Origin of the sequence: Sphingobacterium sp. UBA7855, from assembly GCA_002500745.1 — a bacterium.
In the GTDB taxonomy this organism is placed as follows: domain Bacteria; phylum Bacteroidota; class Bacteroidia; order Sphingobacteriales; family Sphingobacteriaceae; genus Sphingobacterium.
In genome coordinates, this window is sequence record DLST01000010.1 from 173014 (window position 1) to 403699 (window position 230686).

The window sequence follows — 230686 nt, forward strand, 5'->3', positions numbered from 1 at the left end:
TATTATTTATGCCAATCACACTATTGCCAATACTCCATTAGCGTATTGGTATATAGGGAAGCATGGTGGGGTTCGTATGACGTTGGAAGAGCTTAAAAAGGAAAAGGTTAAACCCGGTACACTGAAAGAAAACTTTTTCTTACCACCAGAAAATATCGACGTTGGGGATTTGCAAATGTATGAGCAAGGGGTGCTACTTGGGGTCATCGATGGTAAATTTTATGGTGGGGCTACCAGCACCTGGAATCAAAGTAATACTTACGGCATGTTTGGCACACCTGCAGATGGAAATTATGTCTTGGCACCAAAGTTTATTGTTACGAAGGTACAGAATGACCATTTTATTACAGCTTATGAACGTAATAAGAGACAGTTTGTACGGATTAACCTGTACGGAGGCGCGATGTATTTTGGTACGCAATACAGCACGGTTGGCGCAGAAGTATTTGATCCGACGAATGTGAAAATGGACCTTATACAGATGGTGCAGATTAATAGCTCGGATATCTATGCGTATATGAAAGATGATGCAGGTAAAATATATGAACTTAAATTTAAGACCGATTTTATGCGGGAATTTAAGTTTGAGGCATTACAGAAAAAGCTCTTTTCTCATTCCGAGTGGATACATGCAGATACAAAAATGGTGGCGAGCCGTGTAGGTTACATATATATTGCTTATCAAGATAAAGTTTTTAGGTATAACCCATTGAATGAGCAAGTACAAGAATTGCAAATGGCTTTTAAATCGACAGTTACATTACTAAAATTGGATGAAAGTGAAGATACGCTTATTGTTGGCGCGGGAGGATCGCTTTACTACTTAGCTGTACAGGTTGGAAAAAATGGTGAACTTATCAAGAAAATTGATGGGATTCCAGGCGATTTGGTGGATATAACTTGGAGAAAGTAACATTAAAACGTATTTAAATAAATCAAAAAATATGAAAATTTTAAAAATAGTTGCCTTAGCACTGGCATTTTTGCCTATGACATCCTTTGCGCAGCAAGTTAATTTCCAGATCAACGGAAGTGCCCCAAAAGCTTTTAATGGTAAAAAAGTGTATCTAGATTATATAAAAGATGGATTTCCGGCATCGGATTCATCGGCTATCGTGGACGGCAGATTTAGTTTCAAAGGAACAGTAGAGGAGCCGTCTTACTCCAGGATGGTTTTTGATCAAGACAGTAAGGGGAAATTAGTCGCACAGAATATTGGCGACCGTTTATACTTCTATTTAGGCAATGAAACCTACAATATAGCTATCAAAGATTCGCTGCGTACTGCTGCCGTAAAAGGATCGCCGCTGCATAATGCTTACGTCGCGTATTTAAAGGAGATTGGCGGTGGTTTCATGGATATCATTGATGCGGGAAATAAGGCCTTTGGGGCTGTGAAACAAGATGCTCCTGATGCCAATGAACAGTATAAGGCTATCCATGAGAAGTTTGAAGCGCGGTTTGAAGCCCGACGGGTAAAAGAGCTTGCATTTGCTGCTAAAAACCCCAATTCGATCTTTGCGGTGGATGCACTTATTGATGCGGCCAATAAACGCAAGCTCAGCGAGATCGAGCCACTATTTTTGAAGCTGTCCGAAGAGGTGCGTCAGACCACGAATGGGCGACAGCTTGAGGCTCGTTTCTTGGCAGAGAGAAGTGTGAAAGTTGGCCATAAAGCACCTGATTTTTCACAGCCCGATACGGAGGGGAAAATGGTTAAGGTATCCGACTTTAAAGGTCAATATGTACTGATCGACTTTTGGGCGAGCTGGTGTAGTCCCTGCCGTGCCGAAAATCCTAACTTGTTGAAGGCCTACAACAAATACAAAAGTAAGGGGCTGGAAGTACTTGCAGTATCTTTGGATGATACAAAGGGGAAAAATGCTTGGTTAAAAGCGATCAAAGATGATGGCTTGCCTTGGGTCCATGTCGCAGATCTAAAGGGTTGGAGCAATGAGGCAGCGGTATTGTATGGTGTGCGGGCAGTACCGCAAAATTATCTGGTGGATCCTCAAGGAAATATTGTTGCTATCAATATTAAAGGTGAACAGTTACACCAGGAGTTGGCCAAAATTTTTGATAATTAATGGTCAGATGCACCGTATTGGTGTTGCCTTTAATCCTAAAAAGGATAATATTTTTTGGAAGAAATGGCAATATTGACGAGCAGCTGTATCGCGGGTTATGTTTTGAGGCTAGGGATTGATTCCCTAGCTTTTTTTATTTCGTTGCTTCTGTTAATAATTTAAGCATGCTTGCCGCATAGTTTTTGCCCAGTTTTCTATACCCAGTGGGGCTGAAATGCAATCCATCGCTTATCCCTTCGCAGTCTGCGGATGATATAATATGGGCTGTCGGTACAGTGGCGGGCAAGGTTTGGATGATGCTGTTCATGCTTGCGCATTTGCCTCCGGCTTCTGCCGATAGGAGTTCGCCTGCCAGTAGGGGCACTTCATCTGCCTTCAAGTGCAAGTCGTGCAATAAATTTTCATATACTTTTTTTACTTTATTAGGCCATTCGCGATCGCCAGTGTTGGATTCGCCCTGATGAAGTAAGATGCCTTTGATTACACCTTTCTGTTGTGCTATCTTGGCTAATGCTACAAGTCTTTGATACGGGTTGTTGTCATAAGCTGCAAGCATGGATTTCATCCACTCCGGCGCCTTTGCCACATAGCTGGCCGTGCTGTCTTGATCAAATAACTGAATATGACAGCCACCTACCGAAACGTTGATGACACCGATCTCGATATTTTCAGGAAGATTTTCTATAAGCGTTCTGCCGAAATAATCTGCAGGTGTAAGTCCTGTATGGCAGCGCGTGAGTGGTGCACGGGCGGGAGACCACTTGCCATACTGCCTTCCCAATTCGGGGCAGTCTACTGCCGCAAGTACATGGAACCGACTATTGGTGATGGTATCCTGTGGTTCGAATTGACCATGCCCCTCCATATTGGATTGTCCAAAACAAAGGTATATATGAAAGTTGTTGTCTTGAGCGAAAGCTGCTGTTCCTAAGACGTTTCCCAGCAGGAAGATGAATAGCAAGATTTTAAATGGTGTTTGTTGCATCACGGAGTTTTTTTATATTTCTAAAATTAAGATATTTCGCGGTAAGCACAGCTTACCGCGAAAAGATATTCTTTAGTTCATCGCTATAAATTTGAATTTGAACAATTGACAAGATGTACCGTAGTAGTCCCAAAGCTGCAGGTTGGAGTTCCCATCCATTGTACAGCTGGGGATATCCCATCCGCGTGTGGCATCGACTTTTGATACGATTTTGTAATATCCATTTGCTACAGCCGTTACCTTCCATGTCTGAGCATCATTGCTGTAATTCTGCCAGAGGCGGATGGAGGTTCCGAGTGCATTACTGTTACTGGCTAGATCAATGCAACGATTGCTCGCACTAGCTTTGGATACAAAGCGCCAGTATCCATTGCCGGCATCGATCGCTACCCAGCGCTGTGCATTTGCACCATTCCTAGTCCAGGGTCTGAGTACAGCACCATCGGCATCCTGACCTGATTTTAAATCAAGGACTTTATTGGCGTCGGTTTGGAATTCAATCTCGTAAATTCCATTATTGACCAGACTCGTGACATTGCAGTTAGACATCGGATAATTGGAGGCAGCATATTGCTGAAACCATTGTTTGCTAGGTGCTGCACACGCTTCCCAATCGTTGTTGTAAGCTGTGCCACCATTGGGATCACCTTTGTGGAGCAGGTTATCCGGAGCGAGAAGATTCCAGCTCACATTGCCGGATTGATCCACGATATACTTTAAATTTGCACCAAAGCCGTTGCCTCCGGCGGTACCTGTGGAGCCTGTTCCGAAGGTACCATATCCTTGTGGAGCCCAGTCTGTCTCTGTAATGGCAATCGGCGCAATGTCAGCAATAGGTTTCACATTGGTATTCCAGGCATTTTGAAAGGCCTGATAGGTATTGACACCACCCCAGTATCCCGGATATATATGTACCGCATAGCCGATGTTACCGCCGGTAATCTGGTTATTGACATAGCCTTGGTAATGGGACTGCCAACCGGTACCGGGTATCCAACATACATTATTGGCACCGTTGTTACGGATAATATTTACCAAAGGCTGGAAGAAATTTTTCAGCGCAGCGAAATGCTCATTGCCGGTCATCCCCCAGGAGCCATTTGTTCCCAATATTTCAACGGGCTCGTTGGCCAATTCAAACATCACATTGTCTGCATTTTTCAGTGAAGCGTGTTGCGAAAGAAAAGTCCATACTGTCTTCAGATACGTATGATACGCATCGTTTACTGCAATACGGTGCGGGCATACCCCCGGCGGACGCAAGATAACATACATACCTCGGCTACGGGCGTGATTAATCAAAGGAATAATAACCTGGTTGGTGTAGGTAACCAAGCGATTATAGTTAAACCTTGAGATGTCGTTTTCGGGAATAGGCGCTCCTGGATCGTTGGTCCAATAAGGGTCGATGTGAAGACGAATATAATTCAGGTACCAACCATCGGCTGCACTAGTGAGTTTGTCAATGACGGCTTTGTTGTAGTTGAGGGCACCTTGTACATTGTAGTTATCCCAGGTACAGTAGCCCGAGTTGGCACCGTACTGACAGCCGTTGAACCAAGGGCTGGGAGTAATGGCGACCCCATGAAGGACGATGTTGTTGTCGCAGGGATCTTTGAGGTACTTTCCTCCTACATGTAATGTTGGAGTTGGGCGAGGCCAGTTTGTAACGGCTTGCACAGAAACATTGGATTTAAGACTTCTTTCGGATTCGCTAGTTAGCGCTTTTTCTTCCAGCCGCGAACAGCTGAAAAGGAGGGTCGTTAATAAGACCACCAGTAACCACATGTTGTTTGTTCTCATAATTTAAATATTTAAGGGTGATTAATGATCTTATTTTTTAGCTACCAATGCCTCGGCGACAGCCTGATAGGCTGGCTTTCGGACAAATCCTTCGGTCCATAAACCAACCGGCTCTCCGCGACGCCAGAATGAACTCTCCTGATCGGGGCTATCCAATGGGCTCCATATGGTAATACCGTATTGCTTATCCTTTGGAATGATTTCCAGATATTTTTCAACGACATATCTGTACAGGTCAGCTTGTTTCTGATACATTTCAGCCGTGGCATTGCTAGTTTTGATGCCATTTCCTAAGCCAATGTCCAGCTCGGATACTTTGATCATCTTACCTGTGGAGGCCAATAGATTGAACATACTGACGATATTGTCTTTGCTGGTATTGATATCGATGTGCATCTGGGTACCGATCCCATCTACTTTAACCCCTTTGCTTTCGATGTAGCTGACATAGGCAATCAGCCCCTTACATTTGTTACCACTGCCTTCTAAGCCATAATCATTAATGAATAGGAGATCGTTGGCATTGCCATATTTGCGGGCAAGCTGGAAGGCTTTTACGGCATAATCTTTTCCTAAATAATCTTGCCAATAGAATTCGTCATCCGCCAAATCGGTTTTTCCGATTCCGGTCTTTAAAGCATATTGGTCTGGCCAGTCGGACATGGGTTCGTTGACGACATCCCAGGCTTTTATGTAACCTTTGGTTTTTTCCAGCATACCAGCAATAAATGTCTCCAGCGCTTTGGTGAGTATGGTTTCTTTCTCTGCCGGTGTTTTTTCAATAATATAGCCTCCGGGACTGCCATAGCCCTCACCATCTGCTGACTGTGCTCTAGTGGAGTTGTTTCCCCAGCCGCCCCAGCCATCGATATTGCTTTCAAAATCTCCGTTAGCAATCAGATTAGCTGAACTACCGGTCTTTGTGAGCACAACCTTGTCGATGAATATAGTACCGTCGTATTGGCCGAAATTGATAATAAAACGATCTCTTTCGGCAGTCGCGGTAGCTTTGAGTTCGTACTCTTTATAGCTCGTCGTTAATGCTAATGAGCCCATATTGTCACCAGTATAATTGGAAGAAGTCTGCAAATCAATGCTTAGGTTACCTGCTTTATTGCCCCGGGCGACAATCTTTAAGACATACTCTTTCCCCACCTCGGTGGAATTAATGGCATAGGCTGTCTGTGCTTCCCAAGGGTTCACAACGGAAGGATTGGTCATTTTTAAAGCATGACCAGCTAGGGCTGGCCCGTCGGAACCTGGTATTTCCACAGGTGCTATTAATTTATTGAGATAGGCCGCATTCTGTCCCGAGTGCCAGCACAGCGTATGCCCATATAAAGCCATATTGTTTTCCTGTGCGGACGTGATAAGCTGCTCCACACGGGATAGGTTGAGGCTACCGTCTGCCCGCACAATGGAGCCATGCTTCATTTCATAGCCCATGACCATTTCCTCAAAATTACGGTTAGACAGACGGTAAAGCACCCCTTTGTTTAAATAGTCGTTTATATTGAGCGCTACACCAAGCTTAAAACCTGGGTTTGCCTCCTTGTCTAAATAACTTTTTAGGGGATTGTAGGCATTTATATCTTCTTGTTCAATTACTTTCTCTGGTTTGTCGACAGCGTATTCCAGGGCATGATATTTGGAACAGGAACTCCATACGGTGCCGAGCGAAAGTAGGATGACGATAGTTTTATTGATTTTTTTCATCGCGGTTCATAATTGATTTGATACTACTTTTTGATGAATGTAAAAGTTTCCATTTTGACAGATCTGTCCCGCATCACGAGGGTATCCTTGCTTGTGACAGTCATTTGTGCCATATCAATCGTATAGGATAAATAAAGTGCATCTCTGTCTGTATTGCCCCAGCTATTTTTTTCGCCCCGTTTGACGAACTTTCCGGTCCCTGACGCAGATATTCCCGCGCTGCCTGAGCTAACACTGCAATTATTATCGTCATCAAAAGTTAAGTTCAGATTGACAGTGATATTAACATTATCAGCTCCCTTAAAAGATAGCGGCAAAATCGACTTTTTAAGTGCTGCTGTATTGACGCTTTTGACTTCATCTTTTTCTACATAAGTCTGGTGCCTGACGACATTTTTAGTCAGGTTGCTGTTAGCACCTTTGCCCACGATCTGGTCGGTACCCCGACGCAGGTAATTGCCGTGCCAAGGATTGATATATTTGAGTGCATAAAAGATAAAATCTTTTGGTGCGACATCCCAATCGGATACAATAGCCCTATTGGCAGTCTGTAGCGACGTTTTACCGGAGAGGATGGAATCGGCGTTAACCACTTTTGTCATCCTTAGAGGAAGTACGTAATAGGTTTCCAAGGATTTTGAGTCGGCAAAAAATGCGTCAGTCAGTTGCACTTCAACACCGCCTGTGAGACTACCACTTGGGATGTTAATTTGATTGCTGCTAAGCTGGTAGTAATTGTTGGGTAATGCGGTAACTGCCTGCCCGTTTGGATAGCTAAGGCCATTCGTAAGGCTGTTGTCGACAACAAAATCGATACGGATGTCTTTTCCATTGTTGTATACTCCTCCAGTGGTTGCCATGACTTTCACTTTATGCTGGTTGTCGAGGCTGTTGTCAAAAATGTCTTCGCCCAGCGTTACCGTTCTGACGGGTGTCTGATAGGCGAAGTACACCGATTGAAATTCAAAGTCTGGGAACTCCCAATCATTATTTTTGCAAGACGCCAAGCTAACTAAGGCCATTGCGTAGAGGATATTGATCTTTTTCATCGTGTGCTTGTTAAGTTTAATTCCAACCTATATTTTGTATAAGATTACTGTATTTAAGTACCTCACTGTAGGGAATTGGACCGTAATTCATATAGTTTTCATAGACTCTATTTTCTACAGGTATTTCGGTATAGTTATTATTAGTGATGTTTATTCCCTTGGCGGCGACATTGATGTCCATTTTCCAGCGGCGTAGATCCCAAAAGCGAAATCCTTCAAAGCATAGCTCCAGTCGGCGTTCGTTTCGGATCAGCTGCCGCATTTGATCTTTATTGTTTTTTACTTGCTCTAGGTATGGATCGCCATTGTTGGTGCCTACACCTGCACGCCTGCGGATAGCTTTAATGATATCGTAGGCAGAGAACGCAAAGGTTCCCATGCCGGTAGGTCCCCAAGCTTCATTAGCTGCTTCGGCATAGGCTAGATACATTTCTGTCATGCGTATACGAGCGTTGAAATGCATTTGCTGGGTTGAAGATGATGGATTGAGATTGACATCCTGACGCAGGAGCTTTTTCAGGTAGTACCCCGTCCGTGTGGAGGTTTCCACTTTGTTTAAGCCGTCATTTGTTGCACTATTGGCTGTTGTATTGATCGCTGTATTGCTGACCCCTGCTGTTGCTCCATTGACAATGATATAGGTTTTTAATCGGGGATCCCTTTTGTCGTAAGGGTTGGCCGTGTTGTAAGCCGAATTGGCATCGCTAATGGGATAGCCATTCTCCATAGGGAAGGCATCGACCAGGTTCTGTGTTGGATTGAGTCGCCCTCTTCCAAATAAGGTGGGCGGAAAATGGTCTTGTTCCATGCTGTTGCTATTTCCTTTGTCAGTGCGCCAAATAATTTCGGCTGGATTGGATCCAGAGGTCAGGCCATCGATTACGTCTTTATTGTACCAGGTAAATCCTTTAGGATCTATGCCACTGGCTCCGCCTTTGGCTTGAATGACCTGTCCCGCATAGTTTGCGGCTTGTTCCCAAGTGGTTTTGCTCCCTTCACTGTATGCTGGGCTGGCAGCTAGCAGCGCTGCTCTAGCTCGGATAGCTTGTGCGATGCGTTTGGTCATCCGTAGTTTAAAAGTATCGCCAAATACGCGATTGTAATCATTGGCGTTTATAGATCCTGCATATTTGGCTGGAACTTGGCTATCGCTGGTTATATTTTCATAATCCATTGGGAGGAGGTCCTCTGCATTTTTTATATCATCGTATAACTGCTGCATACAGGCTTCAAATGAGGCTCGAGGTTGATTGAAATCCGAATTGACGGTCTCGGGAGTCAAACGAATGGGTACGCCCATTATTTCTCCTGTATTTGACTTGCCGGCATGTGCTTGTAGAAGATGGAACATAAATAGCGCACGAAGACCGTAGGCTTCGCCTTTCATCCGGTCGTTGAATAGGGCGCTGACTTTTGGTTCCATTGCCCATTCTACTTCATCGGTTAAGGACAGAAAATTATTTAGATATTGGATAGCTGCGTAACTGTTGCGCCATTGATCGAAAGGGTTGTTTATGCTTGTCCACTGTCCGGTTGCCGTTTTTAGAAAAGTATTGTTCTTGTCGTTGCTCACCGCATTGTCGGTTGCTACATCGTCAAAGCTGTAACTGTTGCTCGGAATCCGGTTATATCCATTTAGGAGCAGTCCCTGGGCATACAAAGGACGGCTATTGGCCGTTTCAATTTCGAGATTGTTCTCTAGAGCAGGCTCAAACATATCATCGCAGGAAGAAAATAACAGGCTGCTCAGGATAGCTATCATTAGTATTTTTTTCATCATTCTCTTTTTAACTATTCATGATTAAAATAAAGCCTTAAGGCCGACGTTGAAAAATCGGGTTTGGGGCGCTTGTCCAATATTCAATTGCATGGTTTCTTTTTCCTTTGCAATCATCAACAGATTGGATCCATTGGCATAAATTCCCAGTTCGTGGATAAATTTGGAGGTGAGTATATGTTTGGGAAAATCATAGGAAAGCTGCACTTTGGACAAATTGATACGATCGTTCTTATAAAGCCAAAAGTCTGAGCTTCGAAAGTTATTGTCGCTGTTAAATGTGGTTAGGCGTGGGTAAGTTGCAGTCTCTTTGGTCGACTCGGTCCAACGGTCACGCACGGCCACCGAATATTTATCCTCTGCATCCACCCAAAAATACGAACTGTTTTTCATGGCCTTAGCACCGAACTGGCCTGTAGCAGCTGCAAATAAGGTTAAGTTGTTCCATTTCACTGTTAGGTTCAGTCCGAGTGTAAGTGGCGACCCCGCCCATCCACCTTTGCCCAAATATACTTCGTCTCGTGTATCAATGGTGCCGTCTCCATTTTGATCTTTATACTTTATATCACCGGGCTTTACTTCACCAAAGGAGGAGAAGGCCGAATTGTCAATATCGGACTGGCTCATATAAAAACCGTCGTGCTGTAAGCCCCAAATGGCGTCTAGCGGTTTTCCGGCTCTATTTTGATAGCTAAACTGATAGAGTTCGTCCCTTTTGACTGCTTTTGTTGTATAATACATGCCATTGAAACCCAGCGATACAAACGTTTGGTTGATCTGTTTGTTCAGATTGATGCCAAAGTCAATTCCCCGACGTTCGTCAATGTTATAATTGATATAAGGAAGATCCGAGTAAACGGGCCAACCGGTCATGAAATACATGGGATATTGGGTTGTGGCCTGTACCAAACCGCCGCTCATACGATTAAAAAAGTAAGCGGTACTGAACGTGATCAGGTTATCGTAAAGCCCCCCTTCCAGGGCGACATTAAATTCCTTGCGTTTTGGAAACTTCATGTTTGGATTGTCGCCTCTTCGTCGGTCAAAAGAGTGCACCAATGCACCATCTGCCCAGCTATACCAAGCTCCGTCGTTGTAGGTATAATAGCCTTGATAAAGGTAATAATCGCTAATGTCCAGATCGGTGTTTAGAATACCTGCTGAAGCAGACAATCTTAACTCGTTGACGATTCTATTGTTGGCGAGGAAGTTTTCTTTAGACAAACGCCAGGCAAGTGCCAGTGTAGGCGATAGGGCTTGCCTGTTTCCCTGTGGTAATTTTGCAGAGTGGCTGTAAGCGCTACTAAAGTCAACATAATATTTGCTTGAATAGTTGTAGCCTAATTGTAGCCCTAGGTTAGCATTGCTGACTTTATGATAGCTGCCGGAGGCAGCGATCTGAAACGCATTGGCCAAAAGGATTGCCGAAACATGGTGATTGCTATTGTAGGTGCGATTAAAGTTCAGGGAGCCATTGAGTCCTATGGTCTGCCGATAGGTACTACCACTGATATTCTGGATACCTGAAATGCGGTCATCGCCATATTTTGTGAGGCTACTGATTCGATCTTTTCCATCGTAGTTATTCCATGATGCCTGATATACTGCATAATTGTTGTTGTAGGACTGATTGTAATTTGACTGATAGTCCACGGCGAGGTTAGTTTTAAAAACTAGGCCTTGCAGTATATTTTTCAAGTCAAAATTCAAACCCGTATTAAATTGAAACTGCCGGTTGAGATAACGATTTGTGCCACCGGCATAAATATTTGCAAAAGCATTGGTTTGGTCGAGCTGACTTCCCCCCAGGAGATATTTGCCATCGACAAGAAAATTACTGTTGTTGACATAGATCATCGAGTTGATATCTCCTTCTTCAATCATATCAATCGGAATGAGGGGGGAGAAGCGATGTGGGCGTATGGTCGCTGCTGCATCCCAATAGTTCGCGTTTACTCCTTTTGAAACATAGAAACTGGCTGCTGCATCTACATTTAATGAGATGAGGTCACTGACTTTGACATCTATATTACCGCGCATATTAAATCTATTGGCACCACCATTTTTCTTCGCTTGTCCAAAATTGAGCATAGCTCCTTCTGACCAGAATCCAAAGTTGGTATAGTATTGCGCCCGCTGGTTGCCCCCTGATATTTCGGCGGTCGCATCGTAGCGGTTGTAATGATCTTTAATATAGTCCGATGAATAGTAATCGACGTTAGGGTAGCGAAAGGGATTTGTTCCAGCTGCGTGTTGATAGATCGTTTCAGCGCTATAAAGCGGTGTTAATCCATCATTTTGTCGGGCTTCGTTATACAATGTCATATATTCTGCTGAGCCCAGGTATTGCGGATAGCTTATCGCAGCGTTGATACCAGCATTCGCCCTGATTTTGATCTTCTGGCCCCCGGCCATTCCACGTTTTGTGCTAATGCTGATGACGCCTTTGGCCGCCCGGCTCCCATAAAGTGCAATGGCATTGACTCCTTTTAGCACACTGATCTGCTCGATTTCTGTGGGCATCACATTGTTGGCATCGCGCGGAAATCCATCCACTAAGACCAGATAACCGCTCATTCCCCAAATATTTCCATTATAACCTGGAATAAATGCATCGAGATTTTCTAGACTATAGGTATTATAGCTCTTATCGAGCAATTGAGGAATGTTGATGGTTTGAACATTGCCGATGAGATCATTTTTATGAACTTTGCGGAATGCGACTTGTACAATTGATGTACTATCTGTGCCGCTACTGTCTGAAACTGCGGCTCTCAACAATTCACGGAATATATTTCTATCTGTTATTACGTTTGGATCATGCGATGCTTTGGCCATTCCTTCAGTGGTGGCGATCCAGCTTAATCCAAGACATAGTGCTATCGTTAATTTTTTGTACTTCATTTTTTGAATGATTAAATGAAACTTGTTACCAGCCTGGGTTCTGATAGAACTCGGGATACATACTGACATCTCTGACTTTTAGTGGCAACCAGTAGTGTTTGCTCGTGAATTTGCGTTCCAAAATGATATTCTCTTGAATATTGACAACACGATTTTGAGATGGATCTTGGTTGTTAAATACGCCTGCTCGATCAAAGAAAACCGCTTTTTTTAAGGTATATGGAGCTTCTGTCAGCAACAACCAGCGGCGCAGATCATTAAATCGGTGCCCTTCGAAAGAAAGTTCGACAGCGCGTTCGCGGCGTAACTCGGGAAGCAGGGATTCGGCAGAGCCAAGAAACTTACTGTTCACATGTCCCACGCCAGCCCGGTCGCGTACAATATTGATTGCGTCGACAGCGGTTTTACCATAATTGTCTGCTTTGCCGGTGGCCGAATTAGATGCCATCATGGCTGCTTCTGCATACATCAAATAAACATCGGAAAGGCGCATGTAAGGGACGTAAATATGAAGCGTGGTTCCGTAACTATAAGCTTGATCATATTTATTGGCTGTCAAAGGGATAAATTTGCGTAAGACATAGCCTGTCTGACTGCCAGTACGGGTATCTCGATAGCTTCCGCCTGTGTATAGATTGGCATTGCGGTTTTTCTCTTCTGACGCGGACATGTTTCCCTGAACGACCTTTGTGCCGTCAAAAATAATGTCCTTATAAAAGCGTGGATCCCGATCTTTCCAAGGGTATTCGGCATTATATCCCGATTCCGAGTCGGACTCGGTAATGTCCTTGATCGGTAAGCCACTTTTCATGCCATAGTAGTCGACATAATTTGCGGTCGGATTGAACTTCAGGTCGCCGTCGCCAACCTCTAAAGGGATGTACTGTTTGCTGGTCCCCCAATTAGATACCCAGGCATCAATATAAGGTCCCCTGAAGATTGCCTCTGTACTTCCTGGCATCGCCCAGTTTTGTCCCGTTGTATAGAAGTTTAAATGGATATTGGCTAGTGGTACCAGCGCATAACCTGTCTGGCCGCTTTCGACAAGCGAGAGCAATTCACCAAAAGCTTGAGCCGCTTTTTTACAATAATCTGCGTGATAGGTCTTACTTCCTGTTGACTGAAAGTTCATTAAGGGACTTCCTGCCCAAAGGTAGTTCTTACCAAGGTAGGCCAGCGCCATAATTTTATTGATGCGCAGCTGATTTTTACCCAGTGTACGTTTTCCAGCGGTTGTATTATCCCAATCAATTGGCAAAAGGTCGGCCGCTTCTCTAAAATCGGCTGCGGCAAGATCCGCACAGGCCTGATAGCTCAGTCGTGGTAGTCGAAGCTTTTCGTCGCTAGGAAGTACATAATTAATGTACGGCATACCGCCAAAATATTCCATTAGTCGATGGTGAAACCAACCTCGGAAAAATAACAATTGCCCCTTGATCAGATCCCTTTCTTCTTGTGTTGCTTCGGTCAGTTTATCTATATTTTCTAAGCCTAAGCTTATTTTGCGAAGCCCAAACCATGCGGCGCTCCATAAATCGCGGAAGGCGCGGTTGGCGAATACATCGTCATTTCTGGTAGTAAAATCGCCCTGATCCATCCAACCGGCTCCCCAACCATCAAAGTCTCTTTGCCAACCCCAAAAATTACCTTCGTCTATTTTGTTTACGAAATGAAAATTGTTTGCTGTGGAAGTTATTTCGTCCTCGCCCCAGTTCCAAGAGTTGGTCCAGTAGTTGTTACTGAAATTAACTACACAGTTATACAGCTCTTCGGTATACCCCTGAAAGTTTATAAAATTTTTGAATGCTTCTTTGGATGATACGTTGGACTGCTCTTCTTTATCTAGATATTTATTGCAGGAAAGTAAGGATGTGGATGACCACAGCACACCCGTTATAAAAATTACCTTGAAATATTTTTTCATCTGTCTAATTGCTTTAAAAAGTAATGTTTGCACCTAGATTAAACCGTTTTACGGTAGGATATGCTCCTTGAGATGCCCAGCCTGTACCGGCATAATTGGATTCTCGATCATCGGGCATTTTCGACCAGAAGATCAAATTGTTTCCGTTTAGGAATAGGCGCAAATTCTGTAGGCCCATGCGTTTGATTACGCTCGATTCACGATTAAAATTGTAGGCTATTTCAGCGGTCTTTAATCGAATGTATGAGCCATCAAACATATACCTGTTGCCGGTGTTATAACCGCTTGGTTGCGATAACCAGCGCGGCAGTGGCACATCGGCATTGATATTATCCTTTGACCAATAGGAGCCCTCATCGTAGGCCAGATTAAGCTGTCCTGCAAAACTGTTGAAGACAACTTGGCGGGTGACATTATTGACAGCATACCACTGCGTCATAATACTGAAATTCTTCCAGTCAAACCCAATTGTCAAATTGTAGGTATTTTGGGGAACCGAAGGAAAGGCATAAGGTATATTATCCTTGGCGTCGATAATACCATCACCGTTATAATCCAAGATGTGATAATTGCCGGGAAGCTTTGCAAGGTCATTGCTTTCGTGAATGGTGCTGCCATAAAGTTCGTCCCATGTATTGTAATATCCTGAGCTCACATAGGAATAGGTTTGATTTACCTGTTTGTTATCTGGTTTCTGATATTCGGGTAGCAATTCAGCTGCATCAGCATTGATGACTTTATCCTTAGCGTGGGTAAAATTGATATCAGCCCATATCCGCCAATCAAGATTGAGTTGCTTATTAAATTTCAGTTCGACTTCATAGCCTTTGTTTTCTACCTCCCCGAGGTTGGCCGTTGGGGCCTCAACACCGAAATAGGATGGAATTGACCGCCCGCTGCCGGTGATAAGTACATTCGTCCTATGATCCTTGAAGAAATCTACCTTTCCGGAAATCTGGCCATTGAAAAGTCCATAATCTACACCGAAGTTTAGCTTCTTTACTTTTTCCCAGCGGATATTTGGATTTCCAAGAATATTTTCTTTATACCATATATATGGGCTGGTGTTCCCGTCGGAGTAGGAAAAACGACCGTCTACACCCATTCCTGAAGTACCGCCATAAGCCCATTGGGTAAGATAGAGAAATTGCCCACCACCACTGTCGTCACCAATATCTCCATAAGAACCACGCAGCTTTAACATACTTAAAAAGGATAATGGTTTTAAAAATTCTTCTTCTGAAACCAACCAGCCAATACCCCCTGAGTTAAAAAAAGCAAATCTATTTTCAGGTGCGAATTTTTCTGAACCAGTATATGCACCGTTATATTCGAGCATATATTTGTTTTTATAGTTGTAGGTGGTACGGAATACCCAGTCTTCCCGGTAGGAAGGAACGGTGTTTCCTGTTCCGTATTGATTGCGGTTGACTAATCCCATCGCCGAAATATTGTGGTTTTGAGCAATTGTAGTTGCGTAATTCAGTTGTAATTGGTAGAATAATCTTCGATAAGTAAGTCTGTTATCGACAACACCGCCTCCTGTGGTCCAGTCAATACCTTCGACAAAATCAAATCTATTGGTAGCGTCAGAAGTGATCTGGTAAGTCGGAAGTCCGGTTTCGGGATTTATCCACTTGGTTTGGGTATTGTTATTCGCGTCGTTGATACCGCGATTACCTTCAACGAAAGTATTGTCCAGTGACAGCGTTCCACGTACATTTAGTCCTTTTGCTAAAAATTTAAGATCTTGTTCGAGCGTAAAATCGCTCGTAATGCGACTTGTTGTCGTATACTCCGTTCCACTGATGGCCAGCACACGGGCAGAGTTTATGCCGGCATTCGGGTTTAGTGCATTATATCCCCATGTGCCATCTGAATAGCGCGGATAAATAGCATCCGGCGCTACGGTGTACGCTGCAATCCAATATGAATAATGATTTCCGCCGCCAAATGGACTTTTTCGGACACCACGGGAGCCCGCTAGATTTGTTGAAAATTTTGTCGTTGGCGTTAGCTGGAAATCCAGATTCGAGCGCACATTAAGGCGGTTGAAACCATAGCCCGTTTTATAACCCCTCGCATTTTCAAACTGGCGGAACATATCGCCTTCATAGAGGTAATCCGCGTTAGCAAAGTATTTGACAAAAGGGGTGCCGCCGGCAATATTTACACTGCTGTTTTGCGAAAATGCTTGGCTTTTAAAGAGTTCTTTCGCCCAATTGGTATTGACATAGCGCTCTCGTTCAGTTTGGTCAGCAGGAAAGCGGTATTTATTGATAATATCCTGCGGTGAATAGTTGGCCCAACTTGTAGGATTGATACCCAATTCATACTCTATTACCTTGTTCCGTAGCATCAATGCATCATAAGAATCCATTTTGCCTGGAAGCTGGGAAACGGTCTTTACAATGTTGTTGACGGTACCCCGTATCATCATTTGTCCTTCTATACCCCGCTTAGTGGTGATTAAAATAACGCCGTTTGCCCCTCTAACACCATAGACAGCAGTTGCCGAGGCATCTTTGAGGACAGAGATTGTTTCAATAGAGCTAATATCCACCGCGGATAACGGTCTTTCCACACCATCGACCATCACTAAAGGGTCGGTATTATTCCACGTACTACGGCCGCGGATCACAATACGAGGATCCTCTTCGCCAGGCATACCTGTACTTGCAGTGGTAATTACGCCTGGTAGATTGCCTGTAAGTGCGGCACCTACGCTGGAAACACCTCCTGCGCGCTCAAGAATTTTACCGGAAGTCTGTGCAATAGCTCCTACAACGGTTTCCTTTTTCTGACGACCGTACCCGACAACTACCGTTTCTTCGATTTCGATTGACTGATCGGTTAACTGTACTTCAATGGTGTTTTTATTGTGGATATCGACTTCTATTTTGGCATATCCTAGCTTAGAAACAGTCAACAAAGTATTATCTGCCGGGACCTGGATTGTAAAAGCTCCATTATCATCAGTAGCCGTGGCCAGCGATGTGCCTTTTACCCGAATGGATGCACCGCTCACTTTTTTATGGTTACTATCGACGACAATGCCCTTTATCTGTCTTTTGGCCTGTGCAAAGAGTGTTGCCTGCCCCACGTAAAGTAGGAAAAGCAGTAAAGTGAATGGCTTAGCTATACCCCATAGCTTTTTCCAACGCCTTACTCGTGTGATTTTATATATAATCATCATCGCATTTTTGGATTGATAATAGGTTGAAGAATTATTGGTTAAATTTTCTTTAATTGGCTTGATACTTTTGTATCCCTATCCCCTTAACTCATATTGATAGAAATGAGGGGACAGTCAAGGATCATCTGGTACTGTCATAAATTGTATACTATAATTGGTTAAATTCTCTATTATAACTGTTTCGCAACCGGTTGCATCATTGAGATGCAATTTCCAATAATAGGAGATGCCTTTCAAATCAGTTTATAATTGTAAATCAAAGCTAGCCAATGTTAAATTTTTTGGATAGCAAGAATGTTTAAATGAAGGGAAATAATGTCAAAAATTGCCATCTACACAGCATAAATAATCGTTTTGACTAGTTTAATAGGTATTAATTTGATAATTTAGTTGACAGTTGAGCATCGATTTTCTGTGCTGCAGATTACACACCTAAATATATGATACGGACATTACTGTTATTTACTTGGCTGTTGTTGACGTTTTTTTCTTATGGGCAAAACCAACCCGTAACCTTTCAACGCTATTATTCGAAGGATGGCCTTTCTTCCAATACAATCTATAGTATCTATCGCGACAGTTATGGTTTTCTTTGGTTGGGAACAGAGGATGGACTTAATCGCTTCGACGGCCGTCATTACACTGTCTACCGGTATGACGCCAATAAAGAGAATAGTTTAATGGCTAACCATATTTCGGCGTTAAAGGAAGACAGAAAGGGGCGGATATGGATCGGTACGAATGGTGGTGGATTGAGTTATTATGATCGGGAAGCCGACCGGATTCGTTCCTATAATCTTACACCTGATGGTAAATGGGTGAGTACTGCAATCAATTCGATTGACCAGGATGCGAATGGAAATATTTGGATTGCTTCTTATGGCGCTTTATATGTTTTAGATGTAAATGATCTACAAAAGAAGATGGATCCCACCTATAGGTACATTTTAGAAACGTTTGCCGGTAAAGTAACGGGCTGCGTATTCCGGGATAGACATAACAATATGTGGGTATCATCGGAGAACGCAATATACCGTATATCAGCAAACTTAAAGACCATAAAGCGTTTTGAGGTGCTTTCGGAACAGGATGGTTACGGAAATGGTATTGATATTACTTCCATTGCGGAAGATGATATAGGCAGGATTTGGATGGGATCTATGCTAGGACTTAAATATTTGACGCCTGGAGATACTGAATTCAAGAAATTTAAATCGGAGGTCGGAAAAGGAGCGTTGAGCAGCCCCCGAGTTTATACCTTATGCTACAATCAAAAGCAGGAATTATGGATCGGAACGGATAATGGTCTGGATGTATTGCATACCAATAATTTTACCGTTCGAACCTTCAAGCCCGACCCAAGTAATGTCCATAGCCTTTCTCATAAGTCGATACGGTCGATTTGTATGGATAGCAGCGGGATCTATTGGATTGGTACTTTTCAGGGTGGCTTAAATAAGTTTGATACCAATTTAAGTCAGTTTAGTTTAAAAAGCCTTGACTTTTTGGAAGGAAGGAATGGCGATCCGGCCATCGTAACCTCGTTTGCTTCCTATCAAAATAAGATCTATTTGGGAGTTGATGGTGGTGGCATTTGGAAATATGATCGAACAGCTGATCGATTATCACCTTTTGCACTTTCTGCTAGCCTGCCTAAAGATCTTACGGTACTAGCCTTGGAAAGAAAGCTCGATCAACTTTGGATCGGTACTTACCAGCAAGGGGTTATTTGTTATAATTTCACTTCTGGAAATGTCAAACGGTACACCGTTGGCAATAGGACAGATAACTTAAATAATAACGATATCTTTTGTTTAAAAGTTGACTTCGAGGGAAACACCTGGGTTGGCACAAATGGAGGTGGTGTAAACATCATCCAAAAGGGAAGTGGGATTGTCAAAAAATACAGGCGAGAGGAGCCGTCAGATAATGGGGTGGAGTTGCCAGGGAATTTTATACGTGCGCTGTCGGAAGATCAAGAACATAACATGTGGATAGGTACGTATGGCTCGGGTCTAGTGATGTACGACCCCATTAAACAATATACTGTAACGTATGATAAAGCAAAAAGTAAGCTTCCAAGCAATTATATATTAGCTGTGCACACCGATAAAAAAGGGAATTTGTGGGTTGGAACAAATGGAAATGGAGTGGGTTTACTGCGAAAAGGGAAGACATTGTTTGAGACTCTTTCCGAGAAAGATGGTTTAGTGAATGGTGCGATCCAAAGTATTATTGAAGACGATATGGGGCGCATTTGGTTTTCGACAAATAAAGGATTGAGTTGTTACTCTCCGGCAAATAATAAGTTTAAAAACTATTCAAATGCCGTAGGATTACAAGAAGGGGCTTTTATGCTTGGAGCATCGTTGAAAACAGATGATGGAGAAATTTACTTTGGCGGTCAGAAGGGGTTTAACCATTTTTATCCTGCTCATTTAAAAACGAATAGTAATCCTGCCAGGGTGGCACTAACGAATCTAAAAATTGACAATGTGATTATTCAACCTTCAGACAAAGGTCCAATACAACAATCGCTCTTGACCGCAGATCGTATCAATCTGAAGTATAAGCAGAATTTTTCAATTTCTTTTGCTGCATTGAATCTCACGGTGCCGGAAGAGAACCAATATGAGTACCGCCTTGTCGGTTTTGACAAAAACTGGATTCGAAACGGAAAGGAAAACAGCGCCTATTACACGAATTTAGATCCTGGTGATTATGTCTTTGAGGTACGTGCAAGTAACAATGATGGTATTTGGAACAGGGAAATTAAATCGATAGCTATTCACGTTGCACCACCTTTTTGGCGTACAATTTATGCTTATTTATTTTATGTAATTGCTTTTGCTGGAGTACTTTTGTCTATCAGGCATCGAGGAATTCAAAAGTTAAAGCAAAAATTTGCGCTTGAGCAGGAACGTATTCAGGCGAGGCAGCTTATTGAACAGCAAAAAAGAGATGCTGAAACCAAACATCAGTTGGATGCGATGAAGATCAGGTTTTTGACCAATTTGAGTCATGAATTTCGTACCCCAATCTCTTTAATCATGGGGCCCATCGATGCGTTATTGGCCAAAAGTAAAGATGCTAAACTGGGCGATCAGCTTAATTTGATCAGCCGTAATGCCCGCCGGTTACTGAATTTGGTCAATCAGTTACTCGATTTTCGTAAAATGGAATACCATGAGCTAAAATTGCAGGACGAAGATGGTGAATTGGTGTCATTTGTACAGGAAGTATACCGCTCCTTTCAGGACATGGCTTTACAAAAAGGTATAGACTATTCCTTTATTCCCTGTCAGGAAAAATTGTATTGCCGTTTTGACCGCAATAAGATTGAACGTATTTTATTTAATTTGATCTATAATGCCTTTAAATTTACAAAAAAGGGTGGGGATATCGCCGTGAGTATAACAATGGCAAATATGGTCGATAAAAAGCTTCATGTCAATCTTGAAGTTCGTGACACAGGTATCGGAGTTCCGGAGGAGTTTCAAAAGTCCATATTTGAAAGCTTTTTCCAATACGATAATGAGGGTAAAGTGGCAAGTCAAGGTTCTGGAATTGGGCTATCGATTGCCCAATCATTTGTTCAGATGTACGATGGGGAGATTTCTGTAGACAGCCAACAGGGCAGTGGCAGTGTCTTTAAATTTGATCTGTGGTTGGAGCAGGCTGAACCGCAATATGAAGAGGTGCCAGATTGTGAAGCGATAACGACGGTACAGCCTGGTGAACTTAGACAGAGCCCTCTAGTACTGATTATTGAAGATGATGAAGATTTTAGGTATTATCTCTCCGAATCCTTAAAAGAACATTACCAGATCATTGAGGCTACTGACGGGAAGGACGGCTGGCAAAAGGCGCTTTTTCATCATCCCGATCTTGTGGTGAGCGATGTACAGATGCCTTATATGAATGGTATGGAATTTTCGCAAAAGCTTGCTCAGGATAAACGGACAAAACATATCCCGGTCGTTTTACTAACCGCTTCACATGTCGATAATGGACTTGTCTGTGGCCTTGAGTCGGGAGCAGTCGGTTACCTGACTAAGCCGTTTGATATGGATGTACTAGTCGCCAAGGTTAACAGCTTGTTGCAGCTAAATCAGGCGTTCAAGGAAGTCTATAGTAAACAGGTATCTATTTTGGCTCCAGAAGTCACCATAGAATCCGAAAAGGATAAATTCTTACAAAAAGTACTCAAGTATGTCCATGATAATGTTGACAATCCACAATTATCGGTGGAAGCGCTAAGTGCCCATACGTTGATGAGCAGAGCTTCCCTGTATAACAAATTATTGGAACTTACGGGGATGTCACCCGTAGATTTTATCCGTTCAGTAAAATTAGAAAAGGCTGCGAGCTTGTTAGAAAAAAGTGATAAGTCCATTTCTGAAATTGCCTATGAAACAGGATTTGCCAATCCAAACTATTTTACAAAAGTCTTCAAAGCTAAATATCAAATGACACCGAGTGAATATATTCAATCGCAGAAAAGCGCGTCTGTGTGAGCGGTATATAATAGTTGTTTAAAAGGTCGTTTTAGATCATTTTTTTAGAAGGGTATGCTTTTTTAAACATTTTTACCCTTCTTTTTTTTATTTGTTGCAATCCTATCTAGCTGAAAACTATAGTTTTGTTTTATAACCAATCGCTAGAGAGCTAGCGAATACAAAAACTAATCAACTAAAAAAAAATGAAATTTTTTATCGATACAGCAAGTCTCAGTGAGATTCGCTTGGCTCAGAATTTAGGTGTCCTAGATGGAGTAACGACCAATCCTTCGCTGATGGCAAAAGAGGGAATTGCAGGAACGATTCATGTTCACGCACATTACAAAGCTATCTGTGATATTGTAGACGGTGATGTAAGTGCTGAAGTGATCTCAACTGATTACAGTTCGATGATTAAAGAGGGTATGCTCCTGGCGGCTCTAGACAATAAGATTGTGGTTAAGGTTCCGATGACCGAAGATGGTATTAAAGCGATCAAATATTTCAGTACCAAGGGAATTAAGACCAACTGTACCTTGGTATTTTCCGCTGGTCAGGCGCTCTTAGCCGCTAAAGCCGGAGCAACCTATGTATCGCCTTTCGTGGGCAGACTGGATGATATATCAGTTGATGGGCTGGCACTGATCCGCGAGATACGGACGATATTTGACAATTACGATTTCCCAACCCAGATTCTAGCAGCTTCGGTACGCCACAGTGCGCATATTCTGGGCTGTGCAAAAATAGGTGCCGATGTGATGACAGGGCCCTTGCAGGCGATCTTTTCACTGTTAAAACACCCGTTAACGGATAGTGGACTAGCTCAATTTTTAGCTGATCATAAACGCGTTGCTGCGCAAAGTAACAATTGAGATGGTCATGACAAAACATAGTATACATAATTTAGAAGCTATTGTCAAACAAGTACGGAGAGATATAATCCGGATGGTGCATGCGTGCCAGTCAGGACATCCCGGAGGATCGTTGGGTTGTACCGAATTGTTGGTGTGCTTATACTTTGAGTTGATGCAGCGAAACGACCATTTTGACTTGGACGGTATTGGAGAGGATCTATTTTTCCTTTCCAATGGACATATATCTCCGGTGTTTTACAGTGTTCTTGCTCGGGCAGATTATTTTCCGGTCGATGAACTCTCCACCTTCAGAAAACTCAATTCACGCCTTCAGGGACATCCTACGACGCATGAAGGACTTCCTGGTATTCGTGTTGCTTCAGGGTCTTTAGGACAGGGGCTTTCTGTCGCTATTGGTGCTGCACAGGCTAAAAAGTTAAACCATGACAATCATTTAGTGTATGTATTGATGGGGGATGGCGAATTACAGGAAGGCCAAGTATGGGAAGCGGCTATGTATGCCGCACACAACAAAATGGACAATTTGATTGCCATTGTTGATTACAATGGTGCTCAGATTGATGGCGCTACCAACGATGTGCTCTCGCTGGGCGATCTACCGCGAAAATGGATGGCATTTGGCTGGACCGTTATTGAAATTATGCGAGGAAATGATATTGAATCGGTGATATCGGGACTTCGAAAAGCTCAAGCTTCAACTAGCTTAGGCATGCCAGTAATGGTGTTGCTACATACGGAAATGGGTAATGGTGTCGACTTTATGATGGGTTCACATAAATGGCATGGTATTGCTCCCAGCGATGAGCAACTAAGCTTGGCCTTAAATCAGAATGCAGAAACATTGGGGGATTATATCGCTTAATACTCAGCGGATTTTGAAATAGATTATCATGAAAAAATATACATATACAGAGTCAAAAGACACGCGTTCGGGATTTGGTGCCGGTTTGCTTGAAGCAGGGAAGCAGGACGAAAATGTGGTCGCACTATGTGCCGACCTGATTGGTTCGCTAAAAATGAACGATTTTATCAAAGCCTTTCCTGAGCGCTTTTTTCAGATTGGGATTGCAGAGGCAAATATGATGGGAATCGCAGCTGGACTTACCATCGGTGGAAAAATACCTTTCACAGGAACATTCGCTAATTTTTCGACTGGGCGAGTATACGATCAAATTCGGCAATCCATTGCTTATTCGGATAAAAACGTAAAAATAGCAGCTTCGCATGCTGGTCTGACGTTGGGTGAAGATGGAGCGACCCATCAGATATTGGAAGATATCGGATTGATGAAAATGCTTCCTGGAATGACTGTTATCAATCCTTGCGATTATAACCAGACGAAGGCCGCGACACTAGCTGCTGCTAAACACAAGGGACCAGTTTACCTGCGATTTGGTCGTCCCGTGGTGCCGGTTTTTACACCCGAAGATCAGGAATTTGTGATTGGTGAAGCCGTGATGCTGAATCCAGGCACCGCAGTGACTATATTGGCGACAGGGCATCTAGTGTGGGAAGCCATCCGTGCGGGAGAAGAGTTGGAAAAATTGGGTATTGATGCCGAAATCATTAATATTCATACCATCAAACCCCTAGACGAAAAAGCGGTACTGACTTCTGTCGCTAAGACGGGCTGTGTCGTTACCGCTGAAGAACATAACCGTATCGGTGGACTTGGCGATAGTGTCGCACAATTGCTGACGAAGAAAATGCCGAGGCCGCAGGAATATGTGGCTGTGAACGATAGCTTCGGTGAATCGGGGCCACCGAGTGCATTGATGGACAAATATGGCCTGAATGCAGACGCGATAGTAGCAGCGGCGTTACGTGTACTTAAAAGGAAAGAGGTTTAAATCAATTATATTATGAAAAAGATAATCTGCACACTATGGTGCGTTTTCTCTGTCAGCTTAATCGCTCAAGCGCAGCAGGCTGCTCCACAAGGATTTGATCTTGAGCGAGCATTGGCCTCAACTGGAAAAATAGATTCCCTAGTTTATCCTTCAAAAACTGTTGGGGTAACGAGAAAAGCTTTAATCTATACGCCGCCTGGATATCATGCTACTAAAAAATATCCTGTAGTGTACTTGCTGCATGGAATAGGTGGAGATGAAAGGGAATGGTTCAGACATGGAAACCCGCAGGTTATTTTTGATAACCTATATGCCGAGGGAAAGATGGAACCGATGCTGGTTATTATGCCGAATGGCCGCGCTATGCAGGATGACCGTGCTGGTGGTAATGTGATGGCACCTGATCGGGTTGCAGCGTTTTCGACTTTTGAACAAGATCTTCTCAATGACCTTATTCCGTATGTTGAAAATCAGTTTCCCGTTATCAAAGATCGCGAACACCGTGCGATTTTTGGGTTATCGATGGGGGGCGGTCAGGCGCTGAATTTTGGACTGGCTCATCTCGATACATTCGCCTGGGTAGGAGGCTTTTCCTCTGCGCCCAATACGAAGATGCCTCAAGAGTTGCTCCCGAATCCGCAAGATGCGAAGGAAAAGCTAAAACTACTTTGGATATCCTGTGGCGACCAGGACGGCTTGCTTGATATTAGTAAACGTACGCATGATTACCTTTCGCAACATGGGGTGCCTCATATTTATTATCTGGAGCCTGGAGGACATGATTTCAATGTGTGGAAAAATGACCTGTATAATGTTTCGCAATTAATATTTAAGGATAAAAAATAAACACTTTTTAATTAGCAATAAACCAGTACACATTTTGCCGAGCTGGGTTTAACATGGATAAATTGGTTGTTTAGGACAGAAACGGTAAAAAATAGGATGAAGAGAAATGATTAAAAGCCTTATTTGGAAGCATATTATCACATTCATTGGAATCATAACATTGCATACTACACTTTTGTTTGCGCAAAAGCGGTCGGCTTTAACCCTATGGTATGATCGGCCGGCTGATGAACGAATATGGGAGCAGGCCTTACCGCTAGGAAATGGTCGGTTGGGTACGATATTTTATGGAATCCCATCGTGCGAACGTATGCAGCTTAATGAGGAAACTATCTGGGCGGGTAGCCCTTATCGGAACGATAACCCCAAAGGCGGTAGGACATTAAAAACTATTCAGGATTATATATTTGACGGGAAGTCAGCTGAAGCTGAAAAGCTTGCAAATGAAACTTTCTTTACAAAGACCCATGGCATGCCTTATCAAACTGCCGGTAACATACTGTTGCGATTCCCGGGGCATGACAACTATCAGGACTATTATCGTGAACTGGATATTGAGCACGCTGTAGCGCGTTCTCATTATACAGTAGATGGGGTAACATATACCAGGGAGGTTTTCACTTCCTTTGCTGATGATGTGATCGTAATGCAGATCCGGTCGAGCAAGAAAGGAAAACTCAACTGTACCATGACGTATGAGAATGAGTCGAAGCATATTATTTTTAAAAGCGGTGATCAGCTGGTTTTAGAAGGACGAGGAACTGATCATGAGGGGGTTAAAGGAGAGGTTGTTTATCAGATCCATACGGGCGTCAACCTTACGGATGGAGCGCTAGTTGTTGAGGACCAATCGATTACTATAAAGGATGCTACTTCCATTCGTCTTTATATTTCAATTGCTAGTAATTTCAAAAATTATAAACAGTTGGGATCGGATCCCTTCAAGGAGGCCACGGAAAGGTTGCGAAAGGCAATGAGTAAGGATTATCAGCTCGCTTTTCAGCAGCATAAAGCCACTTACAATAAGCAGTTCAACCGTTTTCAACTGCATTTGGGCAGCGTCAACAATGAACAGCAACAGCCTATTTCAACACGAATTGCAAATTTTGCCCGTACGCAGGATCCAGCGCTAGTGACCCTATTGGCTCAATTCGGTCGATATTTGCTTATCTGTTCTTCGCAGCCAGGTGGCCAACCTGCTAACCTACAAGGCATCTGGAACCGCTCCATGCAGCCCGCTTGGGATAGTAAATATACAATCAATATCAACACGGAAATGAACTATTGGCCTGCGAATGTAACTAACCTTTCAGGAACGCTTCAGCCATTATTTTCTATGATTAAAGAACTCAGTGAAAGTGGAAGAGAAACGGCGAAAACAATGTACAATGCTTCTGGTTGGGTAGCTCACCATAATACAGATATTTGGCGTGTGACGAGTCCTATTGATTTTGCGGCAGCTGGAATGTGGCCCAGTGGGGGGCTGTGGTTGTCGCAACACGTATGGGAGCATTACCTTTTTACGGGAGATCGTTTTTTTTTAAAGCAATATTACCCCACTATGAAGGGCGCTTGTGATTTTCTTTTGTCTACACTTATAGTACATCGTGGATATCCAGATCAGCAATGGCTTGTTTTGAGCCCTTCAATTTCGCCCGAACAAGGCCCACTCGCTGCAGGGGTGACGATGGATAACCAGCTGTGTTATGACATGCTCACTCGGACCGCTTTGGCTGCAGACGTGCTGGGTATCGATTCTAGCTACAGGGATACATTGCTAAATACGGCTCGCCGCATTCCACCGATGCATATCGGTCGATATAACCAGCTACAAGAATGGATGGAAGATGTGGATGATCCCCAAAATCAACATCGGCATATTTCACACCTATATGGCTTATTTCCAGGGAACCAAATTTCACCTTTTGATACACCTGAATTGTTTGAAGCAGCGCGTAATTCATTGATTTATCGCGGGGATTTCGCAACAGGATGGTCGATCGGCTGGAAAATAAACTTATGGGCCCGTCTTTTGGATGGAAACCATGCGTACGAAATTATAAAAAATATGCTGACCCTTTCTGATGAAAAACATCCAGAGGGACGTACCTATCCTAATCTTTTTACAGCACATCCCCCATTTCAGATAGATGGTAATTTTGGGCTAACAGCAGGTGTGGCAGAAATGCTGATCCAAAGTCACGATGGTGCTGTTCATCTTCTGCCAGCGATTCCCGATCGATGGGGCGACGGATGGGTAAAAGGCATAAACGCACGTGGGGGATTTGAAATTGAAATGCAGTGGAAAAAAGGAACGATAAAGGAAGTCAGGATATTTTCTGCTTTAGGTGGCATGTTGCGGCTTCGTACAGCTTCGGCATTGGAAGGGTTTGGAATTCAACTCGCAAAAGGTCATCTGAGCAATACTCTTCTTGCTTCAATACGAACACCAAAACCTATCCAGTCAGCTGAATCGCATCTGAAAGGAATTAAATTACCACACTATTACGAATACGACGTGCTGACCGTACCCGGGGAATACTACACTTTTACGGCTTACTGAATTCCTGTGACCATTTAATTATTTTATTATGTTAAGAATTAAAATTAGTGCTTTTGTCTGTGGCTTTATGATCCTGTTTTTGGATTCATTAGCGCAGCAAGCCCGTAATCCAATCATCTTTGCCGATGTACCCGATATGTCCATGATACGCGTTGGTGATACCTATTACATGAGCAGCACCACCATGCACATGAGCCCCGGGGTTCCGATAATGAAATCCAAAGATCTCGTCAATTGGACTTTGGTTAATTATGTGTATGATCGCCTTGGAGATCAGGATGAACTCAATTTGTCGAATCAGAAGAATGCGTATGGGCACGGCTCTTGGGCAAGCAGTTTACGCTTTCATGATGGACAGTACTATGTAAGTACATTTTCTTCCAATACAGGTAAAACACATGTCTATCGCACGGCAGATATTGAGGAAGGAAATTGGGTTTCTACCGAGTTTAGTCCAATGATGCATGATCATAGTTTATTCATTGACCACGGAAAAAATTATATGATTTGGGGTAGCGGACGGATCCATATTGCTGAATTGTCGCCCGACTTTTCAGGCATTAAAGCTGGGACAGAACGCGTGTTAATAGATGATGCTTCTTTACCTGCTAAGCCTAAAGAAGGTAAAGTGGGGCTGCCTGCTGAGGGGTCCCAAATGTTTAAGATCAATGGCTTTTATTACCTTTTTAATATTTCATGGCCCGCTGGAGGAATGCGCACGGTGATTGTCCATCGGGCAAGTCAACTGGAAGGTCCGTATGAAGGGAAAGTGGTTTTGCAGGATCAAGGTGTGGCCCAAGGGGGGCTGATTGATATGCCCGACGGCAAATGGTATGCTTATCTGTTTCAGGATTATGGCGCTGTAGGACGTATTCCATTTTTGGTCCCTGTCACATGGGAAGATGGGTGGCCTGTGCTCGGTATCGGCGGAAAAGTGCCGGCTACCTTAAATCTTCCTGTGAATAAAAGTTTAATTCCCGGAATCGTTAACTCGGATGATTTTGACCGGAAACCTGGAGATAAGCCTCTTCCTCTGGTGTGGCAGTGGAACCATAATCCAGATAATAATCTATGGTCTGTCACAGCGCGAACGGGCTTTCTGAGAATGCATACTCGCGATCTTACCGATGATTTTCTTTCGGCCAAAAACACCCTTACCCAGCGTACCGTCGGGCCGACTTGCAGTGCCGCTATTGCTATAGAGGTTGCTAACATGAAAGATGGTGATTTTGCAGGCCTATCGCTATTGCAAAAAAATTATGGGTTAGTTGGTGTCCGTATGGAAGGAAATACAAAATCATTGGTGATGATCAAAGCGACGACAGGCGTACCGCAAGAGGTGGCTACGGTTGGCCTCAAACAGCAGCGCATCTATCTTAAAGCAAGCTGTGACTTTACAAACAAAAGAGATCTCGCTCAATTTTTTTATAGTACCGATGGGCGCAATTGGAACAGGATAGGCAATGAGTTAAAAATGAGTTATACCATTCCTCATTTTATGGGCTATCGGTTTGGACTATTCAACTATGCAGCTAAAGCCGCTGGTGGTTATGTAGATTTTGATTATTTCCATTTGACAAATTAAGATGATATGATGAAACGTTTTTTTACACAATCCCAATTCGGATTTTTGCTCCTATTCTTCGTTATGGTGGGTAAATTAAGGGCACAAAACCCCATTGTGCAGACTGCTTATACTGCGGATCCCGCCCCTCTGGTGTATAACAACCGACTTTATCTATATACTACACAAGATGAAGAAGAATCCACCTGGTTTAACATGAACAATTGGCGTGTGTATTCAACCGATGATATGGTAAATTGGACCGATCATGGTGCAATTCTTTCTTATACAGATTTTGAATGGGCAAAAGGGGATGCTTGGGCGGCCCAATGTGTTGAAAAAAATGGTAAATTTTATCTTTATGTACCTGTCATTTCCAAAGTGAACAATCGAGGTGCGATTGGCGTTGCTGTCGGAGATAGCCCATTGGGACCATTTTACGATCCTCTTGGAAAACCATTACTGCAAACCGAATGGGGAGATATCGACCCTACAGTGTTTATTGATTATGACGGCCAAGCTCATATGTATTGGGGTAATCCCCAGCTGAAATATGTTAAGCTGAATGAAGATATGATCTCCTATAAAGGTGATATTGTTGAGGTTCCCATGACTGCAGCATCGTTCGGAAAGAGGGAAGGAGACCCGAAACGACCTACGACCTATGAGGAAGGGCCTTGGTTGTATAAAAGAAATAGTTTGTATTATCTTTTTTGGCCGGGAGGTCCTTTGCCTGAATTTATTGGTTATTCCACAAGTGATAAAGCTGAGGGACCTTGGAAGTACGGGGGTATAATCATGCCTGCGGAAGGAAAAGCATTTACAAATCATCCTGGCGTTGTCGATTTTAAAGGGAAAACCTATTTCTTTTACCATAATGGTGCCTTACCTGGAGGGGGGGGCTTTACCCGATCTGTCGCTGTTCAGGAACTGCATTTTAATCCAGACGGCAGTATAGATCCGATGAAAATGACGAGCGGAATTACTCAAGCGACCGGAAAAGTGAATCCCTATGAACTTCATCAGGCTGAAACGATCGCTTGGTCCGAACACGTTAAATCATACCAAAATAAAAAGGTGGGTGTTTTTATAAAGGCAAAAAAAGATGGCGCTTTCACCTGTGTGAAGAATGTTGACTTTGGCGCGAAGGGAGCGCGTAATTTTCTTGCACGGGTAGGAACTACTCATAATGGAGGTATCCGTATGGAAGTACGCTCTGGAGCGGTTGATGGAGCGTTGTTAGCTACGATACAGGTGCCCATGACGGGAGGAGATGACAGATGGACTACAGTTGAGACTGCGCTGTCGGATAAAGTATCGGGACTACACGATCTATATTTTGTTTTTAAAGGTAAGGCACCATCAAATATCCTGTTTTTCGATTGCTGGAAATTTGGGAGGTAAGATAGTAACGTGACGCAAAGTAATTTGAGCCAATAGAAAAAATGCAACAGCATACAAGATAACTCAGCGATTTAAAAAAATTAATTTACTCAATTTATGAAGGGACTAAATATTGTCTTAAAAAAACGGACAATGGTATTTTTATTATCCGTTACAGGAATTTTATCAGCATCAACAGCACTTGGACAGCAACAAAATCACCTCAACGATCCTAGTAAGGGGTTTGTGCACCAGTCTATAGGAAATCCTTACCTACCGCTATGGGAGCATCTTCCGGATGGCGAACCCCGTGTTTTCGAAGATCCCGACCAGCCCGGGAAATATCGTGCTTACATCATTGGTTCCCATGACTTACGTTTTAGCAGTTATTGTGGGCCTGACATTAGAATGTGGTCAGCTCCTATTGAAAATTTGAGCAGCTGGCGGGATGAGGGTGCTATTTTTACTTACGCGATCGATGGTAAATGGGATGTGATGTACGCGCCAGATCTTGTAGAGGTTAAGCGAAAAGATGGAAAAAAGGATTACTACTTGTTTCCTCATAGCAGGGGTGAGGGCCGTGAAGCAATGGTTGTTAAAGGCGATAGGCCTAATGGACCCTTTAAACCTATCAATCTGACTGAAGATGGCAAGCGTACTTTGCCTGGAAGTATCTTAGGATTTGATCCTGCCATTTATATCGAATACGTTACGGACCCTCAAGATCCTGATTTTGAGATTGGATTCCGGGCATATGGTTTTTGGGGATTCCAACGCTCGATGGCTGCACAATTGGATCAGAAAACAATGTATTCGTTGAGGCCCGGTACAAAGGTGATTAATTATTTATTGCCAGCAAGTGCGCGATATGGCGAATTACGCGATCCAAAAGGAACTTCCTATCCTCATATTTTCGAAGGTGAGGATTTGGGAACCTTTAATTTTTTCGAAGCATCATCCATTCGTAAAGTGGGAAACAAGTATGTTTCGGTATATAGTGGTTACTCCGGCCCGGAATATGGTGTAGGAAGTTCAAATTCAACTTTGCGTTATGCGGTAGCGGACTCACCATTAGGACCATGGAAGAGCGGTGGCGTTTTAGTCGATTCACGCGCTCCAGTGTTAAACAAGGATGGATCTGCTATCGAAACGAGTAATGCCGGTCATAACACACATGGTAGTATCGAACTGATCAATGGACAATGGTATGTATTTTACCATAGACCACCACGCGGATTTGGTTTTGCACGTCAGGCGGTGGTTGAACCTATCAAAGTATCTTGGGATGAGAAAAGTGTCAAAGATGGTGGAATGGTGTCCTTAAGAGCGTTCGATCCTTTTCAAGAAAATTTGACTATTAAAGATAAACAGGGCAAAGAGTATAAAGGTGCAGAGGTGACATCGGAAGGATTTCATTTTTATGGATTAAATCCCTATCAGTATTATTCGGCTGGATATGCTTGCTACCTTTCTGATATCAGTTTGCAACAGGATTCATGGGATGTATGGGATAATCATATGCCGGTGACAAATATGAAAAACGGAAATATTGCAGGTTTTAAATATTTCGGATTTGGAGGTTTAGATCAGGATAAGTTTGGATTGAAAGCTTTTGAGGGGACTAAAATTGGAAATCAAACTGCTTTTAATGTGTTTATTACCCCAAAAACAAAAGCTGCATTTAAGGTCAACGTGTGGTTAGATGGCCCGTGGGATAACGAAACCTGGAAAGGTAAGCGAATTGCCCAAATTTCTGTTCCAGCGAATTCTGTGGCAGAAGTCAAGCAATTCACCGTCGACGTATCCAAATTTGTAGATCAATTGGACGGTAAACACGCGTTATTTTTGGTTGCTGAGGGTGAGGAAGGAAAGCCGCTTTTCGATTTTATAGGCCTCGGATTTAGTTCAAAAGACAAAAAAATTGAACGTCCAATACCACCTTCGGTCACCATTACAGTAAATGGGACCAAACTAGCTTTACCATCCATCCCTGTACGATCTACGAATGAGAACGGTATTATCGGTTATCATGTTTATGAAGTTTCCTTTCCGATGAAAGCAAAGGGTAAAAATATGCCTCTGGTAAAAGCGACTGCTGATAATCCTGAAGTTAAGATTAAAGTGAACCAAGCCACTTCGTCGACAGGTTACGCTCAAGTTGATTGCGTTTATAGGGGGCAAACCAAAAGCTATGTGGTAAAATATACTGAGAATTAAACAATAAAAGCTAAGCAGCTTAATAGCAAGTGGAAATGGGCTGTCCAAAAAAGTTTGGGCAGCCTATATTTTTCATGTTATCTAATACATTACCCTATCATTGCTGCTATCTGCATATTGACAGTTAGATTTGTTTTTAAGAAAGTTCTTTTTTAGAATAACGACTTAGTAATCACGATGACGATTTCTTTCGGTTTATTCTTTGTTAAGCGGGATTTTTAAACATTTTTATTGGAATATAAAACATTTGTAATGGGTAATGAAAAAAAGCTACTTGTAATTTTACTATTGTAATACAACTAATCGAATAACCAATTATATGGACCAAAATAGGACAGAAGTGAAGCCTTTCAAAGGTTTTTACAAGCTTTCAACGAAGCAGCGCGTAGGGTTTGGTGCTGGGGATCTCGCACAGAATCTCATTTACCAGACTGTTTCAATGTATCTACTGATTTTTTATACCAATGTTTATGGAATCTCTGCAGCTTCTGCGGGAGTGATGTTTCTCATTGTTCGAATTGTCGATGTACTTTGGGATCCCATCGTGGGCGCATTTGTTGATAAAAGAAATCCTCGAATGGGAAAGTATAGGTCTTATTTGGTGCTGGGAGGAATTCCTTTGACAGGATTTGCAATTTTGTGTTTTTGGAATGGCTTTTCGGGATCTTTAACCTATGCTTATATCACCTATGTTGGTTTATCGATGTTGTACACATTGGTGAATGTTCCGTATGGTGCCTTAAATGCCTCCTTGACCAGAGATACGGATGAGGTTACAAAACTAACGTCTACACGTATGTTTATGGCGAACGTGGGGGGGCTGGCCGTTGGATATGGTGTACCGCTCGTCGTAAAGTATTTCTCTCCAGATGGAAAGATAAACTCGAAAGATTCTGCCGAAGCCTGGTTTGCAACGATGCTGATCTATGCTTTAGTTGGATTAGTGCTTTTAATCTTTTGCTTTTCACAAACAAAAGAACGTGTCATTATGGATGAGAAGGATACGGATAATGTCCAGGTTTCCGACCTGTGGCGAGAATTTAAGCATAATCGCCCTTTGCGTATTTTGGCATTTTTTTTCATTACTGCATTTGCTATGATGGCAATCGGTAACTCGGCAGGATCATACTACATGATTTATAATGTACATGCTCCGGATATGCTACCATATTTTATGGCATTAGGATCTTTGCCTGCTTTTATTTTTATGCCTTTAGTGCCAGCCATCAAACGCGCAATTGGTAAAAAGCAGATGTTCTATGTTTTCTTGACTATTGCAATCCTCGGAATGCTGATGCTATATGTCATTTCATCCAATGAAAGCCTCAAAGGAAATATTGTTTTGGTATTGACTGCTCAGTTTATCAAATCGACTGGAGTAATTGTCGCAACGGGATATATGTGGGCGCTCGTTCCTGAAGTCATTTCCTATGGCGAATATAAAACTGGGAAGCGTATTTCTGGTATTGTCAATGCACTTACCGGTATTTTTTACAAAGCTGGGATGGCTCTTGGGGGTGTGGTGCCGGGGCTCGTGTTGGCATATGTTAACTTTGATAAAGATAATGCAACAGTCCAGTCAGCACGTGCTGAAATGGGAATTCTATGGTTGGTAGCCATTATTCCAGCGATACTCTTGGTAGTGGCCATGTATGTTATTTCCAAATACGAACTGGACGATAGGACTATTGATGCGATCAATCAGGACATAGAGTCTAGACATACTTATTAATTAAAAAATAAATCATGAAGATGTTAAAAACTATTGTTGTGGCTGTAGCGGCCTTACTATCAAATCTATCTGCTTCAGCTGCTTTGCAAAAACTGAAGCTGGCACCTGATTCGTTGACTTTGAAGGATGCATTTGAAGGTAAGTTTTTTATAGGAACGGCTTTAAACCTTGATCAAATCTGGGAGCGGGATGCCGCCGCAGTAGCGGTCGTCAAAAAACATTTCAATTCCATTGTAGCGGAAAATTGTATGAAAAGTATGTTCCTGCAGCCGCAGGAAGGCGTGTTCGATTTTAAAGATGCGGATCGTTTCGTATTGTTTGGAGAAAAAAATAAAATGCAAATTATTGGGCATACGCTCATCTGGCATTCCCAGACACCAGATTGGTTTTTTGTGGATAAAAATGGGAAAGAGGTGACCCGAGACGTACTTATAGCACGCATGCAAAAGCATATTCATACCGTAGTATCACGCTATAAAGGACGGGTGCACGGATGGGATGTGGTGAACGAGGCCATATTGGATAATGGAGAGTGGCGCAAAAGTAAATTTTACGATATTATTGGTCCTCAGTTTATTGAATTGGCATTTAAATTTGCACATGAGGCAGATCCAAATGCGGAGTTATATTATAATGATTATTCAACCGCCGTTCCGGAAAAAAGAAAGGGCATTATTAAAATGATCCGTCAAGTAAAAGCAGCGGGTGGTCGCGTCAGCGGAATTGGTATGCAAGAGCACAATGCACTGGATAATCCACCTATTGATGAGGTCGAAAAAACTATACTCGGATTTGCGGGACTTGATGCGAAAGTAATGGTTACTGAAATGGATATTTCGGTTTTGCCGCATGCTCGACCTAATATGGGCGCCGAAATTGGAGAGCAATATGCTTATACCAAGGAGATGAATCCATACGAAAAAGGGCTGCCGGCAGCGAAAATGGATGAGTTGGGGAGGCGATACGTAGCGTTCTTTAAATTATACCTCAAACATAAGGATAAAATATCGCGTGTGACGTTGTGGGGTGTTGGTGACGGAGATTCATGGAAGAATGGTTGGCCTATTCCGGGACGTACAGACTATCCATTATTATTTGACCGGAATTATCAGCCTAAGCCCTTTTTAAAAGATATCACTTCATTAACACAAAAAAAAAAGAAATAGTAAGCATGAATAAGAGCAAGTATTTGTATCCCAAAGATTATATGGCTGATCCATCAGCACATGTTTTTGAAAATAAAATTTACATTTATCCCTCTCATGATCGAGAAAGTGGAATACCGGAAAATGACAATGGAGACCATTTCGATATGCAGGATTACCACGTATTTTCTCTGGAGGATATTCAGGGGGATGTGGTTGATCATGGTAAGGTGTTAGATGTAAAAGACATTCCTTGGGCTGGTCGTCAGCTTTGGGATTCAGATGTGACGGAGAAAAACGGAAAGTATTATATGTATTTTTCCATGAAGGATAAAAATGATGTTTTCAGGCTTGGTGTCGCTGTTGCAAGTCAGCCCTATGGGCCATTTGTTCCACAGGAGCATCCAATTAAGGGCAGTTATAGTATTGATCCGTGTGCATTTAAAGATACTACCGGAGCGTATTATCTATATTTTGGTGGTATTTGGGGGGGGCAGCTCCAATTCTATCGAAATAATAAGATTATATCACCCAATGAATTGCCTCAAGATCACGAAGATGCTTTGTCTCCAAAAGTTGTGAAGCTGTCTGCTGATATGCTTGAATTTTCGGAGGAGCCAAAGGATCTTGTTATTTTGGATAAAAATGGCATCCCATTGAAACATGGTGATACGGAAAAGCGATTTTTTGAAGCTTCTTGGATGCACAAATATCGAGGGAAATACTATTTTTCCTACTCTACTGGAGATAGTCATTTAATCTGTTATGCCACTGGAGACAATCCATATGGTCCATTTACCTATCAGGGTGTAATTCTATCGCCAGTGGTTGGTTGGACCACGCATCATAGTATCTTGGAATTCAAAGGTAAATGGTATCTATTTTATCATGATTCAGTTCCCTCAGGAGGAAAGACCTGGTTGAGAAGCATGAAAGTTATTGAGTTAACATATGATGAGAACGGTCACATGATAACAATTGATGGATTGTCGTCGTAGATGATTTGAAGCACGATTTATCTACCTATTCGGCGTTTGTAACTCATGGGTGTTTCACCTGTGAATTTTTTAAATAGTCGATTGAAGTAAGAGATATTTTCGAAACCTAATTTAAAGCACAGTTGTTGGATATTATCTTCATCGATTAACATCATCAATTGTGCTTTTTCTATTTTCTTTTGATTGATGTAATGTACAGGTGTGGCATTCATGTGTTTTTTGAAGAGTCGGATAAGGTGATCTTTGGATATAAAAATCAGATTGGCAAGTTGTTCTATAGCGATCGGATGATGGATATTTTCGTCGATGTAATCAAGTACACGCAAAAGCCGTTTTTCCACCTGCGGTATTTTGTTCGTCGCTTCGGCCAGAAATCGGCTCATTAATAAATGAATGATCGCTTGGTTTTCGGCTGCTCTGGCGATAGGTGACGCCGTTTGCAGCGCCATGTTTTTCATTAATTCTGTTGAATTATCATACCCTTTCGGATCATACATTTTTAACTCACGACCTGGATTTAACTCGTAGAGATGCTGAATGACTGTAGCTAACAGCTGATCTGATTTGATTTCCTTCGGGAAAGAGTAGCGGTCGAAAATACTCGATCTTAGCGCTGGATTTTCATAGATATGGATATAGTAGAGTGATAGTTTAGCGGAACAAGCGTAGCTATGTTCGATATATGCAGGTGTGAGATAGAGATGTCCCGGCCGAAGTTTGATGGTTTCGTCCGCTAAAATTATGGATGCTTCTCCTTCACACACATAATGTATCCGCGCAAACGGACTCTGAATATCTTTGAAATTCCAATTCGCCTGATGTTCCGCATAACCAATGTTCAATAGTGTAAAATCAAGTTTATTATTTTCGTTATTTATCATCACCCGAAGAAGAAATAGTTAGCTACAATATTAGTCGTTTTCTTAAAAAGAATAGCGTTTTTAAAGTGAAAATATTGAAAATGTTATAGTTCATTTATCTGTATATGAAGTTTTTTTTCATATTTATTTTTTAAAAATAGCATTTAAGTGTTTGATATCTAGCTTGCAAATTTTTTACATTCTCTGCTAATAGTACGCTAGTGAATCCTTGCGCTTGGATCGATATTGTGTCATTTTTTATCGTTAATGGAGTTTCTTTATCCGTTCTATATAATTATTTTTGGCTATATCATAGTATCAAAGATCTCAAGACAGTAAATCTCTTCAGTTTGATCTTGAGCTTTGTTGTGATAAATAACAATAGCAATGCTATTTAAATTGATGCCATTTATAAATGAAAGCTATAAAAATAGTAAAAGAGGGATCTGTGGAAATCACGGAAATTCCTCAGCCTTCCCTTAAGGATGGACATGTCCTTTTAAAAATAGATTATGTTGGTTTCTGCGGCTCTGATCTGAATACATTTCGGGGTTTAAATCCATTAGTTCAGCTACCAGTTATACCTGGACATGAAATTGGGGCAACGGTAGTTGAATTGGGGACGAATGTTGGAACTGATATTAAGATTGGTACTAGAGTTACGGTAAATCCGTATTCGAACTGCGGTATTTGTACTGCATGTAAAAATAATAGACCTAATGCCTGCCGCTACAATGAAACGATGGGCGTACAGCGCGACGGTGCCATGACAGAATACCTTGTCGTGCCCATTCAAAAGGTCATTGTGGGTGGCCAACTATCGTCAAAAGAATTGGCCTTGGTGGAACCTATGAGCGTAGGCTTCCACGCCGTAGATCGGGCCGATGTCACCGACAGCGATGTCGTATTGGTGTTGGGATGTGGCATGATCGGAGTTGGGGCGATTGTTCGGTCTGCTTTACGGGGTGCCACCGTTATAGCAGTTGACGTGAGTAAAGAAAAACTTGAGTTGGCTAAAAGTCTCGGAGCGACATTTACCATCAATAGCGCAGAGGAAGACTTGGCGGCTAGTTTGGATAAATTGACGCACGCCATGGGGGCTGACGTAGTTATTGAAGCCGTAGGACGCAAGGAAACCTATTTAGCGGCGATTGATGCCGCTGCGTATACAGGCCGGGTTATCTATATCGGTTATGCAAAAGAAGCTATTCCTTTTGATACACAGTTTTTTGTCAAAAAAGAATTGGATATCAGAGGTTCACGTAATGCTACAGCAAAAGATTTTGCAGCGGTAATGCATTATTTGAAAATGAAAAAGTGCCCAATAGAGCAACTTATAACAGGAGTGTATCGCGTAGAAGATGCGCAATTAGCTTTAACATCATGGCTAAGCGATCCTGGACGTGTTTTTAGGCTTTTAATTGAATTTTAAAATTCATATACGTTATTGTCAATGACCGAACAATAGTACGACTCATCATTGCTATGCCCAATAATGGAGCAATAATTACTTTATCAAAAATACGAAAAGCCTTTTTCATATCGCTGGAAAAGGCTTTGACTTAAATCTCTTATCCGTTCATAACTGATGCGGGGGAGATCCAAACTTATTTTTTCTTTCTGGATTTTTTTTCTTCTTCAGCAGGCAAATCTAAAATAGCCATCAATAGTAGATAATAGCCTTTTTCTAATCCCATTTTTTGTGCTTTTTGGTCGATAGTGTCCATATCTTTATTCAATTATTGTTTCTTAACTAATTTCTATTTGATTAATTAGAATCAAACGCTGTACCCAAAATCCGTTATCCATATGCTATCCGTATTTTTAAGGGGTAAATTGCGTAAAGTTTTCACTTTTTAACAAAAAAATACGTGTAATGTGGGTATTAAATTCTATCAAATTATAAGTTAGACCCGAGTTTGCGGTAATAATAACCCGAACATGTTTGCTGTAAAACATTTTCATGTGAATATTGTCTTTAATACAGATTAATAATTAAAATAGATATTTATGAAAAAGATAATTCCATTTGCGCTAATGTCAAGTTTATTGGTGCTCGTATCAAGTTGTGCAGCGATTGAAGGCATATTTAAAGCCGGCGTATGGTCTGGTATTCTATTGGTTGTCGTAGTTGTTGCTCTTGTAATCTGGTTGGTAAGCAAATTGTTTGGTGGATCAAGATAATGATGATTATTTGATCTCTAATCCTTTACTTGCTTAGAAAGCTATGTCTTTTCTACTAGATATTTCCAGTAGCGTTTCGGAACATGCCTTAAATGAAGTTTCAGATTTTTACGTGATTCAATGTTTGTACTCTTAAAGTAGGTTTTCCAAAGATGCTGATAAGCCTTTTCTTGAGGATCGAGATCCACTTCTACCTGATATGGATCTCGAATTTCATCATTTTCATTTGGAGATACTTCGACGATAGTATTTCCATCATAGTGAAAGCCATAATTTCGTTTTAAATCATAAATTAACCAACATTGGTCTGCGAATCGATTTTTAAAGAATTGTACAACAAGTGGAATCACATTGAAATCGGGCTCTACAACGGCAGTATACAGATGGTCATTAGATTTGACAAACCGTATAAATGCTTTCATACGGTGCCGTTCCCGATTGATCTTCTTAATTGATTGATGCAAACGAAGTATAGGGGGATAACCATAATTATGTATATCCAATTGTTTTTTGCGAAATAGTTCTACTATCAGCCGAAATCCATTGAGCCATTCGATATCATTATCGGACAGGAAATTATGGTAGAAAAAAATCGTACTTTGCTTTCCAATTATTTTTTCCATCCCTGTGAGAATGCGGATCGCTTTCTTATTATCTGTTGGAATCAGCCGTTTTTCCGAAAAAAGAACAATTTCCGTCGCTTTTCCTGTTTTAGGAACACTATCAAACTCTTTCCTTTCAAACGCCTCAAATACACAACACAGATAACCGGAATAACTGCCGTCAAAAATATAGTCCATTAGAATAAAGTTAATTGGCTATTCGGACCTTTTATTTGCGATTGGGGATTATGTTCCAGAATGCATTTTCTGATCTTTTCCGGATAGTGAAAGCCCGCAGTGATCAATGTGTCCTGACATAGCATAAAATATTTCGCTCGATTATAAGCTATTCCAATTTTTTGAACTTGATATTCTTTTAATTTGCCAAATTTCCGTGCCTGTATTATTTTTCTAGCGGATTGTCTTCCTATCCCCGGAATTCTTATGATCCAGCTATATGTAGCGGTGTTTATGTCGATAGGGAAGAATTGAGGGTTGCGAAGAGCCCAAGCAAGTTTAGGATCTATTTCCAGATCGAGGTCCTGATGTTTACTATTAAGGATTTCATGAAGCGAAAAGCCATAAAATCTAAGTAACCAATCTGTTTGATAAAGTCTATTTTCACGAACCAGAGGTGGAGCTGTACCAATTTGAGGAAGGTTGGAGTCCGTTGCGTTAATAGGAATGTAACCCGAATAATACACCCTTTTGAGGTTATAATCTTTATAGAATGTATTTGCAGCCTCCATAATTTGGAAATCACTTTCTGGTGTTGCTCCAATAACCATTTGAGTACTTTGTCCTGCCGGTACAAATAAAGGTATTTTTTTATTGGTTTTTCTGTCCTGCTGAACATTTTGGATTTCATTTTTAATTATTGTCAGCGGTTCGCGAACAGATTGATGATCCTTCTCGGGAGCGACAAGTTTTAGTCCTGCTTCAGTAGGTATTTCGAGATTTACACTCATACGGTCAACATAAAGACCTGCTTCCTTTAACAAAGATTCACTTGCTCCAGGAATAGCCTTCAGATGAATATAGCCATTAAACCGCTCTTCAGTTCGAAGCTTCTTGACCACTAACATCAAGCGTTCCATGGTATAATCTGCAGATTTAAAAATACCAGAACTTAAAAAAAGTCCCTCAATATAATTTCGACGGTAGAAATTCATCGTCAATTCGACAACTTCCTTGACCGAAAATGCTGCTCGCTGTACATCATTGCTACGCCGACTCACACAAAAGGAGCAATCGTAAATGCAAAAGTTAGTCATTAAGATTTTTAGAAGGGAAACACAGCGTCCATCTTCAGTATACGTATGGCAGATGCCACTTGCTGACGAATCACCTAAACCACCATTATTTTTTCGCTTACTTCCACTTGAGCTGCAGCTTACATCATATTTAGCTGCATCCGCTAGTATTTGTAGTTTATCGTCAAATCCAAACATAATCAATCCATTCTTTTTACATCTGTAAAAATACTAATATTATTAGTAAAATAGCCGCGTAGAAGTACGTGTTTTAATTTAAAAATATCCTACCCTTTTAGTTAAGATATATTGCTTGAATTTGGTTAAATCGAAAACGATTTAGGGGGGCATGTTGTTCTTTATTAAAAATAATATTATGGCAGAGAATAATTTAAGCGATAAAGACGCTTTAGCAAAGCTAAAAGAAATCGTTGATAAGATTGACGTAGGTACAGTATGCTCTTTTCCACAAGATTCGGACTATCCACATGGTGTCCCTATGAGTAGACAAGAGGTTGATGAAGAAGGTAACATTTGGTACATCTGTTCAGCAGAAAGCGAAACATTTACAAATCTTTCACAAGATTCAAGAGTTTCTTTGTTTTATGCAGATCCTGGGAATTATACCTTTCTCAGTATAAATGGCGATGCGAGTCTTTCCCGGGATCAAGAAAGGATAGATCGTTATTGGAATAAGATGATGGAGGGATGGTTTGAGAAAGGGAAAGAGGATCCAAATATTCAGTTGTTAAAAGTTACTCCTCAAGAAGCTCATTACTGGGATTCAAATTCGAATATGATTGTTAACCTGTTCAAAATGCTTAAAGCGAAAGTAACAGGCGAGACAGAAGATATAGGTAAAGAGGGAGATCTCAATCTATAGTGTGCTCATATCAAATGTATAAAAAGGCTCCTCAATATTGAATTTTGAGGAGCCTTTTCTGTGACTTGAGCAACGTCCCAACCCGTTACGCATTTCCTTTAATAACACGAAGGAGAACTGCTATGATAGCAATGACCAATAGTATATGGATTAGTCCCCCGCCAACAAAGCCGCCGAAAAAGCTGATCGCCCATATGAGTACCAAAATAACTGCAATAGTATATAATAAATTTCCCATAGTAATAAATATATATGTTTATTGAATAACAATATTTATCGAACGATGGTTTACTATATTTAATCTTTTTAATCGTTAACTGCATCCTACTATTTGTTATTTATTTGTGTTTTTTCCATTTACGGATTTTTTCGGTTGCATTTTGATATGGCGAAGCGGTATTAAATTGTATCAAGCGGACTAAGGTCCATTTGCCCTACCACATTACTCCTTAGAGTGTCCTGATCGGCAAAGCGTATGATCTAGCCTGAGCTATTGTTTGATGTATATTGTTTTTTTGAACTTATTATTGAAATTGAGAAAATTGCACGGTTATAAATGAAAATAATGCGGTATATAGTGTTATTTTCTGAAAAATTTATCGTTTAAATGAGATATGGTTGTGTTTTATTCTGTTTATAACGAATATTGATGTGCGTATTTAGGTTCAGGCTCTTGTAGTGAGTATACTGGACAGATGTACTGCCAATGAAATAATAAACTTAAAAATTCATAAAAGATGAAAAAGATTTTAATTTTAGTAGCCCTGGTTATGTTTTCCGTTACGGGTGCTTTTGCTCAGATTCATAAACCCGTTAAATGGACTGTGGCCAGTAAAAAACTCAATAACAAGGAAGCAATTATTTACGTTAAGGCGACTATCCAAAATGGTTGGCACATCTATTCCCAACATGTGAAAGATGGCGGTCCGATACCAACTTCCTTTAATTTCAGTAAAGCTACTGATTATGCGCTAGTCGGAAATACCGCTGAACCAAAACCCAAGATCAAACATGAAGAGGTTTTCAAAATGGATGTAGGGTATTTTACCAATGAAGTTATCTTTCAACAAAAAGTTTCTCTTATTAAAGGAGCTGCGACAGTAAAAGGTACTGTGGAATGGCAAGCTTGTGATGCTTCACAATGTCTTCCTCCAGATGAATACGCTTTTGCTGTAACGGTCAAATAGCCTAAAGCAATTCAAATTTAAAGCAATTGCATGCTTCACCTACCACTATGGATGACTATGAGTAAATGTTATTTAGAATTATTTTAAATAGTTATCTTTGCTTCTATTGGAACAAGATAGGGTATATCTCTACTTATGTAAGTTAAACGATTATTTTTATTATCATGAATACAATAGAACTGTTTGAAAATGAACGTGCAAGTGGCTATGATCAATTTGTTGAAACCTGGATCCCCAATTACCATTATTTTTTAGATCAGCTGCCTAAGCTCCTCCGAGAAACCGAAAATAAGGATTTATTGGTGGTCGGATGTGGCACAGGAAATGAAATAGAACGTTTTGTTGACACAGCAGAATCTTGGACAATAACGGGGGTAGATCCGTCACCGGAGATGATTAATCAGGCTCTGGAAAAATTTGAAGCGGACGAAAATGTTCATCTTGTCGAAGGTGTGGTAGGTGATTTGGACGAAGAGATGCAATATGGTGCTGCGACACTTTTACTTGTATTACACTTTTTAGAAGACAATGGCCAAAAATTGGCTATGCTGCAAGATATTTCCAAGAGAATGATGTCGCAAGCACCCTTGTTATTATTAGATATTACGGGCAATAAGGAGCAGATTCAACAAAACTTGCAAATGTTGAGACTTCTTCTGCCCGATGGGATAGATGAAACACAGGTCGCTCAAAGATTGCGAAGAATCGAGCATGAATTGTCGCATGTCTCGGAAGAACGATTAGCCGAGCTCTGTGAAGAAGCTGGATTTGAACCTCCTGTTCGATTCTTTCAATCATCGATTTATATGGGGTGGATAATCCGAAAAAAAGATATTATTTCCTTTTCGTAGCAAAGGGATTGAAGGAAAGCCCCGCATTCATATAAAATGAAGGTTCGGGGCTTGCTTTTTATACATAAAAAAATCCCCAGTGCTATTAACTTCACTGGGGATAATGCTACTTTAAATTGTATATCGATTTTACTAATCTTTCTGATGGAAAAAGGATGCTTTGGGAATATCGATCACCGGTGAATCTTTCACGCTATATTGAAGTTTTAAGGTGAATCCTCCGCCTGCTTCGATGAAATCTACAGCAATTGGATGGTAGCCGGCTTCTAACGCAATCTGTCCACTTTTCATAATTGGTGCATGCTGTCCATCATTATCAACGACAAGCTGATCATGTATCCGCAGGACACCACCATCATCACAAGTGAAGTAGAAATTATAGATTCCTTTTTCTTTGACATAAAGGTATCCTCTTATTTTTGCACCAAAAGAAGGTATTTTGATGGTATCGCTTAGTGCTACATTGCTGATTACTTCGTGGCGTACTTCGGGACCGGCAATGGCAGATGTATTAGCAAAAGTTCCATTAAAAAAAGTTGCTTTAAGGCCTGGTATCAATGTTGTTTCATCCACTCTCACACTTTTTTTCCAGGTATCATACTTAAAATTAATTTGGTAGAGTTCACTGTTTGCTCCTGAAGACGAGATTGTTGCAAATCGAATCGGACCTTCTTTTTTTACAACGAGCGAATCTTTCAGTACGGGGCTCTGCTGGGTCGGAAGACTACCGTCGGTGCTATAATGTATTGGATTTTGAGGAAGTTCATTTTCGACCCTTAATATCGATTGTCCATCGACGATTACCTGTGTTTCGGCAAAACCTTCGAGGTCTGGCATGCGATAGCGCAAACCCATTTTGTCCCAAAGTCCAAAGTGGGAAATTACACGATTTCTATAGCTATCGTATAACGGTTTGTTGGTCCATACACGTTCAGATAGCGCACTTAAACGCGGGAGAATCATAAACTCTAATCGCGCAGTGGAGGGGATCATTTCTGTCCATATATTGGCCTGAGCACCTTGTATTAAATGTGCTTTTTGGTTGGATATATCCGAAGGAACCACACTCATATTGTACACAGCATCTAGGCTGCTACTATTTGGAAGATAATCAAAATAGAGCGGATTGGTGGGCGTCATAATAACCCTGTGCCCACGGTTCACAGCCTCCTTAGGTGCATTTTTTTCCCAGCCACGCCAGTACATAACCATCATGCTAGTGTCTGAGCTGCCGTCCAATATTTCATCCCAGCCGATGCTCTGTTTATTTTTTGAACGGATAAAATTGTTTACCCGTTTGATGAAATAGCTCTGAAGATCATGTAAATTGGCAATTTGTTTTTCTACCATAAAAGCTTTAGCAGCAGCCGATTTTGCCCAAGAATCTTTCTCTACTTCATCGGCACCGATATGAATGTAAGGGGAGGGGAATAGTTCAATGATTTCACTGAGCACATGTTTAACAAAGGTATAACTGCTTTCTTTCCAGGGGCTGATCGGTACGGAGAATTGTTTTCCCCAGCCGGCGGTTTGGCTGTCTAACAGCAGTTCGGGATAGGCTTTTGTAGCCACCATCATATGCCCTGGCATATCTATTTCGGGAATGATTTCTATTTGTCTGCGCTGCGCATAAGCGACAATGTCTCTGATGTCCTGTTGGGTATAAAATCCCCCATACTCTTCTTTTCCGTTTCTTGTGCGGATCAATTCCTTGGGCAAATTAAAGTCTGGATTTTCTTTGGCCTTTGCAAAGCAGGCAGAATCTTGGTTGTTATACGTTCTCCAGGCACCATCTTCGGTAAGTTTAGGGTACTTCTTAATTTCGATCCGCCAACCCTGATCGTCCGTCAAGTGCAGATGGAATTTGTTGAACTTGTAGCTTGCAATTAGATCGATAAATTTATATAGATACTCTTTTGGAAAAAAATGGCGGGCAACATCGAGTTCGACTCCGCGCCATTGAAACGCAGGCTGATCTTTTACTGTAATATATGGAAGAGCCAGTTTAGCTGTTGTGCCCGAAAGTAAATATAATTGCTGAATGGTCTGTAAGCCGTAAAATGCTCCCTTTTCCGAAGCAGCAATGATCTGAATACCTTTTTGATCTATTTTCAATTCATAGCCCTCATCGGAGAGTCCTTGACCTTTGATCAACTGCAGTGAAGCGCTAGCCCGCTTAACACTTTTTTTATTCAATTTCCCGAACAGCGCAAGGTCGATCCATCCTGACAAAGATTGTGAAGATAGCGCTGGATCGATGTAGTAACCCAATTCTTGCCCCTTTAGCTGAAAAAGACCAGGATTGGATGCTAATTGTTGAGGAAAAGGAATGAGTTGCGGAACGGTAGTTTTATTTTGCGCAAAGTTTGTCGTTGGCAAGTATAGGGCGCAGGACAGAAGAATGGTTGATAGAATTTTATTCATAAATTGTAATCTTTTGTAATCCACAAGTATGTTAGAATGAGCTGCAATATACCAATATTTCAGGTATTCGATCGCAAAACGCTTCTTTTACTGCTGCGAATTCAATTCATTTGTATTTATAAATGTTTAACCGACATTTATGAATAATATAGTATATTTAGCGCTGAAATAACCTTTGGACGAGGAAATATTGTGTAATACACCTTATTTTTGATATTTTAACCTGTTTGCTAATTTGATAATGAGCTGTTTGCTGTCTGGGCGCAGTGTATCTCAATTGAAAGTAAACTGTGGTTAAATGTGGAGTTAGATTTTATGGTGTTGTGAATGTTGTATCTATGAAAAATTTGCTAGTTGTCGTTATTTTTCTGTGGCACTTGAGCCAAGTTTTTGCGCAGCCTAGTCGCGCCCATTTTTTTTCTATTCAAGATGGTCTGACCAATCAACAGGTATTGGACCTTGCTCATGATGATGAAGGATTTATGTGGATAGCGACAGAGCTTGGCTTAAATCGATTTGCGGGCAAAGCATTTAGGAGCTATTACGCTTCGGAGAAACCAGATGGATTGTCTGTCAATAGTAATGAAATCAATACCTTACTGTACGATAATAAAAAAGTTTTTATAGGTACGCGTGCCAATGGGCTCAATGTCCTCGATCTGAAGACCAATAAATTCAGTTATTATACACACGATTCGAATAATCCGAAGTCTATCGCTACCAACGATATTACCGATATGATCAAAGGTTCGGACGGCAATCTATGGCTGGCAACTTACCATCAGGGATTACAGCATTTTGACATCACAAAGAAAGAATTTCGCTGTTTCAATAAAAAGAGCTTCCCTGGTCTTCCCGAAAATAGTATTTGGTCATTGGCTGAAGATAGAAAAAGGATACTCTATATTGGTCATGTAAATGAAGGGGTCACCATATTTAATCCTATTAATCAATTTTCCAAAAGATTGACTGTTCAAAATACCAAAGGGCAACTGCCCGACAACGAAGTGAAAGCCCTGTTTTGTGATCGTTTCGATAACATTTGGATAGGCACCCGAAGAGGCCTTGCTGTCTATTGTCCTTCAACAGGTGAAACTATGCATATACCATTGGCAGGAGCATCAAAAAATGGAAATGAACCATTTGTATATACGATTGAGGAAATTGGAAATACAATTTGGATCGGCGCCGAATCATCTCAGCTTTTTCTTTTTCAACCAGCATATGGTTTTGATCAGCAAATCTCGGGCGTTAAAGAGTTGAAAACTATCGATTTGGGAAAGGGTAATAATGCAATGGTCCAACGTATTGCAGCAGATCGATTTGGGAATGTTTGGCTGGGCTTGTATGGTGGAGGTGTCGGCGTTATAAATCACATTCACCCTTTTTTTAATGTATTCCCCGAAGAAAATATGCTGCCTGATCGTCTAGCAACAGTAAGTAATATCATCGTTCGCAATAGCCAAACAATTTGGTTGACAACAGAAGGATCGGGTATCATTGAGATGGGTACAGATGGTCGTTTGAACAAACAGATAACGCATAAGGACGGCAGTCCGGACGATTATATATTGACTGCTTTTAGCGATCACAATGAACATGTTTGGGCAGGTTTACGCAAAGGTGGAGTAGCTGTTAGATATGCTGGCTCGTCCACATGGCATGAAATTGATCTTGGAGAGCGCGTGACAGAAGTCCGTGCAATTTACGAAGATCACCGCGGAGGAATTTGGATTGCTGGATATCAAGGTATATTTATATATGATCCAATAAAACATACTGTAGAAAAAGTGCTGATTAATAACCCAATGTTAGGTGACTATGCCCCTAGGGCGCTAGTCGAGGACGGGCAGCATAATATGTGGGTAGGTACCTATGGACAAGGCCTCTATATCTACAACAGCAATCATCAATTAATTCGAAGAATGGATAGTGAGCATGGGTTACGAAATAATACCATCAACTATCTCTTGCGTGATAGGAATAATAACATTTGGGTGGCAACAAACCAAGGTTTGGCATTACAGGAGTCTCAGAAAAAAATTGGAGACTTAAAAATATTGTCCGTTCCTGGCGGCAATGCCTGGCTGTTTGTCAATGGCCTAGCGGAGGATCAGAATGGTCACATCTGGTGTTCGACGAAGTCTGGAATGCTCAGGTTCTTACCTTTAGAAAATCGCTTTCTACAATATGATCAGTCATTTGGCCTACCACTTGGCGGGTTTATTAATGGTAGCGTGGGAAAAGATTTGAAGAATAGGCTGTTCTTTGGAATGCAAGACGGAATATGTTATTTTGATCCGAATGAGATCCCCTCAAATCTTCCGTTATCGCCTGTCCGGGTAAGCCGATTTATTGTTTTTCGATCCGGTGAGTCGAATACCCAACAAGACGAGTATCCCTCGCCTAAAAATGAGATTAACCTCAACTATAAGGAGAATAGCTTTCGTGTCGAACTTGCCATAATGGATGTCGCATTGGATGGATTGGTTGAATTCAGTTATCAACTGCAAGGACTCAATAATGATTGGATCTTCCTTGGGAATGAAACGAATCTAGATTTTCGGAATATTCCATATGGGGATCATGAATTGTTGATCCGGACACGGATGAAGAATGGGCAATGGTCCAAGACATACCAGCGACTGCTTATTAAGATTGCACCGCCGATATATTTAAGTTTAGGCGCTAAAATCGTTTATTTAATTCTGATACTGCTTATCGTTTATACACTCATTTTCTTTTACTTCAAAAGAATGAAAGCAGAAACCGAATTGAAACTCAAAGAGAGGCAGCATCAACAGGATGAGCAGCTGCACTCGGAGCGGATGAATTTTTATACGCGAATTACCCATGAGCTCCGCACACCATTGACACTTATTTTAGGGCCGTTGGATGATTTATCACAGGAAGGGGGACTGTCCGCAAAAAATAAAAGTTTGGTTCAGACTGTACAGAAAAGTGCGAATAGACTTTTTACGTTGGTTAACCAGCTGCTGGAGTTTCGCAAAGTGGAATCACAATTTAAACCTTTGGTACTTGAATCCGGATCTTTACGTGACTTGCTCAACGACATTATTCATAAATATAAAACACTAAACAATAAGCCGCAGCTCCAAATATTATCGGATTTTCCAGAAGTTGAAACTCGTACGCTGTTTGATGCCGAAATTATGCAATTGATTATCGATAATCTTTTATCAAACGCCTATAAATATACAGATTCAGGTCATATCAGATTGAGTCTAATATATGAGGAAACCAATCTTGCCAACTGGGCGGTATTAACGGTAGAAGATACTGGTTGTGGTATTCCTGCTAAGGATATTGAACGAATTTTTGAAAAATTTTATCAAATCTCCAAGGTTGGAGTTCAAGGTACAGGAATAGGTTTATCTTTAGTTAAGGAGTTAACAGCAATCCACCAAGGAAAGATAGGCGTAGTCAGTAAGGAAGGTGTCGGAACAACAGTGTCAGTCCGATTTTTATTAAATCGAGTGGTCGCCAAAAAATCTGAAGAGCCGGCGTCAAATGTGGAAGAAAGTCGTCCGTCGCTTGATCCTATTCGTCCGCTTATACTCTTGGTTGAGGATGATGTGGATTTGAGCGAGTACCTGGTGAAGGTGTTAAGCAATCATTATGATGTACAGACGGCCGAGAATGGGGCTACAGGTTTTGAGCGTGCTCAAGCTGTCGTTCCTGATTTAGTGTTAAGTGATGTCATGATGCCCGATATGGACGGGTTTGTTTTGGCAGAAAAGCTCAAAGCAGAGCGGGTGACAAGTCATATCCCAATTATTTTATTAACTGCAAGAGATACCGATGTGGATAGACAACGTGGTTATGAGCTTGGGATTGATTCTTATCTGACTAAGCCCATTGGGAGTATGTTATTGTTGAAACGTATTGAAAATCTTCTGCAGAAGCAAAAAACAATGAATGCCGTTGTATTGCAAAAGTTAAAATCGGATAATCCGTCGGAATTAAAAGGGGAAATGATTGAGAAAGATGATTTATGGCGTGAGAATACATTCGTTCAGGATTTTATCACTATTGTAGAAGAGCATATGCAGGATGAAGTCTTGGACGCCGCTACGCTAGCAGAACGGATGCATATGAGCCAGTCGACACTGTATCGGAAACTTAAAGGGATTACAGGGAAAAATATCAATCAACTGGTACGTAAGATCCGGATACATAAGGCAGCCGAACTGCTTCGTTCCGGAAATCACAATGTGACTGAAGTTTCCTTCTTGGTCGGTATCAATAGCGCTATTTATTTTCGTCAATGTTTTAAAGAAGAATTTGGTAAACTTCCGTCCGAATACCAAAAATCAGATGGAAAGGGGAAATAACTTCCATTAGCCAAAAAATACGCTCTTGGTGATTTTAATCAGCGATTTTGACCGAATATTATATGTTTTTTGACGGATTTATATATGTTTTGGTGCGGTAAAACTCGCTAAGTTTGGCTTATAATTCAATTATAAATCTTGGGAGGAAGGGCAGCGATGCCGCTGATATAACCACTATAAACCATGGTGTGACATCTTTTTGTCTTTTCTAACCTGATTATATTTTTTACTGTTTAATTAGCATAATTACTTTATGAACAACCTAAAAATTGTTTCTCTTTATACCTTGTTGAGCGTTGCGCCAACATTGGTATATGCACAACAAGGGAAAATTACGGGGCAGGTTTTGAACAAATCAAACGAACCGATTCTTGGCGCAAGTGTTATCGTCGAAGGGGCGGGTAAAGGGACCAAGACAGACATGTCCGGTAAGTTTGAACTCAATGCCAATAAAGGTATTCTCGTCGTATCATTTGTCGGGTATAAAACTTTAAAAATTCCATTGGATGGAAAATCAACTTTAACTATTCAGTTAGAACGTGATGAACATGTATTGGAAGATGTCGTCGTTGTAGGTTACGGTACGCAACGAAAGGCCACGTTAACGGGCTCCATTTCAGAAGTAAAGGGAAAAGATCTCGTAAAAAGTCCGCAGCCAAATCTGTCCAACTCATTAGCCGGAAGATTTTCGGGAGTGGTGATCAACAATCGTAGTGGAGAGCCTGGATATGATGGTTCATCAATCACGGTGCGGGGCCAAGCTACAACGGGTAGTAATGATGTGCTGGTTGTTGTTGACGGAGTGCCGGGGCAGATCGGAGGTCTGGAGCGCCTAGACCCAAACGATATCGAAAGTATTTCGGTGCTAAAAGATGCTTCCGCTGCAATATACGGTAATAGGGCTGCTAACGGAGTAATTTTAGTAACCACCAAACGCGGAAAGAGTGGTAAGCCATCCATCACCTATAGCGGAAACCTTGGATTTAGTTCGCCAACGAGATTGCCCAAAATGGCGGATGCCGCAACATATGCGCTATTGCGGAACGAAATCGCTTATGGTAACAGCTCTTCAGGTGGAATGAACCAAATCTATTCAGACGAGCAGATTCAAAAATTTAGGGATGGATCGGATCCTTTATTGTATCCGAATACCAACTGGGCTGATGTCGCTCTAAAAAATACCGCCTTACAAAGTCAACAAAATCTATCTATTGCTGGAGGGACGGAGGATGTCCGCTATTTTATGTCCTTAGGCTCGGTCTATCAAGACGGGATCTACAAAAAAGGTGTCACGAAATATAAGCAATATAATTTTAGAACAAATCTGGAGGCCAATATTACCGATCGATTTAAAGTTGGCCTATCGCTTTCGGGCAGACAAGAAGACCGCAAATTCCCGATTGCGTCGGCTGGAGATATTTTCCGTTCGATCTACCGTGCTTATCCGACAGTAAGTGCATATTATCCGAATGGCTTGCCTACAAGGGGCATCGAAGGCTCTAATCCAGCTTTAATGGTGACCGATATAGGTGGCACCGTGGTCAATCCCAAGCAGGTGTTTAACGGTATCCTCAAAGCGAGTTATCAACTTCCTTGGGTAGAAGGATTATCTGTAGATGGTTTTCTTTCAGTAGATAAATCCACTAATTTTAGTAAAAATTTTAGTGTTCCTTATGTTTTAAATGAATATAAGCAAGCAAAAGATAGCTATGAAGAGTCTATAGTTGGCGGAAACAACAATAAAGCTACACTGACTGAGTCGCATACGAACGAGTCGTTGATTACAAGTAATATTAAGTTGAATTTCGAACGAAAATTGGGAGATCACGCCATAAGTGCCTTTGTGGGATATGAGCAGAGTAAACGACATTTGGAGTATTTTGACGCACAGCGTTTCAATTATCTGTCTACGCAATTGCCCGAATTATCCCAAGGTGGAGCTGCTGCTACAGATTATCTCAACTCGGGATATAGCAACAATTACACCCGTCAAAGTGTTATTAGCCGTATAGCGTATAATTATAGCGAAAAGTATTTGTTTGAGGGACAGCTCAGGGCTGATGGTTCGTCAATTTTTCCTTCAAACAAGCGTTGGGGTTACTTCCCTTCCGTATCCGCTGGATGGCGAATCAGCAAAGAAGATTGGTTTTCCGACAAGATTGGATTCTTAGATGACTTAAAACTGAGAGCTTCCTACGGTAGCCTTGGAAACGATAATGTGGATGCATTCCAATATTTTGATAATTATACACTCGTAGGAAATGGCCTAGTCGCTCTTTTAGATGAGAAAAGCCAGATCGAGCCGAATGTTAAATTAGCGAAATTAGCCAATCCTGATATCACTTGGGAAGTATCGAAGAAACTTGACGTTGGACTAAATGCACAATTTCTTAAAAATTTCAAACTAGAGGCCATCTATTTCAAACAAAAGAGATCAGATATTCTGACCGAACGAAATGCATCGATTCCGGGAGTTTCAGGTATTGTCAGTCCCTATAAAGAGAGCAGTTCCAAACCATTAGTCCCTTCGGAGAATATTGGCAAGGTGAATAGCGAAGGATTTGAAGGAACTTTGTCTTATCAAAAACCGGGAGAATTTAGCTGGGGAATGTCGGGTAATTTTACCTTTGCTAAGAGTAAAATTATCTTCATTGACGAGGCAAGCGGAACGTTAGATTACCAACGTCAGACAGGACGACCTTTGGGAACTTATCTGCTCTATAATGCTATTGGATTAAATAGAACTGAGACGGATCTTAAAGGATCTCCGCAAGCTCCCGGTGCGCAAATAGGCGATTTAATTTTCGAGGATTATAATCAGGATGGTAAGATCACCGCAGATGATATGCTGCGGACAAAGTATGGAAATATACCACAGATCACCTATGGTTTTAGCTTAAATGCGGCTTATAAAAACTTTGATGCAGCAGTATTATTTTCTGGGCAGGCCAGGGTTAGCCAACATGTACTTCCCGAATCTGGTACGGTAGGGAACTTCTATAGCAGTTGGGCCGACAATCGATTTAATCCATTTAATAACCCGAATGGCACATATCCAATGGTTCCCGAACGTGCTTCTTCAGCGGTCAGCGGAGGCCTGTATGGAAATAACTTTTGGTTGAATAATGCTTCCTTCCTACGGTTAAAAAATGTCGAAATAGGATATACCCTGCCACATGAGGTTCTTTCGCGATGGAAACTGGGTGGACTGCGCTTCTACGCGAATGGATTCAATCTGTTGACTTGGACAAAAGTGAAGGATTATGATCCTGAGGGAAGTAGCGGAAGCGGACAATTTTATCCGCAGCAACGAATTATTAATGTAGGTGTAAATTTAAAATTCTAAGGAGGAACACAACAGATGAAATCTTTAAGTAAATATTTTCTGCCCTTGGCTTTGGGAACGACTATCTTTTCAGCTTGCAACAAAAATTTGTTGGACGTTACAGCAACTGATCGTATTTCTACAGAAGCGATTGAAACAGATACAGCCGTTTTAGAAGCTTTTGTCATCAATAGATATATTGGTGAGAAAATAATATCCAATGAGGCAGATGGTACTAATCCGGGCTTCGGTCGCGGATTTGAATATGCCCTGTGGTCTTCCCTGACCGACGAATCCATGTATACGAATGATGATAATACCTGGCTTATTACCCGAGGACAATTGTCTCCAGAAAATTTGGGTGCTGCCGGATCGCTTTGGGGGCGTAGCTACCGAAGTATCCGTGAGTGCAATTACGCTAAAAAAGTCTTGGCTAATATACAGATGAGTACATTGCATAAGCGCCAATTGGAAGGTGAGATCCAATTTATAAGAGCATTTAGGTACCATGATCTCATTCGAAATTTTGGACGCGTTGTGTTGGTGGGAGATACAGTATATGGATTGAAGGATGATCTGACCAAAGCAAGTCTTTTTGAAAGAAAATCCATGCAAGAAGGTATGGATTATGTAATCAAGGAATTAAATGAAGCGATTGAAAAGCTGCCTGCTGAAAATAACGACAAAACCTGGGTCACTGGGCGGGCCACAAAGGCTGCAGCTATGGCTTTAAAAGCGAGATTACTTTTGTATGCTGCAAGTCCATTGTATAATGTAGGAACCTGGGCAGCCGCTGCCCAGGCAGCGCAGGAGGTGATCGCCCTTAATAAGTACAAGCTATACACGGGCGGATACCAATCGTTGTTTTTAACAGATCGAAATCCAGAAACTATTTTTGCAAGATACTACACCAAAAATGCCAATCACGTGCACCTCGAAATTGCCAACGGACCGAATGGCTATGGCGGATGGGGCGGAAATACACCATACCAAAACTTGGTCGATGCCTATGAGATGAAAAATGGAAAAGCCCCTTTCAATGAGGACGGCAGCGTAAACTCGGCTTCAGGTTACGATCCGAAAAATCCTTATGTTAACCGCGACCCCCGTTTTGACGCGACTATTTTATACAATGGCGCTTTATACAGGGGTAGAGCCGTGGAAACATTTATACCAAAAGGGCAAGATAGTCCGCAAGGAACTGACAATTGGAATACTTCTAAAACAGGGTACTATCTGCGGAAATTTATGAACGATGCTTATCCGCTTCAAAATCCTTGGGGTAATGCGGGATTTCAACCTTGGAATTACTTCCGCTATGCGGAAGTCCTTTTGAATTTTGCAGAAGCAGCAAATGAAGCTTATGGTCCAGATGTGTTGCCTGCTGGTGGTAGCTTAACAGCGAGACAGGCTTTAAATTTGGTTAGAACACGGCCATCTGTCGATATGCCCGAAATTCCTATAGGTCAGTCAAAAGATGAATTTAGAAAGCAAGTGCGTTACGAGCGCAGAGTAGAGTTAGCGTTTGAAGAGCATCGTTTTTATGATGTCAGAAGATGGAAGATTGCGATGGTAACAGAAAATATCCCCGCTTATGGCGTTACTATAGATAAAAATAGTGAGGGTTTTACGTATACGCGCAAGGAAGCGCTTTCAGGACGCCGATTTGAAGAAAAGCACTATTGGCTACCGATTCCACGGTCTGAGATATTATCGTCAAATGGACAATTGGAGCAAAATCCTGGCTATTAATTATTTGTTTCAGTAAGTTAATCATCCTCTTGGTTCTGTAAGAAGAATCAAGAGGATATTTTTGAGAAATAAATCAACCTTTAATAAATCTATACCTTATGCGATTAACACTTATTACGTTTTTATTGATGAACATTGCGGCGGCAGTTTACGCACAAGAATACAAGTATGGCCCAGCAGAAAAAGATTTTGCGGGTTACCTCTTCGCTTATTTTAAAGGGAACGCTGTAGCTGATGAGGCTGTGTGTTTTGCCATTAGCACTGATGGCTATACGTATAGAGCTCTAAATGATAATCAACCCATCTTAGATTCAAAGCTTATCAGCAAAACTGGTGGTGTACGAGACCCACATATTCTTCGTGGCCACGATGGGAAAACATTTTATATGGTACTGACTGACATGACCTCCTCCAAAGGCTGGGATTCCAACCGCGGAATGGTCTTGTTAAAGTCCCAAGACCTCGTACATTGGTCGCATCAAATAATCGATATTCAGCAGCGCTTTAAAGGCCAGGAAGCCTTGAAAAGGGTTTGGGCACCACAGACAATATTTGATCCTTCGGTAGGGAAATATATGGTGTATTGGTCTATGCAGCATGGAAACGATCCCGATATCATTTATTACGCTTACGCAAATAAGGAATTTACCGATTTTGAGTCCGATCCTAAAGTACTTTTTCTGCCGAAAAACGGTAAATCTTGTATTGACGGCGATATTATTGAAAAGAATGGTCTCTTCTACCTCTTTTACAAAACCGAAGGACATGGCAATGGTATCAAACTGGCGATAACAGATTCACTTACGTCAGGAAGATGGATTGAACAGCCAGGATATAAACAGCAGACAAACGATGCTGTGGAAGGATCTAGTGTCTTTAAGATCAATCAGTCAGATAAATACATCCTGATGTATGATGTATATGGCAAAGGAAAATATCAATTTTGTATCTCTGATGATTTGGATAGTTTTAAAGTGATTGATCATGAAATTGTTATGGATTTTCATCCAAGACATGGTACCATTATCCCTGTTTCCAGACAAGAACTGCTTGATCTGACTAGCAAATGGGGGAAACCAAAAGACATTCAATTCACTTTTAGAAAGAATCCAGTTTTGGATGGTTTTTATGCCGATCCAGATGTACTTTATTCCAATAAAACCAAAAAATACTACATTTACCCGACAAGCGATGGTTTTGACGGTTGGGGCGGCTATTATTTTAAGACCTTTTCGTCCCCAGACCTCAGCAAGTGGAAAGACGAGGGGGTGATTTTGGACTTGAAAAAAGATGTTGCCTGGGGCCCTAGAAATGCCTGGGCGCCAACGATTACAGAAAAGAAAATTAAGGACGACTATAAATACTATTATTATTTCACGGCGGCGCAAAAGATAGGCGTTGCGGTAGCAGATTTGCCGACAGGGCCTTTTAAGGATTCGGGAAAGCCATTGATAGATTTTAAACCTGAAGGTGTAAAAGGTGGTCAGGAGATAGATCCCGCAGCGTTTAACGATCCAAGATCTGGTAAAAGCTATTTATATTGGGGAAATGGCTATCTAGCGGTAGCTGAACTCAACAGAGATATGGTTAGCATCAAGAAAAAAACGCTAAAAGTCATAACTCCCGATAAGACCTTTCGCGAAGGTGCATATGTAGTCTACCGTAAAGGTCGCTATTATTTCTTTTGGTCAGAAGACGATACTCGGAGTGAAAATTATCGGGTGCGTTATGGAACCGCCTCTACCCCCGATGGGCCAATCACTGTTCCCGAAAATAATCTAGTCTTACAAAAAGATCCCGCAAAGGGGATATATGGAACTGGGCATAATTCCATTTTGCAGATTCCAGGTAAAGATGAATGGTATATTGTTTACCATCGTTTTAATTATCCCAAAGGTATCGATATGGGTGACGCTGCAGGATTCAATCGCGAGGTGTGTATGGATCGGTTGTATTTTGACGATGAGGGCCATGTAATACCAGTAGTTCCCACACTTTAATCACTAAACCTAATGTAAATATAAATAAAATGAAAAGAATAATAAGAAAGTTGGCTGTCTTAGCAATCTCCAGTTATATAGGTATCCATACCCTATATGCACAGCCGGGGTTTGGCATCGCCGAACGTGTAAACTCAGACTGGCGCTTCCATTTGGGAGATATGGAGATAAAAGCGGGAACGGAAATGGATCGCGCTGGATGGCAGCAGGTGAGTTTGCCGCATGATTGGAGTGTAAAATACCCGTTAAGTCCTAATTTAGCCAGCGCGACAGGATATTTGCCCGGCGGCATAGGATGGTACCGAAAACAATTGACGATACCCGCAGAAGATCAGGGTAAAAAGATTTTTATCTATTTTGAGGGAGTGTACAACCGAAGTGAAGTTTTTGTCAATGGTAAATCTGTTGGCAAAAGGCCCAATGGTTATGTGTCCTTTTCTTACGATATTACGCCATACATTGAATTTGGCAAAGAAAATACCATAGCCGTTAGGGTAGACCATAGCCAAAGTGCCGATTCGCGGTGGTATACAGGGTCTGGGATCTATCGGGATGTATGGATTGTTAAGGCCAATCCGATGCATATCGACCAATGGGGCGTGTACGCCTATCCAGAAATAAAAGGTGAAAAGGGAATTTTAAATACCGAAGTAACTGTGGTCAATAGCGCTTCCGCATCTTCTGCAATTGCAGTCGAGCAGCAGTTGGTTGACATGACAGGGCGTATTGTCGCAAAAAAAACACAGAAAGTACAAATCGGAGCCAGTGATAAGGCAACCGTACAACAGCAGTTGGCCGTGTCGAACCCCAAACTATGGAGTTTGGATCAACCCAATCAATATACCTTGCGGACAATTGTGACGCAAAATGGCCAGCAGATCGATCAGTCGGAGGTGAAGACCGGTTTCAGAGCATTCACGTTCGATGCGAACAAAGGGTTTGCTTTAAATGGAGAGCGGATGAAGGTAAAAGGAGTGTGTTTGCACCACGACGCTGGCGTATTGGGCGCTGAAGTGTATCCAGAAGTATGGCGTCGACGTCTCCTAACCTTAAAATCGCTGGGAGTCAATGCTATTCGTACAAGCCATAATCCGCAGGCATCTTCGTTGTATGCACTATGTGACGAGCTTGGTCTTTTGGTGATGGACGAAGCGTTTGACGAATGGGAATTTCCAAAAAGAAAATGGTTGCAGGGGTGGAATTTTGGTACGCCCGGCTTTCAAGGATCATACGATTTTTTTGAATCTTGGGGAGAGCAGGATCTTGCCGACATGGTCAAAAGAGATCGGAATCACCTTTCAATTTTTGCGTGGAGTATAGGCAATGAAGTGGATTATCCAAATGATCCTTATTCACATCCTATTCTTAACGGAGAAAAGAAAGAGGGTGGCTTTACACAAGCTTCGTATGGGGGCTACAAAAAGGATGCACCCGATGCGATGCGGTTGGGTGATATTGCCAAACGCTTGGTCGCGGTTGTAAAAAAATACGATAAAAGTAGAGCGGTTACAGCAGGGCTTGCAGGTGTAGCAATGTCTAACGAAACTGCCTATCCGGGTGCACTTGACATCGCTGGATACAATTATACAGAAAGCCGCTATCAACTGGATCACAAACGCTTTCCCGAACGCGTCATTTTCGGCAGCGAAAATAGGCATGATCTTTCTGCTTGGTTAGCAGTACGTGACAATGCGCATATTTTTGGTCAATTTCTATGGACTGGGATCGATTATCTCGGCGAATCTGGACGTTGGCCTTCCCGTGGATTCTATTCAGGACTGCTAGATTTTGCGGGATTTGTCAAACCGAGAGGTTATTATCGCCAATCGCTGTGGTCGGACAAACCCATGGCTTACTTAGGTACTTATCCATTGAAGGGAGGGGCAGGAGCAACCGATGTGTGGTCGGCATTGGAGTCGGAGGAAGGACAGCGAAAGAATGAAGCCCCTTCTATGGACGCTTGGCCAATTTGGAATTATCAAGAGGGGCAACAAATTCGGGTCGTTTGCTACACCAATAGTGCGCTGGCACGATTAGAACTCAATGGTAAGCTTGTTGGCGAAGAAAAGAAATATGATGAGAAAACAGGTATTATCTTTTGGGATATTCCCTATACTTCGGGCAAATTGGAAGTTGTGGGTTTCGACAATCATAAAAAGGAGATCATCCGTCATGCAATACAGTCAACTCAACGGCCTACGGCTATTCATGCCGCCGTACTAGGAGAGCAAGACATAAAATCAGGCGCAATCATTCAAATTGCCTTACAGTTGGTAGATGCCAACGATGAACCCGTAATACTATCAGAAGATGAAATAACCTGCGACCTCATTGGAAATGCACGATTGCTGGGAATGGAAGCAGGAAATAATGCCGACATGGGCGATTATACAGATAACAAACAGCGGGTATATCATGGTAAAATGATTGCTTATGTTCAAGCATTGGGTCAATCTGGCGATAAAGTCGATATAAGGTTCACATCACCGTGGCTAAAAACGGCAACTATACAGTGTCTGATAAAATAAGGACATAATAAATAACCAGAAATGTGAATTTGAGCTATTTTAATTAGCGTTTCAAATCTTAAATAAAAAGAGCATTGGAAATTTTTCCAATGCTCTTTTTTTATTTAACCTGAATTGATAACTGGACTTCGTTATAAAATAGCGTAATATGATAATATTAAATAAAAAAAATTATTAAATACTTTTTTTATTGTAAATTTTATTATTAATTTAGCTTCACTATAAATCTAAAGACTGACTCAATTATATTCATGCGTTTAATCATATGCCTTTTATGTGCCGTTGGTACGATGTTGGCCAAAGGACAAGAGCTTTATACGTTACAGTCTGCTCATCTTTCTGGAGTAGATTCCGGCTACGTCTATATACCAAAGATGAAGCCGGACAACCGTGCCTTACCTGTTGTATATGTGCTGCACAGTCATGGGGCAAATTATAAAAGTGTTTCAAAATTTGTAGATTTTCAGGCATTGAGCGATCAATATGGCTTTGTGGTGGTATGCCCTGACGGTCTTCGGACGAGCTGGTTTTTAGACAGTCCACAAAAAGGCGGAGCACAATTTGGTCGGTTCCTGACAGGGGAATTAATGCCTTACATACAGGGCAAATATCATACGGATCGGGACAACTCATTTATTACGGGTGTGAGTATGGGGGGGCATGGTGCACTTTGGCTCTTTTTTAACTATCCATCATTTTTTAAAAGTGCTGGTAGCAGTTCGGGAGTTGTCAATCTGAGACATTCGGCTTTCAAGAAGACAAGTCTAGCCCAACATTTAGGTCAATACAGCGATCAAAATCCATTATTCGATCGTTTTAGTGTCATCCATAATGTCCATAAGATCGCTGGGAGTGAAAAGACATTTATTTTTGATTGTGGTACTGAAGATTATCTATATGGGGCCAATAAGTCCCTTCGGGATAGTTGTGATGTACTCAAGATCAAAGCGACTTATATTGCGCAACCCGGCGCTCATACCTCTGGCTACTGGGCCAAAACCATTCCGGTTCATTTCGCTTATTTTAATCGTCTGATCCATTAATCGATAACCTATATGTTTCATTCACCTTATACTGATCCTTTAGTCCGACAACAAAATAATGTATCTCTGGTCCTTAAACCGGTATTTGGTGCGTATTTTTTAAATTATTTACTGCAATTAACCTTCATATGAATTGGTTTAAATCTTTTTTTTCTATTTTATTGATTTCTGTCACACTCTCCTCGCAGGGGCAGGCTGTTGCTTCATACGATGTCTTGATTGTGGGAGGGGGAGCAAGTGGTGTTTCTGCGGCTTTGCAAGCTGCCCGTTTGGGAAGTAAGGTCCTTATGGTGGAAGAGACAAGCTGGTTGGGTGGTATGCTCACTGCCGCTGGGGTCTCCGCTATTGATGGTAACCATCGTATGCCTTCGGGAATATGGGGCGAATTTAGGGCAGAACTTTATGCTTATTATGGTGGTCCAAAGGCAGTGGAAACAGGCTGGGTAAGCAATACGCTATTTGAGCCTTCGGTCGGTAATCGCTTGTTAAAAAAGATGGTTGGAGCCGAAAAAAATATTGCCGTTTGGTATAAAAGTACCCTTTTAGACCTGAAAAAACAGCCTAAAGGCTGGACCGTTGCCATTGAACGGGAAGGGAAAAAGAAAACCGTAAACGCTTCTATTCTAGTCGATGCGACGGAATTGGGGGATCTCTTGCCGCGTGCGGGTGTTGCTTACAGCATCGGTATGGATAGCCGCTACGATACGAAAGAAGAATTTGCTCCCGAAAAGGCCAATTCAATAATTCAAGACCTTACTTATGTCGCTATCCTGAAAGACTATGGTGCCGATCCAAAGAGATTGCTAAAGAAACCTCAAGGTTATGATCCTAAAGAGTTTGAACATGCCTGTGATGTTAAAGATCCTGCTTCACACAGCAATACGCCTATCATCAATTGTGATCAAATGATTACCTATGGCAAATTGCCGAATGGAAAATACATGATAAACTGGCCTAAAGAAGGAAATGATATCTACCTGAATATTATCGAGATGTCGCCAAAGGCGAGGGCGGTGGAATTGCAAAAGGCGAAAGATCATACCTTACGTTTTGTATATCATCTTCAAAGTCAGCTGGGTTTTAAAAACTTGGGGCTTGCCGATGATGAATATGATACGGCCGATAAACTTCCCTTTATTGCTTATCATCGCGAGTCTAGACGTGCTAAAGGCTTGGTGCAGCTTACATTGCCTTATGTGCAGAGTCCTTATCAGCAGGAGCTGCCTTTGTACCGCACAGGTGGGATAGTAGGCGATTATACCATCGATCATCATCACCTGAAGAACCCGGATGCACCCAAAATTGATTTTGTTAAGATTCGGGTACCATCCTACAATGTACCCCTTGGAAGTTTGATTCCTGAGAAAATAGCGGATTTTATTGTTGCTGAAAAAAGCATCAGTGTGAGCAATATTGTGGCTGGGGCCACCCGCCTTCAGCCAGTTGTATTGGGTATTGGTCAAGCTGCTGGAGTGCTGGCGGCGCTGTCTGCAAAACAAGGTGTTACGCCCAAAGATCTTTCATTAAGGGAGGTCCAGCAAGTACTTTTGGACCATCATGCCTATCTCATGCCCTTTATCGATGTTGATCCAAAAGATAGTCGTTTTCAGGCAATCCAACGTGTTGGAGCAACCGGGATTCTTAAAGGAAAAGGGGTGCCCTACAAATGGGCCAATCAGACTTGGTTCTATCCCGAACACCGCATAAGCGAAGTAGACCTGATCGACGGTATGCGTAGTTATTATCCATCGGCCGATAAAGTCGCTGGCTCGGGTGCCGATGTCACAGCAGAATTTTTTGCGGCTCTATTGCTCCAGGTCGACCCCACTTTGAATAAAAATAAAGTCTGGTCCGTCATTGCAGCAAAAGAAAATCAAGTGTTAACACGGGCTCAAGTGGCGGTTGTGTTGGATCATATCCTAAAGCCGTTTGAACGGCCGGTGGATTTTACCGGCCAATTTATAGCAACAAAAAAATGATTTCCGAACGCATAGAAAAACGAGATGATACCAATTTTACCAAATTCTACAACCACTCCACAGCAGCGAAACGATAGTTTGGATGTTCTGCGGGGAATTGCCATCCTTTTAATGGTGCTTTCATCGAGCATTTCATTTGGAAACCTTCCTGCTTGGATGTACCATGCACAGGTGCCCCCGCCCAAACATGTATTTGATCCCAGTATAGCAGGTATAACCTGGGTAGATCTGGTTTTTCCGATTTTCCTTTTTACGATGGGGGCGGCCATCCCATTGGCTATGCGGAAAAAAGTGGCTAACCTAAACGCTTTGCCTATCGCGGGTACAATTTTTAAGCGTTTTGTTGCTTTATTCTTTTTCGCCTTATTTTCTTTTTATATGCGCGCTTGGGTTATGAGTGGAGAGCCTGCTGCGTCACAGTATATCTTGTCAATCGTGGGGTTTGTCCTGCTCTTTGCACTCTATGCCGATTTAAAGTCGTATTTACCGATGCGGACCGCGAGACTTGTTCACATAGTGGCCCTGTTGCTATCTGTAGGGATGCTATATCTGTTGTATGCACAAACGGATAGATTTACCCTCCAGAAGACAGATATTATTATTCTGGTACTGGCCAATATGGCTTTGTTTGGAACGCTGTGGTGGTGGCTGACGGCAAAATCCATCTGGTTACGTATGGCGATTTTACCATTTATTATGGGCGTTTTTTTGGGATCCAAAGAAGTTGGTAGTATCAACGAATTTATCTACAAACTCAGCCCTGCGACGTGGCTTTATCAATTTTATTACCTCAAATACCTCTTTATTATCCTTCCGGCTACAGTTGTCGGCGAGTGGATTATTGCTGATACGTCGTTAGCCGACAAATCCAGGATGCAGCGGTCTCAACTGGCATTACAAGGCTTGCTCTGTGCACTTCTAATTGGGCTGAATGTCTTCAATCTATACATGCGCTATCTCGATATCAATATGGGAGTTACCCTGATGTTGATCTTTTCACTATGCTTCTGTTCAGGTGTTTTTTGGAAGGGCGAAGTACTGACACTGCAGGCAAAAATGGCTATGCTCGGAAGCTATCTGCTTTTTTTAGGACTGATCTTCGAAGCGTATGAGGGGGGAATAAAAAAGGATTATTCCACATACAGCTATTATTTTGTCTGTACGGGCTTAGCCTGTTATGCGCTAACAATGCTGTGTTGTATCGAGAAACTTGCTTTTGGAAAATCGCTGTTTCGAGGTATAGCACTGGTTGGTAAAAATCCGATGGTCGCCTATACCGCAGGAAATCTAGTGTTGATCCCACTATTGGCGCTTACGGGACTACAGAGCGCTCTTGATCAGATGGGGGCACAGGGTGTTTTTTGGGGAGTGATGCGCGGTGTATTATTCACCGGAATCGTGGCGCTTTTGACGATCGTGAGCAGCCGGTTAAAACTTTATTGGAAGTCATAAAATGAATGAATTATTAGAACAAACGGTGGAGCTTCGCAAAGGGCGTAAGGCGCTTCCGCCTATTTTTTGGATCTCCACAACATGGTTTGCCATGGGGCTACCTTTTGTTGCCCTTTCGGGTGCGAGCTCCATTATGTATAAAAATTTGGGGGTATCGGACGCGCAGATTGCTTTTTGGACCTCATTGATTATGCTGCCCTGGACAATAAAACCTTTATGGGGGCCTTTTTTGGAGCTGTATAAGACCAAGAAATTTTTTGTCTATACCACGCAGATACTCACGGGGCTACTCTTTGGTCTGCTTGGTCTTACGCTGCAGTTGGATCATTTCTTTAGCTTCTCCATTGCCTTATTGACACTGATTGCATTCAGTGGTTCCACACATGATACCGCAGCCGACGGGGTATATCTGAACGAACTGAATGTAAAACAACAGGCAAAATATGTCGGCTGGCAAGGTGCCTTCTATAATGTGGCCAAAGTTTTTTCTGGCGGCGTACTCGTTTATTTGGCGGGGCAATTGGAGCAGGAAATCGGCATTAAATCCGCGTGGATGGTGGTGATGTTTGCTTATGGATTTATTATGTTGGGGATTGGATTGTACAGTATACGTGCTTTACCTGCTCACGATGAAGCACCAAAATCCACTTCTTTAAAAGAGGGAATGGATACGCTTAAAGACGTTATCATAACTTTTTTTCAGAAAAAGAATATTTGGTTTAGCTTGCTTTTTATTGTCTTTTATCGTTTTGCCGAAGGGCAGGCCATTAAGATCACCCCCTTATTTTTTAAAGCGCAACGTACCGAAGGTGGGCTTGGCCTGAGTACTTCGGAAATTGGATTACTTTATGGCGTATTTGGTGCCATAGCCTTTGTGTTGGGGTCGATTGTCGCAGGGCACTTTGTATCCAAAAAGGGCTTAGACCGGAGGACACTTATGATCCTTTGTGCCTTCTTTAATGTTCCATTTGTAGCTTATGCATTTCTTGCGATCACATTGCCGACGAACCTTTATCTCATAGCTGCTGCTGTCGCCATAGAGTACTTTGGATATGGTTTTGGCTTTATCGGAATTATTCTTTTTATCATGCAAAATATTGCCCCAGGCAAATATAAGATGGCACACTACGCTTTCGGAAGCGGACTTGTTAATCTGGGATTTATGATTCCTTCGATGATCAGCGGCTGGCTGAGTGATCATTTGGGCTATAAAGAATTTTTTATCTGGGTGTTGATTTCTACTATTCCAGCCTTTTTGGTTTCCTGGTGGGTACCACTGCGAAAACCCGAAAAAGAGCATACCGACGAAAATAATTAATGCATATGAACAGACTTTCTTATAGGAACTGGAAGGCCCTATTGTTGCCTTTTTTTTTACCGGCATTGACTTTAGCGCAATCAAAGGGTATTGATTCTACGTTTGATAATCAGCATTATCGCGCAAGGCTTGAGTTTTTTAAAGCGATGCCCAATCAGAAGGACGAAATCGTTTTCCTTGGCAATAGCATTACCGAAGGTGGAAAATGGCAAGAAATCCTCCAGCGGAAGCATGTGATCAATCGTGGGATTAGCGGTGATGTGACTTACGGTATTTTAGCACGACTAGACGAGATATTAGCGTCCAGACCACGAAAAATATTTCTGCTCTGTGGGGTGAACGACATGAAAAGAGGAATACCGCTTTCCATTATTTCAACGAATATAGAAAGGATAATAAAGCAGGTTAAAAAGCAGTCGCCAAATACAGCGCTTTTTGTGCAGGGACTTCTACCTGTGAATGAATCTTTACTGCCAAAAATCTATGAAGAGGTTCGGAATGACAAGATCGTGCTACTGAACAAAGCTTTGAAAGAATTGTGTACGGCACATCAAGTTCATTTTGTAGACTTACAGCCGATATTGTTGGACGGTAATGGGGAACTAAAAGCTGAGCTAACAATTGATGGCTTACATCTGAAGCAAGCCACCTATTTAATTTGGTCCAATTATTTAAAACAGCAAAAGCTATTATGAGATCATTGGAATTTTTTAAGGCGTATCGTGTTTTCCAAGGTTGCTTCCTCATTGGAATATATCTATCGGTATTTTCCCAGTCCCTCTCAGCTCAGGAGACTAAAATAGATAGCAGTTACGCCAACTGGTATTATCAACAACGAATGGCTTATTTCGAACAAAGTCCAACAATTAAAGGAGCGATCGTGTTTTTGGGAAATAGTATTACTGAACGGGCAGAATGGCAGGAATTGCTTGCAGATTCAAAATATCCTGTACTGAACAGGGGGATAGGCGGAGATAATTCGTTTGGGATTCTTGCGCGTATAGATGAGGTGTTGCGCGGACGTCCACGGGCAATTTTTCTGATGGATGGCATTAATGACCAATTCCGAAAGCTTCCGCAGGAAGTGTCGGTCAATAACTACAAGCGTATCATTAAACGAATAAAAAAGATCTCACCAAAGACCCTTATCTATCTTCAGAGTGCTTTACCGATCAATGAAGAACTAACAAAAGAGCCTTATACAAAAGGTAGAAATGTGTTGGTTCCGATCTTAAATGAAAAACTAAGACAGCTTGCAGCAGATGAAAATATCCCATTTGTCGACCTCTGCCCACTTTTTCAGGACAATGCGCGAAAACTTAACGCAATTTACTCAGCTGATGGTGTGCATCTGATACCCAGTGCATATATAAAATGGGTACAATTATTAAAAGAAAAGAAATATTTATGAGAATTACAGGGACATTTATTGACGAGATTTCCCACGATATTCCGCACCAGAATTGGGGTCCGGAAGAGTGGGATCGGGATTTTGCATATATGAAGGCAATTGGTATAGACACTGTTATTATGATTCGCAGTGGCTATCGTAAATTTATAACCTATCCATCGGCTTATCTGATGGACAAATATGGCTGTTTTAAACCATCATTGGATCTTGTAGAGCTTTATCTGCAGCTTGCAGACAAGTATGAGATGAAATTCTATTTTGGACTTTATGATAGCGGTATTTATTGGGAGACCGGAGACCTAAGTCACGAAATCGATGCCAACCAATATGTAATTGAAGAGGTTTGGGCTAAATATGGGCATTATAAAAGCTTCGGTGGATGGTATATCAGTACGGAAATCAGTCGTAAAACGAAAGGGGCTGTTCATGCTTTTCGTACACTTGGGTTACAGTGCAAGACCGTCAGTGGGGGCTTGCCGACATTTATATCGCCCTGGATTGATGGGAAAAAAGCTGTGCTTGCCGCTTCTCCCGAGCTTAGTAAAGCCGATGCAGTTTCGGTATTGGAGCACGAACGGGAATGGGGCGAAATTTTTGAAGGTATACAAGGAGCTGTCGATGCAGTGGCCTTTCAGGATGGACACATTGATTACGATGAGCTTCCCGATTTCTTTGAGGTCAATAAGAAATTGGCTGATAAATATGGTATGGCCTGTTGGACGAATGCCGAATCTTTTGACCGGGATATGCCGATCAAATTTTTGCCGATCAAGTTTGATAAACTAAGGCTAAAACTTGAGGCTGCAGCAAAGGCGGGTTATGATAAGGCTATTACTTTCGAATTTGCTCACTTTATGAGTCCACAGTCCGCTTATTTACAGGCAGGACACCTTTACAATCGGTACCGGGAATATGCCTTGAACCACAATTGGTGATAGGGATCGCGTGTTTACAGCATGCGAAATGACGACAAAAGCAATCTCGAAGAAGTCAGAGAACAAGAATAGCATTATTGATAAGAGTAGGCCAGAGATTTTAAATGGCCTTTAAAGAGCAAATTCATTTATACATGAATCATTATAGTACAATTTATAAAGACGAATTATTTAATCATATTCTTCCTTTCTGGACGGAGCATTCGCTCGATAGGGAGTATGGGGGCTATTTTACCTGTCTGGATAGAAGAGGTGGAGTTTTTGATACGGATAAGTTTATGTGGCTGCAGGGGCGGCAAGTTTGGCTCTTTTCGAGTATTTACAACAAAATTGAAACACGGTCATCCTGGTTGGATATTGCAGTTCATGGTGCCAGCTTTATGGAAAAACATGGACGTGACGAAGAGGGAAACTGGTATTTTTCGCTTGATCGACAAGGGAAGGCACTTGTGCGGCCCTATAATATTTTTTCCGATTGCTTTGCTGCAATGGGATTTGGTGCCCTGTATACAGCAACCCAGGAGCAGCGTTACGCGGAAATTGCGCAAGACACCTTTCATAATATATTGAAACGTCGAACACATACCAAGGGCATATACGATAAGGCTGTTCCAGGGACACGTCCATCAAAGAATTTTGCTTTGCCTATGATCTTGAGCAATCTCTCCATCGAACTGGAGCATTTATTGGAACCTAACCTGGTGCAGGAATTGATTGAGGATATCGTGGTGGAGGTAATGGATGTATTTTATAAAGAGGAGCAGGGGCTTGTCTTTGAAAATGTAAGTCCCAATGGTTCATTGCTGGATAGTTTTGAAGGAAGATTGCTCAATCCGGGACATGCGATAGAGGCCATGTGGTTTATGATGGATCTGGGAGAAAGATTGCAGCGACCAGCGTTGATTGAAAAAGCCATGCGTATTGGTCTTCGTATGTTGGAGTATGGATGGGATGAGAAATATGGAGGTATATTCTACTTTATGGATGCGCAGGGTAAACCGACCCAGCAGTTGGAATGGGACCAGAAGTTATGGTGGGTGCACTGTGAAACACTGGTATGTATGGCGAAAGCTTGGGTACTAACGGGAAATGAAGAGGCTAAACGTTGGTTCGAACGGGTTCATGAATATACCTGGACGCATTTTAGGGACCCCGAACATGGCGAATGGTTTGGCTACCTCAATCGAAGAGGTGAGGTATTGCTCGATCTCAAAGGCGGAAAATGGAAGGGATGCTTTCATGTACCTCGTGCCTTATGGAAGGTATATGAGGTGTTTGAAAAAGCAAAAATAATCGTGTAACTTAACTGGTATGGATGCTCTCAATGGAATAAATGCGTTGACCTTAGTTTTCGCAGCGATATTGATCTTTGCGATCGCGTATCGTTTTTATGGCTTGTTTCTAGCAAATAAGCTGCTCAGGTTGAATGGAAGTCGCCAGACACCGGCGGTGGAGTTTGCTGATGGCCATGATTATGTGAAAACCGATAAAAAAGTGTTGTTTGGCCATCATTTCGCTGCGATAGCTGCGGCAGGACCACTAGTTGGTCCAGTTCTCGCGGCACAGTTTGGTTATCTGCCGGGCGCTCTGTGGATATTAATTGGTTGTGTATTAGGTGGCGGTGTGCACGATATGGTCGTGCTTTTCGCTTCTGTACGACATAAAGGCGAAAGTTTGGCAACCATTGCCTCCAAGGAGGTCAGTAAACCTATTGGCACTATTGCTGGTATCGCCGTACTTTTTATTTTGATCCTAACGTTGGCCGGATTATCGCTGGCCTGTATCAGTGCAATGCACGAGGCACCATGGTCTTTATTTACGATTGTACTGACAATGCCCATTGCTATTTTAATGGGCTTGATGATGCGCTATCGGGAGGGCTCGGTGACCTTGGCGAGTATCATTGGTGGTATCTTGCTTATTGCAGGTATTATAGCCGGTCATCACCTGATGCAGGTTCCAACTTTTCACGCACTTTTCAACTGGGATGTGAAAACGATCTCTATCGGTATTGCTGTATATGGTTTCTTCGCTTCAGTATTGCCCATCTGGCTATTATTGGTTCCGAGAGATTACCTGTCGACCTATCTCAAAATAGGTACAATTATTATGCTGACGGTAGGAATATTTTTTGTTGCACCAACAATTCAGATGCCCGCCTTGACCTCATTTATCCATGGTGGCGGACCTGTAATTTCAGGACCTGTCTTGCCCTTTATCTTTATTGTGATTGCCTGTGGAGCCATATCAGGGTTCCACGCTATTATCGCAACCGGGACGACGCCCAAAATGATCGGTAATGAACGTGAGATCTTGTTTGTGGGGTATGGCGCTATGCTTGTTGAGGGCTTTGTTGCCTTGATGGCCTTGATTGCAGCTTGTACGTTGATGCCTGGTGATTATTTTGCAATCAATACGCCGGTAGCCGATTATGCACAGTTTCTAGCGCAGCACCCCCATCTTTCAGCTGTGGATTTACCACATTTTATAGACAGAATAGGTGTAGATCTGCACGGTAGGACGGGCGGGGCAGTGTCGTTGGCTGTAGGGATGGCTCATATCTTCGATAAGGTTCCTTTTATGAACGATATAATGGCCTATTGGTATAATTTTGCTATCATGTTTGAAGCTGTTTTTATTCTTACGGCGATTGATGCAGGTACCAGGGTGGGACGTTTTTTTCTACAGGAAATGCTTGGAACTGTTTTCCCTAAATTTAGCGATAAAAACTGGAAACCAGGTGTATGGATTTGCAGTGCCCTGTTTACGTTTTCCTGGGGATATTTGGTTTATACCGGTAACGTAAGTAGCATTTGGCCATTATTTGGTATTAGCAATCAGCTCTTGGCAGCCTGTGGTCTGATTGTATGTACAACGATGCTCATCCGGATGAATAGACGAAAATATGTCTTGTTTGCAGCCGTTCCCGGTGTCTTTATGGCCGTGATTACATTTTGGGCCGGCTATCTTCAGGTGGTACAAGGATATGTGCCTAAAGGACAGTACCTACTGGCGGGCTTGGCCGTAGCAGCGATGTCATTGATGGCGATTGTATTTATCGGAACGTTTAAGAAGTGGATATACCTTGCACAAAGGAAAGAGCAGGTGAAAGATCAATATGGAGAGGTTGTGAAGGAGATTGTAGAAAGATAAAGTAGCGTGGATTTCAGTGAAATCCACGCCTTATGTCTTAATCGATAATAGAAAGCAGACGGTCCCGAATGAGAAGGCAAGCTCCAAAGGCCGCAAGTTTTTCCCCATTATTTGAATAAGCAAGTTTGGTGTCCTTGTTGACAATGGATAATGAAAACTTATTGACTGCATTTTTCAGCGGTAACATCAGATATTCCTCACTCTTGGCTAAAATACCACCTACGATGATGATTTCTGGATTGAAAATATTGATCAATGTAGCAAGTCCACGACCTAATTTTTCCCCAAGTTCATTGATCAACTCAATAGCGAGATTGTCATCTTTTTTTGCAGCAGCGATAATATCGCTGAGCCGGATATCTTCCAGATCATTGAATTTTTTTGTTAGGATGCTCGTTGCGCCATTTTGCAGTGCTGCTATTACACGGTTTCTAAGTGCAAAACCAGATGCTTCCGTTTCGAGGCAACCCTTTTTTCCGCAGCGACAGATGATATCGTTGTCAAAAATGGGAATATGTCCAAATTCACCCGAGAAACCCGATTTCCCATAATAGATCTTTCCGTTGATTAAAATACCCAATCCGATACCGTTGTCTACATTGACAAAGAGTGCATCTTTCTCGTCCTTTAAAATTCCACTCGAAAACTCGCCATACGCAAGCGCCTTGCTGTCGTTTTCAAGATAGGTGCGCAATTGCAGCTCCTGCTCAAAATATTTCGATAGGGGATCTTCATAAAAATTAAAATAACTGTAGGAATAACCTGTTCGGTAGTTAATGCGACCAGATAAGTTGATGCCGACACCCAATATTTTATCTTTTTGAATCTGATGTGTGGCAATAAACTGGTTGATCTCTCGACAAATATTTTGAAGTGATTCCTGATTATTTTCCAAACGATGGGAAATTTCCTCTTGTGTGGCAATAATGTCTTTTTTCATATCCATTACCACGATACTAAGATGATCATGGCTTACCTGAACGCCAACAAAAAAAGCTGCATTTGCAAGTAAGCCGTAAGAATTTGGTTTCCTACCAATTCCCGAAGTCGACTTTCCATTATCCTGGACCAGCGCATCTTCTATAAGTTCATTAATAGATTCATTAATTTTTGGAATACTGATGTTAAATTCCTTGCTCAATTCAGGAATAGTTGAAGGCCCCTTAGTCGCAAAAAAGGTCAAAATCTCCTTTTTAAGCAAAATATTTTTATAGGCTACACCGCTATAGCTTGCATCATGTAAGTCACTCAAGAATTTTATACTCATAACTGTGTTACGTTAACTTATCGGTAAATATAGTAAATATATCATCACGTTAAATTAAGTTTGTGTTTTTTCTTCTTTATTGGTCTCTAATTAATAAAAAAAATTAGAAATAATTTGAATATTTAAAATTTTATTTCTTATTTAGCGTTGTATAAATAATATACCTAATTATTGTAAACCAAAATATGTTGCCTTGCCCCGTTTCAGAACGTTGTGTGTTTTATCCAAAGAAAAACGTCTGATCATGGTTTAGGTAACCGAGTGACCATAAATACTATTTTTTAACATAACACTATTTTTTCATTCCTAAATTATGAAACCAACACATGTAAAACGCAGGTATCTTTTTAAGGCATTGGGATTACTTATTGTTTTTATGCAATCCGCAATAAGCTTTGCTCAATCCATTGTAAATGGTACCATACGAAATCGCGATGAACAGCCTATTTCTGGGGCGACGGTTAAAGTAGTGGGCACTTCTGTAACAACACGTACAGATCAAAAAGGGAGTTTTACCGTGCAGGTAGACCGACTTCCGGCCGAACTTCAAGTTAGTTATATCGGCTATTTGTCGCAGTCGCGGAAGATCACAGTTGCCGGTACACAAAATTTTGTTTTGCAGTCCGATGAACGTCAGATTGACGAGGTCGTTGTTGTGGCTTATGGTACGCAAAAGAAGAACAACGTCGTTGGATCTGTCGTTCAGATCGGAGGTGATCAGCTCAAGAAAGCCCCGTCGATGAATTTGACCAATGCACTTGTCGGACGTGTTCCTGGATTGACAGCATTGCAACAATCTGGCCGCCCGGGGGCAGATAACGCGACATTGTATCTGCGCGGAGTGGGGACATACGGTCCTAATCGAAATCCTTTGGTGATTGTCGATGATATCGAAAGACCACTTTCTACCCTAGCTTACCTTGATCCAAGCGAGATTGAAACCATTTCCTTTTTAAAGGATGCCGTCTCCACAGCGGCTTATGGTGTACAGGCTGCCAATGGAATTATATTGGTTAAAACCAAAAATGGGCGAAAGGAACAGGCCAAAGTAACCTATGACTTTGGGTACAGCATTGGCCAAAATACCCGCTTTCCAAAATTCCTCAATGGACCGGATTATATGAACTGGTATAACAAAGGAACAGAACTGGACAATGATTTTCTCCGAAACACGAAGCAAACTGAAGCAGCTTACATCTACACGCAGGAACTCATCGATGCTGTGGCAAATGGAACCAACACCAATCCGTTATTTGGGAATACAGACTGGATTGGCCTATTGGCAGATAATAATAGCTATTCGCAACATCATGCCGCAACAATTTCTGGTGGAGCGGGCAAAACGCAGTATTTTGCTTCGGTCAGCCATATGAACCAGGACGGGGTGACCGACAATACCAATTTTAAACGCTACAATATCCGTACAAACCTTAAAAGTGAGCTTAATGAATACCTGACGGTTGGTTTGAACATTGGTTTGCGTAATCAAAATACCAATTTGCCCGGTATTTCACCCGATAACTCGGCCTATATGAATCCATTTTACCAAGCTGTTCGGATGCTCCCGAATCTGCCTATGTATGCCCCAAATGGACTCCCGGTAGCATATCAGGCCGGAGCAGGATGGGTCAACCCAATTGCGTCCGTTGCAAATTCGGGATACCAGAAGCTCAAAAGCAATATCTTTCAGGGAACAGCAAACATTGATTTTAAAGTTCCGGGAGTAACAGGTTTCCTGGCAAAAGTTCAGGGCGCATACGACTATAATTCGGATGAATCCAAATCTTGGCTGACACCGTATCCGACGATGGGGAGACAGCGGGACCAGGTTGCAGGCGACTTTGTTTCCATGACCACTTTGCCCGGAATCACGAAGACTTCTCTTCGTCAGAGCTTTGCGGCTAGCTACCGCAGTACTTGGCAGGCCAGTTTAAATTACAACCGCACTTTTGGTGATCATAGCATCGGTGTGTTAGGTTTATATGAATATGCAAAAACTCATGGTAATCAATTTAGTGCCGGCGCAAGTAATTTTCCAATCAGTATTATTCAGGAAATAAACTATGGTTCGGCTTCCCAGGAAGACATTATCAAGTCTACAGGTTCCAGCGATCCAGAATCTGCTCGGGCGGGATTTGTGACACGGCTGAATTATGCTTTCCGCGATCGTTATTTGGTGGAGTTGGTGTCGCGTTGGGATGCCTCCGCTAACTTTGCCAAGGAAAACCGCTGGAAATCTTTCCCGGCCATTGGATTGGGCTGGGTGGTCTCAAATGAGTCCTTCTTTAAGGATGCTGTCCCTTTTGCCGATTTTCTTAAAGTAAAAGGGTCTATTGGGCGTACAGGCAATGATCGTGCACAAGTGGGTAGTTTCCCTTACATCAATACCCTTTCACAAAATACAACACCAGTCATTGTCATAGACGGTAAACCGGTCAAAGCCTTATATACCAATGCACCTCAAAACCCACTATTGAAATGGGAAGAATCCACTACATCCAATGTTGGATTTGAATCGCGGTTTTTAAATGGGAAATTTGGTTTTGATTTCGAATGGTTCTACCGTTATACTTACGGTATTCTGGGGCAGGTAGCAAACCTTTATCCAGCGTCGATGGGTGGTTATTTTCCAGGTTTAGCCAATATTGGCGAATCTGATAACCGCGGTTTCGATGCCCAATTGCGTTATAACGATCGTTTCGGCGAATTCAAACTGGGCGTAACTGGCAATATCAACTGGGCAAAAAGTGGGTATCTGAAACTCGATGAAGCCAACGGTATCCCCTCTTGGCAAAGTAAGATTGGAAAGCCAATTGGAGCGAAAATCGGTTTTGTTACAGAAGGAATGGTGCAGACCTGGGAGGAAGCACGCAACACCCCTTCACCAAGTTCGGGATTTATGGCGCCCGGTTTTTTTAAATTTAAAGATTTGAATGGTGATGGTAAAATTACAACAGATGATAAAACGTTTATTGGACGTTCCAATGTCCCTGAGCTGACATTTGGTTTAAATTTCGATATGGCTTATAAAGGTTTTGATTTTTCTGCGCTGCTTCAAGGAGCTACACTCGTAGATGTAGCCTTAGCGGGAACATATGAAGGCTCGTCTGGTACCGCTGATGTGGATGATAACACGCCTTTTACCCGTCCTTTTTATAACTATGGAAACTCCCCTTATTTCTTGGTTGAAAACTCCTGGCGCGAAGACAATCCAAATGCCGAATTTCCACGTATGAGTGCCTATAAAGCAACAGGTATGTCGACCAACAATGCAAATGCCAATTCAGGATGGATCAGAAAAGGAGATTATCTGCGGCTTAAATCCGTGCAGTTGGGCTACACTTTCCCGAAAGGATTGCTGAATGCAGCGAAGATTGAACATGTACGCGTGTTTGCTTCGGGCTCAAACCTTTTCACATGGGATTACTTGAAATACCTCGATCCCGAAATGCCAAATGTCAATAATGGATTTTATCCGCAGCAACGGATTTTTGAATTTGGTTTAAGCGTTACTTTTTAATCTCCTAAAAATTACTATTACAGATGAAATCAACTCTATATACCAGCTGTCGGCAGCTTTCATTTTTAGGCCTGTTGTTTATGGCGTTGCAAGGTTGTTCTGTCGATCTAATTCCACAGGACCGGATCGCAGAAGAGAAAGTATGGGCTGACCCCAATTCGGCCGAACTATATGTGTCGGGTATCTATGCTGAATTTAAAAAATTCCAGTTTGGTCAATTTCCCAATTTAGGCTATGATAATGCAATGGATGCCTTAGCCGATGGAATGAAATTTACCTCAAATACGGCTGGAAATGGTACCGTCAATATTCTTGTATCCAACTCAAACCAGTTTTCTTCCGCAAGCGTGGGTTTGAATTATTGGGCGAGCGGATATGAACGTATCCGTCGTATCAATGAAATGATCAATGGGATTAACACCAAGTCCAGTCTTTCCGATGCTCAAAAGCAGGTTTATGAGGCTGAGGGCAGGTTCGTGAGAGCATATGCCTATTTCTGGCTGGCAAAGATCCATGGAAGCGTGATTCTATTCAAGAGTATGGATCAGTATACTGAAAAAGATCACGAACGCTCGAGTGAGGAAGCCGTTTATGATTTTATCCTGGAGGATCTCCAATTTGCAGCGGATCATCTTCCGGTCAACAATCTTGCCGGTCGGGCTACCCAGGGCGCGGCCTATACCTTGATGGCGCGTGTAGGACTGTATGCAGGCTCTATTGCTAAATATGATCTCAAGCAGTTCAATCAGGATCCTTTGACGGGCATTTCACAGGCGAGGAGCGCGGAGTATTTTAAAAAATCAGCCGATGCAGCGCAAAAAGTCATCGATATGGCTAATGGGGGACTCTATGCTTTGGACGATAATTTTACAAGCATTTTTACCAATAAAAATACAAAGGAAGCAATCTTTCGAGTAGATTTTGCAGCACCTGATGTCACGCATCAATACGACCTGGGCTATGCCCCACCTCGGGATGCTCAGGGCAATACATTGGTTTATGGTGTACCAACCGCGGAATTGGTCAATGAATTTGAAATGGCTGACGGATCCAAATTCTCCTGGCAGAATGCTGCGCAGGCAGCGGCTCCCTATACAAATCGTGAGCCTCGTTTCTATGCGACGATCTTATACAATGGTGCAACCTGGAAAGGAAGAACACTGAATACGTCGACGACCGATGCGATAGAAGGATTCACAACATTTGGCGCGAGTGGCGACCCCAAACGTACCGTTACAGGATACTATGTACGCAAAATGCTTGATCCTACAAATACCACATTCGTTCAAAATAAGAGTACACAAAGCTGGATCGAAATGCGCTATGCCGAGGTCTTGTTGATTATGGCGGAAACGAAAGCGCAATTGGGCGATTTTGCGACTGCAACAACTTACATCAATCAGCTTCGCCAGAAGCGTGGACTTAATACCCTTAGCCTTGCCAACAATAATCAGGCAATGGCCGCTGTGGAGCACGAGCGCAAAGTTGAACTGGCTTTTGAGGGACATCGTTTCTGGGATTTGCGCCGTTGGAGAAAAGCTCACCTTCTGTTGGATAATGTGAAGTTTACAGGGCATAAGATCAGTCCGAACGCAACAGGATTAACGTATGAAGTTGTCTCAGCAGACGCAACCAACAGAAGTTTCACTACAAAATTATATTATCTGCCCATACCTGAAAATGAAGTGCAGTTAAACGGCGCTTTGACTCAAATTAAAGGTTGGTAAAAACATGAAAGACTAGCAATGGACAAAATAAAATTTTACAGTTTATGGGCCTGTGCGATCCTTTTGGGAGGATGTCAAAAACCTAATTATCTGGAGCGGAATGTGAAAAATCAATTGATGGATTTTTACGCTACGATTGATGGAAAAGGGCGAGATCGCCTCTTCTTAAGTACGATCAGCAATGATACGGTGTATTTGCACGTAGATTATTATTATCCGATCGATTCGGACAACGAAGTAGATCTTTCGCGACTGATGTTACGTGCTTCCGTTCCGGCTGATGCCCAGGTGACGCCGGGATTAAATGGATTTACAGACTTGACGGCACCCAAGAAAATTACTGTTACCGCAGGAAACGGTGATGCAAAGGATTATGTGGTCATTGCCGAGAAGAAAGGCAATACAGATATTTCGGGAATCAAAATTACATTTAAAGACAGCGAACAAAAGGAAAGTGAGGTTGAGGGGATCTTAAACGGGAATACGGTGACGTTTTATGTGGTGCCGGGTATGGATCTTTCACAATCTACGCTGAGTTACGTTATTAATAAACATTCCAGTGGTTCTATAGCAAGCGGAGGTCAGGTCAATTTAGCAAACGGTGCAGAAGTACCTCTGACGATTTCTGGAGCGGGAAATATCAAGCGGCAGCTCAAATTGGTTGTCAAAGAACCTATCAAACTTGCTAAAGGGGTGGGCATTAACCGGCGCTTATTCCTGAAGAAAGCGGCAGACTTGGGCTTCACGGCTAATAGTGAAACGTCCTGTTTTGTGAGTGGCGATTACCTGGTGATTGTGAGCCGGACTTCACCATCTGTATTTAAGGTGTACAACCGTTTCACAGGAGCTTATTCCCATAACCTAACAAATCCTTTCCCGGCTGGTCGTTTGATCTTCCAAGGCGTGAGCGATGAAAAAGGACGGTTTATGTTAGGAACTTATACGCCGAATGGACAGAGCTTTGTGCTATACAAATACAAAGATGTTTTTGATACCAGTCCTGCCAAGTTATTGGATCTACCTTATAGCAAACCTGCTGCGGTAGCTGCTGGCGATGGCAATATCGGTCGTAAACTTAACTGGGTAGGGGATATGGACGGAAACGGTCAGTTGCTCGCTTCGGTTGCAACCAGTCGTTACCTTCTGCGTTGGACAGTCGAAAATGGCCAGATAAAATCTACCGCTGCCGATGTCCTGGAATATAAGGATGGTGCGGCATCATTGGGCTTCCTTCCGGAATATCTTCCTTTAGGGGTCGGCGCTAACGCCGAACTGATCGCGAGCACTAACGCCGAACTTGCTTATGTTTCGGGAAGTACATGGGGGCGGCTAGCAGCATTCCCGGCAATTACAGGTACTGCTATGAATGGTGGTATCGCCTTTCAGCGTTTTAACAATGCAGATATTTTGGCTCAGGTCAAATTGTTTGGAAGCAATGAGATTGGTCAGATGTATGTTTATGATATTAGCGATAGAGCCCGCATTGGTACCACACTGAGTTCACCGACCTATAACCAATTGCGTGTTTATGAGTCGGAACTGTTTACAGGCGGTACCAATGGTAATGCAACCAGCGACATCTGTATGGGAACCTCAGAAAATGGACAAAGGCTTCAGGTGTATATGTTGACGACCTTTGGTTATCTCGTTGCGCAGGAATTTACAATTTATGCCGATTCAAATTAAAATAATCGTTCCTTCACGCAGCTTGTGTGCAGTGGAGGAACATTGTATTCATTCGTAAAAAAATAAAATTATGAACAAGCACATCAAAACAAGCTTATTGTTGATGTTAGGTTTAGTTTCGTGTAAAGTTGGATTTGCACAAAAAAATGATTTAAGTAGCGTGTCCAAAAAGATTGTCAGCGCAAATAAAGGCGATATCGTTTTGTTGGAGGATTTTCTAAAAACGGATTTTCCCAAGTTGCCTTACACAAAGACCGTATTGCCGGGGCCGCAGTATATCATATCTGATGATCCCGAGTATATCCGTGTTCCGGAAGCCATTGCACTACAGGAGACGGTTGATCCCGGCGCAGTTAGGTTATATGTCTATAACGTCAATGGTGTCAAAGAACCTCAAAAAATGCCCCGTAAGATTTCGGCGGTCATAAAAAACCTGGGGCATGAAAATATGCATTTTCGCATGTTGAAATATGCTTCACAAAAACCGAGTTCAAACTACTTTGAAATTGGAAAGAAGGGGCTTGAGGACTATTTTTTATCTGCTGTAAACAATCAGGTGAAAGTGCTTAAACCGGGGGAAGTGATGGCTATCGATGAAAAACTGGAAAAACAGCTGGTACAATACGATGAACTTGTCCATGGATTCTATGAATTTGTGGTAGACCAGCCGGCGCAGATTGCTGTCATACAATTTGCTCCAAATGAGTCTGGCCCAAAAGTGTTTCCGCGGATAAAGACGTTGATTCCACATAGTCACGCAAACGCTGGGCGTGGTATTTTTCCAATTTCCAATTATCAGATTAATCCGAAAGATACGCTTGATACCAAAAAAGGAGCAGTGCAGCTGATTGTTGCCGACGGACAGGGCGATCCATGGATCACGGGAACGATTGGTGCGAAAAAGGAATTTGCCAAGAATGCCGGAAACTACGGTGTGCTGTATAAAACAAAGATTAAATGGAAGAGTACAGACGGAAAAGGATTGGCTTTGGTCAGCTGGAACAGTCGATCTGGTGACAACCAATGGTGTGGTGGTATGGGGCTGACAATGGAACTTGTGGGGCAAGATGGTCAAAAGACAGTGATGCAATATCCCAAAAATGCGCTGATTACAAAAGGTTATCCAGAGGCAATTCTCATCGAAACTTATTGGCCCGACCCGAAGAAGGAAATACAGGAAATAGAATTTACCTATTCTCCTCCGGGAGCTTCCTGCCTACCGACCCCATTAATTTTTGTACCTATTGATCCGAAGAAATAATGAAACACATACTCTTACTTTTTTTACTAGGCCTGACCGCCTGCAGTGCAAAAAATGAATTTGTTAAACCAGAATTTCCGGTCGTAGGTGATGATGGAAATGAGTATCTCAAAAATGAGGTGCGTCCGGCTTCTTCAAAAGCTTGTTTTCAAGGAGCCTACTATCGAAAAGTCGTTTCCAGTACAGATGTTTGGGTCGGCATTAAGGCCGAAGTTACCTTACCAAAGATGGAATTTGATCCGGCGCGGTTGAACCCGAGCAAACCCAAGCAATACCTGGATAATCCCTCCGTTTATATGGGCGGTAACATGGGGGGACAGGAAACGGATATTGGTCTTACCTGGGAAGTTATTAAAGATGAAAAAGGAAATGTGACTGAAGATAGACGGGCTTTCAGACCATTTTTACGAAGAGCTGCACATGGCTCTGGCCAGGCAAGTCTTTATCAAAATGCACCCGCACAGGACGAATATTATTGGTATCCTGGAGAAAAGGTGCTGATGACATTGGAAATTGTTGGTCCAGGGATGTTAAAATTTGCTATACAGGGTAACGGCAAGAAATATGAAGCTACGTTTGAAAGTGCAGGATATACCCTGGGTGGATTGGGCGAGTTTAAGCGGGTGAACGCTATCGATCAGGTGGCCAATGAAGGCAAACCTGTACAGGCAACAAAAACGAAAGTATTGGAAGCGATTTGGTCCTATACCACCTTACTCCGCTATGATTCAAAGCAAGTGGTCGAAGTGTCTATGCATGCGGGACGGATGACACAGATGGCCTGCCCAGCGGCACAATATTTTAAAATCCAACAGGATGCAGCCAACCTCAAAAAAGGAGGGGAGACTGTGTTGATTAATGGGGGCGGTTTTTAAAATTGTTTAAGAAAAAGTATATAGGGTTAAAAGCCAGTTGTAAGCAGCTGGCTTTTAATATTTCTAACGACGATTTATTTTTTGTATTGGTGTTACTAACGTGTTGTTTAACCGATTTAGTCCATGATAAAAAATGCGTTTTTAAAAGTTTTATTTTGTTTATACAAAGTTATTTTCTACTTTAGTGTTGCCCATTCAAGGGCACTTTTCATAAAATAGGTTAATAATATGGCTAAAACACCCGGGGTACCCCATGCTTTCGGGTGTTTTTTTATTAATTATTCTCTTCTATTAGATCAAAAAAAATGATCGGGTCATACAGAAATTTTTTCATCAGTATTTTTTATTTCGATACAGCATCTACATTTTGTTACATAAGCGTAGTTTTTTACCTTTTTTTCTTCAATTTTTAGCAAAATTAACTTATGACCAAATAGCAACCAAATTTTACGTTATCACAGTGCTTGTTCAGTGATCGTTCAGTGCTTGTTCAGTGATGATTCAGTAAGCACTGAACAAGCACTGAACGACTACTGTATTAAAGGTGAATGAAAATTGTTATTACCCGCAATTTGGTATTTGGTTGTTTCAGATTTAATCATTATATTGGATATTTATAGTTTTTTGATTGTGGCAATCATTAAAAAGATCATCGATGCCATAAGAATGAACAAAGTTTCGTGTTATAGATGATCCTTCTCTACGTATTAATAGTTTATCTTATTTTTAATTTTTTAGGTGCGTAGGCTTCCTTAGCATTGTATCGTGTTGTTATTCTTATTTTTATGTATGTCGGGTTAGGAATTTTGTATATATTTGAGAAGAATCTAAAGGCCATTGTCCGACGGGTAGATGAGTTAAAAGTGCTTCAGCAGAAGTGACTATCAATTTTTTAAATTATGAAATATCTGTTCCTGTTTTTGTTAAGCATTTGTTTTTTGTCAAGTTGTGACAAAGAGGATGCTGATATTGACGCTACAGAGATTGATGGGATAGTAATGGGCAAAAGGTATCAGTTTGAAGGACGTTCTGTTGGATTTTCTGTTAGTCAGTTTTATGTAGATGGTACGGTAGATATGAATTTCTATTTGGGCACGGTCTGGGGTTTGAAAGACACGACGCCGCAGCTAAAGTTAACCGCTCTTCGCTCTTATTATAAACCTTTTAAAAACGCAGTTTCATCTACGCAGCCAACTTTACCTTCGATTCGTATCATCCCAAGTTATGATGCTATTCGAGCTTTTGCAAAGAAAAGCAGAGGGGAACCAGCTGTTTTGGAGCAATCTTCTGTAGGTGCGTTTTTCGACTATAGAGCGATACGTTATCATCTCAATAATAGCCCTGACGTAGATAGTGTGCTAAAGTTGGTTCGCCATCGTGATTCAACCACAATAAAGAGGGCAAACAGCTTGCTATTGCGTCGGGAGCATATTGCATTTAGCCTTCAAGTTGATCTAGCGGATGATGTAAAGGGTTTTAACAAGGAGGAAGTTGAAAAATTAAAAAAGAGCGGATATAATCCTTATTATGTTTCATCCGCAAATTACGGTACACATTCCATTGTAATGGGAGAAAGCGATTTTCCGCGTGGTGATCTGAAAAATGTCCTGGAGAAATTACTTTACAACCAAGAACTGACCGAACTGGATAAAGCAATATTAAATGGTTCAGACGTATTAATATATCTGCGCGGCGGACGACAAAAAGGCTTTATCAGACGTGCAACAGGTCTCAACCCGATTAAAAAACTTGTTGCGGATTATAAAAATGAACTTGAATTGCAACAGCATAGCTATGATTATCCTATTAGCTATAGTCTAAGTGATCTCAATTCTTATGGACACCTAAAATTTTGGTATTCTTATGATTTTCTTGTTCGAGAGGAGAAGGAGTGAATTTGCGTTTAGTCCTGCTCTTAATCCATTGAAGTGCAATGTCGCTTGGTTCAGCCGATGCTGAAAGACTAGTGTTGTGATCTAATGTAGGGAATAGGCAATACTCGAAAGGTTTTCCCTGCGCTTTCAATGCATTGAGGCGTTCTATCGATAAGCCTACTGGTATTTGGATATCTTGCGACCCGAACAGCCAAAGTCCTGGTACAGCTGTCGTTTTTAGTGATGTGACTGGATCGGTATTGATAAATTGATAACGGTCTGGATCATTCATCACATGATGACGAGCCTCAGTCTCCGTATGTTTATCCCAAAAGTCTTTTCTTCCATTTGTAAAGAACTGAAATCGGAGCTGTTCACGCGCAGGAATTACTGCACCACTATACAAGACAAAAAAGTCGACCAATGGATTTTTGTTGGCCGCCAATGGAATGATCCAGCCCGCTTGACTAAATCCTAGCAGTCCGATTGGAATATTCGGGTTGTGTAGTTGTTGATGGAACGTTTTTACAGCTGCTTGTGCATCTTTTGCAAGCAGATTGAGGTTAGCGGAGTCAATATTATTTGTACCAACCTCAGGGCCGGCATAAATTCCCTTCGATTTTCCTACCCCACGTTTGTCATAGGTAAATACAGCAATACCATTTCGAGCTAAAAATGAGGCGAAATCCGTCATCCTTTTCTCTTGCCCGGAACCGTGAACGAGGACAATGGCCGCACGGGGATGTGTTGGCTGAAGTATGGAACCTGCCAATTGAATGTCCTCACTCTTAAATAGGATATCTTTTGTTAGCCAGTCTGAATTTTGGGCTTTCGCAATCTGTGAATAGGTCACAACATATAGAAACATCAACGATAGCAGCACATAGAATGTGATCCGTTTTATCGAAATGAGCTTCGGCGGAAAATAGTCTAATAAATGGATCTTAGGCATAAGAATTTCTCGGTTATATTTATCGAAGTTAATCATTTGAACTTTAAATAATTTGTTTTTTTAATCATTTTAAGAATTTTTAGACGGGAAGAATAGTTGTTGATATGCTGATGGAGACATTTTTTTTTGTTTCTTGAAAAAATGCGAGAATGTAGACAAGTCTTGAAACCCGAGTTCAATCATAGTCGTCTTGATCGGATTGGGCGCAGTGCTTAGGAGATGCATAGCTTCTTTTAATAAGCGCCGGTGTATCAATTTAAGTGGCGCAACACTCATATGGTATTTAGTGAGCTTCCTAAGTGCGTTTTCAGTCATATTAAGCGCATCTGCATAATAGGCAACATCATGTTGCTCCTTGTAATGTAGCTCGATCAACTCCAGGAATTTATTTAAAGTTACTGAAAGGGATGTCGATTGGGGATATCCCATCCGATCCATCAGAATACGACTAATTTCCTCTAAGCTAATTGATGCACGCTTCCCTAAAAGTGGAAATAGCGGTTGAATTCGAGAAAGTTCCGATCCTATTTGTTGTAAATCGGTACGTAGTTTTTCAAATTGATATTCTGTGATGTCTATTATAGGATTATGCCTTAGTAACGTCATATTGATAGGAAGGCTAAGACATAGCTTTTCGAAATTTTGTCTAGAGAGTTTAAACTGATAAGCAGTAGTCTCTTCCATACAAGAAAAGGAACTTGACTGTCCTGGAAAAATTAAATGAATTTGATAGCTTTCTAACGGATACTTTTTCTGGTCAATGAGATGAATACCACCTTTTGATTGCAATAACGTAAATACAAATTTTTCATTATTCTTAACTTGAATGGTATAATTTGTAACTCTCCATAATTTGAATAAAAAGCCTTGCTGTTCGACGTGTGAACCGCAAACTTTTACATTTCCTGCACAGAATGTAATCCATTTTAATGCGAGATGATAATTTAGCACTTTTTTTTAACTATTTTTTAATTTTTGCAGGCATATTTGGCGGATGTTTCCACTTTCTATGCACACGTGAAAAAAAATTATTGATGTATTTGGCGCAGTCGACGCTCAAAAATTTTTGGTTGAAAAACTTTTTTGATTAATGTTTCTAGTATTCAAGTTAATATTTTTTTTTGAAATCCGAAATTTTTATTGAAAAATAATCGATCAAATAATAAAATTCTTCTTTGGGCTATTCAAAAAAAACGGGTATTTTCGTTAAAAAATACCCGTTTTTATAATAAAATGTTCGCTACTGCATTTGTATGCCTTCCATGGCATTCGTATTTTTATTTTTCTTAAACATGTTCATATCCATTTTTCCAAAGCGGTAGGAAAGATTCAATTTGATCAATTGTGGATTTGAAAGACGGTAATAGGTTTGGGAAAACCCTTCTCCGGAGGAAACGATTGTATTGCCTCGTGTTCTGAAGATATCATTGATTGCCAGAGTTGCTGAGGCAGCCTGATTCTTTAAGAAACTTTTTTTGATGGCAAAGTCGATACCATAGAATGGTTTGATATACCCTTGTGAAGAGCTTTGCGCTTGGTTCATGGGTGGGCCAAATGTTTGAGCCTGCGTTACTGGCATATTTGTTTTGCCCTGATATTCAAACGCAAGCTGCAGATTCCAGTTTTTCTGCAAATTGAACGTATTGTTCAATTTTCCAAATACGGTCCACATACCTTCCGATGGTGTTTGTTCGTCGACTTCAATTTTAGAATTGTAGAAGTTAAGGTCTGCCGTCAGATCCCACCATTTTTTAAGCGTATTGGTGTACGTGAATTCTGCGCCATAATTTTTGCTGGAGTTGGCATTGATATAGGTGTTAATGAAGTCCATTTTGTTTGTGACCGGATTCAGCTCCTGCGTTAGGTAGCGTGTAATTAGGTTATTTGTACGCTTATAATATACCGTTGCCAAAAATGTACCTTTTCCATGTGTACGACTATAGGACAATTCGCCGGATGTAGTAAATTCAGGTACAAGGTCAGGGTTACCACGGGTAATATTTAAGCTATCCGTGTAGTCAACAAAAGGGATGAGCTGAAAGAAGTTCGGACGGTTGACACGACGGGTTACGCTCATCTGTATTTGGTCTTTTTCGGTTAGCTTTTTGCTCAAGAACAAAGAAGGAAATAAGCTCAGGGGATACTTGTTGTGGAACTTTTCGTTTGTATTCAAAAGTTCACCGTCGTACGTTGAGCTTTCTGCGCGCAGCCCAACTTTATAGGATACCCAGTCCTTGAGGTTTCCTCCAAGTGAGGCATAGGCTGCATAGACGCTGTTCTTATTGTTATAGTTCGCTGAAGCTGCGGTGATATTCTCAAAATCATCTTTGTCCACGGCTTTTAAGGAATTATTATTGAGATTTTTGAGTTTATTGATCTGTGCACGTACACCAGTTTCGAGTTTCATGCCATTTTTGAATGGTTTGACATAATCTGCCTGCACAGTCATGAACTTATTATCACCGGAACCGATGTTTTTTTGGATTTGAGTTCCGCTGATTTCCCTGCTTCCATTGCGGTAATTGGTGGTGTATAAACCATTGGATGTGTTGTTACCGCCAAAATAATTGAAATCCACAGATAATTCCTCGCCTTCAGTTTTGAATTTTTGGACGAGACCAGCTTGCAATCCACGTGGCTTAAAGCTTCTTTCAGATTCGGAAATCCGATCGCTGAGTGATTTGTTATTGCCAGAGGTGGTTGAGATCGACGAGTTCTCATTCGGCTTAAATTTACCCTGAACCAATACGCCGGCTACAGATAGCGTTGTTTTGGGACTTAAGTCGTAATCTACGCCGAGCCGGCCAAAGGTAATCATACCTTTTGTTTTGCCTTCAATATCTTGATCTACTGTTGATTCTATACCATTAATTGTACTGGTACGGTGGCTGTCGCCCTCGGTGTTGGTCCGCATGCGCATATTCATTCCCGTCAGTGAGATATTGAATTTATTTTGACGCAGATTTAAACTACCCATAAAGTTGGTCCCACCAAAGCGGTCTCCACCTAAGGTGACCATACCATTGTATCCAGCTTTCTTATTTTTCTTCAGAATAATGTTGAGGATACCGGCCATACTTCCAGAAGCGTCGTATTTGGCAGATGGATTTGTGATAATTTCGATTTTGTCAATCACATCGGCAGGAATCTGGTCCGGAGTGAGTGTGGTGGGTTTTCCATCGACAAAAATTGTAGGGGCGGCATTTCTCAGTTTTACGTTTCCGTCGATATCGACTTGTACAGAAGGCATATTTCGGAGTACATCGATCGCTGTACCGCCAGCTGCAACGATATTTTTCTCTACATTGAAGACTTTTTTATCGATGTCCATTTCGAGTAGTGCTTTGCGGCCCGTAACAGTGACTTCATCGAGTTTACGCGTGTCATTGTCCAGTTTGATCGCACCTAGATCTTTGGTTGTTGTTTTGCTATCGCTATAGTCTACAGCTAGATCTATAGGTGCATAGCCTACGGAGCTAATTTTTAGTTTCCATTTTTCTTTTGGTGAAATGGCTGCGAAATTGAATTTTCCATTTTCTGAAGAGCTGGTACTTTTTACGAGAATTTCTCTTTCTTTCCCTGTAGCTTGATCCTTGATAAGCTTCAATAAATTCACGGAAGCTTGTGAGATAGGTTTCCCGTTGCTGTCCACAATCTGGCCCGAGAGCTGACCTTCGGACATGGCGAAAGCAGGACGACCACCTGCAGGGGCTTGAGCGTGTACGGAAGCAACCGCAGTTGCCATTAGCGCTATTGCTATAAATCTTTTCATTTTTTCTTTGCTATTCTACCGGCTACGCGGATTAGGCTGTTCGATAGTACGCAAATTTGAAAAGGATTTTTTAGCTATGCAATCATCTGTAGACCGAAGCGGCCAATGTGTAGACGAACGGATAATTGCATCGATTCAATTTGTGGGGGTAGCATTAGATAAACTGTTCAATATTTTTGATATATTTTTTACCGATAGGAAGTGCGGTTTCAGGTAAGGTGAGTTTGCTTTGGGCGGCCTGCTCAATACGATTTTTATTGACAATAAAGGAATTATGTACGCGGAGAAAGTCTGTAGTCGGTAATATTTTTTCCATTCCGCGTAGGTTACTGCGCGTAAGAAGTGGCGATTCTCGGTCTACCAAATAGATCTTTACATAGTCTTTCAAGCCTTCGATGTAGCTGATTTCATGGAGAAAAATTTTCGTCTTTTTATATTCTACATTAACGATAATATGATCCTGTTCGGGGAGCTGTTTTGCACGGAGCAGCATACCTTCTTCTACTTTTCGGACAGCCGCTGCGAGTCGTTCTTTTGAAATCGGCTTAAGCAGATAATCAATGGCATTTAGCTCGAAACCTTCAACAGCATATTGATGATAGGCTGTGGTGAAGATAACCAAGGGGCGGGTGGCGAGTTCGCGAATAAACTGCGTACCCAATTGATCGGGCATTTCAATATCCAGAAAAATCAGATCGATAGCGTGATTTTTTAAATATTCTTCCGCTTCGGCCGTCGCATTAAATTTATGGACGACTTCGATTTGCTCAAAATTCAACAAGTCGTCTTCTAAAATATTGAGCGCGAAGGGTTCATCATCTATGAGTATACATTTAATCTTCATCGGTCATTAGTTTGAGGGTGACTTCAAAATCTCCAGCATCGGTTTTTCTGATGCTGAGGTCATGTCGATTGGGATACAATAATTGTAATCGTCTGCGTACATTCGTCAGTCCTATACCTTCGTTTGAACGCTGTTCTGTATGTTGTAAGATTTTATTGCGGGATATAAAAATAATGCCACCCGGAGTTTCCTGAAATTGAAACTGTATCTGTGGTGCAGTTTTGCTATCCACACCGTACTTGAAAGCATTTTCTACAAAATGTATGAACAGTAGAGGGGGGATGAGCCTGTTTTTGATGGTATCTTCAATATCTAGGCTTACATTTCCCTCAATCGGAAGACGAAGAGTTTGTAAATCAATGAAGTTGCGCATATGATCGATTTCATTAAACAGCTCAACTTGGGGTCCGTCTACTTCATAAAGAATATAGCGAAGCATTTCGGATAGCTTCACAATAGTCCCTTCGGAATCGGGAGACTGTTTGCGGATGAGCCAACGGATATTGTTGAGTGTATTGAAAAGAAAATGCGGGCTGATCTGAAGTTTTAACATCGTTAGTTCTGCTGTCGTTTTTTCCAGGGCAATCTGTTTATTGAGTTCTTTTTGTCGAGCCTGTTCATCATACAGAAAGATCATGGAAGAAGTAATCATGCAGAGGGAGTAAATAATACCTGGACCGATCACCAGGCGGACAAATAGAATATTCTCCTTCGTCAGATGAGCAAGTTCTCCAGCTGGATTAAAATAGACTATGCTATAATTCAGGGCTACATAAGTGGCGAATCCCAGTGCTATCAATAGTACAAAGATCTTTCTACGGCCGAAAAAATAGGTCGGTGCGACAATGTAGCAATGTAAATAAAAATGGGTAGCTAGGAATATGATATTTACTAAATGCGAGAATGCTGAATAGGGCTTAAAATCTGCGATCTTATCGGGTTGGTAAAGATAGGTAATAAAGGGTAAGAGCAATAGTATTGTCCAGATGACAATATGTAAATAGAATTTTCTGAAAAATCTGCCGATCATGTGATGCCTAATTAATCCCTTTATTTTTGGATAACCCCAAACTTAGATAAAATGCTAATTATATACAATATAAATACCTTTCGAAGCAAAAAAAATATTCATTAAAGCCTGTTGTAAATTCATCTGCCCTTGCTGCTAATCGATATAATGTATAAGCGAATCGATTGAATCCTATGAAAGCGGAAAATAAGCTGAACCGTTGGGAATAGTTTTGTATTTTGCAGGTATAAACTTTAGCATGCAGCAATAAGTCCAAACCGATGGCAGAACATGAATTTGACATTTAATCCGTATTGCGGAAAAAAATCTGTAACCGCTTTGAGTTCTGGTATCACTTAATTGGTCTTAGGTTAGGGAATAATGGGGAGTACTTTAGCAATAATTTGAACAGATTTTATGGAAAATCATAAAGTTGTATGGGGCATCATAGGATGTGGTGATGTCACGGAAAAGAAAAGCGGACCTGCGCTCAATCTTGTTGATAATAGTCAGCTTATAGCTGTCATGCGAAGGGATGCGGCCAAAGCTGCTGACTATGCTGAGAGACATCAAGTCCCTTTTTGGTATTCACAGGCAGAAGATTTACTTGATAATAGCGATATCAACGCGATTTATATTGCAACACCCCCGTCGTCTCATCTTGGGTACGCACTGGCTGCTTTACGTAAAGGAAAACATGTTTATGTAGAAAAACCTGTCACTTTAAATTCGCTCGAAGCTGAATCTTTACTGGAGGAAGTAAAAGCCAGGGGCGGAAAGTTGGTTGTTGCGCATTATCGAAGAGAATTACCTCTTTTTTTAAAAGTTAAGGAACTTATAGACCAAAGCGCAATCGGCGAGTTGAGAACGGTGCAACTACGTTTGTGGCAAAGCAGAATACCAGATTTGGTGACGAAGGGGGCCGGCGATTGGCGTACTGATCCTGCCATTTCCGGAGGAGGTTATTTTTTTGATTTAGCGCCACATCAGTTGGATTTGATGCTCTATCTTTTTGGGATGCCCGTATCCTATGATGGTTTTAGTTTAATTCAGGATGACAAAAGTGCTGTTGCGGATCAAACTACAGGGAACATTTTGTTTAAAAACCAACTTGTTTTTCAAGGAAGTTGGTGCTTCAATGTTGCCAAAGAAAATCAGGTAGACAGGTGTGAAATTATTGGAAGCCTTGGTCGCATTACTTTTTCCATTTTTGGAAATACTGTTGCTATTCATACCAAATCAGAAGAGAAGGAATTTACATTTGACCATCCTGAAAATATTCAATTGCCGATGATTTCGCGTACAGTTGAATATTTCAGGGGTACCGGCCCAAATCCATCTCCAATTGAAGAAGCATTGGTTTTGATGAAGATTATAGATAATTTTTCGGTAATAAGATCATAATACATGACGCTGTTGATACACAGGTGCCTGCTGGAGTATATGTGTCAGTTACTATTGATCGTCTTATGTACCCTTATTTGTTGGGGAGTCCTCTCAGTCATTCAAAGGACTTTAGCTGAGGTTGTTTGTTTAAATTAATATTCTTGATACTAAAGACTAAATGTTATATTAGTGCTATTACTGGGGAGATGCCAAGCTAATCATCTTCTTGGTATTGAGTATAATATCAATATAAACCAAATTGAACAATGGAGAGAAAAGAATTTATCCGAAGCACGGGCCTATTGGCGGCATCAGCATTTTTCGCCCAGTCTAAAGTATTCGGTTTTCAAGCCGATACAGTCCGTGTGGGGCTGATTGGTACCAATGGTATGGGCTGGTCAAATTTGAATGCGATCTTGCATATACCCGGAGTGGAGTGTACAGCATTATGTGATGTCGATGAAAATGTGTTGCGGAATCGAGTGGAGGAATTAAAGAAGCGCCAGATAAATGTAAAAGCTTACGTTGATTATAAAGATCTGCTGAGAGCAAAAGACGTCGATGTTGTTATTATCGCTACGCCAGATCATTGGCATTGCCTACAAATGGTTGATGCTGTTGCTGCGGGGAAAGATGTATACGTCGAAAAACCAATTGGTAACTCCATTCGCGAATGTGAAATTATGGTTGCAGCTGCTAAAAAGCATAAACGTGTTGTTCAGGTCGGGCAATGGCAACGAAGTCAGCAGCACTTCCGAGATGCTATGGATTTTGTCCACAGCGGAAAACTTGGAAAGATACGTCTTGTTAAGGCTTGGGCGTATCAGGGCTGGATGAAGAGTGTTCCAGTCCAAGCAGATGCTTCTGTTCCAGAAGGAGTGCATTACGATAAATGGCTAGGACCTGCTCCTAAGCGAGCGTTTAATCCCAATCGTTTTCATTTCAATTTTAGATGGTATTGGGACTACGCGGGTGGCCTGATGACTGATTGGGGGGTACATATGCTGGATTACGCTTTGATTGGCATGAAGGTGTCGGATCCGGTGTCTGTAATGGCTGCAGGAGGTAAATTCGCTTATCCAGAAGACGCTGCTGAAACACCAGATAGCTTAACTACGGTCTATGAGTTTGAGGGATTCAATGTGCAATGGGAGCAGGCAACAGGGATAGATTTGGGACCTTATCAGAAGAATCACGGAGTAGCATTTATTGGTAATAACGGCACCCTTGTGGTAAATCGCGAGGGATGGGAAGTTATTCCAGAAAAAGGGCGAATGGAGGCGGTCTCTTTTCAACGTTCACAGGATAACGGATTGGACAAGCATATGGTAAATTTTGTTGAAGCCGTTAGAAAGAGGTCAGCAGAAGGTTTAAATGCTCCGATAGAGGCCGGTGCGCATATAGCCATTTTCTCCCAGATGGGAAATATAGCTTATAGGTCTAAAAAGAAATTATTTTGGGATAAACAAAAGCGCAGTTTTAACGATAAAGATGCAGACCAATATTTGGCAAAAGTGTATCACAATGGCTATAACCTACCTAAGGTATAAGATCTGCAAACAACCTTAGTCTATGTGATTTTGCCAGAACGAGTTAATAACCTTTCTTTTGTATGATAGCAGATAAGGACTGAGGATATCTACAAAAGTAAGGCAGACGATTCATCCGTCTGCACTATGTATAGCTGCAATGGTTTGAATATCGATTTTCAAGACGTAATCCATTGCAGCTACTCTTGCAAAAGCGTATGTATTTTTTCAATAGACGTCTCGTTCTCCAAAAATTCAATATAAGGTAGCAAAGGTTCGAGGTCGCTCTTATCCATTGTTTCTACGTCGTCAAATAAAGCATTTACAAAATCAGTGCAGAAGGATTTTCCAAAACTGTAGGTACTAATTCGGGTAAGATCCTCATAATTGATTTCTGTAGCATTCAAATTAAATACAAGTTCAGGAATTTCGTAATCACCTTCCGACGGATAGCCGATATACTTAAACATGCTTTCTTTCCATACACGAAATAAAATTTGATGCGAAACATGTTTTCCGAAGTATTCAAATACCTTGGAAAGTATATCGCCAGCAATTTCCCGTTCAAATATACCGGTAATGCTTTTGTCAATGATTTCGGCATAGGGAATAAAAATTGAGCTATCAAAATTAACATCAAAATTAGCCGTAAGCATTTTGGGAATAAGGTCTTTGGGCTGGATTCTTAAAAGTTGTCTTGCTGTTAAGGAGGTTAAATTGTGCTTTTGTTCTCGACCATGGCTGTCGGGGAGGTGTACTGTATGTTCTTTGTCGAGGAGCGAGATGACGAATTTCCAATCTTCGGGCCTTTTGAGAATCCTGCAGTTATGAGCGAGATAGCCGCTCCTCTTGGGGTCGGCCTTCTTATCACCGACGATAACTTCTCCAGGCTGAATAATATGTTCTGGAGGAATTTTAAACCTACGTATATGTACAAAGAGTTCTTCTCCGGCAGGTAATGCAATCGTACCAAATCCTTTGTTATTGTCGAACCATTTGACTGCGCCGATAAACATGGCTGGGGTTGAGTTTTGTTTCAATAGCATAAAGATAAGTAATAAATGCATTTATTACCTATTGAAAATGAAAAATTTATTCTATAGCACACGTTGCTTGAGCATTTGCTCGCTCGTTCTAACGAATTAAACGTGATGTGTAAAAATAGCAAGTATATTCTTTGATTCGTCTTCAGCAAAAATGGGATTTGTGTCTCTTGAGTCAAAACGTTATTTTTATGGTTTGGATGGGAGTTCATTAAATAGAGCTAAACGTAATGACGAATATAGAGAAGCAAAAAATTATTTTGGTTGAGGACGAGCAGGACGTCGCTGATTTGATTGTACAAGGCTTAGGCGAGGATGGTTATCGAGTCATTCATCTGGCGCGTTCGGAAGGTTTGGAGCAGCTTTTGGCTAAGCAAGATGTCTCTCTTGTGCTATTGGATATTCTTTTGCCGGGAACTAACGGCCTCGATATCTGTAAACAAATCAGGCAATGGGGGTATACGGATCTTCCAGTAATGATGCTCACAGCCTTGGGAACGCCCGAAAATGTGGTTTTAGGGCTTGATAATGGAGCTGATGATTATCTTTCAAAGCCATTTAAACTTATCGAGCTTAAAGCGCGAATTCGATCATTGATTCGTCGGCAACAGTCGATTGTCCAGGCCACACAGCGTGAGCTTCAACCGTCAAAAGACACCTATAGTTATGGTTTTTTAAGTATCGATGATTATAAAAAAACAGCGTATTGCGACGGTCAGGAACTTAATTTAACAAGTACTGAATATCGTTTGCTCTTATTGTTTATTCAAAGGCCGAAAAAGGTATTTGAGCGAACGGAACTTTTAGACAAAATATGGGGAATTAATTTTGATATTGGATCAAATGTTGTCGATGTTTATGTGAATTATCTGAGAAAAAAGATTGAAAAAGTAACAAGAAAGAAGGCCATCCATACGGTTATTGGTATGGGATATGTACTAAAAATTGAAGACTGAATATTTCAAAATGCACAACTATAATCGTAAGCTTATCTACCTTATTGCAATCCTAGTCATATATGTGAGTTGTTTTGTTGGCTTTATCTTTTATTCCGTTACGAATTTTGCTTTTACTGATTTTTATAAGCGGCTGGACCTCCGACGAAATATTGCCGCTGAAAAGTTTCTGAACAGTAAATCTGCTTCCCAAGCAGATCAGTGGAGCCTTGATTTTATTGAAAATCTCAATAATCAACATGAATTTTTGGTTGAATTTGATGGAAAGGATTCTATTTTAAGAAGCCAGGGATTCCACCATGAACTTTGGGATAAGATTAGTAAAAGGGGAACGTCAAATTTCAAGTCGGGCAAGCAATTTTATTCAACTAAATATTTCTCGCAAAACGGTCGTCACTATATTGTTGGGGCATCTGCGGAAAATTATTTTTATACCCATCATCTGGCTTACCTCCGGAACTTGCTCATTATAAGCCTGATTTTAGGTATCCTCTTTATTTTTGTTGTTTCGGTTTTCATGAAACGCTCATTCTTAAAGCCCATATTGACCATGATGAAGGAGGTACAGGCCATTGGTTCCGAAAATCTTTATAAGCGATTGGATGAGGATAAATATAAAGGTGAACTTCATGGTCTTGCACAGACATTTAACCGAATGTTGACGCGGTTAGAGACCTCTTTTGAAACTCAAAAAAACTTTATCAGCAATGCGTCCCATGAACTGAACACGCCATTAACTTCCATTATCGGGCAGGCAGATCTTGCCTTATCCAAGGAACGCAGCAATGAGGAGTACCAACGCACATTATCGAAAATTATTGAATCTGCAGAGCATCTGGAGAAAAAAACAAAAGCACTCTTATTGTTGGCGCGTACAGGTTTTGTAAACAATGCGACAACGTTCAATCCAGTTCGTATTGATCAGATCGTAATGGATGCCGAGCTGACAGTTAAGGCTATCAACGATAAATTTAAGATTATAACAGATTTTAGCCTATTACCAGATGATAGCATGCGACTTAAGGTGAATGGAAATGAAATTTTGCTCCAGCTTGCGCTGTCTAATATTATCAGTAATGCCTGTAAATATTCATCCGATAGAACCGCTTACATCGCATTAGGTGCATTGGACAACAAAGTTTTTATCCTTATCAAAGACAAGGGGATAGGAATACCATCCCGAGAATTAGATCATATTTACGATCCTTATTTTAGAGCTTCCAATACAAGTGGTATCGATGGTTATGGAATTGGCTTACCTTTGGCAAGAAATATCATTAAGCTGCATGGCGGTTCTTTGAAAGTCAACTCTATTGTAGGGGAAGGCACAACTGTTGAAGTGGAATTACCGACTTATCTGCGATTTTAATCCAGTTTTAATTTCAGTACAGTTTTTAATCCAGTTTTAATACTGTTGTCAACTTTCTAATCGAAAGCTAATTTTAGATTCATACCATTGCCATAACTGCGTTTTAACTTTGCTTAAAAAATAGCATGGCTAAAACAACGCGCATATTAATTCCCAGCGATTTTACGGTTGATTCGCTTGATTTTGTCCAGCAGAGTATAGAAGAATCGGTGGCCGAGCAAATTGATATCATCCTGGTATACGGTAATAAAAGCAGTAGTTCAGCAAGTGAATTGCTCGGTATCGGATTGGATGATCAGCTCGATATGCTCCAATCTGAATCTTTCTTAAATGCTTGTCGTGTACTGTATCAGCGTTATCAAGACCGCCACCTCAATATCTTTGCCGATATTTTATGTACAGACAATAAAAACTATCTCCGACATTACCTCCGTGGGCAAGCTGTTGACGAAATTAGAATTCCTCGCAATTATAACTATAAAAAGAAGACACGTCATTTTTTTAATGTTGCTGAAGCGCTTCGAAATGTCGGGGGCCAAATTCATTCGATCGTACTGTTTAGCGATAAGGGAGATCCTTCTCATCATAAAATGGCACTGACGAATGGGTAATCAGCAGAAATTGTCCAACTGTCATTGGATTAAAACATAATATTCAAATTATCTATTTTTTATTTTTATGGCGAAATTACACGGCGGACCATCCCCTTTGCAGCGTCTGGTTAGTCTCCTACATCCAGAACGTAAAACAATCAATTTTATATTTATTTATGCTATCGTCATTGGTGTGTTTAGCCTGACAATTCCAATAGGGATTACAGCGATATTTAATTTTTTAAGCAACGGAGCAATGTATAGCTCTACTTATATTTTAATTGGTTTTGTGCTGTTTGGCGTGGTCATGGCCGGCACTTTACTGATCGGACAACTCACGCTGGTTGAATATTTAGAACAGAAAATCTTTCTAAAATCAGCAATAGAATTTTCGTATCGCCTTCCGCGAATTGATCCCAAGGAATTGTTAGGGGAAAATCTTGTGGAATTGGTGAATCGATTTTTTGATGTGATCATTATTCAAAAAGGAATTATTAAACTTTTGATCGATATCATTGCTGCAGTTGTAACCATCTTCTTTAGCGTGATATTATTGTCCTTTTACCATCCTGTGTTTTTGGCTTTTGGGCTGATCGTGATCTGTGTTGTTATCATTATATTGGCGCTATACTACAAAAGGGGATTAAGGACGAGCATTGAAGAGTCCGAATACAAATATAAGACGGTGGCCTATTTAGAATCTGTTGCGGAGAATATAGCGCTTTATCGCGGGGACAAAGCAAAAATGCAGGCAGTGACAGACAATACAGATCATATTGTCGGTAAATATTTAGGAGCTCGCAATGATCATTTTAAGGTCTTAAAAAGGTTTTTCATAGGCTCTGTCATGCTTCGTACTCTACTGTTTGGGGCGATGCTTTTACTGGGATCTTATTATGTTGTTGAGCGACAAATGACTTTTGGGCAATTTGTTGCTGCCGAAGTCGTCATCGTTCAAATCGGTTATGCTATCGAGAAACTGATGACCAATCTAAATACGATTTTTGATATGCTGACAGGAGTAGTCAAGTTAGCGGCAATAACGGATCTTGCGTTGGAGGAGGACGCTGCTAATTATGTGGATTAACAAGGATGATAAGAGCCAAAAAACAGTTTCGTGGAGAGATCTCTCCCAGGATGCAGTATCTAAACTATTGAAAGAACGTGGATCACTCGTTTTGGGACGCCTTTTGGTATGCTCTGCGGTTATCTTTGCGCTTGCATTATTTCTGCCTTGGAGGCAGACAATTGCTGGAATAGGCACGGTAACCGCGCTTCGGCCCGAAGATAGACCACAGACGATACAAAATCAAATTGGCGGTCGTATCGAGTATTGGGCAGTTACTGAGGGACAGGAAGTGAAGAAAGGTGACACAATTTTGGTGCTTTCGGAAACTGCCCAATCTTATTTTGATCCAATGCTACCCTTGCGTTTAAAAGAGCAATTGCATGCTAAACAAAGCGGTGAGGATGCCGCAGATCAAAAAATGAAAGCCACCGAAGCGCAGATTGTAGCTTTACGCAACGGTTTGGAATTTCAACTCGAGTCTGCAAAAAATAAGGTGATACAGTCTCAAAATCTCGTGAAAATTGATAGTGCTGAACTCGTTGCGGTTGTGAGCTTTTTCGAGACCAGTGAAAAACGGCTTAAGCGCTACGAAGAGGGGTATCGAGATGGACTGTTTTCTCTGACAGATATTGAAACAAGACGTCTAAATCTACAGAATGACCGAGCTAAAGTTGTTAGTGCCGAAAATAAGCTTTCCAATTCAAGGCAATCTTTAACCAATGCACAAATAGAATTAAATAACATTCGTGCAAAATATAACGAGTCATTAGCGAAAGCACAATCGGATTTAAGTTCTGCTTTTTCCTCTAAAGCTTCTGTGCAAGGTGATATTGCTAAACTCAAAAATGAAATTTCCAATATTGATGTGAGAAGAGGGCTATATATTGTTAGGGCGCCACAGGACGGATTTATTGTCAAGACTTTCAAAGCTGGAATAGGTGAAAATATGAAAGAGGGAGAGTCTGTGGCGACATTGCAGCCTAAAACCCCCTTGCTTGCCGTTGAACTGTATGTCAATGCGATGGATGTGCCATTGATAGCACCGGAAAGCGATGTACGGCTACAATTTGATGGGTGGCCATCGATACAGTTTTCAGGTTGGCCTTCAGTGGCAGTTGGTACTTTTGCAGGAAAAGTGTCGGTTATCGATAAAGTGAGCAGTACCAATGGTCAATTTAGGATCTTGGTGAGCGCAACAGCGCCGGTCCCTGAAGGGGATGAACCCTGGCCGGTCCAGTTAAATCAAGGGTCAGGGGTATTCGGAAGAGTTATTTTAAATAAAGTCCCTTTATGGTACGAGATATGGCGACAGTTAAATGGATTTCCGCCGAGTTTGGAGCGTGAACCTAAGGATAGTGGAAAAAAGTGATTATGCTATGAGCAAATTGAATCTCATTTTTATTGTATTGTATGTTTTTCTATGCCATTTGCTTCCCGCGCAGGAAAAGGAGAATACGGCGAGAAAAACGTTCACTTTGGGCGACATGGAGGCACTTTTGATGGCTAACCATCCGATTGTAAAACAAGTCAATCTATTGAGTGAGACGGCTAAGGCGCAGGTGATGCAGGGATTAGGTAAGTTTGATCCGACTATCAATGCAAGTTTTAAAAATAAATACTTCGGCAATAAGGAATACTACAACGCGTGGAATAGTGAGCTGAAAATTCCACTTTGGTTGGCTGGAGCCGACCTTAAAATTGCTTACGATAGGAATGTCGGTGACTATACCAACCCTCAATCCAGGACGAACAGCGCTGGCCTGTCTGCCGTAGGCTTAAGTATACCACTTGGACAAGGATTAATTATTGATAGCAGAAGAAATACGTTACAGCAGGCAAAAGCAATGGTACGCTATTTAGAAGGCGAAAAGATAAAGCAAATCAATAGCATTTGGTTCCAGGCAGTCTCAGATTACTGGAATTGGTATTTTGCCTATCAGCAGTATCAGTTTTTACTGGAGGGTGTAAAATTAGCAGATCAACGTTTTAAGGCCATCAGTGAGCAAACCGTCTTGGGTGATAAACCTGCGATTGATTCGATTGAGGCCTCTGTCGTGGTCAAAGAAAGGTGGATAGAGCTTTCGAAGTATGAAGCCGAGTTAAAAAATGCCCGAATTATGTTATCTAATCACCTTTGGAATGATCAGCAATTTCCAGTGGAACTTCCAGATTACGCAGTTCCTCATAAGGCAGCTGGCGAAATTCTCTTGCCGGACAACAAAGTGATCCATGCGCTTCTTGATTCAGCCAAAATTGCCCATCCTGAATTGATCAAATTGGCGAGTAAAAATCAACAGCTCGAATTTGAGGAACGCTACCGTAAGGAAATGCTCAAACCAAAATTTACGGTTTCAGGAACACTGATATCAAGCCGCCGCAGTTTCAATGATTTTATACCAACACAGTATGATTTCAACTGGCAGAATTATAAACTTGGGTTTGAATTTGCATTTCCCCTATTTATCCGCAGCGAAAGGGGTAAATTAAAAGAGGTAAGAATTAAGTTAGATCAATTGCACTACGAACAGGCGGTTACGGAGCGCAACATTTACAATGATGTTATTAGAAAATACAACGAATTAACAGCGTATAGCACGCAATTCGAACTTCATGCGTTGAATGTGAGTAACCAAGAACGTTTACTTAAGGGAGAGTTAAACAAGTTTGAACTAGGTGAATCAACCTTGTTTGTGGTCAATAGCAGAGAAAGCAAACTGATCGAAATGCGCATAAAGCAAGAAAAGCTTTTTACGGATTTTCGGAAGGCACTGGCAGAATTATACTACAAGGCCGGAACCAAATTTTAATCTACGTATTCTTTTTAATCTGATTTTAATCTGCGCATTCTTTTTAATCTCATTTTAATATCGGTTTGAACATTCTAATAGAAAGTTAATTCCAGATTCATTCGATTGCCATGGTGGCCTATTAATTTTATATAAAAATAATTGGATATGGCAAAGGCAACGCGGGTATTAATTCCAAGTGATTTTACAATTGATTCGCTATTTTTTGTTATTCATAGCATCGAACAATCGACGGCAGAAGAGCTTGACATCATTCTAGTCTATGGGAATAAGAGTAGTACTTCGATCAGTGAATTATTAGGAATCACGTTGGAAGACCAACTTAGCAATCTTCAATCCGAAGATTTCTTGAAAGCCTGTCAAATGATCTGTCATCGGTATGAAAATCGTAAGCTAACAATCTATACCGATATCCTCAGCTCGGACAATCTCAATTATTTAAAGCATTATTTGCGTGGAGCTCGGATTGATGAAGTCAAAGTTCCAACAGATTATCAATTTGAAAAAAGAACACGGCACTTTTTTGACGTGGGACAGGCTTTGCTTCATTTGAACAGAAGTAAACAGAAAAATGTGAGGATCGTCGAAAAACCTGGAACAAACAAAACAGGGAGAAATGTGTTAGCGGATTTATTTTTTAACAAAAAATGGGATGTTAATTATTAAGAGAAAAATACTGGCAAAATTCAACTTTGTATTGTTGACTTTTCTGCTTTTGGGAGCGAGTTCAATGGTTGTTTTTTATGAAAACCCTGAGCGGCTTTTAGAAGGCGAATGGGAAGAGCAAGGTTGGTACTTTGAGAAAGTGGAGAAGTCGCCTATGTTTAAGAAGCAGACTGTTATTCATGAAGGAATAAAAGATGCCGCAATAGCTCATCTTCCGCCTTTGCAGGATGGGTTATGGCATTTTGAGAGGATGGGTGATAAAAATTTTATTGCCCATCATGAGGATCAACAATACAACTGGTTTTTGAAGGGGAGGGGGCACATCCTTGAGCTTCGAAAGAATGATGAGCTTATTGAAAGCTTTGTTATTCAGAAGCTCAACAAAAACCAATTGGTGCTGCACCTTAATTTGGATATGCAGACAAAAGGTATAGCGCGTATCGTGTTGAAAAAAGGAGGAAAGGAAAAATATGCTGAGAAAATATAGCAATCATAGGACCATCGAAGATAATATCAAGTTGGGCGGGATTACCGCTTTTTCGGCGGGAATGGTCAATGTCGCTTCCGTTATCGTCTTCTTCTCGTTTACATCCAATGTAACCGGTTACTATGCTGTTTTTGCCCAGGAGATAGCGAAAGGGAATTGGTATCAAGGGGCAGTGGTGTTGTTTTGGATATTACTTTTTTTGACGGGAAGTATGATTTCGAATCTTATCATTATCCATGGTAAAGGACGCTTTAGTTCCTACCTGACTCATTCTATTCCCTTGGCATTGGAAATACTGAGTATATTGTTTGTAGGCATATATCTGGATGTCTTTTATGAGGACTCTTTAAAAGAAACAGAGATACTTGTTGGCGCATTATTGTTTGCGATGGGATTACAAAATGGTTTAACGGCGAGCATATCAAATTTTGTCGTAAAAACGACACATTTAACCGGCTTGACGACAGATCTTGCCATATTAATTTCGATGTTTACAAAAGAATCAAACCGAAATAATAAGGCATTGGTGGATAAATTTCATTTGCTCTTGAGCATTGTGTCAGCTTATGTACTTGGTGGGCTTTTAAGTGGTATTTCTTTTACCTACTTATCGAACAAAACTTTTTACATCGTCTGTTTTGTTCTTCTAATTATCGGCTTGTACGATCATTACAAGTTGTATATGCTGAAAAAGCAATTTGTAAATCGTCATCGTGGGGGGGCGGCGACCTAAAATGGGGGCTATATAATTTTATCCAGTTGGTATGGGAAATCTTCGTTCATCAGCTGTTTATAATTGAGGCAGAATTGTTGAAATTTTATACGGGCATCCTCTTGCTGATGTAAGGCAAACATCGCTCTTACTTGAGAGAATATAGCCTGCTCATTCAAGGGATCCAATAACAGTATGGCATGTGCTAACGCAATGCTTTTTTTATGTTGATGTTCGAGATCCGCTTGCTGAAGTTTCGCTAGAAAAATAGGAAGCAAACTTTGTTCAACTTCAGTTTTTAGGGTATCAAATACAGGGTGATCCAATCCCTGTAAGAACTTTCCCCGCTGAATGACTTGAGTTAATCTGCTTTCATTGATGCACGATGGATCAACCATTAACTGGATACATGCTACATAATCACAATAGAATTCTTCTGTTGTTTCAATAATAAATCGGCCCTTCTTATGCACAAGTTCTATTCCTGTAAATTCGTTTAGTACTTTTCTTAAATGGTTGATCGTGACTCCTCGCGAGTTCTTGACCTTATCTTCTGATTTGTCAGGCCACATCATCTGGCTGAAGTATGGAGAACTTATACCCGATCGGTGGGATAGAATGAGGCAAAATGCCTGCTTAAGCTTTGTGCTAAATAAATAGGAGACATCCCGTTTGTTTCGATCAAACGCACGAAACTCACCGAATAGAAAAATTGCATTCGGACGAACAAAATCGTCTTTTTTTGGCAATTCAGCGGTCACTGCTATTGGGTGTGTGATAAGTGCCGTCTCTTCTAGTAGATTAGTTAATTGTCTTTTTCCTTTTCTTTGCCTCCAAATAAAGTAGATACTCAATCCAACTATCCCCAATATCATCAAGAATAGAAATATCTTGCGGTGAGAACCATATCTAGGAAAGCTGTTTAGCTCAGACAGACTTATAGGAATCATGTTTAATGAATAAACCTTTAATGTCGATTGGATATCATCCTTTGATTCCTGAACCAACACTAGGAGTCTGCCTAACTGCTTATCCATATAAAGTTGGGCATGCGTACTTATTTTATCCGAGTAGATCGGGACGGAGTCGCCTACTATGGCAAAACTTCCGTCTTGAATCGAAAAGCGATAAAGTTGAATATTGGATTTTGTTAGATACTCTGGATAGCATAGAGCATAAAAGTGTGCCTCATCTGGAAAGACCAAACCTCGGGCTGGCACGATATGCTTGTCTTTCCACATGATGTCCCATTTTTTAATGATTTTCTTACTGTTCAAATTAATCTGATAAAAATCATACAGATATTTTCGCCCAACAATATGTTCTCCCGATTCATTGCCCATACCTCCGAATATATAGGCGGTATGATCTTCGGTACCTTTTCCAGCGGTAAGAAAATAACGCGGGAAGATTTTATCACCTGACCATCCCTCTACGGTTTGCCATTTGTTGGAGTCGACATCGTAACGTCTAAATTCATCACTGTATGTCATATTGCCATAGCCCCCGAAAATATAGAACTGCCGATTTCTTTCGTCATAAAAAGAGCCATGATGATTTAGCTCCTTCTTGATCAGGTCGTAACTCTCGACTTTCCATTCGAAATTTTTAAGATCAAGACTGGCGACTGTAGGACCTAAATAAGATTGCGTATAAAAAAGTTCATAAACATAGAGTTTATTTGTCGTAGAGTCGATGAAATTGTTTCCTAAAACCAGTTTAACAGGACAGGGGTTTTGAAACGCCAGCTTATTCGTTTGATTGGTTTTTACATTGTATATGGTTATGGAATCCTGATTAAAATAATAAATCTCTTTCGTTCGCTGATTGTAACATGAGCCAGCTTGTGACGGTGAACTGTTCGAAAAAATATTTTTCCATTTGTAAGAATCTAGCATTAGCCATGTTGGATTGGAAACACTCCCGTAAGCATTGCCATCTTCATCGTGGACAATATGTCCCGCATTCTCCTTTAGCGGAAAGAAGTACTGATGCGTTGCATTTCCAATACGTACATTTTTGATCGACATCATGGGTACATCAATCAGATAATCACTTTTTCCAAAAACAATTCGGGGACTGTATACTCGCGGTAGCTTGACCTTTGGCGATTCAAACGCTTGATCCTGGATCTTAAGCTTAAAGACTTGCTCTTCAAGATCAAAGGTCAACTGAATGTTTATCCATTCCTCCTTAAATAGTCGCTGCTGATTTATTTTTGCGATGATCAGACTAGTCTTACCTTCTTCATTCAGGCGGAAAATACAGTTTTCTCCCTCTTCATCATAAAACAGATTATATATCGTGTTGTTGTCCTTATTCTTGACACGGAAAATATTACCTAAAGAGTTTGATGCGTAAATGGATAATTGAAATGCTAAGGTAAACTGCTTCTCGAATGAAATCTCCTTTTTATTAAATAATTCGTAGGAGGTCCGTTTATCTATAGGTTCATGGCCGGCGCTAAACTTGAGCCCCTGAGATAGGGATAGTATCGGAATTAAAAGTAAAAAAACAATATATAGTGTACAGCGTGGCATAGCACAATCAAAAACTTAAACCAATTAGTCGTCGACAATGAGCTGCTTATGTTACCTGTTGTCTCTTGTCGGCTTTTAATGAAATCGTAATAGTTAGGATATCCCTTACCAATATATCTAACAGCGTTAAAAGTATGCAAAAAAATGCGGCCAATAAAATAAAACCTATGTTACAATCACCAAGTTGTATTTGTATCATTAATGATAATATAAAAACAAATGGGGGCTAGGGTTATCGTTTTATTTTTACGTTTTAACCCAAATTTAACCAAAAAAATAATCAGTCAATACTACCTTGCGTTCGAATTCCTACAGGTATTTCCGGTAGAAACTCGAACTAATTATAAATCGAAAATATCACTTATGAAAGTCTTTAAAAAGCTGCAATTTGTTATTGTTGCTTCTATATCCATGATGATTGTTCCTTATGGGTATGTCGAGGCACAAAAATCTTTTCCCGCTGCCGATAGCAATAACAGCCGCACTGTTCAAGAGCAAAACTTACGCCGTTCGATGGAACTTTTTGACCGGTCAATGGAAGTTTATTTCTCGGCCGATCGACAAGCTATGTATCGTTTTTATAACCCGGATACAAAGGTGCGCTCCCAAGAAAAAGCAAGTGTATGGATGTATTCCGCTTCGATAGAAGCTGTCAATGCCATTTTAGGGGGGCTTAAGTCGCAGAAAGAAAAGGGGAACTATCGTTTATTCGATCAAAACTATAAACGCTATGTTAATCTTTTGGCGGAGCTCCATGGTAATGCAGCCTATTATTTAGGTTCCTTCAACTTTACATCCTTTACACAGACAAAGGACTGGACAGTGTACGCTGTGGATCGTGTCGGGGAAAAAGGCAAAGCCAATGTAACCGGCGTACTCAATGTTTATGACGATCAGATGTGGATGATACGGGGGTTGATAGAGGGGTACCGGCTGACTGGTAAAGATACTTATCTAAAGGAAGCCGAGTATCTGACTGCTTATGTTCTGGATGGATGGGACTGCACACGCGATAATCGGGGGCATGAAAATGGTGGAATACCTTGGGGACCGGGCTATGTCACAAAACACGCCTGTAGCAATGCACCAATGGTTAGCCCGCTGGTTTGGTTACACGAAATTTATAAAACCAAGAAGGACCTGATAACATATCGATATATTGATATAGAAGACAAACAATCCCGCCGTTCGAAAACGATTCGGAAGAGCAAGTATTATTTGGATTTTGCTAAAAGGATTTATGCTTGGCAAAAGGATCATCTATTGAACGATAAAGGTGTATATGATGATATGCTGGGCGAATGTTATCCAGATTGCAGTGTTGCCTACGAAATTGTGGATGGTATAAAGTACCGAAAAAATACCCAATTGAGGAGAGCTGTTGGGACCTCTTTTTCGTATAACAGCGGTACAATGATTTCTGGAGCTGCCGATCTGTATCGGGCGACTCAATCAAAAATCTATTTGGAAGACGGAGAGCAGTTGACCGATGCGAGTTTCCAATATTTTGCTACACCGGGTTCGCAGGTTCCTACACACTATACTTATGCGTCGGATGGGTTTAATAACTGGTTTAATGGAGTATTGCTTCGAGGATTTCTTCAGATTTCTCCAGTTTTCAAAAAAGCTGGCAGCTATAAGAAATCCTTTCAACAGAATTTAGACTATGGATATACACACTTTTTGCGTTCAGGCTTATTGCCGCAAGATCTTCTCGGGGGGTGGCACGCAGACACAGGTAAAAACAACCTAGAGGGGATGTTCATGTTTGCCTATGCGGCACAGTACGCCATGCTATCTCAGGATCATGACGGGAAATAACCGGATGAGGTAGAAGATCAATGGAAGCAAGATTTATTTTAGTAACAGATATCAACAAAACCGAGCCTAAACGCTCATGAAATACTTCAAATAGCACAATCACTAGTTAAAACCAATTTATTAAGATGAAAAAGGATATAGGGAAATCGAGGCGGCGAATCAGCACACTGCTTGTGCTGATGGCGCTGGGTATTCCGTCCATCGGATGGGCCCAACAACGGAATGTCAGGGGAAAAGTATTGGATAGTAACAATAAGCCGATTGCTGGAGTGACGATATCGGTTCAGAACGCAGATAGTCGTATAGAGACAACGACTAACGCGGACGGAAGCTATTCTATTAGTGTTCCTGAAGGTAAAAAACTATTATTTAAATCCCTCGGCTTCAGTGCAAAGGAGGAGGTTACAGACGGGAAGTCTACGATTAATGTCGTATTGCAAAGCGATGACATGCAGCTGGAAACAGTTGTCGTAGTCGGTTACGGTACGCAGCGTAAACAATCCCTGACCGGTGCCATTGCATCTGTCAAGGGGACAGAAATGAGGCAGACGAAAAACGAAAATCCACAGAATATGCTAACTGGTCGCGTGGCCGGTGTACGTGTTTGGCAGAAGAGTGCAGAGCCAGGAGCTTATAGTGCTAATTTTGATATACGTGGTATGGGAGCTCCCTTAGTCGTAATTGACGGGGTACCCCGTACAAGTGAAGACTTTCAGCGTCTGAATCCAAGTGATATTGAAGACGTTTCGGTACTGAAGGATGCATCGGCTGCTATTTATGGGGTGAGGTCGGCAAATGGTGTTGTACTGGTAACGACAAAAAAGGGAAAGGAAGGGAAGACGATCGTCAATTATAATGGATCTTATACTTTTCAAAGGCCTTCGGGACTACCTGTATTGGCTGATGCAATCAGTGCCATGACGGTGTATAATGAGAAATCCATGAACAATATCAATGGTGGTAGTCCCATATATACCGAGAAGGATTTTGAAGATTTTAGAAATGGTACTCGACGTTCGTCCGATTGGACAGGTCTGATTTTTTCAAAATATGCGCCGCAGACTCAACACGATGTTAGCTTTTCTGGTGGAAGTAATAAAGTTCAATATTATATTGGGGGAGGTTATTCCTACCAGCAAGGCTTTTTTAAATCAGGTGATCTCAATTATAATAAATACAATTTACGGTCTAATATTTCGGCAGAATTAGCTAAGGGATTGAAACTTGACTTAAATATCAGTGGCATGGCCGATCAGCAAAATAATCCTTACAACAGTGCTGTTGATATCATTCGGAATTATTGGCGTCAGGGTGTATTGTTTCCTGCATACGCAGATCCCAACAATACCTTGTTAAATTATGAGGGACTAGATTTAGAACAAAATACAGTCGCGATGATGGATGCATCTATTTCCGGCTATCGCAAATTCAAAAAGAAGACCTTTCAATCTTCCGCCGCGTTGAATTATGAGCTGAGTAATTTATCTCCTTTTCTTCAAGGATTTTCGGCAAAGGCATTAATTAGTTACGATTACCGTGCAGATAACAATTCCCTATTCAGAAAAGAATATTATCAGTATGCGTTGAATAAAACAACGGGTAAATATGATCAGAAGCTCTATAACTTGAGTAGTCCAAATCAAATGAAGCGGGAGTTTTATGATAAGCAACAGGTATTGGGGCAATTTATTTTGAATTATGATCGAACTTTTGGAGATCAACATAAGCTAGCTGCACTTGTCGGCTGGGAATCACAAAAAAACGATGGCGATAACTTCTATGGATTGAAAAATCTTGCTTTCGGTTCAGATCAATTGCTCGCTGGTGTAGAAGATGGACAAATGACTTCCATGTATGGTGGGATCGGTGACTATTATAATGAAGCGAAGTCTGCACTATTTGGACGTGTTAACTATGATTTTGCTGGACGTTATATTGCCGAATTCCAGTTTCGCTATGATGGATCTTCCCGTTTTGCAAAAGGGCATCAATGGGGATTTTTCCCTTCCGCTTCTGTAGGCTGGCGTATCTCTGAAGAGCCGTTTTTTAAATCGATCGACGCCCTCTCTTTTGTTAATCAACTGAAATTACGAGGTAGTTATGGTGTGCTGGGCGATGATTTGTCAGACTCATGGGATTTTGGTTGGGTACCGGGTTATGTTTATCCTGCAACCAGCGGAAATGCTGAAAATGGATACAACAATCAATATGCACCAGGCTACATTTTCGGTGATAAATACATTACGGGTGTAAGTCGAAAGGCTATCGCCAACGAGTTAATTACTTGGTATAAAGCGAAAACATTTAATGTAGGTTTAGATTTTGAAGGCTGGAACGGATTGTTCGGTTTTACCTTGGACTATTTTGAACGCACGCGATCAGGATTATTTCAACGGCGTACAAGTGAATTCCCTACAGTAATTGGGGCCATAGCCCCGATGGAAAATGCCAATAGTGATCGTCACATGGGATTAGAGTTGGAATTGAAACACCGTAATAAAATCAACGATTTCTCCTATAATATTCGCGCGATTGCCACGGTGACTAGAAATAAATATCTCACAGCTGTTCAAAATGGCCCATATAAAAACTCGTACGACCGTTGGCGTAATGACAACTTCAACGACCGGTATCAAGGGATACAATTTGGCTATGAATCGGCAGGACGGTTTGAAAATTGGGACGATATCTGGAGTTATCCAATTTACAAGGAACGTGATGTATTGCCTGGAGATTATAAATACCTAGATTGGAACGGGGATGGTGAAATCAACGATCAGGATGAACATCCATTTGCCTTTGATCAGACGCCTTGGGTCAATTATAGTTTGAACCTCGAAACAGCGTATAAAAATTTCGATATGAACCTCTTATTTCAAGGCTCAGCTTTGGGTTCAATGGAATATAAGGAACCACTTTATGCAATATGGGGAACAAATGGAGGCGGAACCCTTGAACAATATCTTGACCGCTGGCACCCTGTTAATCCATTGGCAGATCCTTATGATCCCGCAACTGAATGGGTTCGGGGCTATTATGGTTTCACCGGACGATATCCAAAATCCAATTCTGAATTTAATCGGGTGAGTACAGCTTATTTACGTCTTAAAAGCATCGAATTGGGGTACACCTTTTCGAATTTAAAAACATCCTCATCAATGCGATTACGTGTTTATGCAAATGCTTACAATTTATTTACGATCACAGGCGTACGATATGTGGATCCCGAACATCCAGACGATAATTTAGGTCGGATGTATCCATTGAATAAAACCTATTCATTAGGCTTATCGCTTACTTTTTAGCAAGCAAAAAAATGTTCCAATGAAACCATCATAATTTATTCAATCTTATTGGGGAATGAATAAATCGGATAGCTTCATCACAATTGAAAAGCAAATTTATACAGATGAAAAAATTACTCATTATATTATCATTAGCTGGCTCCATCGGATTTGTAGGTTGTGCCGATCTGGATATCACGCCCAAAAATATTGTCACAGATCAAGATCTATTGAATACCCCAGCCGGTATGGATATCTACATGGCTCGGATGTACAGTCTAATGCCATTTGAAGATTTTAAATATATGGCACAATGGGGGATAGAGTTCAATGGTTGGCTGGCTGCGATTGGCATTGAAGGGACGGGCGAAGCTGTGACCAGGGATGGAATCAGTACTTCGTTTACGGGCGAGCGGACAGCGTATTGGGAAAGAGCGTTCGAATTACTTCGGGATGCCAATCATCTCATTGAAACTCTACCCAATTACAAGGATAAATTTTCTGAAGAACTTTATAATCATTACTTAGGTGAGGGATACTATGTTCGGGCAACCGTGTTTTACGCCATGGCACGACGCTTCGGGGGAATTCCTTTGGTGACGAAAGAACTTCAATATCCGAACACATTGGATAATCTGGAAATACCTCGTTCCAGTGAAGAAGATACGTGGAACCAAATCCTTAAAGACTACGATGAGGCGATTAAATTGCTTATGGCGAAGAGTCCTAAAACAGGTTATTCCAACAAGTTTGTAGCACTGTCTTTTAAGTCCGAAGCTATGCTTTATGCTGGAAGTGTGGCCAAATATAATGAAACTGTTTCTGGTCGCTTGACTGGTCTTGGAAGGAAAACTGGTGTACGGGTGATTGGTTTCGATGCCACCACAGCAAGAGCTGCATCACAAAAGTACTTTGAAGAAGCTTACGCTGCAGCTCGACAGGTAATAGTAGGTGGGGGCTATTCGCTGTATAAAAAGAAATGGGCAGCGAACGATAAAGATGCTCAGTATCAAAATATGGTGGACATGTTTAGTGACCTCAGTAGTCCGGAAAATATATACGTTAAACAATATGTTTATCCGACATTGACACATAGTTTTGATGCATTTAGTTCGCCCTTCACTTTTCGATCGCCACTTTCTGCGGGTACTTGTCCAACGGTAGATTTTATGGAACTGTTTGATGGATTTGACAAATACGCCGACGGAACAGTTAAAGTAACGACCGGACAAAGCAGCAAGGAGGGGGAATATAGACTTTACGACAAACCGATGGACTTCTTTAAGAATGCGGAACCTCGCTTGCGTGCTTATGTTATCTTTCCCGATGATATCTTCAAGGATCGAAAAATGGAAATACGGGCAGGCATATACACCGGTTCAGCACCCATAAAGCCATTGTTCACGGATTATTCTTATGCAAACGCGGATACACGTTATCAACAGCTGGATGCTTACACAGGCTCACCCAAGACGCTTTACCTGAGTCCAAGAGATGGTAGTGGTCAGCAAACTGTTGATTATAATGGACAAAAAATGAATGCTGCCGGAAACGAAGGGCCATTCTTCGATAATGGTGAAGCCACATTAACTGGTTTTTATGTACGTAAATGGCTGAATACAAATCCTGCAAAAGAAGTGGGGGAAGGGAAGTCTGATCAGCCTTTCATTTTAATGCGTTACGCTGAAGTTTTATTAAATGCAGCTGAAGCAGCTGTCGAACTCAAAATGCTAGGTGCTAATCCTGCTGATGGAAGCGACCCTTTACAGATAGCAACCAGTGCTGTCAATGAGATTCGCTCGCGGGCGGGAGCAGATTTGCTAACAGGTGCGATTTCCGGAGATAATACAGGAAGAGATATTGTACGAAGAGAGCGTCGCAAGGAACTTGCGTTTGAACATAAAGCAAAATGGGATTTGCGTCGATGGCGTGTGCTGCATTTTGAAGGCCGGAATGGATTTTGGGGAACACAAAAGGATAAAAATCTATATAGCAACAATGAAAATTTTAGGTTCAGGGGTTTATATCCATTTTTTTCCACCTCAACGGGTAAATACTTCTTTGATGCACGATTTCAATGGGTGAGTACCAAAACATTCCGGTATACACCTATAGACTATTATTTTGAAATTCCCGGAGGAGAGGTAGCGAAAAGTCCAGTGATTGACCAGCAACCTAACCGATAAACAAGTATGCTGTGTTGAGCGCTTCGAGGCGCCCGGCGCAGGTCACTTGTAAGGCCTGAAATTCTAATAACAAAGTGAATTACTGGTGGAGCAGCGTTCCGGAAAATAGCAGGCAACTAAATTCGGAACATTCAAACCATCACTAAACGTAAAGAGATGAAAAAAAGTATTTTCGGCGCGATAGGCATCATGTGTATGCTAAGTTCGTGCAGCCTTTTTGAGGCAGATAATTATGAAGCTCCTTCGGTGGCATTAAAAGGTATTGTGGTCGACGCATCGACCGGAGAACCCATATTGACCGATCAGGGAAGTGAGGGTATCCGTGTTCGATTAACAGAGCTGAGTTGGGGTGACAATGTGGAGCACAACCCTGATTTCTATTGCATGCCCGACGGGACGTTTCAAAATACGAAATTGTTTAAAGGTAATTATAATATCACTGTTGATGGGCCTTTTATTCCATTGGTACGTACCGATGGCGATGGGAAGGTGCTGTCAGATGACAGCAAAAACATGGAGCTGAATGGCTCTCATGAAATTAAGATGGAGGTGCATCCTTTTCTTAAAGTCGAATGGGTCGGAAATCCAGTTGTGGAAAACGGAAAGGTAAAAGCTAAGGTAAAAGTTACACGCGCCGTAACCGAACAGTTTTTTCGGGATATAATTGAACCTCTAGGAAATTACAATGTGGATTTTTTAAATGTGACAGATATACAATTCTTTGTCAGCTATTCCTCCACGGTAGGGTATAGAGCGCGAGATGAACGTTGGTCTAGCAAAATTGAGTATGGTGGCAATAGCTTTAACTCAAAATTGGGGCAGGTTATTGATCTCGAATCTGTGGGCGAAATCCCAAAAGGGCGAACGGTTTTTATTCGGGCAGCCTCGCGGATTAATTACGACACGCCTCGGGGGACGGGAACGCGAAGATGGAATTACAACGAAGCCAAAAGGGTCGATATTCAATAATCACATCTTTATCCATGTTGAGCGAGTCTGTTAAAATCATAGGCTCGCTCCTCATCTGCTAGATCTTATGGGCTAAACCTGTTGAATTGTAAGGGGAATATAGGCGTAAACTGTGCGTAGTAGAAATAGATAATAAATTATGATAAAAACGAACATACTTTCGCTAATGATGCTGGCGGCGCTGACGACGGTCGCTCAAAAGAAAGATCCGATAAAGACAACATTTCAAAGCTCCAGGGAGTGGCGTCCAACAATTGATAACCGGGCGGATGCGGTAATGGTCTATGGAACAGGAGGGAACCCTTCCGACAAATCCAGAAAGTTACCCTTTGAAGATCGTGTGAAATCTTGGCGTGATAAGGGGTATATTGCTCATTTTATGACGGGGATTGCCTGGGGCGAGTACCAAGATTACTTTACAGGGAAATGGGATGGGAAGATGCACCTGGATGAGGGACAGGTCGATGTCAAAGGCGACACCATCTGGCATGGTCATATGGTTCCATATATTGTTCCTAGTGAAAATTATTTAAAGTATATTAAGGAGATGCATATCAAAAGGGTCATTGATGCTGGCATCGACGCTATATTTATGGAAGAACCCGAATTTTGGGCACGTGCCGGATACAGTGAATCGTTTAAAAATGAATGGAAAAGGTACTATGGTTTTGATTGGCGACCGCAACACGAATCGCCCGAAAACACTTACTTGTCGAATAAATTGAAGTATGCTTTATATCTTCATGCGCTGAATGAAGTCTTTACTTATGCTAAATCTTATGGTAAAACCAAAGGGATGGACGTAAAATGTTATGTGCCGACACACTCTTTAATCAACTATTCGCAATGGATGATCGTTAGTCCCGAAGCAAGTTTGGCTTCTCTTCCCTGTGTAGATGGTTACATAGCGCAAGTATGGACAGGAACTTCACGTGAGCCTAATTATTTTAATGGCGTCGCAAAAGAAAGGGTTTTCGAAACGGCATTTTTGGAATATGGTGCTATGGAATCCATGACTGCACCAACTGGACGGAAGATGTTTTTTTTGACAGATCCGATCGAAGATTGGCCTCGGGATTGGGCCGACTACAAGAAAAACTATCAGGCGACATTCACAGCACAGCTTTTATATCCGAATATCGCCGACTATGAGGTGATGCCCTGGCCTGAACGTATTTATGAGGGACTGTATAAAACAAGTCCTAATAGTGATCAAAAAGAAAAAATACCAAGACATTATTCGACCCAAATGCAGGTGATGATCAATAGCCTGAACAGTATGCCCAAATCAACCAGCAAAGTCTCTGGGTCGACAGGGATCAGTGTGCTCTTGGCAAATTCACTGATGTTCCAGCGTTTTCCTACACATGAAGGATATGATGATCCACAATTAGCCAACTTTTATGGACTCGCCCTTCCTTTCCTAAAACGCGGGGTACCTATAAAAACAGTTCATTTGGAGAATTTAGCGGTCAAGAATGCACTCGCGGACACGAGAGTCCTGCTCATGTCTTATTCCAATATGAAGCCTTTAGCCCCTGAAGCACATCATCACCTCGCGGATTGGGTGAGAAATGGTGGCGTCTTGATTTACTGTGGAACGGATCTCGATCCTTTTCAATCGGTACAGGAATGGTGGAATAGCAATGGTAGACAGTATCAAAGGCCATCCGATCATCTATTTGAGCAGATGGGACTGAAGGACGAAATGGCAAAAGAGGGAAAATACAGGTATGGGAAAGGTACTTTGTACGTCTTACGATCCGATCCTAAGGAATTTGTGATTAAACCTGATAACAATCAGAAACTGCTGGATGTGACCAAGAATCTTTATGAAAGTATTGGTCGAGGGAAAAAGCTGCAATTTAAAAATTATTTTACACTGACGCGAGGCAATTACGATCTGGTCGCTGTATTGGATGAGAGTGTGAGCAATCAACCTTATCAGGTTAACGGAAACCTAATCGATCTTTACGATCCGGCTTTGCCTATTATCACGTCTAAAAGTATACAGCCGAATGAGCAGTGTTTGTTTGTGAATATCGATCACATAAAGAATAAACAACAACCACAGGTGTTGGCATCCGCAAGTCGTATCTACAGCGAAGTAACGGCTAATGATCGGTATTCATTTATTGCGAAAAGCCCGATTAACACGACGAACGTTTCGCGTATATTATTGCCTAATAAGCCAAAGCGTGTTTTGGTAGGGAAACGCGATGTGTTTTCGGAAGTAAATTGGGATACGAGAACAAACACCTATCTACTGGGATTTGAAAATAGTCCTGATGGTGTGCAAGTTGATATTGAATTGTAACATCCATGTCAAGATAAAAAATACCGATATGTATCACGAAAACATGCGCTGAAGTATGCTTTAATCGACAGATCCGATGCTAAAAAAAGGACCAGATTCCTAGCGAATCTGGTTCTCTTTTTATTTCAAATAGAAGAGTAATTTGAATTTAATTTCGAACAGATGTATTTGAAATCTTACATGTTTACCTAAGTTTAATATGTCTAGAATGGATGTTGTGGCTCAAGTAATAGGTCACTTCGATTGTGATTCCTGAAATTCAGTTGGGCTTTGGCCAAACTGTTTTTGAAAATTACGCGAAAAATGTGTTGCGGAACTGTAACCTAGTAAATTTGAAATTTCGTACACTTTATGCTGTTTTTGAATAAGCAGTTCTGCTGCTTTTCGAAGCCTGGTCAAATTAATCAATTCATTAGGGGAGAGGCTCGATACAACATTGATTTTGCGGTAGAGTGTAGGTCTACTCATACAAAGTATGTCGGCCATTCGGTCGACATTGAACTGTGGATCATCGAGGTGCTGCATAATAATTTCTTCAATTTTCAGCAGGAACTCCTGTTCACTTTGATTTTGGCCGATCTGTTGTATCTGGGACATTGGATTTTTGATAAAAAACTCCTTAACCTTTATCCGGTTTTTTAACAAACTAGCTATCTGCGCCCTCAAAAAAGCAGGCGAAAAAGGTTTTTCGATGTAAGCATCAGCACCAAATTCCAGCCCTTGAATTTTTGATTCAATACTATTTTTTGCAGTCAAAAGGATAACTGGAATGTGTGCATACGCGATGTTTTCCTTTATTCTTTGACAAAGCTCAAAACCATCCATTTCCGGCATCATTACATCGCTTACAATCAGATCGAAATATTCAGAAGCTAGTAAATCCAACGCTTGTTTTCCATTAGAACTCGTCGTTATCTGATAATCTTCATTGAGATCATCTGCGATGAATTCGAGTAGTTCGGTATGGTCATCTACTAGTAATAAATTGGATTTGGCATTCATAATTATGGATTTGTATTGTGATTCAAAGGTAACGTCAAAGTGAATACGTTCAATTGAAGGTCATTTATAGTATATAACAAGGTACCTCGATGTTTCAACGTTAGGGATCTTGTCAATGCCAAGCCCAGACCACTTCCAGGAACATTCTTATTTTGTTTTAAGCGATTGAATGGTTCAAAAATTCTTTCCCTTTCTTCTGAAGGAATTAAAGCGCCGTCGTTTTTCACGGTCAATATAAAGATATTTTTCTGTTTATCCATATTCAAATTTACCTCAATAAAAGATAAGGAATATTTAAGAGCGTTATTCAATAGGTTATAACATATCTTGTCAAATGCGTCCGCATCGATTTGACCGATAATATCAGGCATAATTTGCGATACAATCTGTTTCCCCTGCGACTGTAAAGTCACTGTAAAATTTCCGATGATTTCCTGAATCATCAGGCTGATGTTTTCCGATTCAAAGTGTAATTTAAACCCTTCCGTTTCGACTTTCCTAAAATCCAGCAATTGGTTGCTTAGGGCAATTAGTTTCTCCGTGTTGTTTTGCATGGTCAATAATAGTTTGTCGGTGACGGGATTATGATCTACCTTATCCATAAGTTTTTCTAGGGGCGCTTTGATCAAGGTCAATGGTGTTCGTATCTCATGCGCAACATCGGTATAGAAATTGATTTTTGAACGATAGAGTTCTTGTTCGCGTAGGTTCTGTACGCTTAAAAGATGTTGTCGATTGCGTTGTTTGATCTTTTCATTAAAATGATAAATAATAAATATAATCAATGCAGCGGCTATTAATGCATAGCAAATAAAGGCTGGTAAGCTTGCCCATATAGGTGGAAGAATAGCGATTTTAAGACTAGCAAAAGTTGGGATTGTATTACCATTGGGGTCTTCTGCTTTTACTGTAAAAATATATTTTCCGGGAGAAAGTTTGGTAAAATATGCACGTTGATTACTTGTAATGTCTATCCATTTGTCGTCAAGACCCTCCATCTTATAACTATAATGAATAGAATGGGGGGCTTGGTAATGTAAAGCTGCAAAATCAAGGCTGAAGGATGATTCGTCGTGTTTTAGTTTTATATTCTTAGTGAATAATATTGATTTGGATAGAATCTTGGGATCGGTATATTGATTGATCGCTCTGTTGTTGATGTAAAAATTAGTGATATAAATCGGTATTTGATTCTTATAGTTAATTTGGTTTAGCTTTTCGGGATTAAAACGAATAAGCCCATTGATGGTACCAAAATAGAATTTTCCATTGTCGTCATTAAAAGATGAATTGTAATTGAACTGGATAGTCGGGAGGCCTGACTCCAAGTTGAAAATCCGTTTTCTACCATTGGGAAGGTGGTAGCGTACCAAACCCTTAGAGGTACTCACCCAAAGATTCTTTTGTTTATCTTCTAAGAAAGCTAGCGTCACATTACTCGGCATTCCTTCTGCTAGACCAATGTTTTGAAAACCCTCTTGATTTAATTTTTTCTTGGCCATTCCGCCTTCTGTGGCTATCCAAATCTGCTGTTGAGAATCTTCAAATAGGCTATTGATTCTATTATTTGGCAAGGAGCTAGGGTCGTTCTGCCGATGGGTGTAATGTTTGAAGTAACGCGTCGTCGGGTGATAACAAAATAGGCCATCTCGCCACGTGCCTACCCAGATGTTACCCTTTTTATCTTCTAAAATACTTGTGTAAAACATGTATTCTGGAACATTGTTGATGAGGTGGAATGATTTTTTATCAAAATCAAAGCGGTATAATCCACGGGTTGAAGCCACTAGGATATCCCCCCGACGAGTTTTATAGAGATAAAAAAGAAAATTACTTTGGAGATCGGATGATGGGGTATTACTGTTACGGTCGATGTGATAGATAACTTTTTTAAGCTTGGGTGAAAAAATATCGAGACCATTGACGAAAGTGCCTATCAGCAATTTGTCGCCAATAGGAAGAATACCATGGATGTTGTTATTTGCCAGATTGCCTTGTTTGTCCGAGAAGTTTTGAATTTTACCCGATATGGGGTCGAGTTTTGATAATCCACCGTTTTCAGTGCCTATCCAGATATTATGGTCGATATCCTTTTTTATAATGCGTACGGCAGACCCTTTTAAGCTCCCCGGGCGGTCCTGTGGTAGGAATTTTTCGATTATACTGTTGTTTTTATGATAGTAGTTGATTCCACCAAAATACGTTCCCAACCAGATACCTTCGTCTTTATCCTGTAGGATGTTATAAATAGCATTGTCGGATATGCCCCAGGGATTTTCTTGCTCTTTTTGAATATTGATGAATTGTTGAGTAGCTATTTGATAAATAAAGAGACCAGATTCTGTTGCGAACCAATATTCATGATCGTTTGGCTGTAAAATATCTCTTACATAGAGAAATTGCTTCAATTGTTCGGGGCCTAGTATGGGTTTAAGCGATTTGTCTTTGAATCGATAGCTGTATACCCCAGTTTTGGAAGTACCAATCAATAAGTCTCCTTGGTGATTTTCTTTTATTTTCTCAATACTAAACCAATCTTTAGCACCATATTTTGCTTGAAAGTCGAGCATAAGCACAGGGGTTCCCGAAGCATCTATTTGGAAAATCTTCCCTTCAGGAGTGCCGAAAAACACAGTTCCGTTTTTCGTGCAGCTGATGGATGTAATGTACAGGTCTGATTTAGTCAGTTGTCGAATTTCCTGACTGATCAAATCATGGAAATAGAGCATTCCGTTGGATATAAACCAAATCTTTTTGCGTTGATCGGTAATGATAACAGGGACATCTGCATTTTCAAATTGTTTGCTCAAGAGTCTAAATTCTTCATCCACAGGATCGTAGCAATAGATTCCCTGATCTGTACCAATCCATATTCTTTTTCGAAAGTCTTCTGTTAACGAAATGATGTTGTTGCCACCCAGGTTGTTTTTCCCAACGCTAGCGGCATTAAAATGTTTGAAATTATTGCCATCAAAGCGATTTAGCCCATCTTTCGTGCCGAACCAAAGAAAGCCCTGACTATCCTGCATACTACAGATGACTGCATTGTTTGACAATCCTTCATTAATTTGATAATGATTAAAATAATAGGGCTGTGCATAGAGCAAGCGCGGAAGCAGCAGAAACAATACAACGCGTAGAAACCTCAGGTTGATCATGATTATTTGGTTATTGATACAAAATAGTGCTAAAATGAAACAATTTAATCTTAAAGTATCTCAAAAATTTAAGACTTTAGCCTATGTATTGTAATCGCTAAAATTATAAAAAAATCTAGAAATGGACACAAGTTCTATCTAAGTAAAGATTATAAACCATTTTAAAATACGACGAATGAAAGGAAAAATGACCTTGCTTGGTCTTTCTGCAATGCTCGCTTTTTGTGTGTCTTGTCAGCAATCGACTGTCTCCAAATCTGCAAAAGCAGATTCTTTATCGGGCTTCATGGATACCGCACAGTTCAGCGGAACTATTGATCAAAAACAGGCTTATCTATATGAACTAAGCAATAAAAATGGCGTACAAGCTTATTTTACCAATTTTGGCGCTCGTTTAGTCGGATTATGGGTGCCTGACAATAAGGGTAAGTTGTGCGATGTTGTTTTGGGTTTTTCTAAAGCGGCTGATTATAATAATCCCAAAGAACCATTTTTCGGTACTATTGTAGGGCCTTTTGGTAATCGGATTGCTAAGGGAAAGTTTAAGTTGGATGATAAAACTTATGCATTGGCGGTAAATAACGGTCCTAATACACTGCATGGTGGTTTTAAAGGTGTGCATTTCGCCCATTGGACATTAAAATCGTCAGATAAATCGTCTCTTACTTTTGCTTACACCTTACCTGATGGACACGAGGGTTTTCCAGGAAACATCCAGATGGAAGTGACTTATACGCTTAACGATAATAATGAATTGATGATTGCCTATCGTGCTACTTCCGATAAAAAGACGGTGATCAATTTGACCAACCATGCTTACTTTAATTTAAATGGTGAAGGAAGCGGTACAATTCTGGATCATCAGCTTCAATTGTTTGCGAATGAATACACACCAGTGGATAGTACACTCATACCAACAGGACAATTAGCATTGGTAAAGGGAACCCCTTTTGATTTCACGAATTTAAAGTCGATTGGAAAGGATATCAATGCCAATGATCAGCAACTGAGCTTTGGAAAGGGCTACGATCATAATTTTGTATTGAGTAGAGAAAAGGAAGGAGACTGGTATAAAGCGGCCCATGTGATTGGAGATAAATCAGGTATTGTTATGGATATTCTGACCGCAGAACCTGGAATACAATTTTATAGCGGTAATTTTATGAACGAACAAGTGCAATTGAAGAATGGAAAAAAAGATTCCTTTCGTACGGCCTTTTGCCTCGAACCGCAGCATTTTCCGGATGCCCCAAATCAGCCTAATTTTCCAACAACTGTCCTTAACCCTGGGCACGTTTATCAGACAAAATCCCTGTATCGTTTTTCGGTAAAGTAATACATATTTAATAGTGATTGGTTTGGAAGTGCACCGCTGTGAAGTGGTGCGCTTTCTTCATTTTATAGGCTTAAAAGGATTTTTCAATTGCGTTTTATTGATTTGATACAAATAGGCAGTTTTTTGAGAAAAATCAAACATCCAACTCATTCATTAAACCTTATTTTTGGATAATCTGTTATAAACTAATCAAGCCAACAATGACGAAAAAAATCGGTTTATTATCTTATTTGATTGGAATTTGTTTTCTAAGTTCAGCGCAAAGCAATGTAGTAATTACTGTTGATCATCTGCCGGCGGAGGGAAAAAATTTAAGCTATATTAATAACCGATTGCCTTTAAAACAAAATGCCTTACTGAAGTTACCGGTGGGCAGTATCGTGCCAGAAGGCTGGTTAGGGAAGTACCTCGAGTTGCAAAAAGATGGTCTTACAGGCCATTTGGGAGAAATTAGTGCCTGGTTGTCCAAAAAAAATAATGCGTGGTTAAGTACGGATGGGAAAGGAGATTATGGCTGGGAAGAAGTTCCTTATTGGTTAAAAGGCTACGCTAATTTGGGCTACATCTTGAAAGATCCTAAGATAATAGCAGAGTCAAAAATCTGGTTAGAGGCCGCGCTAAAAAGCCAGCGTCCTGATGGATACTTTGGACCATTGATCCTGCGTAATAACAAACCCGATCTTTGGGGGAATATGTTGATGCTATGGTGTTTGCAGTCCTATTATGAATATAGCGGTGACCAACGTGTCATAACGTTGATGATCAATTATTTTAAATGGCAGGCCAATTTGCCAGATAGTTTTTTTCTCAAGGATTATTGGGAGAACAGTCGTGGTGGTGATAATTTGCTATCCGTATATTGGCTTTATAACAGAACACAGGGTAATGAATGGTTGATGGATTTAGCAGATAAAATTCATCGGAATACAGCCAATTGGCGGCAGAAAGATGATTTGCCCAATTGGCATAATGTCAACGTAGCGCAGTGTTTTAGAGAGCCAGCAACCTATTATCTGAAAAGCCAGTCGACTACAGATCTTAACGCAACCTACGATAATTTTCATTTTGTCAGACAAGTATTTGGTCAGGTTCCGGGCGGCATGTTCGGGGCCGATGAAAATGCACGTCCGGGATATACCGATCCCCGTCAGGGAGTGGAAACCTGTGGAATGGTGGAGCAGATGGCTTCCAATGAAATCCTTCTCGGGATAACAGGCGATCCTTTTTGGGCGGATCATGCGGAGGAAGTTGCTTTTAATACCTACCCAGCCGCTGTGACAGCCGATTTTAAAGCATTGCGCTATATCACGAGCCCTAATATGACTATCAGCGATAGCCATAATCATGCTCCCGGGATTGATAATAATGGGCCATTTTTAATGATGAACCCTTTCAGTTCACGTTGTTGTCAGCATAATCACAGTCAGGGTTGGCCATATTATGCGGAGCATCTGTATATGGCAACGAATGATAATGGTGTTGCGGCAGTACTTTATGCCGCATCAAAAGCTGAAATCAAAGTCGGAAACAATCAATCCATTCAGATCAGACAAGAATCCAATTATCCGTTTGAAGAATCGCTGCGATTTGAAATAGGCACACAGGGTAAAACAGTTGATTTCCCCTTTTATCTCCGTATACCTGCCTGGGCGAAACAAGCCAAAGTAACGGTTAATGGTAAAAGTCAGGCTATAGAAGCTGGAGCAAAATATATTCGGATTGAACGGAAATGGAAAGACGGCGACAAGGTCGAACTCTCCTTACCGATGACCATAGATCTGAAAACATGGACGGCCAATAAAAATTCAGTTAGTATCCAGCGTGGACCATTGACCTATGCACTCAAAATCAAAGAGAATTATGTAAAAAAGGATAGTAAGGCTTCAGCAATTGGAGATTCTAAATGGCAGGAGACTGCAGATCCATCAAAATGGCCATCTTATGAAATCCTTCCTGCAAGTGACTGGAATTACGGACTTGTACAAAATCAGCTACAAGCTGTTGACCAACTAAAAGTGGTCAAACGACCATGGCCTAAAGATGCATTTCCTTTTGACGCAGAAGCAGTACCTATTTCGATTCTTGTGAAAGCGAAACGTATTGATGGATGGAAAATTGATGAAAATGGACTAACGGGCGTATTGCCTCTGAGTCCGGTGGAAAGCAAGGGTGCGGTGCAGGAAGTTGAACTGATTCCCATGGGAGCAGCACGTTTGCGCATTGCTGCTTTTCCAACTGTAAAATAGTATAAATACGATATAAATAAATGACTTAACGATTTTTTATGATGAAGAAAACCTTACTTTTTGCCAGTTTGATGATGGCAGCACAATTGAACTTTGCTCAGGATTGGAAACCCGCAGGGTCACATATATTAACTCCTTGGGGCGAGAAAGTAACGGCACAAAAGCCACATCCTGAATATCCAAGACCACAATTAACCAGAACCAATAACTGGCAGAATTTAAATGGGCTATGGAAATATGCTGTCACTCCAGTAGGTACTAAAGAGATTCCTCGTCAATGGGACGGAAATATCCTTGTTCCTTTTGCTATTGAATCGGCATTGTCCGGTGTTGGTAAAGAGGTCGGGAAAGATAAAGCCTTATGGTATAATAATACTATAACATTGGACAAGTCTGTCCATAAAAATAAGGTCCTCTTGCATTTCGGTGCCGTAGATTGGCAATGTGATGTGTATGTAAATAACCAATTGGTCGGAAGACATGAAGGTGGATTTGATCCATTTTCGATGGATGTGACAAGCTTCCTAAAGAAAGGAGCGAAACAGGAAATAGCCATTCGGGTATGGGATCCGACTGATGATGGTCCACAACCACGGGGTAAACAGGTGAACAAGCCGAATGGTATATGGTATACACCAGTGACGGGAATTTGGCAGACCGTTTGGTTAGAAAGTGTCCCCCAAACGTACATTGTGCGTACCAAACAGACGCCGCGTCTGGACGATGGAGTCTTGGCCTTTCAGGCTTCCGTAGAAGGAAGTCAAGCCGGTGACGAAATAAAGGTGCGTGCATTGGATGGCGGAAAGGTTATTAAAGAACAAACCGGACAACCGAATACATCTTTCGATTTTTCGGTACCTAATCTGGAGCCATGGTCGCCAAGTAACCCTAAGCTCTATGATCTAGAAATTCAGCTGATTCGAAAAGGAAAAGTCGTAGATCAGGCGAAAAGCTATTTTGCCATGCGGAAAATAGCCATGCAGAAAGACGAAAATGGCGTTCAACGTTTAATGTTAAACAATAAGTTTACCTTCCAATATGGTCCATTGGATCAAGGCTGGTGGCCAGATGGTCTACATACAGCACCTACGGATGAAGCGCTGAAGTTTGATGTTGTCAAAACAAAGGAAATGGGATTCAATATGATCCGTAAACATATCAAAGTAGAACCGGCGCGCTGGTACCGTTACTGTGATAGTATAGGTATGCTGGTCTGGCAAGATATGCCTAGTGGTGATCTTGGCGGAAACCATTGGGATATGCAACCGGGAAAGATTTCTGGAGGAAATAGGGATAAAGTACGTTCGCAGGAATCTGAGGGGTACTACAGAAAAGAATGGAAAACCATTATGGAAGTGTTGCATAATTACCCAAGTATTGTCATCTGGGTGCCGTTTAATGAGGCTTGGGGGCAATTCAAAACGAAGGAAATAACGGAATGGACAATGGCCAATGACCCTTCAAGACTCGTCAATAGTGCCAGCGGTGGTAATTTTATGGAAACTGGACATATCTTGGATATCCATAATTATCCCGATGCAGCCATGCCTGATCCAAATTTATTCGGCGCCAAACAAGTGCTTGCTTTGGGTGAATTTGGTGGCCTGGGATTACCGATCGATGGGCACTCCTGGCAGCAGAAAGACAACTGGGGATACCAAAGTTTTAAAAATAAAACGGAATTATTGGAGCGCTATAAACGCCTGATCCATGACTTGACACGTCTAATTCCTATGGGATTGTCTGCCGCTGTTTATACACAGACAACAGATGTGGAAGTAGAAACAAATGGTTTGATGACCTATGATCGTAAAGTTGTCAAAATGCCTGAAGCAGAATTGAACGCTGCACATCAGGCGCTTTATCATGCACCTACCAAATAATTGATAGCGATATGGCCGCAACTCGGGTTGCGGCCTAAATTTATCGCTGAAAATATACCTGTCAACCTAAACCTATTTTATACAAAATCAATGAAATTAAAATTACTAATTGCAACGGCTATTGTATGTCAATCGGTATCGTCGTTTGCACAAAAACAAGTCTTTAAGAATGATCTTCGCGCGCCTGCCTATCCTTTAGTAACAATTGACCCCAATACAAGTGCCTGGTCCTATAGCAACGAATTGAATGCGGATGTTGTACGCCATTGGACCGGAAAATCCTTCCCCTTATTGGGCGTCCTTAAAGTGGATGGGAAATCCTATCGCTTCTTGGGTAAAGAAGAAGCTGAACTCTTGCCTTTGGCACGGCTGGGTGAACATGCGGCTTGGACCGGAAGTTATGTTGTCAATGAACCCGCTCCGGACTGGATGAAACCTTCATTTGATGCACGGCAATGGAAGACGGGGGCAGCGCCATTCGGTACCAAGGATAAAGAACCCAATGTGGAGACTGATTGGCAGGAACCTAAAATTTGGGTTAGAAGGGAAGTTGAACTGAGTGAGGATCTTAAGGGCAAATCCGTATATATCGAATTTACACATGACGATGACGCTATTTTGTACGTCAACGGGATTGAGGTTGCTAATACAGGCAATTCAACAGGTAAAAATAGTCGGGTCAAGCTGCCCGATCATGTCGTGAAAACGTTGAAGAAAGGAAAAAATATACTCGCGGGTTATTGCTATAATAGGGTAGCGAACGGATACTTTGATTTTGGACTCTTTACAGAAAAAGAAGGTAGTATTCAATTTGACAATGAAGCGAAGCAGATTGTTTCCAATGTGCAGGCAACACAAACACATTATTCGTTTAACTGCGGGCCGGTCGATTTAAATATTACATTTACTGCACCGATGTTTCTGGATAAATTGGACTTAATGGCGAGACCCGTAAATTATCTTTCCTATACGGTCCATGCGAAGGATGGCAAGAAACATCAGGTGCAACTTTATTTGGAGGCAGCACCAAATTGGGCACTGAATTCTCCACTTCAAGATGCTGCAAGCAGTTCCTTTGTTTCAGGAAATCTCCAGTTTGTAAAGACAGGAAGCAAAAGCCAGCAGGTTCTAGGAAGGAAAGGTGACGACCTACGGATAGATTGGGGATATTTCTATATGGCTGGCGCAAAATCAAAGACAAAGTCCGCGGTCGGAAGTAGCCATCAATTACGGTCTAATTTTCTGAAGAGTGAAAATAGCTCTTCTTCAAATGGAGGGCAACAATTGGCACTGATGCAAACTTTTGATGTCTCATCAAGCTACCAGGATAAGATCTTGTTGGGGTATGATGACCTGTACTCCATCCAATATTTTGGACAAAATTTACGACCTTATTGGAATACCAATGGAAATAGTTCCATTGAGAAACAATTTGAACTGGCCGACAAAGAGTATACTGCTCTAAAAAAGGCTGCTGATAAATTTGATGCCGAATTATGGGCTACAGCTTTGCGTAACGGAGGTGAGGACTATGCCGCATTATGTGCCTTGGCCTATAGACAGGCAATCGCCGCCCATAAACTTGTAAAAGCACCCAATGGCGACCTGCTTTTACTGTCCAAAGAAAATGATAGCAATGGGTCAATAGGAACTGTTGATGTAACCTATCCTTCGGCTCCGATTTTCCTTTACTATAATCCGGAACTGGCAAAAGCACTAATGAACGCCATTTTTTATTATAGTGAAAGTAATAAGTGGACAAAACCTTTTGCTGCGCATGATGTTGGGACCTATCCTTTGGCGAATGGCCAAACTTACGGTGGGGATATGCCTGTCGAAGAATCGGGAAATATGTTGATATTAACTTATGCTTTAGCGAAGGTCGAAGGAAATGCAGCTTATGCCAAAAAACATTGGAAAGTGTTGTCCACTTGGGTAGATTATTTAGTAGATAAGGGCCTTGACCCTGAAAATCAGTTGTGCACAGATGATTTCGCGGGCCATTTTGCACATAATGCCAATTTATCAATTAAAGCTATTTTAGGTATTGCATCTTACGGTTATCTAGCCCAAATGCTTGGTGAAGAGGCTACAGCGAAAAAGTATCTGACCGAAGCAAAAGCAATGGCTATGAAATGGAAAGAGATGGCTGAAGATGGGGATCACTATAAGCTGACTTTTGATAAAACCGGAACCTGGAGCCAAAAGTATAATATGGTCTGGGATAAATTGCTTAAGATGGAGATTTTTGACCCCTCTATTCGTGAAACTGAAATTAAATACTATCTCGGCAAACAAAATAAATACGGACTTCCCCTGGACAATCGTCAGCCTTATACCAAAACCGATTGGATTATTTGGACGGCGACCATGGCAAATGACAAGCCTACCTTTGAGGCATTTTTAAAGCCAGTCTACCATTTTATGAATGAAACAAAAGACCGTGTTCCCATGTCGGATTGGACGTATACAGATTGTCCTAAGAGAGCTGGATTTAAAGCAAGATCCGTTGTTGGGGGCTATTTTATCAAAATGTTGGAAGAGAAATTGGGAAAAGCAAAATAGCTTTTCCTGTGATGAAGAAAATAATATAAAAAAATAATAAGATGTTGAATGCAATGTTGTTCAGATATTGGATCGGCGGAGTTGCCGTACTGAACTTGTTGAGCTCCTGCGGAAGCTCTCCAGGTTCAGTTAAGCAGTCGGCTCAAATAAGAAATGCTACGGCTCAGCATAAGACCTACAGCAATCCGGTTTTTGAGCCTATACTTGCTGATCCTACAGTCGTTAGAGATCCACAGAGCAAAATGTTCTATGCGTACGGGACAGCCGACAATTGGGGCGACGGAAAGGGACAGCGTTTGGTGTCTATTCTACAATCGGCTGATCTTGCTCATTGGACCTGGATTGGCACGGCCTTCAGCTCAAAACCGAGCTGGAAAGCCGAGGGGGGAATCTGGGCACCAGATGTGGTGAGGTTAAATGGAAAGTATATCTTATATTATGCTTATTCAACATGGGGAGACCCCAACCCCGGTATCGGTGTAGCCCTAGCAGATAGACCGGAAGGCCCCTTTATCGATCAAGGTAAACTTTTTGATAGCAAGGAGATCGATGTACCGAATTCAATAGACCCTTATTTTTTTACAGAAAATGGGGAGAATTATCTGTTCTGGGGTAGTTTTAGTGATGCGAATACGCAGGGTACCTATGGTGTTGAACTCGATGAAAATGGGACCGCGGTACCCGATTTAAATAAAAAATTTAAAGTTGCTGCTGGGGATTTTGAAGCTGTCGTGATCCATAAACGGAAAGGATATTACTACTTTATCGGATCCAAAGGCTCCTGTTGTGAAGGAGAAAAAAGCAGTTATCATGTTCTTGTGGGTCGATCTCGCAAGCTGAAGGGACCTTATATCGATCAAGAGGGCCGCAATCTTACACAGCGGGGGAGTGGAACGTTGTTGTTAAAGGGAAATGATCAATTTGTGGGAACAGGTCATACTTCGCGCATTATTACAGACGATAAGGGAAAAGATTGGATACTCTATCATGGTATGGATCTAAAGCAGCCTCGTGTTGCGACGGGGGGAAATCGCCGGATGCTATTTTTGGATCAGATAGTCTGGGATAAGGACTGGCCCAAAATTAAAGGGGCAACCAGCAGTGTTGCAGTGCAACGGGCCCCAACGTTTAATTTTAAATAGAATTTTCAATAGCTAGTAGCGGATAGCCTACCTTTGTCGGTCTGGATTTTCACTTTCCATAAAAAATATGATACATCAAACGAAGAAACATTTTGAACTTCTTGACGCCATGCGTGGGGTGGCCGCAATTGCAGTCGTACTGTTTCATTTTATGGAAATTGCACAGCCGGATTATCGCAATAGTTTTATTCCACATAGTTACTTAGCCGTTGATTTCTTCTTTTGTTTATCGGGTTTTGTAATTGCCTATGCCTATGATCAAAAGCTGGCCACAATTGGTCTAAAACGATTCTTTCTCTTGCGTTTGCTAAGATTGCACCCATTGGTTATAATCGGTACATTAATTGGTTTATTGGCATTTATTTACGACCCATTCAGTAATTTGGCCGCCTCATTTTCCGTCTTACAGAAGATAGGGATGTTCATTAGTGGGATAACCTTGATCCCATACCCAGCTGTACCAGAGCGATATTTTAATCTTTTTCATTTAAACCCACCTACATGGTCGCTATTTTGGGAATATATCGCCCATATAGCCTATGCTTTGATACTGGTACGGATTCCAAAAAAGGTTCTTTGGGGAATAGTGATCCTAGGTGCGGCAGCGCTATGTGCTGAATCATTTCGTTCCGGCTATTTAGCTGTAGGTTTTGGGGCAGATAATTTTTGGGCTGGGGGAATCCGTTTATGGTTTTCATTTTCAATGGGACTACTTATTTTTAGGTCGAACTGGACTATTTCGAACAAGCTACCTTTTTTCAGTATTCTTGGTCTGCTTGCTGTCGTATTTTTCATTCCGTTTTCTGATGTTTATGGTAAGTACATCGATCCTATTGTCGTTATCTTTTATTTCCCTTTATTGCTCATGCTAGGGATAGGAGGACTACCTGTTTTTTGGGGGGGCAAGAAGTTATGTAAGTTCTTAGGTGATATTTCCTATCCGCTCTATATCATTCATTATCCATTTATCTGGATTTTTATGAGCTATGTGGAACTCCATCACCCATCGAATAAGCAAATGGCTGTGATCATTATAATTGGAATGCTGTCGTTGATTTTTTTAGCTTTATTGGTCTTTAAATATTTAGATGAGCCTATTCGGAAATATTACAGCCGGAAACTAACCTAAATGGCGATGAAGCCAGGTACTGATGAACTGGAATACCTCCATTTTGCAGTCTTCATTTAAAATTTCATGCCGCATGCCTGCATATAATTTGATGGTTATATCGGTCTGGCCCTGTGCAATTAACTGCGCTACGCTCTTTTCAACGCCCATTCCAAAATCTCCAATTGGATCATCCTGTCCGCTGATAAATACAATTGGAAGATTATTTGGGATATTCTTGGTAGCTTCGATATCTGTCGCTTGTAGCGAAAGTTCCAACACGGTATGAAATCCATTGTTGGTAAACAATCCCCCACAAAGTGGATCTTCCAAAAATGAAATACGGTTTGTCTCGCTTACGCTTAACCAATTGCTGTTATTTTGGTTGGGCTCGTTCTTGAAGCGAGCATTGTTGCGTTTGTCAAAAATACGGTTAATCAATTTGCTTCTTCTTTTGGGGGCAATACTATTGAGCAGCGTGAGTAAAAGGCGAAAAGCTGTTGAACCTTTTTGACGTTGGCCTGAACCCACGATAATGGCCCCCTTAAATTGTATTCCTTTTTTCTGTAACACGCAACGTGTAACAAAAGATCCCATGGAATGCCCTAAAATAAATTGAGGCAGTTGCGGATATGTTTCTCGCAAGAAATTACTCATTGTAATGGCGTCATTAATGAGTTGCTCCTTAGCCCTATGCTGTTGAAAATACCCCAATTGATCCGCATCTAGAGCTGTCTTTCCATGGCCCAATTGATCGTAGGTTAAAATCGCAAAATGCTGTGTAGCCAGATAATTGGCCAATTCTTGATACCGACCGCTATGCTCTTGCATACCGTGGACGATAAGAATCGTAGCCACTACAGGAGGATCTGTAGGCTCGTAAAAGTTATACGAAATTTTATACTTATTTTCTGCCGTATGAATGGCATAAAAACCTGACGATAACCTATTCATGATGCGTTTTGTTATTTATTTTAAACTAAGACAAATTAATGGAATTTGCAAGGTCAGTATTTCTTTATAGCTCTCAAGAACATTACGCATATTGCCTAAAGCTGAGACAAAAAGAGTAACGCGATTAATTTTGTGGTTTATACATATTTTTTTAGATTTTACTTAATTTAGACTATACAAAGTGTATACGAAACAAGAAGATAAAACTGACATGTTGTTCATGATGCGGAGTGAGCGGGAAGAGATTGATGTAAATAATTTAAAGTAAAAGTTTTGCTGGTTCGTCTAGGCTGCTATGGACATTGCATACCAAAATCATATGGCAGAGAAAAATTCCAGATCATTTACGGATACCGTTAAGACTTATGGGAGTCAGCTGCTGCGTTTTGTTAAGGGGAAAGTAAAGAAAACTGAGGATGCAGAGGATATCTTACAGGAAGTTTGGTATCAATTTAGCCGTTTGACCAATATGGATGAACTGGAGAATGCTGGGGCCTGGCTTTATGCCGTTACACGCAATAAAATTACCGACAGCTATCGAAAAAAGAAAAGTGAATCACTTGATGATCTGATCGCAGGCGACGATGATAGTGAGCGTTCATTTCCTATCCGTCAGTTTCTTTTAGCTGATGACTCCAACAATCCCGAGCTAAAATTATTTAAGGATATTTTTTGGGATGAACTGATGAAAGCATTGGACGAACTGCCAGAAAAACAAAGACGGGTTTTTATGTTGAATGAATTGGAAGACAAAACGCTTCAAGAAATTGCCGTGATGGAAAATGAGCATTTAAAGACCATCATTAGTCGCAAAGGGTATGCAGTGAAGCATCTGAGAGTACGGTTGCGGAGTTTGTATGAAGAATTAAAATTTTAAAAGGATTAAGCTATGAATGGAAGAATGAATAGACAGCGAAAGGGTAAATTCGCTTTTATGTTTGTCGCTATTATCATTGGTGTTTTTTTGTTGGTAGCCTTACTACAATATTTATGGAATACATTAATGGTTGATATTTTCAATTTAAAAACAATTACCTATTGGCAGGCATTAGGACTCTTTGTTTTGTCAAGAATTCTGTTCGGCAGGGGTTTTGGTAAACCTGGAGGGGGGAGATTTCGAAAAGGTTTTCCGCGTCAGATGGAAAAAGGAGAAGATCTTTCCGATGAGGAAAGGGAGCGGTTGCGGGAAGAATGGAAGCGTCGTTTTGGAGGACGATGTGGATTCTAAAAAAAGAATAAAAATTTTAAAGTAAAAACTGTTGTTGGGCGTCTTCTTCTATAAAGGCGCCTTTTTTTATGTCGGTATCCTGATGCTAAGGAAATAGCAGAACGCGATGTTCTGTCAGAATGGATGTTGGCTACAATAATTAATTACAAATATGAAGGTCAAGAAGAAGTACAATTTCAGACAGATAAAGATGTGTACTGATGGAAACCTTTAAAAAAATATGTATTCAAATGAAAAATAAACTTCAATTTATATTGCCGCGCCTGATCGTGCTTACGGCAATAGCCGGATTAGCAACGCTAATTATTGGGACGATCTTTAAACTCTTGTTGTTTGGAACAGTGCTGTTTGGTATAGTAACCTTTGCCGCAGCAAGAATGCGCCGGAGAGATCGGCGGGCTTTCCAACTGGACGCCGCCCCAGTACGCCCGAATGTTCAGCGTCACTATGATACAGTCGTAGCGATCGTGCCGTTAAATGCAAAAAGACGTTCCAAGAAATCAACAATAGTTCCTGTTTATTAATAGTTGCAGAATCGCAATTGCCAATGCAATCCTGCGATCATCAATTTACATTTAGTATTCAAAATTAAAAATTAAAGATATGTTTAAAAGAGATAATTACAGCAGCGGATATTCAAATCATGATAAATTTTGTGGAAAGCATTTTAAGCACCGTTTTGAAAAATTTCAGCAGCATTTTTTTGATGACGAACCCCTGCAAAGCGCACGGAGACAGCAGTTTTTTCCTGTAAATATTGTTGAGAATCAAGAATTCTTTAAAGTACAGCTTTTTGCTGCTGGTCGCAAGAAAGAACAATTCCAAGTCACCATACAAGAAGGAGTGCTTAAAATTTCATGTACAGCGAATATACAAGACAATTCCGTAGATTATATTTATAAAGAGGAAGATGGATTAGCATTTGAGCGTGAATTCCAATTAAATGAACAGGTGCTTACAGATAATGTACATGCCAGTTTTGAGGATGGGGTGTTGACGGTCATTCTCCCAAAAGATCTCGAAAAGGTAGCGAGACCACAAGAGGTTGTTATTGATTAATAACAATAGTAAACGTAAATCAGTATTTGAGCTGATTTTGAAAAAGGGCAGCATATAGAAATTGGCTGTCCTTTTTTATTTCTCCAAATGTTTACCATACCACTTTCCATTATACGAAGCTTAAAAAGTTGAAAAGCTATTATCATTCATGTAGATAGTGTTTTTGTTGTAATATAAATTTTATCTATAGTTTATCAAATCATTCGATGGAGTGGTGCAACTGCATTTATGTACTTTTATGAAAGTTGAAATCAAACAATTTGATCAATTAGGGTATTATATAAAAAAACTTTCTTTTAATATGGACAATAACGAAAAAGACATTAGCAAATGCCCATTTCACAATGGTACGATGCGCAACTCGGTCGCAGGAGGTGGAACTCAAAATCAAGATTGGTGGCCAGATAGATTACGTGTAGACCTGTTGAGACAACATGCGAGCAAGTCAAACCCGATGGACGTAGACTTTGATTATGCAGAAGCGTTTAAACAACTAGACTTGGAAGCTGTAAAAAAAGATTTACATGCATTGATGACTGATTCTCAGGAATGGTGGCCGGCAGATTTTGGACATTATGGTCCATTATTCATCCGGATGGCATGGCATAGTGCAGGAACTTACCGGGTAAGCGATGGTCGGGGCGGCGCAGGATCTGGTCAACAGCGCTTTGCACCTCTAAATAGCTGGCCAGATAATGTGAGTCTAGATAAAGCGCGCCGCCTGTTGTGGCCTATCAAACAAAAATATGGTAAGAATATTTCTTGGGCAGATTTAATGATATTAACGGGTAATGTTGCGCTAGAGTCTATGGGCTTCAAAACTTTCGGTTATTCCGGTGGGCGCGTCGATTATTTTGAACCAGAATTGGATGTATATTGGGGGTCTGAAACCACATGGTTGGGCGGAGATATCCGTTATGCCGATGGTTCGGAAGGCGTAATGAAGTCGCATGGTGTGCTCTCGGCCGATGACGATGCAGACGGTAAATTACACACCCGCAATCTTGAAAAACCATTGGCAGCGGTACAAATGGGATTGATTTATGTAAATCCGGAAGGACCGGATGGAAATCCTGATCCGATTGCTGCAGCAAAAGACATAAGGGATACTTTTGGTCGGATGGCTATGAATGATGAGGAAACTGTGGCTTTGATTGCTGGAGGACATACTTTTGGGAAAACTCACGGCGCAGGGCCTGCCGACAATGTTGGAAAAGAACCAGAAGCTGCTGGAATAGAACAACAAGGCCTTGGTTGGAAAAGCACTTATGGCAGTGGGGTGGGAGCTGATGCTATTACCAGCGGACTGGAGGTCATTTGGACACAAAAACCGACAGAGTGGACCAATCTCTTCTTTAAAAATCTGTTTGAGCATGAATGGGAATTGACAAAAAGCCCTTCAGGAGCACACCAATGGGTCGCGAAAGGAGCCGATTCGACTATTCCCGATCCTTTTGATCCCAATAAAAAGCGCAGACCAACGATGCTGACCACAGATTTATCGTTGCGTTTTGATCCAATCTATGAAAAGATCTCGCGTAAATTTTACGAAGATCAAGATGCGTTTGCTGATGCATTTTCTCGCGCCTGGTTTAAATTAACACACCGTGATTTGGGACCAAGAGAGCGTTATTTGGGGGCCGAAGTTCCTGCTGAGGAATTATTGTGGCAAGATCCTATTCCTGCTGTCGATCATGTTTTGGTCGATGCGGATGACATTAGTATATTGAAATCCGCCCTATTGAACGCGGGACTTAGCACTGCCGAGCTCGTAACGACAGCCTGGGCTTCAGCGTCTACCTTCCGTGGGTCGGATATGAGAGGTGGTGCAAATGGCGCTAGAATACGTTTGGCTCCGCAGCGGTATTGGCAAGTTAATAATCCGGCGCAACTGCAAAAAGTTCTTACTGCGCTGGAGCAGATTCAGCAAGATTTTAATGGAAAACAACAGGGCGGTAAAAAAATTTCATTGGCAGACTTAATTGTCTTGGGCGGTGTAGCCGCGATAGAGCAGGCAGCTCGTGCTGCAGGGCATGATATCAAAGTACCGTTTCATCCTGGGCGTATGGATGCGACGCAGGAGCAAACGGATGTGGAATCCATGGGTTATCTTGAGCCAATTGCGGATGGATTTAGAAACTATCGCAAAGGCGCTTATACCGTGTCTACGGAGTCGTTATTGATTGATCGGGCGCAGTTATTAACCTTATCTGTTCCTGAATTGACTGTTCTTATTGGCGGGATGCGTGCTCTTCAAGCCAATTTTGATGGTTCTCAACTAGGCGTAATGACTGACCGACCTGGCCAACTGACCAATGACTTTTTTGTTAATCTATTGGATATGGGAACAGCTTGGAAAGCAATCTCTCCAGATCGGGAAGTTTTTGAAGGATCAGATCGTAAAACTGGTATAAAAAAATGGGAAGCAGGAAGAGCAGACCTTGTTTTTGGTTCGAATGCTGAATTAAGAGCCGTTGCCGAGATATATGGCAGTGCCGATGCAAACGAAAAATTTGTACAAGATTTTGTAAAAGCGTGGACTAAAGTGATGGAGTTGGATCGTTTTGATTTACATCGCTAATACGACTTAACAATTTAATCGATCATCGTATTTTAAGATTTCAATTACTTTACAATCAGGGCCGGTAAAAACATACCAGTCCTGATTATATCTTAATATTAAGGTGTAGTGTTCCGGTCTTCCTGCAGAAATTCGGAGGTGAAATGCTGCTGTTGCTTTTTCTGTCTGAATTTCTCCTCATTATAGGAAAGGGAGTGCCCTTTAGGTATCGATAAGGAGGACCATTTATCAACCAAACATATTTTCCCGATATAGAGAATCTGCCCGATGTGGTAAGGATAATGGGCGAGTTGCCGCAAGATCGCTTCCATGACGGTATGTCCTTGATTACGGATATAGATGATTTTAGCGAGATCTTCTTCTCCGAGCGATTCAATTGCTTGGAATAGACACGCCCATCCAGCATTCCAATAGGTAATAAGCTCATCGCGATCTGTCCAGCTGTTCTCAAATTCCTGATCCCGGTTCCTATTTTCTTTTTCACCATCTGTGCTGAGAAAATCCGTCCAACGGGAAAGCATATTTCCACCTAAATGTTTTACAATTAATGCAATGCTATTGCTTGAATCATTTGGATGCCAAAAGAGCTGTTCAGTGCTTAATTGTGTAAATGTTTTATCACCCAATGATTTATAATATTTAAATTGCTTTATACAAGTCGCTAAGAAATTATCCATTACGCCGAAAGTTTGTCATTTATATGATATTAATATACAAAAATGTCGTGAAACCGAGACCTAAAATAGTTTTTTTTGAGCAGAAATTTGGTGGTGTTATCGATCTTACTAATTTCCTAATACTGCTTTTTTTCAGGTGATGAATGTGTAAATTTAGAAGGAGAAGGAGAAGGAGAAGTGTGAGTAAACAGGTCAATAAAAGCAAAGGTGATACCGGGAAGTACCACCTTTTTTGCTAACTAAACATTAAACATAAATAAACAGTCTTTTTCAAGACCACACTAAAAATTACATAACTACTTTGCCGCTAGTTGATTTGTCCACCTGGACATTTTTGGGTTGATTTTTTAATACAATTTTCGCAGACGTAGAAACTTTTCCTTGTAAGTTTTCTTTCACGCTGAGCGTTACATTGGCAGACGAATTCGCTTGTATTTGGGCATTTGTTGTCGAGAAGCGGCTCATATCAACCGATGCCGATGAGTTGGTATTCAAATTTAAATTTGAAGCACTTCCCGAAATGTCTTGGCTGGACGAACTACTTGCAGATACCTGCAAATTTTTACTGCTCACATTCGTTGTTAAACTACTCGAAGAACTTGTTGAAAGGCTTATATCATCCGCAATTAATCTTTTAAGGGATATGCTTGCTGAAGAAGATACGTCGACAGAAATTTTATCGGCCTTAATTGTTTCATCAGTATGAATTGAACTGCTAGAAGACGCCGCAAAACGTGTTGGTATCTTGCTTGAGTAAACAGTTACGCGATTGTTTCTCGCATTTCTAATTTGTGAATTTCTCTTATACTGTACATAGAGTGTACCGTTTTTTACAGTCGTTTCGATAAGGGATAAATGATCGGGATTATCAGCCTCAACAACAACCTCGTTGCGATTAGAATGAATATAATCTACACGTAATGAAGTTGCTGATGAAATGCCATCTGGAGCAGTGATTTTGCGTGTTTCGCGTTCTTGTGCCTGAGCTACATATAAAAATGAAATAAAGGCTATGGTTAAGATTCTTTTCATTATTTTTCTGTTATTAGTTTAAATTTATTGTTGCTGAAAGTTTCATTTTAATTTCCCTTTTTTTATCATTTCTAATGTGCATGTACCTATACCCGATTGTTAACTGCTACCTATAGTATAATAGTGATGCCAAAACTTTAAATTGGCTTAAGGTGTTGATTAATAACACCTTGTTTTATGGGTGATGTTTTAGTTTATGCTCATTTTTGAACATCAACTGTTCGGTATCGGACAGTCGACTATTTGCAATACTCTTTTTACCATACCCTTCGTGTATAGGCCGCTAACCAGAATTGATACTCTAATTGGGAAGCTGTTATAAATACTTGTCGCATCTTCTCCCGTTTTGTTGCAGTAGTTTCTGCAGCAATTTTGTTAACATAGTTTTTGGCCTTGATCACTCCCTGTGCAAAATCATCACCACTATAGGTTTCTATCCATTTGGAATAGGGATTTCCCTGTGTATTTGCTGTAGATACAATGTGATCTCCAACCTCCTTATAAATCCAAAAACAGGGGAGTGTTGCCGCCATAGCGACCTCTACGCTCTCGAAAGCGGCTACGCTTTTAAGAAAATGGACATAATGATGGCAAGTTGGTTCGATCTTGTTGCTCTCGTCGGCAGGACTTAAACCAAATTCCCGAAAGTAATTTTCGTGTAGTGCCCATTCAACAAGAAGCGCATTGCGACCAAATTCGAAATAGTCCAATGCTTGTTGGTTATCCGCACTTTTTGCACCTATAAAAGCGAGCACACGGCCAAATTCTTCTAAATAGAAAGCATCCTGCTGCATGTAAAATTGAAATTTATCCAGGGGAAGACTACCATCACTAAGCTGAACGATAAACGGCATGGCAAGTATATCTGAATAAATAGTTGTTATAGAATGCCAGGCTTGATCAGTCCAGTTCATATTGAATAAGTTTAAGTGGGTTATGGAAGTGATTTAATGGCCCATTTCCTTTGCCAATAAGAAGATCTTTACTACCGGCTATTGCTGCGTGTATATAGGCCAATGCGAAATCTACGGCTTTATCGAGGCTAATACCCTGTGCTAATTGGCTTGCAATTGCTGAGGAAAGCGAACAACCCGAACCATGTGTATTTTTGCTGTTGATTTTTTGGGATTTGAATTCAATCGGAGCGCTCTTGTGCTGGAATAATAGCGATGTTAACTCTTGACTCTGGAGATGCCCGCCTTTAATCAAAACCGATTGACAGCCTTTCGCCAGTAAGGTATTTCCCGCTTTTTCCATCTTCAGGACATTGTCTATAACTTCGTCCACCAGGACACCTACCTCATCTAAATTTGGTGTAATCAGCGTTGCTAAAGGAAAAAGAAGTTCAATGCAGGCCTGAATTGTATCATCATGAATGAGCTTGTGTCCACTCGTTGACACCATGACTGGATCAAAGACGATAGGCCCTTTATATTCTTTTAAATAGCTGCTAATAAGCTTCACAAGTTCAATATTGTGTACCATCCCTATTTTGATTGCGTCGGGATAGATATCATCAAAAATCGCATCCAATTGATCCCTGACGGCTGCAGTAGGGATTTCATAAATATTTCTTACACCTTGTGTATTCTGTACTGGCAGGGCGGTTAATACATTCATGGCATAACAGCCTAATGCAGATATCGTTTTGGTGTCTGCCTGTATACCTGCTCCACCACTACCATCGAACCCCGCAATGCTGAGTACGGTAGGGACCCTGTATTTTTTATCTTTTGTCATTTTAATAGTTCTTTTAGTTGTGCACTGGCCTGTCTGGGGTCTTGGCTTCGGCAGATGGCCGAAACGACTGCAATGGAGTCTGCACCTGCTTTCCAAGCCTGTTCAGCGGTTTGCAAATTCATGCTGCCGATTGCAATCAATGGTTTTTCCGTCCTATTTCTAAGTTGCTTTAAACCCGAAATTCCCCATTCGGTTATCGTATCCACTTTTGTTCTCGTTGAAAAAATAGGGCTTACACCAAGGTGGTCGACAGCGCACATTTGTTGACTTTCTAGCTGTTGAACAGCTTCTATGGACCAGCCTATGGTTAATTTATCACCATATTTTTCGCGAATAGCGAGCGGCTGCACATCATTTTGCCCCACATGTATTCCCCATGCCCCGATCTGGTCCGCGATTGCTACGGCATCATTGATCACGAGCGGAATACCGTAATGATCGGTCAGTTTTTTCAAACGGATGGCTTTATCCAAAAATGTGGCCGGATCGTCAGCTTTTTCGCGCAATTGTATAAGATCGACTCCACCAATAATGGCCTCTTCAGCGACATTTAGCCAATTTTGAGGATAAGAGTCGCGCTCAGAAATGACTAAATATAAAGGGTAGGGAAACAGCGGATTAATGCGCATAGCGTTTGATCTTGAGCGTTGATTTTAGACGTTCTGCATTGAGCTGATAGAGTTCATCATAGAGATTTAACTGCAGGCTACCTGGGCCAGCTGCGGTTTGGGCAGCGCGTTCTCCCGCTAAGCTCAAAATGGACACACCGGCAACAGCTGCTTCAAAATAGTGGTCCGTAACACCTAAAAATGCCCCGATGAGTGCAGTAGCGCTGCAGCCAAGTCCGGTAACTTGCGTCATTAAAGGGTGACCATTATAGACTTCAACCCGGTATTCTTCCGAAAGGATATAGTCTACTTCTCCAGAAATACAGATAATGGAGCCGGTTTGCTCTTGCAATAATTGGCCAAATCGGAGGGCATCTTTACTGGCTGTCGTGCTGTCGACTCCCTTTGTGTTCGGTTGGTTGAAATTGTACAGCGTCATGATTTCTGATGCATTTCCACGAATAACCGTTGGTTTGAGATCCAGTAGATTGGATAATAAATCATTGCGGAATGCTGATATCCCCGCACCAACAGGATCAAGTACCCAGGGCCGTCCAATGGTATTGGCATGTTCGGTAGCAACCAGCATAGCTTCGGCAGTAGCTTCACTCAAGGTGCCGATATTAATGACAAGAGCTTGTGCAATATCGACAACCTCGCGTACTTCTAATGGACTGTGTACCATCACAGGGGACGCTCCTAGGGCTAAAAGTGCGTTGGCAGTATTGTTCATCACGACTAGGTTTGTGATGTTGTGTACAAGGGGTTTTTCAACCCTCAGCTGCTCTAATAAATTGATAATTGAATCTTCCATTCCTTTTACATATGCTAAGATGTACTGTATGGCCTTGGCGGGAAGAAGAGCGATAGCCTGTGCAGTAAAGGAGTATGCTGTACAGTGGATTTTTGCTTTTCCCTACGCCGGTATAAACCGAATCAGGTTCAAAGGGACTATCTCAATTCTATACAGAATACCCCCAAAGCCAGACCAAACTTAAACAAAAAAGTGGACTTTTCATATCCGTCATTTTTCGATCACTTAGCTTGTTGAATTAATCGACCGTATTTTGATCGGCACTAATTTCAATATATTCAACAGGGGTATAGGTAACCCGGGCAAAATTTTTGGTCAAAAGTTCGGTTTCCAAAATCTTTCCACCCTGAAATTTTAAAAACTTCTCGCGCCAAATCTCATTTTTACGAAAGAACTGATTGTCAATTTTAAGAAATTGATGTTCTTTTTCAAAGACATGATAGGCAAAGTCAAGTTCTTGATCAATTCTTAATTCACCCTCTAAACATTTGTGTGTAAACCAGAGGTTTATTTGAAAGGTGTACGGCGTGTTGTTGGTGAACTGATAATCGCGATAATTATAAAAGACGGTAGCTCCACTACCGAATGGCAATACACGGCCATCGTCCGGAAAAGGGTCAAAAGAGTGGTGATAACGTTCGTTGACGGTGAGTGGACTATGGATAACAAGCCAATGGATGAGGTTGGATATTTGACAGATTCCACCGCCAATACCCGCTCTTGCTTCACCAAAGGATAACTCCATTCCGGGCAGATATCCTTTTTTTACAGTGGGTAGTCCAACGAGTTTACAAAATGAAAAGGTTTCCTCCGGTCTGATCAGAATGCTATTAATCTGTGCAGCTGCAATTTTCAGGTTGGTAACTTTGTTAATCTGCAATTGCATATTATTTTCGCCCAGTTTTTTTAATAAGACAGACTGATGCTTCTTAATACGAAAGGGAAGTTTTTCAGCTGATTTAGCTGTGCTGTATTTTTTGTTGTCAATTAGCCAGATGACTTTTCTTTGTACTCTTCTTACCCATACCGCAAAAAAGTAGAGTATGGGATGGCGTTGACTGATCAGTTTTCTTTTTCTCAATTTGACGTTTTTGTATCGCTATCAAAATTAGTGCAGAAATGTGTTTTTTGCCGTATTTTGTCGCATATTTTTAATCAAAGTCAAGAATCTTATTTCCGGAGTTTAGCGCAGTTTTTCAGTTTGTTTAGTTGGTTTTCCTTACCTGTATGTACTTTGCCGTTAACTGTCCCTCCTTGTTGTATACTAGATTTTCAAAGGCACAGTTGCCGCGGTCTTTTACAATTGATTTTTGTTGTAATACACCCTCATAATAAAACTCATCAATCGTTTCGTTGGCTCGGTAGGATCGCTTGATTTCAGCTGTCAGTCGATCGCTTTGATCGAAGGTTTGACGTAGCGAATAGTCACTTGTTTCCGGACTATCATACTGATAGCGGACGCGACTTTCTCTTTGATCATTTCGGCCCGAAATCTCTTCAGTAATTCGATTCTGTTGATCATAACTGTAAATGGTCCAGTCTCTCCGTTGATAGACAAAATGAATGGATTCACTTTTTATAACCTGGAGTTTACTGTTCAAGTGATAAATCATCGCCGATTCAAATGTAGGATCGTAGGAAATAATGGCATTTGGGAGATACCGGTACATTGTACTGCTGCTCCATTTACTATTTTGAAGGTACTGTATGGAGTCGATAAGTCCGAATTGATTATAGAACCTTTTGTTGTAATAATTATTTCCCCCGGAAAGATTGTTCGATGTGATCTCTTTGCCTTCTTCATATACAGTCGTCATCATTGCACCGGATTGCACCTCATTTTCTTCCGAAAATTGCTGCATTACATAAGTACCGTCACATATCTTCTTACGCTGACTGTAATAAAGAGGAAGAGCGGGATTTGCGATAATAGCCGCTGCATATTGCCCGGATGGAATAAATTGAACTTGTGCGATTGAGTCAAAGAAATGTGAGGCATTATATTGTGCCGAAGCTTTCGTTGACGCAATTTGTGTGCTGGTGTTTACTATCGGTTTGGCTGCTGCCAGATAGGTATTGCTATCGTATATGATCTTGGGTTTTGCTAATCCATCAAACAAGATCATGGCATGACGTTGCTTCAATGACGATACGTCGATAGTCCATTGGTGATGTTTAACGATGAATGTGAGTTTTTTTGCATCGGTTTTTGTGACCAATAACTTTGTTGTGCTAAAAGGCACTAGTTTGAAAATCTCAGCAGCATTTTTTTCGTGTAGACGCATGATAAAATCAGTTGATTTATCGGACTCATTGGTTACAAAAAGAACTGCTTGCGTTGGGCTAGCTATGGTTAGCGATTTTACTGTTTGCGATGCTGCGCTGGGACTATATAACAGCAATATCAACAACTGAATGATAATCGGATAAATGTGCAGTTTCGCGTTATAATTCATTTGGGTCGATATTGCTGTTGTTGATTTTGCTATTTATTTAATACTTCTTTCAAAAATAATAAGGTGTGCTCCCAGGCACGTTTAGCCATTACGGGGTTATATTCGGCTGACTCGGGATTCGTAAACGTATGTCCAGAATTTGCGTAGGTAATTATTTGCCAGTCTGCTTTTCCTTCATTTAATTCCTTGACCAACCCATCGTAATCTTCTTTTGATACACTTTTATCGGTTGCTGGGTGCTCAATGAGTACTTTTGTTTTGATCGAACCATTGGGTCTGTCGGCAGCTTTGGATAGGCCGCCATGGATACTGATCACTGCATTGACGGGGAAGCCGGCTCTCGCCGCTTCTAATGCTCCTGAACCTCCAAAACAATAGCCGATGATAGCAATCTTGCTGGGATCCGCACCCTCTTTTTTCAGTTGTTCCAATGCGAGCATTATGCGATGCTGATAAGCTTTATAGTCTGTCTTGTAGTGGCCGGCAATTTTCGAAGCTGCGGTGTTGTCGGAGGGGATATTCCCTTCACCGTAGATGTCGGCAATGAAAGCGATGTACCCTTCTTTTTCAAGTTGTAATGCGGCTTGTTTCGCTTCGTTGTCAATTCCTTTCCATGCTGGAAGAATTAAAACAGCTGGGCCTTTTTTTGCCGTATTGGCGGTTACCATGCCGTTGAGTTTCTGTTCACCATCCTGGTAAGAAACCTGTTTTAATTGTTGGGCCTGCGTAGTCATGGTGACCATAGTAAGCATCAATAGTGTCATAACTGTTTTCATCTGTAAATAATTTGTTCCGCTTATTATTTTGTGTGATCAGAAATGAACCTAATTTGGAGTCCATCTCAACTAAATATAATTTTCAATATACATTTTTTTCTCCGTCGCCAACCTGAAGCTACGACTTAATGGATGCAATGATACCAATAACATCGAGCTGTCCGAGACCTTGGTCGTGTGCTTTCCCGTAGGTTTCGAGTAAGGTCTGGAGGAGGGGATAGTCAGCACCGGCTTGTTGAGCCAGTCGAATATCTTTCAGCATAAGGTCTAGCGCGAATGCAGGACTGTAGTTTTCTTCCACCAATAATGGTGTTTTCACCTTTGTTGCCCCACTGCCGCTGGCACTATCGTTGATGATTTCGAGCATATCGCTTCGTTGAATTCCCAGTTTATCTGAGAATAAGATCGTCTCCGCGAGACCTTGATAGATGGTGGAAAGGAAATAGTTGATCGCAAGTTTAGCGGCAATTCCCTGGCCATTTTCGCCGAGATGTTTGATCGATTTTCCCATCTGCTCGAGGTATGGTTGAGCGCGATGAAGGTCTTCGGGATCACCACCTACCATAATAATAAGCGTACCCTCAGTCGCTGGTTTGGTACTGCCGGCAACGGGAGCATCCATAAAAGCAGCGCCTTTTTCTTTTAGCTTAGTGGCTATTGAAATACAGCGTTCACGAGATATTGTACTCATATCGACAAATAATTTGCCCTTGATCTCCCTTTGGAGGATTTTTTCATATACTTCGCTGACTGCTTCATCATTGGTGAGCATGGAAAATATAATGTCGCTATGATCGACTAATTCACCTATATCTTCGCTGATAATTGATTGCTCTTCAAAGCCTGCTGCTTTAGCCTTGTTTCTATTGTAAACAGAAAGGGGGAATCCTGCTTTTTCTAGATTTTTAGCCATGGGATAGCCCATGTTTCCTAATCCTATAAATCCTAATTTTTCTATCTTCATCTAAAAATTACATTAATTGCTCTTGAAATTTACGTATAGCTAAAGATACAAATGTTTTGCTCATTCCACCAATACCCTAATTTCGTTACGTAGCAGCACTATTTTATCTTCCTGTTCGAGTTTTTTTAAAATTCGGGAGACAACGACTCGGGATGTATTTAAATCGGAAGCGATATCCTGATGCGTAAGGGTGAGTATCCGGTCGTCATTCAGCTTCACTTTGGCTTTCAAATAGTTGATGATGCGTTCTTCCATATTGGAAAAAGCTAGACTATCAACAGCCTGTAACATTTCGTCCATACGGCTTGAATAGCTTGATATGATGAAATTTCGCCAGGAAGGGTATTTTCCCATCCAAAGGTTGACAAGCTCATTTGGAATCATGGCTACAGTCGTTGTTTTTTCTGCGAGCGCACGAATTTCACTTTTTTTATTCCCGAGGCAACAGGCTATTGACATTGTACAGGTTTGACCTTTTTCCAGGTAGTAGAGCAACAATTCGCCTTTATCTTCATCCTCCCGGACAATTTTGATTGCTCCATCCAAGAGGAGAGGCATCGCCCTGATATATTGATTGGTATCAATGATGAGATCACCTTCACGGAAGGTTTTTATATGCGCGTTTTTAGCTATTTCAGCGATTAATTCCGGTTCAAGAATGCCTGTATAAGCTTGTTCTATGGATAACATATTTTTTAAATTAGTTAAAGTTAATTATTTATAGGCTTATTTCAGCTGTTATTGGAAGAAAAGTAGGTAGGAGGAAACGACGGATTGAAAGAAACAATTTTTAGCATCTCATGAGGATAGAGTGTGAAATCTTGTATTCAAATCATAAAAATCGTAAAATTGATAAATTTTGATTTATTCAAAACAGACAAAATATTATTTTGATTATTTTTGCTGTTTTTTCATGAATAGGATGGATGTGTTGTATTTATTTTAAGTATGCTGCATTTTTGTTGCCTCTTATTGCTGAAATTTGCTGTTTTTCTGTGGAAGATTAAAATTTATTCTTTCTATATAGAGATACGACATCATATTGGTATTGTTAAAATTAGTTAAAAAGACAATCAATTCCTAATTTTGCGACACAAAAACAAAACAATCACATCTAACATGAAAAAGTCTTTACTTTTTTTTGCCCTTGTTTTTGCTAGTTATGGTGCCGTTCAAGGTCAAACAGCAAATACTGGTTCGGTTTCAGGAGTTGTCAAAGAAGCTACTGGACAAACGGTTAAAGGAGCAACCATTAAAATTACCTACATCCCAAGTGGACAAGTAGTAAGTGGCTCAGCCGATGCCCAAGGAAAATTTCAAATTTCAAATCTTCAAGAAGGAGGCCCCTACAAAGTAGAGGTAACTTACATTGGCGAAACGCCAGTTGTTTTCGAAAACATCCTATTGAAATCGGGGGAATCGTTGACTATCAATCCAATTTTTACGGCTGGATCTTCAACAAATTTGGATGAGGTTGTTGTTGTCGGTCATGGGGTTATTGATATTGCGGCAGGAAGAAAGACACCGATTGCCGTTTCGACGATCCGTAAGCAGGATTTAGAGGAAAGAGTAGGAGCACAGGATATTACTTCAGCATTAGCTAATACCCCTTCGGTTTATATCACTGGTCAGGCAAAAGGTTTTGGTGAGTCTTCTATGACAACACGTGGTTTTGATCAGTCCAATACAGCATTTTTGTTGAACGGTCAACCTATCAATGGTATGGACAATGGAAGTGTATATTGGTCAAATTGGTCGGGACTTACAGATATTGCCTCTTTAGTGCAGATTCAACGCGGTTTGGGATCGTCTAAATTAGCGATTTCATCTGTCGGCGGAACCGTAAATTACGTGACACAATCCACTGCAATGAAAGAGGGTGGTTTTGTTCGTACCACTGTTGGTAACGATATGTTTATGAAGGCAACGGTAGGTTACAATACCGGTCTGATGAAAAACGGCTTTGCTGTTTCGGCTATGTTTACACAGTGGTCAGGTAACGGTTATATGGATCATACCGAAGGTGCTGGACAAAGCTATTTTTTGTCTGTCGGATATAAAGCGAACGAAAAACACAACCTGAACTTTATGGTAACAGGTGCTCCACAATGGCATAACCAAGGGTATACCTCAAAATTGTCCAATTATCTAGCTAATGGCAGACGTTACAATGACAATTATAAGGATGCAAATGGCGTGATGATGAATGCGCAGAAGAATTTTTATCATAAGCCTGTCGCCAACTTAAACTGGGACTGGACGATCGACGATAAATCATCTTTATCTACCGTTGTATACGCTTCTTTAGCAGCAGGTGGGGGGCAATCTTTGCGCAGTGATAAATACAATACAGGTAAATACTTAGCTGCCGATGTGAACAATCACCAATGGTTTGGTATAGTTTCTAACTATAACCGTAAACTTTCGGAATCCTTAAATTTCAATGTGGGTTTTGATGTAAGGGATTATAAGGGTACACATTATCGCAAATTGACTGATCCTCTTGGAAATACAAATGGTGTTGTATTGGGGGGTAATGTTAATTTTCCTAATAAGCCATTGGTTACCAATACATACTCAACAAATCCTTGGCAAGCATTCTCCAGCAAACCTGATTCGCGTGATGAACGTTTAGCTTGGGATTACAACCAATACATCCGTTATGGAGGTCTGTTTGGTCAATTGGAATATGCCAAAGATGGCTTTACGGCATTTTTTCAAGGATCGGTTTCTGAACAGCAAAACAAACGTTCTGATTATTTTCAATACACCCCGGGTAATGAGGATTCTAAAGACGTGAACAACTTTGGATACAATACGAAAGGTGGTGTAAGTTATACCTTGGGGCATCATAGTATTTTTGGTAATGCAGGGTATTATTCCCGTCAGCCTTATCAAAACAATATTTTCATGAATTATGCAAATGATATCAATGAAAATGCCGAAAATGAAAAAATCCTGGGTTTAGAAGCTGGCTATAAGTTTGCCTCTCGATTTTTGGATGTGAACGTCAATGTTTACCGCACAACCTGGGAAAATCGTGTTACTGGAAGCTCAAGTTTAGCGACGGCTGATGATGTGAAAAAATACAATCCAACAAATGATCCTGGTATTTTAGTCGGAGGTGCCTATTTATATACAACAAATTACGGTGTAAAACAGGTGCATAGAGGGGTAGAAGTTGATTTTGAGGCCCGCCCAATCGAAAAATTAAGCCTAACAGGATTTTTATCGATAGGTGACTGGAAATACGATGGTGCAGTAAACTCGGTTGTACGTAACGATAACCGCGTCGAATTGGGACGTTCTCAGGTTAACTTAACCGGTGAACATGTTGGTAATGCGGCACAAACTTCTTATGGATTTGGTGCTAAATATAAAGTGTTTAAGGGGCTATCTGTAGATGCAAATTACAGATACTATGAGCGTTTGTATGCATCGAATTATCGTAGAGAAGTAATCGATGGGCAAACTTATGGTCGCTATCTGAAATTACCGTCTTTCAATCTTTTGGACGCAGGTCTTTCTTACCATCTTCAGGTGAGTGACAAGAACGACATAAGTTTCCGTGTTAACATGAATAATGTGTTGAATAAGTTTTATATTTCTGAAGCAACATCCAGCAACTTGGTTACAGATATTAACAATTCTTGGAATGGTATAGATACATCCAATTTCGTTTTAATCGGACAGGGTAGAACTTGGAATGCATCGGTAAAATTTACCTTCTAGTAAATTTTACTCTAATTACAAAAAGCTCACAATATTTTGTGAGCTTTTTTTGTTTTTAAATAAAAACTTAATAATTTTAGGTGATCTAATTGTCAACCTGATGTTGCATAAATTAATTTGTCTGGAAAGTTTACAGATCGGTACTGTCTATTTTTCTGCTTTTGTCGTTAATCTGGATGGTGGAAATACTGGCTTTGCTCTATTTATTAACCAGGAAAATGATCCAATCTTTATTTTTCGAAAAGAGAAGCACAATGAGGTTTCCTTCCACGTGAATGAGGAGCAATTCTTCTGGATTGTTAAGAACAGCCAGTTTACACCACTCGAGCGTCAGAACTTTTTTGCTGAATTTGTCGAATTTTTGCGTTTGATGGAAGAAAAGGTGTCGAATTATGTTTTCAAAAAGGAAAAATTAATCCGTTTTACCAATTCAAGAGATATTATCCGTTATAAATATTTGTACTTAACAGGCGAGGTAAACGATAAGCTTAAGTAAATATAGCTGTTGATCGATTGTTAAATTTCGTTCGTAATGAAATTTAACTTAGTTTTGAGTATGAAGCATATGTTTTCGAATTTAGCTGTTATTCTTCAAAACAATACTTTTGTAGAATCAGATTTTACACTGCCAGTACCCATCCTTCTTGCTAAGTTTTCTTTTTTGCCCATTGCGTCATTTTTTCCTCAATCTTGTCCGTCTTTTCCGTCTGATTGGCTTGGTGAATTGGGAGATCATGCTCTTCGATGCCTCTTGCAAGGGTTTAATATAGGTATCCTTGAGAATGGTAATCCTGTAGCATTGTTTGAGGAGGCTATTGATTTAACTCATCATGCGCTCGCCTATAGTTATTTGGGACTTTATTATGTTAAGATAGGCAATTATGATAAAGCCGTTGCAACGTTCACAAATGCTATCGAGCACTTTCCAGAAGAACCATTCTTCTATGCCAGCCGTTGTTTAATCTATAGGCAGATCGAGGAAGATGAGGGGGCGTTTTATGATTATCAGATTGCGAAGAGACTAGATTTTAATTACCATAGTGTATTGGAATGGCAGGAAAATCAGGCTGAATTGACTTATTTCGAAGCTGAAAATTTGGTTATTCAGGAGCTGGAATCAAAATCTCAACAGCTAAGTAAGGACGAAATAAATGCGCTGGGTCTTGAATATGTTCATTCCTATAGCTATCTAAAGGCCATCAATCTTTATTCCTGTGCAATTGTTGAAGCTGGCGGTAGCGATAGCAGTCTTTTTGTTTTCAGGGGGAGTTTATACCTGAAATTGACCTGTTTTGAATTGGCATTGTCTGATTTTAATCAGGCCATCGCTCTTGATAAGAACCGATCTGCTGCTTATATATTTCGCGCAAAAGTTTTTGAATCTTACCGCAATTACCAAACAGCTTTGGAAGACTATGCTCAGGCAGAAGAAATAGATGGTCATTCGTCGATTGTGTATGAAGAAAGAGCCTCTTTATTCGAGCGGTTGGGTAATTTTAAGGAAGCATTACTGGATTTTGACCGTCTTGTTAGTCTCAATCCGGAAGATTTTTATGTATATTCATTGCGAGCCGATCTGAATGAAAAGCTCGAGAATTTTGAGGGAGCCCTGGCAGATTATTCCAAAGCGATCGATCTGAATCCATATTATTCTGATTTGTATTCTTATCGTGCCGCAATTCGCGAAAAATTGGGTGATGCTGTCGGAGCGAGAGCCGACTTGGATAAGTTCAATGAATTGGAAGATGAATAAACAAGGCCGACCTGAGTAGGGCCTCGTTTACGCGTACTGTTTCTAGTGATAAACCCTTATTTAATAATCCTTTTTATCTTATTGGAACGGGTAATGAGTTTGTGTAATTTGTCATAATCCTCTGTAGCAATAGCGTCATGCAGGGATTGAAGCTGCTTGATATGCTCTTCGAGCACTTCGAGTACGTTTTCTCGATTCTGCTTGAAAATCGGTGTCCACATATCGGGCGAACTTTTGGCCAGACGAACCGTAGATTCAAATCCGGAGCCCGCCAGTTCAAAGATACGTCCCTGAGATTTTTCTTTTTCCAATACTGTTAAGGCAAGTGCAAAAGAAGTGAGATGGGAGATGTGGGATACATAAGCAGTATGTACATCGTGTTCATCGGCATTCATAAAACAGCTGCGCATCTCCAATTGGTCGGTGATGGCATCGGCGATCTCAAACGCATCCTCATCGGTTTTAAATGCTTCGACATATACCATCATTTTGCCTTTGAACAAGCCGGCTACAGCTGCTTCTGGTCCTGAATATTCTGTTCCGGCCATGGGATGGGCTGCTACATAACGCCCCCTTTTAGGATGATTCTTAATTTTATTGAGAATGTTTATTTTCGTTGATCCCATATCAATGACGACCTGATCGGTGACCAGATCCAAAATTTGAGGAACAACATCTAAAATGGCATCAACAGGGATTGTGAGCACCAATACTTTACACCGCTTAATCGCATCTTCTAAGCTTGCTGTTTCGTCAATGAAGCCGATATGCATTGCTTTATCTAAGTTCTTCTGACTTTTATCTACACCGATGATTTTGTCGCAGAATTTTGTTTCTTTTAGGCGAATGGCAGCCGAGCCGCCGATCAAGCCTACGCCTACAATGGCAATGTTCATATGTAAACAATTATATTAATAGTATTTTTGTTCAAGGGTTATACAGGAACACCTACACCGTGGTTGTTTGTTGATAAATTATACTAATTAAATTTCTATGCTTTTAGGCCTCCCAGACATTATAAGGGTTAGAAATTATCTTGAATGCGCTGTATTGATTCTTTGAGTACCGCTACTGTAGCGCAGAGACTGATGCGGATATATTGATCGCCTTTATCTCCGAAAATTCCGCCAGGTGTGATGAACACCCTTGATTTCTCCAAAACAGCGTCGCTTAGCGCATACCCATCTTTATATTTTTCAGGTATACGGGCCCAGACAAAGAGGCCTACCTGGTCTTTTTGATAGGAGCAGTCAAGCAAATCCATAATTTCATAAACCTGTTGCCGTCTTTCGGCGTAAATTTTGTTTAGATCGGCATACCACGATGCATCAAGTTGTAAGGCTTTTGCAGCCGCCAGCTGAACAGGTAAAAACATACCTGAGTCCATGTTGCTTTTGAAACGCAGCACTTGATTTATACGTTCTTCGGCACCGACGAGCACACCAATGCGCCATCCGGCCATATTGGAAGATTTGCTCAGGGAATTTAATTCAATGGCCACGTCTTTCGAACCCGGTATGCTCATAATGCTTCTTGGCGTATCTGTAAGAATAAAGCTGTATGGATTGTCGTGGCAAATCAGTATGTTGTGCGTTTTGGCAAATTGAATCAGCTCCTGATAAAATACATCAGGCGCAGAGGCCCCAGTTGGCATATGGGGATAGTTTATCCACATCAATTTAACTTTTGACAAATCCTGTTTTCTGAGTTCATCCAAATCAATAAGCCAATTCTTCTCTTCCGTTAGGTTATAGGTAATCGCTTCAGCACCACTCAGCCGTACGGCTGCAGCGTAAGCAGGGTATCCAGGATTGGGGATAAGCGCTTGGTCTCCTTCTTGAAGATAAGTCATGCAGATGTGCACAATTCCCTCTTTTGATCCAATTAAGGGGAGTATTTCTGAATTTGGATTAAAAGTTGCCTGATAATAACGTTGATACCAATCCGCAACGGCTTGTCGTAGGTCAGGAGCACCTTTATAATTTTGATAGCCATGCGCATTTGGGAGTTGGGCATTCGTACTTAATGTCTCGATTACCTCCGGATGCGGTGGCAAATCTGGACTTCCGATTCCTAGGTTGATTACACGCGCACCCTGTTTATTTAGCTCGTCTATTTCTCTTAATTTTTTGGAGAAATAATATTCCTCGGTGTGCTGCAATCTTTTGGCAACGTCTATTCGCATTTTATTTTACTAAATATGGTGTTTTAATAAGGCTAAATTAGGAAATTATCCATTAAAATGAGATTTTTTTATCGATTTTTCAAAGCGTACAGGTTAATTGCTTTGTTTTTTCGATGCAACAATTTTATAGTCCCTTAACACGATGGCTGCTTTTGTTGATTAATTTGTTATTTTTGTTCAATTTCCTCCATAAAAATCTGAAAGGAAGAGGAGAGATCGACGAGTTACTATTTTTTTGAAGAGTAGTTTGTCTAAGTTGAAATTAAATGAAAACATATTTTAGGCTCTTATCGTTTGCTAAACCCATTGAGAAATTTGCAATCCCATATGTAATTTTCACGCTGATCACGGTTATTTTTAGTACATTAAATTTAGCATTGCTTGCTCCATTACTCCATACACTATTTAACGCTGGTAATGCGACCGTCGAAGCGGTAAAACCCGAGACTTATACCGACATTCTCGCGTGGTTTAATTACTATGCAAGTGTTGCCAATAACCAGCTTGGAGCCTATGGCGCGTTAAAATACGTGTGTATTGTGATTGTAATTTCAGTTTTTATCAGCAATCTGTTTCGTTATTTCTGCCAACGTATCATGGAGAATTTTCGCATTCATACTTTACTCAAATTGCGCAGAGCGGTTTTTGATAACGTGATGAATCTGCATGTTGGCTATTTTACGGGACAGCGTAAAGGAGATATTGTATCGAAGGTTGCTTCCGATGTACAAGTTGTGCAGTATTCTGTTACAGGAACTTTACAAGTTGTTTTTAAAGAGCCTTTGCAGCTAATAGCGTATATTGTCATGCTGTTTAACATTTCAGCACAATTAACATTCTTTTCGCTCTTGGTTATTCCCATCTCTGGTTTTTTTATCGCAAGGATTGTTAAAAATCTCAAAACTCAGGCCCATGCTGCTCAGGAATCTTATGGAAACATGATATCCTATTTGGATGAAGCGTTGTCTGGCATCAAAATAATTAAAGCTTTTAATGCAGTATCATTTATTAAGGACAGGTTTCATAATGAAAACGAACACTATGCGAATATTGGCCGTACTATGGCTAAGCGGCAACAGTTAAGTTCGCCAGTTTCTGAATTGCTTGGCGTTATTATGGTGGCAATTATTCTTCTGTATGGTGGTCATTTGGTCCTTTCGGGCGACAGAAGTCTGACCGCACCGGAGTTTATTGCCTACATCGCTATTTTTTCACAGGTCATGCGTCCTGCAAAAGCTTTAACGGATTCTTTTAGTGGTATCCACAATGGTCTTGCCGCGGGTGAACGGGTTTTGGAACTTATTGATGAAAAGACTGAAGTGAAGGATTCCGAGGGTGCCAAACTTGTTAAAAGCTTTGAGAAAAGTATCGTATTTAACCAGGTGAGCTTTTCGTATAACCGAGACAAAGAAATCTTACAGCATATTGATTTAACGATAGAAAAAGGGAAAATCGTTGCATTGGTAGGTCCCTCAGGCGGAGGTAAATCGACTTTAGTCGATTTAATTCCGAGATTTATGGACGTTACGGGTGGGCAGATTCTCTTTGATGGTACAGATTTGAGGGCGCTAAACCAGGATTCTTTACGGGATATGATCGGTGTAGTGAATCAGGAATCTATTTTGTTTAATGATACGATCTTTAACAATATTGCTTTTGCCAATGTTTCTGCAAGTCCGGAGGAAGTAGAAGCTGCTGCACGGATTGCGAATGCACATGAATTTATTTTAAAAACGGAGCATGGTTACCAGACCAATATTGGTGATAGGGGTGGCAAATTATCAGGTGGTCAACGTCAGCGCATATGTATTGCGCGAGCCGTCTTAAAAAATCCGCCAATTATGCTACTCGATGAAGCAACTTCGGCTTTGGATACTGAATCTGAGAAATTGGTACAGGACTCTCTTTATAAATTAATGGATAATAGAACAACAGTTGTCATTGCGCATCGCTTAAGTACCATTCAGAATGCAGACAAAATTGTTGTTATTGAAGCCGGGAAGATTGTAGAGATGGGCAGTCATAGTGAGCTGATACAGCGTGAAGGATTGTATCGAAAATTAATCGAAATGCAACAATTTACAGACTAGGACACTTTTTAAGCGCTTTGTCAAATTAGTTGTTAACACATTTTTTATTATAACTTTTGTAGCCTTTTCGGTACATTTGATTTAAGATAGGAGATAGATTTAATGAACGCAATGGATAAATTGAATTTCTTGATTAACGACAAAAACTTAGCGGTTGAATTGAGAAATATAGCGGAGAAAGTTTTGCGAGAGGAGCGTATCACGTTTGATGAAGGGGTTCTTTTGTATGAAAAAGGGGAGTTGGGGTATCTTGGAGTACTTGCGAATTATATCCGTGAGAAGCGGCATGGTGACCGTACTTTTTTCAATCGTAATTTTCACATCGAGCCGACCAATGTCTGTGTCTATGACTGTAAGTTCTGTTCATATTCGAGGCTCATAAAAGAGCGGGCAGAAGGCTGGGAGATGGAGGTTGACGGTATGATGGATATTGTCAAAAAATATGACAATGAGCCTGTGACGGAAGTTCATATCACAGGAGGTGTCGTTCCTAAACAAAACCTCGAGTTTTACGCCGATTTTTTCCGTAGATGTAAGGAGCACCGTCCTGAACTTCATATCAAAGGACTTACACCTGTTGAATATTACTATATTTTTAAGAAGGCAAAACTGAGCCATTACGATGGCCTCAAGTATTTGCAATCTTGCGGGTTGGATTCTATGCCGGGAGGAGGTGCAGAGATTTTTCATCCAGAAGTAAGAGTACAGATCGCGCATGATAAATGTACGGCTGAACAATGGTTAGATATTCACGAGCAGGCACACAAGCTAGGTATGCACACCAACGCAACCATGCTTTATGGTCATATCGAACAGTTTTGGCACCGCGTAGATCACATGGATCGCTTAAGACAATTGCAGGATAAGACGGGGGGCTTTCAGACATTTATTCCCTTGAAATTTAGAAATAAAGGGAACCAAATGTCCCATATTCCAGAAGTATCTGTGATAGAGGACTTGAGAAATTATGCCGTTGCTCGGATATACATGGATAATTTTGATCACATCAAGGCCTACTGGGCAATGATTTCAAGAGATACAGCGCAGCTATCCTTGGCCTTTGGCGTAGATGATATCGATGGAACACTGGACGATACAACAAAGATATACAGCATGGCAGGAGCGGAGGAGCAAAAGCCGGGAATGACCACCCAAGAAGTTGTTGAACTCATAAAAAATGTTGGACGTCATCCTATTGAAAGAGATACACTGTATAACGTGGTTACAGATTATAAAGATGTTGTGTTTGATCACGGTAACCAAAAGAAAAGTTATTACGCATTACCTGTTGTTAATTCATAACTAGACTCATACTTTGAAAAAGACATTTTATTTTATACGGCACGGACAGACTGATCTAAATTTAAAAGGCATTGTACAGGGGAGAGGGGTTAATTCGCCGCTGAACACGATGGGGGTAGCGCAAGCTCAGGCTTTCTTTGATCGTTACAGTAACGTGCCTTTTGATAAAATATATACCTCTACCTTATTGCGCACGCATCAAACTGTACAGGGATTTCTTGATTTGAACGTACCTTGGGAACAACTCGTTGGATTGGATGAAATAAGCTGGGGAGTTTATGAGGGAAAAGAGCAAACACCGGAGTTGTTAGCTGGTTTTGAAAAATTAGTCGCAGCATGGCGCAACGGAGAATTGGATGTCAGTATTGAAAACGGAGAGTCTCCCAATGAGCTGATGGCTCGTCAACGGGTCGCTTTGGATCATATGCTTGCTCAGACAGACGAAGAGAATATTCTCGTATGTATGCACGGACGTGCATTAAGGATCATGCTTTGCCTCATGACGGGCGTAGAGGCCCGTTATATGGATGATTTTCCGCACACCAATACTGCTTTATATAAATTGCAGTATGATAATGGTCAATTTGAGATTGTAGACCATTACAATATTGCACACTTAGAAGCATTGATAGATGAATAAAATTAGAGTTTCTGCCGTATCGTATACAAATACGTATCCATTTCTGAACGGTATACGTCAATCAAAAATAATGGAGCAGATTGACTTGAGTGTCGATTATCCAAGCGCATGTGCACAGAAAGTAATTGATAACGAAGCCGATATCGGTATTATCCCGACAGCTGCTTTATTAAGTCTTCCTGAATATTATATTAATACAGATTTTTGTATAGGTACAGAAGGTGCCGTCGATTCCGTATTTATTTTTGCTAATAGACCTATTGAAGAGGTGGAAACCTTACGTTTGGATAAGCAATCGCGTACATCAAATGGATTAGCCCGTATATTGATTAAGAATTATTGGAAGAAAGAAGTAGAATTGGTCACGGACGAATCTGTCGAGGCAGATGCTTATGTGTTAATCGGAGATCGCACCTTCGGCAAAAAGGACACAGTTCCATACCTCTACGATCTGGGAAAAGAGTGGTTTTATTTTACAGGATTGCCCTTCGCTTTCGCTTTATGGGTAAGCAATAAAGAGCTTCCAGTATCTTTTGTGGAACAATTTAATGAGGCTTTATCGTATGGTGTGGAACATGCAACCGACGTTATTGCCGGTCTACCCGAGTTTAAAGGCTTCGATTACACAAAATATTTAACACAGCATCTCGATTTCCATTTAACAGATAAAAAGCGGGAGGCTGTCCAATTGTATCTTCGTTATTTAAAAGCATTGGATTAATCGTGGGGTCTTCTACCTAAGCGGATTAATGTTTTAAAATTACTACCTTAAATATTTTCGGATTCGATCGCCAGATGAGCTATTTACATTGATATACAATGCTTATCTGGCGATTTTATATGTCGTCTAAACTCGACCTTCATTATTCTTATCATCGAACTTTTCTTTCATCAGATTTACATGAATAAGTAAGTCAGATTACCGTATTATTTATCCTTATATTGCCTTTGCTAACGGCTGATTTTAACCATATGTCACTCAATTCGTCATTCGAAATAGTATAACACAAATTCCTGGAAAAAGAAATGCAAGCCCAAAATTTGATTCATACTTGGATTTCTAATAGACTATGTATGCGTCATTAGGTGCGTCCAATTTTCACTTTACGCCCCTTAATTTTTTGACCATTGGCTTTATTAATAATAATAGAAGCAAATTTTCTTCTAACAGCGACGTAGGCCGATTTGTCTTTTACTTCTATAATACCAATGTCATCCTTCTCAATCCCTTCTAAATTGAGCAAAAATCCGACAATATCAATTTTGTTGATCTTATCCTTTCGCCCGGCACTAATATAAAGTGTTGCAAATGGTGAGTTTTGAGGGAGGTCATAGAATTCCGGAAATTCTTCCTCAGGTATTTCTATTGGAATGTAAGGGTATATTTCTTCTGGTTTGAGGATTACATAGACATCACCTTGCGCTTGCATACGGGCTGTACGTCCATTGCGGTGAATAAAGTCGTCTTCTTTGTGCGGCAACTGGTAATGTATAATGGCATCAACTTCTGGAATATCTAATCCCCTTGCAGCAAGGTCTGTTGTGATCAGTACATGATTAGAATGGTTTCGGAATTTGAGAAGTGCCAGCTCGCGATCCTGCTGTTCAAGTCCGCCATGAAAGGTATCGTGGATAATATTGCGATTGTCCAGAAGTTCACTAATGTGATCTACTGCATCGCGGTGATTGCAGAAGATAATCATTTTTTTTGTGCCAATCTTGCAGATGAGCTTAAGTAGTGCCTCTAATTTCTTCTGAACGGGAGCAACTACTTTTTTAATCGTAATCTGCGGGTTATGTTTCGCGTTATGAAGAAAGTCAACAAGAATAGGCTGCTTTATTTGTGTGAACGGTGGGAGCGTATCCATCATCGTTGCGGAAGTTAATATTCTTGACTTAATCGTAGGGATATGTTGAATAATAAAATCCATTTGATGCTGGAATCCGAGTTCCAATGATTTATCAAACTCGTCAAGCACAAGAGTGTGGATGTTGGAGGGATCAAAATTTTGCTCTTCAATATGCTGTTTTATACGTCCTGGTGTTCCAATGATAATTCCAGGTGCATCCTTGAAGGCATTTTTTTCGATCCGTGTACTATGTCCACCATATGCGCAGGTGATTTTGTGGCCTGTCGCTACCTTGCGCAGCACTTGTTCAATCTGTAAAGCAAGTTCACGGGTAGGCACTACTATTAATACTTGAACTTTTCGGACCTCCATCTTCAATTGTTGCAAAACGAGTAATGAAAAGGCTAAAGTTTTGCCAGACCCTGTGGGCGAAAGTAATAGGAAATCCTGGTCCTTCTGATACGATTCCAGTACCCTTTCTTGCATTTCATTCAACGATGAAATATGTAATTTGTCTAAAATAGCTTTTAACTGCATTCAACAAAAATACGAAATACTAGCAGTCTGCAGAGAAGATATAGGATGAATATCCAGGCCCAAGCTAATCGATACAATAAACACCAGGTTACGGATCTACAAAAGATAATTACCGGGTGCTTATTTGTAGGATAAGTGGAATGTGGATAGTGACACGTCGATTCTTAATAGGTATCGTTTTATAAGATATCAATACCTTCTCTTCTTAAAGACTCTTTTTTGCCCTCTTCCCATATACTGACTTGGACTTCGCCTATATGCTGTTTCTTTAGCATAAACATACAGACGCGGGATTGTCCGATACCTCCGCCCATGGATTCAGGCAATTCATCATTAAGCAGCATGCTGTGAAAAGTCAGTTTTGATTTTTCTGTGCAGTTCCTGATTTCCATTTGATGTGCTAGAGCCATTTTATCAACGCGAATTCCCATAGATGAGAGTTCAAAAGCTGAATTTAAAATTGGGTTCCATACAAGAATATCTCCGTTCAGTCCTTTGTGACCGGCTTCATTAGCTGTACTCCAGTCGTCGTAATCCGCTGCGCGGCCATCGTGAGCTACGCCATTGCTGAGGGCACCTCCAATTCCGTGTAAGAATACGGCACCGTGTTCTTTTGTAATGGCATTTTCACGTTCTTTTGCGGTTAGGTTGGGATATTTTTGCAGCAAGTCTTCAGATGAAATAAAAGTAATGGTTTCTGGAAGAATAGCTTTTATATGTGGATACTTGTTTTCAACCTCTAATTCGGTAAACCGCAAAGCTTCATAAATTTTTAGTACTGTTTCCTTTAACGAAGCCAAATTGCGTTGATTTTTATCGATTACCTTTTCCCAGTCCCATTGGTCTACATAGATGGAGTGAATAGGCGTGTAATCTTCATCAGGACGCAGTGCTTTCATATCTGTAACGATGCCTTCGCCAGATAACATCTCGAGCTCTTTTAAACGTACTCTTTTCCATTTTGCAAGGGAATGTACGACGACAGCTCTTTTTTCATTCAATGATTTTATTGGAAATGATACCGGACGCTCTATTCCATTCAGGTCATCGTTTAACCCGGTCCCGTCCAAAACCACCAGTGGTGAAGAGATTGGAATTAAATTTAAGGCTTTTTTTAATTGTTGAACAAATGTATCTTTAACGAAGCTGATAGCAACTTCGGTATGTATAAGTTTTCTTCCCTCCATATGTGTTAAATGAAATACCATGCGCGGACTGGTACGCATAGTTTTTATTTTTTTTATTCAGTTATTTCCTACAAAAGTATGAAAATATCATTGGTTAATGTGTTTAATTGTCTTTTTTAATATTTATCTATTAAAAACTTGAAAAAATAAAAAAAATCTAACAAAATGGAGATAGGTTAATATTTAATTACAAAACTAATAATCTTTTGAATCGCCAAAAAGTGTTGGGTTACTTACCAAAAGAGCCTTGAAGTAAATTCAAGGCCCTTTTGTATAGACTGCATTAGCGGTATAAGTTATACGGAGAAGCTTTCGCCGCAAGCGCAAGTGCGACTTGCATTGGGATTGTGAAATTCAAATCCCTTTCCATCCAGACCGTCTGAATAATCCAGCTCTGTACCAGCTAAATATAAAAATGATTTAATATCTAAACAGACTCTCACTCCTTTATCTTCAAAAAATTGATCACCTTTTTTTTCTTCATTGTCGAAGTTAAGCTTATAGCTTAAACCCGAGCACCCCCCACTTTCTACAGCAACGCGCACAAAGTAATTGCTGTCATATTGCTCATCCTTCATGATTTCCTCGATACGAGTTTTTGCCTTGTCAGTAACTGTAATCATAGTATTATCCTTTGTATAAAGCAAAGATACGTACAATCTTGCTATATTTCTGCTGTATTAAAGTTTTTAGAATGTCATAAATTATTTGATCAGCCTATCTTTGTACATTTGCCATATAGGTGAATGATCACGTATTTTTTTGACGGCTTCCTTGATCATTTCCGCGCAATGGAAAATCTCCTCTTCCGTGGTCAATAGGCTTAAGCTAAATCGAATAGCAGATAATGCATTTTCTTTAGACTGTCCCATCGCCATTAACACATGGGAAGGCTCTCTGGATCCAGTCACGCAAGCGGAACCAGAGGAAAGTGCCAGTTTTGGGCAGGTATTCATTATTTCGCCGGCTAGGATATGTCGGAAACTGATGTAACTTGTATTTGGTAGACGCGGTACATTTCCTCCATGAATGATGATTTCGGGAATATCGCTTAACAACTTTTCTAAAAGGTCACGGTTCCTTCCTACTGTGCTATATAATGCGGGATGAATGATTGAGATTGCCTTTCCAAGTCCTACGATTGCAGGGACGTTGTATGTACCGCCTCTAAATTCATTTTCCTGGCCTCCACCTGTGATGAGCTGGCTAATTTGAATGGGTTTAGATTTTCTCCGAATGTAGAGTGCGCCGACTCCTTTTGGTCCATGGACTTTGTGGGCACTTAAGCAGAGTACATCAATATTCAGCTGCTGTAAATCAATATTGACTTTTCCAATGGCCTGTGTTGCATCACAAAAAAATAAAACATTTTTTTCGGTGCAGATTTTGGCAATATCTGTTATCGGAGCCAATATACCTGTTTCGTTGTTGGCCGCCATAATACAGACCAATATTGTTTGCTCGGTTATCGCATTTCTCAGATCATCCAGGGCAATCATCCCCTGGATGTCGACTGGGAGATAGGTAACATGTGCTCCTTTTTTAGCCAATTGCTCACAGCAACTTAATACGGCTTTATGTTCCGTTGCGACGGTGATAATGTGCTTTCCTTTCGATTGATATTTTTCGAATATACCTTTAATGACGGTATTGATACTCTCCGTCGCGCCAGAATTGAAGAATATTTCTTTCGGAGCACAGTTAAGCGCAGCTGCAATATCGCTGCGGGCTTGCTGTACCGCAGAATTGGCTTCACGGCCCATTTGGTGATAGACACTTGATGCATTTGCATAGTTTTGGATGAAGTAGGGTGTCATTTCATTCCATACTTCGTCCAAAATACGCGTGGTGGCATTATTGTCTAAATATATTATATCCTTCATTCGGTTAAAGATATGAATAATGAAAGTTAAGCTGAAGCCTTAACGTCAACTTCCTTTTTTTTGACATTCGGGTCATACCTTAAGCCCGGGGTTAACCAATACATCAGTATGATACGGGAATAGCGGTAGTTAAACGGAGACATTAACACAACGCTCATGATAGCAACTGTGGCATACAGTATAAATGAAGAATCGTTGCCGGTCAAAATATAAGTTGCCATACAAGCGGTAACCATTTCAGCGATTGCGAAAGCATAGGTTACGTACATTGCACCATAGAAATAGCCTGGTTCACGCTCATAGCGCAGACCGCAGTATTCACAATGGCTGTTCATTTTTTGCACTTTCAGACCGTAGGCAGGTCCTTGATACACATGGCCTATTCTGCATCTTGGACATTTTGCTTGCCATGCAGCTTTAAATTCAGATAATTCGTATTTAACTTTTTCCATAGTTATAATTGTTTTCTGAACTCTTCAGGTGTGAGCCCAGCGGATTTTTTAAAAAATTTAGTGAAATAAGAGTTGTCCTTGAATTGCAGTTCATCTGCAATTTCGGTAATATTTAAATTTCGATTGACCAGAAGTCGTTTCGCTTCAAGAACGATACGGTTCCGTATTATTTCTCCAGCAGATTGTCCAATATAGGATTTACAGATAGCATTGAGATGATTTGGTGTGATAAATAACTGATCTGCATAAATACTGGGCAGTTTTGTGGTTTTAAACTGTTGCTCTACTAATTGCTGAAAGCTATTGAATATTTTATGATTGTAAGGGTTGCCTTTTTCAAGGTGCTCCTTTTCTGTACCAATGGATATATATAATATAAACTGCAACAAAAGTGTACGGATGTAGTCTTCCGATAGTTGCTCCGTTTTCGCAAATATGATTTGATCCAAAATTGCTGTTGCTTGATTTCGATATTGTTCTGTCAAAATAAATATTAGATGTTCAATTTTGCCTTGTAAAAAACTAAAGCGTTCGAGGTAATCTGTACGTAGGAGAAAGGATTGAAAATAATCGATAGAGAAATTGACAACATAGCCGGCTTCATCTCCCACAAAATTCCAGGTATGGACCTGGCCAGGAACCATAAAGTAGATCTGATAAGGCTCAATCTTATACTGATTGAAATCGATGATATGTTCGCCCGAACCTTGAGTGAAGAGAACAAAATGAAAAAAATTATGTTTGTGTGGAAACACCATATCTTGATGTTTGATGATATACGCTTTAAGATCATCAATATGAAGTGTTGTGTTGTTGTTAAGATCAATACTACAACTATCAAGGATAGGTATGGCGTTTTTTGTAATCATATTACAAAATTAAGTTAAATATTCTTTTTTAAGTGGTGTTTATTTGTTGTTTTATGGTGTTTTTCAACGATCGTGTTGTTTTGGTTGGTAAGTGATGATGTCGTAGTTCGACGCCTGTTTGAATACGCAAGTTGTTTTTGTTTCGCTAAATTTTTCAAAAAATGTTCCAACCATCAGATGAAACATAATTTGCTCGGAAGAAAAAGTAATTGGAAAAGGATTTGGCAATAGCCTTTATCACGAAATTGTGGAATACTGTTTCCAACCCAAGTGGAACAGGGAGTTTAAAAGTCTAATCCTGTTCGTCTCCCAGTGCGTGGATAAGGACAAAGTACCTGTAGGCAATAATCGCCTGCTGGTACTTTTTTAATTTTAGCGGATCCATCTGACTGTATCGAGGTAAGATGGCCTTATTTACGCTGTTCAACAGCTGATAAAATCTTCTTTTCATTGGTGTAATTATTTATTGATAAACTTCTCCATTGATGATTTGTGGCATTTTTTCACCTCTGATTGCTGTCAATAAATTGTTAGCAGCCATTAAAGCCATATTATCCCTGGTTTCTACGGTGGCCGACCCGATGTGAGGAAGAATGCATACATTGTCCATTCCTAAGAGCGGGTTATCTGGTGTCATCGGTTCAGGGTCTGTCACGTCAAGTCCTGCGCCCCATAATTCGCCAGCCTTCAGTGCCGCTGTCAGATCGAATTCATTGACCAATCCACCTCTTGCTGTATTGACCAATATAGCGGAGTTTTTCATGCGCGCAAATGCATTTTTGTCAAAACGGCTTTTAGTTTCCGCTGTCAAGGCAGCATGTATGGAAAGTACGTCGCTACGCGTTAGCAATTCATCGAAATGTACATATTTAGCACCCAAAACCCGTTCTGCTTCTTCATTTCTACTTCGATTATAGTAGATAATTTCCATGTTATACGCTGCTCTGGCTTTTCGGGCTAGTTCAAAGCCAATACGTCCCAGTCCAAAGATGCCCAGTGTTTTATTGTTGAGTTCGATGCCTAGGTTTTCAGTAGGATCGAACCCTTCCCATTTACCCTGCAATATTCTTTTATGGTTGAAAAATGCTTTTCTTGATACCGCTAGCATTAAAAGAAAAGCGACGTCTGCTGTTGCCCCAGAGAGTATACCCGGGGTGTTACTTACAGGGATTCCGTGCTGTGTGGCGGCTGAAATATCCACATTATCATAGCCGACGCTCATGAGTGATAGGGCTTTCAGGTTGGGGCAGTTTTCGAAAAAATGGGCATCAAACTTTTGCATCCCACCGTTAAGAACATAATTGCATTGTTGGCTGGCTTCGATGAGCTCATTTTCGGACAGTGGGCTGGCGGATTCGTGAATTGTAATCTCGTGGCCTGCGGATTGTAATAGATCTATGCCTTTTTGTGGAATTTTTTTTGTGATGAATATCTTCATATATATAAATGCTTTTTTATTATCATAAAAACTTATTGACACTATGACAACAAAAAAAGCCATATTGTTGTTTCAATATGGCTTTTTATTCGTGATGTTTTAATCTTTAATTCTGATGGAGGAGATAATTTAAAATAGCTTTACCTTGATCATCGGTAGAGAAAGCTGAATTTGACAGCATGACCACTCCACTTTTTTTATCTGGTGATAAGGCGAGATAGGAACTACTTCCGCCCGTTCCGCCGTTGTGCCAGAAGACTGTAAGGTTGTCAATCAAACTCATATGCCATGCCAAGCCGAGGTCTGTATCGGGTGGTAAAAAAAATGTAAATAATCTGGTATTTGCCATAGCATTTTCCAATGGATTCTGCGGCATCTTGAATTGCGCGTTGGCAAATTTAAGTAGATCTTCGAGGGTGGATTTTAGCCCACCAGCTGGGGCAAATACATTAAACGACCAAGGTAATGCTTCTTGGCCTTCTTTGTTATATACTTTAAAAGTATCTTTTCTCTTAGATTCTAATACTTGAAAAGTATTGTTCATTTCAAGTGGTTTACAGATAATGTCCTTTACAAGCTGATCGTAACTTTTTTTATAAAGACCGCAAATAATATCTCCAAGAACAGCATAACCAAGATTGCTGTACTCATATTCTTCACCCGGATTTTTCGTATTTTTAAAGCCTGAAAGGTAGTTGTAAAGTGCTTTTTTGTCATATGTTTTGTAAGGATCTTTCTCGTTATAACCGTCTACTTTGCCGAAATTATCCGGAAGCCTAGGTAGGCCGGAGGTATGATTAGCCAACATTTGAAACGTTATTTTCGAAAGCTCTTCATTTTTTTTGAGTGAGTCGGGAAGGAATAGGCTTATAGGCTGATCTAAGGTAACTGTTCCTTCTTCGACAAGATTTGACAAAAGGATAGCGGTAAAAACTTTACTTAACGAACCAATTTCATAAATGGAAGTTTTTGTAGGTGGACTCTGGTTTCCTTTGGCCGCCTCGCCATAAAAATAAGTTTTGGTTTGTCCATTCTTAATAATACCAATGGAAAGGGATTGTGTATTTTGTTGTTTGAGGTAAGCGTGCGCAACAGAATCAATAAATAGGTCGTCGTTATCTACCGATTTTTGTGTAGCTGGCACCATAATCGTTTTTTCGACTTGTGGTGTTGTCGTTGAAGGAGTAAACTTTAACGTATGAAATTTTAGGGTAGGATCCGTTGCGAAGATGACATCGTAAGATTTGCTGTCGAAGTCCATCTGATAAGTTGCGATTCCTTTTTCAAATTCTTTTCGTGTTGAGCTTTTTACTCTTCCTAATGGGTATAAATTTTCGAGTACCTGCGTGAATCGGGAAAGGCTAAATTGTTTTTTAAATGAATCGCTGGCCAAATTGTAGGCTGAGTCGGTCATCTGGGAATTGATAAAAAACTCCAGCTTATTATATACTCCTCTGTTGATTTGTTCTTCGGAACCTGGTTGGGCAAAAGAGTACGATGAGATGCCCAGCAATATTAGTGTAATAAAATGTTTCATAACTATTGATGGGCACAAATCTACGGAATGTTTAAATTCCAATCAATTGTTTTAATCGCGCATAGCCTGATTTACTGATGTTAAGCTTTTCCCCTGACACTAATGCTGCAATGTAAGAATCCTTTTCATAAGGTTCTAGTTTGGCCAATTGGTCGACTTTAATGATAAAAGAACGGTGGATACGGACAAATTGATTTGAATCCAACGCTTTTTCGAAAAATGCCATCGTTTTATTTTTTAGGTACATACCGTCTTTGGTATGAATTTTAACATAGTCATCGTAAGATTCTAGATATTTGACTGTATCAATAGGAATAATCTTGATCTGTGTACCTGTTTTGACAACAATACGGTCAATTTTTGTTTCGTCTTGGGCTGTAAGCACCTCATAGTTGGGCTGTACTTTTTTTTCTGGAGCCGAGAAGTTTGTCCTAAATTTTTCTATTGCTTTTTTAAAACGCGTAGGTGATACCGGTTTTAATAGGTAATCTAATGCATTTTTTTCAAAAGCCTTTAAAGCATATTCATCAAAAGCAGTTGTAAAAATAACAGCTGGCGGACTGTCAATGAGTTCAAGCATTTCAAAACCCGTTAATTTGGGCATCTGAACATCCAGAAAAATTAAGTCAGGTTCATGAGTATGAATAGCCTTAACGCCTTCAAAACCATCTCCACATTCGGCAACGACAGTTACATCGGTCTCGTTTTTTAAGTAACCGGCAATAATCGAGCGTGCCAATGGTTCATCATCGATAATAACGACTTTAATCATATTGAGGTATTTTTAGGGTACTGATAAATATATTGTCTAGTATTTGCGTTTCCAGCAGGTCATTTCTTCCATAGAGAAGATACAATCGACGTTGAATGCTTGAGAGTCCAAATCCAGTGCCTTTTTTTGGTTTAGATTGTTCTTCAGTGTCGAAAGGATTGGTGATTTGGATCCATAATTGACCTTCGTTTGACTGGCATTTTATTTTTATTTCGACCTGATCCCTCACGTTGTAGAGACCGTGCTTAATCGCATTCTCTACAAGGGGTTGGATGATCATTGCGGGTAGTCTGTTGTTAAAAATTTCTTCTGACGAGGATATGGATGTATTTAGTCTATGTCCAAAACGTACTTTCTCGATATCGAGATAAAGCTGTAGATGGTCTAGTTCTTCTTCGAGTGTGATGATTTGGTTATTTTCCTTCCTTAGCGTCCCTCTCAGAAAATCCGAGAGCTGGAATGTCATATTGCGGGCTTCGTCGGGATTTGCACCAATAAGAGCTATAATGGAATTGAGGCTATTAAATAGAAAGTGTGGTTGCAATTGTTGCCTGAGATTGTATAATTCGGCTTCCCGAAGCAGATTTTCGGACTCTTGTTTTCGTTTGATATTATTGATATTGTCTTCTTGAATATTCCAAACGATATTGATAATGGCAACCGATGTTAATATGAGAAAATTAACAATGCCGCGATACGGTAAAGTTAAATCAAGGAGAGGGGTGAAGTTAGATTGAATAAAATAACTCATTAAGAATCGGCTTAATCCGATGCTTATTCCGCCCATGATTAAGCCGATAATAAGTACTTTCCATATTTCCCTTGGTTGTGGGGTATAGAAGTTTAGTGCAGATGACATGCCATAACAACAGAACATCATGACTACACTATTGATAAAAGAATCTTTGAATGCGAGTTGTTGGTCAAAGCCAGAACGAAGCATCAATAAGTATTGTAACGCGAGATATCCGACAAATACGGATATACATATAATGCCAATTAAACGACTTTTAATACTGAGAAACAGTTTGTTTTTCATTTATTAAGCATTTTTTATGGTTAAATTACCTAGAATACAAGTACCTGTAATATAGATTTTTTTATTCGTGTCGGGGTTATAGATCGTTTGGAAGCGGCGGTCATCGACAGATCCTAAGATGGAAGCAACGTTACTGAACACCGTCCAATGCGGGGGGATTATAATGCGTGCGCTACCAAACAATTGAAACGTATCGATCACAATCGGCTGTTGGATGTCAGCTTTTGTTAAATCCAGTTCTATACTTCCAAATACATTGGTCAAATTACCTCCTCTAAAATTTTTAGAATAAATAACTTTCTTTTGCCCTGAAAAGATCGTGTTCAGATTGAGGTTATCCTCAAATGATTGTTGGAAAGGATCTTTTCCATTGTCGCCAAAAGCCTGCTGATTAGGCGAGGCTTGTCGGTTTGGATCATATTGTTCATTAAATGGTCTTGATTCCTGGTCATTGAGGTTGCCGTCTGTCATCCCTTCGGCAGGCACGGTTACTCGCTTGTCCCAGTCATAAGATCCTTGTGGCGGATTGGGATACGTGGGAGGAACCATCGGAGGTTTTCTTTTGCTCATAATAAAGTAAATCCCTAGAGAAATGATAATGATAGGAACGGTTACCGATCCAAAGTCTGTACGCATCATTCTCGAGATGAGGCTTGCTCCACCGATGATCAATAGAATAATCGCCGATTTTTTCTGAAATTGGGAATTTATGCCGATGACTAATCCAATAATAATTAATATCGTTTGCCAACCAAATAACCAATCTGGGAACCAACCTCCTAGATTTAGGTTATTCAGTAATAAGAATATACCTACGATAATTACGATCGCTCCTACAATATTGCGGCTATTATTGCTGTTTGGTATGATGGGTTCTTTTTCCATAATGTTTTTACTATTTATGACTCAAAGATAGCGTCACAAATATATTCTACATATTTGCTTTAGGTAATACAACTTATATTTTCGGTAAATGTAATGATTTCGTCGGTAAAAAATCTGGATGTTTGATTTTTCATCCTATTATAAAAAGGAGTTGACTGCCACTTTTACGCGTTGTTGTGTTTTTTTTTAATATTATTTGGTGGATTAAAATGAATTATTATATATTTAACAAAGATTAAGATTACTTTAAACTTAAATAACAACCAATGGGAGATTTTGAAAACAAAGAACGTGAAGAAGTTTTTTCAAAAAAGGTGAGAGCAGGTAAGCGTACTTATTTTTTTGATGTAAAAGCAACTCGATCGAACGATTACTACATTACTATCACAGAAAGCAAGAAGCGCTTTGAGGATGGCCAGTTTATTAAGCATAAGATTTTCTTGTACAAAGAGGATTTTGAAAAGTTCGCAGAAGGTTTGACGGATGTGGTGAACTACATCAAATCTAACCAGGAGGTAATCGAGAAGCGTTATGAGCCTAACTTTGACGATGCATACGCTGAAGAAGCGGGAGCGCGTTCCAAAGACGAGTTTTCGTTCTAGCATTTTAGCACGAAATTCTAAAAAAAAAGAAATAAAAGCCACTGATGTGGCTTTTTCATTGTTTGACGAGTATTCCCTGTATGCCGGCCTAGGATGAGACTAGCGGAATGCTTCGCAGAAAATCATTTAATACCGTATTGAATTTTTCGGGTTCCTCGAGATTGGGCAAGTGACCAGATTCTTCAAATTCCATATAGCGGACATCGGGTATATTTTCGATGAGTATATTGGTCTGTTCGTCGCTCATCAACTTGTCGTGTTTACCTTTTATAACCAATGTCGGGATAATAATTGTTTTCAGTGAATGGCTTGTGTCTGTCCGGGATGCGAGAGCGAGTTGTGTCGCGCAGATGCTGGCAACTTCATTTCTCCGTATGCAGCTTTTGATCAGTTCAACAGCTTCGGGATTTTCCCGAATTGTTTTCTCGTGAAATACATTGCCTATAAAACCAATGGCAAAAGGCCGTCGGCCATATTTGAGTAAAGCCTGGATCGCATCGAATCTCTTTTGCTTGGCTTTGTTGTCATCAGCAACGGAGTTAGTGTCGCAAAGGATAAGGCCTTTGAGCTGTTGCCCGATCAATTCGTAGGTTCGCAGTGCGATGTAGCCGCCCATGGAAATTCCGCACAGGATGACGTGGTTGAGGTCGAGTTTGCGAATAAATTCTACCAGATCTTTGGCAAAGACATCAATGGAGAAAAAACCATGCCCGTTGGTACTAAGGCCATGTCCTCGAACATCAATTGCTATACCCGTATAGTCTTCATCCAAATTCTGAAGCTGTTGTTTCCAGGTGTTTTTATTAAATGGGAAACCATGGATAAATATAATGGTTTTGGGGGAAGGGGCTAAGATGCTCGGTCTGATGTAATAGGAAATACTAATATCTCCAATGCGTATTTTACTGCGCTTTAATTCTCTTTTGTTCATGAATAATAGCATTTGTCCGTGTCTGAAAAAAAAAGTTTATATTTTAAATATAATATTATCAACGAGATAAAAGAAATGTTGTTGTATAAAGTTGAAAAAAGAGAAAAAATGTTTGTTAAATTGATAAATATCACGATATTTGCATCACCAAAACGGAAATGAATACTGTTTTATTTTGGTTGCCTAGCGCTCCTAGCTCAATTGGATAGAGCATCTGACTACGGATCAGAAGGTTAGGGGTTCGACTCCCTTGGAGCGCACGATACAGATTCTGTATGATAAAAAGGCATTCCTAGCTCAATTGGATAGAGCGTCTGACTACGGATCAGAAGGTTAGGGGTTCGACTCCCTTGGAGTGCACATAATGAAGCCAATCAATTTGATTGGCTTTTATTTTAGAAGCTGCTTACAAGCAGTCGAAGGGGGGTGATAGACTTCTTTTTGAAAAAAAATTTGTAAAAAAACGAATTCTGACTATATTTGCATCACCAAAACAAATGGGACAGAGTTCTAAACGTATTGGTTTATTGCGCTCCTAGCTCAATTGGATAGAGCATCTGACTACGGATCAGAAGGTTAGGGGTTCGACTCCCTTGGAGCGCACGACTGAAAAGCCTAGTCATCATCTGTGATTAGGCTTTTATTTTTTAACTCGTTTTAATTTCTTAAATAAAACTATGCTAAACCTTGTAATATTTGGCCCTCCGGGTGCAGGTAAGGGAACCCAATCTGCAAAGCTTATTGAAAAATATCAATTGGTGCACGTTTCTACTGGTGATATTTTTAGAGCACATATTAAAGGTCAAACCCCACTTGGTCAGCAAGTGAGCCAGATTATTGCTGAAGGGAATTTAGTGCCAGATTCGATTACAATAGCAATGCTGGAGGAGGAAGTAAAGAAAAATCCGGATGCAAAAGGATTTATTTTTGATGGATTTCCCCGCACTGTTGCGCAGGCTGAGGCTTTGGACGCTTTTTTAGAAGGTATCAACACCTCCATTGCAGTCGTAATCGCACTGGATGTAAATGAGGATGAATTGAAAGATCGTATTGCCAAACGCAGAGAGATTTCTGGACGTGCGGATGATGATGCTGATAAATTGGTGAAGCGTATTGATGAATATTTCACAAAGACAATTCATGTATTGCCTTATTATGAGGCTCAGGGTAAGCTTTCTAAAGTGAACGGTATCGGTGATATCGACACTATCTTTAAGAGCTTAACGGATATCATCGATAATTATTAATTAAGGTAAATACTTTTTAGACTGTAATAAATTATAATGGCGCAAGGTTCGAATTTTGTTGATTATGTGAAAGTGTGTTGTCGTTCTGGACATGGTGGGGCAGGTTCGGCTCATTTGCACCGTGATAAACACACGGCTACAGGAGGGCCTGATGGTGGTGACGGCGGTCGTGGCGGTCATATTATCCTAAAAGGAACGACTAATCTCTGGACGTTACTCCATTTAAAATATCGTAAGCATATTATTGCGTCAAACGGTGAGTCTGGCGGGAGCTCTCTACGTACGGGGGCAACTGGTCGCGATGAGATATTGGAGGTTCCGCTGGGTACTATAGCAAAGGATGCGGAGACTGGCGAGGTGTTATTTGATATTACAGAGGAAGGTGAAACCAGGATACTGGTGCCGGGTGGAAAAGGTGGTCTGGGTAACTGGCATTTTAAGTCGCCTACGCAACAGACACCGCGGTTTTCGCAACCAGGCCTTCCTGGTAAAGAGCAGTGGATGATACTGGAACTGAAAGTTCTTGCTGACGTGGGATTGGTAGGATTCCCAAATGCTGGTAAATCGACGTTGCTTTCGGTCGTATCTGCTGCAAAGCCAGAAATCGCAAACTATCCATTTACGACGCTCGTACCTAATTTGGGTATGGTGAGCTATCGGGACAATCGTTCCTTTGTAATGGCTGATATTCCAGGAATTATTGAGGGGGCTTCTGAGGGGAAAGGCTTGGGTTATCGTTTTTTACGACATATTGAGCGCAACTCAGTGTTGTTGTTTATGGTCCCTGCTGATACGGACCGGACTATCCGTGAAGAGTATGCCATTCTTTTAAATGAATTGACCGCTTATAATCCTGAATTGGCCGATAAACCAAAATTGTTGGCTATTACCAAGTCTGATATGCTCGACGAAGAGTTGGAGAAGGAGATGGAACAGGAACTACCGGAAGATATTCCTTATATTTTCATTTCTTCGGTGACTGGTAAGAATATATTGCCATTGAAAGATATGATCTGGAAAGCGATCAACTCTTAGAATTCGAAAACATAAATAGTAAAGGCGCTTTAAGATACGAAGCGCCTTTATTGTTTATAATAATTTGTATAGGCAGTTAAAAAAAAGATTTTTTTTTAGATTTTTTTGCTAATTTAACTCCATTATTTTATCCATGATGGGAGGAGGGTTTCTATTCCGTCGCCAAACTAAATCTAAATGAAAACAGAAGACGAAAAGTATTGCGTGCAGTGCGGTAAATTGATTACTATCAAGGCCGAAGTTTGTCCGTATTGCGGTGTAAGACAGCCGATATTTTATGCTAACCAACCCTTTCAACAACAAAATACTACGTTTCAGGACGATAGATGGTTACCGGCTCTGTTGTTTTGTATTTTTTTGGGACCATTTGGTGCGCATCGGTTTTATTTGGGACAAATTGGTACGGCAGTAATTCAGTTAGTCACTTTGGGCGGCTGTGGTATTTGGTATCTGATCGATTTGATTATGATTATTGTCGGAAAATATAAGGATGCTGACGGCAATTACATTAAAAGTCCGATAAACAATTAATGATTATTTTAGTCCTGAAATACCTAAGACATCATTGGATATACGCGTTGATCATCGGGTATTTCGGGATTGCTATTGGCTTGCACCTTTCCGCAGATATCCACATTCTTATTCCCTGTGTGTGGAAGGCGATAAGTGGATATAACTGTCCGGGATGTGGCCTTACGCATGCTTTTATTGCTTTGTTGCAATTGCGGTGGCAAGAGGCGTGGTTAGAAAATCCATTGATCTACTTGATTGTGCCGGTGTTAATTGCGCTGACTCTGAGAGATTTTATTCGCTTTTGGCGGTTGGAATCAAGGTGAAATAAAAAAATGAAAAATGTTTTCACTTTTAAGCGATAAGTCTTAACTTTGTCTCCCGTGAAAATTAAAGAAAAGACTTTATTGGTAGGTGCCTTAGGAAACGGTTTGTCAATCGTGATGATGCATTGTTAATTGATTTAGCCCATTTGAGGGCTTTTTTTATATCCAATCAAGAAGGCTTTAAAATTCATAAAAGTAAGGATACACATTTTATAATATTACATCGATAATGACCAACTACAGCAAATTGCCTGCAATTTTAGTTTTAGAAGATGGTACAGTTTATCACGGTAAAGCCGCTGGTAAAATTGGTACGACTACTGGGGAAATCTGTTTCAATACGGGAACAACCGGTTATCAAGAGATTTTTACAGATCCATCTTATTTTGGACAAATCATGGTAACGACCAATGCCCATATTGGCAACTATGGTATTGATGAGGACGATACCGAATCAAATCACATTCAGATTGCGGGATTGGTTTGTAAGAATTACAACATCAACTATAGTCGTAAAATGGCTGATGAATCTATTCAAAGCTATTTTGAAGAGGGGAATTTAGTTGGTATTTCTGATGTGGATACGCGTTCTTTGGTAAGACATATACGGGATAAAGGAGCAATGAATGCAATAATTTCTTCCGAAACATTGGATGTGGAGGCATTAAAGCGTCAATTGGCGGAAGTTCCTTCAATGGATGGACTTGAGCTGTCATCAAAAGTAACAACAACAGAACCTTATTTCTTCGGTAATGAAAATGCTTCGTTGCGTGTAGCGGTTTTGGACTTGGGAATCAAGAAAAATATCTTGCGGAATTTTGAAGCTCGTGATGTATTTACGAAGGTATTTCCTGCGAAGACAACATTTGAAGAAATGGAACAATGGAATCCGGATGGTTACTTTATTTCCAATGGTCCTGGTGATCCAGCTCCGATGGATTATGCTATTGAGACAGTAAAAGCTATTTTGAACGCGAATAAACCAATGTTCGGCATTTGTTTAGGTCATCAGATCCTCGCATTGGCAAATGGTATCCGCACCAGTAAATTGCATAATGGACACCGTGGGATCAATCACCCCGTGAAGAATATCATTGCTAATCGTTGTGAAATTACGTCGCAAAACCATGGTTTTGGGGTTGTAGCTGAAGACATTCAAAACTCTGATCGCGTTGAGGTAACACATGTTAATTTGAACGATCAGTCTATTGAGGGGATCCGTATCAAAGGGCAAAAAGCATTCTCGGTGCAATATCACCCCGAATCATCACCGGGTCCTCATGACTCACGTTATTTATTTGATGATTTTGTAGCAATGATCAAAAACTAAAACGTATAATATTATATAAAAACCCTTCATATTTTGAAGGGTTTTTTATTTAAGCCACCATATCAATTAGTCAAAATATGCACATTTTATTCAGAATAAATGGGGGAATAAATACATTTTTTGTTATATTTGGTTGTGGAAAATGTCTGTAGATAAGAGTGTGTCTTATCTACACTAAGTAATGAAAATAAATTATAGTCTAATAAAGAGATGAGTTTAATTATCGATGTTCATGCGCGTCAAATTTTGGATTCGCGCGGTAACCCTACAATCGAAGTAGATGTTACTACACAAAATGGTTTTGTTGGTCGTGCAGCTGTACCTTCAGGTGCTTCAACAGGTGTTCACGAAGCAGTTGAATTGCGCGATGGCGACAAGTCAACTTATTTGGGAAAAGGTGTTTTGAAAGCTGTTGAGAATGTAAATACTACAATTGCTAAAGCTTTAGAAGGTGTAGATGTTTTTGAACAAAATGCCATCGATAAAATCATGATTGATTTAGACGGTAGCGAAAATAAAGGTAATTTGGGTGCAAATGCAATTTTGGGTGTGTCATTAGCGGTTGCAAAGGCTGCTGCCCAAGAGTCACGCCAACCATTATACCGTTATATTGGCGGTGTAAATGCAAATACATTGCCTATCCCGATGATGAATATTATCAATGGCGGTTCTCACTCTGACGCACCTATCGCATTTCAGGAATTTATGATTATGCCTGTTGGCGCTCCATCGTTCTCTGAAGCTTTGCGTTGGGGTACTGAAGTTTTCCATACGTTGAAAAAAATATTACATGACAGAGGTCTTTCAACTGCAGTAGGTGACGAAGGTGGTTTTGCACCAACTTTTGAAGGTACTGAAGATGCTATTGAAACCGTACTCAAAGCGATTGAGATTGCTGGTTACAAGCCAGGTCAAGACATTTGTTTAGCATTGGATTGTGCTTCTTCTGAGTTCTACAAAGACGGTAAATACGATTATGCCAAGTTTGAAGGGGATAAAGGAGCTGTTCGTTCTAGTGAAGAACAAGCAAGTTATTTGGCTGAATTAACAGCTAAATACCCTATTATTTCTATCGAAGATGGTATGGCTGAAGATGATTGGGCTGGATGGAAAACATTGACTGATAAAATCGGTGACCACGTTCAATTAGTCGGTGATGATCTTTTTGTTACAAATACAAAACGTCTTCAACAAGGAATTGATACCCATACTGCAAATTCAATTTTAGTGAAAGTAAATCAAATCGGTTCATTGACTGAAACGATCAACGCAGTGACTTTAGCGCAAAATTCTGGATATACTTCTGTCATGTCGCACCGTTCGGGCGAGACTGAAGATTCTACTATCGCAGACTTAGCTGTCGCGTTAAACTGTGGTCAGATCAAAACAGGTTCTGCATCCCGTTCTGACCGTATGGCTAAATACAATCAATTGTTGCGTATCGAAGAAGAATTGGGTGGTAATGCCCGTTTTATCGGTAAAAACTTTAAATACGCTAAAAAGTAAGCAAAAGCTTGTTTTTAAATATTAAAGCCGAAGTAGCATATACTTCGGCTTTTTTTAGTAATGAATTTTTCAACGATTTTCTTGATGTTCAACTCATTTACGCTCGTGCTTTGTCTTAATTAAAACAGAGTATTGGGGATATTTTTATTTGGATGAGTCAGATCCAAGTTGAATGTTGTATTCAGTTTTTTAATAAAATGTGTCGCCAGTAATGGTGATTCTACCTCAATATTCTGATGGATAAAGAAATATAATTTTTGCAATCCGTTTTCCCGCCATAGTTTCAGAACATCAATCCATTGATCCAGTCGATCATAATCTGACGAGTGGTTGGCACCAACATAACGGATAAAAGCAGTAGGTGTGGTTAGACGCATATGCAGCATATCTCTTCGGCCTGCAGTATCGACCAGTACATTCGTTACATTGGTTTCTTCCAACAGTGCATAGAGTTCTTTTGTTACTTCGGGTTTGGAAAACCAGTCTTTATTTCGGACTTCCAATGCCAGGGGGACTTCTTTTGGCCAGTCATGTAGGAATAGTTTTAAACGGGCCATATCCTTTGGGTTATAATTGTCGTGCATCTGTAGGAAAGCCATGCCCAGTTTTTCATCGAAATGAACGATAGCGTCTGTAAAAAGTTTTACCTTATCAGCAGTGTTTAACAATCGACTGAAATGACTAATAGATTGTGGAATCTTTGGAAAGAACTTGAAGTTGGCAGGTGTTTTATGTTTCCAAGTCTCTACCTGATCTATGCTAGGCGAATTGTAGAATGTAGCATTGAGTTCGATGCTGTTGAACTGTGTGGAGTAATATGCGAGTTCATCTTTTGTACCTCTTGGGTAAAAGCCCTTTAAATCTTGTTTATTCCATTTTGCGCAACCTACATAGACTTCAAAGGGCTTTTCATTTTTGAAATGCTGCAATAGGTTTAATGTTTCTGGTGGAGTTGGGGGAAGGGTAAAATCGATTTCCTCAGGATGTTCTACTTGACCGAATTTCATATCAGTTTTTTCTTAATTTATAATCAAATAATACATGAGCCAACAAGGCCAGAAGCGTATAGCACGTACCTACGAAAATAACGCCTGGCCATTGAAAATGTTGCCATGCCTGTGCAGCAAAAAAGGTGCCTGTTGATCCGCCGATAAAATAGCTGACCATATATACCGTATTGAGCCGGTTATTGGCGCCAAGGTTTAGCGCATAGAAATCACTTTGATTTAGGATGTGCATGGATTGTAGGCCAAGATCAATCAAAATAACGCCGAAGATCAGTCCCCAATAATAATTACCAAAGAGGGCAAATAACAACCAGCTCAATAACATTAATAGAATAGCATACAAGATAATTTTTGCTTTACTCATGTATACGGTCAGTTTGTTGACGAAAGCAGCGGCTAGTGCGCCGCTTGCGCCTACGAGGCCAAATGCTCCGGCGGTTGCCGGGCCATCGAAGAAAGGTGGGGCTGCAAGGTGGAACACAAGTGTTGTAAAGAATGCAGAAAAAGCGCCAAAGCCCATGGCTCCACGGAATGCAGCTAATTGCAGTACAGGCTGTTTCTTGGCAAAGTCCCAGACCGAACGCATCAATTCGCTATAGGTACCTTTAAAATTAGGCATCACTTCAGGTAACCTGATGGCTATGGCTATGGCCGTAACGATCATGATCGCTGCGGCGATCCAGTACATTTCACGCCACCCGAAGTAAGAACCGATAAATCCGCTTAAAACTCGCGAAAGTAATATGCCGATCAGCAGACCCGACATGACCATTCCTATGGCCGAAGCCTGCTTTTCTTTCTGCGCAAGTTCCGCACCCATAGGAACAAAAACCTGAGGAATAACCGAAGTAAAACCTATCAAAAAGCTGAATATTAAAATCGATAAAATTGAGGTAGAAATAGCCATGCCGATTAAGGAAAAGATAATAAAAACGAAGTCGATCAAGATCATTTTCTTTCGTTTGAACATATCTCCTAAAGGAACAATCAGTAAGAGACCACATGCATATCCGATTTGAGTCAACATAGCTGAATTGCTCACCGTAGCCTCATCAACATGGAGATCTTTAGCAATCAAGCCTAGTAAGGGCTGATTGTAATAATTGTTGGCGACAACCAAACCAGTGGCAATGGTCATAAGCCACAAGGTTGCTTTCGGTAATTCTTTTTTTGAATCTATTGTTTGCAACATGGGTAATTAATGTAATTCATCCCAAAGATCCTGAAACTTCTGTTTCAACACTGCCACTTCTTCCTCCAATTGAGCTACTCGATCTAATAAGACCTGGTCATTTGAGGCGCTGCCCACGGAACCGCTAGTTTCATCAACTTCAAGATTGATTTCTCCCAATAAATGTATATAACGGACTTCCTTATGTCCGATTTGTTTTGGTATAGATTTAATGTAACCTTCTTGGGCTAATTTTTCCAATTGCGCATTGATTTCGCTTAATGACTCAAATTCATATAATCTTCCGGAGTTTGAGTTAATTTCACCTGCGGTCATTGGTCCCCTAAGCAGCAATAGACAAATAATGGATAATTCAGAAGGGACTAGTGGAAACTGGATGGCAAAATTGTGTTTATACTTCGTGACACGTGACCCGCCACCTATAACAGTAGCGATCAACCCCTTTTTCTTCAATACATCCAGTGTAGCAACAATATCTTCTTCTGTATACTGTACAACTGGCTTACGGGAAGTTTTTTGATTACAAGCAGCTTGCAAGCTGTTGATGGTCATCGGGTAATATTCAGGGGTAACTCTCGATTTTTCGATTAGTGAGCCTAGCACACGTTGTTCCATGGCAGACAATCGGGGCAAATTAGTTGTTTCCATTTATTTTCAATACTAAAAATTTATGATCGAGTACAAGTATGCTGTTATGGTCTAATAACAATGGCTTACCGGTTGTTCTGTCTCAAAGATGCCCTTTTTCTCATATAACTCCAAAGATCCAATCGATATTGTTGAAACAAATTGGTACGGGTTATGTATTTAGATTTCTTATATTCGCATGAGTAATATAAGATTTAAGGTGCTTAAGATAGCTTTTCGTCCAGAATTTGTCCACCCCCTAAAAGAAGGGCATCGTTTTCCGATGTTGAAGTATGAGCTCATTCCTCTACAGTTAAAACATGAAGGGATGGCGGATGAGTCTAATTTTTTCAGTCCTGAACTTGCCAGCTTTGAATCCTGCTGTCTGGTGCATGATCCGGTATATGTAAGGCAGTTGTTTGAGCTTACACTGGATTCCAAAATGGTCCGTAGAATAGGTTTTCCTTTGAGCCAAAGTCTTATTGACAGAGAGCGCTATATTCTCGATGGAACAATCCAAAGTGCAAATTATGCACGGGCGTATGGGGTAGCATTTAGTATTGCCGGAGGGACCCATCATGCTGGTTATGATTTTGGGGAAGGCTTTTGTTTGATGAATGATCAGGCAACTGCAGCCGGGTATCTACTGAAGCAGCAATATGCCAGTCGTATTCTCATCATTGATCTGGATGTACATCAAGGTAATGGTACCGCGCATATTTTTAAGGGGCATCAGCAGGTATTTACATTTTCGATGCATGGCGAGAAAAATTATCCCTTTATCAAACAGCGCTCGCATCTGGATATAGGCTTATTTGATGATATCTCGGATGCAGAATATCTTGGTGTATTGGAAGATAACTTAGCGGATATATTCAGAAACTTTGAGCCTGACTTTGTTTTCTACCAAGCTGGGGTGGATATTTTAGAAACAGATAAGCTGGGAAAGTTAAATTTAAGTATTAGCGCCTGTCGTCGAAGAGACGAACTTGTCTTTCAGATGTGTTATAAAAATGGCATCCCTGTACAGGTAAGTATGGGAGGAGGTTATTCTCCCGAAATTAAAGATATTGTCAATGCACACTGTCAGACTTTTAAGATAGCAATAGATTTATATAATTTATAAGATAAAAATATGTTTTTTCACCAAGATGCAACTTTTGAAGCGTTATCTATTCATCGCGTGGGCAATAAGACCCAGGATGAATTTTATATTTTGTCAGATGCACCCGTTTCTCTTGCGGACGATGAAGTACTCCCAGGGCTATTGATGCAGTATTTTATGAGTCCCTTTGCTAAGGTGAATGAAGTATATCGTCTGTATCATCCCAATGAAGAATTAGAGCTGAATGAGATTTTCTATTTTGTAAGACAGTATTTCAAGAATCAGCTTCCATTTCATGATTTTTCTCAACAAATTTCAAAACACCTGTATGAAGTTTCCAATCATCCTAAAATCAAAGCAGGTGAGGTGTATATCGTAGCATTGAAGAACGTTCAGATCGAAGGGGAAGAACATGATGCCATCGGTATATTCAAATCGGAGAATAAAGAAACCTATCTGAAAGTATATCCAGAGCAAGGCGCATTTTTGTTGGAGTATGAACAAGAAGCAATTAATATTAATAAACTCGACAAAGGCTGTATTATTATCAACGTAGAAGAGGAAGAAGGATATAAGGTATTGGTGCTTGACCAGACAAATAAGCAGCAGGAGGCAGTTTACTGGAAGGATGATTTTCTTCAACTGCGCGTGCGCAATGATAATTTTAACCAAACAGGCAATTATTTGAAAGTTTATAAGAATTTTGTGGAGGAAAAATTGGATGAGACCTTTGAATTGGAAAAAGCGGACAAGATTGATCTGTTAAATAAATCCATGAACTACTTTAAGCAAAAGGAAACATTTGTACAAGAAGAGTTTGAGGAGGAAGTGCTAGGTAATCCGCAAGCAATTGCTTTATTCCAAGATTTTAAAGCTGGTTTTGAGGATGAATTTGACACGCCATTTCAGGCAAATTTTGAAATAGCAGATAAAGCTGTAAAAAAAATGGAATCTTCTTATAAGTCTGTTTTAAAACTCGATAAGAATTTTCATATCTATGTTCATGGTAAACGTGAATATCTAGAGAAAGGTTATGATGAGGATAAGGGTATGAATTTCTATAAGGTTTATTTTGAGAACGAAAGTTAATCGTTTTAAAAAGTATTGAATGGAAAAGCGGGATAAAATAGCGGTTTTTACTTTTTTCGCTCTACTTATTGTCACTTTAATTTTCTCTGCGATCGAGAAAAATAGTCAATGGATTGAGGTATTTTATGCACAGGGACTCTATCGGTTTTATAGTCAAGTGCCGAGGTTTGTTTTTGGTTATATTCCCTTTAGTCTAGGCGATCTCTTCTATGTCGCAGTTGTCGTGTTTTTTATCTATTTAGCTGCAAAATTAATTGGAAACTTATGGAAAAGAAGATGGCAAAGTTTTGTTCGTTTAGTATTGTCCATGATCAATTTGTTATTCGGACTCTATTGTTTCTTTTACCTATCTTGGGGGCTCAACTATTACCGTCAGCCAATCAGCACAAACGTACAGCTGCAAGTCGATAGCTTAAGACTAGCCGATTATCTAATGGTATTGAATGATTTTTTAGATAGTACAAATACATTACGTGAACATGTAAATCCATCGCAGTGGGAAGAGCGTAAAGAGGTTATTCAAGAAGAGTTGACCACGTGGATCAAAAATGATACAACGTTTGCGGATTTTTTATCAACAGATCAAATTGGCGCAAAATCACCAATTAATAGCCGTATAGTTTCTTTTTTTGGAGTGTCGGGCTATTTTAATCCATTTACCCACGAAGCTCAAGTGAATAAAGCCATGCCGGCAACCTTTCTACCGTTTACTACTGTGCATGAACTTGCTCACCAGCAAGGCATCGGTTTTGAAGATGAGGCAAATTTTATTGCTTTCGTCCGCTTACAGCATCATCCTCAAGCCTTTTACCGATATTCAGCCTATCTACAGACTTCCCTATATATGCTGCGTGAGCTTCAGGGCATGTATCCTGCATTATGGAAAGATTATAAAGGGCGGTTAAGTGTAAAGGTATTGAGAGACTTAGAAAGAGAAAGAAAATTTTGGAGTACATATACTGGATGGGTCGACGATGTCATGGGATTGTTTTATAACCAATACCTAAAACACAATAATCAGCAAGAAGGAATGGCCCGATATGATCGGATGACCCGGCTGGTATTGGCGAATGAGCTTAAAGCAAGAGGGTGTAGGTAGTAGGATGTGGATTATATATAAAAAAAGCCGTATTAAAAAAGAATACGGCTTTTTTTATGATTTTAACGTTATTGTTATTGGGTTGAAATTAGTTCAAATGTTCCTTTTGTACCAGGGCTCCCAGAGAAAATTTGCCCTTGGGGCAGTCCTCTTAATCCGGTGGGTGCGGTTTTAATCCGGTCGTAAATATTTCTTAAGTCCGAATTTGCATTGACTGCACGTCCACCTGCCACTACATCTGCATAAATATAATTTGTCGCTTTCTTGTCTGTTGTTTGAGGTTTAAGGCTTCCGTTTGTTAAGGTGACTTTAACTTTTCCTCCATTTCCATTTGGAAAAGTTTTGGTTCCATTGAAAGCGTCATCTCCTTTTGCAATGATATATAGGGACCCTAATTTTTGAAAATTAGCCTTGATGTCAAAATTAGTTCCGTTATTTTTCCCATCAGTTCCATGGATAGTTGCTTTGTTTCCAATTTCAGCATAACCAATGCTGAGCTTAACATTTTTCTTACCATAGAAAGAAAAAGTAGAATTATCCTTCATGATCAAGGTATCGATGTGTATAGCGACAGTAGAATCTCTATTATCGATATTTTTTTTTGCCTTTTTACCAATTTCTAATTTAGAAATATGTTGCACTTCCTGTGCTTTACCTGTTAAGATCATTGCAAAACAAAGAAAAAAGCCTAGAATAATTTTATATTTCATAACCCTTTTAATTAATAGTGACTACTTATGGTTTGACAAATGAAAGGGAAAAGAGTTTAAATTTTAGCGAGATATTTTACAATCAATTTGGCCGTTTTCTCTGAAGCCCCAGGGGAGCCAAGTTTTTCAGCAAGGATATCGTAGTTTTCCATCACACTTGCGCGATGCACTTTGTTATTGATCAATTCACCCACTTCATAGGAAATATCGTATGCAGTGCAGTCGTCTTGAATCAATTCTCTTACAGATAAAAAGTTATTGATTAGATTTACGAGCGAGATAAATTTGACTTTGACGAGGAGTTTAGCTATCCATACAGATAGTGGGTTAGCTTTATAGACAACTACCTGAGGCACTTTCAAAATACCTGTTTCCAGCGTAGCAGTTCCACTCGTAACGACTGCGGCTTCTGCGTTATTGAGAATATCGTAAGTTTGATTGAAAATTACGGGAATATCAATACCTTTAAAAAACTGCCTGTAGAACGCTTCATCAAAATTAGGAGCACCTGCAATTACAAATTGATGAACAGGAAAAAAGAACGGAAGTTCGGCCATTATAGGCAGCAAATTAGTGATTTCCATTTCCCGGCTTCCAGGCAAAAGGGCGATGAGTGGTTTTTCTGAAAAACCATTTTCTGCCCTGAAATTGGGATTGAATTGGTAGTTTGAAATCGCATCTAATAGTGGGTTTCCAACATAATCTACTGGCATGCGCCATCTTTTGTAAAAATCCACCTCAAAAGGCAGAATGCAAAACATGTGATCGACTATCCGTTTGATTTTCTTTACACGACCCTGATTCCAGGCCCATACTTTAGGGGAAATATAATAACAGGTTCTAATTCCATGTTTTTTTGCAAAATCAGCAATTTTCAAATTGAAGCCAGGGAAATCGATCAGAATGACAGTATCTGGTCTTTCGTTTAATAGATCCTTTTTAACTTGATTGAGGTTCCTTGATATCTTTGGCAGATTTTTTATAACTTCTATAAAGCCCATAAAAGCCATTTGCGAAGTATGGATTAATGGTTTTCTTCCTGCCTCTTCCTGCATTAGATTTCCTCCAACAATTTGAAAAGTTGCATCAGGATCTTCAATTTTTAATGCTTTAATAAGGTTTGCGCCGTGTAAGTCTCCTGAAGTTTCACCTGCTATAAGATAGTATTTCATATGTCAATGATTTATTCTTTAATCATCCTATCGAATATACCATTCTATTATAAAATCGGGTATAGTTTTAAAATGGATATTCCCTTGAAATGATCGTTTTTCAACTGTTAAAGATAAGATTATTCTAGGGATATGATGAATTTGCCTTTATTATTCCATATCTTTAATCAAAGATGGTGAACTTGTAAAGAAAAAATCTTGAGAATAAAAGCTAAATAGTATTTTTGCCTTATGCAACGATTGTGGTATTTAATAAGAAATAAGTATTTGTTAGCCGCTTTGGCTTTTTTGGTGTGGATGTTATTTTTTGATAGAAATGACTTTGCCACACAGTACAGTTATCAAAAACAGAAAGCGAACCTGGAGAGTGAGCGCTCTTTCTACCTTAAGGAAAATGCGGCAATCATTAAAACAATTAACGATATTCGATCCAATCCGCAGGAAGTACAACGTATTGCCCGTGAGAAGTATAAGATGAAAAAAGATAATGAGGATATTTATGTTATTTCTAAAGTGCCACCTAAAGAAAATCCTTAATAACTAAAAAGTATATTCAAAACATAAAAAGCAAGCGGCCATCACATTTACACGATGGCCGCCGTTATAAAAAGTGTATAGATGTGGGTATTTTAATTCGCTGCTTGAGCTACTAAACCAATATATAATGGTTTGTTTTCATCATTTGCCTTACCGATGAGTATTAAAGAATAATAATAGCCTTCAGCCAATTTAATTTCGTTCCGGGTCGCGATTGTTTTTCCTGCTTTGTCACGTGCTGTAACAGTAAATGTTCCACTTTTTTGCGCAATAAATCCCTGATTCGCGTTTGCCGAGTTCTGTGTTTCTTTAGCTCTATTTGTCCATTCTGAGGGGGAAGTCTCACTGCCAATCTGAAGGGTTACCTGATCCGTTCCCTCAGCAATATTAAAGAAACGTAAACCGGATTCGGTGTTTTTAATTTGCTTGTTGATTCTGTCTGTCGTGATTATCTGTATCGGTTTTGATTTTGTTCCAAATAGAAAGGATGTATATATCGTACTGTCTTTTACAGTAATTGTTGTATCTGTTAAGATACTGTTGTATTCAGAGGAAACAGCTATTTTTCGAGCTCCGGTGAATAGTCCAACGATTGGCCTATAGCTTTTAAATTCCATGGGATAATTTGGGTTTTGTAAAGCCCCGCCATCCGCATAATAGACGACAGCATTAGCGTCGCTGTAGCCATTAACCATGGTAAAGAGCGCCATAGGAATTTTTTGGTCATCATTATCTTTCAGACAGCTTGAAAGCAAGAATGTCGCTAGAACAATGGAGATAAAATTGAATAATCTATAGTTTTTCATAACTGTGTAACATTAAATTTTTTGTTGTATAGAACACATTGCGCTTGTGTTGTCTATTATACGCACATTGAACATAGTTTGCTACAGCTCTGGCTATAAAAATAATTAATTTGAGTGTAGCTGTTATTTAATCCAAGGTGCATCGGCTATTCCAAGTGTAAAATGGTTCGTATATCAGCTTGATAGTACATGTTTGCGGTATCATATTTTCACAGTAATGCAAATAATTTGGTCGTCCTGATTGCGCGTGAGTCAACTGAAAAGTGATTTGCATTATTTATTTAGTAATCCTAATTTTGGGTTATGAACAGTAGAATTAAGAATATTGCAACAGGTCTGTTTGAGCGCTTTAGACAACGTAAAATTACGGAGGAGGAGTTATCACAGGCGGAATCTAAGGCAAAAAACCTAGGTAGCTATGTTGGCGATTTTAAATTACTGATTGCGATGTGTAAAGATGCAATCACAGGTAAGTTTAAGATGAACAACTGGAATCTATCCATCATCATCGGAACGATCATTTATGTGATTTCTCCGATAGATGCGATCCCTGATTTTATTGCTGTTGGCGGCTGGATCGATGATGTTGCCATCGTAGCTTATGCCATCCGTAAGTTGTCGGAGGAGATAGAACGCTATAAGTTCGAAAGATTGAACGTTGAAATAAATAATTAATAAAAAAGCTACTTTGTACAAAGTAGCTTTTTTATTAATTGTTGAAGTCCGCTTAGTGCTTAAAGTGTCTAACTCCCGTTGTCACCATTGAAATTCCTTTATCATTGGCCATATCTATCGACAACTGGTCCTTGATTGAACCGCCGGGTTGCAATACGGTTGCAATACCTGCTTCCGAAGCGATTTCAACACAATCAGGGAAAGGGAAGAAGGCATCTGATGCCATCGCACATCCTTTAAGATCAAAACCAAAAGAAACCGCTTTCTCAATAGCTTGTTTTAATGCGTCTACACGAGATGTTTGACCTACTCCAGAAGCTAATAGAGTGCCATTTTTGGCAAACACGATTGTATTTGACTTGGTATGTTTAACGATTTTGTTCGCAAAGTATAGGTCTTGAAGTTGTTCGTCAGTAGGTTCTACTTTCGTTACAGTAACCATTTGCTCTGCATTTTCAATTGTTTTGTCTTTATCTTGTAGAATAACGCCGTTCAACAGTGTTTTGAACTGTTGACTAGGTAGTGTAACCTCTTTACGAACAAGAATAATTCTATTCTTTTTCGCGGTAAGTATTGCGATAGCTTCCTCCGAATAAGAAGGTGCGATCAATACTTCGAAGAATAATTTATTAATTTCTTCAGCTGTTGAAGCATCTACTTGACCGTTTGTTATTAAAACTCCACCAAACGCTGAAACAGGATCACAAGCCAATGCGTCTAACCAGGCTTGTTTGATCGTTGGTCTGGAGGCAACTCCACACGCATTTGTATGTTTTAGAATGGCAAATGTAGGTTCTGTAAACTCATCAATTAAATCGACCGCAGCATCAACGTCAACAAGATTGTTATAAGATAACTCTTTGCCGCTTAATTTATCAAACATGTTATCTAAATCGCCAAAGAAAACGCCTTTTTGGTGAGGATTTTCACCATAGCGCAGGATTTGGGCTTTTTGTTCAGATTGCTTAAAAACTTGAAGTGGGTTTTCTTGATTGAAGTAGTTGAAGATTGCCGTATCGTAATGCGACGATGTATTGAATGCGCGTTTGGCAAATTCTTTACGTTGTTCTAGCGAAGTGTTACCTTCTTGATTTGCAAGTATTTCTTCCAATGCTTGGTAATCATTTTTGGAAGAGATAATTACTACATCGTTAAAGTTCTTAGCCGCCGCACGGATCAGAGAAATTCCACCTATATCAATTTTTTCGATAATATCTTGTTCGGATGCACCAGAAGCAACTGTTTCTTCAAATGGGTACAAATCCACAATAACCAAATCGATCTCAGGTATCTCGTATTGGGCAAGCTGCTGTTGGTCAGACGCAAGGGGGCGGCGAGCCAAAATACCTCCAAACACTTTTGGATGCAAAGTTTTTACACGACCACCTAAAATAGAAGGATAGCTCGTGAGTTCTTCCACTGGAACAACATCTATACCTAAATCTTTTATAAATGTTTCTGTTCCGCCAGTGGAGTAGAAGGTAACACCGTATTTGTTTAATAATTCAACTAAAGGAGCTAGGCCGTCTTTATAATAGACTGAAACCAAAGCATTTTTAATCTTTACAGGATGGTTCATTATGATGGATTTGTTTCGTGGCGCAAAGATAGGTATTTAAAATCTTGATATCAATAAATCAACTACTTTAAAAATGAAGGAGAATCTATTTGATAGCTTCTCCTTCGTAATTTTATACCAAATTGAGCTTTAACTTTAGCTCTTCAGAAATTTGATTGGTGATCTCCCATATTGGTTCTGGCTCATCGGTATTATTGAATATGACCTGATCGCAAGTATCTTGATAGGGTAATAGATACTCGTTATAAGATGGGAGTACATGGTTCACCCATTTGTACATCACATCGTCTTCAAAGTAGCCCCTTTCAACCAAATCGCGGTGTAGGCGTCGTCTCAATGCGATATCTTGATCGGCGCTTAAAAATATCTTATGATTGATTAAATCATTAATTTCTGTATAATAGAAAATGAATAAGCCTTCGATAATTAAAATCGGAGCCGGTTTAATCTCTAGAATTTTTGGTGTTAGGGCAGGATTGTTAAAGGTATACTCTTCCTTATGTATTGTTTCACCGTTAAAAAGTGCTTTGATATCTTTGTAAAAAGCTTGTCTGTCGATTGATGTTGGAATATCGAAGTTATAGAGCCTATTTTCCTCCTGAGTTTTGGTATTGGCAGGGATGTAATAATCATCTTGGGAAATTAAGGTGACCTCACTAGGCTTGAAATGTTTTAAAAAACTATTCAAGAAAAAAGTCTTTCCAGAGCCACTACTACCGGCAATTCCTAGGACATACGGTTTGTTATTCATTTGTATTGTGCTGTAAAAGCTATTTGATTGTGTTAATTTTCTAGCGGTAATCCATACGCAATTTCCACTTGGAAGCGTTTATCTAATGCTCCTATACTTGCGGCAGCTGATTTTGACAACACGACAATTGCATTTTGGTTCTCGGCATTATCATTAAATTTTCCCACTACTTTTGCATATGTTACGCTTTTCGTCATCGGATTGGTAATTTTTAGAATGGTGCCTACTGGAGCCGACTTGTGTAGCGCGAGGTTACTGGTGCCCTGAGATGAAAGTCCATCAATCCACACACCAATACCACGTTCTGATTTCTCACGGATTCCATAACGGTTTGTTGAAATTTGATTTTCTTCTTTGTTATCATCGTCTGTGGAGTCGGGGCTTACAATTTCGATTCCTTTAGGCTCTACTAATTTTGGTCTTTCCGGTGGGAGCGGTTGATTGGGGATCATGAGTTTCATTCCACCGCTAATGATATTATTTTTTAAATTGTTCGCTTTTTTGATATCTTCAACAGAGATACTAAACCTTTTGGATATCGCGTAAAGTGTTTCTTTTTCACCAACAATGTATTCCGTAAAACCCTCTTGCTGCTGCGGATTACGCGGATTTAGCGCTGCCGGATTGCTACGTTCGTTAGTAATGACAGGTTTCGCTTTTCGACCGGTCGGAATCTTAACGATCTGACCAAGGTTTAGCGTACCATTACCATTTATTTGAGTCAATTGTCCTACCGTTGTTTTATACTTCTTACTTAGCTGGTAGTAATTGTCTCCTTTTTCAATTTTGAATAGTATAAATTCTTCACCATTAATCACCTCATTTCCGATTGAATCGGGAATAGAATAAGTAGATAAAGATATTGAATTTTTCGCTTCAACGTGTTGAATAGCTACTACCGCGATGGATAGCATAGCTATTTTTTTATATGTCTTTAATTCGAATAAAACTTTCATATATTTTGCAATTATACTAAATACGAAACAAACTCCCGTTTATTATCTGTCAAAAGGAATATTTGTCTGTGAATAAGAAAATAAATGTTGAAGAGCTTTAATTCCAGTCCCGAAACCGCAAGGATAGACTCTATTAACATTTCTCTTGTCGATTGAACTAACCTGATTTGATAGCGATTATTTTTTTGTTTTTCATAGAAAGCCCAAATAAAGTAGTCATTTACGCTATTTATCCAGATATCACCATCAATAGGGAAGTCCTTCAAAAATAGGGGTATTTCACCATTATAGATAATTGGATAGACGAGCTCACTGGTATAAGGTTTAATGGTAATCAAATTTTTGCTTTCAATTGACATCGACTGAATATTCAAAAACAATTGTTGGCCCTGCGCTACCGTTTTGGGCCTAATGAGCAATCCTTGATCAACCAGACTGATGAAAACGTAATTAAACCAGGTTTCTTGATACTGTGGGTTGTAGCAATCGATTACCTGTATCCCAGCATCGATCGGTGAATTATTGGAAATCTTCTTTAGTATTAATTTTTTACATTGGATTCCACCAAGTACCCATTCTCTGGTGATTGCCTTGAAGTCTTGCAGGACGTAAGTTCCTTCAAAAGTGATGACGTTGAAATAAGGGAATGTATCTTCTGGATTTCTTGTTTCTATGGCGATCAATTTATTTTTTGCATCGACTTCTATGCGCCAAATTGGGTATGTAAAAATGAGATTGAGAGCTTTTGAAATTTCCTGATTTGCCATGTGATTTAAATCCAAGGGGACAAACTTAGATAAAGTATGAGTTAAATGCAAAAATAATTGCTAATGGACGTGGCAAAAAAAAAGTCCAGACAACGCTGGACTTTCCTGAAGAAAAATATATCTTAAAATTTTGAACCAATTGTTAGTATAACATTTGTTCGTTGGTTTTTTATATCTGCAGCTGGACTTGCAGCGTTCCAATAATTTTCGTCAATAGTATAAGGGCTTTCTTTGTAATTGATGGCATTGTAAGTTCCTGTCAAATCAATATACATGCCACGGCCGAGTTTTGCACCGATGCCTAGCGAGGCTGTATAGTTTGTATAATCTGCATTTTTATAAGGGTTACCACTATAATTAAAGCCAGCTCTTCCACTAAAGACATTATCTAACAAAACTTCACCACCGATCCTGGCATTAAATGCGCCTTGATACGTATCTTTGATGTTTTGATTCATGTTTTTTTCTAATGTTTTGCTATAGTTACCTACATCTCTAAAACGCATAGCAGCATAATCCACCCACTCCACATCTGCGGTTAATAATCCTCTTGAAAAAATTTGGCTTGCACCCACAGCTAATTTATAAGGTGTATTCATATTGTACTCCAGGTAACTATGTCCTGCGTCATCGCTGGTTCGGTACTCTTTAAATGACTTATCTTCATTAGGTCTGAAATAACGAAATTCTGAATTACTATATGATTCATCCCTGATGCTCATAAATGTTGGCGATTTCGCCGTAAATCCCATGCTGAAAGTAGGCGTGAACTTGTATATGACCCCAAGTTTAAAATCTACACCAGTACCATCCGTTGCTTGCGCATAATCGTCGTATAATTCGTAATCTTTATCCAACATCGCATACTTCTGGGCATTGGTTGGTTTTAAAAACTCTGAATCTTTGTTGATCGCTTTTAATTGGTCGGCTGTCATTGTTTGACCATATTCAGTAAACCAACTTGAGTTGTCATAACTAAACGCTGTAAAGCCTAGAGCAGCTCCGAGATATAGCCTGTTGCTATAGTTTGCTCCAAAAGACAGGACCGATTCAGATTTGCTTCCCTTTTCTAAGATGGAATTGACTTGATTGAACCCATTCTTTCCATCGTAAGTTCCGCCAACCGTAATCGGTATATATGATCCAGCTTTTTTAGGATCTACGTCGAATAATAATGAATTACCATAAACTTCCTGTCCCCAGCCATTCATTCCGTCAGGTGACGATAGCCGGTCGGAATAGGCATCCGTAATTGAGCTTGTGTTATTAACACCATTATATTGTAATAAATTGTTGTAGATATTGTTGCGGTTATAGGCAATACCCACATTAAAATTTAACCAGCCTCTATCTAAATTTCCACCATTTCGGTATGTTGGGAGGTGAAAAACAATACCCGCGTTATCGAGATTGAAATTATTCTTACTGCTGTTTGAATTTTGACCAAAATAGTCGGTTTTATTTTTGTTGTTAAGGTATCTGGCTGTTACTGATACGTCAGATTGATTAAAGTACCCCAAACCCGCCGGGTTGCCAGTAATCGAACTTATATCTCCACCTAATGCGGTAGATGCGTTTCCCATGGCTTTAAAACGAGCTGTTCCCCCATTATCCCCTTGGGAAAATAAAAGTACATCTTTCGTATATTGCGCTTGGGAAGTCCCTGCTGCACCTAAAACGAATGCAGTTCCAAAAAGTAGTTTTTTGATTGTCATATGCTGAAATATCATCAATAATAAAGTAGTAGCACACAACAAGGTGTATGCTACTATTCAAAATGCCTTTAATTAGCGAGTACGGCCTCCGCTTGATCTTGAGCTACCTCCTCCTGAGAAACCTCCACCCGAAGATCTTGAGCTTCCGCCTCCAGAAAAGCCTCCACTAGAGCGGGATGAACCACTATCATAACTTCTAGTTGGTGGCGTATAAGATGGTCTAGATGTCGAACTTGGGTTGCTTGAACGTGTGTCCATAGACCGACTCATTGGACGTGATACTTCACCAGAATTGTTTCTAGTTCTCGAACCGTTATTATAGTAACCATTTGTGCTTCTAGTACTATTTTGATAAGAACCATTTACTCTGTTCGATGTTCTTGAGCGTGTGCCATCCGAGTAAGCTCTGTTTGATACACCATCAGACGTTCTCGTTCTGCTTCCTGATCTATCAAAAGAAGAACTGCGTGTTACGGAACCGTCAGAAGTTCTTGACCTGTTGGAAACAGATGTGATACGGCCTCTAGAATCACGAGCTACCCCAGTACGATCGTATCCTCCAGAATTTCTAGCTACACTGTTGCGGTCATATCCTCCCGAAGTGCGGGATCTTGATGATGAACTACGCGTATTAAAGTTGTCTCTATAAACTGATCTACTTGAAGCATAACGTGGTCTTGAGTTGCCCCAGTAGCCACCACCCCAATAACCATTTCCATACCAGCCGGATCCCCAGTAGCCTCCACCGTACCAGCCACCCCAAGGTCTATAACCACCATACCATGGCGATCCCCAGCCCCAGCTCGATCCCCATCCGAGACCAATTGACCAAGACGAACCCCATCCAGAGTTCCATCCCCATCCCATTCCGAATGATGGACCGTATCCGTACCATCCTCCAAATCCATAACCATACCATGGATCAAAAAATGGGTCGAAGTAGGTCATACCTGGACTAGCGTAATAAAAACGGTTGATCCGATTGGCATATTCGAGATCTTCATAAGAATCACTATTGTAATCCTGATCAGAATATTCATCCTCATAGTAGCCGCCTTGAGCCTGTCCATTTGGTTCGGACTGATCAGCGTCTGTGTAATAGTAATCTGGGCTTTGGTAAACCTTTTGTCTAGCCCGCCCGTTATTGCCGTAGACATCGTCGCCATAAATTTGCCTACTTGTACCGCAGGAACCTAAAATGAACGCTCCTGTTATGGCAAGTGCTCCGATAAATAATCTATTTTTTTTCATAATATCCTAAATCGTTATTTTCGATTATACAGCCTTATTTACTATCTTAGACGCAAATTTCTCGAGGTGGTTTAATCGAAGTAATCAAAAATACAAATATTTTTTTTGAACGCTTTTCGCATTGGAATGACAGACGGGATTTGAGGTAATAATGTTACAATAATTTATCAATCACATATGAGTAAAGGAATAACAAGTCGTGCAGAAGATTATTCGCAATGGTATAATGAGCTTGTAATCAAAGCTGATCTGGCTGAAAATTCAGCTGTACGAGGATGTATGGTGATCAAGCCGTACGGATATGCTATCTGGGAAAGAATGCAGGCAATCTTAGACAAAAGATTTAAAGAGACTGGTCATAGCAACGCTTATTTCCCTTTATTCATTCCCAAATCGTTTTTTTCTAAAGAAGCAGCGCATGTGGAAGGTTTTGCTACAGAGTGCGCCGTGGTTACCCACTATAGGTTAAAAAACGATGGTACAGGTAAGATCGTCGTAGACGAAGAGGCGAAATTGGAGGAAGAGTTGATCGTGCGTCCAACTTCAGAAACGATTATATGGAATACTTATCGCGGATGGATTGAATCGTATCGTGATCTCCCTATTTTGGTCAATCAATGGGCAAATGTGGTGCGTTGGGAAATGCGAACACGTCTTTTCTTACGTACCGCTGAGTTTTTATGGCAGGAGGGGCATACTGCACATGCCACAAAAGAGGAAGCTATTGCGGAAACAGAACGTATGCTTGATGTATATGCTGAATTTGCAGAAAAGATTTTAGCTGTTCCCGTTGTCCGTGGAAGGAAAACAGAAAATGAACGTTTTGCGGGGGCATTGGATACCTATTGTATTGAGGCATTGATGCAAGATGGTAAAGCATTGCAAGCAGGGACATCCCATTTTCTTGGCCAAAACTTTGCCAAGGCATTTGATGTGAAATTTACGTCTAAAGAAGGCAAGTTAGAACATGTATGGGCAACTTCGTGGGGTGTTTCTACCCGACTCATGGGCGCATTGATTATGGCCCATTCCGACGATCAAGGGTTGGTATTGCCACCGAAATTGGCCCCGATTCAGGTTGTGATTGTTCCGATTTTTAAGACTGAGGAAGAAAAGGCGCAAATTGATGTATTTGTGAATCAGTTAACCACTGAACTGCGGGTGAAAGATATTTCGGTAAAATATGATGATCGCGATACACAGCGTCCGGGTTTTAAATTTGCTGAATGGGAATTAAAGGGAGTACCTGTTCGCGTCGCTGTCGGTGGAAGAGATATGCAAAATGGTACAGTAGAATTGGCCCGTCGTGATACACAAACGAAAGAAACTGTTGCTCAAGAGGGCCTAGCCAGTACGATTAGTACGTTATTGGATACAATACAAGAAAATATCTATCAAAAAGCATTGAATTTCAGAACTTCTCATTATACGGAAGTAAATTCTTATGAAGAATTTAAAGAAGTACTGGAAGGTAAAGGTGGATTTATCTCCTGTCACTGGGATGGGACTACAGAAACGGAAAAGCGTGTAAAAGAAGAAACTAAAGCAACAATTCGTTGTATTCCTTTGGATGCAAAGGATGAGCAAGGGGTTTGTATATTTACCGGCAAACCTTCCAGTAGGCGTGTGCTTTTTGCTAAAGCTTATTAATTGTTTGCAATATGAGGATACTCATTTTAGGATGTGGTTGGCTTGGAGAGTCTTTTGCGGTATACATGAAGCATCAAGGCCATGAGATCTGGGCAAGCACAACAACAGATGAAAAATACCATCGGCTAAAAGCTGAGGGTATTTTTTCTTTTATGCTTGATTTTGATGGAGAAAGTTTTCCGGAAGAGGCTGGTATGCCCATTCAATTTGACTTCGTGTTAAATAGTATACCAGCAAGTCAGAAAAATAGCACAGAAATGCTTGATAATAGATTTTCTAATATCAAGCAATTTTTTAGCCGGATTAGTTGGCAAGCGCATGTTTTTTTAAGTTCTACTGGAATTTATCCGGCTAAAGATGTGGTGTTTGATGAATCTTTTACGAATAAGGCTGAGCTTGCACCAAAGCTCTTGATGGCTGAAGAGTATATGTTGGAATTGGCCAATACCGTTGTTTATCGTTTAGGAGGCCTATTTGGTAAGAATCGTGTCTTTGCAAAATATTTCTCTGAGCGTATCTGTACCACTGGAGAGCAGCCTGCTAATTTTGTTCATATTGAGGATGTTGTCGCTCTGCTGGAAGCGACCACTAACCGCACACTGAAACATACCGTTTATAATGTTGTTGCTCCCTTACATCCTAAGAAAAAAGATGTCATTCTTGCTTCTGCAAAAAAATATGGTTATGCTTTGCCTCTCGCGTTCGAAGCAGCTGAAACGACTCAGAAAATAGTGAGCGGAGAATTGCTGCAAGAAGAGCTGGACTATCAATTTGTTTTACCTGACCCATTGCAGTTTTAGTCTGATCTTTCTTTTTTTAAATGAAAAAGAAATTTTGATTGTCTGGGTGGAGAAAATTAAATAAATTGATTAATTTAACCTTAGTCCTTGTGAAGCAAATTCATTTACGTTAAATTCACTTAAAAGGTCCTATACGCTGAAATTTGTCGATAGCCACGGATCATTTTCAGATATCAGGATTTCCTTTAAACAAACCGAGTAACATATTTATTATTTTAACAGCTTATTATATAAAGCCATGACAAATGTAGAGAGACATCAATATATCTTAAAACAATTAAAAGAAGTCGGCGTAGTTCAAGTCATTGATCTGTGTGAAGAATTGGGAGTTTCTTCTGTAACTATTCGGAAGGATTTGACTTTGTTGGAAGATAGTGGATTGTTGTTTAGAACGCATGGCGGGGCGACACAATATAATCCGTATACGACTGACCGTACTGTATTCGAAAAAGAGAAACTTCGTTCGGATGATAAAAGCAGGATTGGCAAGAAAGCAGCTGAGCTGATCGAGGAAAACGACTCTATCATTATAGCTTCTGGCACGACGATGCAGTCGCTTGCCAAGCAGATTGTTCCAAAAGGCAATATCACTGTAGTAACTTCGGCATTGAATGTTGCTATGGAGTTAATAAAATATCCTTCCGTTGAAATTATGCAGCTGGGAGGGACGCTTCGCAAGACATCTACTTCGGTAACAGGGAAATATGCTGAAAATTTGTTAAAAGATTTTTATTGTAGCAAATTGTTTTTGGGAGTTGATGGTATCGATTTGGAATATGGTGTGTCAACTTCAAGCGCTCAGGAAGCACAATTAAATCGAATTATGATCGATACTGCTCAAAAAGTGGTGGTGCTTGCAGATTCTTCTAAATTTGGTCGGCGAAGCTTTGGGAGAATTTGTGGTTTTGAAAAAATTGATATGCTAATTACAGATGATAAGGTTAATGCAAGTTTTATAGAATCATTGGAAAAAGCTGGTGTAAACGTGATTGTTGTTTAATACGAATTGAGTTCAATACCATTCTGATTTTTTAATTAAAACTCCCCCCATAACTGAATAACTTTATGGGGGAATTTCTATTTTTGGGCAGTTCGTTTAAATAATCGCTGGTTCCTGCTGGCTCAGGCAGTGGAAACTTCCCAGTCCCCAAATGATGTCGACCGAATTTATTCCAATGACTTTACGTTTAGGAAAGCAGCTTTGGATAATGTCCAGTGCTTTTTGGTCATTTTTGTCGTTGAAGACTGGCACAACAACAACATCGTTGGCGATATAGAAATTAGCATAAGAAGCGGGTAATCTTGTATCATCATAAATAACAGGGGCGGGCATTGGGAGCTCAATGATATGCAGAGATTCTCCATTTAAGAGTTTAAATGAACGGAGCATTTCCAGGTTTTCCTGAAGAATCTGGTAATTCTCATCTGAAGGATCTTCTTCCACAACTGTTAGTACTGTATTTTCATTGACGAAGCGTGTAATATCATCAATGTGGCCATCTGTATCGTCTCCTACGATACCATCACCAAGCCATAACACTTGTTCTTGACCGTAAAATTCTTTTAAATAGATTTCTATTTGCTCTTTCGTTAAGTGCGGATTTCGGTTTTTATTCAATAGGCACGCCGTTGTTGTCATAATTGTTCCTGCACCATTAAATTCAACCGATCCTCCCTCCATGACGATGTCAGGGCTAAATAAAGGAAGATCCAATTTTTGGGCAATACGAGTTGGAACGATGTCGTCAAGTTCAAATGGCGGATATTTACCACCCCACGCGTTATACCCCCAGTCAACCACTGCTTTTTGATTTGTTGACGGATTAATAACAAAAGCAGGGCCGTGATCTCTACACCAAGCATCATTAGTGGGATTGTAATAGAATTCGATATTGCTAAAATCTTTCGTCACGTCTTTGAGGGCCTGTATAGCAAAATTTTGCATTTCCTCATTAGCGACGTTAATTCTTACTTTTTGGCTTTCGGATACGGCCTTAATGAATTGACAATAAGGTTTGTATATCGTTTCGATTTTTCCAGGCCATGATTCCTCTTTGTGTGGCCAGCTCAGCCATAAGGCCTCTTGCTTAGCCCATTCTGGAGGAAATGAAAACCCCTGTTTTTTGGGGGAATTGTCAAAATAGGTCTGCGTAAATGTATTTTTCTGTTCCATACTTATTTTGCGGGGATTAAAAAAGCCATTTCAGTTCAACTCGGCACAGTTATGTACCTTTGCAACCGAAATGGCGAGTATATGCAATATTAGTCTTCGTCAATAAAACGTTTGGTGATTGGTGAGTATGTCTCAATTCTTCTGTCCCGAAGAAATGGCCAGTGTTTTCTAAAATAATCCGATTCATTTAAGTCCAATTCGACGACCTCAATTTCCTCTTTGTCATGAGAAGCTAGGTAAAGCAATTTTCCCTGTCCATTTGTTACGAAACTTCCGCCCCAGAACTTCATGGCGCCATTCTGTTCATATCCAACACGATTAACAGCTACCACTGGAACGCCGTTAGCAACTGCATGGGAGCGTTGTATGGTTTGCCATGCGTTATACTGATCTTTGTTAGTTTCTTCGTCCTGATCAGTTGCCCATCCGATAGCCGTAGGATAAAATAAAATTTCAGCGCCCATTAAGGCGGTAATCCGAGAAGCTTCAGGGTACCATTGATCCCAACAGATTAAAATTCCTATTTTGCCAAATTGTGTTTTGAATACTTTGTAGCCTAGATCACCCGGCGTAAAATAGAATTTTTCATAAAAAGCGGGGTCATCTGGAATATGCATTTTCCGATATTTCCCCAAATATGAGCCATCCGCATCTAATACGGCGGTTGTATTATGGTAAAGTCCTTCGGCTCTTTTTTCAAATAATGAAGCGATAATGACGACTCCAGCTTCCTTGGCGATAGCCGATAGTGCATCGGTGGATGGACCAGGGATGGTTTCAGCCAATGCGAAATTGTCATAATCTTCTACATCGCAGAAATATAAAGAGGTAAATAGTTCTTGCAGACACACGATTTGCGCACCTTTTGCAGCGGCCTCTTTTACTTTAGCGATAGCTTTTTCGAGATTCTCTTGTTTGCTTGCGGTACAGCTCATCTGTACAACTCCAACTTTTACTTTGCTCATTCTTTAATGCTTATTTAATTCAAGCACAAAGATACTATTCTTAATTTGGATTTGGTCTTTAGGTAAAAACAAAAAGAGCTCTTAGAGCTCTTTTCGTAATCTTGCTACAGGGATATTCAATGCCTCCCGATATTTTGCTACCGTTCGTCGCGCAATATTATAGCCTTTTTCTTTCAGGATCTCAGTAAGCTTTTCATCAGCTAGTGGTTTTCTCTTATTTTCTTTTGAAATACACTCCTCCAATATTTTTTTAACTTCCTTATTGGATACCTCTTCCCCAGAGTCTGTTTGGATAGCTTCGGAGAAAAATGATTTTAGGAGAAAAGTGCCGAATTCTGTCTGTACATATTTTGAATTTGCAACCCGCGACACTGTTGATATATCCATGTCAATTTTATCCGCAATATCTTTCAATATCATGGGCTTTAGCTTTCGATCATCACCGGTCAGGAAATAATCATATTGGTATTCCATGATGGCGTTCATTGTTTTGAGTAAGGTTTGCTGGCGTTGTTTGATTGCATCAATAAACCATTTTGCTGAATCAAGTTTTTGCTTGACGAATTGTACAGCTTCTTTCATTTTCTTATCCCTTTGATCCGATTTTTCATAATGCTCGAACATGTGCTGGTAATCACGGCTTATACGGAGCTCGGGTGCGTTTCGGCCGTTTAAAGTCAAATGTAGAATACCATCATTGTTACTAATATGGAAATCGGGGATAATATGAAGCTGTTTACCAGCCACTGCGCCAGAGTCTCCAGGCTTTGGGTTAAGTTTTAGGATCTCATTCACTACATTTTTTAAATCCTCCGACGAAATGCCCAATGATTTTTCTAATTTATCATAATGCTTTTTGGTAAATTCTTCAAGGTAGTTTGCTACCACTTTAATAGCAAGTTTAATAGTGGGATTTTGAGTGTCTTTTTTTTGCAGCTGGATCAAAAGGCATTCTTGCAAATCCCGGGCGCCAATTCCGGCAGGCTCAAAATCTTGAATGACTTTTAAGATATCAAGCACTTCATTTTCTTCAGTCATTACATTTTGGCCAAACGCTAGATCGTCTACAAGATTGATAATAGGACGGCGTAAGTATCCGTCGTCATCAAGGCTGCCAATAATTTGTTGACCAATTAGAAAATGTTTGTCATCTAAAGCCAACAGGTCTAATTGCTGTTGTAACTGTTCATAAAACGAATGCTGGATTGCGACAGGCATTTCTTTCCGATCATCGTCATCATCGCCATACTCATAGCCGTTACCATAATCTTTAAAATCGTCCTCCTGGATATAGTCTTCCAAGCTAAAGTCGTCTGAGTCGAATCCCTCTTCATTGTCAAAATTATCATCGGGATCTTTGTCAGGATATTCTTCTATAGGATCGGTCATATTAGTCAAGCTACCATCTTCTAACGCAGGGTTTTCCTCTAATTCTTCCTTGATTCTTGCATCTAATGAAACAGTCGGAACCTGCAACAATTTTATAAACTGTATCTGTTGCGGAGACAATTTCTGTAATAGCTTTTGTTGTAATGTTTGTTTTAACATGCTAATAGTTGACTTTTTTACATCTAAATTTAAACAAATATCATTATTATTTTAAAATAAAATCGATAATAAATAAAAAAGGGGTATAATATTTGTGGAAGACGGCTAAAAAAGGGAAATTAGACCTATCGAGTTATGCTCGATTTCTACGTTATTTTGCGCATACCATTTATTGTTAAAAAATGTAAATAGTTGATTACAGCGATTTATTTAGTTGTATATTTAGCCCCTGAAAAAGATAGAAAGGCATGTCAGGCGGAGTTAAAACCTTTTGCTGGTCGGATGTGTTGAATATAAGGTAAATTTCCATTTATGTTTAAACGTATTAAGAATAGGTTTCTTCGTTATTTCGTTATAGCAATATATTTTGTCATTATATTGGTTTGTGCTATACAATTGAATTTTCTGTGGCTATTCGGTTATTCTCCGACTAAAAAGGATATTGTTATGCCTAGTGTTAATATCTCAACGGAGTTGTATACCGCGGACAGTGTTTTAATTGGCCGGTATTTCGACGAGGATAGAAATCCAATTCCCTTTGACAGTATCCCAAAAACAGTAACGAATGCTTTGATAGCGACCGAGGATGTGCGTTTTTATAGTCATAAGGGTGTCGACTTTTTTGGTTTAGGATCGGGAATTTTATCGACCTTAAAAGGAGATAAGCGTGGTGCAAGTACAATCACGCAGCAATTAGCTAAAAATCTTTATCGTACTCGTTATAATAAGTCGGGTGGTTTGTTGACACGTCTTCCTATTGCCGGATTGGTGGTGACTAAATTTAAGGAGTGGATGACAGCTTACAAGCTGGAGCAGCGTTATTCTAAAAATCAGATATTGGAAATGTATCTGAATACTGTATCGTTCAGTAATAACGCTTATGGGATTGAAACGGCTGCAAAACGATATTTTTCAAAAGGAGCGAATCAGTTGACTCAAAACCAAGCGGCTGTTTTAATAGGGATGTTAAAAGGTACTACATTGTATAATCCAATTCGAAATCCTGAAAATGCATTTGTGCGAAAAAATATTGTATTAAGTCAAATGTATAAAAGTGGTTTCTTAAAAAAAGGAGAGTTTGACAGTCTGATTAAAGAAAAGATTGTTTTGAATACAAATAGTCAAGATATCAATGCTGGTGGAGACTCTTATTTACGTACCGCTGTAGCGAAGTGGTTGGAGAAATGGTCAGAGGAAAATAATTACGACATTTATACCGACGGGCTGAAAATTTATACCACTATAAATTCTAAACTTCAAAAGCATGCTGAGGAAGCGGTGGCCAAGCAAATGGTAGAATTGCAGCAACGTTTAAATAATACCTGGAATGGACAGGAGCCATGGCGCGATTTGTCAGGTAAAGTTATTCCTAATTTTTTGGATAATTTGGCTAAGAAGACTACTTATTATGCTTTTTTGAGTAAAAAGTACGCCAACTCTCCTGATAGTATCTCTTATTTCCTCAACGAGAAAAAGAAGATGGAAGTCTATAACTGGAAGGATGGAGGTAAGATCGAAAGGGAGATGTCTACAATGGACTCTTTGAAATATTATGCGATGATGCTGAATGCGGGGATGATGTCAATGGATCCCTATTCAGGTGAAATTAAAGCATGGGTTGGTGGAATAAATCATCAATACTTTAAGTATGATCACGTGATGCAAGCGAAACGGCAGGCGGGATCTACGTTTAAGCCTTTCGTATACTTAGCAGCCTTAGAATCGGGAATGTCGCCTTGTGATAAAATTACGGATAAGCCTGTTACCATCAAGATTGATAAAGGTGATTCTGTTGAGATATGGGAACCTAAAAATGCTGACTGGAATTTCTCCTACCGTGAGATGTCTTTGCGGCACGCGATGGCCCGCTCCATCAATTCAGTTACAGTTCAGTTAACTGATATTGTCACGCCTTCGAAAGTTGTTGATGCTGCTCACCGTTGTGGTATTACGAGTAAATTAAATCCGGTTGCTTCCGTGGGGCTGGGGCCCAATGATGTTTCTGTTTTTGAAATGGTGAATGGGTACTCAACAATGATGAACCATGGTGAGCGCGTGACACCTTTACTGGTTTCTAAGATTGAAGATCATGATGGCAATGTGATTGCAACGTTCCAGGCAGAACGTAAACAGGTCATTGATAAGCAAGATGCGTGGTTAATGACGTATATGCTCCGTGGTGGGATGGAAGAACCAGGTGGTACTTCTCAAGGATTGTGGGAGTGGGATTTATTTACAAAAGAAAATGAAATAGGAGGGAAAACAGGTACTTCTTCTGAATATGTAGATGGCTGGTATATGGGGGTAACAAAAGACTTGGTTACAGGTGTTTGGGTAGGGTGTGACGAGCGGAGCATTCACTTTAAGAATTCGCATACCGGAGAAGGTTCTCGTACTGCATTGCCGATTTTCGGAGTTTACCTCGAATCCGTTTATAAAGATAAGAATTTAGGATACACTATGGGTAAGTTTCCAAGCCCGACTGTTGAAATTACAAAATCATACAAATGTGAAACTCCGCGTTACAGTGATCCTGAACCAGAGCAGATGGATTCTACTCAGTTAGAGTTGCCTACTGATGAAGGATTTATCGGGCCGGAAGAAGAGGGTGGTGAAGAAGGTCAACTTGAACGTAATAATATTGATCAACTTGATCGTAACAATACTGAAGGTGATTCGGATAGTTTGCAAAGTGACAAATTATCCTTTTCTGAAGATGGGCCTGTTCAAAATAAATAGCCGCTTTTAATACTCATCTTCAAAAATATGAAATAGCCGCCTAGTTTTTATACAGGTGGCTTTTTTGCTAAGCGGCGTAGCTTGTTCCTCTTTTGGCGCAATCTGGGTGTGGCTGCGGGAAAAGATTATTCCAGTTGGGATTAGATCTACGGATAAGTCTTTCAATCTGCATGGCTGTAAAATGCTGTAGTTCGTCTATCTTTTTGTTTGCAGTCTCTAAACTTGTAAAAGCTTCCGTATAGATTATTCTATTGAGGCTTGAGCCTTGATTGAAGATAAAACTGTTGGATTGCTGTAGCTTCATTACTGTAGTGAATATATTGGTGCTGAGGCCAATTTCGAATCGTTTCCGATTACTATCTGTCGCTATATATAGAATAAAATTGCTCATAATGCTAAATTATTTGGACGTTTAAAATATATTTACTAATTTTATTGGCACAATATTACTAATAAAATTAGTTTTTGCAAAATATTTTTTTGAAAAAATAACATGTCAAATATTTCGTCCAATCTGAAGTTCCTTAGAAAAGGAAAGAAAATTACACAGCAACAATTTGCTGATATTATGGAAATTAAGCGAGCGTCTGTCGGGGCGTATGAGGAAGATAGGGCTGAGCCTAAATATGAGTTGTTGAAGAAGATTGCTGAATTCTATGGGTTGACTATGGATGAACTGGCAAACGATGTTATTGACGACAAGTGGAAGCCAGTTCCAAAAAGTAATGCATCCAATTTAAGGGTGCTAAGCGTTACTGTAGATACGGATAACCGTGAGAATATTGAACTTGTGCCTGTAAAGGCTAGTGCTGGGTATTTAAATGGGTATGGCGATCCGGAGTATGTTGCAGAGCTGCCTAAGTTTTCACTTCCAATGTTTGGTCAGGGCACGTTTCGCGCTTTTGAAATTAAGGGTGATTCAATGTTGCCTTTGCCGTCAGGATCTATTGTCGTGGCGGAGTACGTGGAAAACTGGCATGATATAAAGCCTGGAAGTACATACGTAGTCGTATCGAAGGAAGATGGCGTGGTCTATAAGCGTATCGCTTTTAAATTTAAAGAAGATAAAGGCTTGAAGCTCGTTTCTGACAACAAAACATATGAGCCTTATTGGGTTGAGACGGCAGATATACTTGAAGTGTGGAAGGCGAAGGCTTTTATAAGTACACAGCTGCCTGAACCGACGCCTGAGCCGACAATGGAAACATTGACGAGTATGATGGCACAAATGCAGAAAACGATTAACGCAGTTGTTGACAACTCAAAGTAGTTAAATATTATTAGCATTTTGATTGATATTTGTTTTTTATTTTATAAAGTGCTATATTTGCATATCTGAAAGGAAGGGGGCTCGTTTTGCCCCCTTTTTTTAATTCAATTAAATAGCATTTGTAGAGAAAGAACAATGCAGCATATAGAGAAACGAGTTGTTGAACTCATAGAAGAGAAAATAGCGGATCGCGATGACTTATTTATTGTCAGCGTGAAGATGCATCCAAATAAAATTCTAGAGATTCTTTTGGATGGGGATAAAGGTATTAATATTGACGATTGTGCACAAGTTAGCCGTCATGTGGGTTTTCATTTGGAAGAAGAAAATGTAATTGATAATGCCTATCGTTTAGAGGTCTCCTCTCCAGGTATCGATGCTAATTTTGTGAATATCCGGCAGTATCAAAAGAATATAGGTCGTACGATTCAGGTTAAGTTGATTGATAATACTAAAATTGAAGGGACCTTAGTGGCGCTGGATGATACGAACATCAATGTTCTTCAGAAAGTTAAAGAAAAAGGTAAAAAAGCGCAAGAGGTAGAAAAGGAACTTCCTTTTGATCAAATAAAAGCAACAAAAGTGGTAATTTCATTTTAATAATAATGAGTAACAGCAACATCAATCTTATAGACTCTTTTCAAGAGTTTAAAGAGTTTAAGAATATCGATAGACCTACTGTTATCACAGTATTGGAAGAGGTTTTTCGTAGTATGATCCGTCGTCGTTTTGGTACGGATGAAAATGTGGATGTTATCGTGAATCCAGATAACGGGGATTTGGAGATTTGGAGGACTCGTGTCGTTGTTGAAGATGAATTTTCAGAAGATGATGATCTTGAAATCGAATTAGCTGAAGCTAGAAAACACGACGAAGACTTAGAGGTGGGTGATGATTTTATTGAACAGATCACCTTGGAAAGTTTTGGTCGCCGTGCAATTCTAGCGGCTCGCCAAACGCTTGTGTCGAAAGTTTTGGAATTAGAAAAAGATGAGGTCTTTAAAAAATATAAGGATAGAGAAGGAGAGTTGGTTATTGGTGAAGTGTATCAGATTTGGAAAAAAGAGATCTTGGTACTTGATGAGGATGGTAACGAATTAATTCTTCCGAAGTCTGAACAAATTCCTGCCGATTACTTCAAAAAGGGCGACGGTATACGGGCAGTCGTACATAAAGTTGATATGATGAATAATAATCCAAAGATTATTATTTCACGTACCGCACCGGCGTTTTTACAACGTTTGTTTGAACTGGAAGTACCTGAAATTTTTGATGGTTTAATTACGATCAAAAAAATCGTTCGCGAACCTGGAGAAAGAGCGAAAGTTGCTGTTGAATCGTATGACGATCGTATTGATCCGGTAGGAGCCTGTGTGGGTATGAAAGGATCCCGTATTCATGGTATCGTACGTGAACTGCGTAATGAGAATATCGACGTTATTAATTTTACGACAAACCATTCCTTGTATATTGCCCGGGCTCTGAGTCCCGCCAGGATTAGTTCAATCAAAATTGATGAAGAAAATAAAACTGCAGCGGTATACCTAAAATCCGATCAAGTTTCGTTGGCAATTGGGCGAGGTGGACACAATATTAAATTGGCAGGAAAATTGACCGGTTATGAAATTGACGTTTATCGTGAGAATGATGAGTTCGATGAAGATGTTGATATCGAAGAGTTCAGCGATGAGATTGAAAGCTGGGTAATCGATGAATTAAAACGTGTTGGTTTGGATTCAGCGAAATCTGTGCTATCTCTTAGTGAGGAAGAGTTAGTGAGACGTACAGATCTGGAAGAGGATACAATTCGCGAGATTGTACGTATTTTACAAGCTGAATTTGAATAAAATTCAGCTTGTTAATTTTTTTCTATCTAACATTCGGAATAAATTGTTTATGGATGGAAAAAAACATATTTTTGTAATTATATTAAAATAGTTTATATTATAGATGACTGAAGGAAAAGGAACAAACTTGCTTAAAGCAGCAAAGGAACTCAACATCGGGATACATACCGCCGTCGAATGTTTAGTGAAAAAGGGATATGATGTAGAAGCAAAGCCTAACACTAAATTGAACGGAGAGATGTATGGTGTGCTGTTAAAAGAGTTTCAGGGAGACAAATCACTGAAAGATGAAGCTAAACAAATTGTTATTGGCAAAATTCGTCGTGAGGAGTCGCCGTCCGCTTCTCCTAAGGAATCATCTAAGAGTGAGGATACCGAAGATCACGATGAATCTAAGGAAATCTTGGTCAAGAATACGGTAGAAATTCCATCTACTAAAGAAGCTACTCCTGAAAAGGTGGAGGAACCTGCACATCAAGGTGGTATGAAGGTTGTTGGTAAAATTGATCTTGACGCTTTACGTAGAGGCGGAAATAAGGTAAAGAAGGAAGAACCTGTTAAGGAAGAGCCAAAAAATACCAAGCAAGTACCTGCAGAGACAAAAGCTGAAGTTAAGGCGGAAGAAAAGAAGGATGCCGAAGTGAAAGCGCCTAGTGTTGAAGTAAAAAAAGAAGAACTAAAGGTTACTGAAAATAAGCAAGAAGCTGTAGTGCCCAAAGCAGAGATCAAAAAGCCGGAAGTAGATAAAACTGAAGTAAAAGCAACTCCGGTTGTAGAGACAAAAACTGAGCCTGTGAAGGTAGAAGATAAGAAAAAAGAAGAAACAGCGCCAAAAGCTGTACCAGTAACTCCAATAGTGGAGCCTGTAAAAAAACAAGGTGATGATATTTTTTCTGCTCGCGCAGAGAGATTGACAGGTCCTAAAGTGGTTGGTAAAATTGAATTGCCAACAGCGAGACCTTCCCACAAACCGGTGGCTTCATCTTCAAATGCTGGAAATAATAACGAGAAACGTAAGCGTAAGCGGACGAATCCAAATGGGCCAGTTAATCCGAACGCGGGTCAAGGTCATGGTACTAATAATCAAAACCGTGGGCCACGTGATGGTAATAATCCCAACAATCGGGATCAACAAGGTAATCGTGGTGGGAATCATGGTAATAACAATAATCCTAACAATCGTCAAGGACAAACGGGAAATCAACAAGGTCGACCAGGTCAAGGTGGTGGAAATAACCAACACTCAGGCAGACCAGGTCAAGGGACTAGACCGCAATATGGAAATCGTTTTGACAACAGAGGAAAAGGAAGACCTGTTGAGAATAAGGAAGAGCCTACTGAAAAGGAAATACAAGACCAAATTAAAGCGACACTTGCTCGTTTAAGTGGTGCAGGTAAGTCGGGGAAATTTGCGCAGCGCGCCAAATTGAGAAGACAGAAACGTGATGATGTTGCCCAACATGCTGAAGAAGCTGCAATGGAACAAGAAATGATGGCAAAAGTATTGCGTGTTACAGAATTTGTAACTGCAAACGAATTAGCTAACTTGATGGACGTTCAAGTAACTCAGATTATTGCAACTTGTATGAGCTTGGGTATGTTTGTGTCAATTAATCAACGTTTAGATGCTGAAACTTTAGCAATAGTAGCGGATGAATTTGGTTATCAAGTCGAGTTTATCAAACCTGAGGATGAAGAAACTGCTGAGCTTGAAGAATCCGATACTGAACAAAACTTGATTTCGAGAGCGCCTATTGTAACGGTAATGGGACACGTCGATCATGGTAAAACCTCATTATTGGATTACATTCGTAAGGCAAACGTGACTTCTGGTGAGGCCGGTGGTATAACCCAACATATCGGTGCATACGCGGTAAAATTGGAAGATGATCGTAAAATCACATTTTTGGATACTCCTGGTCACGAAGCTTTTACAGCTATGCGCGCCCGCGGTGCCAAAGTTACTGATATTGTTATTATAGTTATTGCGGCGGACGACGCTGTCATGCCACAGACAAAAGAAGCAATCAACCACGCGCAAGCGGCAGGAGTGCCAATTGTATTTGCATTTACCAAAGTGGATAAACCTGGAGCAAATCCTGATAGAATTCGCGAGCAGCTTTCTGCGATGAATATATTGGTTGAAGATTGGGGTGGTAAGTTCCAAGCGCAAGAGATTTCAGCAAAAACGGGAGAAAATGTTGACCTGTTATTAGAGAAAGTTTTATTGGAAGCTGAGATGTTAGATCTAAAAGCTGATCCGAAAAAACGTGCTGTTGGTTCAGTAATTGAAGCAGCTTTGGATAAAGGCCGTGGTATCGTAACAACGGTATTGATACAAAGTGGTACATTACGCGTTGGAGATCCTATATTAGCGGGATCGCATTCCGGTAAAGTTAAAGCATTGACTAATGAAAGGGGTGAACGTGTCAAAGAGGCGGGACCGTCTGTTCCAGTACAAATATTGGGGATGTCAGGAGCGCCAACAGCAGGGGATAAGCTTTATGTTCTTGAGAGTGAATCTGAAGCAAGAACTGTAGCCAACAAACGCCTTCAGTTACAACGCGAACAAGGTATGCGTGCTACTAAGCACATTACCCTAGATGAAATCGGTCGTCGTTTAGCAATCGGTAACTTTAAGGAACTTAATATTATCGTTAAAGGTGATGTGGATGGTTCTATCGAAGCACTATCAGATTCATTATTGAAATTGTCTACTGATGAAATTCAAGTTAACATTATTCATAAATCAGTGGGTGCGATTTCTGAATCGGACGTATTGTTAGCTTCTGCTTCTGATGCAATCATTATAGGATTCCAAGTACGCCCAACACAAAATGCACGTAAGTTAGCTGAGAACGAGCAAATTGATGTACGTTTATATTCGATCATCTATGATGCGATTGATGAAATCAAGTCTGCGATGGAAGGTATGTTAGCTCCGAAATTTGAAGAGAAAATTGTTGCTGAGGTTGAAATCAGGGAAACATTTAAAATTTCTAAAGTTGGTACGATTGCGGGATGTATGGTTCGCGAGGGCAAAATTAATAGAAACAATGATATTCGTGTAATTAGAGATGGTGTTGTTATCCATACTGGTAAACTGGCATCTTTGAAGCGTTTCAAAGATGATGTGAAAGAAGTTTCACAGGGTTACGAATGTGGTTTAAATATTGACCGTTTCAATGATATTGAAGTAGGAGACATAGTTGAAGCTTACGAACAAGTTGAAGTGAAACGTAAATTATAATCATTGATTTGATATAAGCATAAAATAGAAGGCGGCATTGATTAAATAAAATCAATGCCGCCTTCTTTTACCCCTCATATAATTCTATTGGGAGCTGATCAGGATCAAAAAAGAATGTAAAGCGTCTATTTGTTAGCTCATCTATTCTGATTCCTTCGTGTGATATGCCTGCTTTCTCTATCTTATTTAATTCCAAGTCGAGATCATTTACTTCAAACGCAATATGTCTTAAACCTGTAGCTTCCGGGAAACTAAGTCTTTTGTGTGGCGAGGGAAAAGAGAAAAGTTCGATAATATAGTTGTCGTTTAGTCTGAGATCCAGTTTATATGAATCACGTTCTTTACGATAATATTCTTGTATAATCTCCAGGCCAAGTACGTCGGTATAAAATTCTTTTGAACGCTCATAATTGCTACATATAATGGCAATATGATGTATTTTATTGAGGTTTAATTTCATCTATAGAAACTTATAGGTCGGCGCCTTTTGTACAGTTCTTCCTTTATATGATAAAAAACATTTGGTATTATCTTGAAAATTATTTTGCTCTTTCATATTGTTTAGGCCATGCAATGTCAGCCGCTAATTCTTTCGCAAAATGTAAGGGAAGGTGAGGGTCGTCAAGAAATCCCCGAGCGATTAAAATTAAATCAGCTTGTTTGTTTGTAATGATCTCGGAGGCCTCAACAGCTGTTTTGATCAAGCCTACAGTGCCCACCTTATTCTCCGTATCATTTTTAATCGCAGTGGCGAAAGGGAGCTGATATGCAGGTTTAATATCTATTTTTTGATGCGATACTAAACCTCCGCTAGAAACATCAATGAGATCTACGCCCAATGTATACAATAGTTTTGATAAAGAAATAGACTGTTGTAAATCCCACCCATTCTCGGCCCAATCTGTCGCAGAAATACGGATCCATAAATTTTGAGTTGTTATTGCCTGTTTTACTTTTTTTACGATTTCAACAAGAAAACGGATTCTATTTTCGAATGTACCACCATAAATATCCCTACGCAAGTTGCTCAATGGGGAAAGAAATTGATGGATCAGGTATCCATGTGCAGCGTGGAGTTCAATAATTTCATAACCGGCTTGAATCGCTCTTCTCGTTGCTGCTCCGAATTGTTCAATCAATATTTCAATTGCGGCAATACTGAGCTCTTGTGGTGCGTGGTCTCCCGCATGGAAGGCGATGGGCGATGGCGCCACTGTTTGCCAACCCTGAGGATCGCTTGGTGAAAGTTGTTTTCGGTCTATCCAAGGTTTATTATTGCTGGCTTTGCGGCCAGCGTGCGCTAGCTGTATGCCCGGAACAGAGCCATTTTCTTTGATGAACGTAGTTATTTCTTTTAATTTTTCGATGTGGCAATCGTCCCATATTCCAAGGTCTCCCGCACTGATTCGACCTTCAGCAGTAATAGCTGTTGCTTCTTGGATTATTGCGGCGGCACCACCGACTGCAAACTGCCCCAAATGTACTAGATGCCAATTATTGGCAAACCCATCTGTTGCTGAATACTGACACATCGGAGAAACAACCAAGCGATTTTTTAATAGTATATTTCCGATATTTATTAGTGAAAATAATTGACTCATAATTCCTTGTTTAAATGAGCAGGAGTAAAGAACGCTCCTGCCTTAATACATATAATACATATTAGAATAAGCCTCTTAAAGGCTTTTATTTAGCCCATACCATTTTCTTTTCGATCATTACGGATTTGTAGACCATAAAGAAGCCGATTTCAGCATAGCTCGTCTAGGTAGCTTTAAGTTGGTTACAACCAACTCTGCGAAATCTTCAGGCTGTAAAACTTTTTCTGGATTGCCATCTGTTAGGCCAAGGTCTTTGGACATATCAGAAGCAATAGTACTTGGCATTAGCGTACAGACGCGAATATTGTGTTTCCTTACTTCGCGCATTAACGAATCCGCAAAGCCGATCACGCCAAATTTTGAAGCACTATAGGCAGAGGTGGTTGCAGCTCCATTTAATCCAGCAGTAGATGAGACCATAACAATATCACCTTGATTTTTCTCAACTAATTGTGGAAGAATTGCTTTTGTAACAAAGTATGTGCCCAATAGATTGACATGAATGATGGATATCCATTCAGCAATATCCATGTCAAGTACAGTGGAGAAAGATGACACACCAGCGTTGTTAATCAAGATATCAAACTTTCCAAAACTTTCTGTAAGTCGTTGAGTTTCCTGTTGTACGGCAGTATAGTCGGACACATCAAAAACAGCATAAGTAACCTCAGTACCCAGCTCAGCCAACTCAGCAGTTGTAACCTTTAAACTAGATTCATTTCTTCCTGTAATGGCGATATGAACACCTTCTTTGGCCAATGCAAAAGCAATAGCTTTTCCCAATCCTCGAGCTCCTCCTGTAATTAAGGCTCTTTTTCCTGTTATATTTTCCATAATATAAAATTAAGTATGAACATTTTTACTCGTGTCAAATAAAACTCAAAAAAGGTAAGTTACTTTGCTTTTTTTATAATATTTTCGATAATTGGGTAGGTATTTGTCCGTATCTCTTCAAATTGGTCTGCGTGACGCCACTCTGCCTTTGTGATATCTTCAGCTGTTTGCGGTATTAATTTAGGGACTTTGTTAACACCCATTTCGTACCAATTTGTTGTTTTTAGAACGAATTCACCGTTACGCAAAAAATAAGTATGATACGAGGTCGTAATTTTCTTCCCTAAATAGTCAATTTTTATACCACATTCTTCTTCGACTTCACGCACTGCGGCCTCACGCATTTTCTCATTATCTTCCACTTTGCCTTTAGGAAGATCCCATTTTCCGAGGCGGTAGATGAATAAATAATCTCCATCACCGTTTTTAACCAGCCCCCCGGCGGCCTTAATAATCTTCATTTTGTTTTTTAAGTTTTGAAACACAGTTTCAAAATCTTTGTTGATGTAGAGATATGTTTTTGGAACCTTATCAATTTCAGATTGTTTGAAAAGTTTTTGGAGGTCAATCTCTTGAAAACTAACTGTTTGTGGGTTTTTAGTTTTCGATGGGACGAAATCTGCTAAAATTAGCAGGCTTTCGTTCATATAAATTTTATAAATTTGCGCCATGAATAATTTAAATGAGGTTGAACAAAAAGTTGCTGAATCCTTATTGCAAATTAAAGCAATAAAATTGCAACCTAAAAGTCCTTTTACATGGGCGTCGGGTTGGAAGTCTCCAATTTACTGTGATAACCGTATCACTTTATCTCATCCTGCGATTCGTACATACATTCGTCAAAAGCTTTCTAAGCTTATTCAAGAAGAGTTTGGATCAGTGGATATGATTTCTGGAGTTGCTACGGCAGGTATTCCACAAGGAGTTTTGGTAGCACAGGATTTGGGATTGCCATTTTCTTATGTTAGAAGCTCAGCTAAGGATCATGGTCGTCAAAATTTAATCGAAGGTGAGGTAGTTAGCGGTCAACGTGTTGTTGTAATTGAGGATCTAATTTCGACAGGTAAAAGTAGTTTAGTGGCTGTAAAGGCGTTACGTGAAGCTGGCTGCAATGTCGTTGGGTTAGTGTCTATTTTTACTTATGGATTGCAACAAGCTACTGATAATTTTGCCGATGCGAAATGTCCTTATTTCAGTCTATGTAATTATGATGCTTTGATTCAGGTCGCTGCTGAAAATAGTTATGTATTGGAAGAGGATATTGAGATCTTGAAAAAGTGGCGATTGAACCCGTCTACTTGGGGAGACAGTTTTCAATAAAAAGGATTAATTTATCGTTATGACTACTATTCAGAACACAACAGAAATCAACAAAAATGTCAGCGAGGTGTATGCATTTTTGGCGGATCTCAACAATCATGAACAGTTGATGCCGGAGAATATTTATAATTGGTCTTCGACTACGGACGAAGCTCGATTTACAATACAGAACATGGCAAAATTGGCCCTTAAGGTAGAAGGGCGTAGTGAGAATCAATTCATTAAGTTGGTTCCTTCGGAGAAGGCGCCTTTTGAGGTTACTCTTCGTTGGGAATTGCAAGTTGTTGCTGATACGGTTACAAAAGCAACCTTTATTATAGATGCTGATCTTAACATGATGATGAAGATGATCGCTTCTGGACCACTCCAAAAATTAGTTGATTTTCAGGTCAACAAATTAAAAGAAAAGTTAGGATAGGTTGTTCATAACGGATATAAAAAAAGCTCGATTTTTACTAATCGAGCTTTTTTTTATGCTAGCCTTTCATTGACTTTTTTCCAATTCACAACATTCCACCAATTTTTAATATAATCAGCTCTTTTGTTTTGATAGTGCAGGTAATAAGCATGCTCCCACACATCGAGACCCAAAACGGGGATACCTTTTACCTCTGCAACATCCATTAAAGGGTTGTCTTGATTTGGAGTAGAAGTAATTTTTAAATTACCTGAGTCATCCAAAATCAACCAGGCCCATCCCGAACCGAATCGTGAGGTTGCTGCTGCGGCAAATTGTTCTTTGAATTTATCTAAAGAACCAAATGTCTTATTGATCATGGTCAATAATTTTTCGGAGGGCTGACTCGGCTTATCGGACAGACTTTCCCAAAAAAAGTTATGGTTCCAAGCTCCACCAGCATTATTTCTTGCTTTTGGAGAGTATTTAGATATGTTTGCTAGAAGTTGCTCCTCTGAGGCTTCTTTGATATTTTCAGCAAGAATGGCTTCGTTAATAGCATTGATATACGCTATATGATGCTTTGTATAATGGATTTCCATCGTCAAAGCATCAATATTGGGCTCCAAAGCGGCATAATTGAACGGTAATTTGACTTGGGAAAACTTTAATGTAGCGGCATTTAATTCGGTTGCTTTCGCGGAGGCAATATCGTGTAATATTGATCCAGATACAGCAATGCCAAGTGTCGCCTTTGCTGCATTTTGAAGGAAGTTTCTGCGTGTTTGCATATAATCTTATTGTGATTAGTTTTGATATAAATATAACGTGAAATTTTGCAATTATTGTTCTCCAATTGTCTGTTAATTGTAATACAATAAAATTGTTATCAATACGACCTATCCCTTGCCATAGTCTTTGAGATTAGTACCATTGTTAAGATGTGAATCATGGTCATTGTAATTTGGATTGAGATATAGTATAGATTGTATTAACAATGGAGTTGCTTACTTGGTGCTTAGTAGCTTAAGTCAACTTGAAGACGTAATGCATTCGCTCTCAACACTGATTGGACACTTACTCATGTCGCATTGACTGGTCGTGGCAGTCTAATATATTGTTCGTTGTGCTTGAATTGTTTTGGGATAAGTTTATGTAGTTCTTAGGTATTCGAGTCGTGTCCATTTTATCAAAGCACTTATAATTTATGATTTTTATGTAATTTTGAGCTATGTATGCATTAAGGATTTCAAAAATTATCCCCCAACCTAATAATAACATTACTTTTCAGCTTGAGTCTATAGCAGGAGACTATCCTTCCTATAAAGCTGGGCAGTTTATTACACTTTCTTTTGTGTTTGGTGATCGTGAGGTACGTCGTTCTTATTCTTTTAATAGTTCGCCTGATAATAATGAGCCCTTAAGTATCACTGTTAAGCGTGTCCAAAATGGAGAAATATCCCGACTGCTCCACCATACTATTGTGGAGGGGGATATCGTGAATGCAATGGCACCTCAAGGTTTATTTGTATATGAACCTGAAGCAGAAAAGGTTCGGACTTTATTTTTGTTTGCTGCAGGAATTGGCATTACACCCTTGTATGCTATTCTGAAAACAGCGCTCCTTGCTGAAAGTAAGTCCAAAATAGTTTTAATTTACAGTAATAGTACGCTGGAGTTAACACCGTTCCGATCGGAATTGGAGCACTGGGCAGATCGATTTCCTGATCGCTTAACTATTGTGTGGATTTACTCCAATAGTAAATACTTGATGAAAGCCAGGTTAAATAGAGACTATATACATGCTATCGTTAACGATCATTTGTTTGGAAATAAGGAAGATGCTTTGTTTTATACTTGCGGTCCTGTGATTTATATGGACTTATGTCGTTTTACACTTTTGGGGATGGGGTTTGATTCCAATCAGATAAAACGAGAGACATTTCTATTGCCCGAAAATGAAGAGGATGATGATGATGAGACCGAAAAGGAAGTCGATACAACAACCTATGCCATCGAACTATCTTTTCAAGGTAAAACTTATCATCTAGAGGTGCCTTACAATAAATCTATTTTAGATATAGGGCTGGAGCATAAAATTAAGTTGCCGTATTCTTGTAGATCCGGTATGTGTAGTACGTGTATTTCGCAATGTACAAGGGGAAAAGTAAGAATGGACTATAATGAGGTGTTAACAGACCGCGAAGTTGAACAAGGAAGAATACTGTTGTGCACGGGGCATCCGATAGAAATGAATACAGCTATTGAAGTGCTATAATTGAGCATTCGTATTTAATCCAAAAATATGCTGTGCCAGAAATATTTAAAATTGCATATACACGTAAATTTATCTAAGTTTGGATATAACCGTTTTATAGCTAACTATTATGGGGAAATTACTCTGGAGCCCAACAGAAAAGCAAAAATCTCAATCTGAGATCAATAAGTTTAAACAATATGTCGAGAAGGAGCATGGCTTATTCTTTCCATCCTATCAGGAGCTTTGGGCATGGTCTACGACGGAACTGGCTAGTTTTTGGAAGAGTATAGCCACCTATTTTAATATAAAGTTTCATTCAGGCTTTACAACTATTGTTGATTCGCCAGCAGATCCTACAAGCTTTATCGGAACAAAATGGTTTGCTGGGGCTACCTTGAATTATGCTGAACACGTATTTCGAAACACAACGGAAAAGCGTCCGGCATTAATCTTTCAATCTGAACAGCAAGTTAAAAGAGAGGTGTCATGGACTGAGTTGGAATCCATGGTTCTTAAACTTCAGGTCTATTTGAAAGAACTAGGGGTACAAAGTGGAGATCGCGTTGCTGGTGTATTGATTAATGGCATTGAAGCTGTGGCGTTATTTTTAGCTGCTAATTCCATCGGTGCTATTTGGTCCTGTTGTTCGCCCGATTTTGGGGAGGCGAGTATTCAGGATCGTTTTGAGCAGATTGAACCCAAAGTGCTCTTCGCAAATTCCAGTTATTACTATAATGGACGTCTTTTTGAAAAAGCAGAGAGTATTAAACAGCTTTCTCTGCGGCTACCATCTTTACTGGCTTGTGTTTTGATTGATGACAATATTTGGGAAGAGATTCTGAAAAAGGATCTTGTTCAAGCTGAGCTCCAATTTACGGCAATGCCTTTTGACGCGCCAATATGGATTTTGTATTCTTCGGGAACAACCGGGAAGCCCAAAGCCATTACACATGGAGTTGGCGGTATGCTGCTAGAACATATGAAAGCACTTGGACTGCATCAAAATGTGCAAGACGGGGATCGATTCATGTGGTATTCCACTACTGGATGGATGATGTGGAATTATGCGCTTTCGGCCCTTTTAATGGGAAATACATTGTGTATATATGATGGGGCTACGAATTATCCCGATAAATTAAGTTTATGGAAGTTTGCAAGGGAAAGCAAGGTGGACCATTTTGGCGTTGGTGCTGCTTATCTCATCTCCTGTCAGGATCAAGATTTAAAATCCTTGGCTTATCAGCCTAAAACAATAGGGTCGACAGGTTCACCACTTCCACCAGATGTGTTTGAATGGCTAAATGTACAGTTTCCAGAGAGTCAAATTGTCTCGCTAAGTGGTGGTACAGACGTTTGCAGTGCCTTTCTTTCGGGCTGTACATTGCTTGATGTTTATGCAGGGGAGATTCAATGTCGCGCCCTAGGAGCTAAGATAGAAGCATTTGATGAGCATGGTCATCATCTTTATGGAGAGGTGGGAGAGCTTGTTATTTTAGCTCCCATGCCCTGTATGCCCATCTATTTTTGGAATGATTTGGCGAATAAAAAATACTTTGATAGTTATTTTGATAAATATAGCGGTGTTTGGAGTCATGGTGATTGGATTAAGATCACTGCACATGATGGCATAATTATGTACGGTCGTTCAGATGCGACACTGAACCGGGGTGGCGTACGTATCGGTACTGCAGAGATCTATAATGTTTTAAATAGAACCGAAGGGGTCTTGGATAGTTTGGTTATCTGTGTAGATCATGAAAATGGATCATCTGATATGTTGCTTTTTGTTCAATTGGACAATGGTTTATTGAATGATGCGTTAAAAGGGGAGATTAAGCGGGAGCTTCGGCAGCAATATAGTCCGCGACATGTGCCTGACGATATTTTTCAGGTAGCGGCTATTCCTTACACGTTAAGCGGTAAAAAACTGGAGCTGCCTATTAAGAAGATTTTTTCGGGAATGGCTGTAGAAAAAGCGGTGTCAGTAGATATTATGCGGAACAGAGAATCTTTGTTAGACTTTGAAGCGATCAGTAAAATCTGGAGAAGATCTTAAGTATAGTATGCTATAAAAATACCTAATTAGAAAACCCCTCAAATGATAAACTTCATCATCCGAGGGGTTTTCTAATTTAATTTTACTTCACTCAGACCTGTATAACACCTACATTATACCGTTCTAGAATAGGCTTTTCGTTGGCAGCTTCAATTCCCATGCTGATGACTTTTCGTGTTTCTTCAGGCGCTATAATTCCATCAACCCATAATCTTGCAGCAGCGTAATACGGACTCAGTTGCTCGTTGTACCGATCTTCGATGGATTTAAGGAGACTGTTTTTTTCTTCTTCATTGATTTCTTGACCCTTGGCTTTTAAAGCTGATTCTTGGATTTGAAACAGTGTCTTGCCCGCAGCGGCACCGCTCATGACAGCCATTTGGGCGGTAGGCCAAGCGTAGATTAGTCGTGGGTCATACGCTTTTCCACACATCGCATAGTTTCCAGCGCCATAACTATTTCCAACAATAAAGGTGAATTTTGGGACTACGGAATTGGCCATTGCATTTACCATTTTTGCTCCGTCTTTGATAATCCCCCCTTGTTCTGATCGGCTTCCTACCATAAATCCAGTGACGTCCTGAAAAAACACAAGCGGAATGTTCTGCTGGTTGCAATTCATGATGAAGCGCGCTGCCTTATCTGCTGAATCACTATAGATGACCCCTCCCATCTGCATTTCCATTGCGTTGCCGGGTTTCTTGGCTTTGATAATTTCACGTTGATTGGCAACAATGCCGACAGCCCAACCGTCTACACGTGCGAGGGCGCATACAATGGTTTTTCCATAATCGGGTTTGTATTCCTCTAAAGTATCTGCGTCTACAATTGCATTCAAGATATCCTGCATGCGATAAGGTTTTGTCCTGTCTTCGGGAAGAATCTCTACTATTTTACTCGGATCTGTTTTTGGAGGAAGGCTTTTCTTTCTGTTGAAATTAGCTTTTGGATTTCCACCTATTTTATCGATAACATTTTTTATAGCCTCTAAACAACTTTGGTCGTCGGGAAATTTATTGTCTGTCACGCCGGATATCTCCGAATGGGTAGAAGCTCCGCCGAGTGTTTCAGCGTCTACGGTTTCACCTATCGCAGATTTGACCAGGTATGGGCCTGCTAAAAATACAGAGCCTGTTCCTTCGACGATAAAGGCGTAGTCGGACATGATCGGGAGATAAGCACCGCCTGCCACGCAACTTCCCATGATTGCTGCAATTTGAGGGATACCCATGGAAGACATTCGGGCATTGTTACGGAATATGCGGCCAAAGTGTTCTTTATCGGGAAATATTTCATCCTGCATCGGTAAAAATACGCCTGCAGAATCTACCAAATAAATAATTGGAAGATTGTTTTCCATGGCAATTTCCTGTGCACGTAGATTTTTCTTGGCAGAAATAGGAAACCAGGCTCCTGCTTTTACGGTTGCATCGTTAGAGACGATGACACATAGTTTGGATTTTATATAGCCCAGTACCGCTGCACAGCCTGCATTTATGCATCCACCATGTTCTTTATACATTCCTTCGCCGGCAAACATACCTATTTCCAGATATTCTCGGTCTGGGTCCAGTAGATATTCTATTCGTTCCCAAGCTGACATTTTGCCCTTTTCTTTCAGTTTTTTTATTTTATCGATGCCACCACCTAGTTTTAAATTTTCTCTTTTTTGGCGAAGTAATGCGAGTAGCTCCTTCATAATTTATAATCTTGGTTTTAAAAAGCTGTTGAATTAAGAATTTCTTATTTTTAGATAAATTTAAAATAAAATTTTAAAATATTTGCAATTTTATTCCTAAATATTTTGATATATTTGAATTGAATTACCGATTGTAAATTTAATATTCATGCTTATGTTTATTGAAAATAAACAACAAATGGATATGATTAGACAAAGTGCACGAGATTTTGCACAGTATCATATCAAACCTTATGTGATGGAATGGGACGAAGCCCAAATATTTCCAATAGAAGTTTTTAAAAAGTTAGGCGAACACGGTTTCATGGGTGTGATCGTTCCTGAAGAATATGGTGGATCGGGACTCGGATACCAGGAGTATATTACCGTTTTGGATGAGATTTCCAAGGTGTGTGGCTCAATTGGACTTTCCGTAGCGGCGCATAATTCGTTATGTACAAATCATATATTAAGCTTTGCCAGTGAAGAACAGAAGAAACGTTATCTTCCAAAGTTGGCGACAGCTGAATGGATCGGTGCCTGGGGACTTACAGAGACAGGTTCTGGTTCGGACGCTGGTGGAATGACGACATTTGCTGAGCGAGATGGTGATCACTACGTGTTAAATGGTTCTAAAAATTTTATTACGCATGCCATCAGTTCTAGTGTTGCTGTCGTTATTGCGCGGACGGGGGCTAAGGGAGATAAAAAAGGGATGTCAGCTTTTATTGTTGAGAAAGGTACACCTGGATTTACCGCAGGAAAGAAAGAAAATAAATTGGGGATGCGTGCCTCAGAAACTGCCTGTCTGTTTTTTGATAATTGTCGGATTCATCGGGATCAACTCATCGGTGAAGAAGGGCAGGGCTTTGTGCAGGCCTTAAAACTATTGGATGGCGGACGTATTTCTATTGCGGCACTTTCTTTGGGTATTGCACGCGGAGCTTACGAGTGCGCGTTGAAATATGCGCACGAGCGTGAGCAGTTTGGAAAAAAGATTTACGAATTTCAGGCGGTTTCTTTTGCGCTTGCAGATATGGCTACACAGGTGGAAGCCAGTGAACTGTTGACGAGGCAGGCGGGCTATTTAAAGGATCATGGAGATCGTGTTTCTAAAATTGGTGCGATGGCTAAACTTTATGCGTCGGAGGCTGCCGTTAGCGTCTCGAATGAATCTGTACAAATCTTTGGCGGTTATGGATTTACAAAGGACTATCCTGCCGAGAAGTTTTTTAGAGATGCCAAGTTATGTACAATAGGTGAAGGGACTTCAAGCATTCAGAAAATGGTGATCGCTAGAGAGATTGAGAAAGATATTTTATAGCATATGATGAGGGATCAAGTTGTATTGGTTGATTGCCCAAGAGACGCTGTTCAAGGGTTTCATAACTTTATTAAGACAGATAAGAAAATTAAACATATCAATACGTTAATCGAAAGTGGGCTGTTTGATGTTATTGATTGTGGATCTTTCGTTTCGCCGAAAGCAGTTCCGCAGTTGGCGGATACAAAAGCAGTACTGGAAGGAATCAGAACGAATGATAAAGTGAAGTTGTTGGCGATTGTCGCCAATCTTCGGGGTGCGCAGGAAGCGGTTCTAGAGGAAAAAATCCACTTTTTAGGGTATCCATTCTCAATATCGGAAACATTTCAACTTCGAAATACCAATATGGGCTTGGCGGCTTCTTATCAGCAGGTAAAAGAAATGAAAGCTTTGGCCGACTCGCAGCATAAATCTCTGGTCGTTTATATTAGCATGGCTTTTGGAAACCCATACAGTGACCCTTGGTCCCCGCTTTTGGTAGAAGAGTGGATTGGAAAATTAGGCGATCTTGGCATTAGGGAGTTTTCTTTGGCAGACACAACTTCAGAAGCCAATGCAAATCAGATCTCAGCATTATTTAGTTTTGTTAAAGCTCGTTTTCCAACACTGGAAGTAGGCGCACATTTTCATGCAAGGCGAGAGGAGAGTCTTGCAAAGGTTGAAGCAGCTTACATCGCAGGTTGCCGTAAATTTGAAGGCGCATTACTGGGTTATGGCGGCTGTCCATTTGCAAAAGATGATTTGGTTGGTAATATACCATCAGAGCTGTTGTTGCATTATTTTGGACGAGGGACTGATGCTGAAATAATCGGATTGGAGCATAGCTTCAGACAAATGATTTTGTAGATGGAAAAACTGAATTTTATTAAAGTGCACGTTGAGGAGCATGTGTTCAACTTGACCTTAGCCCGTTCGGATAAAAGAAATGCTTTTAGTCCGACAATGGTGAGCGAAATAGCCTATGCATTGAATCTGGCGAATAGCAATCCTGATGTTCGTTTAGTACAACTAGAGGCTGAAGGTCCGGTGTTCTGTGCCGGTATGGATCTTAAAGCTTTTGAGGACCCTACATTAGATATTGGAAATTCGGCAATTCCCAAGGTTGAAAAGTCACTGGCAGAAATATTTGCCTGTTTAGATAAGCCTTCAATCTGTGTTGTTAGGGGAGATGTTATTGCAGGTGGTTTTTTGATAGCATTATCCTGTACGTATTTATTTGCTCTACCACATGTACGTTTTTCTTTGCCTGAAGTGAAAATTGGACTTTTTCCATTTCAGGTGTTGGCGTTGCTTACAGAATATATGCCTGAAAGAAAAGCGATGGATCTCTGTATCAGTGGTCGGTCTTTTTCTGCTGCGGAGGCTTTGGACAAGGAAATCTTGTATGGCATGCTGGATCCCGACGAAACAGTATTGACAGAATTGAAAAGGACGATTCTGGAAAATGCTCCCTTGGCTATATCACGGGGATTTGTAACACTGCGAAAATTAAAAGAGCGGGATTATGATGATAAGTATAACTTTCTCTTGGAGAGCTTGGCAGATTTACGTAAAACCAATGATTTCAAAGAAGGAATGGATGCAATGCGAAATAAAAGAAAAGCCAACTGGCAAAATAGCTAATTAAAATGATCGAAAACTAGGTCTGCTTGTCAGCGGCGAGAATTCCCAGGGAATGGAGTTAAGGACGATCAGGAGAGCTAGTCCAAACCAGATTAATAATATTTTAAAACGTCGATCGTTTGTATCGGCGTTTTTGCTTTTAAGGGCACCTAATGTTAAGCAGATTGCGGCAATAATCATCATGCTACTGTGTTCCATGCCAAAGAAGCGAATTTGCCTGAGGTGAACAGCCTCGTCGAAATGTTGCAGGAAGTACTGTGTGATGGGGCTCAGTACATAAAGGCTAAAACCCAAAACTAGCTGAATATAAAAAGAACTAACCGTAATTTTTACAAGAAACTGATCGGTAGGGGAGAATGGAAGTTCCTTTTTTCTTTTGTAAAAAAAGTTAACGAGACTAATCGTTAGTACAATCAATACCTCCCATCTCCATAAAGAATGCATCGCTAGAATGAAAGGATAAATGTAATTCATCATGCAGACAAAGATGGTAATAAAATAGATTTAAAGCTATTTTAAGCAATAGCATCGCATAAAATAAACGGCTGTTTGTCATCAGTTGACTAATATGTTGTTCAAGGGGTGTTATATTTATGTATATTTATTGTTTATATAAGTTTTTTATTGTTTTGATTATTAGTTTGTTTTGTGTTTTGTTTAACTCTTGGTTAATACTGGTGTAACGTATAATTTGTTGTTTGCCGGTCAGGTGGAGAATAACGATTAACTAGTCCAAACACACGGTTCAAATGATTGAAAGAACAAAGGTATTTCGTATTGAGTGATCAATACTACTCTTGTATGTTTTGGTTTTGGCTGTTTTTAGCCTCTCTGAGGTGCTGTTTGTTGTTCTAAAGGGGTTTGTGTGGTTTTAATCTATTTAAGCTTAGAATGGGGTTATTTTCGTTTTGGCGGATAGTTGTAAGTTTTTCAGCTTTTTAACACGGATAACGCATGTCGTTAAAGTTGCTTTTTGTTTATTATGAATTTCATAATGTATTTAAATAAGTGTTTGTTTTTCATTGCATTCTGTTTATTACATAAATTGAATGTTTATATTATCCTATGCCCGATTGGCGCTATTAAAATAAAGTAATGCCTGAGCTTAAGCAAAACCCTCCCTGTATTTTTTTAAAATATTTTTGGAATTATATAAAATTCGTTTCTATATTGGTGTATTAATTAAATAATACAGTAGTATGGTTACTATCCAAAATCTAAATTTCAGCTATAGTAAATCAAGGCCACTCTTTCTTCATATGGATCTTGAATTGAAGCAGGGGCATATCTATGGCTTGTTGGGGAAGAATGGTGCTGGTAAATCAACTTTGCTTAAGAATATTGCCGGTTTGGTATATCCTGTTTCGGGGCGAGTTGATGTGCTGGGGCATAACCCTAATCGAAGGGAACCTTCCTTGTTAAGAGAGATTAGTTTTATTCCCGAAGAGTTTTATCTCCCTGCCGTAAAATCAGAACAGTTTCTGAAGGCTAATGCAGGGTTCTACCCCAACTTCGATCAGGTATATTTTGATCAGCTTATTCGTGAGTTCGATATTCCCATTGACCAAAAATTAGCAAACATGAGTTATGGACAGAAAAAGAAATATATTATTTCTTTCGGTTTAGCGTCTAACACAAAAGTGATCATTATGGATGAGCCAACGAATGGTTTGGATATTCCTTCTAAGGTTCAGTTTCGAAAGATCATGGCTTCTGCCATTACTGACGATCGATGTGTAATTATCTCCACACACCAGGTGCGTGATCTGGATAATCTTATTGATGCTGTTATTTTGCTTGATGATCATAAGGTTGCACTTAATGCTCCGATGCATGTGATTACTGATCGTTTATGCTTTAAAAAAGTAAGAGAATTGCCTTTGGATACACTCTATTCCGAAGAAGGAGTAGGCGGTTTTAATGTTATTCTCCCAAACTCGGCGGTAGAAGATTCGAGACTGGATTTGGAGTTGCTATTTAATGCAGTGTTACAGTGCAAGGAAAAAATTACGGACCTTATTAAACATGATGAATATGTCAAATCTATTTAATGCTACGCGTTTTTTTGGACTGATTCGAAGACAATGGATTGGTTTTGGACGAATTTATCTGATGTCAATAGGGATTATTGCCGGGGTAGTTTTTGGTTTTTATGCAGTTAATTTGGGATCAAATTATGATGACATCAAAAAGAATACTATTTATTCGCTGCTAAATTTCAGAGCACCGTTGTTTTGTATCTTGGGACTCTTTTTTGTAACGGTTATCTCGAGCAGTTATTTTGCTGATTTAGGGAAAAAGACCCGGGCGATTTTTGAGCTGATGATTCCGGCGTCACAATTGGAAAAGTTTCTGGTCAGCTTATTCTATACGGTTGTCGTGAGTATTGGTTCATACCTATTGGTCTTTTATTTGATCGATTTGGCATTTGTTTCTTATTTGAGGAGCGTTGGTTCTGTGGTTGTAAATGAAGTACAGCAATCAGGAGAGACGGTCAGTGTGGATCTATGGCAGTACTTTTATAAGGTTCAATACCCTGAGCCGGCTTATTATTTTTGTTTTGTACCAATTCTTCTGAATGCAATTTTCTTACTTGGTGGGATCGTCTACCAAAACTATCAATATGTCAAGACGGCTATTTTTCTTGTGCTTTACTGTGTTGTTTGGATGTGTCTTTTTGTTTACTTAATGAAGACTCAGACCCAGGATACCGTAGGTACAATGGATAATAACTATTGGTCTGATTCAAATCATATTTTTGCATTGATCGGCGCTGTAGGAGTGTTGCTTACCATAATGATTTGGGCAGTTGCTTTTTTAAGGTTAAAAGAAAAGGAGATTTGATATGGAGTTCAATGCAAATAAAGCCATTTACCTTCAGATTGCTGAGTATGTATGTGATCATATTTTGTTAGCGACCTGGAAAGTGGATGAAAAACTCCCCTCAGTAAGGGAATTGGCAATTCAGATGGAGGTTAACCCCAATACTGTTATGCGGACCTACGATATGTTGCAGCAGAAAGAAATTATAGCCAATAAGCGCGGGATCGGTTTTTTTCTGACACAAGAATCGGTGAAGAATGTGAAGTTATATAGAAAGGCAATTTTTCTCGAAGAAGATCTTCCCTTGTTTTTTCGTAATATTTATTTATTGGAAATCGGTCTGGATGAGTTAGAGCAACGTTATAGACGGTTTGTTAATCAGAATTTTAATCAAAATGAGTCATGAAATTAAGTACAAAAATAATAATTGGATTAGCAATAGGCTTATTCGCGGTTCCGATGCTTGTTGCGTCCTACCTTGTTCGTATAAATCGAGTGGATGCGAAAAAATATCATGCTGATGTTGAGCAGGAGGTATCTAAGCCAGGTGCAAAGGATGTTTATTACCGGTCGTTCCCCTTGGCAGCTTTCGATAAGCTTTATATTGTAGGTACCAATGCAAGCGGTGTAGGGTTGTATTGGGTGAAAAGCGATAAGTTTATGGTTAAAGTTAATAAAAGTCAAGCCGACTTTGTGAAAGCGAATGTCGATCAATCTGGCAATCTTACCTTAGATCTTTTATCAGGAGGAGAGGGGTTTTATAAGTCAATCTATATTTTTTCACCTGATCTTAAGATTTTAAAATTAAAAAATGCGGGTATCAACGAGTTGTCCGCCAAGTTGAACGAGTTGACTGTTGTAGGTGATAGCGTTGAGGTATTTTCCCTTGCGGAGAAATCCGTTATAAATACATTGAACCTGAACCTGACAAATTCCACTATTGATGATCTTGGCGGGACGGACAGTAAGGGGAATTCTCTTGTTGGTCGTTTATTTGTTAACACGACGAATAGTGTTTTGGGACTTCCGCGTACGAATTATCAAAGTGCAGATATTGTGGCAAACAATTCAGAAGTTTATTTCAATAGGAAAGGACCTGAAGCCAAAGTTGGTCTTCTGAATATCAAAACTGAAGGGAAATCATCTGTCCGTTTAGATAGTTTGCAATGGGGAACATTGAACGGGAATCTATCCAATGATACTAAAATAGATTTGCCTGTCCATGCATTGCGATCATTGATTAAGTAGGGTTTAATTGTTGGATGTTGCGGTCGATCGTTAATAGTAGAGATCGGTATTTTCTGAAAAGGTCAAAATTCCCTAGTGGGATTTTGACCTTTTCTTTAAAGGGATGATGTAGATTTTCGGTGTTCGATACTGCAGTCCAAAAAATACGTCTCGAATTCAAAATAATTCTTTTTGTTTTTTTTCTTTAACATCTGCAAGAGGAGTTCTACCGATTTCTCTGCCATCAGCTGTGTTGGTTGGGTGATTGTTGTTAGAGATGGATTGAGACTGTTGGCAAAGGGGGTGTTGCTAAAGCCAATTAAGTTCATGTCATCAGGAATTTTCACCTTCAATTTATTTAATATGTGCAAAACTTTTAATGACAAGGTGTCTGTCGTTGAGAGGAGTGCATTTGGAGCGGAGGGCTTATTTAATAACGTGTTTATTTTGCGTTCCAATTCGTCATCGATATTGTCCTTGGGGCTGGAATAGGATATTTCTATAATATTTTCTTCTTTGAAGGGTACGCCGGCGTTGAAGAGTGCATCTTTATATCCTTTTATACGGCTTACATTTCCGCCAATATCTTTACATAGTAAAAGAATGATATTTTCTCTTCTGTTTTTGATCATTTCTTCTGTTGCCTGGTAGATGACCTTGTTGTTTTGGATTCCGATTTTGAATGTATCGAGCTGATGGTTTATTCGGTCGAAAATAATAACGGGACAAACCTGCTCCATCATATAAAACAAAAGCGATAAGCTTGAATCATTTTTCACAGGGGAAATGATCACTCCTTCGATATTGCTTTGTATGCAAAGTTCCAGCGCTTCTTTTTCTTTTTTCTCGTCGTTAAAAGTCTGCAATAGAATCAGTTTATAATTCGTCTGCGATAGAATTTGCGAGATCTCTTCGTAGAAATCAAAGAAAAAAGAGCTTGAGATAAATGGAACAATGATTGCTAATGTGTTTGAACGCCCCGTTTTTAAGCTTTTTGCGGAAAAATTTGGTATATAATTGATTTTCTGCGTAAAATCTAAGATTAGCTTTTTTGTTTCTGCACTTATTTCATGGCTATCGTTTAGTGCTTTGGAAATGGTTCCTGGAGATAGGTTTAACTGTTGGCCAATCTCTTTTAACGTAAATCTCTTCATGTGCTCGATCCTCTTTCATTGATTACAAATGTTCTAGCGTCAATACGATGGTAAGATAGCGCTAGAATTATTCTTGAATTATCGGTTACTATTTTTAATGTATTGACCTCGTAAATTCTTGAAATTATAAAGATAAGATAAAAAACATGTTTTCAAATGGAGATCAAGAAAACCATTATGAACGAGAAGTTCGTTTTTTTTTTAGTTTTTCATTTTAACAAATCGTTTTTGCGTAAATTAGGTGGGTACTAAACGAAAAAAGCTAATCCTGCGATTAGCTTTTCTTTTGTGATCCCGCTGGGATTCGAACCCAGGACCCATACATTAAAAGTGTATTGCTCTACCAGCTGAGCTACGGAATCCTTTCTGTTTTTGAAAGTGATGCAAAGGTAGAATTTCTTTTGATATATGCCAAATTATTGCGCGCAAATTTTGACGAAAAGGGCTTAACTGCTTAATAAATAAACGGATTATTTTTTATCGCGCTTTTTTTGCATGGATTATTCGGTCTGCTCCATTGATATCTTTGATTAATATAACTTGTTCAAATCCTTTTTTGATCATAAGATCTTTCATTTCTGCACCCAAATACTGATTGATCTCAAAATATAGATCTCCATCTGGAGCTAAATGTTTCAGTGCAAAGGATGAAATAACATCATAAAAAATGAGGGGAGCACTTTCTTCAATGAATAATGCGAGCTCAGGTTCATAAGCCAATACGTTTTGATTCATATGCTGCTTTTCTCCCGGGGTTATATAGGGCGGATTGGATACAATGATATTGTATTGTTGGTCGGAGAAAATGTATTCCCATTCAAATATATCCGCATTGATAAATTGAACCTGAGTTTTTAAATTTCTAGCATTTTCCTGTGCCGTCTTTATCGCCTCTTTTGAGATGTCCATCGTGGTTACTTGGGCATTATTAAGATTCTTTGCTAAGATGATAGGGATGCAGCCAGATCCAGTTCCGATATCTATAATTTTTAGGCTTTGAGAAGATTTGTGGT

Annotated in this window: 181 protein-coding genes, 4 tRNA genes, 1 pseudogene and 1 riboswitch (2 of these 187 running past the window's edge); of the genes and pseudogenes, 107 read left to right on the forward strand and 79 right to left on the reverse strand. The window is 40.3% G+C overall.

All coding sequences use genetic code 11. The features are described from left to right. Positions 1-913: the 3' portion of a PKD-like family lipoprotein gene (locus B2107_RS06985; RefSeq protein ID WP_293954406.1), read on the forward strand. Its footprint begins 536 nt before the window's first position; 913 of the gene's 1449 nt are visible here — the last part of the coding sequence; its start codon lies off the left edge, out of view; its stop codon occupies positions 911-913. Positions 914-944: 31 nt separating this feature from the next. Then, positions 945-2087, forward strand: coding sequence for a TlpA disulfide reductase family protein (locus B2107_RS06990; protein ID WP_293954409.1), 1143 nt, complete (start codon positions 945-947; stop codon positions 2085-2087). 133 nt (positions 2088-2220) lie between these two features. Here the strand turns inward: B2107_RS06990 and B2107_RS06995 are convergent, their stop codons facing one another. From B2107_RS06995 to B2107_RS07030, 8 genes are all read right to left on the reverse strand, one after another. After that, the gene (locus B2107_RS06995; protein WP_293954411.1) at positions 2221-3072 is read right to left on the reverse strand and encodes a sialate O-acetylesterase; all 852 of its coding nucleotides are present in this window, start codon (positions 3070-3072) and stop codon (positions 2221-2223) included. A gap of 72 nt (positions 3073-3144) precedes the next feature. Further along, positions 3145-4875, reverse strand: a complete 1731-nt coding sequence (locus B2107_RS07000; protein ID WP_293954413.1) for an RICIN domain-containing protein — start codon at positions 4873-4875, stop codon at positions 3145-3147. 30 nt (positions 4876-4905) lie between these two features. Beyond that, entirely contained in the window at positions 4906-6591 is a 1686-nt protein-coding gene (locus B2107_RS07005) for an endo-1,4-beta-xylanase (protein ID WP_293954415.1), read from the reverse strand. A gap of 23 nt (positions 6592-6614) precedes the next feature. Then, entirely contained in the window at positions 6615-7640 is a 1026-nt protein-coding gene (locus B2107_RS07010; RefSeq protein ID WP_293954418.1) for a DUF5627 domain-containing protein, read from the reverse strand. A gap of 16 nt (positions 7641-7656) precedes the next feature. Further along, the gene (locus tag B2107_RS07015) at positions 7657-9417 is read right to left on the reverse strand and encodes a RagB/SusD family nutrient uptake outer membrane protein (protein WP_293954420.1); all 1761 of its coding nucleotides are present in this window, start codon (positions 9415-9417) and stop codon (positions 7657-7659) included. A 24-nt stretch (positions 9418-9441) separates the two neighbouring features. Beyond that, entirely contained in the window at positions 9442-12321 is a 2880-nt protein-coding gene (locus tag B2107_RS07020; protein ID WP_293954422.1) for a SusC/RagA family TonB-linked outer membrane protein, read from the reverse strand. Positions 12322-12346: 25 nt separating this feature from the next. Further along, the gene (locus B2107_RS07025; RefSeq protein ID WP_293954424.1) at positions 12347-14245 is read right to left on the reverse strand and encodes a RagB/SusD family nutrient uptake outer membrane protein; all 1899 of its coding nucleotides are present in this window, start codon (positions 14243-14245) and stop codon (positions 12347-12349) included. A gap of 13 nt (positions 14246-14258) precedes the next feature. After that, entirely contained in the window at positions 14259-17438 is a 3180-nt protein-coding gene (locus B2107_RS07030; protein WP_293954426.1) for a SusC/RagA family TonB-linked outer membrane protein, read from the reverse strand. 443 nt (positions 17439-17881) lie between these two features. Between B2107_RS07030 and B2107_RS07035 the strand changes: the two genes are divergently transcribed. From B2107_RS07035 to B2107_RS07090, 12 genes are all read left to right on the forward strand, one after another. Then, complete coding sequence (locus tag B2107_RS07035) at positions 17882-21958, forward strand: two-component regulator propeller domain-containing protein (protein WP_293954428.1); 4077 nt, start codon at positions 17882-17884, stop codon at positions 21956-21958. Between the two features lie 185 nt (positions 21959-22143). Beyond that, positions 22144-22812: a fructose-6-phosphate aldolase gene (fsa, locus tag B2107_RS07040; RefSeq protein WP_293954430.1), complete on the forward strand. Its 669-nt coding sequence runs from the start codon at positions 22144-22146 to the stop codon at positions 22810-22812. A 7-nt stretch (positions 22813-22819) separates the two neighbouring features. Continuing rightward, positions 22820-23677, forward strand: a complete 858-nt coding sequence (locus B2107_RS07045) for a transketolase (protein ID WP_293954432.1) — start codon at positions 22820-22822, stop codon at positions 23675-23677. A 28-nt stretch (positions 23678-23705) separates the two neighbouring features. After that, entirely contained in the window at positions 23706-24665 is a 960-nt protein-coding gene (locus tag B2107_RS07050; RefSeq protein ID WP_293954434.1) for a transketolase family protein, read from the forward strand. Positions 24666-24677: 12 nt separating this feature from the next. Further along, complete coding sequence (locus B2107_RS07055) at positions 24678-25511, forward strand: alpha/beta hydrolase (protein WP_293954436.1); 834 nt, start codon at positions 24678-24680, stop codon at positions 25509-25511. Between the two features lie 106 nt (positions 25512-25617). After that, the gene (locus B2107_RS07060; protein ID WP_293954438.1) at positions 25618-28074 is read left to right on the forward strand and encodes a glycoside hydrolase family 95 protein; all 2457 of its coding nucleotides are present in this window, start codon (positions 25618-25620) and stop codon (positions 28072-28074) included. Between the two features lie 28 nt (positions 28075-28102). Beyond that, complete coding sequence (locus B2107_RS07065; RefSeq protein ID WP_293954440.1) at positions 28103-29659, forward strand: glycoside hydrolase 43 family protein; 1557 nt, start codon at positions 28103-28105, stop codon at positions 29657-29659. 6 nt (positions 29660-29665) lie between these two features. After that, complete coding sequence (locus tag B2107_RS07070; protein ID WP_293954442.1) at positions 29666-31042, forward strand: glycoside hydrolase family 43 protein; 1377 nt, start codon at positions 29666-29668, stop codon at positions 31040-31042. Between the two features lie 132 nt (positions 31043-31174). Continuing rightward, positions 31175-33238 (forward strand): hypothetical protein, encoded by a 2064-nt coding sequence (locus B2107_RS07075; RefSeq protein WP_293954444.1) that lies wholly within the window; start codon positions 31175-31177, stop codon positions 33236-33238. A gap of 319 nt (positions 33239-33557) precedes the next feature. Beyond that, complete coding sequence (locus tag B2107_RS07080) at positions 33558-34970, forward strand: MFS transporter (protein ID WP_293954446.1); 1413 nt, start codon at positions 33558-33560, stop codon at positions 34968-34970. Between the two features lie 14 nt (positions 34971-34984). Further along, positions 34985-36136, forward strand: coding sequence for an endo-1,4-beta-xylanase (locus B2107_RS07085; protein WP_293954448.1), 1152 nt, complete (start codon positions 34985-34987; stop codon positions 36134-36136). Between the two features lie 5 nt (positions 36137-36141). Then, positions 36142-37113 carry a glycoside hydrolase family 43 protein gene (locus tag B2107_RS07090; protein ID WP_293954450.1) on the forward strand — a complete coding sequence of 324 codons (972 nt, stop codon included), beginning with the start codon at positions 36142-36144 and terminating at the stop codon, positions 37111-37113. A gap of 17 nt (positions 37114-37130) precedes the next feature. Here B2107_RS07090 and B2107_RS07095 read toward each other — a convergent pair whose 3' ends face one another. Next, positions 37131-37994: an AraC family transcriptional regulator gene (locus tag B2107_RS07095; protein ID WP_293954452.1), complete on the reverse strand. Its 864-nt coding sequence runs from the start codon at positions 37992-37994 to the stop codon at positions 37131-37133. Between the two features lie 394 nt (positions 37995-38388). Here B2107_RS07095 and B2107_RS07100 point away from each other — a divergent pair, with 394 nt between their 5' ends. Next, positions 38389-39405, forward strand: coding sequence for a zinc-binding alcohol dehydrogenase family protein (locus B2107_RS07100; protein WP_293954454.1), 1017 nt, complete (start codon positions 38389-38391; stop codon positions 39403-39405). A gap of 175 nt (positions 39406-39580) precedes the next feature. Here B2107_RS07100 and B2107_RS07105 read toward each other — a convergent pair whose 3' ends face one another. After that, positions 39581-39712: a hypothetical protein gene (locus tag B2107_RS07105; RefSeq protein ID WP_293954456.1), complete on the reverse strand. Its 132-nt coding sequence runs from the start codon at positions 39710-39712 to the stop codon at positions 39581-39583. 271 nt (positions 39713-39983) lie between these two features. Between B2107_RS07105 and B2107_RS07110 the strand changes: the two genes are divergently transcribed. Then, entirely contained in the window at positions 39984-40157 is a 174-nt protein-coding gene (locus B2107_RS07110) for a hypothetical protein (protein ID WP_209574955.1), read from the forward strand. Positions 40158-40198: 41 nt separating this feature from the next. Here the strand turns inward: B2107_RS07110 and B2107_RS07115 are convergent, their stop codons facing one another. After that, positions 40199-40957, reverse strand: a complete 759-nt coding sequence (locus tag B2107_RS07115) for a TIGR03915 family putative DNA repair protein (RefSeq protein ID WP_293954458.1) — start codon at positions 40955-40957, stop codon at positions 40199-40201. Then, on the reverse strand, positions 40957-42210 hold the full coding sequence (locus B2107_RS07120; RefSeq protein WP_293954460.1) for a putative DNA modification/repair radical SAM protein: 1254 nt from the start codon (positions 42208-42210) through the stop codon (positions 40957-40959). The genes B2107_RS07115 and B2107_RS07120 overlap by 1 nt, the downstream gene beginning before the upstream one ends. Positions 42211-42388: 178 nt before the next feature. Between B2107_RS07120 and B2107_RS07125 the strand changes: the two genes are divergently transcribed. Beyond that, positions 42389-42895 carry a pyridoxamine 5'-phosphate oxidase family protein gene (locus B2107_RS07125; RefSeq protein WP_293954462.1) on the forward strand — a complete coding sequence of 169 codons (507 nt, stop codon included), beginning with the start codon at positions 42389-42391 and terminating at the stop codon, positions 42893-42895. Between the two features lie 85 nt (positions 42896-42980). On the opposite strand, the gene B2107_RS07130 is transcribed toward B2107_RS07125, so the two are convergent. Both B2107_RS07130 and B2107_RS07135 read right to left on the reverse strand, forming a co-directional pair. Next, on the reverse strand, positions 42981-43133 hold the full coding sequence (locus B2107_RS07130) for a lmo0937 family membrane protein (protein WP_112376008.1): 153 nt from the start codon (positions 43131-43133) through the stop codon (positions 42981-42983). Between the two features lie 100 nt (positions 43134-43233). After that, a pseudogene (locus tag B2107_RS07135) lies at positions 43234-43317 on the reverse strand (ClbS/DfsB family four-helix bundle protein); the annotation flags it as partial. 315 nt (positions 43318-43632) lie between these two features. Between B2107_RS07135 and B2107_RS07140 the strand changes: the two are divergent. Further along, entirely contained in the window at positions 43633-44082 is a 450-nt protein-coding gene (locus B2107_RS07140) for a protein-disulfide reductase DsbD domain-containing protein (protein WP_293954464.1), read from the forward strand. A gap of 164 nt (positions 44083-44246) precedes the next feature. Next, complete coding sequence (locus B2107_RS07145) at positions 44247-44933, forward strand: class I SAM-dependent methyltransferase (RefSeq protein ID WP_293954466.1); 687 nt, start codon at positions 44247-44249, stop codon at positions 44931-44933. A 132-nt stretch (positions 44934-45065) separates the two neighbouring features. Here B2107_RS07145 and B2107_RS07150 read toward each other — a convergent pair whose 3' ends face one another. Further along, on the reverse strand, positions 45066-47357 hold the full coding sequence (locus B2107_RS07150; protein WP_293954468.1) for a family 20 glycosylhydrolase: 2292 nt from the start codon (positions 47355-47357) through the stop codon (positions 45066-45068). Positions 47358-47695: 338 nt separating this feature from the next. On the opposite strand from B2107_RS07150, the gene B2107_RS07155 reads away from it, so the two are divergent. The 14 genes from B2107_RS07155 (at position 47696) to B2107_RS07220 (ending at position 72608) form a co-directional block, all read left to right on the forward strand. After that, complete coding sequence (locus B2107_RS07155; protein ID WP_293954470.1) at positions 47696-51712, forward strand: hybrid sensor histidine kinase/response regulator transcription factor; 4017 nt, start codon at positions 47696-47698, stop codon at positions 51710-51712. Between the two features lie 253 nt (positions 51713-51965). Next, the gene (locus B2107_RS07160) at positions 51966-55058 is read left to right on the forward strand and encodes a SusC/RagA family TonB-linked outer membrane protein (RefSeq protein ID WP_293954472.1); all 3093 of its coding nucleotides are present in this window, start codon (positions 51966-51968) and stop codon (positions 55056-55058) included. A 15-nt stretch (positions 55059-55073) separates the two neighbouring features. After that, positions 55074-56789 carry a RagB/SusD family nutrient uptake outer membrane protein gene (locus tag B2107_RS07165; RefSeq protein ID WP_293954474.1) on the forward strand — a complete coding sequence of 572 codons (1716 nt, stop codon included), beginning with the start codon at positions 55074-55076 and terminating at the stop codon, positions 56787-56789. A gap of 98 nt (positions 56790-56887) precedes the next feature. Continuing rightward, positions 56888-58789: a family 43 glycosylhydrolase gene (locus B2107_RS07170; RefSeq protein WP_293954476.1), complete on the forward strand. Its 1902-nt coding sequence runs from the start codon at positions 56888-56890 to the stop codon at positions 58787-58789. Positions 58790-58818: 29 nt separating this feature from the next. After that, positions 58819-61317, forward strand: coding sequence for a sugar-binding domain-containing protein (locus tag B2107_RS07175; RefSeq protein ID WP_293954478.1), 2499 nt, complete (start codon positions 58819-58821; stop codon positions 61315-61317). A 251-nt stretch (positions 61318-61568) separates the two neighbouring features. After that, entirely contained in the window at positions 61569-62360 is a 792-nt protein-coding gene (locus tag B2107_RS07180) for an alpha/beta hydrolase (protein ID WP_293954480.1), read from the forward strand. Positions 62361-62488: 128 nt separating this feature from the next. Next, the gene (locus tag B2107_RS07185) at positions 62489-64339 is read left to right on the forward strand and encodes an FAD-dependent oxidoreductase (protein ID WP_293954482.1); all 1851 of its coding nucleotides are present in this window, start codon (positions 62489-62491) and stop codon (positions 64337-64339) included. A 24-nt stretch (positions 64340-64363) separates the two neighbouring features. Continuing rightward, on the forward strand, positions 64364-65791 hold the full coding sequence (locus B2107_RS07190) for a DUF5009 domain-containing protein (RefSeq protein WP_293954484.1): 1428 nt from the start codon (positions 64364-64366) through the stop codon (positions 65789-65791). A gap of 1 nt (position 65792) precedes the next feature. Next, positions 65793-67109 (forward strand): MFS transporter, encoded by a 1317-nt coding sequence (locus B2107_RS07195; RefSeq protein WP_293954485.1) that lies wholly within the window; start codon positions 65793-65795, stop codon positions 67107-67109. A 5-nt stretch (positions 67110-67114) separates the two neighbouring features. Continuing rightward, entirely contained in the window at positions 67115-67804 is a 690-nt protein-coding gene (locus B2107_RS07200; RefSeq protein WP_293954487.1) for a GDSL-type esterase/lipase family protein, read from the forward strand. Continuing rightward, positions 67801-68520 (forward strand): GDSL-type esterase/lipase family protein, encoded by a 720-nt coding sequence (locus B2107_RS07205; protein ID WP_293954489.1) that lies wholly within the window; start codon positions 67801-67803, stop codon positions 68518-68520. The genes B2107_RS07200 and B2107_RS07205 overlap by 4 nt, the downstream gene beginning before the upstream one ends. Then, positions 68517-69455, forward strand: coding sequence for a DUF4434 domain-containing protein (locus tag B2107_RS07210; RefSeq protein ID WP_293954491.1), 939 nt, complete (start codon positions 68517-68519; stop codon positions 69453-69455). The genes B2107_RS07205 and B2107_RS07210 overlap by 4 nt, the downstream gene beginning before the upstream one ends. Before the next feature lie 134 nt (positions 69456-69589). Then, a complete protein-coding gene (locus B2107_RS07215) occupies positions 69590-70756 on the forward strand; it encodes an AGE family epimerase/isomerase (RefSeq protein WP_293954493.1) in 1167 nt (388 codons plus the stop codon). A gap of 10 nt (positions 70757-70766) precedes the next feature. Next, the gene (locus B2107_RS07220) at positions 70767-72608 is read left to right on the forward strand and encodes a carbon starvation CstA family protein (RefSeq protein ID WP_293954495.1); all 1842 of its coding nucleotides are present in this window, start codon (positions 70767-70769) and stop codon (positions 72606-72608) included. Between the two features lie 37 nt (positions 72609-72645). Here the strand turns inward: B2107_RS07220 and B2107_RS07225 are convergent, their stop codons facing one another. After that, the gene (locus B2107_RS07225) at positions 72646-73875 is read right to left on the reverse strand and encodes an ROK family protein (RefSeq protein WP_293954497.1); all 1230 of its coding nucleotides are present in this window, start codon (positions 73873-73875) and stop codon (positions 72646-72648) included. A gap of 313 nt (positions 73876-74188) precedes the next feature. Here B2107_RS07225 and B2107_RS07230 point away from each other — a divergent pair, with 313 nt between their 5' ends. The 6 genes from B2107_RS07230 to B2107_RS07255 all read left to right on the forward strand — a co-directional run bounded on the left by B2107_RS07230 (position 74189) and on the right by B2107_RS07255 (position 84839). Further along, on the forward strand, positions 74189-77395 hold the full coding sequence (locus B2107_RS07230) for a SusC/RagA family TonB-linked outer membrane protein (RefSeq protein ID WP_293954499.1): 3207 nt from the start codon (positions 74189-74191) through the stop codon (positions 77393-77395). Between the two features lie 23 nt (positions 77396-77418). Next, positions 77419-79122 (forward strand): RagB/SusD family nutrient uptake outer membrane protein, encoded by a 1704-nt coding sequence (locus B2107_RS07235; RefSeq protein WP_293954501.1) that lies wholly within the window; start codon positions 77419-77421, stop codon positions 79120-79122. 18 nt (positions 79123-79140) lie between these two features. Then, complete coding sequence (locus B2107_RS07240; protein ID WP_293954503.1) at positions 79141-80808, forward strand: DUF5018 domain-containing protein; 1668 nt, start codon at positions 79141-79143, stop codon at positions 80806-80808. A 70-nt stretch (positions 80809-80878) separates the two neighbouring features. Next, positions 80879-82069, forward strand: a complete 1191-nt coding sequence (locus B2107_RS07245; protein WP_293954505.1) for a copper amine oxidase — start codon at positions 80879-80881, stop codon at positions 82067-82069. Next, positions 82069-82944, forward strand: coding sequence for a hypothetical protein (locus B2107_RS07250; RefSeq protein ID WP_293954507.1), 876 nt, complete (start codon positions 82069-82071; stop codon positions 82942-82944). Before B2107_RS07245 ends, B2107_RS07250 begins: the two co-directional genes overlap by 1 nt. A 938-nt stretch (positions 82945-83882) precedes the next feature. Beyond that, positions 83883-84839: a hypothetical protein gene (locus tag B2107_RS07255; protein ID WP_293954536.1), complete on the forward strand. Its 957-nt coding sequence runs from the start codon at positions 83883-83885 to the stop codon at positions 84837-84839. Here B2107_RS07255 and B2107_RS07260 read toward each other — a convergent pair. The 5 genes from B2107_RS07260 to B2107_RS07280 form a co-directional block, all read right to left on the reverse strand. Beyond that, positions 84772-85770, reverse strand: a complete 999-nt coding sequence (locus tag B2107_RS07260; RefSeq protein ID WP_293954538.1) for an alpha/beta hydrolase family protein — start codon at positions 85768-85770, stop codon at positions 84772-84774. The two genes, B2107_RS07255 and B2107_RS07260, sit on opposite strands and share 68 nt — an antisense overlap. Positions 85771-85839: 69 nt before the next feature. Further along, positions 85840-86721 (reverse strand): helix-turn-helix domain-containing protein, encoded by an 882-nt coding sequence (locus tag B2107_RS07265; RefSeq protein ID WP_293954541.1) that lies wholly within the window; start codon positions 86719-86721, stop codon positions 85840-85842. Positions 86722-87010: 289 nt separating this feature from the next. After that, entirely contained in the window at positions 87011-89542 is a 2532-nt protein-coding gene (locus B2107_RS07270) for a TonB-dependent receptor domain-containing protein (protein WP_293954543.1), read from the reverse strand. A 154-nt stretch (positions 89543-89696) separates the two neighbouring features. Next, on the reverse strand, positions 89697-90386 hold the full coding sequence (locus B2107_RS07275; protein WP_293954546.1) for a LytR/AlgR family response regulator transcription factor: 690 nt from the start codon (positions 90384-90386) through the stop codon (positions 89697-89699). Continuing rightward, positions 90376-91416, reverse strand: a complete 1041-nt coding sequence (locus B2107_RS07280) for a sensor histidine kinase (RefSeq protein WP_293954549.1) — start codon at positions 91414-91416, stop codon at positions 90376-90378. The genes B2107_RS07275 and B2107_RS07280 overlap by 11 nt, the downstream gene beginning before the upstream one ends. A 396-nt stretch (positions 91417-91812) precedes the next feature. Here B2107_RS07280 and B2107_RS07285 point away from each other — a divergent pair, with 396 nt between their 5' ends. Continuing rightward, positions 91813-92799 (forward strand): Gfo/Idh/MocA family protein, encoded by a 987-nt coding sequence (locus B2107_RS07285; RefSeq protein ID WP_293954551.1) that lies wholly within the window; start codon positions 91813-91815, stop codon positions 92797-92799. Between the two features lie 248 nt (positions 92800-93047). Continuing rightward, complete coding sequence (locus tag B2107_RS07290; RefSeq protein ID WP_293954554.1) at positions 93048-94331, forward strand: Gfo/Idh/MocA family protein; 1284 nt, start codon at positions 93048-93050, stop codon at positions 94329-94331. Between the two features lie 179 nt (positions 94332-94510). Here the strand turns inward: B2107_RS07290 and B2107_RS07295 are convergent, their stop codons facing one another. Then, the gene (locus B2107_RS07295) at positions 94511-95377 is read right to left on the reverse strand and encodes a cold-shock protein (RefSeq protein ID WP_293954557.1); all 867 of its coding nucleotides are present in this window, start codon (positions 95375-95377) and stop codon (positions 94511-94513) included. A 206-nt stretch (positions 95378-95583) separates the two neighbouring features. Here B2107_RS07295 and B2107_RS07300 point away from each other — a divergent pair, with 206 nt between their 5' ends. The 9 genes from B2107_RS07300 to B2107_RS07340 all read left to right on the forward strand — a co-directional run bounded on the left by B2107_RS07300 (position 95584) and on the right by B2107_RS07340 (position 104033). Further along, the gene (locus B2107_RS07300) at positions 95584-96309 is read left to right on the forward strand and encodes a response regulator transcription factor (RefSeq protein WP_293954560.1); all 726 of its coding nucleotides are present in this window, start codon (positions 95584-95586) and stop codon (positions 96307-96309) included. Positions 96310-96319: 10 nt separating this feature from the next. Next, on the forward strand, positions 96320-97678 hold the full coding sequence (locus B2107_RS07305) for a HAMP domain-containing sensor histidine kinase (protein WP_293954561.1): 1359 nt from the start codon (positions 96320-96322) through the stop codon (positions 97676-97678). A 125-nt stretch (positions 97679-97803) separates the two neighbouring features. After that, a complete protein-coding gene (locus B2107_RS07310) occupies positions 97804-98289 on the forward strand; it encodes a hypothetical protein (protein WP_293954563.1) in 486 nt (161 codons plus the stop codon). 67 nt (positions 98290-98356) lie between these two features. Then, on the forward strand, positions 98357-99358 hold the full coding sequence (locus tag B2107_RS07315; RefSeq protein WP_293954565.1) for an ABC transporter transmembrane domain-containing protein: 1002 nt from the start codon (positions 98357-98359) through the stop codon (positions 99356-99358). Then, positions 99348-100709 carry an HlyD family secretion protein gene (locus B2107_RS07320; protein ID WP_293954566.1) on the forward strand — a complete coding sequence of 454 codons (1362 nt, stop codon included), beginning with the start codon at positions 99348-99350 and terminating at the stop codon, positions 100707-100709. Before B2107_RS07315 ends, B2107_RS07320 begins: the two co-directional genes overlap by 11 nt. A 7-nt stretch (positions 100710-100716) precedes the next feature. Then, positions 100717-102147: a TolC family protein gene (locus B2107_RS07325; protein ID WP_293954568.1), complete on the forward strand. Its 1431-nt coding sequence runs from the start codon at positions 100717-100719 to the stop codon at positions 102145-102147. Positions 102148-102294: 147 nt separating this feature from the next. After that, positions 102295-102813, forward strand: a complete 519-nt coding sequence (locus B2107_RS07330) for a hypothetical protein (protein WP_293954570.1) — start codon at positions 102295-102297, stop codon at positions 102811-102813. Then, positions 102800-103300: a hypothetical protein gene (locus B2107_RS07335; protein WP_293954572.1), complete on the forward strand. Its 501-nt coding sequence runs from the start codon at positions 102800-102802 to the stop codon at positions 103298-103300. Before B2107_RS07330 ends, B2107_RS07335 begins: the two co-directional genes overlap by 14 nt. Next, positions 103284-104033 (forward strand): YoaK family protein, encoded by a 750-nt coding sequence (locus B2107_RS07340; RefSeq protein WP_293954574.1) that lies wholly within the window; start codon positions 103284-103286, stop codon positions 104031-104033. The genes B2107_RS07335 and B2107_RS07340 overlap by 17 nt, the downstream gene beginning before the upstream one ends. An 8-nt stretch (positions 104034-104041) precedes the next feature. Here the strand turns inward: B2107_RS07340 and B2107_RS07345 are convergent, their stop codons facing one another. After that, on the reverse strand, positions 104042-106552 hold the full coding sequence (locus B2107_RS07345) for a kelch repeat-containing protein (RefSeq protein WP_293954575.1): 2511 nt from the start codon (positions 106550-106552) through the stop codon (positions 104042-104044). Positions 106553-106915: 363 nt separating this feature from the next. On the opposite strand from B2107_RS07345, the gene B2107_RS07350 reads away from it, so the two are divergent. From B2107_RS07350 to B2107_RS07370, 5 genes are all read left to right on the forward strand, one after another. Beyond that, a complete protein-coding gene (locus tag B2107_RS07350) occupies positions 106916-108373 on the forward strand; it encodes a glycoside hydrolase family 76 protein (RefSeq protein WP_293954577.1) in 1458 nt (485 codons plus the stop codon). 125 nt (positions 108374-108498) lie between these two features. Then, a complete protein-coding gene (locus tag B2107_RS07355) occupies positions 108499-111678 on the forward strand; it encodes a SusC/RagA family TonB-linked outer membrane protein (RefSeq protein ID WP_293954579.1) in 3180 nt (1059 codons plus the stop codon). A gap of 104 nt (positions 111679-111782) precedes the next feature. Beyond that, positions 111783-113843, forward strand: a complete 2061-nt coding sequence (locus tag B2107_RS07360) for a RagB/SusD family nutrient uptake outer membrane protein (RefSeq protein ID WP_293954581.1) — start codon at positions 111783-111785, stop codon at positions 113841-113843. 156 nt (positions 113844-113999) lie between these two features. Further along, on the forward strand, positions 114000-114812 hold the full coding sequence (locus B2107_RS07365) for a DUF3823 domain-containing protein (RefSeq protein WP_293954583.1): 813 nt from the start codon (positions 114000-114002) through the stop codon (positions 114810-114812). Between the two features lie 139 nt (positions 114813-114951). Next, the gene (locus tag B2107_RS07370; RefSeq protein ID WP_293954585.1) at positions 114952-117129 is read left to right on the forward strand and encodes a hypothetical protein; all 2178 of its coding nucleotides are present in this window, start codon (positions 114952-114954) and stop codon (positions 117127-117129) included. Positions 117130-117363: 234 nt separating this feature from the next. Here B2107_RS07370 and B2107_RS07375 read toward each other — a convergent pair whose 3' ends face one another. Beyond that, positions 117364-118131 carry a response regulator transcription factor gene (locus tag B2107_RS07375; protein ID WP_293954587.1) on the reverse strand — a complete coding sequence of 256 codons (768 nt, stop codon included), beginning with the start codon at positions 118129-118131 and terminating at the stop codon, positions 117364-117366. A gap of 2 nt (positions 118132-118133) precedes the next feature. Further along, on the reverse strand, positions 118134-121289 hold the full coding sequence (locus B2107_RS07380) for a ligand-binding sensor domain-containing protein (protein WP_293954589.1): 3156 nt from the start codon (positions 121287-121289) through the stop codon (positions 118134-118136). A gap of 175 nt (positions 121290-121464) precedes the next feature. Between B2107_RS07380 and B2107_RS07385 the strand changes: the two genes are divergently transcribed. From B2107_RS07385 to B2107_RS07410, 6 genes are all read left to right on the forward strand, one after another. Then, the gene (locus B2107_RS07385; RefSeq protein WP_293954591.1) at positions 121465-122625 is read left to right on the forward strand and encodes an aldose epimerase family protein; all 1161 of its coding nucleotides are present in this window, start codon (positions 121465-121467) and stop codon (positions 122623-122625) included. A gap of 200 nt (positions 122626-122825) precedes the next feature. Continuing rightward, entirely contained in the window at positions 122826-124871 is a 2046-nt protein-coding gene (locus B2107_RS07390) for a beta-L-arabinofuranosidase domain-containing protein (RefSeq protein ID WP_293954592.1), read from the forward strand. Between the two features lie 38 nt (positions 124872-124909). Further along, positions 124910-126754, forward strand: coding sequence for a glycoside hydrolase family 2 protein (locus B2107_RS07395; protein ID WP_293954594.1), 1845 nt, complete (start codon positions 124910-124912; stop codon positions 126752-126754). Between the two features lie 90 nt (positions 126755-126844). After that, entirely contained in the window at positions 126845-129319 is a 2475-nt protein-coding gene (locus B2107_RS07400; RefSeq protein WP_293954596.1) for a glutaminase family protein, read from the forward strand. A 41-nt stretch (positions 129320-129360) separates the two neighbouring features. Then, on the forward strand, positions 129361-130461 hold the full coding sequence (locus B2107_RS07405) for a family 43 glycosylhydrolase (protein WP_293954598.1): 1101 nt from the start codon (positions 129361-129363) through the stop codon (positions 130459-130461). 67 nt (positions 130462-130528) lie between these two features. Then, entirely contained in the window at positions 130529-131590 is a 1062-nt protein-coding gene (locus B2107_RS07410; RefSeq protein ID WP_293954600.1) for an acyltransferase family protein, read from the forward strand. On the opposite strand, the gene B2107_RS07415 is transcribed toward B2107_RS07410, so the two are convergent. Continuing rightward, on the reverse strand, positions 131582-132523 hold the full coding sequence (locus B2107_RS07415) for an alpha/beta fold hydrolase (protein WP_293954601.1): 942 nt from the start codon (positions 132521-132523) through the stop codon (positions 131582-131584). The two genes, B2107_RS07410 and B2107_RS07415, sit on opposite strands and share 9 nt — an antisense overlap. A gap of 319 nt (positions 132524-132842) precedes the next feature. On the opposite strand from B2107_RS07415, the gene B2107_RS07420 reads away from it, so the two are divergent. From B2107_RS07420 to katG, 5 genes are all read left to right on the forward strand, one after another. Continuing rightward, complete coding sequence (locus B2107_RS07420) at positions 132843-133400, forward strand: RNA polymerase sigma factor (protein WP_293954602.1); 558 nt, start codon at positions 132843-132845, stop codon at positions 133398-133400. A gap of 12 nt (positions 133401-133412) precedes the next feature. After that, positions 133413-133751, forward strand: coding sequence for a hypothetical protein (locus B2107_RS07425; RefSeq protein ID WP_075993453.1), 339 nt, complete (start codon positions 133413-133415; stop codon positions 133749-133751). A gap of 230 nt (positions 133752-133981) precedes the next feature. Next, positions 133982-134275, forward strand: coding sequence for a hypothetical protein (locus B2107_RS07430; RefSeq protein ID WP_293954603.1), 294 nt, complete (start codon positions 133982-133984; stop codon positions 134273-134275). A gap of 79 nt (positions 134276-134354) precedes the next feature. Continuing rightward, complete coding sequence (locus B2107_RS07435) at positions 134355-134810, forward strand: Hsp20/alpha crystallin family protein (RefSeq protein ID WP_293954604.1); 456 nt, start codon at positions 134355-134357, stop codon at positions 134808-134810. Positions 134811-135111: 301 nt separating this feature from the next. After that, on the forward strand, positions 135112-137391 hold the full coding sequence (gene katG, locus B2107_RS07440) for a catalase/peroxidase HPI (RefSeq protein ID WP_293954605.1): 2280 nt from the start codon (positions 135112-135114) through the stop codon (positions 137389-137391). A gap of 98 nt (positions 137392-137489) precedes the next feature. On the opposite strand, the gene B2107_RS07445 is transcribed toward katG, so the two are convergent. From B2107_RS07445 to B2107_RS07495, 11 genes are all read right to left on the reverse strand, one after another. Next, positions 137490-138068, reverse strand: coding sequence for a DUF1572 family protein (locus B2107_RS07445; protein WP_293954606.1), 579 nt, complete (start codon positions 138066-138068; stop codon positions 137490-137492). A 288-nt stretch (positions 138069-138356) separates the two neighbouring features. Continuing rightward, positions 138357-139100, reverse strand: a complete 744-nt coding sequence (locus B2107_RS07450; protein ID WP_293954607.1) for a GIN domain-containing protein — start codon at positions 139098-139100, stop codon at positions 138357-138359. A 257-nt stretch (positions 139101-139357) separates the two neighbouring features. After that, positions 139358-140014: a thiaminase II gene (gene tenA / locus B2107_RS07455; protein WP_293954608.1), complete on the reverse strand. Its 657-nt coding sequence runs from the start codon at positions 140012-140014 to the stop codon at positions 139358-139360. Beyond that, positions 140001-140840 carry a bifunctional hydroxymethylpyrimidine kinase/phosphomethylpyrimidine kinase gene (gene thiD / locus B2107_RS07460; RefSeq protein ID WP_293954609.1) on the reverse strand — a complete coding sequence of 280 codons (840 nt, stop codon included), beginning with the start codon at positions 140838-140840 and terminating at the stop codon, positions 140001-140003. The genes tenA and thiD overlap by 14 nt, the downstream gene beginning before the upstream one ends. Next, positions 140837-141469: a thiamine phosphate synthase gene (gene thiE, locus B2107_RS07465; RefSeq protein ID WP_293954610.1), complete on the reverse strand. Its 633-nt coding sequence runs from the start codon at positions 141467-141469 to the stop codon at positions 140837-140839. The genes thiD and thiE overlap by 4 nt, the downstream gene beginning before the upstream one ends. Beyond that, positions 141459-142262, reverse strand: coding sequence for a hydroxyethylthiazole kinase (thiM, locus tag B2107_RS07470; RefSeq protein ID WP_293954611.1), 804 nt, complete (start codon positions 142260-142262; stop codon positions 141459-141461). Before thiM ends, thiE begins: the two co-directional genes overlap by 11 nt. An 82-nt stretch (positions 142263-142344) precedes the next feature. Beyond that, a riboswitch (TPP riboswitch) is annotated at positions 142345-142437 on the reverse strand. Positions 142438-142500: 63 nt separating this feature from the next. After that, positions 142501-143343, reverse strand: coding sequence for a VanW family protein (locus B2107_RS07475; RefSeq protein WP_293954612.1), 843 nt, complete (start codon positions 143341-143343; stop codon positions 142501-142503). Between the two features lie 124 nt (positions 143344-143467). After that, the gene (locus tag B2107_RS07480; protein ID WP_293954614.1) at positions 143468-144718 is read right to left on the reverse strand and encodes a hypothetical protein; all 1251 of its coding nucleotides are present in this window, start codon (positions 144716-144718) and stop codon (positions 143468-143470) included. Positions 144719-144747: 29 nt separating this feature from the next. Continuing rightward, on the reverse strand, positions 144748-145494 hold the full coding sequence (locus B2107_RS07485; protein ID WP_293954616.1) for a dienelactone hydrolase family protein: 747 nt from the start codon (positions 145492-145494) through the stop codon (positions 144748-144750). A gap of 118 nt (positions 145495-145612) precedes the next feature. Further along, positions 145613-146458 carry an NAD(P)-dependent oxidoreductase gene (locus tag B2107_RS07490; RefSeq protein ID WP_293954618.1) on the reverse strand — a complete coding sequence of 282 codons (846 nt, stop codon included), beginning with the start codon at positions 146456-146458 and terminating at the stop codon, positions 145613-145615. A 60-nt stretch (positions 146459-146518) separates the two neighbouring features. Continuing rightward, positions 146519-147148, reverse strand: a complete 630-nt coding sequence (locus tag B2107_RS07495; RefSeq protein ID WP_293954620.1) for a Crp/Fnr family transcriptional regulator — start codon at positions 147146-147148, stop codon at positions 146519-146521. Between the two features lie 429 nt (positions 147149-147577). Between B2107_RS07495 and B2107_RS07500 the strand changes: the two genes are divergently transcribed. The 3 genes from B2107_RS07500 (at position 147578) to B2107_RS07510 (ending at position 151943) form a co-directional block, all read left to right on the forward strand. Further along, positions 147578-150190 (forward strand): TonB-dependent receptor, encoded by a 2613-nt coding sequence (locus tag B2107_RS07500; protein WP_293954621.1) that lies wholly within the window; start codon positions 147578-147580, stop codon positions 150188-150190. 100 nt (positions 150191-150290) lie between these two features. Next, positions 150291-150686 (forward strand): hypothetical protein, encoded by a 396-nt coding sequence (locus B2107_RS07505; RefSeq protein WP_293954622.1) that lies wholly within the window; start codon positions 150291-150293, stop codon positions 150684-150686. Positions 150687-150722: 36 nt separating this feature from the next. Continuing rightward, positions 150723-151943: a tetratricopeptide repeat protein gene (locus B2107_RS07510; RefSeq protein WP_293954623.1), complete on the forward strand. Its 1221-nt coding sequence runs from the start codon at positions 150723-150725 to the stop codon at positions 151941-151943. 56 nt (positions 151944-151999) lie between these two features. Here the strand turns inward: B2107_RS07510 and B2107_RS07515 are convergent, their stop codons facing one another. Continuing rightward, positions 152000-152839: a prephenate dehydrogenase gene (locus B2107_RS07515; RefSeq protein ID WP_293954624.1), complete on the reverse strand. Its 840-nt coding sequence runs from the start codon at positions 152837-152839 to the stop codon at positions 152000-152002. A 128-nt stretch (positions 152840-152967) separates the two neighbouring features. Continuing rightward, the gene (locus tag B2107_RS07520) at positions 152968-154128 is read right to left on the reverse strand and encodes a pyridoxal phosphate-dependent aminotransferase (protein ID WP_293954625.1); all 1161 of its coding nucleotides are present in this window, start codon (positions 154126-154128) and stop codon (positions 152968-152970) included. A gap of 266 nt (positions 154129-154394) precedes the next feature. Between B2107_RS07520 and B2107_RS07525 the strand changes: the two genes are divergently transcribed. The 4 genes from B2107_RS07525 to B2107_RS07540 all read left to right on the forward strand — a co-directional run bounded on the left by B2107_RS07525 (position 154395) and on the right by B2107_RS07540 (position 158881). Then, positions 154395-156218 carry an ABC transporter ATP-binding protein gene (locus tag B2107_RS07525; RefSeq protein ID WP_293954626.1) on the forward strand — a complete coding sequence of 608 codons (1824 nt, stop codon included), beginning with the start codon at positions 154395-154397 and terminating at the stop codon, positions 156216-156218. Positions 156219-156320: 102 nt separating this feature from the next. Next, entirely contained in the window at positions 156321-157520 is a 1200-nt protein-coding gene (mqnE, locus tag B2107_RS07530) for an aminofutalosine synthase MqnE (protein ID WP_293954627.1), read from the forward strand. A 13-nt stretch (positions 157521-157533) separates the two neighbouring features. Then, positions 157534-158160 (forward strand): histidine phosphatase family protein, encoded by a 627-nt coding sequence (locus B2107_RS07535; protein WP_293954628.1) that lies wholly within the window; start codon positions 157534-157536, stop codon positions 158158-158160. Further along, positions 158153-158881, forward strand: coding sequence for a menaquinone biosynthetic enzyme MqnA/MqnD family protein (locus B2107_RS07540; protein ID WP_293954630.1), 729 nt, complete (start codon positions 158153-158155; stop codon positions 158879-158881). The genes B2107_RS07535 and B2107_RS07540 overlap by 8 nt, the downstream gene beginning before the upstream one ends. Before the next feature lie 361 nt (positions 158882-159242). Here the strand turns inward: B2107_RS07540 and B2107_RS07545 are convergent, their stop codons facing one another. The 12 genes from B2107_RS07545 to B2107_RS07600 all read right to left on the reverse strand — a co-directional run bounded on the left by B2107_RS07545 (position 159243) and on the right by B2107_RS07600 (position 170609). Further along, positions 159243-160547: a DEAD/DEAH box helicase gene (locus B2107_RS07545; protein ID WP_293954632.1), complete on the reverse strand. Its 1305-nt coding sequence runs from the start codon at positions 160545-160547 to the stop codon at positions 159243-159245. Between the two features lie 179 nt (positions 160548-160726). After that, complete coding sequence (gene asnA, locus B2107_RS07550; protein ID WP_293954634.1) at positions 160727-161773, reverse strand: aspartate--ammonia ligase; 1047 nt, start codon at positions 161771-161773, stop codon at positions 160727-160729. 257 nt (positions 161774-162030) lie between these two features. Beyond that, positions 162031-162357, reverse strand: a complete 327-nt coding sequence (locus tag B2107_RS07555; protein WP_293954636.1) for a HesB/IscA family protein — start codon at positions 162355-162357, stop codon at positions 162031-162033. 81 nt (positions 162358-162438) lie between these two features. Then, positions 162439-163617, reverse strand: a complete 1179-nt coding sequence (locus B2107_RS07560) for a cysteine desulfurase family protein (protein ID WP_293954638.1) — start codon at positions 163615-163617, stop codon at positions 162439-162441. A 26-nt stretch (positions 163618-163643) separates the two neighbouring features. Then, on the reverse strand, positions 163644-164069 hold the full coding sequence (locus B2107_RS07565) for a DUF983 domain-containing protein (RefSeq protein ID WP_293954640.1): 426 nt from the start codon (positions 164067-164069) through the stop codon (positions 163644-163646). Between the two features lie 2 nt (positions 164070-164071). Then, positions 164072-164938 carry an AraC family transcriptional regulator gene (locus B2107_RS07570; protein ID WP_293954641.1) on the reverse strand — a complete coding sequence of 289 codons (867 nt, stop codon included), beginning with the start codon at positions 164936-164938 and terminating at the stop codon, positions 164072-164074. Between the two features lie 292 nt (positions 164939-165230). Next, positions 165231-165389: a hypothetical protein gene (locus tag B2107_RS07575; protein ID WP_293954643.1), complete on the reverse strand. Its 159-nt coding sequence runs from the start codon at positions 165387-165389 to the stop codon at positions 165231-165233. Between the two features lie 12 nt (positions 165390-165401). Continuing rightward, on the reverse strand, positions 165402-166376 hold the full coding sequence (locus B2107_RS07580) for a 2-hydroxyacid dehydrogenase (RefSeq protein ID WP_293954645.1): 975 nt from the start codon (positions 166374-166376) through the stop codon (positions 165402-165404). A 106-nt stretch (positions 166377-166482) separates the two neighbouring features. After that, positions 166483-167913 (reverse strand): serine hydrolase domain-containing protein, encoded by a 1431-nt coding sequence (locus B2107_RS07585; protein WP_293954647.1) that lies wholly within the window; start codon positions 167911-167913, stop codon positions 166483-166485. A 31-nt stretch (positions 167914-167944) separates the two neighbouring features. Beyond that, on the reverse strand, positions 167945-168685 hold the full coding sequence (locus B2107_RS07590) for a LytR/AlgR family response regulator transcription factor (protein WP_293954649.1): 741 nt from the start codon (positions 168683-168685) through the stop codon (positions 167945-167947). Further along, positions 168678-169724, reverse strand: a complete 1047-nt coding sequence (locus tag B2107_RS07595; RefSeq protein WP_293954651.1) for a sensor histidine kinase — start codon at positions 169722-169724, stop codon at positions 168678-168680. Before B2107_RS07595 ends, B2107_RS07590 begins: the two co-directional genes overlap by 8 nt. Positions 169725-169727: 3 nt before the next feature. After that, positions 169728-170609 (reverse strand): LiaF transmembrane domain-containing protein, encoded by an 882-nt coding sequence (locus B2107_RS07600; protein WP_293954652.1) that lies wholly within the window; start codon positions 170607-170609, stop codon positions 169728-169730. 266 nt (positions 170610-170875) lie between these two features. Between B2107_RS07600 and B2107_RS07605 the strand changes: the two genes are divergently transcribed. Continuing rightward, positions 170876-171211 (forward strand): DUF3276 family protein, encoded by a 336-nt coding sequence (locus tag B2107_RS07605; protein WP_293954654.1) that lies wholly within the window; start codon positions 170876-170878, stop codon positions 171209-171211. 88 nt (positions 171212-171299) lie between these two features. On the opposite strand, the gene B2107_RS07610 is transcribed toward B2107_RS07605, so the two are convergent. Then, positions 171300-172142, reverse strand: coding sequence for an alpha/beta fold hydrolase (locus B2107_RS07610; protein WP_293954656.1), 843 nt, complete (start codon positions 172140-172142; stop codon positions 171300-171302). A gap of 186 nt (positions 172143-172328) precedes the next feature. On the opposite strand from B2107_RS07610, the gene B2107_RS07615 reads away from it, so the two are divergent. From B2107_RS07615 to B2107_RS07640, 6 genes are all read left to right on the forward strand, one after another. Beyond that, a tRNA-Arg gene (locus B2107_RS07615) sits at positions 172329-172402 on the forward strand. Between the two features lie 26 nt (positions 172403-172428). After that, positions 172429-172502, forward strand: a tRNA-Arg gene (locus B2107_RS07620). Positions 172503-172671: 169 nt separating this feature from the next. Continuing rightward, positions 172672-172745 (forward strand) — tRNA-Arg (locus B2107_RS07625). Between the two features lie 74 nt (positions 172746-172819). After that, positions 172820-173389 carry an adenylate kinase gene (locus B2107_RS07630; RefSeq protein WP_293954658.1) on the forward strand — a complete coding sequence of 190 codons (570 nt, stop codon included), beginning with the start codon at positions 172820-172822 and terminating at the stop codon, positions 173387-173389. Positions 173390-173425: 36 nt separating this feature from the next. Further along, positions 173426-174424, forward strand: coding sequence for a GTPase ObgE (gene obgE / locus B2107_RS07635; protein WP_209574762.1), 999 nt, complete (start codon positions 173426-173428; stop codon positions 174422-174424). A gap of 177 nt (positions 174425-174601) precedes the next feature. Next, positions 174602-174955: a TM2 domain-containing protein gene (locus tag B2107_RS07640; protein ID WP_293954660.1), complete on the forward strand. Its 354-nt coding sequence runs from the start codon at positions 174602-174604 to the stop codon at positions 174953-174955. 23 nt (positions 174956-174978) lie between these two features. Here B2107_RS07640 and B2107_RS07645 read toward each other — a convergent pair whose 3' ends face one another. After that, positions 174979-175125 (reverse strand): hypothetical protein, encoded by a 147-nt coding sequence (locus B2107_RS07645; RefSeq protein ID WP_293954662.1) that lies wholly within the window; start codon positions 175123-175125, stop codon positions 174979-174981. Here B2107_RS07645 and B2107_RS21890 point away from each other — a divergent pair. The 3 genes from B2107_RS21890 (at position 175075) to eno (ending at position 178096) form a co-directional block, all read left to right on the forward strand. Further along, positions 175075-175260, forward strand: coding sequence for a DUF2752 domain-containing protein (locus tag B2107_RS21890; RefSeq protein ID WP_366770006.1), 186 nt, complete (start codon positions 175075-175077; stop codon positions 175258-175260). The two genes, B2107_RS07645 and B2107_RS21890, sit on opposite strands and share 51 nt — an antisense overlap. A gap of 229 nt (positions 175261-175489) precedes the next feature. Beyond that, positions 175490-176590, forward strand: a complete 1101-nt coding sequence (carA, locus tag B2107_RS07650; RefSeq protein WP_293954664.1) for a glutamine-hydrolyzing carbamoyl-phosphate synthase small subunit — start codon at positions 175490-175492, stop codon at positions 176588-176590. A gap of 210 nt (positions 176591-176800) precedes the next feature. Continuing rightward, the gene (gene eno, locus B2107_RS07655) at positions 176801-178096 is read left to right on the forward strand and encodes a phosphopyruvate hydratase (protein ID WP_293954666.1); all 1296 of its coding nucleotides are present in this window, start codon (positions 176801-176803) and stop codon (positions 178094-178096) included. A 119-nt stretch (positions 178097-178215) separates the two neighbouring features. On the opposite strand, the gene B2107_RS07660 is transcribed toward eno, so the two are convergent. From B2107_RS07660 to B2107_RS07670, 3 genes are read right to left on the reverse strand one after another with little or no spacing between them, the layout of a single operon-like run. Beyond that, entirely contained in the window at positions 178216-179103 is an 888-nt protein-coding gene (locus B2107_RS07660; RefSeq protein ID WP_293954668.1) for a DUF72 domain-containing protein, read from the reverse strand. A gap of 1 nt (position 179104) precedes the next feature. Continuing rightward, positions 179105-180295, reverse strand: coding sequence for an MFS transporter (locus B2107_RS07665; protein ID WP_293954670.1), 1191 nt, complete (start codon positions 180293-180295; stop codon positions 179105-179107). Positions 180296-180301: 6 nt separating this feature from the next. Next, a complete protein-coding gene (locus tag B2107_RS07670; protein ID WP_293954672.1) occupies positions 180302-180943 on the reverse strand; it encodes a YceH family protein in 642 nt (213 codons plus the stop codon). A gap of 178 nt (positions 180944-181121) precedes the next feature. On the opposite strand from B2107_RS07670, the gene B2107_RS07675 reads away from it, so the two are divergent. Genes B2107_RS07675 through B2107_RS07685 form a run of 3 tightly spaced genes read left to right on the forward strand, consistent with a single transcriptional unit; the run spans position 181122 to position 184215 of the window. Next, on the forward strand, positions 181122-182048 hold the full coding sequence (locus tag B2107_RS07675; protein ID WP_293954674.1) for a histone deacetylase family protein: 927 nt from the start codon (positions 181122-181124) through the stop codon (positions 182046-182048). Between the two features lie 9 nt (positions 182049-182057). Next, a complete protein-coding gene (locus B2107_RS07680; protein ID WP_293954676.1) occupies positions 182058-183116 on the forward strand; it encodes a nucleoid-associated protein in 1059 nt (352 codons plus the stop codon). Positions 183117-183135: 19 nt separating this feature from the next. Next, the gene (locus B2107_RS07685; RefSeq protein WP_293954678.1) at positions 183136-184215 is read left to right on the forward strand and encodes a DUF3810 domain-containing protein; all 1080 of its coding nucleotides are present in this window, start codon (positions 183136-183138) and stop codon (positions 184213-184215) included. A 74-nt stretch (positions 184216-184289) separates the two neighbouring features. Here B2107_RS07685 and B2107_RS07690 read toward each other — a convergent pair whose 3' ends face one another. Continuing rightward, entirely contained in the window at positions 184290-184925 is a 636-nt protein-coding gene (locus B2107_RS07690; RefSeq protein WP_293954680.1) for a hypothetical protein, read from the reverse strand. Between the two features lie 56 nt (positions 184926-184981). Beyond that, positions 184982-186097, reverse strand: a complete 1116-nt coding sequence (lpxB, locus tag B2107_RS07695; protein ID WP_293954682.1) for a lipid-A-disaccharide synthase — start codon at positions 186095-186097, stop codon at positions 184982-184984. A gap of 231 nt (positions 186098-186328) precedes the next feature. On the opposite strand from lpxB, the gene B2107_RS07700 reads away from it, so the two are divergent. Further along, entirely contained in the window at positions 186329-186634 is a 306-nt protein-coding gene (locus B2107_RS07700; protein WP_293954684.1) for an FtsB family cell division protein, read from the forward strand. Between the two features lie 92 nt (positions 186635-186726). Here B2107_RS07700 and B2107_RS07705 read toward each other — a convergent pair whose 3' ends face one another. Further along, on the reverse strand, positions 186727-187440 hold the full coding sequence (locus tag B2107_RS07705) for a DUF4397 domain-containing protein (protein WP_293954686.1): 714 nt from the start codon (positions 187438-187440) through the stop codon (positions 186727-186729). Between the two features lie 303 nt (positions 187441-187743). On the opposite strand from B2107_RS07705, the gene B2107_RS07710 reads away from it, so the two are divergent. After that, positions 187744-188115: a YkvA family protein gene (locus B2107_RS07710; protein WP_293954688.1), complete on the forward strand. Its 372-nt coding sequence runs from the start codon at positions 187744-187746 to the stop codon at positions 188113-188115. A 52-nt stretch (positions 188116-188167) separates the two neighbouring features. Here B2107_RS07710 and purH read toward each other — a convergent pair whose 3' ends face one another. The 6 genes from purH to B2107_RS07740 all read right to left on the reverse strand — a co-directional run bounded on the left by purH (position 188168) and on the right by B2107_RS07740 (position 195134). Further along, positions 188168-189694, reverse strand: a complete 1527-nt coding sequence (purH, locus tag B2107_RS07715; RefSeq protein WP_293954690.1) for a bifunctional phosphoribosylaminoimidazolecarboxamide formyltransferase/IMP cyclohydrolase — start codon at positions 189692-189694, stop codon at positions 188168-188170. A gap of 112 nt (positions 189695-189806) precedes the next feature. After that, positions 189807-190445 (reverse strand): uridine kinase family protein, encoded by a 639-nt coding sequence (locus tag B2107_RS07720; RefSeq protein ID WP_293954692.1) that lies wholly within the window; start codon positions 190443-190445, stop codon positions 189807-189809. Between the two features lie 32 nt (positions 190446-190477). Continuing rightward, entirely contained in the window at positions 190478-191401 is a 924-nt protein-coding gene (locus B2107_RS07725; protein ID WP_293954694.1) for a LysM peptidoglycan-binding domain-containing protein, read from the reverse strand. A gap of 11 nt (positions 191402-191412) precedes the next feature. Next, a complete protein-coding gene (locus tag B2107_RS07730; RefSeq protein ID WP_293954695.1) occupies positions 191413-192168 on the reverse strand; it encodes a hypothetical protein in 756 nt (251 codons plus the stop codon). Positions 192169-192290: 122 nt separating this feature from the next. After that, a complete protein-coding gene (locus B2107_RS07735; protein ID WP_293954697.1) occupies positions 192291-193883 on the reverse strand; it encodes a hypothetical protein in 1593 nt (530 codons plus the stop codon). Positions 193884-193955: 72 nt separating this feature from the next. Beyond that, positions 193956-195134 (reverse strand): hypothetical protein, encoded by a 1179-nt coding sequence (locus B2107_RS07740; protein ID WP_293954699.1) that lies wholly within the window; start codon positions 195132-195134, stop codon positions 193956-193958. 177 nt (positions 195135-195311) lie between these two features. Here B2107_RS07740 and proS point away from each other — a divergent pair, with 177 nt between their 5' ends. The 3 genes from proS (at position 195312) to agaR (ending at position 198584) form a co-directional block, all read left to right on the forward strand. After that, on the forward strand, positions 195312-196784 hold the full coding sequence (proS, locus tag B2107_RS07745; protein ID WP_293954701.1) for a proline--tRNA ligase: 1473 nt from the start codon (positions 195312-195314) through the stop codon (positions 196782-196784). Positions 196785-196795: 11 nt separating this feature from the next. Beyond that, positions 196796-197584 (forward strand): GDP-L-fucose synthase, encoded by a 789-nt coding sequence (locus tag B2107_RS07750; RefSeq protein WP_293954703.1) that lies wholly within the window; start codon positions 196796-196798, stop codon positions 197582-197584. Positions 197585-197822: 238 nt separating this feature from the next. Continuing rightward, the gene (agaR, locus tag B2107_RS07755; protein ID WP_293954705.1) at positions 197823-198584 is read left to right on the forward strand and encodes a transcriptional repressor AgaR; all 762 of its coding nucleotides are present in this window, start codon (positions 197823-197825) and stop codon (positions 198582-198584) included. A 96-nt stretch (positions 198585-198680) separates the two neighbouring features. Here the strand turns inward: agaR and B2107_RS07760 are convergent, their stop codons facing one another. From B2107_RS07760 to rpoN, 3 genes are all read right to left on the reverse strand, one after another. Then, the gene (locus tag B2107_RS07760) at positions 198681-199757 is read right to left on the reverse strand and encodes an agmatine deiminase family protein (RefSeq protein WP_293954707.1); all 1077 of its coding nucleotides are present in this window, start codon (positions 199755-199757) and stop codon (positions 198681-198683) included. A gap of 89 nt (positions 199758-199846) precedes the next feature. Then, positions 199847-200722, reverse strand: coding sequence for a carbon-nitrogen hydrolase (locus B2107_RS07765; protein WP_293954709.1), 876 nt, complete (start codon positions 200720-200722; stop codon positions 199847-199849). Between the two features lie 81 nt (positions 200723-200803). Further along, positions 200804-202270: an RNA polymerase factor sigma-54 gene (rpoN, locus tag B2107_RS07770; protein ID WP_293954711.1), complete on the reverse strand. Its 1467-nt coding sequence runs from the start codon at positions 202268-202270 to the stop codon at positions 200804-200806. Positions 202271-202717: 447 nt separating this feature from the next. Here rpoN and B2107_RS07775 point away from each other — a divergent pair, with 447 nt between their 5' ends. Then, positions 202718-205009 (forward strand): transglycosylase domain-containing protein, encoded by a 2292-nt coding sequence (locus tag B2107_RS07775; protein WP_293954713.1) that lies wholly within the window; start codon positions 202718-202720, stop codon positions 205007-205009. Positions 205010-205076: 67 nt separating this feature from the next. On the opposite strand, the gene B2107_RS07780 is transcribed toward B2107_RS07775, so the two are convergent. Beyond that, positions 205077-205400 carry a hypothetical protein gene (locus B2107_RS07780; protein ID WP_293954715.1) on the reverse strand — a complete coding sequence of 108 codons (324 nt, stop codon included), beginning with the start codon at positions 205398-205400 and terminating at the stop codon, positions 205077-205079. A 102-nt stretch (positions 205401-205502) separates the two neighbouring features. Here B2107_RS07780 and B2107_RS07785 point away from each other — a divergent pair, with 102 nt between their 5' ends. The 4 genes from B2107_RS07785 to infB all read left to right on the forward strand — a co-directional run bounded on the left by B2107_RS07785 (position 205503) and on the right by infB (position 211376). Beyond that, positions 205503-206279, forward strand: a complete 777-nt coding sequence (locus B2107_RS07785; RefSeq protein ID WP_293954717.1) for an XRE family transcriptional regulator — start codon at positions 205503-205505, stop codon at positions 206277-206279. 135 nt (positions 206280-206414) lie between these two features. Then, entirely contained in the window at positions 206415-206879 is a 465-nt protein-coding gene (gene rimP / locus B2107_RS07790; RefSeq protein WP_293954719.1) for a ribosome assembly cofactor RimP, read from the forward strand. 5 nt (positions 206880-206884) lie between these two features. Continuing rightward, the gene (gene nusA / locus B2107_RS07795; RefSeq protein WP_046675481.1) at positions 206885-208126 is read left to right on the forward strand and encodes a transcription termination factor NusA; all 1242 of its coding nucleotides are present in this window, start codon (positions 206885-206887) and stop codon (positions 208124-208126) included. A 103-nt stretch (positions 208127-208229) separates the two neighbouring features. Then, entirely contained in the window at positions 208230-211376 is a 3147-nt protein-coding gene (gene infB, locus B2107_RS07800; protein WP_293954721.1) for a translation initiation factor IF-2, read from the forward strand. A 67-nt stretch (positions 211377-211443) separates the two neighbouring features. Here infB and B2107_RS07805 read toward each other — a convergent pair whose 3' ends face one another. The 4 genes from B2107_RS07805 to B2107_RS07820 all read right to left on the reverse strand — a co-directional run bounded on the left by B2107_RS07805 (position 211444) and on the right by B2107_RS07820 (position 214482). Beyond that, positions 211444-211836 carry a VOC family protein gene (locus tag B2107_RS07805; protein WP_293954724.1) on the reverse strand — a complete coding sequence of 131 codons (393 nt, stop codon included), beginning with the start codon at positions 211834-211836 and terminating at the stop codon, positions 211444-211446. 79 nt (positions 211837-211915) lie between these two features. Then, on the reverse strand, positions 211916-212977 hold the full coding sequence (locus tag B2107_RS07810) for an NADH:flavin oxidoreductase/NADH oxidase (RefSeq protein ID WP_293954726.1): 1062 nt from the start codon (positions 212975-212977) through the stop codon (positions 211916-211918). Between the two features lie 117 nt (positions 212978-213094). Then, entirely contained in the window at positions 213095-213811 is a 717-nt protein-coding gene (locus B2107_RS07815; protein WP_293954728.1) for a 3-ketoacyl-ACP reductase, read from the reverse strand. Between the two features lie 59 nt (positions 213812-213870). After that, positions 213871-214482, reverse strand: coding sequence for an NUDIX domain-containing protein (locus B2107_RS07820; protein WP_293954730.1), 612 nt, complete (start codon positions 214480-214482; stop codon positions 213871-213873). On the opposite strand from B2107_RS07820, the gene pyrE reads away from it, so the two are divergent. Together pyrE and B2107_RS07830 are read left to right on the forward strand one after the other, a co-directional pair. After that, on the forward strand, positions 214481-215131 hold the full coding sequence (pyrE, locus tag B2107_RS07825) for an orotate phosphoribosyltransferase (RefSeq protein WP_293954732.1): 651 nt from the start codon (positions 214481-214483) through the stop codon (positions 215129-215131). The two genes, B2107_RS07820 and pyrE, sit on opposite strands and share 2 nt — an antisense overlap. A gap of 19 nt (positions 215132-215150) precedes the next feature. Beyond that, positions 215151-215549, forward strand: coding sequence for an SRPBCC family protein (locus B2107_RS07830; protein ID WP_293954734.1), 399 nt, complete (start codon positions 215151-215153; stop codon positions 215547-215549). 53 nt (positions 215550-215602) lie between these two features. Here the strand turns inward: B2107_RS07830 and B2107_RS07835 are convergent, their stop codons facing one another. Then, positions 215603-216319 carry a superoxide dismutase gene (locus tag B2107_RS07835; RefSeq protein ID WP_293954736.1) on the reverse strand — a complete coding sequence of 239 codons (717 nt, stop codon included), beginning with the start codon at positions 216317-216319 and terminating at the stop codon, positions 215603-215605. Positions 216320-216759: 440 nt separating this feature from the next. On the opposite strand from B2107_RS07835, the gene B2107_RS07840 reads away from it, so the two are divergent. Together B2107_RS07840 and B2107_RS07845 are read left to right on the forward strand one after the other, a co-directional pair. Next, the gene (locus tag B2107_RS07840; protein ID WP_293954738.1) at positions 216760-217806 is read left to right on the forward strand and encodes a ferredoxin--NADP reductase; all 1047 of its coding nucleotides are present in this window, start codon (positions 216760-216762) and stop codon (positions 217804-217806) included. Positions 217807-217915: 109 nt separating this feature from the next. Further along, positions 217916-219844: an acetoacetate--CoA ligase gene (locus B2107_RS07845; RefSeq protein ID WP_293954740.1), complete on the forward strand. Its 1929-nt coding sequence runs from the start codon at positions 217916-217918 to the stop codon at positions 219842-219844. A gap of 91 nt (positions 219845-219935) precedes the next feature. Here the strand turns inward: B2107_RS07845 and B2107_RS07850 are convergent, their stop codons facing one another. Continuing rightward, the gene (locus B2107_RS07850) at positions 219936-221543 is read right to left on the reverse strand and encodes an acyl-CoA carboxylase subunit beta (protein WP_293954742.1); all 1608 of its coding nucleotides are present in this window, start codon (positions 221541-221543) and stop codon (positions 219936-219938) included. Positions 221544-221697: 154 nt separating this feature from the next. Between B2107_RS07850 and B2107_RS07855 the strand changes: the two genes are divergently transcribed. The 3 genes from B2107_RS07855 to B2107_RS07865 are packed head-to-tail and all read left to right on the forward strand — an operon-like array spanning position 221698 to position 224469. After that, entirely contained in the window at positions 221698-222846 is a 1149-nt protein-coding gene (locus B2107_RS07855) for an acyl-CoA dehydrogenase family protein (protein ID WP_070567729.1), read from the forward strand. 3 nt (positions 222847-222849) lie between these two features. Next, complete coding sequence (locus B2107_RS07860) at positions 222850-223692, forward strand: hydroxymethylglutaryl-CoA lyase (RefSeq protein WP_293954746.1); 843 nt, start codon at positions 222850-222852, stop codon at positions 223690-223692. Then, positions 223693-224469 carry an enoyl-CoA hydratase/isomerase family protein gene (locus B2107_RS07865; protein WP_293954747.1) on the forward strand — a complete coding sequence of 259 codons (777 nt, stop codon included), beginning with the start codon at positions 223693-223695 and terminating at the stop codon, positions 224467-224469. It begins immediately after the preceding gene. Here the strand turns inward: B2107_RS07865 and B2107_RS07870 are convergent, their stop codons facing one another. Beyond that, a complete protein-coding gene (locus B2107_RS07870) occupies positions 224470-224946 on the reverse strand; it encodes a hypothetical protein (RefSeq protein WP_293954749.1) in 477 nt (158 codons plus the stop codon). A 722-nt stretch (positions 224947-225668) separates the two neighbouring features. On the opposite strand from B2107_RS07870, the gene B2107_RS07875 reads away from it, so the two are divergent. The 4 genes from B2107_RS07875 to B2107_RS07890 are packed head-to-tail and all read left to right on the forward strand — an operon-like array spanning position 225669 to position 228540. Further along, complete coding sequence (locus B2107_RS07875) at positions 225669-226520, forward strand: ATP-binding cassette domain-containing protein (RefSeq protein ID WP_293954751.1); 852 nt, start codon at positions 225669-225671, stop codon at positions 226518-226520. Continuing rightward, the gene (locus B2107_RS07880) at positions 226504-227313 is read left to right on the forward strand and encodes a hypothetical protein (protein ID WP_293954753.1); all 810 of its coding nucleotides are present in this window, start codon (positions 226504-226506) and stop codon (positions 227311-227313) included. The genes B2107_RS07875 and B2107_RS07880 overlap by 17 nt, the downstream gene beginning before the upstream one ends. Position 227314: 1 nt before the next feature. Further along, on the forward strand, positions 227315-227698 hold the full coding sequence (locus tag B2107_RS07885; protein WP_293954755.1) for a GntR family transcriptional regulator: 384 nt from the start codon (positions 227315-227317) through the stop codon (positions 227696-227698). Further along, entirely contained in the window at positions 227695-228540 is an 846-nt protein-coding gene (locus B2107_RS07890; RefSeq protein ID WP_293954757.1) for a hypothetical protein, read from the forward strand. Before B2107_RS07885 ends, B2107_RS07890 begins: the two co-directional genes overlap by 4 nt. 95 nt (positions 228541-228635) lie before the next feature. Here B2107_RS07890 and B2107_RS07895 read toward each other — a convergent pair whose 3' ends face one another. The 3 genes from B2107_RS07895 to prmC all read right to left on the reverse strand — a co-directional run. Beyond that, positions 228636-229673: a LacI family DNA-binding transcriptional regulator gene (locus B2107_RS07895; RefSeq protein ID WP_293954759.1), complete on the reverse strand. Its 1038-nt coding sequence runs from the start codon at positions 229671-229673 to the stop codon at positions 228636-228638. A 289-nt stretch (positions 229674-229962) separates the two neighbouring features. Beyond that, positions 229963-230035: transfer RNA gene (locus B2107_RS07900), tRNA-Lys, on the reverse strand. A 115-nt stretch (positions 230036-230150) separates the two neighbouring features. Beyond that, positions 230151-230686, reverse strand: partial view of a peptide chain release factor N(5)-glutamine methyltransferase gene (prmC, locus tag B2107_RS07905; RefSeq protein WP_293954761.1) — the 3' portion only. The gene runs 325 nt beyond the window's last position; the window shows 536 of its 861 coding nt (coding positions 326-861); the start codon falls outside the window, past its right edge; it ends in the stop codon at positions 230151-230153.

Bases quoted from the DNA above. Each gene is read 5' to 3' on its own strand.
- lpxB (WP_293954682.1), bottom strand. From the start codon at position 186,097: ATGAAATACTATCTTATAGCAGGTGAAACTTCAGGAGACTTACACGGC.
- B2107_RS07480 (WP_293954614.1), bottom strand. From the start codon at position 144,718: ATGAATTATAACGCGAAACTGCACATTTATCCGATTATCATTCAGTTG.
- B2107_RS07430 (WP_293954603.1), top strand. From the start codon at position 133,982: ATGAAAAATAAACTTCAATTTATATTGCCGCGCCTGATCGTGCTTACG.
- B2107_RS07120 (WP_293954460.1), bottom strand. From the start codon at position 42,210: ATGTTTGGATTTGACGATAAACTACAAATACTAGCGGATGCAGCTAAA.
- B2107_RS07765 (WP_293954709.1), bottom strand. From the start codon at position 200,722: ATGAGCAAAGTAAAAGTTGGAGTTGTACAGATGAGCTGTACCGCAAGC.
- B2107_RS07660 (WP_293954668.1), bottom strand. From the start codon at position 179,103: ATGAAATTCGGTCAAGTAGAACATCCTGAGGAAATCGATTTTACCCTT.
- B2107_RS07710 (WP_293954688.1), top strand. From the start codon at position 187,744: ATGAACAGTAGAATTAAGAATATTGCAACAGGTCTGTTTGAGCGCTTT.
- B2107_RS07080 (WP_293954446.1), top strand. From the start codon at position 33,558: ATGGACCAAAATAGGACAGAAGTGAAGCCTTTCAAAGGTTTTTACAAG.
- eno (WP_293954666.1), top strand. From the start codon at position 176,801: ATGAGTTTAATTATCGATGTTCATGCGCGTCAAATTTTGGATTCGCGC.
- B2107_RS07235 (WP_293954501.1), top strand. From the start codon at position 77,419: ATGAAATCAACTCTATATACCAGCTGTCGGCAGCTTTCATTTTTAGGC.
- B2107_RS07885 (WP_293954755.1), top strand. From the start codon at position 227,315: ATGGAGTTCAATGCAAATAAAGCCATTTACCTTCAGATTGCTGAGTAT.
- B2107_RS07495 (WP_293954620.1), bottom strand. From the start codon at position 147,148: ATGTTATCCATAGAACAAGCTTATACAGGCATTCTTGAACCGGAATTA.
- B2107_RS07350 (WP_293954577.1), top strand. From the start codon at position 106,916: ATGAAAGTCTTTAAAAAGCTGCAATTTGTTATTGTTGCTTCTATATCC.
- B2107_RS06995 (WP_293954411.1), bottom strand. From the start codon at position 3,072: ATGCAACAAACACCATTTAAAATCTTGCTATTCATCTTCCTGCTGGGA.
- B2107_RS07020 (WP_293954422.1), bottom strand. From the start codon at position 12,321: ATGAAGTACAAAAAATTAACGATAGCACTATGTCTTGGATTAAGCTGG.
- B2107_RS07405 (WP_293954598.1), top strand. From the start codon at position 129,361: ATGTTGAATGCAATGTTGTTCAGATATTGGATCGGCGGAGTTGCCGTA.
- B2107_RS07610 (WP_293954656.1), bottom strand. From the start codon at position 172,142: ATGAACAAAAGAGAATTAAAGCGCAGTAAAATACGCATTGGAGATATT.
- proS (WP_293954701.1), top strand. From the start codon at position 195,312: ATGAGTAAAGGAATAACAAGTCGTGCAGAAGATTATTCGCAATGGTAT.
- B2107_RS07140 (WP_293954464.1), top strand. From the start codon at position 43,633: ATGAAAAAGATTTTAATTTTAGTAGCCCTGGTTATGTTTTCCGTTACG.
- B2107_RS07100 (WP_293954454.1), top strand. From the start codon at position 38,389: ATGAAAGCTATAAAAATAGTAAAAGAGGGATCTGTGGAAATCACGGAA.
- B2107_RS07565 (WP_293954640.1), bottom strand. From the start codon at position 164,069: ATGGAAAAAGTTAAATACGAATTATCTGAATTTAAAGCTGCATGGCAA.
- B2107_RS07115 (WP_293954458.1), bottom strand. From the start codon at position 40,957: ATGGACTATATTTTTGACGGCAGTTATTCCGGTTATCTGTGTTGTGTA.
- B2107_RS07880 (WP_293954753.1), top strand. From the start codon at position 226,504: ATGTCAAATCTATTTAATGCTACGCGTTTTTTTGGACTGATTCGAAGA.
- B2107_RS07675 (WP_293954674.1), top strand. From the start codon at position 181,122: ATGAGTAATATAAGATTTAAGGTGCTTAAGATAGCTTTTCGTCCAGAA.
- B2107_RS07560 (WP_293954638.1), bottom strand. From the start codon at position 163,617: ATGAAGGATATAATATATTTAGACAATAATGCCACCACGCGTATTTTG.
- B2107_RS07585 (WP_293954647.1), bottom strand. From the start codon at position 167,913: ATGAAACATTTTATTACACTAATATTGCTGGGCATCTCATCGTACTCT.
- B2107_RS07895 (WP_293954759.1), bottom strand. From the start codon at position 229,673: ATGAAGAGATTTACGTTAAAAGAGATTGGCCAACAGTTAAACCTATCT.
- B2107_RS07315 (WP_293954565.1), top strand. From the start codon at position 98,357: ATGGCGAAATTACACGGCGGACCATCCCCTTTGCAGCGTCTGGTTAGT.
- B2107_RS07030 (WP_293954426.1), bottom strand. From the start codon at position 17,438: ATGATTATATATAAAATCACACGAGTAAGGCGTTGGAAAAAGCTATGG.
- B2107_RS07700 (WP_293954684.1), top strand. From the start codon at position 186,329: ATGCAACGATTGTGGTATTTAATAAGAAATAAGTATTTGTTAGCCGCT.
- B2107_RS07005 (WP_293954415.1), bottom strand. From the start codon at position 6,591: ATGAAAAAAATCAATAAAACTATCGTCATCCTACTTTCGCTCGGCACC.
- thiE (WP_293954610.1), bottom strand. From the start codon at position 141,469: ATGCGCATTAATCCGCTGTTTCCCTACCCTTTATATTTAGTCATTTCT.
- B2107_RS07000 (WP_293954413.1), bottom strand. From the start codon at position 4,875: ATGAGAACAAACAACATGTGGTTACTGGTGGTCTTATTAACGACCCTC.
- B2107_RS07295 (WP_293954557.1), bottom strand. From the start codon at position 95,377: ATGCATTTATTACTTATCTTTATGCTATTGAAACAAAACTCAACCCCA.
- B2107_RS07190 (WP_293954484.1), top strand. From the start codon at position 64,364: ATGATACCAATTTTACCAAATTCTACAACCACTCCACAGCAGCGAAAC.
- thiD (WP_293954609.1), bottom strand. From the start codon at position 140,840: ATGACAAAAGATAAAAAATACAGGGTCCCTACCGTACTCAGCATTGCG.
- B2107_RS07515 (WP_293954624.1), bottom strand. From the start codon at position 152,839: ATGAACATTGCCATTGTAGGCGTAGGCTTGATCGGCGGCTCGGCTGCC.
- B2107_RS07580 (WP_293954645.1), bottom strand. From the start codon at position 166,376: ATGAAGATATTCATCACAAAAAAAATTCCACAAAAAGGCATAGATCTA.
- B2107_RS07785 (WP_293954717.1), top strand. From the start codon at position 205,503: ATGTCAAATATTTCGTCCAATCTGAAGTTCCTTAGAAAAGGAAAGAAA.
- B2107_RS07330 (WP_293954570.1), top strand. From the start codon at position 102,295: ATGGCAAAGGCAACGCGGGTATTAATTCCAAGTGATTTTACAATTGAT.
- B2107_RS07490 (WP_293954618.1), bottom strand. From the start codon at position 146,458: ATGAAGATAGAAAAATTAGGATTTATAGGATTAGGAAACATGGGCTAT.
- B2107_RS07280 (WP_293954549.1), bottom strand. From the start codon at position 91,416: ATGATCGGCAGATTTTTCAGAAAATTCTATTTACATATTGTCATCTGG.
- B2107_RS07145 (WP_293954466.1), top strand. From the start codon at position 44,247: ATGAATACAATAGAACTGTTTGAAAATGAACGTGCAAGTGGCTATGAT.
- B2107_RS07830 (WP_293954734.1), top strand. From the start codon at position 215,151: ATGACTACTATTCAGAACACAACAGAAATCAACAAAAATGTCAGCGAG.
- asnA (WP_293954634.1), bottom strand. From the start codon at position 161,773: ATGCGTACCAGTCCGCGCATGGTATTTCATTTAACACATATGGAGGGA.
- B2107_RS07185 (WP_293954482.1), top strand. From the start codon at position 62,489: ATGAATTGGTTTAAATCTTTTTTTTCTATTTTATTGATTTCTGTCACA.
- B2107_RS07175 (WP_293954478.1), top strand. From the start codon at position 58,819: ATGAAAAGAATAATAAGAAAGTTGGCTGTCTTAGCAATCTCCAGTTAT.
- B2107_RS07445 (WP_293954606.1), bottom strand. From the start codon at position 138,068: ATGGATAATTTCTTAGCGACTTGTATAAAGCAATTTAAATATTATAAA.
- B2107_RS07220 (WP_293954495.1), top strand. From the start codon at position 70,767: ATGGATGCTCTCAATGGAATAAATGCGTTGACCTTAGTTTTCGCAGCG.
- B2107_RS07870 (WP_293954749.1), bottom strand. From the start codon at position 224,946: ATGATGAATTACATTTATCCTTTCATTCTAGCGATGCATTCTTTATGG.
- B2107_RS07395 (WP_293954594.1), top strand. From the start codon at position 124,910: ATGATGAAGAAAACCTTACTTTTTGCCAGTTTGATGATGGCAGCACAA.
- B2107_RS07850 (WP_293954742.1), bottom strand. From the start codon at position 221,543: ATGAAGGAGCTACTCGCATTACTTCGCCAAAAAAGAGAAAATTTAAAA.
- B2107_RS07045 (WP_293954432.1), top strand. From the start codon at position 22,820: ATGACAAAACATAGTATACATAATTTAGAAGCTATTGTCAAACAAGTA.
- B2107_RS07855 (WP_070567729.1), top strand. From the start codon at position 221,698: ATGTTTATTGAAAATAAACAACAAATGGATATGATTAGACAAAGTGCA.
- B2107_RS07540 (WP_293954630.1), top strand. From the start codon at position 158,153: ATGAATAAAATTAGAGTTTCTGCCGTATCGTATACAAATACGTATCCA.
- B2107_RS07450 (WP_293954607.1), bottom strand. From the start codon at position 139,100: ATGAAAAGAATCTTAACCATAGCCTTTATTTCATTTTTATATGTAGCT.
- B2107_RS07845 (WP_293954740.1), top strand. From the start codon at position 217,916: ATGGGGAAATTACTCTGGAGCCCAACAGAAAAGCAAAAATCTCAATCT.
- B2107_RS07110 (WP_209574955.1), top strand. From the start codon at position 39,984: ATGAAAAAGATAATTCCATTTGCGCTAATGTCAAGTTTATTGGTGCTC.
- fsa (WP_293954430.1), top strand. From the start codon at position 22,144: ATGAAATTTTTTATCGATACAGCAAGTCTCAGTGAGATTCGCTTGGCT.
- B2107_RS07835 (WP_293954736.1), bottom strand. From the start codon at position 216,319: ATGCAAACACGCAGAAACTTCCTTCAAAATGCAGCAAAGGCGACACTT.
- B2107_RS07605 (WP_293954654.1), top strand. From the start codon at position 170,876: ATGGGAGATTTTGAAAACAAAGAACGTGAAGAAGTTTTTTCAAAAAAG.
- B2107_RS07125 (WP_293954462.1), top strand. From the start codon at position 42,389: ATGGCAGAGAATAATTTAAGCGATAAAGACGCTTTAGCAAAGCTAAAA.
- B2107_RS07690 (WP_293954680.1), bottom strand. From the start codon at position 184,925: ATGAAATATAAAATTATTCTAGGCTTTTTTCTTTGTTTTGCAATGATC.
- B2107_RS07155 (WP_293954470.1), top strand. From the start codon at position 47,696: ATGAAAAATTTGCTAGTTGTCGTTATTTTTCTGTGGCACTTGAGCCAA.
- B2107_RS07150 (WP_293954468.1), bottom strand. From the start codon at position 47,357: ATGAATAAAATTCTATCAACCATTCTTCTGTCCTGCGCCCTATACTTG.
- katG (WP_293954605.1), top strand. From the start codon at position 135,112: ATGGACAATAACGAAAAAGACATTAGCAAATGCCCATTTCACAATGGT.
- B2107_RS07095 (WP_293954452.1), bottom strand. From the start codon at position 37,994: ATGATAAATAACGAAAATAATAAACTTGATTTTACACTATTGAACATT.
- B2107_RS07750 (WP_293954703.1), top strand. From the start codon at position 196,796: ATGAGGATACTCATTTTAGGATGTGGTTGGCTTGGAGAGTCTTTTGCG.
- B2107_RS07500 (WP_293954621.1), top strand. From the start codon at position 147,578: ATGAAAAAGTCTTTACTTTTTTTTGCCCTTGTTTTTGCTAGTTATGGT.
- B2107_RS07805 (WP_293954724.1), bottom strand. From the start codon at position 211,836: ATGAAATTAAACCTCAATAAAATACATCATATTGCCATTATATGTAGC.
- B2107_RS07385 (WP_293954591.1), top strand. From the start codon at position 121,465: ATGAAAGGAAAAATGACCTTGCTTGGTCTTTCTGCAATGCTCGCTTTT.
- pyrE (WP_293954732.1), top strand. From the start codon at position 214,481: ATGAATAATTTAAATGAGGTTGAACAAAAAGTTGCTGAATCCTTATTG.
- B2107_RS07355 (WP_293954579.1), top strand. From the start codon at position 108,499: ATGAAAAAGGATATAGGGAAATCGAGGCGGCGAATCAGCACACTGCTT.
- B2107_RS07050 (WP_293954434.1), top strand. From the start codon at position 23,706: ATGAAAAAATATACATATACAGAGTCAAAAGACACGCGTTCGGGATTT.
- B2107_RS07510 (WP_293954623.1), top strand. From the start codon at position 150,723: ATGAAATTTAACTTAGTTTTGAGTATGAAGCATATGTTTTCGAATTTA.
- B2107_RS07865 (WP_293954747.1), top strand. From the start codon at position 223,693: ATGGAAAAACTGAATTTTATTAAAGTGCACGTTGAGGAGCATGTGTTC.
- B2107_RS07420 (WP_293954602.1), top strand. From the start codon at position 132,843: ATGGCAGAGAAAAATTCCAGATCATTTACGGATACCGTTAAGACTTAT.
- B2107_RS07630 (WP_293954658.1), top strand. From the start codon at position 172,820: ATGCTAAACCTTGTAATATTTGGCCCTCCGGGTGCAGGTAAGGGAACC.
- B2107_RS07725 (WP_293954694.1), bottom strand. From the start codon at position 191,401: ATGAAAGTTTTATTCGAATTAAAGACATATAAAAAAATAGCTATGCTA.
- B2107_RS07775 (WP_293954713.1), top strand. From the start codon at position 202,718: ATGCCTAGTGTTAATATCTCAACGGAGTTGTATACCGCGGACAGTGTT.
- B2107_RS07130 (WP_112376008.1), bottom strand. From the start codon at position 43,133: ATGGGAAATTTATTATATACTATTGCAGTTATTTTGGTACTCATATGG.
- rpoN (WP_293954711.1), bottom strand. From the start codon at position 202,270: ATGTTAAAACAAACATTACAACAAAAGCTATTACAGAAATTGTCTCCG.
- B2107_RS07260 (WP_293954538.1), bottom strand. From the start codon at position 85,770: ATGCCTAAGATCCATTTATTAGACTATTTTCCGCCGAAGCTCATTTCG.
- B2107_RS07340 (WP_293954574.1), top strand. From the start codon at position 103,284: ATGCTGAGAAAATATAGCAATCATAGGACCATCGAAGATAATATCAAG.
- obgE (WP_209574762.1), top strand. From the start codon at position 173,426: ATGGCGCAAGGTTCGAATTTTGTTGATTATGTGAAAGTGTGTTGTCGT.
- B2107_RS07425 (WP_075993453.1), top strand. From the start codon at position 133,413: ATGAATGGAAGAATGAATAGACAGCGAAAGGGTAAATTCGCTTTTATG.
- B2107_RS07170 (WP_293954476.1), top strand. From the start codon at position 56,888: ATGCGATTAACACTTATTACGTTTTTATTGATGAACATTGCGGCGGCA.
- B2107_RS07165 (WP_293954474.1), top strand. From the start codon at position 55,074: ATGAAATCTTTAAGTAAATATTTTCTGCCCTTGGCTTTGGGAACGACT.
- B2107_RS07025 (WP_293954424.1), bottom strand. From the start codon at position 14,245: ATGAAAAAATATTTCAAGGTAATTTTTATAACGGGTGTGCTGTGGTCA.
- B2107_RS07730 (WP_293954695.1), bottom strand. From the start codon at position 192,168: ATGGCAAATCAGGAAATTTCAAAAGCTCTCAATCTCATTTTTACATAC.
- B2107_RS07290 (WP_293954554.1), top strand. From the start codon at position 93,048: ATGGAGAGAAAAGAATTTATCCGAAGCACGGGCCTATTGGCGGCATCA.
- B2107_RS07840 (WP_293954738.1), top strand. From the start codon at position 216,760: ATGTATGCATTAAGGATTTCAAAAATTATCCCCCAACCTAATAATAAC.
- B2107_RS07570 (WP_293954641.1), bottom strand. From the start codon at position 164,938: ATGATTACAAAAAACGCCATACCTATCCTTGATAGTTGTAGTATTGAT.
- B2107_RS06990 (WP_293954409.1), top strand. From the start codon at position 945: ATGAAAATTTTAAAAATAGTTGCCTTAGCACTGGCATTTTTGCCTATG.
- B2107_RS07415 (WP_293954601.1), bottom strand. From the start codon at position 132,523: ATGAATAGGTTATCGTCAGGTTTTTATGCCATTCATACGGCAGAAAAT.
- B2107_RS07090 (WP_293954450.1), top strand. From the start codon at position 36,142: ATGAATAAGAGCAAGTATTTGTATCCCAAAGATTATATGGCTGATCCA.
- B2107_RS07590 (WP_293954649.1), bottom strand. From the start codon at position 168,685: ATGATTAAAGTCGTTATTATCGATGATGAACCATTGGCACGCTCGATT.
- B2107_RS07305 (WP_293954561.1), top strand. From the start codon at position 96,320: ATGCACAACTATAATCGTAAGCTTATCTACCTTATTGCAATCCTAGTC.
- B2107_RS07595 (WP_293954651.1), bottom strand. From the start codon at position 169,724: ATGAAAAACAAACTGTTTCTCAGTATTAAAAGTCGTTTAATTGGCATT.
- B2107_RS07035 (WP_293954428.1), top strand. From the start codon at position 17,882: ATGATACGGACATTACTGTTATTTACTTGGCTGTTGTTGACGTTTTTT.
- B2107_RS07180 (WP_293954480.1), top strand. From the start codon at position 61,569: ATGCGTTTAATCATATGCCTTTTATGTGCCGTTGGTACGATGTTGGCC.
- B2107_RS07365 (WP_293954583.1), top strand. From the start codon at position 114,000: ATGAAAAAAAGTATTTTCGGCGCGATAGGCATCATGTGTATGCTAAGT.
- B2107_RS07685 (WP_293954678.1), top strand. From the start codon at position 183,136: ATGGAAAAGCGGGATAAAATAGCGGTTTTTACTTTTTTCGCTCTACTT.
- B2107_RS07075 (WP_293954444.1), top strand. From the start codon at position 31,175: ATGGTATTTTTATTATCCGTTACAGGAATTTTATCAGCATCAACAGCA.
- B2107_RS07070 (WP_293954442.1), top strand. From the start codon at position 29,666: ATGATGAAACGTTTTTTTACACAATCCCAATTCGGATTTTTGCTCCTA.
- B2107_RS07250 (WP_293954507.1), top strand. From the start codon at position 82,069: ATGAAACACATACTCTTACTTTTTTTACTAGGCCTGACCGCCTGCAGT.
- B2107_RS07815 (WP_293954728.1), bottom strand. From the start codon at position 213,811: ATGGAAAATATAACAGGAAAAAGAGCCTTAATTACAGGAGGAGCTCGA.
- B2107_RS07010 (WP_293954418.1), bottom strand. From the start codon at position 7,640: ATGAAAAAGATCAATATCCTCTACGCAATGGCCTTAGTTAGCTTGGCG.
- B2107_RS07600 (WP_293954652.1), bottom strand. From the start codon at position 170,609: ATGGAAAAAGAACCCATCATACCAAACAGCAATAATAGCCGCAATATT.
- B2107_RS07645 (WP_293954662.1), bottom strand. From the start codon at position 175,125: ATGCGTAAGGCCACATCCCGGACAGTTATATCCACTTATCGCCTTCCA.
- B2107_RS07215 (WP_293954493.1), top strand. From the start codon at position 69,590: ATGAATCATTATAGTACAATTTATAAAGACGAATTATTTAATCATATT.
- mqnE (WP_293954627.1), top strand. From the start codon at position 156,321: ATGAACGCAATGGATAAATTGAATTTCTTGATTAACGACAAAAACTTA.
- B2107_RS07705 (WP_293954686.1), bottom strand. From the start codon at position 187,440: ATGAAAAACTATAGATTATTCAATTTTATCTCCATTGTTCTAGCGACA.
- B2107_RS07720 (WP_293954692.1), bottom strand. From the start codon at position 190,445: ATGAATAACAAACCGTATGTCCTAGGAATTGCCGGTAGTAGTGGCTCT.
- B2107_RS07325 (WP_293954568.1), top strand. From the start codon at position 100,717: ATGAGCAAATTGAATCTCATTTTTATTGTATTGTATGTTTTTCTATGC.
- B2107_RS07300 (WP_293954560.1), top strand. From the start codon at position 95,584: ATGACGAATATAGAGAAGCAAAAAATTATTTTGGTTGAGGACGAGCAG.
- B2107_RS07160 (WP_293954472.1), top strand. From the start codon at position 51,966: ATGAACAACCTAAAAATTGTTTCTCTTTATACCTTGTTGAGCGTTGCG.
- B2107_RS07810 (WP_293954726.1), bottom strand. From the start codon at position 212,977: ATGAGTCAATTATTTTCACTAATAAATATCGGAAATATACTATTAAAA.
- B2107_RS07740 (WP_293954699.1), bottom strand. From the start codon at position 195,134: ATGAAAAAAAATAGATTATTTATCGGAGCACTTGCCATAACAGGAGCG.
- B2107_RS07060 (WP_293954438.1), top strand. From the start codon at position 25,618: ATGATTAAAAGCCTTATTTGGAAGCATATTATCACATTCATTGGAATC.
- B2107_RS07240 (WP_293954503.1), top strand. From the start codon at position 79,141: ATGGACAAAATAAAATTTTACAGTTTATGGGCCTGTGCGATCCTTTTG.
- B2107_RS07085 (WP_293954448.1), top strand. From the start codon at position 34,985: ATGAAGATGTTAAAAACTATTGTTGTGGCTGTAGCGGCCTTACTATCA.
- B2107_RS07670 (WP_293954672.1), bottom strand. From the start codon at position 180,943: ATGGAAACAACTAATTTGCCCCGATTGTCTGCCATGGAACAACGTGTG.
- B2107_RS07435 (WP_293954604.1), top strand. From the start codon at position 134,355: ATGTTTAAAAGAGATAATTACAGCAGCGGATATTCAAATCATGATAAA.
- B2107_RS07200 (WP_293954487.1), top strand. From the start codon at position 67,115: ATGAACAGACTTTCTTATAGGAACTGGAAGGCCCTATTGTTGCCTTTT.
- nusA (WP_046675481.1), top strand. From the start codon at position 206,885: ATGAGTAACAGCAACATCAATCTTATAGACTCTTTTCAAGAGTTTAAA.
- B2107_RS07410 (WP_293954600.1), top strand. From the start codon at position 130,529: ATGATACATCAAACGAAGAAACATTTTGAACTTCTTGACGCCATGCGT.
- B2107_RS07225 (WP_293954497.1), bottom strand. From the start codon at position 73,875: ATGAGTATAAAATTCTTGAGTGACTTACATGATGCAAGCTATAGCGGT.
- B2107_RS07520 (WP_293954625.1), bottom strand. From the start codon at position 154,128: ATGCGAATAGACGTTGCCAAAAGATTGCAGCACACCGAGGAATATTAT.
- B2107_RS07735 (WP_293954697.1), bottom strand. From the start codon at position 193,883: ATGACAATCAAAAAACTACTTTTTGGAACTGCATTCGTTTTAGGTGCA.
- B2107_RS07335 (WP_293954572.1), top strand. From the start codon at position 102,800: ATGTTAATTATTAAGAGAAAAATACTGGCAAAATTCAACTTTGTATTG.
- carA (WP_293954664.1), top strand. From the start codon at position 175,490: ATGACCAACTACAGCAAATTGCCTGCAATTTTAGTTTTAGAAGATGGT.
- B2107_RS07545 (WP_293954632.1), bottom strand. From the start codon at position 160,547: ATGCAGTTAAAAGCTATTTTAGACAAATTACATATTTCATCGTTGAAT.
- B2107_RS07230 (WP_293954499.1), top strand. From the start codon at position 74,189: ATGAAACCAACACATGTAAAACGCAGGTATCTTTTTAAGGCATTGGGA.
- B2107_RS07505 (WP_293954622.1), top strand. From the start codon at position 150,291: ATGTTGCATAAATTAATTTGTCTGGAAAGTTTACAGATCGGTACTGTC.
- B2107_RS07680 (WP_293954676.1), top strand. From the start codon at position 182,058: ATGTTTTTTCACCAAGATGCAACTTTTGAAGCGTTATCTATTCATCGC.
- B2107_RS07640 (WP_293954660.1), top strand. From the start codon at position 174,602: ATGAAAACAGAAGACGAAAAGTATTGCGTGCAGTGCGGTAAATTGATT.
- B2107_RS07525 (WP_293954626.1), top strand. From the start codon at position 154,395: ATGAAAACATATTTTAGGCTCTTATCGTTTGCTAAACCCATTGAGAAA.
- B2107_RS07890 (WP_293954757.1), top strand. From the start codon at position 227,695: ATGAAATTAAGTACAAAAATAATAATTGGATTAGCAATAGGCTTATTC.
- B2107_RS07345 (WP_293954575.1), bottom strand. From the start codon at position 106,552: ATGCCACGCTGTACACTATATATTGTTTTTTTACTTTTAATTCCGATA.
- B2107_RS07400 (WP_293954596.1), top strand. From the start codon at position 126,845: ATGAAATTAAAATTACTAATTGCAACGGCTATTGTATGTCAATCGGTA.
- B2107_RS07065 (WP_293954440.1), top strand. From the start codon at position 28,103: ATGTTAAGAATTAAAATTAGTGCTTTTGTCTGTGGCTTTATGATCCTG.
- B2107_RS07360 (WP_293954581.1), top strand. From the start codon at position 111,783: ATGAAAAAATTACTCATTATATTATCATTAGCTGGCTCCATCGGATTT.
- B2107_RS07575 (WP_293954643.1), bottom strand. From the start codon at position 165,389: ATGAAAAGAAGATTTTATCAGCTGTTGAACAGCGTAAATAAGGCCATC.
- B2107_RS07485 (WP_293954616.1), bottom strand. From the start codon at position 145,494: ATGAAAACAGTTATGACACTATTGATGCTTACTATGGTCACCATGACT.
- rimP (WP_293954719.1), top strand. From the start codon at position 206,415: ATGCAGCATATAGAGAAACGAGTTGTTGAACTCATAGAAGAGAAAATA.
- infB (WP_293954721.1), top strand. From the start codon at position 208,230: ATGACTGAAGGAAAAGGAACAAACTTGCTTAAAGCAGCAAAGGAACTC.
- B2107_RS07015 (WP_293954420.1), bottom strand. From the start codon at position 9,417: ATGAAAAAAATACTAATGATAGCTATCCTGAGCAGCCTGTTATTTTCT.
- thiM (WP_293954611.1), bottom strand. From the start codon at position 142,262: ATGGAAGATTCAATTATCAATTTATTAGAGCAGCTGAGGGTTGAAAAA.
- B2107_RS07055 (WP_293954436.1), top strand. From the start codon at position 24,678: ATGAAAAAGATAATCTGCACACTATGGTGCGTTTTCTCTGTCAGCTTA.
- B2107_RS07205 (WP_293954489.1), top strand. From the start codon at position 67,801: ATGAGATCATTGGAATTTTTTAAGGCGTATCGTGTTTTCCAAGGTTGC.
- B2107_RS07390 (WP_293954592.1), top strand. From the start codon at position 122,826: ATGACGAAAAAAATCGGTTTATTATCTTATTTGATTGGAATTTGTTTT.
- B2107_RS07875 (WP_293954751.1), top strand. From the start codon at position 225,669: ATGGTTACTATCCAAAATCTAAATTTCAGCTATAGTAAATCAAGGCCA.
- B2107_RS07270 (WP_293954543.1), bottom strand. From the start codon at position 89,542: ATGAAAAGATTTATAGCAATAGCGCTAATGGCAACTGCGGTTGCTTCC.
- B2107_RS07665 (WP_293954670.1), bottom strand. From the start codon at position 180,295: ATGTTGCAAACAATAGATTCAAAAAAAGAATTACCGAAAGCAACCTTG.
- B2107_RS07780 (WP_293954715.1), bottom strand. From the start codon at position 205,400: ATGAGCAATTTTATTCTATATATAGCGACAGATAGTAATCGGAAACGA.
- B2107_RS07275 (WP_293954546.1), bottom strand. From the start codon at position 90,386: ATGAAGATTAAATGTATACTCATAGATGATGAACCCTTCGCGCTCAAT.
- B2107_RS07310 (WP_293954563.1), top strand. From the start codon at position 97,804: ATGGCTAAAACAACGCGCATATTAATTCCCAGCGATTTTACGGTTGAT.
- B2107_RS07375 (WP_293954587.1), bottom strand. From the start codon at position 118,131: ATGAATGCCAAATCCAATTTATTACTAGTAGATGACCATACCGAACTA.
- purH (WP_293954690.1), bottom strand. From the start codon at position 189,694: ATGAACCATCCTGTAAAGATTAAAAATGCTTTGGTTTCAGTCTATTAT.
- B2107_RS07370 (WP_293954585.1), top strand. From the start codon at position 114,952: ATGATAAAAACGAACATACTTTCGCTAATGATGCTGGCGGCGCTGACG.
- B2107_RS07860 (WP_293954746.1), top strand. From the start codon at position 222,850: ATGATGAGGGATCAAGTTGTATTGGTTGATTGCCCAAGAGACGCTGTT.
- B2107_RS07195 (WP_293954485.1), top strand. From the start codon at position 65,793: ATGAATGAATTATTAGAACAAACGGTGGAGCTTCGCAAAGGGCGTAAG.
- tenA (WP_293954608.1), bottom strand. From the start codon at position 140,014: ATGAACTGGACTGATCAAGCCTGGCATTCTATAACAACTATTTATTCA.
- B2107_RS07320 (WP_293954566.1), top strand. From the start codon at position 99,348: ATGTGGATTAACAAGGATGATAAGAGCCAAAAAACAGTTTCGTGGAGA.
- B2107_RS07285 (WP_293954551.1), top strand. From the start codon at position 91,813: ATGGAAAATCATAAAGTTGTATGGGGCATCATAGGATGTGGTGATGTC.
- B2107_RS07760 (WP_293954707.1), bottom strand. From the start codon at position 199,757: ATGGAACAGAAAAATACATTTACGCAGACCTATTTTGACAATTCCCCC.
- agaR (WP_293954705.1), top strand. From the start codon at position 197,823: ATGACAAATGTAGAGAGACATCAATATATCTTAAAACAATTAAAAGAA.
- B2107_RS07380 (WP_293954589.1), bottom strand. From the start codon at position 121,289: ATGATCAACCTGAGGTTTCTACGCGTTGTATTGTTTCTGCTGCTTCCG.
- B2107_RS07245 (WP_293954505.1), top strand. From the start codon at position 80,879: ATGAACAAGCACATCAAAACAAGCTTATTGTTGATGTTAGGTTTAGTT.
- B2107_RS07210 (WP_293954491.1), top strand. From the start codon at position 68,517: ATGAGAATTACAGGGACATTTATTGACGAGATTTCCCACGATATTCCG.
- B2107_RS07820 (WP_293954730.1), bottom strand. From the start codon at position 214,482: ATGGCGCAAATTTATAAAATTTATATGAACGAAAGCCTGCTAATTTTA.
- B2107_RS07555 (WP_293954636.1), bottom strand. From the start codon at position 162,357: ATGATTACAGTTACTGACAAGGCAAAAACTCGTATCGAGGAAATCATG.